Genomic DNA, 169,638 nt, shown 5'->3' with positions numbered 1-169,638 from the left:
CCACGGGCCAATTACGTGAGCGCCGACACTCCTGCTGCTTCGGGGTCGGCACGTAGCCGAGATCCGCGAAGACATCTGGCGGGGGCGTTTCCAGGAGTTCCGCCGCGCGAAGGAGAGCATCCACGTGCTCACCTCCGGTCAGGAGACGGCGCGAAGCCTTCGGGCGGCCACTTGCCGGGCTTCGCTCGCTGCCGGTCCTGTGACGCCGGCGTGCGCCAGGGCGGCGTCGATGGCTTTGATGACCGTCTCGGCTTGCTTCTCCGAGATCGCGGCGAGGCGTTCGTCGATGTTGAGGCGGGCGATGGTGCCGAGGATGTTGCCTGCCCGGTCCATGGCCCGCTCGTACAGCACGACTTCGGCGCGGACCTGCTCGCCTGCCCCGCCCTGGTAGCGGATCTCTTCCAGCGCGTTGACCCGCTGGGCCAGCGCGTTCTTGAAGGCGAGGACTTCGCCGGCGAGCTGGGACAGGGCAACCAGGGGGTTGTCGACGGGGTCGGCGCCCAGGGTGGCGAGGGCTTTGCGGGCTTGGGCTTCCACGGCTGCCTCCGCGCGGCGTTTCTCGGCTGCGGCCTGGGAGCGCTTGTTGCTGCCGCCGTGGTAGCGGCATACGGGCAGGTTCTTCAGGGCCCAGTTCGGGCAGCGATCGCCGTTCCTGCGGTGTGCTGTGCACTGCCGCTCAGGGGGCGGGCTGCCGATTTTCTGTAGGTCCCCGGCGTGCGCCACACAGGTGTCGCTGCCCGGGCGGGCCCACTGCGGGCAGCGTCGTTCCGGCTTGTTGCCGCGCGGGGGGCAGGTGGCGGTGCACTGCCGGTCGGGCGGCGGCTGGCGGCCGGGCATCACTCGCCCCCGGTGCCCCAGCCGGGCGGCAGTTGCAGGGCAGTCTGCTGCTCGGTCTGCCGGTCCGGCGACGGTAGGGGTTCGGGTGTGCAGTCGCATCCGGGGAGGTGTGCGGTGTTGGGGGCGGTGCACCGGGCCTGGTGGATCAGTGCGGCGGCGTCGAGGCTGATGGCGTGCGCGGCGCACGCGAAGGCCAGGGTGGTGAGGTCGGTTTCCTGCGGCAGGGGCCCGAAATCCGGGGCCGGCTGCTGCGGGTCCGCCAGTTGCAGTGCACGGTCGCGGCGGTCCTGCTCGGCCGTGAGGTGCGCGGCCAGTTCGGCGGGCGTCAGACGCCGCTGCCAGTGCACGACCGGCCGTTCGCGGCAGGCGCCGCAGACGGGTCCCGGGGATGGCGTCGGTGCGGGCTGGGGAGGCGGGATGGTCATGTCTGCCTCCCGTGGGTGGTTATCCGTTGTGGGCGATGGCGGGTATGCCGTAGACGGCGAGACCGGTGCATGCCATGCGGGCGCGATCAAGGCCCGGGCCGCCGGGGGCAGCCGGTGTGAGGGCGGCGATCGCCCAGATCACCGTGGCGGTCAGATAGCACAGGTGCGTGAACACGCTCAGTCCTGGGCCGGCGGGGCGGGCGGCGTCTGCGTGTGGCCCAGGAGCCTGGCAACTTCGGCAGCGATCTTGGCTTCGTCGGCCTTGACCTCGGTGACGATTTGGCTGATGTCGGCGACCAACTCCGTGCGCGCCTCCGCGAGAAGAGGCACGAGATGGTCGGTCACCGCCGCCACCACGTCCTCGACGTCCTTCTTGCCGACCGCGGTGAACCGGCCCAGGAACGCATGAAGCTTGTCAACGAGCACGGACATGGGTCCTCCTGCCGTGAGCATGGTCACCGCGCCTCGTGCACGTCTGGAGGCTGGCGGAGTGGAGAGCGTCCGCCCGGCCGTTTCGAGGCGGCCGGGCGGACGGGGACGCACGCGACGACGGGGGTCTGGAGCCGTGGCGTCCCGTGCCTGCCCTCACCATTGGCAGGCGTGGGTTCCTCGCGGGCGGGAGCTGCCGCCGGGGGCTCGACCGTCCCGCGAGGAGTTCATGCGGCCCGTTGGCCCCGCTGCGGGGTGGGCCGGTAGGAGGCGGCTCGTTCCTGGATCTCCGGGAGCGCGTACATGGTCTTGTACTCGTGTCCATGTCCGGTGAGGCGGTGCTCTCCAGAGAAGCGATGAATCTTTCCGCGTGACGCCCACTGGCGGATCACAGCCTGAGGTACACCGGTGGCCGCTTCGGCCTCGTGGGCGAAAACGAGGTCATCGACATGGAGTTCAGTGAGGCGCACGGTCCACCCCTGACAACACAAAACCCCCGGCGGAAGCCGAGGGCTGAAGAAGTCTGCAGACACAGTTGTGGTGCGATGGGGGCACTGTGACATATTCCGATCACCCGTGCAAGCAACTGCCCAAGCCCAGCCGTCACAGGCAATGCCGCTGAAGGGGCAGCGGCTCTACGCCGCCATCCCCCGGGGCGCAAGGGGAAGTTCCAGCGCTTCACCACGCGTGTACTGGGCACCGCACCCAACACACCGGGCGCCGGGCGTGGAGATGGTGATGCGCAGCGTTCCGCCACAGGGACAGGTGACGGCTATCCGCCGTTCCGGCCGCTCCCCCGAGACCTGGTGATGACACGTCCCCACCAGCCGGGCGACCTCCGTTGAGAAATCCCCGAACGCCGGATGCGCGGAGGCGGCCCATTCGAGGTTGTTCCTCAACGCCTTGACGACCTGGTCGAGTTGCTGCGGCAAGTCCCCTTCCCAGCGGGGGTGATGCCAGCCGAGGTGTTCGTGCCAGTCGGCGAGCCAGTCCTGCAGCACAGTGACGACTCCCCCGCGGGCGGCCAGGCTGAGGGGTTCGAGACGGAGCGGCAGGGGCGCAGCAGTACGGCAGCCGCCGGAAACCCGCGCCTCGCCTCTGCTGGCACCCGGCGCGAGAGCACGTGAGAGAGCCCGGTACAGGCCCCCTTCGCCGGCGAGAGCCTCAAGGTTGTGGTCGGTGCGCTGCTGGCAGCGGCGGCAGGCAACGCGGTCGAGTTCGGCATTCCACAGATCGCAGTGGCAGACGGTACAGGTGGGCCAGGTGTACGTATCGTCGGCAGGGTCCTGCACAGTGGGCTCCTCGGCAGCAGTAGGAGTTCTGACACCAGTGTGCACAGGAGAACTGCAATGCCTCACAATAGGCCGCCGTCCTCGGGGCAGGCGGGGAACGCGTAGAAGGCGGCCAGGCCCTTTCACAGCTGCTGGTAAGGGCAGGGGGTGACCTCAACTTCCTGAGGACCCGCCGTCACTCAGTCGGCCCAGTGTCGTTGGTGGGGGCATTGGCGTCGTATGGGAGGCAGGTGGGCCGTATGGCCACGCCCAGTTGGGGCCAGCAGTCGCAGCCAGCAGTACCGACGTCGGGCATGTCCGCCCGGAAGAAGGGGTGTCTTGGGTGCGGTGGCGCTCTCGTTCTCGGCATCGCCGCGCTGGCAGTCTTCGGCGCCATCATCGGACCTCCGAAGCAGGCGCCGGCCGACGCCAAGGCGTCTGCTAGCCCGAGCGCGCGCGTCACCTCGTCGCCGCGGCCCACGCCAGCTCCCCGCTCGGCTTCCCCCTCGCCTCCGCAACAAAGACGCAGCGGCGGCGTCAAGCCTGAGCCGTTGGCCCACGGTGCCCAGCATGGGCTCACCAACTGCATCATCCAGTACACGGACGCTCAGAAGAGTCCAAGTGCATCAACGTACAGTGCCCTGGTGCTGGACGACTCCGGCCGACCGTATCCCCCAACAGACAGTAACCCTTACAGCGTTACCTTCCAGCTGGCCGTGACTGGTGCCGACGGCAGAAGCCACTCCGTGACGGAATTGCTCGGCAACGGGGCAAGGACTGCAGCCGACAACGGGGGAAGCGACTGGTTCACGGCCAAGCAGAGTGACGTGGACGTCAGCGCGAACTCCGCCCAAGGGATGGTGGATTCAACGGTTCCTGTCCCACTTGCCCGAGTGAAGAGTGTCCAGGGCAACATCGTGATCACGAGCCAGAATGATGACAACTACCTGAAGCAGGAAGTCTGCGCGGTACGGCCCTCGTAATGCGAGCGGTCATGTGAACCGCACAAGGAAACGGGGCGGCCGACACACGCCGGCCGCCCCGCATCACCGTGAGCCTCTACTGCGAGTATCCACAGCTTGAGCACACCCACATGCTCTCACTCAGCACCGTGCCGTCGTCCTCCATCAGCACCGTGCGCGTCATCGTTCCCCCACAGCCCGAATTAGGGCACGACATACCCTCGACTTGTTCCCGAGCCATATCGCACTTCCTCTGTGCTTGCGCGACGGTGACCGCAATCGCACTCCCATTGGTCATAGCGCAACACGGTCCCGCCCGTATCCATGTGAACCTCGCGCACCATCATGCGTTCATGGCAGCCAGTGCACCGCACTGCCTCACACATAACCCGCGCACCCCTAGCCAAAGGCATAACCACACTCCTCACCTCGAGGCCTCACCAGCGCACGCGATGATGCACCCCGGCCGAACCACCTACGACGAAACAGCCCATAAACCCCCCTTCCCGGTGAACAGCCCTTGACAGAAACCCCGACCGCTGCCGTGCAGCAGACGGGAACTCGAGAGGCAAGACAGCCGCCACGGCCACCCCGCCTGTACAGCCGTGGGACCAACGACAACCCGGCCGCCGCTCGCCAACCCACCGGCACCACTCGCCACCAGCACAAACGGCCGAGCACTACCTCGCCGGAACTGCTCGACGGCAGCAATATCCGCACAATGGGGGCCATTTACGAACCGCACATCTGCCGGGAATGCCCGACCATCGGCGGCAGCGTCACCGACCGCGGCCAGCCCTACGGACCGCTCTGCGACCGCTGCTTCAGCGACGAGATGCACATCGCCGACGACGAACAAGCGCTCCAGGAGGGCGCACTCGCGCCGGCGCCAGACGCACCACCGATCTGCCGCACGTGTGGCCAGGAGCAGGACCGGCGACAGACCGGCTACGACCGCTACGTCCTCCTCGAACCCCGCATCGAGCTCCCCGTCGCCGAGGTACCACCGGGACTGCGATGGGTCGTCGGTGGGGACGGTCGCGTCATCAACTGGAAGACAGCACTGCCCTCGCGGTTCACGACCTGCCGCATCGCCCACAAATCCGTCTGCGCACACGAGCCCTGCCCCACCCAACTACCCGCGATCTTCACCGTCATCTGGCGCCACAACCGCCACCGCCGGACTCCCCACCCACTGACATCAGCCCGGGGTGCCAGCCGCGGCCATCGGGCTCTGATCCTCAAGCAGCCTGCAAGTCCTCGGCGTTGAACATCCACCGCACGATCGTCGTGACCCGACCGGCGTGGAGCACCGCGACCTCGTACATGTCGTCCACGTGATCCGTCACCACTGCCTCCCGGCCGACGAGCCTCGGCGCCCGACGGTAAGGCAGATGATCAACGCTCAGGATCCTGACGTGCGTACCAACAGCGAACATGAATCCTCCCTCAGGTTGAGACCGGACGACCGTCCGGCCGTTCATGGCGGGCCGCCGTCGAGTCGCGACAGCCCCTTCATCGCCGGGCGGACACCCGCCCGGCACCGTCACAGCTGCATCGACGGATGGCACCGGGGACACAGGCTCAGCACCGGCAGCCCACGGTGATCACGGTCCTCGCGCAGCCTCGTCACCTCGTCGCACTCCAGGTCACCGCAGTGCGGCACCCGCGTCGCCTCCTCCGGCGAGGCCGGCTCCCACCACACGCTGTTGCTGTACGGCCGATGCCCACCCGGCGCTGCACCCCGGGACTCTGGAAGGCCGTCAGCAGCGAGCGCGAGCCATCCAGCGACCGTGGAGTCCGTCCCGGCCAGTACCGGGCTCTGGCGTGCGCTCCAGGCAGTCGCGTCGGGCAACTCCCCCTCGGCCAGCCGGTGCAGGTACACCGCCACCGCCGACCGCACCGCCGCAGTACCGAGATCCAGGTAGGTCTTCAGGTCGCCCTCCGCCCACCCGGCGCCCAGGGCCGCGGCCACCCGTGCGATCAGCTTGTCCCGCTGGCTGCGCCCTGGCGGTCGGCCCCGGTAGTCCAGCGCGTCGACGAGCGGCTCGGCTCGAGCGACTGAAGAGAGATTTCCTCTGTCGCCCTCCTCAACCCCCCTGCCAGCTATGGCCAAAGCACCGACCTCGGCCACGGAGGAGGAGGGGGTAGTAGAGGGGGTATTAGAAGAGGGGTAAAGAGGGGTAGGGGTCACCTCCCAGGTGACCCTCTCGTCACCTGTCAGGTGACCCTCCCGCCCAAGAGGGTCACCTGTGGAGTGACCCTGAGGGTCATCCAGGAGGTGACCCTTGTCCTCAAGAGGGTCACCCGAGAAGTGACCCTCTTCCAGGCGGTGGGTCACCTGGGAGGTGACCCTCTCCGAACGCGTACAGCTCCCCTGGAATCCGTCGTGCGGCGCCTCCCGGCACAACGACACCAGCCGGTACACCGCGACTTGCCCGACACGGCCGGGCGTCTGCTGAGCCAGCAGACCCTTCCTCGCCAGCTTGCCGATCGCGTTCTTCCAGCCCGCCGCCCCCTTGTTCGCCCGCCGCAGGATGTACGGCGCGTGCACCGAACCCCACGTCGTCCGGGTCTGGTCGTTCGCGTTCTCGGCGAGGACGAGCAGGTCGTCCCGCTCGCCCACGGTCAGGCCGGCGTCCTGCCAGTGGTCCATGACCTCGACAATCAGACGGATCCCCATGAGTTCTTCCCTCGGGTGCTGGCGCTACTGGACGGAGTCGGCCTGCGCGGTCTCCTTCACCGTCGGCACTCCCAGGCCGCCCGCGCGGCCTCCAGCCGGCGGCCAAGCCGCTCCAGCCGGTCGCAGTGCGCACGCACCCGAGCCACCACCGCCGCCAGCTCCACCGGACTCAGCCCCGTCACCACCTCGCCGGCCGACGGCTCCAGGACCACATGCGGGACACGCGTCCGCGCCTCGGAGGAGTAAGGGTCGACCTGCACCTGCGCGCGCAGTACCGGCAGCTGCACCATGCCATCGACGCCGTCCTCGACCCCGATGGACATCGACACCTCCCCACCCAAGTGGTGGATCAGGTCCTCGAGGAAGGCGCCCCGCGCATCCTCGGCGTGGTCGGTCACGCAGCCAGCCGGACACGACTCCACGTGCAGACCGCCGTCGACCAACGGCACTGTGAACCGTCCACGGACCGGACGGTAGGCCGTCACGAGACCTGGGACGGACGCAGGCACGGTTGGTACAGTCATGACGATCCCCTTCTTTGACGAGATGCAGGGTCACCGATCAGCGGGATGCGAGCCCGCTGGTTCTCGCGGCCGGGGTGCTCGAACACCCCGGCCGTACTGCTACTCAGGCACTGTCCGCTTCGGGGTTCACGACACGGACGATGTAGACGGTGCGTCGTCGGCGGTGCTCTACGTAGCCGATCAGCCACGGGCCCTCGGTGAAGTACTGCACTCCCGAGACCCCCGAGTCCTCAACCAGCGGATCACCGAGGTAGAGGACGCTGGCGGCGTCGGCGAGCCGTTGTCCGAACCGCTCCACCTCCTGCCGCAGAGTCGGGGATAACCCGCGGACGACTTCCTCTGTGGTGGGTAAGTAGTCCCAGTCCCAGTCGGTCACTCGGTGACCTCAGCTCCGGCGGCCGCCAGCAGGCGCGCGATCTCTTCTCCGGCCTTGCGGATCTCTGCGTCGGTGTCGGCGTTCTGGAAGGCGCGCTCCAGTTCACGGAGGCGCGCCGACCGGGCTGGGTAGCGGTGCAGCGCAACGAACTCCGCCCACTTCCGCAGGAACGTCCGCATAGGCACGGTCGAGTCGGTCTGCACCGCTTCCTGCCACGCCTCGTGGAACTCGCGCTCGAAGCGGGCGGCCTCGATGAGATTGAGGCGCCTCACTGCCACTCTCAGTGCGGCTTCCGTGATCGGCGGCATCGGGAACAGCGGCTGGTCGCCATCGAAAGGTTCGACGGGCTGTGCCATCGCGACTACCTCCTGCATTTATAGGGTCAAAAGGGTCATGGCGTCTGGCGTGGCCAGTCTGCCGCAGAAGCGGCCTGTGCGGAGGAAGGTGTTCGGTGTTGAACGCGCCCCTGTCGCGCGCCGACGGCCATGCCCCGGGATATGTCGACGTGCAGCAGTTGGCCGTCGGCGTCGTAGAGGCGGTGGAGCGCGGTGTGCTCGGTCGATCCGGGCATGGCGCTCCCAACTGAGCGTGTGGCGTCGGTCACTCCCGCACGTCTGACCGTAGAGCTTATTCGCCTCTGTATCAAGCCCCATGCGGGCATACGCAAAAGCCCCCGGCCGGCCGGGGGCGAAGGGCTGAGCGTTAGTCAGGCGATCTCGATGTGGTAGCCCATCTTGAACCGATGTGCAGGCTTCGTCAGCAGCGTGACCTCGATCGGCTTGTCGTTGTCGCTGTAGACGATGCGGAAGATCTCAAGCACCTGCACGTCGCGAGGGATCTCCAGAGCTTCGTACTCCTCTGTCGTCGCTGGCCGGGACGAGACGACGTCATCCTGCGATCGAGTCGGGTACCCCATCTCAAGCAGCAAGGCTGGCGACCCTCCAGGGATCAGGCGCCTATCCGCCAGGCGCGTACCCCGTGCCAGTTCGATCGGGTAGTACGAGTGCACCAGTTCAGCTGGCTGGTCATCAAGGAAGCCGACGCGCGACCGCAGCATGGCGGTTCCCTCGTCTTCGAGCTGGAGGGCCCGGGCCACCTCCATGGGCGGTGCGACCTCGCTGACGTCGAGCATCTTGTACTTTCCCCGCTGTTGCCGCTTCGTGGCTTCGGTCAGCCAGCGGTAGCGCTGACCGCTCTCAGCCGGGGTGGTGTAGTGGGCGGGGATGATCGTCTGTGCCGGCTGGCTCCGCACGAAGACACCGACACCTGTCTGGCCCTCAAGGAGCTTCTCGTCCTTAAGGATCTGGAGGGCGCGCTGGATCGTGACGTTCGACGTCTCGTACTGGGTGCGCAGTTCTTCGTTCGTTGGAACCTTGCGGCCAGGCTGCCAGTCGCCCGACATGATCTGTTTTCTGATCTCGGCAGCGATCCGCTCGGCGAGCGGTCGCTTGTCCTTGTGTGGCTGGGGCATTCAGTCGACCTCGATCTCGTAGTGGAGGCGGCGAGGCGCCTTCATGACCATCAGCTGCGCTTCGAACGCGCTCCCGTCCTCGGCGCGCGTTGCCCGGAGCAGGGCAAGGACGTTCGCCCCCTGGGGTAGCGCAAGGGCTTCGCGTTCGAACTCGTCCGCCTCTCGGAGTTCAAGATCTTCGGACACGTGGCGCACTCGGTAGCCGAGCTCCGCCAGGAGGGTCGGGGCGCCCCCCTTGATCTTCCGCTTCTGGGCGAGAGCAGTGCCACGAGCGACTGATGTTGGGTAATACGAGTCGGCGAGTTCGATGGCATCGTCGTCGAGCAGGATCGTGCGGCGCCGCACGACCGCCTTCGCGCCAGGGGGGAGCTGCAAAGCGGCGGCTACCTCCCTGGGCGGGTCGACCTCGGCGACATCGGTGAGTCGCTGGCCCCCACGTTGCGCCGATTCCTCGGTCCAGGCGTCAGCCTGTCCGCCGCTGCGCGGCTGGACATAGGCGAGCGTGTCCGATGGGCGGTGCATATCGGCCATCGCTTGAGCCTCCCCTCCTGCTGGCGATACCCCTTCCGACCTCCCACCCTATGCCCTTGATACATACAGTTGCCTACTCCTCCTTGGCCAAATTCACCTCGCGAGGCTTGCTACCTTATGAGGAGAGGTTTTATAGTCCTGGTCAGACGCGAAGCACTCGATCGGAGGCGCCATGCTGCGAGTTCGAGAAGTCGCGACGCACTTCCGAGTGCATCCCGCGACTGTCTACCGCTGGATCCACCAGGGATTCCTCCCGGCCTACCGCAACGGCCAGCCCTACAGGCCTGGAGACGGCGCGACGGGCGCCCTCCGAATCCCCGAGTCTGTCCTGAAGTCGACGGCACCCGCCGAGGTGTCGAAGGAGGTGGCGTGATGTCCAGCACCACCGGATTCTCTGAGTCCCGTCCTACTGCGACGCAGCCTGGCCTGTCGGAGGCTGACCGTCTGGCTCATGACGCGGCGACCTATATCCGTCGTGCCTTGGAGTCGACGCCCGCTCTTCCGCCGCTGCCCACTGTGCCGGCTGCTCGTCGTCGTGCTCTTGCGGTGCGGGGGTGGTGACGGTGCAGTTGCCGAGGCCGCGTGTGGCGGCTGCTGAGCAGAAGCGTGCGGATGCTCTGCTGGCCCGGATCAACGTGATCGCGCGGGACCCGTTCGACAAGAACCGCCCGTCTCTGCCGCTGTTCCAGGACGCGCTGCGTGATGCGCAGGCGAACGCGGCTCGGTATGCGGTGCAGCCGCGGGTGCGGGGGTGGTGACGGTGGCGGCTTCGTGTGGCGCCGTGTTGCCGGTTCCGGTGGTGGCTTTGCTGGTTCGGGCGGTGGAGCGTGTCGGTGAACTGGATGACGGGCCGATGGTGACGTCGCGGTGGCCGCTGGAGTTGCTGGTTGACGCCGGGTACCGGGCTCGCAAGGCGGGTGTGCTGCGGTTTGCCGCGGACTTGGCGGAGGAGGCGCTGACGGATGCCGTGTCGGAGGAGTTGCCTCGGTTGCGGGTGGAGGCGGCTCTGGCTCGGGTGTTGGCGGATGAGGCGTATGAGGCTGTGCGCTGGGATGTTCGGACTGCCGTTCAGGTGGTTGGTGAGTTTGATTCTGGGCGTCCGGTAACGGAGTTCGCGGATCGTATTCGTCGTGTTCTGGCGGACTGGGGATACCCCGATGTTGTCTGAGCCTGAGCCGCAGCACGAGCGGGACAAGCTTCGTACCGATTCTCTGCCGCCGTTGCCGCGGCGTGTTCCTGGCGGGTCTCTTTAGCCGCTGTTCGTGTCGGCTGTTGGCCGGTGTTCTGCTCCATCAAGTCACGTGATGTGCAAGGGAGTTCGGATATGCGTGCGTTCGGAAAGTCTCGTCCTTCTGGCCTGGAGATTGTGCAGGCGGAGGCGGAGTGGCGTGAGGTCGTGGTCTTCGAGTTCGAGAACGCGCAGGCTGCCGGGGATCACGACCGGATGACGGATCTGATGCTCGCCGCGATCGACCTGGACCGGGCAGCGCCGGGTGGCCGGCGGTTGATGAACGACATCCGCGCGATGCGTCCTGGCCGTGGGGGTCGGCGATGAGGTTCGTGTGCCGCAGTGAGAAGGGGCACGACGTGACCAGTCGCCCTGTGGGCGGTGGCCGGTTCGGGTGGGTGTGTCAGTGCGGTGCGGCGGGGCAGCCGGTTGTGGATGCTCAGACGGCCGCGCTGGGTGCCCGGGTTCATGCCCGGTTGTGTGCGGGTGCTCCTCGTGATGGGCGCCGGGGCTGGGGGCGTGATGTTCACCGGTACGTCTGACGAGTGGCGACGCCGACAGCGGGCAGACCGCGTGGTCGTGGCGGGATCGGAGGCAAGTGTCGTGAACTACCTCGGCCGGACCCGCGACGGATACCGCGTGGAGTCCGTTCTGCGGCCCGGCGGCCGCCACGGCTGGAACTGTGACTGCGGCTCCAATGGTGAGGACTACCTGGATCCCCAGGAGGCTGCACTCGCCGCCTGGTCCCACGCCAACCGCTGTGGCCGGCTGCCCCGCCACAACTACTGGTCAGGAAAGGGGGAATGATGAAGCTGCCCTGGATGAGCCGTTCCGACCGGTGCCGCTGGGAGGCCGCCCGGACTCTGGGCGACGTGGGCGATCTGATGGCCCTGTGGCTGGAAGGCGGGATCAGCTCCCGCCCCGGATATGCACCACGGTACGGGCCGGATGAGGAGACCACGGAGCTCGTGCCGGTCCTCGCCGCCTGCAACCGGGGCGGATATATCACGAAGGGTTCGCAACCCGGCTGTGACGAGCTCGGGTTCGATCGACTTCGGTGGCGGCAGTGCGCGACGGTGTCGGGATTCGTTGCCGACGAGGCACTGCTCGACAGGCTTCGCGCGGGTGCGGCGCGGGCAGGTCTGCGGCTCATTGCACACCGCATCGGTGCCGTTGACCCCGCCGCGTCCAAGGGCGTTGTGGTCACCACACGGAATGGCCGGGACTACTCGACCTTCGGGTGCCCGATGCCTCGCAGCCTGGTGAAGCAGATTCTCGAGGGTTGCCATTCGCAGGCTGTGAAGGAGGCGATTGGTGCCAGCCAGGTGACGGTGATTGACCCGATGTGGGGCCGCAACTCGGTGTTGTGGCCGGTGCTGGCCCGGGCCGTTGCCGGTGCGTGACTGGGTGAAGGAATCACGAGGGGTAGGGATCATGGACTTTCGTAAGGGTGACCGGGTGGAGGTTGTCGACGGTGGCGTCGACAACCCGGGTACTGCGGGGAAGCGGGGTGTCGTTTTCTATGACGCTGAGCACGCTGGCGGCCGGTTTGCCGTGAAGGGTATTGATGGCCGGCTGGTCGAGTTGGTGAAGGGGTACCGAACTTACGCCGCGTGGCAGCTGCGGCGTATCTGATCGGTTGTCCGATCCGCCCGGCGTTGTGCGGGCGGTGAGGAGAGCGGATCAGTCGCTCGCTGAAATTCCCTGTCCTTTCTTTCCATGGCACAGCTATGCCTGAAGGAGCTCGCCGTGTCTCTGCTCGCTCTTTTCCGCCGTCACCCCAAGGAGGAAAACGTGTCCGAAACAACCACTACCGTCAACGCCGAACAGCCCTCGACCCCCAACAACGTCTTGATGCGGTTCCTGACGCAGGGCGGCGCGACGGTCGAGCTACATCGTGCCCGGTTCATGACCCGGTTCGACTACCGGGGGGCTCCTTATGGGGCTGAGCAGCCGTATGAGGTCGATGGCTTCAAGTGGCGTTGCGCTGGCTGTGGTGCCTGCGGGCGTGAATACGACGGTTACCACGATGAGGGATTTCGTGATCTGAGCGATGCCCGTGGGGACGCCAATGCCCATGCCGGGAAGTGTCGTTCCATGCCACGGCCTGATGGTCCGTGATCGCCATGGTCTTCTTCGCGATCGGCGCGATGGTGCTGCTGGTGATTGTCCTGCCGCTGGCGACCGTGCTGGCGCTATGGGCACCGGTCCCGCGTGATAGCGCAACGTCTGAATCAACTCGAAACGAATTCAAGGGTTCGTAGTCGCCACTCGCCGTCGGCGAGCGGCGCCCACGGCCAACGCCACCCCAAAGGAGACGCAATCATGGGCTTCCTCAGCCGAAAGACCGCCAAGGCCATCGACAAGACCGCCCGCAGCCTCCCGGACAACCGCTTTGGTGACGCCGTGAGGAACGGTGTGCTGGCTCCCGTCCGGGGCCTCTGCGATGAGGACTGCACGTGCGGCGAGCCTGACTGCCCCGCCCGTTCCGCCGAGCCTTCCGACAAGTGGCGCTACACCTGATGAGTTCCGGCGACCTGTCCAAAGAGAAGGGGAGTGCAATGGCTTTCGGAAAGCTAATCACCGACGCGAGGATCGTGTCGACCACCACCAACGGTGCTGGTGCAGACGTGAACGTGGTGGAGAAGCCTGGGGGAAATCTTTCCTGGGAGTGCACCGGGTGCCGCCAGCGGGGGCACACAGGTGGCCCCTTCCCGCACCTGGCCTACCCAGACGCGCAGGCGCACGCCGACTCCTGCCGCTTCAAGTTGGCTGGGTGACCCGCCGTGGACATCGTGGTGGAGCCGTCGGGCCTTGCCCCGCTCGGCCTGGTGCGTGAGGTCCGCCGCATGGTGGGACCGGCAGTCTCCGCCGTCGAGGGGCATTTCGGGGTTCCGATGCCGCCGGTGACGGTCGTGGTGGCTGGCCGCACTGGTTTGGCGACGTGGTCACTGCTGGCTGCCGGCTGGCGGCGGGGAAGCGTGAAGGCCCGGGTTGGCTATTGGTGGTCGAGTTTCGCGGAGGTCGGGACGGCCGACGGAATTACGGCCGTGACGCGTACTGACTGCGTGCTCGTTGGTCTGAACTGGCGGGCGCTCAAGGGCCTTTCGCTCGATCTCGTCTTTTCGGCGTTGGTGCATGAGCTGGTGCATGCGATGCAGGCGGATCGCCCGGGGCGTCGGGAGGAACGCCGGTCGCTGGTGGACTGCGAGCTGGGCCTGGTGAACCACCCGATGGGCCAGGTGCTGGCGCTGTCCGCGATCGATTCCCTTGACGAGGGCGAGGCGTATGCCGTCCAGCACGCCCTGTGCCCGGGATCCGACCGAGTCGATGAGCACCAGGCCGGTCCTTTCGATATCGCTGCGGTGTCCCAGCAGTTGGAGGACTCGGTAAACGCCTGGACTGCCGCGGCCCTTTCGTACCAGACGGTGTGACTCACGACGGAGGCGAGTGCAGTGGAGCACGAGATCGCGAGCAAGGTTCTCCGGACGAAGCGCGGCAGCGAGGTCTATGTGGCCCGGGATTTATCGGGTCAGCTGTTCCGCTACTGCTCCGGCTGCAAGAAGTACGAGTTCAGGCTCGGCATGGCGCCGGCCTTGGCGGCGGCCGTGGAACACGCGAAGTCCTGCCGCAAGTAGTGAGTCGGGGCGCCCCCTACGCCTGGCAGCAGCCGGGGCGCCCCTCCACCCAGCCCACACCAGCAATGCAGGAGACCCGACAAGCAGTGCAGGAGGTAGCAGCATCATGCCCGAAGTGAGCGTGGCCGACACCGGCTTGGAGTCCGTGGACGCGGGCCGGCTGGTCGCCGAGATTGAGAAGTACCTGGCGGCCCAGCCGCGGCCGACGGCGCACCCACTCGTCAGCAAGCCGACCGCCGAGCTCGTCGCCGAGGCCCTCGCCGGCCCCGACCGGCCCGCGCCGGTGGCTCCGGTCGAGGACGCGCCGGGGCTGGCGTCGCCGCCCGCGGTGCTGCGGTTCCTGCCCGACTGGGCCCTGCCCGCCCTCCGCCACTCGCACGGGGCCGGGCGCGTGGTGCCGGTGGCTGAGCTCCTGGAGCTGGCCGCCCTGGTCATCGAACGGTTCGGCTGGGCGCGGGGACGGGCGCGGACCCTCGGCGGTCGGCGGTGCATCGGCGGGGCGTTGGAGGCGCTGTACCAGCTCGGCTACGGCACCGAGGCGACCGTGCGGGCGGCGGGGGAGCAGCTGCAGCAGGTGCTGACCAGCCGGGGACTGTCGATGCCGTTCTGGCGCTGGAACGACATGCCGGACCGCACTGCCGGCGAGGTGCTGTACCTGCTCCGCCAGGCCGCCACTGCCGCCCGTAGCGCGGCGATCCCTGACATCCGCACCACCTACTGAAGGAGATCCGCGATGGGACTGCTCAACATGATCGAAGGCGCTATCTGCGACGCCCGCATCAGCGCCGAGGCCCGCAAGTTCGCCGCCCAGGTCCGGGTCGGGGATGTCTGGTACTCGATCGAGGAGTACCAGCAGCCCTGGGGTAATGCCAAGCGCCTGAAGGAGCACCACTTCACCAAGGTCGACAAGCTGATCACTGGTCAGCCGATGTGCGGGCATCGCACGGCCGCTGCGGTGTGGCTCGCGCACGGGCCGCTGTACCTGCACCGTCCGGCGGGCTACCAGACCGACGACGAGTACTCGAAGTCGGGCTCCTGGAAGGTCGAGGGCCTGGCGGAGGAGGCGGCGAACCAGTCCGGTTGGGGAGCGCGGAAGCGCGCCAAGGCCGGCGTTCGCTGAACGGCTGATGGGGGTGGGAGGTCGCTGTGCACGCCTATCTGATCACCGCGAAGCCGACTCGGTGGCAGCTGTTCGGGCGCGCGGTTCGCGTGGGCGTAGCGCGCCTCCTCCTCGCGATCTTGCTGATCACTTTGGGGAGTGTGACGCTGCTGCTGCGCATTCACCGGGTGATAGCCAATCTGCTGGCAACTTTCGCTGCCCGTACTGAGCTTGAGGTTTCGCTGCGGACCGGCCTGCCGCCCCTCGGGGCGGTGGCCGGTGCCCGTATAGCTGCCGCGTTCGCGGAGGAATTCCGTACCGCCTGGACGATGCCGACCGAAGATTCGAACCGTTCTGAGAGGACTGACACGTGAGCACTACTGCGCATATAGGTTCCATATCCGCTTCCTTACGGCTGATCAACACAGATCAGTTCCACCGCGACACCTGACCAGATTTTCCTGAACAGCCTTGAAAGGAGACCCCCGATGAGTGATGGATTCCGGACATGGGAAGAGCGTGATGCCGCTGCCCAACTGACACGAGCGCAGGCAGGGAAAACCAAGGCCGAGGCCGAGATTGCCGGTCACGAGGCGGAGAGCAGTAAGGCGCAGGCTGCAACGGCCAAGCTGGCCGAGCAAGTCAAGCAGGCCGGCTATCAGCGCAAGCTGGACGGCATTCGGCGGGAAGCCAAAGACGACAAGGAGCAGATCGAGCGCGAGAAGCGCGAGGCCCGTGCCGATGACGGCGTCGGGTTCAAGCGCGTCGCCACCGTCGCGGTGGCCCTCGGGCTGGCGGCTGCGCTGCCTGCTCAGATCGGCTACTTCCTGGGTCTGCACAAGGCGGGGGGGCCGGCGTCGGGCCTGGCGTGGCCGATGCTGCCGGTCCCGTTCTTTCTGGAGCTGCTGGCCTGGGTCGGGGTGCTGGGGACGAAGTGGGCGCACCGTAAGGGGCTGCCTCGGGGGCCGTTCTGGGCGCTGACGGGAACCCTGGCTTCGTTCGCCGGGTACGTCAACGCCACCCATGGGACATTGCAGTTCGGCCTGATCGCGGGCTTGAGTCTGGCTGCCACGTCGATCCTCGGCCCGGCGGTCTGGGAGGTGCGCCAGTACCTGGAGACGCAGGCCGCCATTGACCCTCGCGATCGCACGCAGCGGGCGCAGGATGCCGAGAGGGAGCGTCAGGAGAAGGAGTCTCAGGAGGCCGTCCGGCGGCAGGAGACCGAGCAGGACGAGCAGCGCAAGCAGTTCTTCCCGATGCGTTGGGAGTATTTCGAGCGCCTGATGGCTGAGGCGGCTCCCGGCACGTTGGATCGTGACCGGGCGTGGCTCGAGGCGGGTTGGGCGGTGAGCCAGGCCGAGGAGTGGAAGCGCTACCGGCAGCTGCTGGCGGCCGACCCGGAGTCGGGCCGGTCGCGGGATGAGGTGTGGGCGGCGGCGTGGTACAGCGTGCACCGTCTTCCGCTCGGTACGACCGCGGCGACGCTGGCGGTCGAGGTGGCCTCGGACAAGATCGTCGAGGAGGTTCTGGCGGAGGCCGGGCGGACTCCCGAACGTGCGGCTGTTGACCTGCTGCTCGCGGATCTGTTCCCGGCCGGCAGTGAGGGCGGCGAGAACGGCGGTCTCTCGGGAGGCGTGTCCGACCGTGCCCCGAAGGGCGGTCCTTCCGGCGGGGGCAACGTGCAGTTGGAGCTGGCGCCCGGAAGCGCACGGGACCAGGCGCCGGCGAGCGGCCCTGTACGTGACGAAAACGCAGCCCATCTATCTCGTCAGGAAAAGCGTGAGAACGCCCGGGAGAAGGCCGCCCAGACCCCTTCCGGGGGTGCTCGCAAGGACGGGGCAGAGGGTGCACGTAACCGTCCTCCCGCGGACAGTGCGACCCGGCGCCGGTGGGCCGGTTCGCGGCCCGCATCCAACGGCCGCACACGACGCGCGCCCCTCAGCGACAGCGAACTCGACGAGCAAGTACGTGCACTGAACCCGGAACAGCCCACCCTCTCTGCTCGCTTCGTCGCGCAGCACATCGGATGCGACCAGGCCCGCGCCAAGGCCGCACTGCAACGCACCAACCGGCTCGCCTGACACCCTCCCGACGGCCCCGCCCCGGAAACCGCACACCCCGCCCAGGAGCACGCCATGACCATCGCCGAGCAGCCACCACTGAGCCTGAACAAGACCCCGCAGGCAGAACTCACCGATACCGATGACGACATCGCGCCGGGCACGATCGAGGTCATTGCGGACCGCACGCCAGCCGTGTCGGCGGCGGGCAGCGCGGCGATGGTCGTCGCCTCGGTCACGGGCCGGATGATGGGCGGGACCGCCCGCGGCGCCTGGACGTGGCTGCGCTGGCTCGGACACGGAACACGATCGGCCAGCGTCCTCGGCTACCGGTACGTGCGCGCCCACGATCACCAGGAAGCCCTCGGCGGCATCAGCTCCGGCAGCGACTGGAACCGGGTGATCGAGACCCAGCACAACCGGTGGAGGTTCCTCGGCTGGGCCGGAGTCGGGGCTGTCGCCTCCGACGGGATCACGTCGATGACGCTGAACCTGCCGTGGATGTTCGTTCCCGGCGTCGAGTGCGTGGCCGCTGCCACCGTGCTGAGCCTGTACGGCCGTTACCGGCTCAAGCATCAAGTCCCGGTCGGCCAGCTGCTGGCCGCCGAGCACACGGCCGAGGACGACCCGGACGAGCCGTTCCCGCTCACTGCCTGTACAAGGCCCGACGAGGCGGCCGAGTGCCTCTCACGTGCCCTGTACGCGGAGTCGATCAGCACGTCCAGCCTGCAGTTCCGCACACGCTACGACTGGGGCTGGGAGTTCGACGTCACCCTCAAGGGATCGAAGCCGGGCAAGGTCACCGCGGCCCTGGACGACCTCGAGACCCACATGCACATGCCCGACGGCGGGTTCATGACCGAGACCGACACCCAGAACAAGGCGCACCTGGTCGTCAGGCTCCGCCTGGGCGACCCGTTCGCCGGCATGGCCAAGCCCGCGATCCACGCACCCAACAGCCTGAGCGTTACGGATGCGCACAACCTCGGCCGCTGCATGGACGGCTCGGACTTCAGCCTGGTCCTGGAAGGCAACCGCATCCTGGTCATCGGTGTGTCCGGTGCGGCGAAGTCGACCGGAGCGCTACGGGATCTGGCCGAGCTGGTCACGGCATGCGATGACGCCATCGCCCTCGACCTGGACCCGGTCAAGGACGGCCTGCGCGAGTTCGAGGGCGTCATGGCCGTGCCCCCGATCCGCGGTAGCCAGGAGTGCGAGGAGTGGCTCGGCTACCTGGTCCGCATGTGCGAGGCACGGAATGCCGTCCGCAACCGGCTCAAGATGGGCGACACCTGGGTGGCTTCCCGCGAACACCCGGCAATCTTCCCGTTCGTCGATGAGTTCATCTACCTCTCCCCGAAGGCGAAGGAGCTGTTCATCAAGCTTGTACGACTGGGAAAGCAGTCCGGCGTCTACCCGACCGCTGCCGGACAGGACTCCACGAGCGACAGCCTCGGCGACGCCATCGCCGACTCCTTCACCCTCAAAATCATGCTCGCCTCGCGGAAAGACGACGTGCCGATCGTCTTCGGCGGCGGAGCCATCGCCAAGGGCTTCCTGCCGCACCGGCTCCAGCCCGCCCAGAACAAGACCATCAAGAACGACGCCGGCCGCTGCTACATCCAGGGCCCCGGCTTCACCCGGCCGCTGCTGTACGCGTGGAACGAGTTCTCCCGGGACGATATCGAGCGGGCGGTCAAAGAGAGGGCGACTGCGGGCCGTCCGTGGTTCGACCACGACACGCTCACCGAGGCCGGCCTGCTCGACCTCACCAGCAAGTACGGGCCCGCCGGCCAGCTCACGGTAGCCGACCGGCTGACGGGCATCGGCAACCCGGACGCCGTACTCGTGGCCGCCCTGCTGCGGATCTTTGACGCGAAGGGCCGCGAGTTCCTCCCCACCAGCGAGGTACTCCTGCCCACCCTCGAAGCCGCGGGGGTTACCGGGATGGACGCCACCACGCTGAGCAAGAAGCTCCGAGCGCACGCACCCGGCGTGACGGCAGACCGCACCGACTGCCCGGAAGGCAAGCACCTGCGGGGATGGCGCCGGGAGGCCGTGGAGCGGGCGGCGGCGGGGTTGTTGGACCCGGCGAAGACCCGGCAGAACCCCGGCGGGCAGACGGCGTAGACCCGGCAGGCACTCGGCACAGCGGCGGCGTATCAGTGCTGGTCGCCGGGTGTCTGCCGGGTGGTTGCCGGGGTTGCGCCGGGCACCCGCCGCCCTATTGATCCATATATGCCCGTTCCCGTGAGAGGTCATCGATCATGCCCGCGAAGAAGACCGCCACCGCCCGCAAACGACCCGCGAGCAAGACCATCACGCCCCGCGCCCGAGCCGGCCCCCGCCCACAACACCACAGCCTCAGCGAACGCGCCGCCCGCTGGCTCGGCCGCACCGTTGCCCACCACGCTGCCCGGCGCCGGACCGCCATCCGCTCCCGCAAAGACGCGGCCATTCTCCGGGCCACCCACCAGGGCTGCGCCACCTGCGGCGGCAACGGCCAGATCTTCACCAAGAAGAAAGACGGCACCTTCAGCGGATCAAACCCCTGCCCGGCCAAACCCGCCACCACCAAGGTGTCGAAATGGCAAGCCCACAAGGCCGCCCGGTTCGGGCCCGACAAGCACTCCGGACTCATCGGCTGGCGCTGTCCGTGCGGAAAACGCGAGAAACCCCACTACCGCGACGCAAAAACCGCTACACGGGCCTTGCGTGCCCATGAGCAGAAGGCCCACGGAGGATCCAGCGTCGGAGGAGCCTGGTACGCGCAGATCTCCGCCCCCAAATCCGTTACAGCGAAGGGACATCAGGTGTCAAAGATTGTGACGAACAGCGGCATGACCGATGAGCAGTGGATCAAGCAGAACGGCCGCATGCATCCCGACCAGGCCCGCGCCAAGGGCCTGTGCTGGCAGTGCTCAGGAAAGGGCACCCTGTACTCCGCATTCGGCGGGCAGCAGCTCGCTACTGTCTGCCCGGAGTGCACCGGGACCGGCAAGGCGAAGCCGTAAGAATCTCAGACAGGAGGAAAGCTGTGGGTTACGCATTCTATGAGATCTACCGTGCTGGTAAGAAGATCCCAGCAGGTTATGGAGTAACCGCTGTCTGCGAGGAACCGGGATGCCGGAAACGGATCGACCGTGGCCTCTCGTATCTGTGCGGTGAGGTGCCCGGTGGCGACGGGCACGGTTGCGGCGGCTACTTCTGCGGCGATCACCTGTACACGGCGTCGGAAGGCCGTAGCGGCAGCCGGTGTGCACGTTGCTGCAAGGTCGACAACTCGTGAGCGTGGCGGGGTGGATGGCCTCGACCAGCGACGGCTGATGTCGCTGCCTCCTCGCTGCTTCCGAAATGGGAAACAGGAAACTTGCGCAAGCTCGTTGCGTGAAGCTCGCACCACTTGAAAAATTCAAGTCAGGTCAACTGACGGAGGGAAGGCATCATGGCTCGCAGGACCAACAACGCAGACGACCTCCCACACGACAAAGAGACGTGGGAACGCCGCATATCGCACCGCCGTGAAGTTCTGGAAGAAGCCCGAAAAAGCGGAGACAAGAAATACGCGCAGCTCGCGGAAGAGCGACTGAACCGTGCCCTGGACGGGTACAGCCGCGACTGCCGATAGCGGCATCGTCATGAGTGGAGTCCCCGGAGGCATCTCCGAGGGCTCCGCTCAGTTGATGCCCAGCTTGGCCAGTGCGGTGGTCCAGTCGGTGGCGATGTCCTTCTGAGCGTCGGCGAGTTGGGCCTTGCCGGAGCAGACGGCGGTGTGGAGCTTCGACTCCACCGCGTCTTTGGGGTTGTTCGGGCCGGCGCCGGGCTTGTGGCCGGGGGAGGGCGGTTCGACCCACAGGTTACGCGGATCGTTGGGGTCGCCACCGAGCTCGAGACTGACGAGGTGGTCGTACTCCGCATCGTGCAGACTGTCCTGGTAGCCGTAGGACTTGGCGTTCGCGGCCTTCTCCGGCCCCGTGATGGACGCCGGCGGTCGGATTCCCTTCGTGTAGCCAGACGGTCGGCAGATCGTGGCCTGCAGGGTCGATTGCTTCACGTCCGGATTGAGGGCCCCCGGCGTGCACTTCGGGTCGGGCAGCGGCTGCTTATCCGCGGTGTATCGGTAGTGGCACGAGCCGGCTGCCGGCTGGGCCTGGACGCTGTACTTCTTCTGCGGACCGGGACCGGCCGGGATGGCGCCGACTGAGCCCCTGGCGTCAGGCTGTGCTTGCAGCACCCTTGCCGATGCGGTGGCCTGGCCCTTGGCATCCGTTGATGACGAGCCGGAGCAGCCGGCCAGGGCCGCCGTCAGGAGCGCGGCGGCGACAACGAGTCGGGTATGGCGGACGATCACGTATAGCCCCCGTGGTGGTGTGATTCTGGCGTGCGAAGCTACCTCGGGGGACGGACACAGATTGCTGTGGCCCGCGTGTTCTACCCGGACTTGAATGACCCTTGGTACTGGCTTGGGAATGTGCAGGCAGCGGGAGGTGTCCCTCCACGCTGTCGTGCTGCCGTCGATCGCTGCTCTGATCGGCCTCGCGTCCATGCTGATCACGCTGTACGAGGTCTTCACCCGCTGATCTCCCATGGATCGCCGATGTCCCCGCCGTCTGCCGTGTGCAGACGACGGGGACATTTTTTGTCGGGGTCTCTCAGCGAGATTCGTCGGTGAGCGCGGTCAGCGCCTCCTGGGCAGCGGCCACTACCTTCTCCCAGAGGGGGGACCTCAAGGTCTCATCGTCAGGCGCCTGCTTGCCCACGGCGGCGATAACCTCGGTGATGCACCCGGAGAGGTGCTCCATGGCGCTTGCCTCAACGGCGGATGCCAATGTGTAACCGACAGTCTCGTGGGGCCTGTCGAGGACTGCCGCGTCATCGAGGATGTTCACGGTGAGGGTGAAGTCGTCGAAGTATCCCGGGGTCGGATACTGTCGCTGAATCCAGATGCGTTGCTGGTACTCCGGGTCTGAGAGCGCTTCGAGTGCAGAGATTACCTCTGCCCTTGTTTCCGGAAGTTGGACCTGCTTCGCGTCAGGGTTCACGGCTGGTTCCATTCTTTCCACTTGACCCACTCGTCGAGCGGGATGTGTGCTTCCCTCGGGTCGTCCTTGATTGAGCCGTTGATAGGCTGCCCGTTCCGACCGATGATTTTGCCGCCCGAGTTGATGACGACGTGGTCGACCTGCTGGTACGGCTGTGGGTTGCTCGCCTCGCCCTTATCGATGCGGATGCCGTTGCCCTTACCGTCGTTCCAACGGTATCCGATGCCCTTGCGGTTGAACGACTCGTATTCTTTCAGGGAATCCGGAACCTTGCGGTAGGCCTCACGACTCATCCAGCCATCGATCTTGCCGGTTGCCTTCTCGGCCTTCATGGCCTCGGTGAGCTCCTCGGCCTTAATGACCTCCTTGCCAGCCTTCATCCACCGCAGCAGGACGACCGAGCCAACGAGCCGCTCAGCAGGCGAAAGCTTATCGCCTGTCGAAGAGTCCTTCCCGGTGAGGGCTTCCAGAATCCCCTTAGCGTCTCCGATGACCGGGCTGAGGTCGAGCAGGGCGCCCATCTTGAGCTGGGTCGCCTTGTCTTCGAGGATGGACTGACGACTGCCGAACAGGTCACCGAGGTTAGAAAAATCGAAGGCGGTAGGCACGTTCGGTTTATTGAAAGCATCGAGCGCCTTGCCGAGCTCGCGCACCGAGTCGTTGATCTTCTTCACGGCGCCGTTGGACTTGTCGATTCCGGCATTCATGTCGGCCAGCGCTTTATTGGCGGCGTTGATGCCTTCGTTCGTCATGGCCAGACCGCTATTGAGGTCGGCCGTCCCCTCGTTCATAGTGCCCAGGGCGCCGTTAATACTGTCGACCCCCTTGCTCATAGCGTCCAGGGCGCCGCCTACGCCATTGAGCGCGTCGGTCATTTGATGCTGCCCGGCGATGATCTCCTCCATCGAGGAATTCATACCCTTGAGCGCATTGTCGACGCGACCGATGTCGACGTTCTCCGAGAAATCCGCCAGATGGTCGGTTGTCCTCTCCAGAGAGTCCCAGAACTCACGACTCTCCGCCTTCATGTCCTCCATTTCCTGCCAAGACTTCGGGTTTTTGACGCGGAAGATCGCATTAAATTCATTGTCGCGAATCTCGGAAAACCTATGCAGCTTTGCCTGGGCGTCTGCCAGAACGACCTTGTCTGCTGCGATCTGAGCGGGGGTCTTTGACTGATAGAATTTCAAGTCGGCTTCAAGCGCCTTGACTGCATCTGCCTGTCCGGCAGCCGCTTGAACGTAGCCTCGTGCAATATCGACAGTCAGCAAGAACTCGGCAGCCTTGCTGGCTCCGGAGCGAATCACCCCTCTATAGCAGTCGAGGCGCCCTAGGAGAAGCGGCTTTTCGTGGCATGCCTGTGCCGTATTTCCCGCGATTCCCATCGCAGTGTTCTTGACGCAGTCGATGAACTCTGGTCTCAGGAGATCCTTCAGTGGGAAGTCACGCAACTGGCTGAGATCGTTTGCTTTTAGAGCCTCATAGATTCGCGCGGCAGCGGTATCGGTAATCGCACCACGGTTGTCATAGTCACACGCCCCTAGCCCCTTGGCGAATTCATCGCTTGGGGTTTCGGCTGCGGCTGCCGGTGCGGCCGTGGCACCCACGAAGGCGATAGACCATGCCAATAGAACTGCTGTTAAGCGGGCAGTACAGCGTCGTTTCATCGAATCCGTTCCATAAGTGAGTGCGCCCCTTTCCCTCAGTCCAGGCGTGAATCCAGTGCCAGTTGAGTAGCCAGAGAGTAGCCGAGCACATGATTATCCTGGTCATGACACTACCAGGATGATCATGGAGCTGATCAACGTGATTGCACTCACCGTGTAAGCAGGGCTTGGAAGTTGCCCTCACCGATCAATTCAAGCCGCCCTGACTTTATCGGTGCAGTTGATCCCACCTGGCTCCAGCTCTTCCTGGCCCCACTCATGGGCCCGGATCCGGCTTCCGCCAGCCCCACTTGCTCGTCTTGATGCTGGTGCGGCTGATACCGACTTGCGGGGCATCAGGGTGTCGATTCCGGGGTGCCGGGGGGCGCCTTCCCCGCGAGGTACCGCGGGACGATGGGATCCTGGCCGTGGACGTCGAGTTCCGCCAGCGGGTCGACCACGGAGCGGATGGTCGCGTGGAGGGAGCGCACGGCGGCGGCGAGGCCAGTCGTGGTGACGGTATGCCCACGGTAGGAGATGGTCACCTGGTCGTCTGCGACCCCGAAGCCGAACCCGCCTTCGTCTCGTATGACGACCTCGTCCAAGTGCTCCAGCTTGTTGCGGATGAGTCTTACGTGGGCGGTGGCCTGGTCGAAGTCGTGGAATGCCTCGCGCAGCCGGTGGGCTCCGGTCAGGCAGCTGTCGTCAGCGAGTTGACGCGCGCGTGTGAATCGCGGGCGCAGTAGGCGAGCACCCTCTCGTGCTGCTGCTCGACGGCGAGGAACTGTTCGTCGGCCCTGTTGCGCACGGCCAGTGCGCGAGCCGGCTCGGGGATGACAAGCCACCGCTGCTGCTGGACGGCCCGGTCCGGGCGCCTGTGTTGCATCCGCTCAGTATGGCCCCGGGATCGCCCCCAGGAAGGCCATGGCCGTTTCCGCCGACATCAGTGACGTGCCGAACGAGGCTGAAGAACCACCAAAGTTGTTCAGGCGAGTTCCGGATGACCAACGACACTTCCCATGTCCAGTGACGCTGGCGTTCTCGCCTCCGGCGGCAGTGGCCAGCGGGGATGCAGTAGCGGCCGGTCTGACGATATGGTGCGGCCTGCTGCGAGACGCGTGCTCCCACGCCGCGCAAGGCGGCACGACTCGGTCAAGGTCGCCCGGGGCCCGCGAAGTTGGACTTCCCGTTCGGCAGGCATGGCCGTTTCAGCGGCGGGACGCATGGGGTCGTACCAGGTCTGGGAGTAGCGTGCGGAAGAATCAGCCCGCGGCGGGCGAGAAGTACACCACCGCACTGCGCCACAGTGATGCGGTGTTCCGGCCAGACCACTGCGCGGCCTGCGACCAGCGACTCGACCCGGGCGACCGCAGCTTGTTCTGTTCCGACGGATGCAAGGATGGCGCGAAGGCGGTCCGGTGGGTCAGGCGCCATCTCACCGGCGGGAAGTTCATCCCCGCGCAGGTGCGCTACGGGATCCTCCGTGACGAGGACTACGCCGAAGCCTTGTACACCAAGCTCCGGTCTGCCGTGTCAGGAGGCTACGGACGCCGCGTGTCTGTTGTGCAGCGCGAGACTGTGTGGGCACGTGATGACGGACGGTGTGTGCGGTGCGGCGCGCCGGGTGAAGAAGTCGATCACATCCGGGGAGACAGTGCCGACCCGTCCAACCTGCAGCTCCTGTGCCGCACCTGCCACGACAGCAAGACACGGAGCCAGTCCCGTGAAGGGAAGCGGCTGGCTGTCCAGGGCCAGCCGACGCGGTCCTGGAGCCTGCTGCTCCGTGAGCTGGTCAGGGCCTCCGGACCGGTCCGTGATCTGATCAGCCAGCGCATCCTGGTGCCGCAGCCCCTCCGTCTCTGCGACGACAGTCAGTGGCAGGATGTCGAGTCCAGGCTGAGGTCCGAGCGTTCCGCGCGCCTCCGAGAACTGCTGGAAGTCCTCTTTGGCGGCGAAGTGCCAGGTTTCGCGTCTCACACACCGTGGAGGGAAAAGATGGACGCAGCGCGCGACTACCACGCCGGCATGTGGGACGAGGGCCCCTGCGAGAACCCCGACTGCTCGGAGTGCAGTAGAAGGAATTTCAGCGGCAGTTGGATCGACGACGATCCCGACGTGCACGCCGGGTATGGGCCCGGCTCGTACTTCGCGCATGCCATGGACAGGGACGACTGACACCCCGAGTGCCGGAGCCAAAGGCAAGGCTGTGAACCCCGGTACGGAGGAACTGTTTTGGGTACCTTGCCGAAAGAGCGTGATCCTCGTGAGACTTCACGCTCCAGGGGCCCGGGCAGATCAGTGAAGCTTGGCCAGAAGCAGTGCGGCCGGGAACAGCCCGAGCAGGATATGGGCGGCTTGGTCAACGTGCGCGGCCCCGCCACGGGTCTCGAATTCAACCTGGCCGGTGTGCTGCATCCACCAACTCACGGGCCAGCGCCGGTCAATCAGGGCGTGGGAAACGTGGATCCATGCCAAGGCTGCGGTGAGGCCGGCGGCCGATAGCGGCAGGTCGAGGGCCCAGCCGGGGATCAGGAGCAGCAGGGCCAGGGCGATGATGGTGTGGGTAGCTGCGTGGAGTTGGTTGGCGCCCCATCCGTGGTGGTGGCGGCCGGGATGCGGGTCCCTGTCCCCCTCGGTCCATCCTGCTTTGCGCGAGGCCTGTTTGTCGGTCTGGCCAGGGTAGTCGGCTGTCCAGTGCCCTATGAATAAGACGATGAAGGTGACAGCGAATACGACTGCTGAGATCATTGGGAATCTCCTGGTCTCATTGCGGGTCGGGATCCCCGGGACGGCGGTCTGCTTGCCGGCGATGCGGCCGTCCCGGGGTGCTCAGTCCCAGGTGAGGGATTTCAGGTCGAGGTTGAGGGCGCGAGTCTCCTCCGGGTAGGTCCACGGAGGTTGGAGACCGAGCGCCCACCGGGTGGTCTCGTACTCGAAGTGCTGCCGCTCACTGTGGTAGCTGGTGCCGGCCATCGTCAGGAAGCGCCGCACGGCGAGACTGTACGGGCCGCTGCCGGGATCCATGCCCACGGGGAGGACGGTGTCCGCGGTTGCCTTGCGCTCCAGTCGGGGATCGGTCAGCAGTCGGCACAGTGCGTCGTGCCAATTGGCCAGGCGTTCAGCGTGCTCGCGGAGTGCGCCAGCTACGTCGTCCGCGGTCAGCAGGTCGTCCAGCGGGGTGTGGGTCAGGCAGTTCGGGACGTCTCGGTGGTACTCCCGGATGGCCTCCAGTTCGGTCTCGGTGAACCATGGGGCGTTGTATTGGCACAGGTCGATGGCTCGGTTCAGGCCTCGGGGAATGCGTGTCGTCACGGTGTCTCCGTAGCCTTTTTGTAGCTGCGCTGGTCGATGGGGTTGGGCCGGTTGCGGCATGCGCTGCAATACGGGAGGTTTGCTCCGTCGCCGACGGGGACTCCGCGTTTGCGGCAGAGGGTGGCTACGGCTGGCCCGTTGCCGATGAAGAGAGCGGCGTGCTGGACGCGTCCGCCCTGGAGCGCGACAGTCAGCGGGTACTTGGGGCCCATTGGCCATCTCCGAAGATTGCGTTCTTTCGCTGCTGGTCAGGCGCTCAAGAAGCCTGCTGGTCGATGCGTCGGCCGACGCGGCGTGCGTGGTCGTCGAGGGTGGCGGGCGGGAATGCGCGGAGGCTGTCCCGGGTGGTCATCACTTCTTCTCCACTACGGCCGGCATCTGGCCAGCACCCTTACAGCGCTGGCCACGCTGAGGGTCGACGATGCTCGTGCGTCCGTTCTTGTGCGGGCATACCTTGCCTGTCTTGGTCAGAGTCAGCTTCCGGTGGCAGACAGGGCAGGTACCGGTGGTCTTCATGCTGCGTCCTTCCTGATGCGTGCGGTGCAGGTGCCGGCGATGGCGTTGTCGAGCTGGTTCCGGAGTTCGACGGCCTCGTCGTGGGTGATGTCGGTTTCAGCGGGCCCGAGTTCGGTGAGGGCAGTGAGCGCGTCGCGGGCTTCGCGGATGGCCGCGGGGTGGGCGCCGGTGGGGTCGTCGGGGTGGGTGGTGTGCGGGAGTGCGGCGGCGAGTTCGTCGAGTGCATCGGTGACGGCGACGGGGTCGTCGCGCCATGCCCGGGCCAGGGCTTCGAGGGTGTCGGTGCGGATGGCGTCGATGCGGATGATGACGGTGAGGCCCATGGGGTCGAGACGGGCGGTGGCTGGGGTCATGCTGGCCTCTTGATGGGGCGCTTTATTTGTGTTTTGCGGTCTTCGCCGGGCTTGTGGTCGAGTGCGATGTCGAGCTTGGTGTGGAGGTGGTCGCCGGCGACGCTGATGCGGCTGGCGAGGATGTCGCCGAGGTCATCGCGGACAGCGCGGGCCTCGTCGCGGGTGAGCGTGATCGTGACGGTCTTGGCGGTGACGCCGGTTATGCGCATGCGTTTAACTCCCTGGCAGCCGCCTGCATCGAGCGGACGGCCGCATCGCGTCAGGCCTCGACGTCGACCTCGTCGTCGTGGGCGGGCGGCAGGGTCTTCGTCGAACCGTCGTTGAGGGTGACGGTGACGGGGCAGCGGCAGGAGCCGACGCAGGATGCGCCGCAGGCGCGGCAGCACTGGCAGTACGGGGAGCCGCCGCAGGCGCAGCAGTGCTCGAGGATGTACTCGCCCGTGCCGTTGCAGGTCCAGCACTGCTCGGGGTCGTCGCATTCGCAGGTGCCGGGCTCCGCGCAGGTGTCGCAGTAGTCCTCAGTGTCGATGACGCTCATGGGCATTCCTCCTGGGCAGGGATGTAACAGAGACACACACCTCGGCAGTGATCACACATCTTGATCGCATGGTGATCACGCGCGTCACACGGTTCGCCGCAGGGGTTGCCGCTGGTGCGCTCGCGTGCGAGGGCGACCATCTTCGGGCTGTAGAGGCCAGCGCCGTCGACGAGGTAGTAGCCGCTGTCCGTGGCGAACATTCGGACGGACCGGATCGGCAGGACACGACCCTTGTAAGGTCCCTCCAGCACTGTGACGAAGTCTCCTGCTTTATGCATGGTGTTCTCCTGGGTGGCGAGTTGATCAAGCGTTGGCCGCTGCGTGGTCGTCGGCGATCTGCTGGAGCTGCGCGACCGTTCGGCCCGTCGGATACCCGAGGCTGACGGGGGTGCTGGCGTGCCAGGCTCGGAGGCACCACGAGGTACCGTCGTGATCGATCGTGTAGGTGTAGGCGCCAGCGCGGGCGTGGTACGTCTTGTCGGGCCAGCGGGCCTTGTGCCAGGTCAGGTTGGGCCAGTTCATGCGCATGGAGCCGGGTTCCTATTCGCTGAGGTCGTCGGTGTTGCGGCACGTCCAAGAGCAGTGAGCGGACGGGGCGTTGGGTGGTATCGGCCGACCGCAGCACGGAGCGGCACAGATGCGGGGCGCAGGGAGCGCCGACGTTGAGGTCGTCACAGGTCCCACCAGCTATCGATGGCGGCCGGCATGTCGTAGGGCGGGTTCGGCGGCTCTCCTGAATCCGCGGTGTCGCACGTGCAGTCTGGCGAGTTCGGGAACCGACACGGCCGCACATGGGGCTTCATGACCTCCTCGATCGCGATCTGCGCGTTCAATTCGTCGTCGGTCAGCCCCTTGGCGAGGCGGTAGCCCTCGCGCCAGTAGTCAGCGCGCATGTACCAGTAGTTGCTGTCAGCGAGGAGCTGGCCGGCAATCTCGCGCAACTCCGCGGCTCCGACATCCAGAGCGGCGAGGCGTCCCCGGATTTCAGCGAGACGCTCGTGGGCGATCGGGGGCTGGCTGGTCACGGTGACTCCTTCAGCTGGGGTCGGGTGGTCCGGCGGTGCGGAAGCGAGTCGGTGCACCCTGGGTGCGGTCGCGTATCCACACCGCCGGACCCGTCGTGGTGGGCCGTTACGTTGAGGTAGGGAAGGGTTCGATCGTCTGGTGGACCCCGATGGCGGCCAACTGCTCATTACTGCCGAGGTAGACGTGCTTACCGCTGTCGTCCAGGAAGTCGAGGATGCCTTCGATGCCGTCGATGGTGAGGACCTCCCGGACGGTGCCGGCGATGACACCGGTACGGCCATGGTTGCCGGGGGTACGTCGGACGATGACGCGGTCGCCGGGGGCGGGCTGGTAACTCATGCGACTTGCCCTCTCGGGTGGGTGCCGTCAGACGGCGGTGCAGCGGTCTGAGTCGTCGTCGCCCTGCTTGGCGTTCTCTTCACGCAGGAGCCTGATCATCTCCAGCTCCGTCGAGGCGTCCAGGTCGAAGAGCCATGTGTTGCGCCACGCGTTGTACTTCCCGTTGACCAGGGCCTCGCGAGCGATGTCGGTGATGTCGAGCCCGAGGAGTGTGGTGCGGGCCGCATCGGTGAACGTGGTCGCCATGTCCGCTTCTCCTTGATTTCATTGGCATGGACGGTGCGCTGCGGGTCGGCGATGTCTCGCCATCAGGCAGCAAGCTGGAAGTCCAGGGGGAGGCCGCAGGTGGCCGTGTAGCTGTGGAGCGCGACGACCAGGGCGGGGTCGGTGGGGGCGTAGACGTGGACGTGGTTCCACTTTCCGGTGGTGCGGTGGCGCGCCCAGACCTTGAGGGCGTTGGCGCCAAGGTGAGCGGCACGGTAGGCCTTGGCGACATGGCGGCCGTACCAAGAGCGCTTTCCGTCGGGCAGGTCTCCGGCGCCGAGCCGGTCGAGGAGGTCGCCGGTGCGGATGAGCACGCCGGCGTCGACGTCGGCGGCGATCTGGCCGGACAGGGTGCGGTAGCGGAGCGCCGTCCCGGTGCCGAGTGCGGCGCGGATACTGCGGCGGACGAGACTGCGGAGCGAGGCGAGCATTTCAAGTCCCCCAGGTGGTCCAGTTGATGTGCGAGTTGCGGTAGGCGACGAGGGCGTCGATGACGTCGTCGATGCGACCGGCGTCGAGCGAGCCGAAGAGGGCGTCGAGGCGGTTGGGTTCGTTCTGCTCCAGGAGCCCGTAGCCCTGGTGAGCGTTGAAGTCGAGGTCACCACAGCGGCTTCCGTCGCGCTCGGCGGCCCGGTCGTACATGGCCTTGAGAAGTCGAGAACGGCGGGCGCTCTCCGCGTCGAGGCGGCGCTGGTCGCGGGCGGACGGGATCTTGCCGGTTCCGCTGCAGGGGGAGCAGGAGACAGGGCCGTTAAGGGTCTGAAAGATGCCGGTGCCCTTGCATCGGCGGTGTGTCCTCATCGGGTCGAGCGGTTCCATCGTGGTCACCCCCCGTCGGCTGGTGGCCCCACAGAGAACGATCGGCAACTTGGTCGTGCTGGGGACGGTTATCGGCTGCCGGCTCGCGAAGTCCGGGTTCTTTCACCCCACGGTCCGCTCACCTGAAGGTGGCCGTCTGCCGCTTGTTGTAGCCAGGGGATCGCTGGCGGGGATCGCTTTCCTACTGCGCACGCTTCCCGGACTTCGCCATCCCTGGATCACGATTCGTTCCGTGTCCGCCCGGGTCTGCTGATCGCTCTCTGTGGAGTTGTTCCGCTCGGTCTCCCTTGCGGTAACTCCACCATAGAGGCCAACAGTTGGCCTCGCAATAGGCCAACGCGTTTGCCTCCATGATTCTTTGCACCCTCCCACCTGCGTGGCCTTCCAGGTGGCCAACACGTTGTGCGAACATGAAGGGCATGACCAGCGCATTCACACCCGAAGACGACGCCCTCCGGCTCTACAGCCAGCACAAGCGGCACCACGACGCCGCAGCCAAACTCAAAGACCCGGTCCGCGAACAAGCAGCACGCGACCTGCGGGCGGGGGCAACCCCCGGACAGCTCGCCAAGCTCACCGGACTCTCCGACGAGTACTTCCGGCGCATCGCTCGCGCCGTCGGAGCCGAACGCAAGCGGGCCCCCACCGTCGGACGCGAGGCACAGAAGGACTCCAACGCCTGACCCGGCCACCTCGGGCGGAGCGGTGGATGGGTTGGCTGCGCCCCTGAGGCCGTTGGACGGGTTGCCCCGGTTCGCGCCGCGGTGTGGCTGGTCAATGGCAGTGGCAGATGCAAGGTCGTTTGCAGAACTTGCAAACGGCCGGGGTTTTCTGGCCGCAGAGTCCGGTGTGGTGTTGGCAGTAGTCGTGGTTGCCGTGGAGGCAGCTGGTGGACAGGTAGATGTGGTGGCCGGCTGTCCGGTTGGCGGCGCGGAGCAGTGTCGCGGCGAGGGTTTCGCGGAGTCGGTTCACGGCTGCTCCGGTGGGTTGAGTGCGGCGATGATGCGGTCGGCGAGTTGGGTGGCGCCGCATTGCCAGAGGCATCCGTTGCTGGTCTCGGCGAGTTCGGCGGCCAGGTTGCGGATGTGTTCGAGGGTTTCGGTGGCGGCGCAGTGGGCGTAGCAGCCGGAGCCGGCTGCGACCGGGGTGGTGTCGGGGGCGTAGAGGTGGCGCCATCTGCCGTTCTCGTCGACGGGGCAGGAGCGGCATTGCGCACCGCCAAGGGCCGTGGCCGAGTTGTGCTTGTCCCGTCCGTGTCCGCACAGGCACAGCGGCGCGTCGTCGCCGCTCATTGGTGCGGCTGCCGGCGATCCGGTGACAGGTCCGTGTAGCCGTGGCTGCCGGTGAAGAAGTTCCTCGGGGGTGTAGTCATGTGCTTGCCTCGCGTGGGTGTGCTGCTGTGATGGGTGCTGGTGTGCCCGGGGGCGTGCAGTGCCCCCGGGCACACCGTGTGTCAGGCCAGGGGGCCGGCTGACGGCGTCGCGGCCCGGTGTTCGAGGGTGCCGCCGCTGGCTGTCCTGCCGATGGCTTTCGCGATGAGCTGAGCGCGTTCGGCGGGAGTGTCGGGCAGGTGGTTGAGGACGTATTCGGCTGCCGTCTGGTCGTCGTCGGTGACGCGGTGGGCGCTGTGCCACTGGAGGTTGCCGGTGGCGAGGAGATCGGCTGTGTACATCGCGGCATGGTGGAAACCGGCAGCGAATCCGTCGTGGACGAGTGCGGCCTCCTCGCGCTTGGAGACTCCGGCGCAGCGAGCGTGGTGGGCGCCGTCGGTGATCAGCCGGGCCAGCAGAGCGCGGAGTTGCTGGTCGGTGTGGTCGGTCATGGCTGGGGCTCCTCGAGGGTGTAGGTGGTGGTGCGGCGGATGAGCCGGTGCTCGTCGTCGGGGAAGCGCTGTTGCCGTTGATGGAGGCGGGCGATGGCGGCGGGGCGGTCGGCTTCGCAGAAGGGGGCCGCAACGGCGCACCAGGCGTCGGCCTCCCAGACCTGGACGAGCCAGTCGGTACGGGGGTCGCGGACCTGGACGGGCGCGAGCGCAGGGCCGGGCTCTGTGCCGGTGTCGCCGGGCTCGGGTGAGGTGTCGGGCGTGGGGGGTGTCGGTTCGCTCACGGTGTTCCTCGGTCGGGCCCGGCCGGGACGCCAGCCGGGCTGATGGGTGGTCAGGCGGCTATCTGAGGGGCGGAGTGTGACCACGGGGTAGTCGCGCCGACGGTGTCCGGGCCGGGGTTCTGCCACATCTGGCCCCACGGCTTGGGGACTGCGACGAGGCCGACGATCGCCGGGTCGACACAGTGGCGGCTGGCGCCGAAGGGGCCTTTGCGGTGCCTGTCTGCAGCCGAGTCACAGCTAAAAGTCCGACAACACGATGCGCAGTGTGATCGTCCGGTACCGGTCCACCAGCGTCCGCACTTGGGGTGCTTGATCGCATTGGCCGGGAGCGCAGCCGGAGTGCCGTTGGCGACGCCGACGGGTTCGGTGTGGGTCATAGGTGCCTCGATTCACTGGTCGGGTTTTCGGTGGACGGACGAACAGGGGCGGGGTGGCCCGATGTTCGCGGGCGGTCGCGAACGGCCCTGGAATCACGGACCCGCCGGGGCAGCTCCTCCGTGTCGAGTCCGGCGGCTTCGGCGGTGGGGCAGGGCCAGGGGGTGAGGGTTCCGCGGCAGCGGGCGCCGTCCCAGCCGGAGCACTCGGCGCAGACGGTGGCGCCACCACGGGCAACGGGTCGGTGGAGCCGGCCGACGGCCCGCTGCAGGCGCCGCAGTTCACCGAGGGCCTGCCGCAGGGCCTTCGAGGCCACCGGGCGCCGTTCTGCCGGTGGTTGAGCCAAACTCTGGAGTCCGGAGCGCAGACGGGCAGCCTCGGCTGCCGTGAGGCCGTGTGGGGCCTCGGCGCGGTCGGCAAGGTTCAGCAGCTCCTCCAGCGTGGCCTCTTGACGGGACTTCACAGCCACTCCCCCACCGGCACGTCCTCGACGGCACGCGCCGGCACAGGTTCGGGGCACGGAACGTCGAAGCACGGGCAGTCGTCGGCGTCGTCGCCCCACAGGCAGGGCTCGGTCCAGGACCAGCCGGTCACGCCGGCCTCCGCTCGTGCTGCGGGAGGGCCACGGCGTCGGGGCTGATGAGGCCGAGCCGCAGGGCCAGGGCGACGGCATGCGCGCGGTCTCGGGCGCCGAGAACCCTGCGGATGCGCTTGAGGCGGCTGCGTACCGTGGTCTCGCCGCGGAACATGGCCCGGGCGAGTTCCCGGTCGGAGGCTCCGTTGGCGAGGAGGCGTAGCAGCATCAGGTCCTCGGTGCCGAGAGGGCGACGTACCTGCCGGGGCGTCACGCGATGCTCCTGGCGGTTGCATGGCTCGGGATGCTTCGCCCTGAGTTCGGAGCCGGGTATTCGCGGACGCGGAGTTCAGCAGGCCAACTGTCCGGTTCGCCGCCCTTGCCCAAGTAGCCGTTCGCGCGGGCCCACACGGTGCCGAGCTGCTTCACGAACGGGGCAGCGCCGGCCAGACGAGCATCCTCGATGAGGTCTGCCGCCCACTGCGGATCGAAGGGCCGGGCGCCGGGGCCGCTCTCCCCACCGACAATCAACCACGAGATCGACGCTCGCCGCGGGCTACCTTCGCCCGGTACGCCTCGTCCTCGCGATTGAGAGGTGCAACCACAGGTGTTCTCCTCCGAAAGCAAGTTGCTGAGATCAACGGGTCCGAGCAGCGGCTCCATGGACAGGAAGCGGACGGCGGCCGGGGTGTTCAGCAGCGCCGGAATACGGATGTCCGCCCATTTCTGGTTCTCGACACTCACGCCGAGATGCGCGTTCGGCAGGGGCCAGGGCGAGTCCCAGACGCGTTGTTCGGCGTCGTCCGACGCTCCGGCGATCCGGTTGGGGTTGGCGTTGGAGACTGCCCAGGCCATGGCGGAGCGGAAGTGGACGCCGGGCAGGTGCCCGTTGCCGCAGGTACAACGGTCGTTGAGGACGGACCGCATGCGGGCGTGCCGCTTGGTGAGTACCTGGTAGGTGTGCTGCGGGGTGAGCGCCATGACGGCGAAGACCTTGGCGATGAACTCGTCCGGCACCGCGGCGTGGAACAGGTCGCTCATGCTGTTCACGAAGACGCGGCGCGGCTTTCGCCAGCCGAACGGCTCTCGCAGGGCGTCGGGGTGGGTGGCCACGCCGAAGCCGGGTCCGCTGGTGCGGGGGTCGCCGTCGGTCTGGTACTTGGCCTGCCCCATGCCCTTGAGCCGGCGGGCCATGGTCATGGCGTAGCAGTTGTCGCATCCAGGGCTGATCCGGTCGCAGCCTGTCGTGGGGTTCCAGGTCTGTTCGGTCCACTCGATGCTGGTCACAGCGGGCTCCAGAGGGTGAGTTGAGTGGCGTGCAGGGGGAGTTCGGCTTGCCCTGGCATTCCCGTGGCGGACGCAGGAGCGGGGCGGGACCGTGAGGTGCGAGGCCCTGAGTGGCCGCCTGAGCGCCGAAAACATGCGGGACCCAACCGGCGGGCCCGGGAGGCCGGATCATGCAGCAGACGCCCGCACAGGGCGCATCGCGGGGCCATCAGGACTCCTGGGAGGCGGGCCCGTTGGCGAGAGCAAGCAGTACCGCGGCGTGGCAGTGGTCCGGCTCACCGGGTTCCGGCAGCGGGCACGTGCAGGCGAGGTCCTTGCCTCGCAGCAGATACAGGTCGGCGAGGACGCGGCGTCGGTCGAACACCTGGCGCCCGATGCGGTAGGTCTCTTCGTACCAGCCGCCCTGGGTGCCGACGCGCAGCCACTCGCGGTAGTACGCGGCGACAGCGCTGCGGGGGTCTTCCACCTCGGCCTCGACGGCGTGCTTGATCAAGAATGGGTTACCGAAGCGGCTGGGCCGGCTGACGATCACGCAGTTGTCGGGCTTGCGCCAGCCCTTCGTTCGGCGGCGCTGGATTCGGGTGGGCATCAGGCGGCGCTCCTTCGGGTCGGGGTGTCGGGTACGGGGTGGAGGTGACGGCGGGACTTGCGGTAGTCCCAGCCGTGGAGGGCGGCTTCGAGTTCGGCTCGGTGCTCAGCTGCGCGCGGGTCGGGGCCGGTTGGCTGCAGGCGGGCCCGAGAAGGCCTCCGGAGGGCCCGTGAGGCGCCGAACGTGCCGTCAGGGACCTCCTCGGCCAGGAGGCGTTCCAGCGGGCTCACAGCGGCGTCTCGCGGGCGAGGGCGGTGCGCTGCGGGTGGACCTGGCCGTCGTGCAGCGGCCACCCACCCGTGTGGCAGGGCACGTTGAGTGCGACCTGACACTCCGGGCACACGGCCACTGAGCGCACCCACTCCGAAATCCGCTGAGGATGGGGCTCGGTGAGGATCCGGCGCTTCGACGGCGTCGTGCACGGCCGGTGCTCATGGGCATGGCAGTGCGGGCAGGCAACAGCGCGGGCCGGATGCTGCCGGGCACGCAACGCGTGGCGGATCGAGTCAGGCATCGGGGCGTTCCAGCCGGCGGTCACGACGCGGCCTCCTCGTCGACGATCTCCGCGTCCGGGATCTCCTCGTCCAGGCGGGCGAGGTGCCGGGCGGACATCTCACGGACCCGCTGCTCCTGCGCGGCTCGCTCCTGCGCCGGCTGCTCCGCCCGGCCGCTGGCCGCCCGCAGGCGGGCGCTGTGCGGCTTCAGGCGCGGCTTGCCCAGCGGCTGATTTCCCGTACCGCCCGGCGTCTTGCACGGCCTGCCTATCGCCGCACGGCAGGTGTCGACGGGGCATTCGACACCGAGCGGGCCCGGCCGGCGAACGCCGTCGACGAGCCCGGCTTCGGCGTCCTCGTCGTCGACGGTGCGGTTGCCCTGCCAGCCGCGGGCCTCGAGCTCGGCCACGAACTCTTTCGACGGGCCGCCCTCGAGGGCCAGCGGGCCGGTGGGCGGGGTAACGAGGCCGGAGGCGATCGTCTGCGTCTGGCCTCGCAGCCGGGCCAGGTACTCCGGCACCGTCTCGTCGGGCAGCGGCTCGTACTGGAAGCTCTCCAGCCGCTTGCTGCGGATCTTCGTGCGCAGGGTGCGGATGTGATGCGGCAAGATCCACAACTTGGCGTCCGGATCCTTCGGCGGGGTCGTGTAGTAGATCGCGACGGCATCCCTGGCGTCCTGGTCGAAGGGCACGTCGTGGAGGGCGGACGCCCAGGCGACAGCAGCAGCCTGGGACGGCTTGCGGTTGTCGAAAGCGGCACAGTGACCGAGTAACTGGGCGGATTCACGCGGATTCATGCGGTGTCCTCAGTGTCGAAGGAGGCGGCCACGGCGCCCCAGCCGGCGACGGTCGCATCGGTACCGGCGAGGGGCTGGCCGGAGGGCAGAGCGATGACGTTGCTGGCGTTCCGGGGGCGGTTGGCGCGCTCACTGGCGTACTTCGCGGAGCGGCGGATCCACTTCTGCCACTCGGCCGGCCAGTTGGAGCGCCGGACGGCTTGGGCGCGGAAGTGATCGACGAACTGGTGGGTCTCGTAGTCGAGGTCGAGGTTCGGGCCGAAGGTGCGGAGAGCCCAGGCCCGCATGGCGTCGTTGAGTTCGAAGCCGTCGATGTCGATGGGGGCGTCGCCGTCAGGCGGCGTGAGGCTCAGCTCGCTATTACCTGAGGTCTTTTCACCCACCTCAACCACAAGGGGGTTAGGGGCAGGGGCAGGGGCAGGGGCAGGGGCAGGGGCAGGGGAATGCGCGCGTGATGCGCCCGCGCGGCCGCGCGTAGAGCCTTTCGGACCCCCTTCGGCAGCCCCCTCGCTATCCCCTTCGGAAAGGGCATCGGAGGGGGTTGCCGAAGGGGTTGTGGAGGGGGTCCGTGAACACCCTCCGGAAGGAGTTGGGTCGGACCCACGGAAGGCCCTGCGGAGGGTCTCAATGTGGGCGGCGATCTGCTTCCGGATCGAGGGGCCCACTTGCCCCTTCAACTTGGTCGGCTCATCGCTGAGTTCGCCGAGGGGGATGCGGTCCATCTCGGCCAGCAGCGCAGCCTGAAGCCTGTGCGAGGAGATCTCCAGTGCGCCGGAGACCATGGCACCCATCACCTTCGGCATCCGCCATACACCGTCGTTACGGACAAAGGAACGGATCAGAAGTTCCTCGGTGTCCTCGTCCAGGACGATGAACCGAGCGGCCTCCAGAGCCTGGAGCCTCTTCTCCAGCTCGGCCGACGTCAGTCCGTGCGCCTTGCGGGCCCACCGCCGGAGCGTGAGCGGCAGCAGGCCGGCATGGTTCAGGTTCGGCTGCGAGATCAGGAACAGGTAGAGGCGCTGTTCCTTCTCGTCAAGCACAAGGAAGTCGGAGTCCTCCCAGATGCTGGTGAGGATCCTGCCGTGGCCACGCGCCATGGGTGATCTTCTTTCGGGCGGGGTGCGGATGGTTCGGGTGGTGTGGTCAGTGCCGGGCGGCGGCGGGCGCGCGAGGCCCAGTCACGCCGCGGCCGGAGCCAGCTCGTATTGCTCGCCGAGGACGGCTTCGGCGATGCAGGCGAACAGGTCGCGGGCGGCCGACTTGGTGACGGCGTTGCCAGCCATTCGGACGCGTTCGCGTTTGCTACCAAACCAGATGTAGGTGTGGGGAAAGTCCATGGCGGCCGCGTACTCATTGGGCTCGAGCATCCGGAAGCCGAGGTCTTCCACCGCGGTCACGGTTCCGCCGTGCAGCAGGCCGTGGCGGTCGACCGTGGTGACCGTCGGGATGGGCTCTGCGGCAGGCCACGCTGTGCCGTTGCCGTAGTAGGGGATGACGAGGTCGGGGGCGACGACGCCGTGGTGGTTGCCGGAGGCGCACACGGTGGCCAGGGGCTTGGAAGCGAGGCGGTGGCTGGATCCGCCGCCGCGGAGTTCGACGATGTACGGCGGTACGGCCAGGCCGGTCTCGTTGCGGGCTGTGCAGGTTCGCATCGGCAATTCGACGGGCCGGGCCAGCTTCCCCTCGCGCCCTTCGACGGGAACCATGAGCGGCGTCGCGTAGGCGGTGAAGCCGTCACGGATGCGCTTCATGGTCTTGTCGGCCAGGGGCTTGGTCCGGTCGGCGATGCGGACGGCCGGGAGGGACCAGTCGATGGCATCAGAAGCCGGCCGGGCTGAGGGGTAGACCTCGGCGTGACAGTGGCTGGTGGGGCAGCGCCACACGTACTGCCGCTTGTACTTGCCGTACTGGCGCTGCGGGTTCTTCCACGCCTGTACGGCGCGCACCGTCCGGTCACAGCTGCTACACAGCGCGGCAGGACGCAGCCACTTGTCGAAGTCCGGCTGCCTCTCGCCTTCCCGCCACAGCACGACGTACATGCGGTCGCGTGACTGCGGGGCGCCCGGACCGAGGGCCTGAGCGTGCATGGAGTTCAGGCAGACGAGGCGCGACCGGTATCCGAGGGCGTGCAGGGCTGAGATCCACGCCGGCCAGAGGATCCACTCGCGGGCGTCAACGACGTTCTCGACGATGATGCCGCGGTACTGGTGGTGTTCAGCGAAGCGGACGACGTCCCACATGGTGGCGCGGGACCGTTCGGCGGCTTCATCGGGCAGGGTTTCCCCGAACAGGTCGGGGGTGGCATCAATGTGCCGCTGCCGTCCCTTGGCAATGGAGTGGTTGGTACAGGACGGGGAGAACCACGCGAAGGTGGTGGTCGGGTAGCGCCGGGGGTCGACCTGCGAGAGGTCGGCGCAATCATGGGCGGTATTGGGGTGGTTGGCATTGTGGACGTCGATGGCGAGCCGCCAGTGGTTGAGGGCCACGCGCACGAACAATCCGATGCTCTTTGCCCCTTCTGAGGAGCCGCCGCCTCCGCAGAAGCCGTCAGTCGTGTCCGCCTTCAACGTCTGCAGGTTGATCAGCATCACGCGGTCTCCTTCTGGCGTCGGCGCTTGTCGATGGCTTCGCGTTCGCGGGGTGTCTTGCCGCCGCGGATGGTGGCGCGCATGTGCGGGGGCAGACCGGCTTCCCGGGCGAGTGCGTCGGCCAGGCAGGCTCGGCGGACGGGGCAGCGCTCGCAGATGTCGCATGCGGCCTGGACCTGCTGGCGGCTGTAGTCCTTGGGCATGAACAGGGCGGGGTCGGTCTGCCTGCACAGGCCTTGCTCTTCCCAGGTGGGCGCGCTCATGCCGCTGCCTCCTGTTCCTTGCGCTGCTTCTTCTCTTTGGCGCGCAGTGCCTGGAGGTGTGCGGCGCAGAGTCCGCGCCCGCTGCGGGCGCGGCGGCATTGGCCGACTGTGCACAGGCGTTCGGGGGGCAGGAGTCCGGCGGCGGCTTGCCATTCCATGACGAGGCGTTCGTAGACGCTGAGGCGGGTGGAGATGATCTGTGCGCCGAAGCCGGCTCGGGTGAGGATCAGGGCGGCTTCGCGTTGTTCGTCGGGGGTGAGGTCGACGCGTGGGTATTCGCCGGCTGCGGCGCGTTCGACGGCGATCCAGTCGATGTCGTCGGTGGTGACGTCGGTGGTGGGGGCGATGAGGAGGCGGAGTGTCGCGTAGGCGGTGGTTGCGGTGAGGGGTCGGTTGCGCATGGCGGCGGTCACTGTCCTGCCTCCTTCTGCTTCTTGAGGTACTTGTTGATGTCACGGATGCCGAGGGCTGCCTCGTCGGCGATGGCCGCGTCGTCGAGTTCCTCGTCGGTCCACGGGTCTTCTGCGGGCCAGAAGACAGTGATGCTTTGCTTGAGCCGGGTGGTGGCTCGGCGGGATCGGTTGCGGGTCGGGGCGTAGTGGAGCTGGATGGCGACGCAGCTGGCGACGACGATGCCGGTGACCAGGCCCACGATCAGGTCCGTGTTCATGCCGCGGTCTCCTGTCCGGCGCCGATCCACTGGTGACAGATGGAGCGGTGCACCGTGACCCGCTTGGACGGGACGAACCCGGCGCTCACGATGACCCCGTCGGCGGCGGCCTTGGCGAAGCGCGGGCCCCACTGGGCGGAGTGCTCGGGCTCCTGGACGAGGCCTTCGGCGATCAGGTCGGCGGCCTGGAAGATGACGCCGCGGGCGGCCATGGTGCGAATGGCCCGGTCGCAGGCGGCGGCCCAGGACTCGTCGGTACGGGCTGCGGCGCGGGCCATGCCGTCGGTCTTCTCGCGTTCGCCGGCCTGGGCGTCGACGGTGCCGCAGATCACGGTGGGGAGCTGCAGTTGCTGCATCATCGCTGGCCTCCGTTAGCCTCGTCCTGCCGGATCAAGCGGGCTTCTTTCGCGACGCGCCAGTGCATGGCTTCCGCGTCGGCCAGTTCTTCTGGGCCCCTCAGCGTCTTGTCCTCGCGCTCCGCTTCCTTGCTCCAGCAACTGGGGCAGAGCAGTGGCTGCATGTCTCGACGGCACCACTCGCAGGCGGCGAGGTCATCAGTGACGGCGTGGTCGTGGTCGGGCGTGTACTGGATGAGGCGGCGGGTCTGCTTGCAGTGGTCGCAGCGGGCTTCGATGGGATGGTCGTTCATCACGGTCTCCCGTCTGTGGTGTGCTGGAGTGGTGGGCCGCCCGCACTGCCCGCGGGCGGCCCTGTGCGGCTAGTTGGCGGGCGGCTGTGCGGTCTGCGGCCAGAGCGCCTCTTCGTAGGTGTCCGTCCCGTCGTCGTCCTCGCCCTCCGAGCCATCAGCGGCGGATGCTGAGACCGTCGGGGTCTCGACCTCGAGAGCTGGCACGTCGACGGGCGCTGGCTTCTTCCGGGACACCTTCCGGGTCTTCGGTACGGTGTCGTTCTCCTCGAGTTCCTCGACCGAGTACGGGACGCCGAGGAGGACGTCGGCGGCGATGCGGCGGCAGACCTCGGAGGTCGCGCGGGCGACCAACATGGCCTGTGGCTGTTTCTTCCAGTTGTCCTTGCCGAGAAGCCCCATCTGCTGGGCCCGGTCGATGGTCCAGCGGGATTCCTCGACCTGCTCGGAGCCCTTTCGCCGTCCGCAGACAACGGCGCGGGTGGAGGTTTCCTCCTTGACCCACACGTCGTGGCCGGCGGCCTGGACGAGGCCACGCAGGGCGTTGGCCCGCATCGCGGGGGTGCCCTGGATGATGTCGAAGGAACGCAGCGCGGCCATGGGTGAGAGGCCCATTTCCTGGCCGGTGAGGATGGCGGCGGTGACTTCTTCGGGCTTGCCGCGGAACGCCTGTGGGACGAAGGAGGTCTTGGCGAGGCTGACGGCGATGTTGGCGGCGGAACGGGCGGACTGCGCCCACGCTTCGAGCCCGGAGAGCGCGAGATCGGGAGCCGCCAGGGTTCGCAGGGATGGGGTGTTGACGTCGTAGGTCGCGAGTTCGGTCATGCGAGGGTCTCCGTGGTCCAGGCGGGGCGGGGCAGGGTGGGGCCGACCACGTCGTCCTTGAGGGTCTTGGCCATGCGGGCCACCCATGCGACGTGCAGGAACTTCTTGAACGCCTCGTCGTCGATGCGGATCTCGTAGGCGTCGTAGTCGTCGGCACGGACGTGGACGGCCAGGCCCCCGGTGAGGCCGAGACCGGCGACGGTCTGCTCGGCGCCCCCGTTGTCGAGGTAGACCTCGGCGTGGGCGTAGGCGGCGAGTTGCAGGCCGGTTTCGCCCCAGATTCCGGACTTGCCGGTCTTGTAGTCGATGAGCGGCCGTCGGCCATCTGGGAGTTGGGCGACGAGGTCGAGGGTTCCGGCGTAGTTCCAGGTGCGGTTGGCGACCGGTGCTTCGATGAGGACCGGCTCGATGCACCAGTCGTCAAGGAAGCGGGCACAGGATTCGACGTGCCCGGCGATCTCTTCCGGGGCGTCGATCTCCTCGCCGCGCACGAGCCGTTCGGCCAGGGCATGAACTTCAGTGCCGCGGCGGGCTGCCGCGTCGCGTTCCCGGTACGGGGTCTCCTTGAGTTCGTCGACCATCCGCTGCCGGTCCCAGCCGCGCATGGCCTCGACGTCTTCGGGGTGATCGGCGACGAACTCCGCGACCGACCGGGCGGACCACCTGACGAGCTGGGGCTTCGGCATGCCGTTGCTGATCAGTGTGGTGACGCCGTCGGCCTTCCGGCCGTCGAGCTTGTACCAGTGCCCCCGGGCTCCATCGATACGCCGCAGTGTCATCACTCACCTGCCGCGATCTGCTGGAGACGGGCGATGCCGTCGGACTCGGTCTTGGCCATCACGACGGCTGCCACGTACTCAGGGAAACCGCGCTGCAGGCGGGCCCGGTTGGAAAGGTCGGCGGTCGCGATGGCGTGGATCAGCGCGTCGGTGAAGGTGGCGGGGCACCGACCACCGGAGGCGCCGAAGTGGTGCAAGACGTGCGCAGCAACCTCTCGGCCGATGGGCTCAAGTGGGCCGTCGTCGCCGCTGGGGGTCGTGTTCTGCATGGCGTGCGCCTCTTTCAGGGTGTGAGGTGCCGCCGGAACCGCGCGGGGGTGAGCGTGGGGCGGTTCCGGTGACGGTTGCGGGTGAGGTCAGACGGTCGGGAAGACGGCGGGGACGTGCCCGGGATCAGTGCCGGCCAGGGGCGAGCACGAGAGGCTGACCACCGGCCCCGCGGTGTAGCGCTCGCGGAGTTCGGCGACGTCGAGGGCCATGGTGCTGGTGTGCTGCGGCAGGTCGCGGACCTTGGTCGCGTTGGCCAGGGCGGCCTCGGTCGCGGTCAATGCGGCCTGCAGCCGGGCCACTTCCCGCTCGGCGTTCCGCTTGTCCTCGAGGGCCCCGGAGTAGTCGATCCCGGCCCGGTCCAGATGCTGAACGAGTTCGTTGTTCATGGAAGTCTCTGCGACCAGACTGCACGTCAGCTGGCCGCACTGCTTCTCCAGCCGGACGTTCTCCGCGCGGAGTTCGGCCACGGTCATGCCACGGTGTCGACCTCGCGAGGTCCACGGGACGTTCACGTGCGTCCTCCCCTCGTCTGCCGCGGGATGACCAGGAAGTTTCGGAGGCCGGCACAGGCCGGGTGCTGCAGCTGACGGAGCAGTGGAGCGCACAGAGTGCAGGTGCGTGGGTCGTGGCCCTCCGCTGGGCAGGGCTCGGGCATCACAGGTCTCCGTCCTGCTCGGCGAGGAACTCTGCTTCCCGGCAGGCGCCTTCGATCTCCGCGACCTGCAGAGCGAGGTCGAGCGCCTCGTCGAGGCGGTGCTTGAAGGCCAGGGCCGGGGTGATCTCGCCGAGGCGAAGCCACCGACCCGCGTGCCAGGCCCGCCTGCCCGGGCCGGATCCGTCCATCACGGCCCACCGGTCGGCATTCGTGACCAGGCGCTGCACCACCACCTCCTGGTAGCGGCCGTGGTCATTGGGCATCGGGATCCGGAACTCCCTTGCGGTGTCCCGCAGTCGAGACGTCTCACTCTCCAGGGCGACCGCGATGCGGCGGGCCCGGTCACGTTCTTCTAGGACCTCGGCGACCATCTGGCGGGCGTGGTCGCGCTGCTCGCGCAGTACGGGGTAGATCATGTGCTCGTACAGGGGCAGTACCACCTCGAGGACCCGACGCCACGGTGTCGGCCGCATCCCGCCGCGAGCGGCAGCGGCCTGGGCAGTGTCGACTAGCGACTCCCACTGGTCATCGGTCAGTTCACCCATCGCCGTCACCGTCCTGGGGGCCACACACGCAGTCCTCGGGACCGGCACCCTGGCCGATGGCGCAAGCACAAACGGGCGTGATGCCGACCCCGGCACCGGCCACGTACCCCGGGCAGTTGTCACACTGCCCCTCCACCCACTCTTCGGCCTCGCACCAGTCTTCGTCGGCCTCGTAGTCGTAGAAGTCGGTCATCGATCGTCTCCGTTGTCGAGGTGGTGACCGAGTACGCACAGCGCCATCCCGGCCAGGAACAGAGCACTGGCCTCCATCAGGACCGCAAGCTCGAAACGGCTCATCCCGTGGCTCCCGCCCGGCGCCGCGCCCACTTGTCGCGTGTCGCTGCCACGGCTTGGCGCTTGCGGCAGGGCTGGCAGTAGCGGCAGCGGCAGTTCACCGCGTGCACGGGCATTTCCTGCCGCCGCGTGGCTGCCAGCGCGGCCAGGAGGTCGGCTACGCCGGCGAAGTCGCCGCCCTTGAGAAGCATCCGCAGACGGTCCTCTTCGTCGTCCATGGCCGTCATGCCACACCTCCGGCGAGGGCGGCGCGGTAGTCGCGGCCCGTCAGCCTCCGCGGCTCACTCAGCAGCGGCCCGTGGGCGACGTACACGTCGTCCAGCGGCATCCGCTCGCCCAGCGGCGAGAGCATCAGCGCCCGGCGCCGGTCATCGCGCCGTCCGGTCCACCGCCACCGGCAGCCGCGCATATCGATCCAGGCCACGCCGAGGTCGAAGGCGATTCCGTCGATCTCGGCGTACTCGCGCGCGGCCCACATCAGTTGCACCCGGTCCACCACGGGTAACCCGGGCGTCCTCGATGCCGTGTTCAGGTCGTCGATGATGCTCATCACGCCACCGACCCAGCAGCCGACGGATACAGGGGGCCGTATGCCTGCAGCCGGATCCGGGTCCCGCACAGTGTCCCCTCAGCCTCGAGGCACTGCGTTGCGTCCCACGTGCACCGCTCGACCTCTGCGGGGGCGATGTTCAGTGCCTCCCGCCAGGCCTCGAAATCCGCGTAGCTGGAGATGTCCCTGTGAAGATGCAGTTCGATGCAGCACGGAGGCACGGGGCGCACCTGCACGGCTGGCGCGGTCAGCCCGGTGAACCGCGTGGAGGTGTAGAGCATTTCCAGCACGTTGGCCATCTCGCGGTGCTCTGCCATGGTGACGGCGGTCATGCGGTGCCTCCAGGGGTCCATGTGGGGTCGTAGGTGACGGTCTCGGGGTGGTCCGCGGGCATCGCCGCGAAGACCTTCTCGAGCGGGTCGATGAAGTGCCGCTGTTCGGCTTCCAGCCCCTCGGCCTGCCGCTGTCGCGCAGCCAAGGCAGCCACGTCAGCGGCCAACCGGAGCCCGGGACTTGAGATGGCGGGGGCCATCACTGGTCACCCGCCTCGGCGCTACGCGAGCACTGGGCCTCGGCGATCAGGCGCCACGTCGTGCAGACGGTCTCCACCCGCCGCAGCATCTCGGCGTCACTGGCTCCGCCTTGGTGAAAGGTCAGAACCGCGTCCTCAAGGTCGACGAGGAAGCGTCGCCGGTCTCCGGCGTGCAGAACGGCCGCCCACGGCAGCGCCGGCTCGTAGTCGTCGTCAGGGTCTGCCTGCTCTGCCTGAGCGCCGTCGACGGGCAGGTAGGGGGCGGGCTCGTCGGCAGGGTCTACGTGGTACTCGATCCGGCCGTCGCCATACACCGTCACGGCGGACACCGAGTCCTCCACCGCCTCCGGCATGCCCGCGTTCGTGTGGAGCACCAGGTGCAGCCGCGCGCCGAAGGCCGGGGTGATCTCGATGTGGTGCGTGTCCGGGTGGATCCGCTCAACCAGCGGCGATGACCCGGGAGTCGGGACGGGAGGGCCGGGTGGGATGATGGGAGACACGGTCTGCCTCTTCTCTTCTTGGGATGGTGTGAGGTGGATCGAGGTCCCGACTGCCGGTTTCTGCCAGGTCACCGGCGGTTGGGGCCGATTTGGCCGCCTCAGGTTCAGGCGGCTGCTTCGACCGGCGCGTTGGCGGGGTCGAGTGCCGGGTTGCTGTGGGGGTCGGCCGCTTCCTGGCCTGCGATCCAGGCGTCGATGACGGCGATGCGGTAGGCGACCCGCCCGCCGGACCTGAATGAAGCGGGGCCCTTCTTCAAGCGGCGCCACTTGCGGAGCGTGTTGACCTCGTAGCCGAGCCGGCGGGCTGCGTCGGGCATCCAGAGGCAACCGATCGGCGCCTTATTTGTGGTGGTCACTTGGTTCTCCTCACGAGAGAGCTTGGCTCTGGTTCGGATCCGTTTCGATCTCGACTGGAGACGCCGGGGGCGCAAAAAGGACGAGCAGGGCGACGCCGACAGCGCCAGCTATGGCGTGGGCCACCTCGGGGTCGCAGTCTTTCGCGCGGCCGGTCAAGAGGTGTCCGACCTGGGAGTGATGCGTGAGGCCCGCAGCTTCGGCGAGCGATCTGACGGTGTAGGGCTCGCCGCGGCCGGGATGATGCATGACCCACTGCAGGATCTCGCGGTCACGGAGGGCATAACGTACTCTCAACGGATCTCCATTGGGACGAACTGTCTCCGCCTGAGACCAGTGAAGCAAACTGGAGACATCTTGTCCATGGATCCGAACGGCCGGATGTGAAGTTTCCCGGGAGCGCCGAGGTAGTTACCATCGGCGTGTAGACGAATCGTCTCCGCCAAGGGATGGTTACCCCCGTCGATCACCGCACAGCAGGGTCACAGCGAACCCAGTGCAGAGACAGACACATCGAAAGGATGAGCGGCATGGAGGCGTCCGCCCCCGACCTCAACCGCGACGACGTTCGGCACGAAGCCGCCCTGCCCGACGACCTCGTGCGCGAGATGGACCGTGATGCGCTCAGCCGCCTGATCCGGGAGGCCAACGACGGCGGCCGCGGAGACTCGTACCAGAAGCTCGCAGAGCGGTCGATCGATCCCGAAACAGGCGACCAGGCGTCGAAGGCGTACCTGCAGAAACTAGCCACCAACTCCGTCGCCGGGGCTCCCACGCCGTCGCGACTCAGGGCCATCGCGGCAGGACTGCGCAAGCCGCTGTCCGTCGTGCAGCGCGCCGCCGCCATCCAGTACCTCGACTACGAAGCAACCGAACTGGCAGGCTACGACGACGACACGCGCGTGATCGTCGCTCACCTCGCCGGCATGGGGAAGACCGAGAAGCGCAAGTGGCGAGCCATGATCGAGGCCGCCGACCGAGTGCGCCCCGAAGAGGACTAGGCCACCCCACGACAACCGGCCGCTAACCTGCACATTTCAAGATCGGCATATTTGCTTTGTGACAAACCGTTGTCGTCCCCTTAACGGAACGGTATGTTTCCCGATCCGAACGCAACCACCAGGGGACCCCCACACCCCCTGCGCACACAACGGGGGCGCACGATGCTGTCTATCCACTACGAACATCACGACGACCGCACCGAGACCGCACCCGTCCTGATCAGGGAAAGACGCGGGCAGGTCATCTACGAGCTGCACCGCGGCCTGTTCCTGCCCGAAGGCGTAGCCGCCCTCAACGCCGCCGCCGCCGGCTTCCTGGCAGGCGGGCAGTGGTTCCAGCTGTGGAGAGGCGAGGTCATCAGCATGGCGTCCCCGGAGCTGAGAGACACAGACCTTGCCCGGGTACATTGAGGATCGCTGGTGGACCAAACGCCCCGACCCCGCCACGGGCAAGAAACGCAAGACCTCCCTGTACGGCAAGGGCAAGCGCTACAAGGTCACCGGCATCCCCGGAGTCCGGGCCCGCAGCTTCGAGAAGTTCGCCGATGCCGACCGGTGGAAGGCCAAGGCCCAAGCCCAAAGCCTGGCTGGCGAGTTCACCGACCCACGTGACGGCAACCTCCTGCTGAAGACCTACATCGAGGACACCTGGTGGCCCTCACTCAGCGGCGACCCGGCGACGTTGGAGACCACTCACAGGCTCGTGTGGAAACACGTGCTGCCCCACCTCGGCCACCTGCCCCTCCGGCACATCACCGTGGCAACCCTGCGCACGTGGCTCAAGACCCTGGAGCCCAGCCTCGGGGCAGGCACCACGATCGCGGCATGGAGCTACCTTTCCAACGTCCTCGAGTACGCCGTCGACGACGGGAAGATCCCCAAGAACCCCTGCAAGGCCAAGACGGTCAGCCCCCCGCCCCCGCCGGAGTACAAGGCCAGAGCCTGGAGCAGAGAGCGCGTCACCGCGGTCCGGGCCGCCCTGCTCGACCGATTCCGCGTCATGGTGGACCTGGGCGTCGGAGCCGGCCTCCGGCAAGGGGAAGTCCTCGGCCTGTCCGTCGACGACATCGACGAGGAAGCGGGACTGCTGCACATCAGACGGCAGGTGAAGAAGATCGGCAGCAAGCTCGTCTTCGCGCTGCCGAAGGGCGGCAAGACCCGCACCGTCCCCCTGCCGATCCACCTGGCCCGACGCCTCAAAGCGCATCTCCAGCAGTTCCCGGCCCAATCCGTCACCTTGCCTTGGGGTGACCCCCGCCCCCCGAAGACTGACCGGGAAGCCAAGGACCGGGCCCCGCAGACACACCGGCTCGTCGTGACGACCGTGCAGGGGTGCGCTATCCGCCGCGACCAGTGGAACATGCGCTATTGGAAGCCCGCCCTGGTTGCGGCGGGCGTTATCGCCCCCGGCAGGGTGGTGGTGCGCCCCAACCCTGCGCGTCCCGGGGGCGGGGGCCTCAAAGTCGTCCAGTTCGAGGAGAGCCGAGAGCACGGCTTCCACAGCCTGCGCCACACCTACGCCTCGGTACTGCTCCATGCCCGCGAGTCGGTGGTAGCCGTCTCGAAGTGGATGGGCCATGCCGACCCATCGATCACCCTCCGGATCTACGCACACTTCATCCCCGAGGCAAACAGCCGCGGTCGCCTGGTCATGGACGCCTGGTTTGAGTCCGCCCCAGAAAAGATCTCCCTAGATTCTCCCTGGGCCTCTGATTCTCCCCTGACAGTGCCTGCCGAGGGACCCGCCGCCGAGGCTGCTGCAGCGGGTTGACACACCTCCCCCGGGAGCCCGTGGACACACCTCCGCCAGGGGGCTCGGGGCCCCTGCTCACGCCTCCCCGAGGCCCTCGAACCAGGTCGGCCCGCCCGTCGCGGCCAGCTTGATCCGCCGGACCGCGAACTCCTCCATCTCCGGCAGTGCGTCCACCGCGAACCAGCCCACCTCCAGCGACTCGTCGTCGTTCACCCGCGCCTCCCCGCCGACCGCCCGCGCGAGGAAACAGGTGTCCATGAACTGGCATACGTCGCCGTTGGGATAGGTGACTCTCTGCAGCGCCTCGACGAGCAGGACCCGCTCCGGGACGCAGTGCACGGCCGTCTCCTCGTACACCTCGCGCACGAGGGCCGCGGCCGGCTGCTCGCCGGGGTCGGGGATGCCGCCGATGATCGACCACTCCCCGGTGTCCGAGCGCCGGCCGAGCAGCACCCGGCCCTCGTCGTCACGCACGACGGCGCTCACGCCGGGCATCCAGAGCAGGTGGTGGCCCGCCTTGGCGCGGAGGGCACGGATGAAGTCGGGGATCGGCATGCGTCGACTCTAGGCGTTGTGCCGGCTGCGGGTTCGCTGCGGCTGGTCGCGCCCACGCGGCGGAGCCGCAAATCGAAGACGGCCCCGCGCCCCCTACGGGGGCTCACGTGGTCCGCGGAAGCCTCAGCCTGTCGCGGATCACACGTACCGCCGCCTCCGCGTCGTCCACGGTGACCGTGAACATGCGGCCGTCGCCGAGCCGCAGCACGAAGCCCTCGCCGCGCCGGACGACGACGGCCGTGCCCTTCTCCGGGCGCCAGCGGTATCCCCAGCCGCCCCACTGGCGGGGCGTGACACGGGGGGCGAAGTCCGCACCGACCACCTGCGTGAGGGGGATGCGGGTGCGCGGCACACCGATGTGGCCGCAGCGCACCTCCAGGCTGTCCTGGTCGACGCGCACTGCCACGTGGACGAACGCGATGGTGCCGTAGAGCATCAGCAGCCCGGCCGCGACACAGCCGACGACCGCCATCGTCAGAGCGGCGAGCCCGGACGTCCAGGAACTGTCGACGGCGAGCTCGATGCCGAGCGCGAGGCAGGCGGCACCGGCGGCGGCCAGCAGCCACTGGATGCGGTTGGTCGCACGGCCCGTCCAGACGGCGGGCGGGGCGACGCCGTCCTCGGCGCCGCTTCCGGAGATCCGCGGGTCCTCGGAATGCTCCCTCATACCGGGCAGCCTACTCACGTTCCGCGACCGCGGCAGGGGTGCGCGGACGGATAACGAGGAAAACGGACGGGCCGCGTCAGGGGCGCGCAGGGCTCGCCGCGAGGAGCGAGCGGCCCTCGGGGTAGCTCAGCGAGGACGGCTCCAGCTCCGTCTCGCGGCCGCTGGACAGCACGGTCAGGGCGCCCGTGGACGCCGCGCCGGGGTCGGCGGCGGCGCCGATGCGGCGCAGCGCCTGCGCGGCGACGGCCTCGGCGGAGCCGTACAGGGCCAGGGGCGGGGCCGAGGGCTGCTGGACGGCGGCGCGGATACGTTCGGCGACGAGCTCGTAGTGGGTGCAGCCCAGGACGACGGCCTGCACGTCGCGCGGGGTGCGGGCGGCGGCGTCCGCGATGGCGGCGCCGGCGGCGTCCGCGTCGGCCCACTGCACGGCGTCGGCGAGGCCCGGGCAGGCGATCTCGGTGACCTCGACGCCGGCGGCGAAGTCGCGGATCAGCCCGCGCTGGTAGGGGCTGCCGGTGGTGGCCGGGGTGGCCCAGATGGCGACGGGGCCGCCGGCGGCGGCCGCGGGCTTGATCGCGGGGACGGTGCCGATGACCGGCAGCGCGGGCTCCAGCTCGGCGCGTATCGCGGCCAGGGCGTGGACGGAGGCCGTGTTGCAGGCGACGATCAGGGCGTCGGGCCGGTGCGCCGCGGCGGCGCGGGCGACGGTCAGGGCGCGCTCGACGACGTCCTCGGGGGTGCGGGGACCCCAGGGCATCGTCTCGGGGGCGGCGGAGAGCACCAGATCGGCGTCGGGCCGCATCCGGTGCACGGCGGCGGCCGCCGCCAGCAGGCCATTTCCGGAGTCCATGAGCGCGATCTTCACCCGGTCACTTTAATCGATGGGCCCGGTCCGCCCCGCGCGGGCGGTCCGGTGCGGCAGACTGCGGCGGGTGAGCGCGCTGACGTGGATCACCGTGGCTTCCCTGGCCGCCTGGCTCTGGCTACTGCTGGCGCAGGGCTTCTTCTGGCGCACCGATGTCCGGCTGCCGCGCCGGACGCCACCCGAGCAGTGGCCGTCCGTGGCCGTCGTCGTGCCGGCCCGGGACGAGGCGGAGGTGCTGCCGTCGAGCCTGCCGTCCCTGCTCGCGCAGGACTATCCGGGCCGGGCGGAGATCTTCCTGGTCGACGACGGCAGCACGGACGGCACCGGCGAGCTGGCCCGTGCCCTGGCGGACGCGCACGGCGGGCTGCCGCTGACCGTGGACGCGCCCGGGGAGCCCGGTCCGGGCTGGACGGGCAAGCTGTGGGCGGTGCGGCACGGCATGGCGCTGGCCCGGGCGCGGACGGACGCCGAGTACCTGCTGCTGACGGACGCGGACATCGCGCATGCGCCGGACAGCCTGCGGGAGTTGGTGGCGGCGGCCGCGTCGGGCGGGCTGGACATGGTGTCGCAGATGGCCCGGCTGCGGGTGGCGACGTTCTGGGAGCGCCTGGTCGTACCCGCCTTCGTCTACTTCTTCGCCCAGCTCTACCCCTTCCGCCGGGTCAACAGGCCGGGCGCCCGCACGGCCGCGGCGGCGGGCGGGTGCGTGCTGCTGCGGCGCGCGGCGGCCGAGCGGGCGGGGGTGCCGGACAGCATCCGGCAGGCGGTGATCGACGACGTGGCGCTGTCGCGGGCGGTGCAGCGCTCCGGCGGGCGGATCTGGCTGGGGCTGGCCGACCAGGTGGACAGCGTGCGCCCGTATCCGCGGCTGGCGCAGCTGTGGCGGATGGTCTCGCGCAGCGCCTACGCGCAGCTGCTGCACAGCCCGCTGCTGCTGGCCGGGACGGTCGCGGGGCTGGCGGTGGTCTACCTCGTGCCGCCCGTGGCGGTGGTCGTGGGCGCCGCGACCGGCGGCGGCGTCCCGCTGGCTGCCGGAGCGGCCGCGTGGGCGGTGATGACGGGGACGTACCTGCCGATGCTGCGCTACTACCGGCAGCCGCTGTGGCTCGCGCCGCTGCTGCCGTTCACGGCGCTGCTGTACCTGCTGATGACGGTGGACTCGGCGGTGCAGCACTACCGCGGCCGGGGCGCGGCGTGGAAGGGGCGGACGTACACGCGCCCCGAGGCCGCGCCCTGAGCACTACTTGCGGCCGGGAGTCCACTGCAGGCCCCAGCCGTAGGCGCGGTCCAGGGTGCGCTGCGGGCTGATGCCGCGGTCGGGCACCAGGTAACGGGCCTCGCGGCGGACGACGAGGCCGTCCCCGTCCCAGGTGATCAGGGCGAGTGCGCAGACGTTGGACGGCACGGTGCACTCGTCCAGGGCGAAGTCGACGGGCGCGCCCTGCTGCGGCCGGAGCGTGACGGTGGCGTGGAGGCCGGCGAAGGAAGCGGCTCCCTCGTAGATCGTCACGAAGACGAGGATGCGCCGGAAGGCGGCGGCGTGGTCGAGGTCGACCGACAGGTTCTCGCCGTCCGCCGCGGCGCCGGTCCGGTCGTCGCCGTCGAGGTGGACGTACGGAGGCCGGTGCAGGGAGCCGAAGGAGTTGCCGAGCGCCTGGATCACGCCCTTGGTGCCGTCGGCGAGTTCGTACAGGGCCCCCAGGTCGAGGTCCACCCCGGCGGACCGGCCGAGGCGGGCGCGCCGGCGCCCGGGGGCCTGCCGCATCTGCCAGTTGAGGTTGACGCGCAGGGTGCCGGAGGTGCCGCCCTGCTTGGCGAGCGAGACGGCCGGGGCCTGCTTGGCCAGCGTGACCCGGGCCGGGCGGGCGGGCTGCGGGGCGGGGGCGGCGGGCTCGGCGGCGTCGGCACCGTAGGCGGCGGCCAGGCCGGCGGGGCCGTCGGCGTAGCCCTGGCCCACCGCCCGGAACCGCCATCCGCCGTGCCGCCGGTAGAGCTCGCCGAGGACGAGGACGGTCTCCACCGTGGCGTCCCGGCTGTCGTAGCGGGCGAGTTCGCTGCCGTCGGCCGCGTCCAGGACGCGGATGCGCAGGCCGGGCACCCGGCCGAGGTCCCCGCCGTCGGCGGCGGCCGTGAACAGGACGCGCTCGACGGCGGGCTCGACCGCCCCGAGGTCGGCGGCGAAGGTGTCGGTGACGGTGCCGTCGGCGGGGCGGCTGCCCTCGTGCCCCACGGCGCCGGAGGGGTGCACCGGCCGGCTGCGGGAGACGGCGTCCGCACCGGAGCGGACCCGGCCCTCGGCCAGCAGCAGTGCGCAGGCCTCGGTCCCGGGCGCACCGGGCCCGGAGCCCCGGGCCACTTCGACACGCACCGCCCGCGCGGATATCGGCGCATTGGCGCCCTTGAGCATGCCCACTTCATCCACCCCGCCCCTGAAGAAATCCTGAAAAACGGTCGGCCTTTACACGATCCCTACGTACCTTGACGACCGTTTTTCCCGGGTTCGCTCGGGTTGGGGAGCCGCACCTGCTCCGAGCTTGTGAAGGAACCCCCATACCCGTCTCCCCAACCGGAGCACCATGGGCTTAACTTATGCGCTATGACCTCCCCCCGCAGTGCCTACGGTGGCGGCTACTACGCCACGTCGTCGTTCAAGGACACCCCCATCTACGACAGCCTCGTCGCCGAGCGGGGCACCCCGCAGATCGCGCCCATCCGCGTGTCGTCGCCGTACGACTTCAGCGGCAACAGCAATCTGCCGGCGCTGCCCGCCCTGCCCTCCGGGCCGTCCTCGGCCCCGGCCCCGCAGTACGCCGCCCCGGCCCCGCAGCCGGGCCCCGTGCAGCCGATGGGCCTCCAGCAGGCGGCCGCCCCGTACATCCCGCCGCAGGCCTCGGCGCCGCGCGGCTACCCGGGCCCGGCCGCCGGCCCCGCGGGCTACGAGGCGATGCGCCCCGTCGCGCCGCGCCCCGCCCCGGCGTCCTACGAGGACCCGTACAACCGCCAGTACCCGCAGCAGGGCGGCTACTGACGGACTCCGCCCGCCGATCCGGTCCGGCAGTCCAACTGCCGGACCCGGCTGGCAGACTGGCGGTATGTCCACGCCTGCGCTGAGTTCGGTCCACCTCTATCCGGTCAAGTCGATGGCGGGCTGCTCGCCGGGTGAGGCGACCGTGGAACCGTGGGGGCTCGCCGGGGACCGGAGGTGGCTGGTGACCGAGCCCGACGGCCGGTTCATCACCCAACGGCAGCTTCCGCGGCTCGCGTTGGCTTCGGCACAGCCGCTGCCGGGCGGCGGGGTCCGGCTCACCGGGCCGGGGGCGGAACCGCTCGACGTGGCCGTGCCCGCGTCGGCGGAGCAGGGCGGCACGATTCCCGTGACGGTGTTCCGGGACAAGGTGGAGGCGGTGCGCGCGGGGGACGCGGCCGCCGCCTGGGTGAGCGCCTTCCTGGGGACCGGGGCACAGCTGGTGCACATGGACGACCCGGCCGTACGGCGCCCGGTCGACCCCGACTACGGGCTCCCGGGCGACATGGTGAGCTTCGCCGACGGCTATCCGCTGCTCGTGACGACCACCGGCTCGCTGCACGCCCTCAACGCGCTCATCGCCCAGGACGGCATCGCCGCCGAGGGCCCGCTGCCGATGAACCGCTTCCGGCCGAACGTCGTCGTCGACCACACCGAACCCTGGGCCGAGGACGGCTGGCGCAGGATCAGGATCGGCGAGATCGTCTTCCGGGTCGTCAAGCCCAGCGGCCGCTGCGTCATCACCACCACCGACCAGGCCACGGCCGAGCGCGGCAAGGAGCCGCTGCGCACGCTCGCCCGGCATCACCGGATCGGCGAGCGGCTGGTGTTCGGGCAGAACCTGATACCCGAGCACACCGGGGTGCTGCGCGTCGGCGACCCCTTCGAGGTCCTCGACTGAGGTCGCCCAGGCACCGCGTGCACACCCTTGTACGTCAACGTGCCGCACGGGCAGGCATCCAGGGAGGGTGATTTTGCTCTCTCCGCCGTCTTCCTCCGCATGCGCCGTCCCCGGTGAGGTATTTACGGACGCGTAAGGGGGTGAGCACTGTGCGCGCAATGCGGTTCGTATGGCGATGGCGGCGCAATCCTCTGCGCCGCCGGAGCGATGCTCTCGAGGCGTGGACGGGCATGGCCGCGGTGGTTCTGATGCTCGTGCTCGGGACGGCGGCGGGCTGGACGGTGGGCTCGTTCGCCCACGGAGCCCTGCGGGAGGCGGTCCGTGAACAGCAGCAGCACCGGCACCTGGTGAGCGCCGAAGTGGTGCGCTCGGTGACGGGCACGGCGGAGGCGCCCGACCACGAATCCACCACCGGGCGCGAGGGGTACGGCCGGTTCCTGGCCCGCTGGCGGGACCCGGACGGTGGCGAGCACACCGGCCTGGTGGCGCTGCACCAGGCGCCGGGCCCGCAGGCCCGGTTCCCGCTGTGGACGGACGACGAGGGCCGGATCGCCGGGCGCCCCATGGACCGGGCGACGGCCGCCGTGCACGCGGTGCTCGCCGGCGCCGCCGCGGCGGCGGGTGCGGCCGGGCTGGTGGAGGGCATGCGGCGGGTGGTCGTATGGCGCCTCGTGCACCGGCGGTATACGCAGTGGGACCGGGAGTGGCGACAGGCCGGGCACACCTGGGGGCGGGCGGACGCAGGAAGCTGACCGGCCGACTCCCAGAGGGCGTCCGATGGTTCGGTGCGGGTCCTGCGGTGTCTGGTGCGGTACGTCGCAAGGCGGAGCGTCACCCGCGTACTGGGCGTACTCGGGTGATGCGACAACGCGGCGAGGTGCCGTACCAGGCGCCGCAGGAGCTGTGCCGAACCATCGGACACCCTCTGAGCCCCGCGCGCGCTACGGTGGTGCAGCCGGTACTCATCCGTCCCGGGTGGACGCATGCACGAGGTGGGGGCACAGCAGCACCATGGCACAGGGCTCGGTCCAGGTGACGCACACCGGCACGTCGCGCTGGCGACGGCGCACGGGAGAGTACGACTCCCTCTCATCGGCCCTGGACGCGGCCGCCGACGGGGACGTGCTGTCCCTGTCCCCGGGCACGTACCGGGAGAACCTGGTGGTCTCCCGGGCCGTCACCCTGCGCGGCTCCGAGGGCGCGCCCGGCGCGGTGCGGATCGCCCCGACCGAGGGCGTCGCCGTCACCGTGCGCGCCTCCGCCCGGCTGGTCGACCTGCACATCGAGGGCCACGACGCCGCACAGCCGGCGCTCCTGGTCGAGGGCGGCGCACCGGAGTTGGAGGGCCTGCGGGTGGCGACCCGCTCGGCCGCGGGCATCGAAGTGCGCGGGGGCGCCCGGCCGACCGTGCGCGCCTGCACCGTCGACAACCCCGGGGGCGTGGGCATCAGCGTGCTGGACGGCGCGGGCGGGGTCTTCGAGGACTGCGAGGTCGTCGCCGCGGGCCAGGCGGGCGTCTCCGTGCGCGGCGGGGCCGCCCCCCGCCTGGAGCGCTGCCGGGTGCACCACGCCCGGGGCGCGGGGCTGTCGCTGACCGGCGAGGGCAGCACGCTGGAGGCGGCCGGCTGCGAGGTCTACGAGATCAAGGGCACGGGCGTACAGGTCACTTCGCGGGCCGCCGGGCGGCTGACGGAGTGCCGGGTGCACCGCACCTGCGGCGACGGAGTGTCGCTCGACACCGACGCCGTCCTCGCCCTGGCCGACTGCGACATCCACGACGTCCCCGAGAACGCGGTGGACGTGCGGGCGCGTTCGGTGCTGACGATGCAGCGGTCCACGGTGCGCCGGTTCGGGCGCAACGGCCTGTCCGTATGGGACCCGGGCACCCGGGTCGAGGCGGACCAGTGCAAGATCCACGACAGCACCGGCGACTACCCGGCGGTGTGGGTGAGCGACGGTGCCGGCGCCGTCCTCGGCTCGTGCCGCGTGCACGACGTGCCGGACGCGCTGTTCGTCCTCGACCGCGGCTCGCGCGTGGAGGTCTCCGGCAGCGACCTGTCCCGGGTGCGCGGCACCGCGGTGTCGGTGAGCGGCGGGGCCACGGCCCTGCTGGACGACTGCCGCATCCGCGAGGCCACCACCGGGGTCTGGTTCCGCGGCCACGACAGCGGCGGCAAGGTGACCGGCTGCACCCTCGATGCCACGTCGACGGGCGTGATCGTCGCCCAGGGCGCGGACCCGGTCGTCGAGCGCTGCACGGTGAGTTCACCGGCAGAGGCGGGTTTCTACGTGTCCGCCGAGGGCCGCGGCACCTTCCACGGCTGCCGGGTGACGGGCAGCAGCGGCTACGGCTTCCACGTCATCGACGGCTGCCGGACGACGCTGACGGAGTGCCGTACGGAGCGGTGCGCGCGCGGCGGCTACGAGTTCGCCGAGGGCGGCCCGGTCAGCGAGGGGTGCACGAGCGACGAGCCGGCCGCCCCCGTGGTGCGCGCCGTGGAGACGGTGCACCGGCCGCTCGTCCCGCCGATCCCGGAGCAGCGCACCACCGACTCCGGCACGGTGCCGACGCGTGCGTCGTCGACGGTGCTCCGCGAACTCGACGCGCTCGTCGGCCTGGAGAGCGTCAAGCGCGAAGTGCGCGCCCTGATCGACATGATCGAGGTCGGCCGCCGCAGGCAGCAGGCGGGGCTCAAGGCGGCCTCCGTCCGGCGCCACCTGGTCTTCACGGGCTCGCCCGGCACCGGAAAGACGACGGTGGCCCGGCTGTACGGCGAGATCCTGGCGGCCCTGGGAGTGCTGGAGCGCGGACACCTGGTGGAGGTCTCCCGGGTGGACCTGGTGGGCGAGCACATCGGCTCGACCGCCCTGCGCACCCAGGAGGCGTTCGACCGGGCGCGCGGCGGGGTGCTCTTCATCGACGAGGCGTACGCGCTCTGCCCCGAGGACGGCGGGCGGGACTTCGGCCGCGAGGCCATCGACACCCTGGTGAAGCTCATGGAGGACCACCGCGACGAGGTCGTGGTGATCGTCGCCGGCTACACGGCCGAGATGCAGCGCTTCCTGACGGTCAACCCCGGTGTGGCATCACGCTTTTCACGCACGATCACGTTCGGGGACTACGCGCCGGACGAACTGCTGCGCATCGTGCAGCAGCAGGCGGACGAACACGAGTACCGCCTCGGCGAGCCGGCGACCGAGGCCCTGCTCACCTACTTCGCGGCCGTCCCCCGGGGCCCCGCGTTCGGCAACGGCCGCACGGCGCGCCAGACCTTCGAGGCGATGGTGGAGCACCACGCGGGGCGCGTGGCACGGATGCCGTCGCCGAGCACGGAGGACCTCACGCTGCTCGTGGCGGAGGACCTGCCGGTGTTGCCGTGACCTGAGGATTCCCTCCGCCGCAACGGCGGGCCGGCACCGCGGCGGTCTCCGGCGGTGGCGAACCCGCAGCAGCCCTTACGTGGGACAATGCAGCCTGCAGGGCCCAAGGGCGGGCAGTGGCGGAAGGGACGGCCGGGTGGGCGACAACCAGAATCTCCTGGCGGAGCAGCGGCGCGCCCTGATCCTCGACGAGGTCAGACGGCGCGGCGGCGTACGGGTCAACGAGCTGACCCGGAGGCTCAACGTCTCGGACATGACGGTCCGCCGCGACCTGGACGCCCTCGCCCGCCAGGGGGTGGTGGAGAAGGTGCACGGCGGTGCCGTGCCCGTCGCCGAGCCCACCTCGCACGAGCCCGGCTTCGAGGCGAAGGCGGTCCTGGAGCTGAGCGCCAAGGAGGACATCGCGCGGGAGGCCGCGAAGATGGCCCCGCGCGGCAGCGCGATCGCCCTCGCGGGCGGCACGACGGCCTACGCCCTGGCACAGCAGCTGGTGGACATCCCGGACCTGACGGTCGTCACCAACTCGGTGCGGGTGGCCGACGTCTTCCACAGCGCGCAGCGCACCATGACGGCCTCCGGCCCGGCGGCCCGCCCGGGCGCGGCGACGGTGGTGCTCACGGGCGGGGTGCGCACCCCGTCGGACACCCTGGTGGGCCCGGTCGCGGACGCGGCCATCCGCTCGCTCCACTTCGACGTGCTGTTCATCGGGGTGCACGGCATATCGGTGTCGGCGGGTCTCTCGACGCCCAACCTCGCGGAGGCGGAGACGAACCGTCACTTCGTCCGCTCCGCGCGCCGGGTCGTGGTGCTGGCCGACCACACCAAGTGGGGGACGGTGGGCCTGAGTTCGTTCGCCTCGCTCGACGAGGTCGATGCCCTGGTGACGGATGCGGGGCTGCCGGAGGCAGCCCGCGCGGAGATCGCGGAGCAGCTGCCGGAACTGGTGGTGGCGGGCCCGTCCGACACCCCCTAGGGTGTCCGCGACCATCTGATCCGCCGATGTCCGGGGGTGCTGGATGCCGCTCAGGAAGCTCCGTCCCGTGGGGCCGGCCTTCGCCGGGACCGCGCCGCTGCGGTTCTCGTTCACGGCACGGATGGCGGCGCCGCCGGAAGCGGTGTACCGCGCGCTGGCCGACGAAGTGGAGGCCTGGCCACGGTGGTTCGGCGCGGTGACGCTGGCGCGGCCGCTGGAGGCGGAGGGCCTCGGCGGGCGCGAGGTCCGGCTGCGGGGAGGGCTCCGCTTCCGCGAGACGATCACGGCTGCGGACGAGCCGAAACGGTACGCCTACCGCGTCGACCTGACGAACGCCCCGGGCGTCCGGGCCCTGCTGGAGGAGTGGGCGCTGGTTCCGGTGGGCGCAGGGACGGTCGTCACGTGGACGATCGCCCTGGATGCGGCAGCGCTCACGAACCTGCTGCTGCGGCTCGTCCGGCCGGGCGTGGCAAGGGAGTTCCGCCGGGCGGTCCGCGCACTGGACCGTCGGCTCGCGGCGGGGTGACACCTGCTAGGGCCTGTCCGATGGGTCGGTGCGGGCCCCGCGGCGTCCGGTGCTGGGGGCACCTCCTGGGGGAGGTAGCTGGGGGAGGTAGCTGGGGGAGGTAGCTGGGGGAGCATCGCAAGGCGGAGCATCGTCCGCGTACTGGGCGTACTCGGGTGATGCGACAACGCGGCGAGGTGCCGTGCCTGGGGGCACCCCCAGCGGTAGCTGGGGGAGCGTCGCAGGGCCTGTGCTGACCCATCGGACACGCCCTAGGGCCAGCGGCCGGTCGCCAGGAAGGTGTTGATGGCCAGGGCGTACGGCGCGATGTCCAGGCCCTGTCGGTCGAGCCAGGCGTCGGAGTAGTACTTGTCGAGGTAGCGCTCGCCGGGGTCGCAGATGAGGGTGACGATGCTGCCGCGCTGCCCCTCGCCGGCCATCTCGGCCACGATCTTGAGGGCGCTCCACAGCCCGGTGCCCGTCGAGCCGCCCGCCTTGCGCCCGATGACCTGTTCCAGGGCGCGCACGGCCGCGACGCTCGCGGCGTCCGGGACCTTCATCATGCGGTCGATCGCGCCCGGCAGGAAGCTGGGCTCCATGCGGGGCCGCCCGATGCCCTCGATGCGCGAGCCGCGTTCGCTGCTCGCGCCCGGGTCGTGGTCGCGCCAGCCGTCGAAGAAGCAGGAGTTCTCGGGGTCGGCCACGCAGATGCGGGTGTCGTACTGCATGTAGCGCACGTACCGCCCGAGCGTCGCGGACGTGCCCCCGGTGCCGGCGGTGGCGACGACCCAGACCGGCTCCGGGAAACGCTCGTTGCGCAGCTGGCTGTAGACGGATTCGGCGATGTTGTTGTTGCCCCGCCAGTCGGTGGCCCGTTCGGCGTAGGTGAACTGGTCGATGTAGTGGCCGCCGGTCCGCTCGGCGAGGGCTGCGGCCTCGGTGTACATCGCACGGGGGTCGTCCACGAAGTGGCAGCTCCCGCCGCGGAATTCGATGAGCCGGCACTTCTCGCGGCTGGTCGTCCGCGGCATGACGGCAACGAAGGGCACGCCGATCAGCTGGGCGAAGTACGCCTCGGAGACGGCGGTGGAGCCGCTGGAGGCCTCGATGACGGGCGACTCGGGGCGGATCCAGCCGTTGCACAGCCCGTAGAGGAACAGCGAACGGGCGAGGCGGTGCTTCAGGCTTCCGGTGGGATGGGTGGATTCGTCCTTGAGGTAGAGGTCGACGCCCCACTCCTCGGGGAGCGGGAAGCGCAACAGGTGCGTGTCGGCCGAGCGGTTGGCGTCGGCCTGCACCTTGCGGACGGCGTCCTTGAGCCAGGCGCGGTACGCCGGGTCGCTGCGGTCCACGTCGACGGTGGGCAGCGGGCCCCCGGACTGCTGTGTGCTGTTCACGGCCGGCTCCTCACGACGGCCCCCGGGACCCAACATAAAGGGGTACTGGTGCCCTGGCCTCCGCACGGGCAGACTGCGCACGGAGGACCTTCCGGCGGGAGAGGCGGTGTGCCGTGGCGGAACCGGAGTTCACTGCGACGGGGGTAGGGATCGAGCGCGCCCGCAGGTCGCTCACCCGGGCCGGCCAGGTGAAGATCCACGACGGCAGGCTGGAGCTGCTCACCAGCTACGGCCGGGAGATCGACAGTGCACCGGTGGTCTCGGTCCAGGCGAGCAAGCCGTGGTTCGCCGCCCGGGACCGGGCCCGGGCCCGGGCGACCGTCAACGGCACCCGGTACGTGCTGACGCTGGGCCGGCGCGAGGTCGATCCCGGCGATGCGGCGGACGCCGCGGTCGACCGTTTCCTGGCGGCGGTGAGGGCGGCGCACGAGGGCACCTGACGGGCGCACGAGTTGCGCACTCGGCCATGAGCACCGACGCTTGTTGCGTACCGGTATCACCGAGAGTCCTGCGCATATCGACAGCCCGTATCGACAGCGCACATCTGCATCAGGCTAGCCCTACTTCTTCAGGGAGTCGCAGCCGTGATCAGCCGAGTGAACAAGCACTGCACCGTTGAACTCCAGGCTCTCCCCCCGCGGATCCGCCAGGTGCGCAGAATCGTATCTGCGCAACTTCGCTACTGGCATCTCGATCCGCTCATCGATTCCGCGGCGCTCGGGGTCACCGAGCTGCTGACCAACGTCCACCTGCACGCGCAGCCGGACAAGCGCTGCACGGTCGACATGGACCTGGTGCCGGAGCGGCTCACGGTCTCCGTGCGCGACCACGATCCGCGGCTGCCGTGCATCAAGGTCGCGGACACGGACGGATTGACGACGCACGGCCGCGGACTGGCCCTGGTGGCGGCGATGAGCGAGAGCTGGGGCGTACGGGAGCGCCAGGACGGCGGGAAGGTCGTGTGGTTCACGCTGGCGGTGCCGACTGCCGCTCTCTGCCCGGTGGATGCTGCCCCGCCGCTGGAGACGGCTGCGGCCCTGGGCTGAGGCCGTGCGCCCTGTGAGGGGCGCGGGACTGTCTCCATTTACGGCTCCGCCGCGTGGGCGCGAGCAACCCCAACGCACCCGCACCCGGGGGGCTACCCCAGCACCCCCAACGGATCGTCCAGCACCGGCTGCCACGCCGCCTCGGCCGCCCCGATCAGACTGCCGTGATCGAGCGTGCACGCGAGAATCGGCACGCTCCCGCTCCGCCCCCACAGGCTGCGGTCGGCCACGACGGCCCGCAGCCGCTCGGGGTCGGCCTCCAGCAGCTCGCGATGCAGGCCGCCCAGCAGCACCCGGTCCGGGTTGAGGATGTTGACCAGGCCCGCGAGCCCGAGCCCGAGCCGGTCGATGAGCAGTGCGGCCGCGGCCCGCACGGCCGGGTCCGCGTACTCGGTGCGGATGAGGTCCCGGGACTGCTGCAGCAGCGACACCGCGGGACCCGGCTCCCGGCCCGCCGCGGTGACGAAGGCCAGCGGGTCGGCCTCGACGTCGAGGCAGCCGCGGCTGCCGCAGTGACACGGCAGGCCCGCGGGGCTGACGGTGAGGTGGCCGACCTCCAGGGCGAGGCCCGAACTGCCGCTGTGCAGACGGCCGTCGAGCACGAGCGCACCGCCCACGCCGCGGTGCCCCGTGGCCACGCACAGCAGGTGCCGGGCGCCCCGGCCCGCGCCGTGCCGGTACTCGGCGAGGGCGGCGAGGTTGACGTCGTTGCCCGCGACCCCGGCGAACGGGACGCCGCCGGGCCCGGTGACCCCGGACTTGGCGAGGGCCTCGGTGAACAGCTCGCGCACGGGCGCGCCCGCGGGCCAGGAGAGGTGCAGCGGGTTGAGGGCCGTGCCCTCCGGCTCGGCGACGGCCGAGGGCACGGCGAGCCCCGCGCCCAGGCAGCGGCGCCCGGTCTCGCGCAGCAGCCCGGCGCCGGCGGCCACGACGGCGTCGATGATGTGGGAGGGGTCGGCGGGGACCGTCATGCAGCCCGGTGCCGTGGCGACCGTCCGGCCGCCGAGCCCGACGAGCGAGGCACGGAAGCCGTCCGCGTGGATCTGCGCGGCGAGGACGACGGGGCCGTTCGGCGCGACGGACAGGCGGTGCGACGGGCGGCCCTGGGAGCCCGCGGCCGCCGCCGGGCGGGCGTCGACCTGGATCAGGCCGAGCGCCTCCAGCTCGGCCGCCACGGCCCCGGCCGTCGCCCGGGTCACACCGAGTTCGGCGGTGAGGACGGCGCGCGTGGGGGCGCGACCGGTGTGCACGAGCTCCAGGGCGGGGCCGAGGGCGCCGCGGCCCCGCTCCAAACGTGTTGTCCGAGTCTGGGTCACACCCCTATTCTGACTTTGTGCCGACGCTGAACAAAATACGGACGGCCATTTTTCCTGGGGCTCACCGGGCCCCGGACGAATCGGCACTCCGTATCCTCCGCGCCCGACTGACCCTCTTCTTCGCCCTCGACGGCTTCCTCTTCGCCGGCTGGGTGGTCCGCATCCCCGCGATCAAGGAACGCACCGGGGCCTCCGCCGGAGCCCTCGGGCTGGCCCTGCTCGGCGTGTCGGCGGGCGCGGTCGCCACCATGATGATCACGGGACGGCTGTGCCGGCGCTACGGCAGCCACCGGGTGACGGTCGCCTCGGCGGTCCTGATGTCGCTGGGCATCGCCCTGCCGCCGCTGGCCGGTTCGGCGCTCGCCCTCGGCCTGGTGCTGCTGGTCTTCGGCGCCGCCTACGGCGGGCTCAACGTCGCCATGAACAGCGCGGCCGTCGACCTCGTCGCCGCTCTGCGCAGGCCCGTGATGCCGAGCTTCCACGCCGCGTTCAGCGTCGGCGGCATGCTCGGGGCGGGACTCGGCGGCCTGGTCGCCGGGCAGTTGCCGGCAACGGCGCACCTGCTGCTCCTGACCGCGCTCGGGCTGGCCGTCAGCGCCGCGGCGGGCCGTGGGCTGCTCGCGCACACACTGCCGGAGCGGGAACGGCCCGCGGCGGCCGCCGCCCGGGCCTCCCGCCCCGCCGGGCGGGTGGTCGCCGTCTTCGGGCTGATCGCCCTGTGCACCGCGTACGGGGAGGGCGCCCTCGCGGACTGGAGCGCCCTGCACCTGCAGCAGGACCTCGCCGCCCCCGCGGGCGTCGCGGCCGTGGGCTACTCGGTCTTCGCACTGGCCATGACCATCGGCCGGCTCGCGGGCAGCACGCTGCTCGCACGGCTCGGCCAGACGCGCGTACTGGTCGTCGGCGGGGCGACGGCGGCGGCGGGGATGCTGCTGGGCGCGCTGGCCCCCACGGTGTGGGCCGCGCTGGCCGGCTTCGCGGTGACGGGCCTGGGCCTGGCCAACGTCTTCCCGGTCGCGGTGGGCCGCGCCGGGGAGCTGGCGGGCCCGAGCGGTGTGGCCGCGGCCTCGACGTTCGGCTACGGCGGCATGCTGCTGGGCCCGCCGGCGATCGGCTTCCTGGCGGAGGCGTACACCCTGCCGGTCGCGTTGACGACGGTCGCGGCGCTGGCCGCGACGGCGGCGGTGATGGCGTACGCGGCCCGGCGGGTGGTCCAGTAGACGGGACCGGGAGAATGCACCCCATGCACACCGACTGGCGCTGCACCGGCCTCCGTTGGTCCCCGGCCGAGGGCCCCGCCCTCACCTGGCACCACCCGGCCCACGGCGACCGCCGCTCCCCCCTCCCGCCGGACCGGCCCCTCGCCTTCACCACCGGCCCCGCCCGCCACTGCACGGGCGTGCGCCGCGCGGGCCGCCACACGCCGTGCCCCACGGAGGCGCTCGTCCCGCCGGGCGCCGTCTCCGCGCAGTGCCCCGAGTGCGCGCGCCTGGACCGTTCGCACTCCGTCGCCGCCGACACGGCCGCCGACGACCCCCGCCCGTACGACGTCTACCTCGCCTGGTTCGCCCCGGGCCTGATCAAGGTCGGCATCACGGCGGCCGAACGCGAGGGAGCCCGGCTCCTCGAACAGGCCGCGCTCTCCTACGCGTTGCTCGGCCGCGGCCCGCTGATGGCCGCCCGCCGCGCGGAGTCGGTCCTCGGCGGGGCCCTCGCCGTCCCGGACCGCTTCCCGTACGCGGCCAAGCGCGTCGCCCGCCACCCCGTGCCGCCGCAGACCGCACGTGCGGCCGAACTGGCGGACCTGCACACCCGCGCGTGCCGCCTGCCCGGTCTCCCGGAGTCCCTCGCGGTACGGGAGTTCACCCCGGTGCACCACGACACCACGTTCCACCTGGACCGGCTGCGCCGGGACCCGGGCGTCGTGGCGCTCGCGCCCGGCCGCACGGTGGCGGGGCGAGTGGCCGCGGTGGCCGGCCCGGACGTCTATCTGGACACCGCGGACGGACGGTTCCTGCTGCTGGACGCCCGCCAGTTGGCAGGCTGGACCCTCACCGCGGCGGCGCCGGGGGCGCCGACAACGGTGGACGTCAGGTCCCCGTCCTCCGGGACGACGGACGGTCCCGAAGCCCTGTTCTGAGCGGCTGCCGGGGGCGCCGTGACGACTGATGCCGTTCGTCAGATCCGCTTCCGGCAGAGGTGCAACGCCGCCCAGACGCCTCCGGCTCCGGGCCACGGTTGATCCCTTCCGGACCGGCGTCACCGTCCGGTGTCCCGTCCGGGACGTCGCACGCCATCGCTCAGACAGGCCGAATCCGCGGGGCCCAGCCGCAGGGAAGAGCCGTCCTCGAACGTGAGCACAACCGCCATGGTCCCCGAACGCCAGTCCTGGCGGACGCCCTTCACTTCCCGTTCCGCGCCCTCTGCGACGATCACGTCCCCGGGGCTTCACTCGTTGCGACCACACCCGTGTCATTGCCGCTCCTGTCCATCCGGGGACGCAGACGCCCGGTTCGCTGCGGCGCCAGGCCCACCGGCCTGACACTGATCGTCCTTGACGCCTGCTTGTGTCCGCTCCTCGACGGTCGCCAGCCGCAACATCTCTGGCCGTGCATCCCATTCACAGCCACCGCCGGGCGGGCGCAGCTGGATGTACGGCCCTTCATGTCCCATGAGCCGACCGACCTTGCCCCGTCCCTTGTCCACCACCCAAGAACCCACTCGGTACGTCATCGACGCCGGCCGACCGGCCATCCCGTTCCCCCTCATCACGACCGTGCCGCGCAAGCCACGTGGCAAGGCCAGCGCTGTTGCTCCAGTGGACGACCACGACCGGAGCACAGGTGACCCCCTGAGGTGACGCCAGGATGGAGTCGGACGTGCCGTGGCAGTACTGTCGCCCTGAGCCGGGGAGGAGGGATGGGATGAAGCAGTCGGCACCCCGTGAGCACGTCGCCGCTGGGCTACTTGACGACGAACAGTTCAGGCAAGCGTGTGCCACCCGGGATATGGGCACGGCATTCCGCTTGCTCAATCACCGCGGCTTCAGCACCCGTCTCATCGCCGAACTCGCAGGGATCACGCAAGGCCGGCTCTACGACTACATGAACGGAAGGAGGCGGGTGGAGAAGCTGGCGATCTTCGAGCAGATCGCCGACGGATTTCGCGTCCCCGGGCACATGCTCGGGCTGTCAACCCGGCCATGGGAGCCGCAAGTCCGCACGGTCAGAGGCACAACGCCACCGCGGCCGGCCGACGATGACGACTTCGCAGCCATGACCACCTTCCGTGACGCGGACAGGGCAACCGGCGGAGGGCGTCTGTACGCAGCCGTCGTACGCCACATGAGCAACACGATTGCCCGTCGCCTGGTCGACGCCGACAGCAAACCCCAAGTCTTCGCGGCGGCAGGGGCTTTCGCGGAAATGGCCGGCTGGATGGCTCACGGCTCGGGCTGTGACGAACTCGCCGACAGACACTTCGCCCGCGCGCTGACTCTGGCACAGGCGTCCGGAGACTCATTGCTATCCGCCAATATCGCAGCCAGCAGTAGTCACCTGGCCCTCCAGACAGGCGATCCGGCCGGCGCCGCGCACTGGGCGAACGCAGGCATCGACACTGTCGACCGAGGCCCCGCTGTTCCTTCGCTCACCGCAAGGCTTCACGTCATGAAGGCGAGAGCTGCTGCCGCAGCCGCCCAACCAGTCACTGCCTCACGTGCTTTGGATCGGGCACACCAGGAACTGGACAAGCAGCCGACCACTGCACACCCTTGGGCGAGCCCTTTTGTCACGGCGTCTCTGGCAAGTGAAGCCGCCCTTGCCATGCGGGACATAGGGAAGTACGACGACGCCTTGGAACATGCAGAACAGGCAATCCAGTTGTGTGAGAAAGGGCGCGCGCGTTCCCTCGCGTTGAACCGTATCACTTTGGTGACCATCCATGCCTACCGAGCTGACATGGACGCTGTCGTACAGTTCGGTCGAGACCTGCTGACCACCGATCCATCGCTGTGCTCGGTACGAGTCGCCAACCACGTGGCGGACCTGAGGCGTCGGCTGGTGGAACACCGATCCCACCTGCCCGTGAGGGACTTTCTGGCGCGTCTGGACGACTTCACACGCACACGGTCACTGCTACTCGCCGATCTCATGCCGCCTCACGGCGAAGGCACTCCGGCATGAAACCGACGCCGTCAGACCCTGCTGCATGGAAGGCGTACCTGGCAGAGGGAAATGCCAAACAGGCCCGCAAGCGCGTCGCCACCGATGTGCTGCTGCATGATGCAGCTGGATATCTCCATGGGGAGACGAGCGAGGCGACGGCGAGAACAGGGGCGTAAGCGACCCCGGGCCGACGCTCGAAGAGCGCCAACAGGCGGCGCCCGACGCCCATTTCCACGCCGAGCCCGGCCTTGATGGCGAACGCGTAGTTCAGTGATCAGGTGCGCCAGGCTCTCTCGCGTCTCGACGAGGAGTGACATCTAAAGGCAATACAGCTTATGCCTTGTCCGGCTCAGGCCAGTGCCAGAAGCAACGTGAACGGTGCCGCAATCAGTACGGTCGTGGAGAGCCACTGTCCCGGCCGGTCACCGCGCCGTAGGGGCCCCAGCACGTTCACCCCGAGGATCAGCATCACCATGAGGAGCCCTGACACGGTCAGCAGGAACATCATGGGACCTGCGTGATCGAGGGTGTGGAAGTTGCAGTTGGTGATCCCGCCCCGCGCCGCCTCTTCGGTGCTGTGACAATCCATCGGCAGATACTCGGTCACCAGCCACCATGCGCAGGAGAGCGGAACCAGCGCCGGTATACCGAGGGCGAGATTCACTGTGCCGGGTACCCAGAGGCCGACCTTCGTCCGCTCACCACCACCGGCGTTCACGCCAGTTCCGGACACTGCCGTAGCTCGCTGCTTTTTCCTCATATTCCGGGAACAACGCGCAAGAACCTTCTGGAGTTCCGATGAACGCAGGCGAACCCCTACCAGGCTTGACCGGACGCTGACGCCGGCAGCCTCGGCGTCAAGGCCATCCGGGACCGCTGTCGTAGATCATTCATTGCTGTGCCCCGGAGGTTCGCCGGGTCTCGCCTGCGAGATGATCGCTTCATGAGCGAGATCATCTTGATGTCGGATCCGAAGGTCGCTGCGATTCCCGTTGCGGAGTGTGGTGAACGTCTTGTAGATGTCCGCCGCGATCGCCGGTTGCTGGTCGATCTACGCAAGCAGGACCCGGCAGATGTCTTCGCGTACTTGCGGGAAGGTGTGCTGGAACGGCTGCTGAAGGCCCAGGCACTGCTCCCGCAGGGCTTGCGGCTGCTGTTCGTCGAGGGGTATCGGCCTCCCTCGCTTCAGCGTGCGTACTTCGAGGAGTACGCCGACCAGTTGACAGCCATCCACCCCAACTGGTCGGCTGAGCAGGTCAACTCGGCGGCGAGCCGCTACGTATCGCCGCCCGACATCGCTCCGCACAGTGCCGGTGCGGCGGTCGACCTCACCCTGGCCGACGGGGAGGGGCGCGAGCTGGACCTGGGGACCCGGATGAATGCGGACCCCGAGGAGAGCGAGGGCGCCTGCTACACCCACGCCGTCAACATCAGCACGGAAGCCCGCGCCAACCGGAAGCTGCTGGGCTCCGTGCTCACCGCTGCGGGCCTGGTGAACTACCCCACCGAGTGGTGGCACTGGTCGTTCGGCGACCGTTACTGGGCTCTGACCACCGGGGAGGCCGCAGTGCTCTACGGCTCGAAGGAGATCACCTCGTCGGTCTGACCGACCTGGACTTGCCGGACAACCGCGCCCCATCAGGGGTGCGGGGTAGCTGCATCAGGCGGATCAGCCGCATGGGCGCGACCAGCCCCAACGAGCCGACGGCCGAACGAAAACCGCACCCCCGACCGGGCCGGGGCCCAGCGGCCCCGATCCGCCTCCGACAACACCCGCCGCGCCAACGGATGCGTCCGCACGATGCGGATGCGGTGACCAGCGGCAAAGCGGTGGGCGGTGGAACTCGTCGGCACGGTGACCTGCGAGGGCTCCTGCCCGGCCGCCCTCAGCCGGCCCGCTCCGTCACAGACATCGAAGGAGCGGCCTTGCGCGTCGACGTCGCACGGGCGGGTGAAGATGTCGGCATGACCTCAGCAGCCGCCCTCGGCGAAGAGCCCCTCGGCCGTGGAGACGATGAACGCCTGGTCGAACCACCGATCCAGGACGTCCAGGTCGGAGCAGTCGGTGAGGCGTTCCCGCACCGCATCCGGCACGGAGATCCCCCTCTTCTCCAGCACGCGCAGCACCAACCGTGCACGCTCCTCGGCCTTGCCCTCCGCGAGCCCTTCGGCGATGCCCTCGGCGACTCCGTCGGCCTTGCCCTCCAAGTACTTCTCCTCGACGAGCGTGCCACGCCCGGGGAAGAAAGAGCCCACACCCATCAGGTCCCTCCAGATTGCTCTTGCCTGGTCGTCCGCCAGGCCGACTTCCAACAGTTCCGAGTAGTACGTGTAGGACACAGGGTCGGCTGTGCGCAGGGCACAGGCCAGCGCCTCCAGTATTGCCGCAGCATTCCGGCCACGGCTATGTGTCATGGCGGCGAACGCCGCCCAAGTGAGGTCCTCGGCAGCCTCCCCCGGGTCGGTGATCACCGGGACGTTCCCCGGCCCCACCACCAGCGGATGAACCGACAGAGCAGCCCAGTAGCCCGGGCCGAGCCGGAACGGCCCGGCCGCCCAGTCGGCGGTCGCCTTGTCGTGGCACACCACCAGCAGGAGAGCCGGGCGCTCGTACTTCGCCGTCAAATAGGCCAAGTAATACGCCCAGCTCGCCTCCTTGTCCGGATCCCGACGCCCCTGCGCCTCGATGGCGAGCACGAAGCCCTCGCCCTCCGACGGATCGATGCGCAGCACGCTGTCCACCCGCCGCTCCAACGGACGGATCTCCGTCGTATCCGCGGTCAGCACCTCGACCGTCGCTTTCTCGGGAGGTGGCAGGCCCAGGATCCTGAACACGGGCGCGAGCAGCTTCGGACGGTCCTGAAAGATCCGGTGTGAGGCTTCATGGTGCGAAGTAACCATGGGCCGACGTTATGAAGAGGCACACGGGCCCCGCCCGACAAACGATTGCCAACCACACGTTCGAGTGGCGATGTGCCGATCCGCCCACGGAACGCCCACGAGAGCCACGCCCGCCGATCCCGGGCGGGTCGACCACTCGCCCGTCGTCAGCGGAACGACGCACGCTCCGGCACCGACGGGCCTCGGCACCCCGCCTCAGGCGGCTCGGCCGCATGGGCGCGGCCAAGCCGCAACGAACCGGCGGCCGAACGAAACCGCGCCACCAACCGGGCCGGAGGCCTAACGGCCCCGGTCCATCCCCGACAACACCCGCCGCGCCAGCGGATGCGTCCGCACGATCTCGGCCAGCGACGTCGTCCCCCGCACGATGTGCGCGAACGCCCGCCACGCGGGCGGGAATCCGGTGAGCGCGGCATGGAAGACCCCGGGCCGGCGCTCGAAGAATGCCAGCAGGCGGCGTCCGACGCCCATTTCCACGCCGAGCCCGGCCTTGATGGCGAAGGCGTAGTTGAGCGCCTGCCGGCGCGCGTCGACGGCGTCCTGTGCCTCGGCGATCCGTACGGCCCACTCGCCCGCCAGGCGGCCGGAGCGCAGGGCGAAGGAGATGCCCTCGCGGGTCCACGGCTCCAGCAGGCCGGCCGCGTCGCCGCAGACGATGACGCGGCCGCGGGAGAGCGGGGAGTCCTCGGAGCGGCAGCGGGTCAGGTGGCCGGAGGAGATGCTCGGTTCGAAGCCCGCGAGGCCCAGGCGGCCGATGAAGTCGTCCAGGTAGCGCTTGGTGGCGGTGCCCTCGCCGCGGGCCGAGATCACGCCGACGGTGAGGGTGTCGCCCTTGGGGAACACCCAGCCGTAACTGCCGGGAATCGGGCCCCAGTCGATCAGCACCCGGCCGGCCCAGTCCTCGGCGACGGAGGCCGGCACCGGGATCTCCGCCTCCAGGCCGAGGTCGACCTGGGCGAGTTTCACGCCGACGTGCGCCCCTATCCGGCCCGCGCTGCCGTCCGCGCCGACCACGGCACGGGCGAGCAGGGTGCGGCCGTCGCCGAGGACGAGGGCCGCCGTGCGGCGGTCGGGCACGGACGGGCCGTGCTGCTCGACGCGGGTGACGGTCACCCCGGTGCGCACCTCGGCGCCCGCGGCCCGGGCCGCGTCCACCAGGCCGGCGTCGAACTCCGGCCGGTTGATGAGCCCGAAGAGCATCCGCCGGGAGCGGCGGGTGCGGACCATCCTGCCGTTGTGCGAGAAGGTCACGGCGTGGATGCGGTCCCGCAGCGGCAGCCGGAAGCCGGGCGGCAGGGCGTCCCGCGAGGGGCCGATGATGCCACCGCCGCAGGTCTTGTAGCGCGGCAGCTCGGACTTCTCCAGCAGCAGCACCCGGCGGCCCGCAGCGGCCGCGGCATGCGCGGCCGAGGCCCCGGCGGGGCCTCCGCCCACCACCACGACGTCCCACACCGGCTCCGTACCGGGCGTACCGGGCACGTCCCGGCCCTCTTCCCGGGCTGTGCTGTCGCTGCTCACCGCGTTCTGCTCCCCATCGACCACCGGCTACGACTACCGTCCGCATCCTACGGCCCACCGGCCCGGACACCCGCCGCGGGAACGTCCGGAGCGGTCGTGCGAGGATCGAGGACACAGACAGTCAGTCACGATCGCCCGTAACCACGGATACGACACCGCGCCCACAAGGAGCGTCCATGGACACGTCCTCGACCCACCAGCCGGCCCCGGCCGCACTCGCGACGACCGTCGCCTCGCTGCAGCCGCGCGCCAAGGCCGAGCTGGCCGAGCTGGTCGCCTTCAAGTCGGTCGCGGACGAGGCCCAGTTCCCCAAGAGCGAGTGCGAGGCGGCCGCGGCCTGGGTGGCCGGCGCCCTGCGCACCGAGGGCTTCGAGGACGTCGCCCTGCTGGACACCCCCGACGGCACCCAGTCCGTCTACGGCATCCTGCCCGGCCCGGCCGGCGCTCCCACAGTGCTGCTCTACGCGCACTACGACGTGCAGCCGCCGCTGGACGAGGCCGCCTGGATCTCCCCGCCCTTCGAGCTGACCGAGCGCGACGGCCGCTGGTACGGGCGCGGCGCCGCCGACTGCAAGGGCGGCTTCATCATGCACCTGACCGCGCTGCGGGCGCTCAAGGAGCACGGCGGCATCCCGGTCAACGTCAAGATGATCGTCGAGGGCTCCGAGGAGCAGGGCACCGGCGGCCTGGAGCGGTACGCCGAGGCGCACCCCGAGCTGCTGACCGCCGACACCATCGTCATCGGCGACGCCGGCAACTTCCGGCTCGGCCTGCCGACCGTGACGGCGACGTTGCGCGGCATGACGCTCCTGCGGGTCCAGGTGGACACGCTGGAGGGCAACCTGCACTCCGGCATGTTCGGCGGCGCCGCGCCGGACGCGCTGGCCGCCCTGATCCGCATCCTCGACTCGCTGCGCGCGCAGGACGGTTCGACGACCGTCAACGGCCTGGAGGCGGAGGGTGTCTGGGAGGGCCTGCAGTACCCGGAGGAGGACTTCCGCAAGGACGCGAAGGTCCTGGACGGCGTCTCCCTGATCGGCTCCGGCACGGTGGCCGACCGTCTGTGGGCCCGTCCCGCGGTCACGGTGCTCGGCATCGACTGCCCGCCGGTCGTCGGCGCCACCCCGTCCGTCCACGCGGGCGCCCGCGCCCTGATCAGCCTGCGCGTGCCCCCGGGCATGGACGCGGCCGAGGCGACGAAGCTGCTCGCCGCCCACCTGGAGTCGGCGGCCCCGTGGGACGCCCGCGTCACGGTGGACCAGGTCGGCCAGGGCCAGCCCTTCCAGGCCGACACGCAGAGCCCCGCGTACGCCTCGATGGCCGAGGCGATGCAGGTGGCGTACCCCGGCGAGGAGATGCAGACCGCCGGCATGGGCGGCTCCATCCCCCTGTGCAACACGCTGGCCTCGCTCTACCCGCAGACGGAGATCCTCCTGATCGGCCTGAGCGAGCCGGAGGCCCAGATCCACGCGGTGAACGAGAGCGTGTCGCCGGAGGAGCTGGAGCGGCTGTCGCTGACGGAGGCGCTGTTCCTGGTCAACTACGCGCGCAGCAAGGCCTGATCCACGTCCGGTGCCCGGTGCGGGCGGCGCTTCCGCCCCGCACCGGGCATCCGGGTTTCCGGCCTCCCGCTTGCGGTCACCCCGCAGTCGTCCAACGACGCCCGGTGAACGGCCTTGACCAGGCGTCGGCTGTGGGCCCAGACCGCCGCTCTCGCCCGCACCGGGGACCGCCCCCTGCGCTGCGCCAGGACGGCGCCCAGCACCAGCCGCCGGGCGCCGAACACATCGGCGTACGCGGCCCACAGCACGTTGCCGCCCGCCGGGGTACTGGTGCCGGTCTTCAACCCGACGACTCCGTACTGGCCGAGGAGTCGGTTGGTGGTGCGGCCCTCGCCCCGGCCCGCGGGGAGGGAGACGGACGGGGTGCCGACGACGGCCCGGAACACGTCGTCCTGCATGACCGTGCGGGCCAGGGCGAGCAGGTCGACGGCCGTGCTGGTGTTCCCGATGTCCATACCGCAGGAGCCGGTGAAGGTCGTCCGGGTCATGCCGAGGGCAGCGGCAGCATCGTTCATCCGGCGCACGAAGGCCGCCTCGGAACCGGCGGTCCAGCGGGCGAGGAGCCTGGCGATGTTGTTGCCCGACGGGATCAGCATGAACTCGAGCAGCTGCCGGAGGGGGAGCTGCTGCCCCTCCACGACGGGCACGACCGACTCGATCGGCGAGCCCGACTCCCGGGCGGCGATCCGGTCGACACGGACCATGGGCCCGGTGTCCCGAGGGCTCAGCGGATGCTCCTGCAGAACCACGTAGGCGGTCATCACCTTGGTGAGGCTCGCGATCGGCACCGGTGTCTGCTCGCCGACCGTGCCGAGGCTTCCGACCCCGGCTATCTCCACGCTCGCCTGGCCCTCATGGGGCCAGGGCAGCACGGCTGTCGCCCCGATGCGGTGCACGCCGGCGAGAGCGGCGTCGCCGAGCCGGCAGGCTGCGACCCAGGCCCGTCCGGGGAGTTCGGCGGTTCGGCGGAGGAGGGGGCGGACGGGCACGGCACGCCCGGAGCCGGGCCTGCGGTGAGGGCCCCACGGGCTCATCGGCGCCCCGGCTTCGCCGTTGCGGAACGGGCCGGCATGGCGACGGCCACCATCGTCGCGCCGAGGCACAGCCCGATCGCGCCGAGCACACCGGCGGGCTGCCACGATTCGCCCGCCTTCGGGTCCGCGGCGAAGGCGCCGACGATCAACAGCACGGACGCGATGACGGCGACTGCGCCGACGGCCCGGAGCGCGCGGAACACACCGGTCTGCGCGCGGGAGGCAATGGCACGCAAGCGCGCCCGAACAGGGGCTGTGGTGTCGGAGGTGTTCACGGTGTGCTCCTCGATCTGTGTGGACCGCTTCGGCGGCAGGACCGCCCTCCGCGCTCTTCGCGCTACCTCTTGGGGCGCCGAAGGGTGCACATCGAAGAGTGCCCGGGGAACGCATCGGAATCCGGGCCGCCGTGTATCGGTATCCGCTCCGCTGTGCAGCGGTCCTGTAGGGAGCGGGCGGGCGGTTCGGCCCTCCGCCCGGCCCCTTCCAAGAGAAGCGAATACAAGAGACAGGGCAAGAGAAGCGAATGGACGCGGACGATCCGGCATACCGGCCCGCCCCCTTCGCCCTCACCCCACCGGAACTCCCGCCTCCAGGTTCAGCGCCCTCCCCCGCTCCCGCGCCCGCAGGGCCCACCGCAAGCGGCTCAGCCGCACCGGCGGCAGCATGGACATCGCCTCGTCCTCCGTCACGAACCGCCACCCCCGCAGCTCCGACCCCGGCAGCAGCAGCCGCCGTGCATCGGCCCCGGTGAGCCGTCCGCCGTCGAAGAGGAAGCGCAGGCCCCCGTACCCCGGCGGCGCCGGCGGCTCCCAGTCGACGACCAACAGCCGGGGCACGGCGGCGAGTTCGATCCCGATCTCCTCCGCCACCTCCCGCATTCCGGCCCGCGCGGGCGGCTCCCCCGGCTCCACGACCCCGCCCGGGAACTCCCAGCCCGGCTTGTACGTGGGGTCCACCAGCAGCACCCGGTCGTCCTCGTCGAACAGCAGCACCCCCGCGGCCAGCGTCTCGGCCGTCGGCTCCGGCGTCTGCACGATCTCGCACGGCCCGGCGGCCCCGCTGCGCACCGCCTCCGCGACGCACTCGGCCGTCTCGCGCGGCGTGAGCCGGCTGTTGTCGACGGCGAAGGCGTCGTCCTTCAGCCAGGACCCCAACGCCTCGCGGTAGGGGACGAGATGCTCCCGCGCCCACTGCCGGACGGCCTCGCTCCGCACGGGGTCGTACGCGAACTCCGCCCGCCCCTCGATCCGCGAACGCAGGATCGTTTCCTCCGGTATCAGCAGCACATGCCGTACCCGGATCCGCCGGGAGGCCAGCCCCCCGAAGATCTCGTCCCGGTACTCCTGCCGCAGCAGCGTCATGGGGACGACGAGCACGCCGCCCAGCTCCGCGAGCAGCGCCGCCGCCGTGTCCACCACCATCCGGCGCCAGACCGGCAGGTCCTGGAAGTCGGCCACCTCGGCCATGCGCGGCGCCGGCAGCAGGTGGCGCAGCGCCCCGCCGGTCACTTCGGGGTCGTAGAGGGTGCTGCCGGGGATGAGTCCGGTCAGCTGCTGGGCCGTGCTGGTCTTCCCCGCACCGAACGCGCCGTTCAGCCAGACGATCACGGTTCCCCCTTTTCCGTAGCCCCCTGTGTACTGCCCGGTACACCTTGCCACGGAAAGGTGTACGAGCGGCATGGGTGCACGGTCAACACCATGCGCTCAGGGCGCGGCAGTTGCCCACAGCCCCAGCGCCTCCGCGGCTGCGGCCGCGGCCCCCACCAGACCGGCATCGCCGCCGAGCCGGGCGGGGACGACCTCGACGCCCGCCGTGAACGAGAGCGTGGCGTACTCGCGCAGCCGCTCCCGCAAGGGGACGAAGAGGACGTCCCCGGCACCGGCCACGCCGCCGCCTATCACGGCCACGTCGATCTCGACGAGCGTCGCCGTGGCCGCGATCCCCGCGGCGAGCGCCCGGGCCGCGCGGGCGAAGGAGGCGAGGGCGAGAGGGTCGCCGGCGCGGGCGGCCGCGGCGACACCGGCGGCGCTCGCGTCGCCGTCCGGCCCCGGCCGCCAGCCGGACTCCAGGGCGCGGCGGGCGATGTGGGGCCCGCTGGCGATCCGTTCGACACAGCCGCGGCCGCCGCAGGCGCAGGGCTCACCGTCCAAGTCGACACTGATATGCCCGATATGACCCGCATTGCCGGTGGGGCCGGGGTGCAGCCGGCCGCCGAGGACGAGTCCGCCGCCCACACCGGTGGAGACGACCATGCACAGCGCGTTGTCCCGCCCACGGGCCGCGCCCTGCCAGTGCTCGGCCGCGGTCATCGCGACCCCGTCGCCGACGAGCACCACGGGCAGTCCGCCGATGCACCGCGCCACCTCGTCGACCAACGGAAACCCGCGCCAGCCGGGCACGTTGACCGGGCTGACGGTTCCCATGGAGGCGTCCACGGGCCCCGCGCTGCCGATCCCCGCGGCCCGCACCCGGGGCCAGTCGGCCGAGCGGCGCAGCTCCCCCAGCACCTCGGCCACGGCGCCCATCACCGTGGCGCCGTCCGCGTGCGCGGGGGTCGGCCGCTGCGCCCGCAGGAGCAGCCGGCCCCGGCCGTCCACCAGCGCTCCGGCGATCTTGGTTCCGCCGATGTCGAGGGCGGCGACGAGGCCGGGCAGTGCGTCGTGCATGGGGGGCGCTCTCTCCTGGTCGAGGTACGGGGCAGTGTGAGGGGAGAGCCAGTCTCCCCCGCGCTTGACAACGTTGTCCAGGCTCTATGCTCTAGCACACGCCACCGCCCCGCCCCGGAGGACGAACCGTCCCGTGACCGACCGCGCCGCCACCCCCCGCACCCCGCAGCAGCCCCGCTACGGCACCCGTCCGACGATGAAGGACGTGGCCGCCCGCGCCGGCGTGGGCCTGAAGACCGTATCGCGCGTGGTCAACGGCGAGCCGGGCGTCACGGCGGACACCGAGCGGCGCGTCCGGGAGGCGATCGGCGCCCTCGGCTTCCGCCGCAACGACAGCGCCCGCATCCTGCGCAAGGGCCGCACCGCCTCCATCGGCCTGGTCCTGGAGGACCTGGCCGACCCCTTTTACGCCCCGCTCAACCGCGCCGTCGAGGAGGTCGCCCGCGACCACGGCGCCCTGCTCTTCAACGGCTCCAGCGCCGAGGACGCCGACCGCGAGCGCGAACTCGCCCTCGCCCTGTGCGCCCGCCGCGTCGACGGCCTCATCGTCATCCCGGCCGGCCACGACCACCGCTACCTGGAACCGGAGATGGCGGCGGGCGTCGCCACGGTCTTCGTCGACCGCCCGGCGGGCCGGATCGACGCCGACGCGGTGCTCTCCGACAACTTCGGCGGCGCCCGCGACGGCGTCGCCCACCTCGCCGCCCACGGCCACCGCCGCATCGGCTTCATCGGCGACCGCCCCACCGTCCACACCGCGACCGAGCGACTGCGCGGCTACCGCGCCGCGCTCGACGCCGCGGGCCTGCCGGCGGACGACTCCTGGATCTCCCTGGGCCCCACGACCCCCGAGCGCGTGACGGCCGAGGCGGAACGCATGCTCACGGGCCCGCACCCGGTGACGGCCCTCTTCACGGGCAACAACCGCGTGACGGCAACGGTCGTCCGCGTCCTCGCCCGCCACCCCCGCCCCGTCGCCCTGGTCGGCTTCGACGACCTCGAACTCGCCGACCTGCTCTCCCCCGCCGTGACGGTCGTCGCCCAGGACGCCGCACGCCTGGGCAGCACGGCGGCGGAACTCCTCTTCCGGCGCCTGGACGGGGCCGGCGAGGAGCCGCGCCAAGTGGTGCTGCCGACACGGCTGATCGCGCGGGGGTCGGGGGAACTCCGCGCCCCGTAGGGGCGCGGAGCTGTTTCATCATGCGGCTCCGCCGCGTGGGCGCGACCAGCCACGACGAGCCCGCAGTTGACGCACTACAGCCCCAGCGGAGCACCGAGCATCCAGACGAACCCCACCACGCCGCAGAGCAGCAGCCCCAGCGCCCCCAGGAACGCCCCGGTCGCGGCCCCGACTCCCCCGTGCTTCCCGCGGGCGTCCGCGACGGTCCCTCCCAGGAAGGCCCCCGTCAAGGGCATGCCGAAGACGATGGCGGAAACCGCTGCGAACCGGACGTGGTTGTCGTGGTTGCTCTTCCAGTCGAACGACGACGGGTGCCGGACCAAGTCGAGGGCCTGCGACCACACCCACAGGCTGGGCGCCAGGAAGAGCGCCGCCAGCACGAGGATGGAGAGAACGAGCGCGCCTCTGCCTTCTCCGGCGCGTACGAGATCGGTTCTTTCGGTCATGCCGCCCATCCTGGGCGGCGGAACCGGCGCTGCATATCCGCTCTCCTACTCAGATCACCGGGCCCGCCCGGCCAGCCGTTCGATGTCCTTCCAGGCCGGCACGGCGACCTCCGCCTCGTCGATCGCCCCGCAGTCGAGCCCGCGCAGCAGATGCCCGCTGAGCGCGCGGGCGGTGGCGGGCTCGTCGAGTACGCCGGCGTCCGTCGACTCGGCGACGTAGGCGGCGAGCCGGGCCGCGGTCCGCTCCAGGCCCTCGCGGTAGAAGGAGTAGACGGCCGCGTAGCGCGTGGGCAGGTGGGCGGGGTGCATGTCCCAGCCCTGGTAGTAGGCGCGGGCCAACGACCGCCGGACGAGCCGGTGATGGAGCCGCCAGGCCTCGTGGACGCGCTCGGTCGTCCCGACGGGCAGCACGTTCGTCGACCCGTCCGACAGCCGCACCCCGGTACCGGCGGCGGCCACCTGCATGACGGCCTTGGCATGGTCGGCCACCGGGTGGTCGAGGGACTGGTGGGCGGGGCTCACCCCGCACGCGGCGCTGTAGTCGAAGGTGCCGTAGTGGAGGGAGGTGACGCGCCCGCCGCCGGCCTCGATGAGCCGGGCGACGGTGGCGCGCCCGTCGGCGCCGAGCACGGCCTGGGTGGTCTCGATCTGTATCTCGAACCGTATCCGGCCTGCCGCGAGCCCGCGCGCCTTCTCGAACTCCTCCGCCAACTGCACCATGGCGGCCACCTGTTCGGGGTAGGTGACCTTGGGCAGGGTGAGGACGAGCCCGTCGGGCAGCCCGCCGGCGTCCATGAGTCCGGTGAGGAAGATGTCGAGGGTGCGGATGCCGCGGTCGCGGACGGGGGCCTCCAGGCACTTCATGCGGATCCCCATGTACGGGGCGGCCGTGCCGTTTTCGTACGCCTCGGCCACGAGGCGCGCGGCGCGGGCGGCGGCCGCGTCCTCTTCGGCGTCGGGGCGCGGCCCGTACCCGTCCTCGAAGTCGATCCGGAGGTCTTCCACGGGTTCGCGGCGCAACTTGGCGCGCACGCGCTCGTGGACCGGGACGGCGAGGCCGTCGGGCAGCCCCAGGACGGCACCGAACCCCCGTGCACCGGCGGCATGTTCATCGAGGGCGGCGAGCGCGCGGTCACCCCAGGAACGGACGGTGTCGGCCGCGAAGACATCGGCGGGGACGTAGACGGTGTGGACGGGCTGCCGGGTGCCGGGGTCGCCCGGATAGCGGCGGGCGAGCTCGGCGTCGACGTGGGCGAGGGAGGCGGCGATACGGGCGGGGAGGGCCGGGGTGAAGGTCGTCGCGATCGTGTGCTGCTGCTGTCCCATGCCGCTGCCCTCCAGGTTTCCGCTGCACGGAAATGACCATCCGTGCGGTGAAGTTAACGGTGGGGGCGGAGGGGGTCAACACCGCGGTGGCCGGTCCTCAGGACCCGGCGAGCCGAAAGTGCCAGATGATTTCCGCCGGTACGCCGGCAGCAGCCGCTTCCCCCGCCTCCGGCACCAGGTCCGCCAGGCCCCACGGCCAGAGCTCCCACGGCACCGGTCCGGGTCCGGCGGTGCGCACCCGTTGCGGTGCCGCCGGCATCGGCGGCTCCTCGCAACGCCGGACCTGCAGCCCCGCCGCGAGCGCGGCGCGCACGTAGTCCCCGGCCGAGTGGCAGTGGCTCGCCACACGCCCCCGCGTCCCGTCCGGCAGCCGCACCGGCGGGACCGCGCCGCGCGCCACGCGCTCGGGGTGCACGTCGGAGGTCACCAGGTGTCCGCCCGGGCGCAGCACCCTGGCGAACTCCGCGAACACCGGCCGCAGATCGGGGGCGTGCGTCAGCGCCAGGGAGCAGACGACCAGGTCCACGGCGTCGTCGGCCACCGGCAGCCGGCCCAGGTCGCCGAGGCGGAAGTCGCCGTCCGGCACCCGCGTGCGCGCCTGCGCGAGCATGTGCGATGAGCTGTCGACGCCGAGAACCCGGTGGCCGCGCGCGGCCAGCAGCTCCGCGATCCGGCCGGTGCCGCACGCCGCGTCCAGGGCGGTAGCGGTACCGCTACCGGTCGGCAGCGCGTCGACGATCTCCCCGATCACCGGCTCGTCGATGACGAAGGCCGTGTTGGGTCCGTCGTAGGTCTGCGACCAGACCCGGTAGCCGTCCACCGTGCTCACCCGGGCGACGTCCACGGCCGCGTCCGCCAACGACGCGTCGTCGAGCAGCGTGCGGATCTCGGCGATGCGCGCCTCGGCGAACTCACGGTCGCGCTCTCCGGTGAACGAGCGCAGCAGGGCGAGGCCTTCGAGACCGAGCAGGTAGGCGAGCGGGCTCTCGTATGTCACGGTGCGACGCTAACGAGGCCGTCCTCCTCGGTGCCACCGATTTTGTGACCGCATCTATGGCTGCCGAGCTCATCCTTCGTCGATGCACACGGCCAGACCGTCCAGGATCCGCTCCAGCCCGAACTCCCAGGCCTGGTCGCGCCCCCCGCCGGGTTCCGCCGCCGAGGCGAAGGCCGCGGCGAGGGCGGGGAACCCCTCGCCGCGTTCCTGCATCAACTGTGCGAGGACGGTCGCGAGTTCCTTCTCGGGCTCGGCACCCTCCGGTCCGGCTGCGCGGCTCTGGGCGGCGATGCCGCGTGCGTGGTTGACCAACAGGACCGCGGCGTCCATCCGTTGGGCTCCCCCGAGGCACGTACCGTCCAGTGCGGCCACGGCCCGTTCCATCCAGGACAGCTCCACGGGGCCCATGACGCGGGGCCCGACGGTGACGTCCAGCACCCAGGGGTGCAGCCGGAAGGCCGCGAACAGCCGCCGCGCCCAGTCGTCGAGCTGCGCCCGCCAGCCCCCCGCGACGGGGGCCGGGGCGGGCCCGAGCGAGGCGTCCACCATGAGGGCGACGAGCTCGGCCTTGCCGGGCACGTACCGGTAGAGCGCCATCTTGGTGACGCCCAGCAGGGCGGCGACCCGCTGCATGGACACGGCGTCCAGACCCTCGGCGTCGGCGACCTCGATCCCGGCCTGCGCGATGCGGCCGAGGTCGAGCGTGCGCCGGGGCCCGCGGGCGGGTCCGGGGTGGGGCCCCCACAACAGCCGCACCGTCTCGGCGTGCTCCTTGCCGCTCACGGACACGTCCCCTCTCTCCCTCTCCCGGGCTTGCCGGACCAACAGAACTGTGTCTAAGGTACACAGTAATAACTGAGTCCGGTGGACACAGTTTCCGAAAGGGAGGGAACCCCATGAGCAGCAGCACCCCCGAGAACCGGACCGTCCTCATCTCGGGCGCGAGCATCGCGGGCCCGGCGCTGGCCTACTGGCTCGGGTGCTACGGCTTCCGGCCTACGGTCGTGGAACTGGCCCCGGCCCTGCGCGGCGGCGGCCAGGCGGTCGACTTCCGCGGCGAGACCCACATGACGGTCCTGGAACGCATGGGCATCCTCCCGGAGCTGCGCCGGATACAGACCGGCGGCAGCCCGATGCGCTTCGTCGACGCCGACGGCCGCCAACTGCTCCACCTGCCCGGCGAGTTCGCGGGCGGCGAGCTGGAGGTGCTGCGGGGCGACCTGGCGCGGGTGCTGTACGAGCACAGCCTCCCGTACACCGAGTACGTCTTCGGCGACTCGGTCACCGCCCTCACGGAGACCGCGACGGGGGTCCGCGCCGACTTCCGGCACGCCGCCTCGCGCGAGTTCGACCTGGTGATCGGCGCGGACGGGCTGCACTCGAACGTCCGCCGCATCGCCTTCGGCCCCGAGCAGTCGTACGTGAGCCGCCTCGGCTACTACGCCGCCACCTGGCAGCTGCCCAACCACCTGGGCCTGACGGAGGGTTCGATCGGCCACAACACGCCGGGCCGGCTCGCCTCCGTGGGCGTCGACCACCACGCCCCGGACCGGGCGGGGGCCTTCTTCGTCTTCGCCGCCCCCGAGCTGGAGTACGACCGCCACGACCCGGAACAGCAGAAGTGCCTCGTGGCCGACGCGTTCACGGGCATGGGGTGGGAGGTGCCGCGCCTGCTGGACTCCCTGCGCGCGGCGCCGGAACTGTACTTCGACTCGATCAGCCGGGCGGACGTCCCCACGTGGTCCAAGGGCCGGATCGCCCTCGCCGGCGACGCGGCCTGCGGCGCGACCATCGGCGGCATGGGCACGGGCACGGCCATGGTCGCCGCCTACGTCCTGGCCACCGAACTCGCCCGCTCCGGCGGCGACCACCGCACGGCCTTCCGCCGCTACGAGTCGACCCTGCGCACCTACGCCCAGGGCTGCCAGAAGGGCGGCGACCGCACGGGCAAGTTCCTGGCCCCGGGCACCAGGACGGGACTGCGGTTGCGGAACGGGCTGCTGTCGCGACGGTTCCTGCTCGACTTGATGCTGAAGGTGGGGCAGGAGGTGAGCAGTGGGGTGGAGTTGCCGGATGCGCCTGTCGGGACTTGCCTGGTCGACTGACGGCGCCCTGCGGGCGGGCGCCTTGTGCCAGTGAAGGGTGCCGCGAGGCCACCGGGCTGCGGCGCACGCCAAAGGGGCGGCCTCGCGGCCGGACGCCAATGGGATCTGGTGCGCATCGACTTCACTCTGGCGACCGCCGTCATCACCCAGCTCAAGGCCCGGGACCGGCACATCGGCCCGTACGTGATGGGCGGCGCGGAGCGCTTGATGTGGTGGCTGCTGCCTCTGGGCACTGGACGCAGCCTCGCCGGAACGCCTGGGCTCGCCATCTACCCTGCCGGCGCCGAGCTGTTCGTCCCGCCGCCCGGTAGGTATCACGGGGAGCGTGTGTGGGTCTTGCCTCAAGGTGAGGACGAACCGACGCCCGCCCTCACTTCTCCCGACGATCTCCGTGAGGCAGTCATGGCCGCCGCACGGCACCTGAATCCGTGACCCACCAACCGGAAGACCTGCCTCCGACGGCACAAACCCCGATTCCCGGATCGCAGGAATGAGGGTTTCCGCCACCGGAGTACAGCGCTCCGCTTACCGAAGGTGCACGGCCTTACAGCCTCACAAACAGCGCCCCGCCTCCCCCGCAAGTTCCATCGCCGTCGGCCGGTCGGCCGGGGCTGCCAAAAGGACCGCGCTCAATAGATCCTGCAGGGCCGCGTGCGGCAGTGGTCCGGCAAGGTGAAAGCGCCGGTTCGCCAGTACAACGCGACGCTGCTCCGCGGTGTGGTGCCGCGGCAGCCCGGACGCCCGGTAGTCGATCGGCCATCGGCCTGCCAGGCAGGCCCACAGGGTTCCCGCCAACGCGAAGACGTCGGTGCTGCACGTACTCGCTGCCGGCCGACCCTGGACGATCGCTCGGGCCGTCTCCGGAGCCGTCAAGTGGCTGATGCCTCCCCGGTAGGCGGGCCGGTCCGGGGCGTGGGCCACGCGCCGTGACCAGCCGAAGTCGATCAGGCGGGTTCCGTCGCGGGTGTGGATGACGTGAGCGGGCTGGATGTCGCCGTGGATCCAGCCCAACTCGTGCAGCCGCGCCGTCTCCTGGCACAGTGCCACGGCCTCGGCCGGCAGGGTCTTCTGCTGTCGCGCTCGCAAGGGGGCCAACGGGCGCCAGCACGGCGCGCCGTCGTACCAGGGGATGACGCACCAGGCGTCCCCGGCAACAGCCCCGTACCCGGGGAGTTCGGTCAGGGCCGCCGCCTCCCTCATGACGGCGTCCGCTCCCGGGCCGTAGCCGTACTTGACCGCGCACGCCCCGGCCGGCCCCTCGGCCTTCCACACGGCGCAGCCTCGGCGGTGGCTGATCCGCCGCAGGCCTCCCGGCCCGGAGACACCGGCCGCGGCCAAAGCGGGTGCGGGGCACTCGGGGAAGCCGCCGCACTCGGTGCGGCACTCATCGCACGGCCCGGGGCCGGACGTTCCGCATCCGGTCGCCGCGGGCCCGTCCCCGAAACCGCATGCGCGCCCGTCCACGGTCCCCGCCGGCCTCGTACGCGTCTGCGCGCCTCGTCTCCGCATGCCGGGGCCTTGCCCGGGATTCGCCGGCACCACACGCGTGGTTCCGGGCACCGTCTACAGCGGCGCCAGCACCATCAGCACCTCGTCCCGCACATCCCCCTCCCCGAACCTCAACGCCCCCGGCCACCGGCCGACTTCCCGCCACCCCAGACGCTCGTAGAAACCCTCCAGCCCCTCGTCTCCCCTGGCCGCGAGGTGCAACTGCTCAAGGCCCAGCGCATCGCGGGCGATTCGCCGCGCCTCGGCCACCAGCGCCGAGCCGATGCCCCACCCCCGGAAGGCCGGATGGGTCTGCAGGTGGTTGATCGTCGCCCAGTGCCCGACCAGCCTGCCCGGGTCGCGGTTCAGCACCACCCACCCGGCAAGCGCACCCGCCACCCGCGCCACCACCAGCCGGGTCCGCTCCGGGTCCAAGCGGCCTATGAGTTCGTCCACCGCCGGCGCCACATCGGCCACACCGACCGGCGGGAACGGGAATCCGGCGGCACCGCCGGCATTCGTGACGGCCACCCAGCAGTCGATCAACTCGCCCCGGAGTTCCGGGGCGACGGTGCAGGCGGCAGTGATGTCGGCGAAGTCGACGTGGTTCCCGGACGGCATGGCGCGAGCCTCCCACAGGGGTACGACAACGCCGCCTTTACCATTTCCCGCCGTCCCCGTACCCCGAAAAGATCGGAAATCGACAACGCCTGGACCGACTCCGGCCAACAGCCGCGCCCCGCCTACCGCATGGTGATCACCGATGCCATGCTCACGCCATGAATCGACCCGAACACGGTACGGAGCCGCTCCACCCCACCGACGCCGCCGCCCTGCCGGGCGCCGTGGCCGATCCGGTGGCGCGGATGATGCAGCTCACCAGCGGGGCCTGGATCGCCCAGGCGCTCAGCGCGGCGGCGACGCTCGGGGTCGCCGACGAAATGGCCGCCGGGCCGCGGCCGGTGAGCGAGATCGCCAAGGCGGTCGGCGCGGACGAGACCAACCTCTACCGGCTGCTGCGCGCGCTCGCGGACGCGCAGGTCTTCGAGGAGATACCGGACCGCCGCTTCGGCCTCACACCCGTCGGCGAGCTGCTGCGCGAGGACATCCACGGCTCCATGCGCGGCTGGGCGCACAAGTTCGCCCGGCCCTACCACCGCGCCGCCTGGGGGCAGTTGCTGGAGGTGCTGCGCACCGGACGGTCCGGCTTCGACCTCGCCTTCGGCAAGAGCGGGTTCGAGTACCTCGGCGAGCACCCCGACGACGCCGAGTCGCTCGACGTCGAGATGACCTCCATCGCGACCCGGCTCACCGCCCCGATCGTGCAGCGCTACGACTTCGGCCGCTTCGGCACGGTCGTCGACTGCGGCGGCGGGCGCGGCGCCCTGCTCGCGGCCATCCTGTCGGCGAACCCCCGGGTGCATGGGGTGCTCTACGACCTGCCGCACGTCGTCGAACGTGCCGGGCAGCCCCTGGTGGAGGCCGGCGTCCTCGACCGCTGCGAGCTGGTCGGCGGCAGCTTCCTCGACTCCGTGCCGGCCGGTGGCGACGCCTACCTCTTCTCCCAGGTCATTCACAACTGGGACGACGAGGACGTGGTCCGCATGCTGTCCAACTGCCGTGCGCAGCTGCGGTCGGAGGACGGCCGGGTGCTGCTGGCCGAGTACCTGATCCCCGACGACCCGCGGCAGCCGTCGCTGTCCAAGCTCATCGACCTCGAGATGATGGTCATCTGCGAGCCCGGAGCGCAGCACCGCACGCGGGAGGACTTCCGCCGGCTCTTCGAGCGGGCCGGCCTGCGGCTGGTCGGGGTGACGGACGGGCCCGGTTCGCTGGGCCTGGTCGAGGGGGCGCTCGCCTGACACGAACAGCCGGAGGCCGCAATACGCGCGGCCCCCGCCCCGGCACAACTGCCGGAGCGGGGGCCGCGGAAGCCGGAGCGGCAGGCGATCAGCCCTTGCGGACCTTGATCTCCTCCGTCAGCTGCGGGACGACCTCGAAGAGGTCGCCGACGATGCCGTAGTCGACGAGCTCGAAGATCGGGGCCTCGGCGTCCTTGTTGATGGCGACGATGGTCTTCGAGGTCTGCATGCCGGCCCGGTGCTGGATCGCGCCGGAGATGCCCGCCGCGATGTACAGCTGCGGCGAGACCGACTTGCCGGTCTGGCCGACCTGGTTGGTGTGCGGGTACCAGCCGGCGTCCACCGCGGCGCGCGAGGCGCCCACGGCCGCGCCGAGCGAGTCGGCCAGGGCCTCGATGAGCGGGAAGTTCTCGGCGCCGTTGACGCCGCGGCCGCCGGAGACCACGATCGCGGCCTCGGTCAGCTCGGGGCGGCCGGTGGACTCGCGCGGGGTGCGGGAGACGACCTTGGTGCCGGTGGACTTCTCGCCGAAGGAGACGGCCAGCGGCTCGACCGTGCCGGCGGCCGGGGCGGCCTCCGGGGCGGCGGAGTTGGGCTTGACGGTGATGACCGGGGTGCCCTTGGTGACGCGGGACTTGGTGCTGTACGAGGCCGCGAAGACGGACTGCGTGGCCACCGGGCCCTCGGCGCCGGCCTCCAGGTCGACGGCGTCGGTGATGATGCCGGAGCCGGTGCGGACGGCGAGGCGGGCCGCGATCTCCTTGCCCTCGGCGGAGGACGGGACGAGCACGGCGGCCGGGGAGACGGCCTCGTACGCGGCCTGGAGCGCGTCCACCTTCGGGACGACCAGGTAGTCGGCGAACTCGGGCGCGTCGGCGGTGAGGACCTTGACCGCGCCGTACTCGGCCAGCTTCGCGGCGGTGGCGTCCGCGCCGGCACCGAGGGCCACGGCGACGGGCTCGCCGATGCGGCGGGCGAGGGTGAGCAGTTCGAGGGTGGGCTTGCGGACGGCGCCGTCCACGTGGTCGACGTAGACGAGGACTTCAGCCATGGTGTTGCTCTCCTGCGGGAAGAAGTGGGAGGGAGGGGGCTGTTCCGGGCGGCTCAGATGAACTTCTGGCCCGCGAGGAACTCGGCGAGCTGCTTGCCGCCCTCGCCCTCGTCCTTGACGATCGTGCCGGCCGTGCGGGCCGGGCGCTCCGTGGCCTCGTCGACCTTGGTCCAGGAGCCCTCCAGGCCGACCTGTTCCGCGTCGATGCCGAGGTCGGAGAGGTCCAGGGACTCCACCGGCTTCTTCTTGGCGGCCATGATGCCCTTGAAGGAGGGGTAACGGGCCTCGCCGGACTGGTCGGTGACGGACACGACGGCCGGGAGGGAGGCCTCCAGCTGCTCGCTCGCGGCGTCGCCGTCACGGCGGCCGGTCACCTTGCCGTCCTCGACGGCGACCTCGGAGAGCAGGGTGACCTGCGGGACGCCCAGGCGCTCGGCGAGCATCGCCGGGAGCACGCCCATGCCGCCGTCGGTAGAGGCCATGCCGCAGATGACCACGTCGTAGCCGACGTGCTCGACGGCCTTGGCCAGCACCAGCGAGGTGCCCAGCGCGTCGGTGCCGTGCAGGTCGTCGTCCTCGACGTGGACGGCCTTGTCGGCGCCCATGGACAGGGCCTTGCGCAGCGCGTCCTTGGCGTCCTCGGGGCCGATGGTCAGGACGGTGATCTCCGCGTCGTCCGCTTCCTCAGAGATCTGCAGCGCCTGCTCGACCGCGTACTCGTCGAGCTCCGAGAGCAGGCCGTCCACGTCGTCGCGGTCGACGGTCAGGTCCTCGGCGAAGTGCCGGTCGCCGGTGGCGTCGGGCACGTACTTCACACAGACAACGATCCTCAAGCTCACGCCGGCTCTCCTACTGCATCGTCTCTATCAAGCTGCCTTGGCAGGCAGCATAGGCGCCTTGTGGGGCGGATTCCGGACCGGTGCGGTGATCGTCACGGCCACCGCCCGGACCAGAATGTTACTCGCCAGTACATCGAGCGTTCCGACCGAGCGCAAGGGAGGGCGGCTGTGATCTGCCCAACGCGCGCAGCAGGGACGTCTCAGTCCCGCAGACCGTTGAAGCGTCCCTGGTGGTAGAGGAGCGGACGGCCGTCTCCGGTGGGGTCGCCGGCGACCGTCTCGGCGAGCACGACCCGGTGGTCCCCGGCGGGCACCCGGGCCACCACGCGGCACACCATCCAGGCCAGGACGCCCTCCAGCAGCGGCACTCCGTGCGGACCGGTGCGCCACCGGGTGGGCGGGGCGAAGCGGTCGGCGCCGCTGCGGGCGAAGGTGGCCGCCAACTCGCTCTGGTGCTCGCCGAGTATGTGCACCCCCACGTGCTCCGCACCGGCGATGACGGGCCAGCTGGAGGAGCCGGTGCCGACGCCGAAGGAGACCATCGGCGGCTCCGCGGCCACCGAGGTGAGCGAGGTGGCGGTGAATCCGGCGGGGCGCGGGCCGTGCGCGGTGATCACGGCGACGCCGGCCGCGTGCCGGCGGAAGACCGAGCGCAGCAGGTCGGGAGTGGACCGGTGTGCGCCCAGCTCGGGCATGGCCGTCATCAAGCCGTCCTTCGACTGTGGGAGGGGCTGTGGGAGGGGAGGACCGCGGCGCCCAGTGCGGCGATCACATCGGCCTTGCGCGGCAGGCCGGTTGCCCGCCGTACCACTCTGCCGTCGGCGTCCAGCACGAGCACGGTCGGCGTCGCGTCGATCCGCAGGGTACGGACCAGTTCCAGCCGCGCTTCCGCGTCGATCTCGTGGTGCTCGACGCCGTCCACCATGGCCGCCACGTCCGCGAGCACCCGCCTGGTCGCCCGGCAGGGCTGACAGAAGGCCGTGGAGAACTGCACGAGTGTGGCCCGTTCCCCCAGCTCCGCCCCGATCTCGGCAGCGCTCAGGCGCTCCTCGCTCCGATGCCCCTCCACCCTCGTCCCTCCCTGGGCCCCTCGGGCCCGTCACCGTGTCCGGTCCGTTGCCATCCTGCAGCACCGGAGGCGCCGGAGAAATTTCCCGAAAGCGCCCCGGGGTGTAGCTTCCGCACATCCGCACAAGCCGACGTGATGAGGATCTCCCGGCCCAGGAGGCGTCCCAGCTGGCCCGCAGGCCGGGCATTCGGGCACGATCTGGCGAAAGCCGGAACCCCTACGGCCGCGTAACTTCAGAACTTCAGCCGGGAGCACCCTCCCCTGGCCCGGAAGGATCTTCCCGATATGGCAGAGCTCGTCTATCCCCCGGTGATCGGCGCCGCCCGCACCATGTTCAAGGCACTGGACCTGCGCTTCGACATCAAGGGGACCGAGCACATCCCGCAGCACGGCGGGGCCGTACTGGTGAGCAACCACATCGGATACCTGGACTTCGTCTTCTGCGGCCTCGCCGCGCGCCCGGCCAAGCGGCTGGTGCGCTTCATGGCGAAGGAGTCGGTCTTCCGGCACAAGGTCTCCGGGCCGCTGATGCGGGCGATGAAGCACATCCCGGTCGACCGGGCGGCGGGCCTGGACGCGTACAAGCACGCGCTCGCCTCACTGCGCGCGGGCGAGATCATCGGCGTCTTCCCGGAGGCGACGATCTCCCAGTCGTTCACGCTGAAGAACTTCAAGTCCGGCGCGGCCCGGCTGGCCCAGGAGGCCGGGGTGCCGCTGCTGCCGATGGCCCTGTGGGGGACGCAGCGCCTGTGGACCAAGGGCCACAAGCGCGACTTCGGCCGCAACCACATCCCGGTGACGATACGGGTCGGCGAGCCGCTCGCCGCCGATCCGGCGGAGTCGGCGGAGACCGTCACCGAGCGGCTGCGGGGGCGGGTGCAGGACCTGCTGGAGGCGGCGCAGCGGGCCTATCCGGTGCGGCCGCGGAACTCCGACGACACGTGGTGGGTGCCGGCACATCTCGGTGGGACGGCGCCGACGCCGGCTCATGCGGAGGGGTGCCGCTGAGCGGTTCGCTGAACGTGCGGGGCGTTCGGGGCTGAGCGCGCCCGCGCGGCGGAGCCGCATAATGCCGCACCCCGCGCCCCTGACGGGGCGCGGGGTGCGGGGGAAACAGCTTCTACTGTCTCGCCATCTCTTCCTTCACCGCCGTCACGAACGCGTCCACGTCCGCCTCGGTGGTGTCGAAGGAGCACATCCAGCGGACGTCGCCCGCCGTCTCGTCCCAGAAGTAGAAGCGGTAGTGCTTCTGCAGCCGCTCGCTCACGTCGTGCGGGAGCCGGGCGAAGACGGCGTTGGACTGCACCGGGTGCAGGATCTCGACGCCGTCGACGGAGCGGACGCCCTCGGCGAGCCGCGCCGCCATCGCATTGGCGTGCGTGGCGCTGCGCAGCCACAGGTCGCCGGCCAGCAGGGCCTCGAACTGCACCGAGACGAAGCGCATCTTGGAGGCGAGCTGCATCGACAGCTTGCGCAGATGCTTCATCGCCCGCACCGCGTCCGGGTTCAGGACGACCACGCACTCGCCGAAGACCAGGCCGTTCTTGGTCCCGCCGAAGGACAGCAGGTCCACCCCGGCGTCGGTGGTGAACGCGCGCAGCGGCAGGCCCAGCGTGGCCGCGGCGTTGGCCAGCCGCGAGCCGTCGACGTGGACCTTCATGCCGCGCTCGTGGGCGTGGTCGCAGATCTCCCGGATCTCCTCGGGCGTGTAGCAGGTGCCGAGTTCGGTGGTCTGCGTGATCGAGACGATCTGCGGCTGGGCCCGGTGCTCGTCGTCCCAGCCGTAAGCCTCGCGGTCGATCAGCTCGGGGGTGAGCTTGCCGTGCTCGGTCGGGATCGTCAGCAGCTTGAGGCCGCCGACCCGTTCGGGCGCGCCGCACTCGTCGACGTTGATGTGCGCGGTGGAGGCGCAGATGACCGCGCCCCACCGCTCCGTCGCCGCCTGGAGGGCGACGACGTTGGCACCGGTGCCGTTGAAGACCGGGAACACCTCGGCCGTCGGGCCGAAGTGACGACGCATCACCTCCTGGAGGTGTGCGGTGTACACGTCCTCCCCGTACGCGACCTGGTGACCGCCGTTGGCCAGGGCGAGTGCGGCGAGCACCTCGGGGTGCGCGCCCGCGTAGTTGTCGCTCGCGAAACCCCGCAGTGCGGGGTCGTGGTGGCGTACGGCGTCGGTCGTCGAGGGAGTCGCGGTCTCTATTGCGGAGTCAGCCACAGACGGGTTCCGTTCACTTCCTGTGCGGGCTTGTCCCAGACGCCGACGATGGCCTGGGCCAGGTCCTTGACGTCCGTGAAGCCGGCGAATTTCGCGTTCGGGCGCTCGGCGCGCATGGCGTCGTGCACCAGTGCCTTGACGATGAGGATCGCGGCGGCGGCCGGCGGGGCGCTGTCGCCCCCCGCCTTGCGGAAGGAGTCGGCGAGCGCGAGCGTCCACGCCTCGGCGGCGGCCTTGGAGGCGGCGTAGGCGGCGTTGCCCGCGGTGGGCTTGCTGGCGCCCGCGGCGCTGATCAGCAGGTAGCGGCCGTGGCCGCTGCGGGCCAGCGGCGCCTCGAAGGCCAGCGAGGTGTGCTGGACTGTGCGGATGAGCAGCTTCTCCAGCAGTGCCCAGTCCTCGAGGTCGGTCTCGGCGAAGGTGGCCGAGCCGCGCCAGCCGCCCACCAGGTGGACGAGGCCGTCGATGCGGCCGAACTCCTTCTCGGTGCGGTCCGCCCAGGCGCGGGCCGCGTCGAGGTCGAGCAGGTCCACGGTGTCGCCGGTGACGGTGGCCCCGCCGTGCGCGTAGCGGGCGGCGTCCACGGCCTCGGCCAGGCGGGCCGCGTCCGCATCGGCGGCGACCACGGTCGCCCCGGCCTCGGCCAGGCGCAGCAGCGTCGCCCGGCCCGCCGGGCCGGCCGCTCCCGCCACCGCCACGACCGCACCGGCCAGCGGGCCATTGCCGTTCGTCGGAGTGCTCATGATCGTCGCCTCTTTCTCGCTGCTGCTCACGCGGCGACCCGCTCGCCGCTGTCCGCCGTGATCCCCTTCGTGGAGGCGATCACGCCGCGCAGCTTCTTGGCAAGGGCCTCGTAGAACATGCTGAGCGGGAATTCGTCCGGCAGCACGTCGTCGACGAGCTTGCGCGGCGGCTGGGTCAGGTCCAGGGCGTCCGGGCCCTTGGCCCACACGGAGCCGGGGTGCGGGGCCAGGTAGGACGAGACGAGCTCGTAGGCGGCGAACCAGTGCACGAGTTTGGGGCGGTCGATGCCGTCGCGGTAGAGCTTCTCGATCTCTCCGCACAGCTGGTTGGTCACCTGCGGGGCACGGTCCCAGTCGATGTGCAGGGTGTTGTCCGTCCAGCGTACGACGTCGTGCCGGTGCAGGTAGGCGAAGAGCAGCTGCCCGCCGAGACCGTCGTAGTTGCGCACGCGCTCGCCGGTGACCGGGAAGCGGAACATCCGGTCGAAGAGCACGGTGTACTGCACGTCACGGCCCTGGGCGTAGCCGTCGGCCTCCAGCTTCACGGCCTCCTTGAAGGCGGTGAGGTCGCAGCGCAGCTCCTCCAGGCCGTACATCCAGAACGGCTGCCGCTGCTTGATCATGAACGGGTCGAAGGGCAGGTCGCCGTGGCTGTGGGTGCGGTCGTGGACCATGTCCCACAGGACGAACGCCTGCTGGCAGCGCTGCTGGTCGCCGACCATGTGCGCGATGTCCTCGGGGAGTTCCAGGCCGAGGGTCTCGACCGCCGCCTCGGTGACCCGGCGGAAGCGGGCCGCCTCGCGGTCGCAGAAGATGCCGCCCCAGGTGAAGCGCTCGGGGGCCTCGCGGACGGCGATGGTCTCCGGGAAGAGCACCGCGGAGTTGGTGTCGTAGCCGGGGGTGAAGTCCTCGAAGGTGATGCCGAGGAAGAGCGGGTTGTCGTAGCGGGTGCGCTCCAGCTCGGCGAGCCACTCCGGCCAGACCACGCGGAGCACGACGGCTTCGAGGTTGCGGTCGGGGTTGCCGTTCTGGGTGTACATCGGGAAGAGCACCAGGTGCTGCAGGCCGTCGGCGCGCTGTGCGGCGGGCTGGAAGGCCAGCAGGGAGTCCAGGAAGTCCGGGACGCCGAAGCCGCCGTCGGCCCAGCGGCGCAGGTCGGCGACGAGGGCCGCGTGGTACGCGGCGTCGTGCGGCACCAGGGGCGAGAGCTGCTCGACGGCGGCCACGACCTTGTCGAGCTCGGCGCGGACGTCCTCACCCGGGGGTCCGTCCGCCGCTGCGGTGTCGATGGAGCCGTCCGCCGACTGCCAGGGCCGGATTCGCTCGACGGCGGCCTTGAGGGCACCCCAGGCGGGGTGATCGATCACGCGCTCGTCGGCCGATATACCGGTCCTCGACACCGTCGACGCAAGAATTTCCGTCATCACTACCCCTCCTCAGGAGAACCTCGCGTTAAGACACCGTATCCATGCGAGCTTCTCCGGCTCAAGGGATGTATCGACAAATTATCCTGCCAGGCCCCCGCCTGAGCGCCGTTTTTCCTGTGCCGTTCTCTCGTGTGAGGGATCAGGAGCGAAAATCGGCCTCTTCTGCCACTGTGGCACCCGCAGCCGTTCTAAGCTCGTTCCGGCCACTGATCGCGCGGGGCGGTCGCACTGAGTGATCGCGCCGGGCGGCCCGGGCAGCTCCCGGGAGACCGTTGCCTCAGGCCAGTTCCTTGACCAGCAGTTCGAACTCCAGGTCGGTGCGCTGCGGGATGCCGAACCGCTCGTCGCCGTAGGGGAACGGGCTCATCTGCCCGGTCCGCCGGTAGCCGCGCCGCTCGTACCAGGCGATCAGTTCCTCGCGCTGCCGGATGACGGTCATGTGCATCTCGCGCACGCCCAGTTCCTCGCGCGCGACGCGCTCGGCCTCCGCCATCACGGCCTTGCCCAGGCCACCGCCCTGGGCGGCCGGGCGGACCGCGAACATCCCGAAGTAGGCGTGGCAGCCGCGGTGTTCGACGTGGCAGCAGGCGACCGGCTCGCCGGCGCGCTCGGCCACCAGGAACCGGCTGTCGGCGTGCGTCACCACGGCCATGACGCTCTCGGGGTCGGTGCGCTGGCCCTCCAGCAGGTCCGCCTCGGTGGTCCACCCGGCGCGGCTGTCCTCACCGCGGTACGCCGACTCGACCAGCGCGACGAGGGCCGGAACATCGCCGGCGGTCGCGGGGCGGAAGGCAAGATCGGCGGTACGGGCGGCGGTTTCCATGGATGACGTGATCCTCTCCGTGCACTTTCGGGCGTCCGTACGACCCTAACGGAGCAGTTGTGCGTACAGTCGCGCCATGGTGCACGTACTGAGCAGCAGGGTGCTGCTGCGGCCGGTCGACCCGGAGCGGTCGCGGGAGTTCTACGGCAAGGCGCTGGGGCTCGCGGTCTACCGCGAGTTCGGCACGGGGCCCGAGCGGGGCACGGTCTACTTCCTGGGCGGCGGCTTCCTGGAGGTCTCGGGACGCGCGGAGCACCCGCCGGGGCCCGGGCTGGAGCTGTGGTTCCAGGTGGCGGACGCGGCGCAGGCGCACCAGGAGTTCCTGCAGCGCGGGGTGCAGGTCCTGGAGCCGCCGGAGACGAAGCCGTGGGGGCTGGTGGAGATGTGGATCGCGGATCCGGACGGGGTGCGCATCGCAGTGGTGGAGGTGCCGGAGGGGCATCCGCTGCGGTACCGGCCGGGGGTTTAGGGAGCTGGGGGAGCCTGGCGGCGGGGTTGAGGGGCCGGGGGATCTCTCGGCCCGCACTCCTGCTGAATGCGCCCCCGCGCGCGGGCGCGCGTACCGGCTCGTGCCGCACTCCCGCAGTGCGCCTGTGCGCTCCCGTGTGCAGCGGTCACGGTGGGCAGCCTCCCGGGGGTGGATATGCGTTCGGGGAGGTGCGCTGTGCACGGACCGCCGTTGGTCGGCTGGCTGCTCGTCGCGCTGTGCACCGCCACGGGCGTGTACTGCCTTGTCGGGATGCGGGCCGGCGCAACGGGGGAGCGCCGGGCCGCGGGGGGTGACGCCCTGATGGGCCTGGGCATGGCGGCCATGGCCCTGCCGGCCGGGATGCCGGCGGCCACGCCGTGGGGAGCGATGCTGTTCGTCGTGGTGTTCGGGTCCGCGGGGGTCCGGGCGCTGGTCATCGCCCGGCGGCGGGCGGAGGGGCATCAACTGCACCACGCTGTGGGGGCGTTGGCGATGGTGTACATGGCGCTCGCGATGGCGGGTGCACCGTCCGGCGGTCATGCGATGCACGGCGGAGCGATGCACGAGCCGGCGGGCACTCCCCTGCTGACCGGGCTGCTGCTGGTGTACTTCGCCGTCTATGCCGTACGGGCCACGGCGCGCATCGTCCCCGTGCCGGCGGCCGTCGCCGCAGGAGAGGGCCCGTGGACGTGCGGGGCGGCGCGGGGGCCGCAGCGGCCGGGGCGGCGCGAACTGACCACCGCGTGCCGGTTGTCCATGGCGATAGGCATGCTGGCGATGCTGCTCACGCTGTGAGCCGGTGGGCGGGTCGGCCGGTGAACGTCCGCGGTTCCCGTGGTCTGCGTCACTTCGCGGACGGAGCCGTACCCCTGGACAGGCGTGCGCTCATAGGCTGACGCCATGATGGTCACGCTCGCGTTGCTGGTCCTCGGCGGACTGGCGGCGGCCGTGGCGCCACGCGTGCTGACCCGCGCCGACTGGCCCGTCCGGGAACCGGTCGTCGCTCTGTGGGTGTGGCAGTGCGTGGTGGCGGCCGTGCTGCTGTGCTGTGTTCTCGCCATGTCGCTGAGCGCCGCCGAGGCGTGGGAGGCCGTCCGCGGCAACGTCTTCGCCCCCGCCCCGCGCGGTGTGGTGGAGGCCTACGCCCTCGGGGCCCACAGTGCGTGGGCGGCACCGCTGGCCATCACCCTTGCCTCGGGTGCCGTGTGGACGGCCGCGATGCTCACCCGCGAGATCCGCGGAGCACGGGCGCGCCGCCGGCGCCGCCGTGTCGAACTGCGCCTCCGCTCCCCCAGGCTGCCCGGAGAAGTGCCCGGCACGGAACGGCTCATGGTGCTGGAGGGCGACCGCCCCGACGCCTGGCTGCTGCGCGGCGGCCCCGCGCCCCAACTGGTCATCACCACGGGGGCGCTGCGCCGGCTGAAGGGGACGCAGCTCGATGCGGTGCTGGCCCACGAGCAGGGCCACGCCCGGGCCCGGCACGACTGGCTGCTGCACTGCGCCTCGGCGCTGGCCCACGGCTTCCCCCAGGTGCCGGTCTTCGCCGCCTTCCGTGACCAGGTGCACCACCTGGTCGAGCTCGCGGCGGACGACTGCGCCTCGCGCCGCTTCGGACGGCTGACCACCGCGCTCGCCCTGGTCGAACTCAACGAGGACCGCGGGGTGTTCGGCCCCTGCCCGGCCGGGGCCTCGCACCTGCCCGGCCGCGTGGACCGGCTGCTGGCCCCCGCGCCCCGGCTCACCGCGGCACACCGGCTGCGGCTGACGGCCGCGGCGGCACTGGTGCCGTTCGTGCCGCTGCTGGTGACGTTCGTACCGGGTCTCAGCGCCCTGCGCTGACGTCCGCCCGCCTCCGGCCGGGAGGTGACATGGTGTCCGTCATGAGCAACCTCGACATCCAGCCCGCCCCCACGCAGTGCGGGGGCCGCCAGGACATCACGGCGCAGCCGGTGCGCGAGCTGCTGCCCGCCAAGGACGTACCGCTCGGCGAGAGCACGATCGTGCGCCGCCTGCTGCCCGGCATCGGCCGCCGGATGATCGGCGCCTGGTGCTTCGTCGACCACTACGGCCCGGACGACATCGCCGACGAGCCCGGCATGCAGGTCGCTCCGCACCCGCACATGGGACTGCAGACCGTCAGCTGGCTGCACGCCGGCGAGGTCCTGCACCGCGACAGCCTCGGCAGCCTGCAGACCCTGCGCCCGGGGCAGTTGGGGCTGATGATCTCGGGGCGCGCCATCGCCCACTCCGAGGAGTCCCCGCGCGAGCACGCTCCCCTGCTGCACGGCGCCCAGCTGTGGGTGGCGCTGCCCGACGCCCACCGGCACACGGACCCCGCGTGGGAACACCACGCCGAACTGCCGCGCGTGAGGGGCGGCGGCATCGACGCCACCGTCATCATGGGCGAACTCGACGGCACGCACTCCCCCGCCACCGCCTTCACCCCGATCGTCGGCGCCGACATCACCCTGCCCGCGGGCGCCTCGGCCCGCCTCCCGGTGCAGCCGGACTTCGAGTACGCGGCCCTGACCATGTCCGGCGAGGCCGAGATCGACGGCGTGCGCCTGGCCCCCGGCTCACTCCTCTACCTGGGCTGCGGCCGCCGCGAACTGCCGCTGCGCGCCGACGTGGACAGCGCCTTCATGCTCCTGGGCGGCGAGCCGTTCGAGGAGCGGGTCGTGATGTGGTGGAACTTCGTGGGCCGCAGCCATGAGGAGGTCGCGCGAGCGCGGGAGGACTGGGTGACGGGGGACCGGTTCGGGCAGGTGCAGGGGTACGACGGCCCCGCGCTGAAGGCGCCGGCGCTTCCGCCGGTGGCGCTCAAGCCTCGTGGAAGGGTGCGTTGAACTGGGCATTCAGTTGTCTGAACAGGGCGCTGAGAGCGTGGCCGGCCCGCCCTTGGACTGCATTGCGAAGCAGTCGTCCCGAGGTGTTGACCGAGACCATTCCCGCGAACAGCGCTATGGCCGGGGGCTGGCATCGGCTCCATCCAGTCGGCTACGTTGTGCAACCATGACTACCGGGACGGCATTGCGCCACACACGGATCGGTGACCCGGTGCTCCTCTGAGCGCCGTACGGGCCGGTGATGGCCCGCTGCCGGACCGAGAATCCTGCGCTGCTGCGCGGGCTCCGCCTCCGTCGTGTTGATCACAGGCTCGACACATCAACCACGACAGGAGAATTGATGCCCATCAAGATGCTGCAGATTCCCACCGCGGACGGCCGGGCCGACGCGTTCGCCGCCTTGCCCGACGGGGGCGGTCGGCACCCGGGGGTACTGATGTACGCGGACGGCTTCGGGATCCGGCCCGTGCTGCGGGAAATGGCCCGCGAACTGGCCGGGCACGGGTACTACGTGCTCGTCCCCAACCTCTTCTACCGGCACGGCCCGGCACCGGTCATCGAGCTTCCCGAGCACATCGGAGAAGAGGTCCGGCCCGCGGTCTTCGCCCAGTTGATGCCCCTGATCGAGGCGCACACCCCCGAACGTGTCCTGAGCGACGCCGACGCCTACCTCAGGTTCCTCACCGCCCAGCCCGAGGTCGGTGCCGGACCGGTCGCGGTGACCGGCTACTGCATAGGCGGCCTCCTGGCGATGCGCACCGCCGCGGCCCACCCCGGCCAGGTGGCCGCCGTCGCCGGATTCCACGGCCCTGTGGGCGTCGACGGTCCAGAACTCTTCTCCAAGCTCACCGCCCGGATCCATCTCGGCCATGCCGAAGGCGACATGACGCCCGAAGCCCTCGGCGAGCTCGACCAAGTCCTGGATGCCGCAGGTGTCAGCTACACCTCCGAGATCTACCCCGGCACCGTTCACGGCTTCACCATGTCCGACACCGATGCCTTCGACCCCACCGCGCTGCAGCGCCACTGGGACCGCCTGCTGCCCCTTCTCGGCCGCACCCTGGCCAAAGGCTGAGGCTCCGGCCCAGGATTCAAGCCCGTCGGCTACGTCTTCGGCCCGCCCGGCGAGCGTCCCGCCGGGCGGTCCCAGACCCAAACCCCCGAGCCCGCCCCCCAGCTCAAACCGCCCTCGTGCGCGGCGCGTTGGCCTGCGACAGTGTTGCGTCCGCAGCCGAAGACATCGAGTGGGTCGGTCGTGGCCACGATGCCCGGCTGTACCATCACCGGCATGGTCAACATCAGCGAGCGGAACGCGGATACGGCGGACCGGAGTGGGTAACGGCGGCACGCTCGGAATCGACCGCCGAAGCCGGTCGACGGGTGATTGACCTCGGGCTCACGCCTTCGTAGGCGAGTTCGACAGCCGCCCCCGACAGGGCACTCGGCCGACCCGGGTTCCGGTCTGCCGGAGCGGCCTCGGGTGGGCCGGCGGCCCGGCTGTCGTGCCGGGTGCCGCTGCTTCGGGGGAATCGGAGGCGGCAGCGACGGCCGGTGTTGATCAGCTCGACGGTGGCGGAATACAGTCGCTGCCACACGGCCTCCCACCGCACCCCTCCCGCGAGCCGGCCCGTTGGGTGTCCGGGCATCCCCACCGAACACCCCCCGGCCCACGGCCGCTTCCGTCAGCGCGGCGCCAGCCCGCGCAGGGCCAGCTCGACCACCGTGTCGGCGTATGCATGGGTCAGCCGGGCATCGCCCAGCAACCAGCAATGGGCGATCGGGGCCGTTAACAGCTCCAGGGCGATCCGCAGGTCGATGTCCTGCGCCACCTGGCCGACCCGCTGGGCAGCAGCCAACCGGTCCACATATCCCCGCAATTGAGGTTCCAGCACGTCGGCGACCAGTTCGGCGCCCAGCCGGACGTCGGCAATGCCCGCGGCCGCGAGGGCTCGCAGGGGCAGCGCGTACCGGGGGTCGTTCATCGTGTCGATCGTGGCGTGCAGGACCGCTTTGAGGTCGGCCTCGAGGTCGCCGGTGTCCGGGATGGCGGTGTGCGCTCCGTCGCCCCCCAGGGAGACGACGGCCTCCCTGAGGATGGCGGTCTTCGAGGGCCACCAGCGGTAGATGGTCTGCTTCCCGACCCCGGCACGGGCGGCGATGGCCTCGATCGTCAGCCTGGGGTAGCCGACTTCGGAGACGAGTTCGAGGGTGGCGTCGAGGATCGCGCGCTGGGAGCGGCGGCGGCGTCGGGTGGCGTCTGGTGCGTGACTGTACGACATGACGTCCACCCTAGGAGGACGCGAGGCGATACGTATCGTCTTGACAGCGGACAATCGCAACCCGCAGACTCATGACCATGCCGAGACGGAACGTCCCGGCTTGCCGGCGAAAGGAGAATCCACATGCCCAAGGGCTCAGGAAACATGCTGGGTGTCGGCGGTGCCCGCTCCAACCTCTCCCGCAGCGCACTGCGCGGCAACGGGAAGGGCGGAGCTACCGGAGGCGGCAGCGACCCGCTTGCTCAGAAGCGAGAGTTGCTGCGGAAGCTCAGGGAAGCGCGGACCGCCGGCGAAACCCCCGCGTCGTGACGGACCCTTCCGTGAGAGAACCGGCCGCGTACGGATATCCGTACGCGGCCGGTTCGGTATGCGTGGAGGGATGCCGAGCCCGCTCAGCGGTCCGTCCACTCCTGGCGCAGCCTGAAGAGCTCCGCCCACTGCCGGGCGTCGAGGTCCTTCACCCGTTCCGCCGGCCGGATTCCGGCAGCGCGCACATACTGGGCGTGGCCCCGGCGCAGCACCTTGCGCGCCGCGTCGCCGATCGTCATTTGGCCGGTATTGAACATCAGATCGACGAACTCTTGGTAGTCGACGCGGTCTTGCCAGGGCACCACGGGCCTGTGATGCGGCGTCACCAGAAGCGTCGACGTGTCGGTCTGCGGGACCGGGCTGAACTCCCGGCGGTTGAAGGGCAACCCCTCCGCGAAGTCGTACCAGGGCTCCCACTGGGCGTTGAAGAGATTGCCGCCCCATGCTCCGGTGCGCTTGCCCACGTACTCCTGCTGCAGGAGGAAGACCCCCTGCGCCGCGCAGCCGGGGCCCAGGTCCAGACAGCGGCGCAGGATCCTGGTGCCGGACACGAACGGCAGGTTCCCGACGAACCGTACGGGCCCGCGCGGAAGTCTCAGGTCCAGGAAGTCCTCGTTGGCCACGGTGACCCCCGGCAGTTCCTCCGCGGTCAGCCGGTGCGCCCAGTGGGCGTCTATCTCGACGGCCAGCACCTCGTGGCCCGCCGAGGCAAGTTCTCTCGTTATCCGGCCGCCGCCCGCCCCTATCTCCACGACCAGGGCGCCCTCCCGCCGGCTCCCGGACGCGGAACGCGAGTCCTCCAACTGGCCGGAGAACCGCCGGGCGGAAGCGGCCGAACGGAAGAAGTTCTGGCCCCACTTCCTGCGGTCGGCGTCGCGCGACGCACGGGGGCGGCCATGGTTTCTCGATGCGACGAGCTGTTTCGAACTCACATCGCGAAACATACCGATCGGTCGGTCGCATATCCCTCTTGTTGTGCACACATCCGATGGATTTCAGCCACATTGCCCCGCTCCGGCCTCTTCGCGCACCCCGGCGCGACCCGAACCGCGGCCCGAACTGCGACCTGATGAAGTCCTCCGCGCTCCGTCGCCATCCCCTCGCGGTCCGCCTAGCCTCGGCCTCTCGTCAGCGGCGCCACCACGAAGGGATCCACCGACCATGGACCGGGCAAAGGAACAACTCGCGGAGCTGGTCCGCGAATACCACCGCCGGCACTCCCCCTCCGCGTTCCAGCCCGGCGTGACGCCGATCCAGGTCTCGGGGGCCGTGCTCAGCGAGGAGGACCGGCTGGCGCTGGTGTCGGCGGCGCTGGACATGCGGATCGCGGCGGGCGTGAGCTCCCGCCGCTTCGAGCGGGACTTCTCCCGGTTCATCGGCACCCGCAAGGCGCACCTGACCAACTCGGGTTCCTCGGCCAACCTGTTGGCCCTCAGCGCACTGACCTCCCCGCAGCTGGAGGACCAGCGGCTGCAGCCCGGCGACGAGGTCGTCACCGTCGCCGCCGGCTTCCCCACCACGGTCAGCCCGATCCTGCACAACGGCCTGGTGCCGGTGTTCGTGGACGTCGAGCTGGGCACGTACAACACCACGCCCGAGCGGATCGCGGCGGCCATCGGGCCGCGCACCCGGGCCATCATGATCGCGCATTCGCTGGGCAACCCCTTCGCCGTCGAGGAAGTGGCGCAACTGGCCGAGGAGCACGGCCTGTTCCTCGTCGAGGACAACTGCGACGCGGTGGGTTCGACCTACCGCGGACGGAAGACCGGCACGTTCGGCGACCTGGCGACGGTGAGCTTCTATCCCGCCCACCACATCGCCATGGGCGAGGGAGGCTGCGTCCTCACCGACAACCTGGTGCTGGCCCGGCTGGTCGAGTCGTTCCGCGACTGGGGACGGGACTGCTGGTGCGAGCCCGGCGAGGACAACCGGTGCATGAAGCGCTTCGACCAGCAGATGGGGAAACTGCCCCACGGCTACGACCACAAATACATTTTCAGCCACGTCGGATACAACCTGAAGTCCACCGACCTCCAAGCCGCCCTGGGGCTCAGCCAGTTGCAGCGGATCGAGGAGTTCACCGCCGCCCGGCGGCACAACTGGCAGCGGATGCGGGAGGGCCTGGACGGGCTGCCGGGGCTGCTGCTGCCCGAGCCGACCCCCGGCAGCGAGCCCAGCTGGTTCGGGTTCCTCCTCACCGTCGACCCCCGGGCCGCCTACGAACGGCAGGCGCTGGTGGACTTCCTGGAGGCGCGCCGCATCAACACCCGCCGCTTCTTCGCGGGCAATCTGACCCGTCACCCCGCCTACGCCGACCGTGCGCACCGGATCGCCGAACCCCTCGTCAACAGCGACCTGATCACCGACCAGACCTTCTGGACCGGTGTCTACCCGGGCCTGACCGACGAGATGATCGACTATGTGGTCGCATCCATCCGGGAGTTCACGCTGAAGCATTCCTGAGCAGCACACGCGCACAAGAAGCGGCGCCCCTCCTCCGGGAGGGGCGCCGCCTTGTGCTCAGGCCCGGTTGTAGGGCGCCAGTTCGGCGGACAGCCCGGCGTCCACCATGGCGTGTATCCGCGTGCCGTGTTCCTCGTGCTCCTCGGCCAGGACCTCGCCCGTCTCGTGGACGCGGGCGACGAGGTGCCCCTCGGTGTACGGAACGAGGACGTCCACTTCCACGCCCGGGCGCGGCAGCCCCGCCTCGATCCGGGCCAGCAGCGCGTCCACCCCCGCGCCGGTGCGGGCCGAGACGGCCACCGCGCGGGGCTCGTCGGCCAGCAGCCCCGCCAGGACGTCCGGGTCCGCGAGATCGGCCTTGTTGACGACCACCAGCTCGGGCACCGCGGAGCCGTCCAGACCGGCGATCACGGCGCGGACGGCCGCCAACTGCGCGCGCGGGTCCGGGTGGGAGCCGTCGACGACGTGCAGGATCAGGTCCGCCTCGACGACCTCCTCCAGGGTCGAGGTGAACGCGTCGACCAGGTGGTGCGGGAGGTGGCGGACGAATCCCACGGTGTCGGTGAGGGTGTAGACCCGGCCCGAGGGAGTCTCGGCCCGGCGCACGGTCGGGTCGAGGGTGGCGAACAGGGCGTTCTGCACCAGCACATCGGCGCCGGTGAGCCGGTTGAGGAGGGAGGACTTGCCCGCGTTGGTGTACCCGGCGATGGCCACCGACGGAGTCCTGTTCCTGCGGCGCTCCTGGCGCTTGAGGTCGCGGCCGGTCTTCATCTCCGCGATCTCCCGGCGGAGTCTGGCCATCTTCTCGTTGAGGCGCCGCCGGTCCGTCTCGATCTTGGTCTCGCCGGGGCCGCGGGTGGCCATGCCTCCGCCGCCCGACCCGCCGCCGCCCATCTGCCGGGACAGCGACTGTCCCCAGCCGCGCAACCGCGGCAGCATGTACCGCATCTGGGCCAGCGCCACCTGGGACTTGCCCTCCCGGGACGTGGCCCGCTGGGCGAAGATGTCCAGGATCAGGGCGGTCCGGTCGACCACCTTGGCCTTGACGACCTCCTCCAGCCGCACCAGCTGGGCGGGGCTCAGCTCGCCGTCGCACACCACGGTGTCGGCGCCGCACTCCTCCACGATCTCCCGCAGCTCCTGCGCCTTTCCGGAGCCGATGTAGGTGGCCGGGTCCGGCTTGTCGCGGCGCTGGACGACGCCGTCGAGGACCAGGGCGCCGGCCGTCTCGGCGAGGGCGGCGAGCTCGCCGAGGGAGCTCTCGGCGTCCTCGACGGTGCCGGAGGTCCACACCCCCGCCAGGACGACGCGTTCGAGGCGCACTTGACGCTGCTCGACCTCCGCCACGTCCTGGAGCTCGGTGGAGAGCCCCGCCACATGGCGCAGCCCCGTGTCCTCCGTCGCATCGATGGCGTCCGCGGTACCGATGGGTCGCCGCGCGGGGCGCTCTGCCTGGGTCATGGATGTCCTTTCAGTCGGTTGTCATGGATGCGGGCTCGTACCGGGCGTCATCGTGCGGCCCGCCCGGTCACCCGAGGGTGCCGGTCAGCCGGGCCTCCGCCGCCGAGGATCCGACGGCGAGCGATCGCCGGCCGGACGCGTCCCGCCAGCCGTGACTCTGTACATCCCAGTACTGCAGCCGGCGGGGGTCGACTGCGACCGTCACCCGCTGTTCCTGCCCCGGGTCGAGCGAGATCTTCGTGTACCCCGCGAGTTTCGTGACCGCCTGCGGCGCGGTCACCCCGGAGGCCGGGCCGAGGTACGCCTGGACGACCTCCTTTCCGGCGCGGGCACCGGTGTTGCGGACGGTCACCGACGCGGTGGCACCTCCGTCGGCGGTCCTGTTCACCGTCAAGTCGCGGTAGGAGAAGGAGGTGTAGGACAGGCCGTGCCCGAAGGGGAACAGCGGGGTGACGCCCTGCTGGGCGTACCAGCGGTAGCCGGCGTGCACGCCCTCGCCGTACTCCTCCCGGTCGTCGACGCCCGGGTAGCGCTTGGCGTCGCCGGCCACCGGGTGCTTGCCCTCGCTCGCCGGGAAGGTCTGGGTGAGCCTGCCGCTGGGATTGGCATCACCGTAGAGGAGCGCGGCGGTTGCTTCCGCACCCTCCTGGCCGGGATACCACATCTGCAGCACGGCGGCGGTGCCGGGCAGCCACGGCATCAGCACCGATGAACCGGTGTTGAGCACCACGACGGTGTTCGGGTTGGCCTTGGCGACCGCGGCGATCAGGGCGTCCTGTCCATCGGGGAGGGAGAGGGACGAGCGGTCGGTGCCCTCGGCGCCCTCGTCCTGTGCGAAGACCACCGCGGTGCGGGCCGTGGCCGCCGCGGCCACGGCGCGGTCGAAGCCGGCCCTGGCCTCCTGGGGGGTGACCCAGGTCAGGTCGGCGGACAGCGGCCGGTCCGGCCAGGCCCAGCCGCTCAGGGAGACCTTGTGGGTGCCCTTGGCGAGGTCCAGGACGACGCTGGTGGTCTCGCCGTAGGAGTCCGCGGCGTACAGGTCCTGGTCGCCGATGTGCGCGGTCACCATGCCGCCGTCGGCACGCAGCGCGAAGCGGTACCGGCCGTCCTCGGGGACGGTGAGGGTGCCCTCGTAGAACTGGCGGTCGCCGCCGGGGTCGAGCTGCTTGCCGTTGCGGAAGGGCGGGTTGAGCGCCCCGTCGGGCAGGGGCTTGCCGATGCGGTCGACGCCGGGCTCGTAGGCGACGGTGGCACCGGAGCCGGCGCGCTCGCGGATCGCATCGACCGGGGCCTTGGCCCGGTCCGGCACGATGTGGGCGCTGCCCAGGCCGGTGACCTTCGGGCGCAGCGCACTGTCGCCGATGACGGCGATGCCGGTGGCCCGGTCACCGGTCAGCGGCAACGCGGGCTTGCCGCCGCGCTGTTCGTTGCGCAGCAGGACGGCACCGTTCTCGGCGATCTCACGGGCTGCGGCACGGCCGGCCTGGGCGTCCCGGCCGGGTCGCGCGGGCTGCTCGGCCTCCAGCAGGCCGAAACGTTCCATCTGGCCGAGGATGCGGCCGACGGAGCGGTCGAGGGCCGCCTCGGGCACGGTGCCGGCCCGGATGGCGTTCTTCAGCGCGGTGCCGAAGTACCGGGCGTCGGGCACCGGGTCGGTGGGCTTGCCGATCTCCAGACCGAGTTCCTGGTCCAGGCCCCGGGTGAGATCGTCGGTGCGGTGGGTGGCGAGCCAGTCGGACATCACCCAGCCCTTGAAGTTCCACTGCTCGCGCAGGATCTTCTGCAGCAGCCGGTCGTTGCTGCACGAGTGGGTGCCGTTGACGGAGTTGTACGAGCACATGACGGCGGCGGCCCCGGCGTCGACGGCGCTGCGGAAGGCGGGCAGTTCGACCTCCTGCAGCGTCTGCTCGTCGATGGTCGCGTCGACCGTATCGCGGTGGTACTCCTGGTTGTTGCCCGCGAAGTGCTTGACCGTCGCCATCAGGCCCTGGTCCTGGATGCCCTCGACCTCGGCCGCTGCGGTGCGCGAGGTGACGAGCGGGTCCTCGCTGAAGGTCTCGAAGTTGCGGCCGCCGTAGGGCACCCGGATGGTGTTGACCATCGGCCCGAGCACGACGTCCTGGCCCAGCGCCCTGCCCTCGCGGCCCAGTACGGTCCCGTAGGAGGAGGCCAGCCGGTCGTCGAAGGACGAGGCGAGGGCGACCGGGGTGGGCAGGGCGGTGGCGCGGCCCCCGTTGAGGCGTACGCCCACCGGGCCGTCGGCGGCCTGCAGCGGGGGTATGCCCAGCCGGGGCACGCCGGGCAGGTAGCCGACGCCACGGGCCAGGGGGCCGCCCTCGGGGCCGGCGCCCCAGTGGACGAAGGACAGCTTCTCGTCGAGGGTCATCCCGGCCACCAGGCCACGGACGCGTTCGGAGCCCTCGGCGGCCGGGGCGGGGGCGGCGCCGGCCGGCCCGGTGCTCAGCAGGCCGCCCAGGCAGGCGAGCGCGAGGGCGCCGCCGAGGGCCCGGGCCGCCCGGCCGGTCCCGGATCTGTTACGGAAGATCAAATCGTCTCCTAGTTCCACGGTGGTGCGCGCGGAAGTGCGGAACTCCGCGCTCCGACATGCTTTCGCCGATCGCCACCGCGAACGAGGGCCGGACGCCACACAGTTGGGGCCGCCACCGGTGACCCGGACCCCATCCCCCGCCGGTCCCGGGCCCGCCGTCCCGGCGGCGGTGGTGGCCGGACCACCACCGCGCCCGCCGGCCGCCGGCCGGAAAGCGGAGGGCGGCGCCCGGATCGGTGGCCCGGCCACACAACCCCCGCCGTCCGGCCCGGTCCACGGCCCGCCACCTCGGGCGGGCCGGCCGCCCCGCCCGCGGCGGGACCGGAAAGTGTGTTCCCGGCGCACCTGGGAAGCGGAGGGGCTCACCGGCGACCGTGGAACCGAGGCCGGCACAACGGCCCCGAGCCCCACGGGTCTTCGATCACGAGGAGTGCTATGACGGCGACAACCCATGCCCGTACAGCGCCTGTTCCGCATCCCGCCGCGGACCGGGAGGAGACGCGCGGCCTGTGCGATGCGGTTCTGGGCTCCCTGCGCCGCAAGGACCAGCGGCACAAGGGCGCGCTGTACGTGCACGGGCTGCTGACCACCCGGGGCCGCAAGACCATGCGCAACCTCGCCGCCGGAACCGGGGAACGGGCCGCCGAGCAGAGCCTGCACCACTTCATCAGCTGTTCGACGTGGGACTGGACGCCCCTGCGGGCGGGCCTGGCGGCCCGGCTGGACGAGGCCCTCGGGGCGCGGGCCTGGGTGGTGCGCCCGATGGTGATCCCGAAGACCGGGCGGCACTCGGTCGGCGTCGAGCGGCGCTTCGTCCCGCAGCTGGGGCACGCGGTCAACAGCCAGTACGGGTACGGGCTGTGGCTGGCCTCCGACGCGGGGGCGGCGCCGGTGAACTGGCAGCTGTCGATCGGCGGCGACTGGCTGAAGGACACCGAGCTGCGGCGCCGCGCCGCGATCCCCGAGCCCGCCGATCCGCGGCAGCCCGGGGACCCCGCGGCGGGCGTGGCGGTGGAGGCGGCCTCGTGGGGGCTCGCCCCCCGGCCGGTGGTGATGGATGCCCGCGAGGAGGCCCTGACCCCGCTGGTGGAGAGCCTGTCCGCGGCCGGCCTGTCCTTCATGCTGCGCATCGGGGCGGACACGGCGCTGCTGGCCCCGGAGCTGTCCTGGGCGCGGACGCGCGCCGTGTCGGCCTCGGCCGGGCACCTCGCCGAGCTGAGCCGCCCGCAGCAGCGGCCGGTGGAGTGGCGGGACCCCGCCGATCCGGAGCTGCGCCGCACAAGTCTCGTGGCCCTGCTGCCCGTCCACCTGCCGGGCCTGCACCGGCCGGCCCCTGCCGCCCCGGCCCCCGCCCGCACGGCGGTCCGTCCCCGCCCGCACTCCGCGCCCGGGCCGCTCGTCCTGGTCGCGGTGTGGTCGCTCAACCGCCGGCGGATCTCCGAGGTGTGGCTCACCAACGTGCCCGGGGCCGGGCGCAGCACCCTGCTGGGGCTCGCCCGGCTGACGCTGCGGGCCGACGCCGACTACACGGACGTCAGCCTCGGCGTCGGCATCCAGGACTTCGAGGGACGCTCGTACCACGGCTGGCACCGGCACGTGACCCTGGTGTCGCTGGCCCACGCGCTGCGGCTGTTCGACGACGGCGCCCGCGCCACCGGCGGGGCGGTCACGTCCGCGCCCCGCTGCGCCGCCCGTCCGGATCGGACCGCAGGGAGGCACGGGTCCGTTCGAGCCGTAGCGCGAGCTGGAGTTCCAGCGCGCGTTCCGGCTCCTGCCACTCTCGGCCGAGCAGCTGGGTGATGCGTTCCATCCGCCGCGAGACCGTGTTGGGGTGGACGTAGAGGATCTCGGCGGCGCGGGTGGGGCTGCCGGCGCACTGGAAATACGCCTCCAGCGTCTCGACGAGGTTGCTGAAACGCTGGGCGTCGTATTCCAGTACGGGCCCCACCACGCGCTGGATGAAGCCGCCGATGTCGTGGTCCTCGGCCAGCAGCATGCCGAGGAAGCCCAGGTCCCGCGCGCAGGCGGAACGCCCGCTGCCGCCAAGGGTGGTGAGGGCCTCCAGGCAGCGCAGCGCCTCCTGGTGGGCGTGGTGGATCGCGCCGGTGCCGCGGGCCGGGCCCGCGGCACCGGCGGTGACGGAGACCTCGGCGGCGGTGCTCAAGTCCCGCCGGACCTGGGCGGCGAGGACCCCGGGGTCGTCGCCGGGCAGCAGCAGGACGACGCGGCCGGCACGGGCGGAGGCCAGGCCGCGGTGGCGGCGGGCGTAGGCGGCGGCCCACGCCGCGGCCCGGTCCTCGGCGGGCTCCTCGAGCCGGCCGACGACCACCACATGGGGCCGGCTCATGTCGACGGACAGCGGGACGGCACGGTCGCCCCCTTTCCCCGCATCACCCCGGGGGGCGAGCAGTTCGTCGAGGAGGTCCTCGTACGTCCCGCCCCGGCCGGGCAGTGCGCGGCGCGGTGCCAGGAGCACGGAGAGGGCGCGGGCGGCCAGTGGCAGGAAGGGCCGGGCGCTGCGCGTCCGGCCGTCGCCGTCGGCCGGGTCCGGATGGAAGAGCAGGCTGCCCAGCCGTTCGGAGCGGGACGTCAGGGGCACCACCCAGGTGCCGGTGGACAGCATCAGGGGGGAGCTGCGGGCATGCGCGTCCACGCACGCCGCCTCCAGGGACCCGTCGTCGTCCGGCAGCGGGGTACGGCCCCGGCAGGCGATCGTCCCGCCCGCCGGTCCCCGGAGGGCCAGGGTGCCGCCGAGTTCGGCGGAGGCGCGGTCCAGCAGTTCGTCCACGGAGGCGCCGTCCAGGGCGAATTGGACGAGGTCGCTGTGGACGTCGGTGGCCCGCAGGGCCTCGCCGAGGTCGGTGCGCATGCGGCTGCCGGTGTGCCGGAGCTCGTGGTTCGCGGCACGGACGTCCTCCAGCAGCCGGGCCGTGTTGATGGCGACGGCGGCGAGGTCGGCGAAGGAGACCAGGAGTACCACCTCGTCGGGGGTGAACTCGCGGACGTGCCGGTTGGCGACGAACAGCACGCCGATGAGCTTCCCGTCGACGCGCAGGGGGGCGCTGAGGATCGCGTGCAGGCCCTCGGCGCGCACGGCCTCGTCGAGGGCGTCGGTGTGCTTGATCCGCCGGTCCGTCAGGTAGTCGGGACTCCAGAACGGGGCGCGGAACTCCCCCGACGCGCCGCCCAGTCCGTTCTCCGCCGGTATCCGGAACCCGATGGTCGAGGCGCTGACGGAGCCCACGGCGACCCGGACGGGCATCTCGCCGGAGTCCTCGGCGCACGCGGCGTAGACCATGTCCGCCTTCAGCAGGAGCCGGGCCCGCCGGACCATCAGCCCCAGCGTCGCGTCCAGGCCGGTGGCCTGGGTGAGTTCGCGTGCGCTGTCGACCAGCGCGGTCAGCTCGGCCTCGCGCTGCCGCCGGCGGCCGACGAGCCCGTGCACGTCGAGGGCCAGCCGACGCGCCCGTTCGAAGCGGTCCAGCTCCTCCCGCCCGGCACCGGCGACCACGGCCTCTCTGACGAGTTCGTCGTACTCCTTGGGGGGCGCTTCACGCGCGAGGAGTTCGAGGCACGCTAAGACGACCTCTTCTTCCGCTTCGCACTGGCCGAACTGACTCAACGACGCCCCCCGTCGAAACGATCATTTCAACCAACGGAAGATAACTTCCTGTCCAGGAATGCGTCAAAGGTCTTGAACAACTGATCGATGTTCGTTACATCTTCCCCGGTATCGCGGCCATCAACCGTTCCCAGGACGCCGCCAGGGCCTCGGTCTGCTCCCCGCCCAGCCGGTGGGCCAGTTTCTCCAGGCGGACGCCGAACCCGTCCAGGAGCGCGGCCTGCGCCAGCGCCTCGATGTGCTCCCCGCTCAGGTTCTCCGGCCCCAGCCGCTCCTCCGCCAGAAAGGCTGCCAGCCCCTCGTGGTCCCACGCGAACGCCGTGCCCACGCCGACGATGTCCGCCAGCCCCGCGCGCCCCACGGCGGGCACGCCCGAGGGCAGGCTGTAGCAGGCCGACCAGACGAGCCGGGGCGGGCGGGCCCCGTCGGCGGCCAGCGATTTCCAGCGCGGATGGGCCAGCATCCGCTCGTACTTCCGGTAGCCGAACCGGGCGAGGGCCAGCGCCGCCGCGTGCCCCAGGGCGGCCGCCCCGGGCGGGGACGGCTCCCCGCCCCCGGCGCCCGGCAGGCCGGCCCGCACCCCTTCGCTGAGCAGGCCGAGCGGAAAGGTCACCGCGGCACCGATCGCCGACACGTCCCTGCCCTGCTCCCGCGCCCGTTCCAGGCCCGTCAGGAACGCCTCCAGCACCTCCTGGCAGACCCGCGAGGTGAGCACGAGCGAGGCGTCGACCCCGATGCCCTCGGCCAGGCAGTCGGCCACGGCACCGGCCCGGCCCGGCAACACGGGGAAGGACACCAGCAGGTTGGGCCGGTCCACGGCCCAGTGCAGCGCCCTGGCCTCGGCGAGCAGGGCCTCGGACCCCTCCGGGCGGCAGGGGACGAGGGGCAGTGAGCCGTACCCGTCGCGGCCCCGGGTGCGCTCGCCGGCCGTCATCAGCGCATCACAGATCAGCCGGCCGTCGTGGGCGAGCACCGCGCGCATCACGGTCTCCGGCCGGGCCCCGCGCAGGGACAGGTCCCGCAGTTGTGCGCCGTACGCGTCGGCGGGACCGGCACCGAGCGCGGCGGCCAGGGCGGCGGGGTGCCAGGAGGCTCCCGTGACGCCCTGGAACTCGGTCAGCCGGGCGAGCCGGCCGGATGCCACCGCCTCCCGGTCGCACCCCTCTAATCGCAGCGCGATGCCCTCACCGGCCAGCCGGTATCTGAAGTCCCCACCCACAGTGCGTCCTTGTCCCTCAAGCCCATTGCCTTCGCTGTCCGATGACCCCCGTCATCTCGTCGGCCCCCCGCCACCGGAAGGGAGATCCCGCTGCGGTCGCCACGGTCTCAGCCACCGGTCCGGTCCACACGGAACCGGTTGATGGCCTCCGAGTGCCGTGCACGCAGCTCGTGGTCGCGTACACCCATGCCCTCGTCGGGGGCGAGACACAGGACGCCGACCTTGCCGTGATGGAGGTTGTGGTGGACATCGTACGCAGCCTGGCCGGTATCCGCGAGACGATACGTCTTGGACAGGGTGGGGTGGATCTTCCCCTTGGCGATCAGGCGGTTGGCCTCCCATGCCTCGCGGTAGTTGGCGAAGTGGGAGCCGATGATGCGCTTCAGCGACATCCACAGGTAGCGGTTGTCGTACTCGTGGTTGTAGCCCGAGGTCGAGGCACAGGTGACGATCGTGCCGCCCTTGCGCGCGACATAGACAGAGGCGCCGAAGGTCTCGCGGCCGGGGTGCTCGAAGACGATGTCGACGTCCTCGCCGCCGGTGAGTTCGCGGATGCGCTTGCCGAACCGCTTCCACTCCCGCGGGTCCTGGGTGTGCTCGTCCTTCCAGAACCGGTAGTCCTCCGCGCTGCGGTCGATGATCGCCTCGGCGCCCATCCGGCGGCAGATCTCCGCCTTCTGTCCGCTGGAGACCACACAGATCGGATTGGCGCCGCCGGCAAGCGCCAACTGGGTTGCGTACGAGCCCAGTCCGCCGCTCGCGCCCCAGACCAGCACGTTGTCGCCCTGCTTCATCCCGGCGCCGTTGCGGGAGACCAGCTGCCGGTACGCGGTGGAGTTGACCAGGCCGGGAGCGGCGGCCTCCTCCCAGCTCAGATGCCGCGGCTTGGGCATCAGCTGGTTGGACTTCACCAGCGCGATCTCGGCCAGACCGCCGAAGTTGGTCTCGAAACCCCAGATGCGCTGCTCGGGGTCGAGCATCGTGTCGTTGTGCCCGTCGGCGGACTCCAGCTCGACGGACAGGCAGTGGGCCACCACCTCGTCGCCAGGCTTCCAGGCGTTGACGCCGGGGCCGGTACGCAGCACCACGCCCGCCAGGTCCGAGCCGAGGACGTGGTACGGCAGGTCGTGCCGCTTGCCGAGCGGCGAGCTCCTCCCGTAGCGCTCCAGGAAGCCGAAGGTCGGCAGCGGTTCGAAGATCGAGGACCATACGGTGTTGTAGTTGACCGAACTGGCCATGACGGCCACGAGCGCCTCGCCGGGCCCGAGTTCGGGCACCGGCACCTCCTCGACGTGGAGCGACTTGCGGGAGTCGCGCTCGCGCGACGGGATGCCGGCGAACATCTCCGTCTCGTCCTTGTGGATCGTGACCGCCCGGTACGACTCGGGCAGGGGCAGTGCGGCGAAGTCCTCGGTGGTGACCGTGGAGCCGTTCGCCGTGGTGATCGCGTCCAGTATTTCCTTCATCACAGTGTCTCCGGTCGGTGCGCGGGAGGGGTCAGGCGCCACAGCCGACGAACAGGCCGCGGCCGGAGGGGCCACCGGGCAGGAACTCGGCCCGGAGCCCCGCCCGGGCGAAGGCCTCTTCGTACGCGGCCCGGGTGAAGAGGGTGATCAGGTGGTCCTCGACGAGGTGCTCGACGGGCTGCCCGGGGGTGGCGAGGAGGTAGTGCACCTCGATGCGGGTGGCGTCGCCCTCCAGCACGGAATGCGAGACGCGCGAGACGGTGGTGCCCTCGGCCTCGACGATGCTGGCGCCGACATACCCGGGGGTGAAGGTCTCGGGGAACCACCAGGGTTCGACGACCACGACGCCGCCGGGCTCCAGGTGGGCGGCGAACCGGGCGAGGGCGGCATCGAGTTCCGCGGTGTCGCGCATGTGCCCGATGGAACTGAACATGCAGGTGACGGCGGAGAAGCGGCGGTCCAGGGCGAAGTCGCGCATGTCGCCCTGGTGGATGCGCAGGCCGGGGTTGCGGCGTTGGGCGATGGCCAGCATGCCGGAGGACAGCTCCACGCCCTCGGCGGTGTCGAAGGACTCGGCCAGGTGCCGCAGGTGCAGTCCGGTGCCGCAGGCCACGTCCAGCAACGTGCCTGCCCCGGGGGCGTGTTCGCGGACGAGGGCCGTGAGGTCGGCGGCCTCCTTCTCGTAGTCCTTGCCCTTGCCCTGGTGGACGAGGTCGTAGACCCGGGCGATGTCGCCCGAGTAGCCGGTGTCGGTGCTGATGCCGGTGCTGGTCATGTGAGGTCTCCTGAGGTCGTGCGGTGGCCCGTCCGGCGACGGTGTGCGGCGGTGAGGCGTTCGAGGACCGGCACGACGCCGGCCGGGGTCGGCGCGGCGAGCATCTCCTCGCGCAGCTTCCGCGCGCCCGCCGCCAGGGCGGGGTCGGTCAGGGCCCGTTCGACGGCGTCGCGCAGGGTCGCCGCGTCGAGCCGGTCGGGGGAAAGTTCGATGCCCGCGCCCGTCTCGGCCAGTTGCCGGGCCCTGAGGGGGGCGTCCCACAGGGCGCCGACGACGATCTGCGGGACACCGTGCAGCGTGGCGGTGAAGAGGGTGCCGCCGCCGCCGTGGTGGACGATGGCGGAGCAGGTGGGCAGCAGGGCGTCCATGGGGACGAAATCGGTGACCCGGATGTTGCCGGGAAGGGCATCGGGGTCCGGCAGTTGGCCGGCGTCGAGGGTGGCCACGATCTCCGCGTCCACGTCGCCCAGGGCGGTGAGCAGGTCCTGGAAGGGCACGACGTCCCCGCCGTAGGTCTCGCGGGCTGAGACGCCGAGGGTGAAGCAGACGCGGGGCCGGCGCGGCGGCTCGTGCAGCCAAGCAGGGATCACCGAGGGGCCGTTGTAGGGGACGTACCGCATGGGGACGACCTCGCCGGTGTCCGGAAGCCTGGTGGAGGCGGGGCCGGGGTCGACGGTCCACTGTCCCGTGACCAGCTCCTCCAGGGTCTCCTCGTCGGCCGTGCAGCCGTACCGTTCGAGTGTCCAGGCGAGCCACTCGGCCACCGGGTCCTCGCGCTGCTCGGGCGGCAGGGCGGCGTTGAGGGCGGTGAACTGCCGCCGGGCGTTGAGGATGACGTCGGGGCCCCACAGCATCCGGGCGTGCGCGGCACCGGTGACGTGCGCGGCGACCGGCCCCGCGTAGGTGAACGGCTCCCAGACGACCAGGTCGGGCTGCCAGGACCGGGCGAGGCCCACCAGCTCGTCGACGATGGAGTCGCCGTTGAGGGGGGCGAAGCACAGGGCGGCCATCGTCGTCTGCTGCCCCAGGGCGTGTTCGTGGCTCAGGGCCGCGTGGCGGGTGCCGAGGAAGTCCATCCCGCTCTGGTACGGGGCGAGGTCGCCGCCGATCTCGGCGATCAGTTCGGCGACGGCGTCGAGGTCGCCGACGGGCTCGGCGGTCAGGCCGGAGGCCTTGACGGCGTCGGCGAGCGCGGGCTGGCCCGCGACCCGCACCTCATGCCCCGCGGCCCGCAGCGCCCAGGCCAGCGGGACCAGGCTGTAGTAGTGCGTGTTGTGCGCGATGCAGGTCATCAGGACGCGCATGTCGGTCGGTTCCCCTCCGGGTGGACGCGCTGGGCGACGGGAAAGCGGGCGTGGCCGTGCAGCACGGGCGAGCGGCGGCGACGGACCGGGGCTCCGGCGGGCCGCAGGCCGGGGGCGTCCTCGGCCAGGACGCGCAGGGCCGCCCGGGCGACGGTGCGGATCAGCGGACCGGACAGCCCGAAGTACAGGTCGCCGGGGAGCGTGAACGGCGGCCGCCCGGTGCCGGCTCGGGCACGGTGCAGGTCGGGGGCGCAGGCCCCGGGGCCGGCGGCCGGATCCCGGTGGACGGCGGCGACCAGGACCGTCACGGCCGCGCCGGCCGGCAGCCGGGTGCCGGCGACCGTCACGTCCTCGACCGCCACGCGCCGTTCCAGACGCACGGGCGGGGCCCAGCGCAGCGTCTCGGCCACGGCGGCGCCCGCCAGGCCGGGTTCGTCGGTCAGGGCGGCCCACTGGGCGGGGTGGTCCCACAGGAGGCGCACGGCGTTGCAGACGAGGCCGGCGGTGATGTCGTAGGCGCTGACGGCCAGGGCGCGGGCGGCGAGCACCCGGTCCGGCGCGGGGTCGGGGAGGGCCTCGCCCAGCAGGGCGGTGAGACCGGCCTCGGCCGCCACCCCGGTGCGCGCGGTGTCCAGGAGCTGCGGGCACATCGGCTCGTCGAGGGCGTGCCGGGTGCCGTCCAGGGCGCTGCGGAATCCCTCCTGATGGTCCGTCAGTTCCAGGGCCCCGGCGAGCACCGTGGCGGTGAGGGGGCGGGCGTAGTCGTCCGCGAGGTCGAAGGTGTCGCCGGTACCGGCCAGCAGGGTGCGGGCGGTCTCCTCCGCGGCGCGGCCCAGGGCGTCCTCGTCCGTGCCGCCGGGCGGGGCGGTACGGCGCAGCCGTGTCCAGGCGGCACGGTCGAGGGTCAGGGCACCTCCGGTGAGGGGCAGGTCGCGGTGGCCGGGCCGGGTTCCGTCGGGGAGGAGGCCGCAGAACTCCGCACGGGTGGTCACCTCGTCGGCGACGGCGCGGTGGGCGGTGACCCAGGTGTCCGGGAGGGCGCTGCGGAAGAGCGGCCCGCGGGCGCGGATCTCCTCCTCCCAGGAGGCGGGGTCGGCGGCCAGGGCGCGCAGGACGAGCGCGTACGGGTCTCCCTGGCCGCCCGCGAACCACTGGGCGGCGCGGGTCAGTTGGAGGCGCCGGCCCGCCCGGCTGAGGTCGTCGGTCGGCGGTGCGGTGGTCACGCGTCTCCTCGTGCTGGTGCGGGGGCGGGGTACGGGCCCAGGGCGTCGAGCCAGGCGTCGACGGTGCGGGCGGTGGCCGCGGCGTGCTCCGTCATGATGGTGAAGTGGTCGCCCGCCAGGTCGGCGACGGTGTGCGCCCCGTCCCACCGGGAGCGCCAGTCCTCGTGCGGGTCGGGCCACGGGCCCATCGGCCGGGTGGCGCGGAGGTGGAGCACGGGGGTGGCAGTGGGCCGGGGCTTCCAGTCGAGGAGCATCCGGTGGTAGGCGCCCATGGCGGACAGCCGGTTCGTGTCGAGGAGGTGCCCGGTCCGGTCAGCCGCCCAGCGGAGCATGATGTCGCGCCATACGCCCATCGCGCCGGGCGCCGAGGGGGTGTAGATGTCGGCGAGGACGAGGCCGGCAGGTCCCTCGGCCCGGGCCTCCAGGTGGCGGGCCAGCGCATGGGCCACGTTGGCCCCGCCCGAGTGACCGATCAGGACGTAGGGCCTGCCCCGGGTGTGCCGGGCGACGGCATGGGCGTGGGCGTCGAGCAACGCCTCCAGGGAGGCGGGCAGTTCCTCGCCGGGCAGGAAGCCGGGCTGCGGCAGCACCGCGAGGTGGCGGCGCCCGGCCACGGCGGCGGCGAAGGCGGCGAACTCGTGGGGCCCTGCGGCGGCGGACGTGCCCGTGCAGCCGATGAGCAGGAGGCCGTCGTCGTCCTCGCCCGCAGTGGACAGCACGGCGGGGACGATGCGGCCGTCGTCGGCGGTGGGAGCGGCGAACGCCGGGCGGAGGGCGGCGACCGCACCGAAGGCGTCGACGGCCTCGGCGACCCGGCCGTCGTCGATCGCCCGCCGGTAGAGGGCGACCAGGGGGTCGTCCTCGGCGGCGGTCCGGCCGGGTCCGTCGGGTGCCGTCGCCGCGAGACCGGCGAGGTGGCCGGCCAACGCGGCCGGGGTGTTGTGGTCGAAGACGGCGTTCGCGGCGATCTCCAGACCGGTCACGGCGGTCAGCCGGCGGCGGAGCCGGACCGTGGCCAGCGAGTCGAAGCCGAGGGCGGTGAACAGCGCGTCGTCGGGCACCTCTTGGGCGTCGGCGTACCCGAGGACGTCGGCGGTGGCCTCCCGCACGAGACCGGCGAGCGCCGCGGCGCGTTCGGCGGGCGCCATCGCGTGCAGCCGGCCGGCAGCGGTGCTGTCGTCGGTGCCGGGCGTGGACGCCTCCGGCGCGCCGGGGTGCGGGGCCCGGGCCGCGGGGAGGTCCGCGAGCAGCGGACTGGGGCGCCGGGACGTGAACCCCTCGGTGAACAGGGGCCAGTCGGTGTCCGTGAGGGTCACGCACGTCCCGCCGGCGCCGACGGCGCGGAAAAGGGCGTCCAGCGCCTCGTCGGGGTCCATGGCACGGACGCCGCGGCGGCGCAGGTACTCCTCGCCCGCTCCCTCGCCCATGCCTCCGCCGCCCCACACGCCCCAGGCGGCGGAGGTGGCGGGCAGCCCGCGGGCCCGGCGCCGCTCGGCGATGGCGTCGAGGCCGGCGTTGGCGGCGGCGTAGGCGCACTGTCCCGCGCTGCCCCACACCCCGGCTCCGGAGGCGTACAGCACGAAGGCGTCCAGCTCATGACGGTCCGTCAGTTCGTCGAGGTGGCGGGCACCGGCGACCTTCCCCGCGCAGACGTCGGCCACGAGGCCGGGCGGGGTGTCGGTCAGCGGGACGACCTGGGGGACGCCCGCGGTGTGGAAGACGGCGGTGAGCGGCAGGTCCGCCGGGACGTCCGCGAGGACGCCGGCGAGCCGCTCCCGGTCGGCCACGTCGCACGCGGCGACGGTCACCCGGGCGCCGAGGCCGCGGAGTTCGGCCTCCAGGGCGGCGGCGCCGGGGGCCTTCGGGCCCGAGCGGCTGACGAGCAGCAGGTGTTCGGCGCCTTCGCGGGCCAGTCGCCGGGCCAGGTGGCCGCCGAGGGCGCCGGTGCCGCCGGTCACCAGGACCGTGCCCCGGGGCCGGTACATGCCCGGGCGGGCCGCGGCGGCGGGTGTGAGCCTGCGGCCGAGCAGGCCGTCGGCGCGTATCGCGATCTGGTCCTCGGTGCCGGTCAGCGCGGCGGTCAGCAGCCGCCAGGCGTGCTCGTCGGGCTCGGGCGGCAGGTCGGCCAGTCCGCCCCATCGCGCGGGGAGTTCGAGGGCGGCGACGCGCCCCAGGCCCCACAGCTGGGCGTCCGCGGTCGAAGGGCTCTCGGCGGCGGACACCGCGACCGCGCCGCGGGTCGCGCACCACACGCGAGCGGGCATGGACTCGTCCTCCATGGCCTGCACTAGGGAGAGGGTGGCCACGACGCCGACCGGCGCCGGACCGTGTTCCGGATGCTCCCGATCATCGGCGCTCAGCAAGAAGAGGACACCCTCGAAGGGTGCGGCTATGTCACCTTGCCCGTCCGTGCCGTTGGCCTCGCGCAGCAGGGCGGCGAACGCCGCGCGGTCGGTGCCGGCGGCGTCGACGCGCAGGCGGTGCACCGTGGCACCGGCGGCGGCCAGGGCCCGCTCGGCGGCGCCGGCCCACGCGTCCGCGCCGGGGTGCGCGGGCTCCACCACCAGCCAGCGCCCCGTCAGCCGTGCGGCCCGGGGCCCGTCCAGGGGGCACCAGGTGATCTCGTAGGGCCGCACCCCGCGGTCCGCACCGGGGCGCGGGGCCGGTGCCAGCCAGTAACGCCGGTGCTGCCAGGGGTAGACGGGCAGCGGGAGGCGGCGGGCGTCGGCGCCGTCTCCGGCGAACAGCCGGGCCCGGTCCAGGGCGGCGCCCCGGGTGTGGGCCGCGGCCACCGCCGCGAGCAGGGTGTCCGGTTCGGGCCGGCCGCGGCGCAGCGCGGGGAGGAGCGCCACCTCACCGGCCTCGTCCTCGGTGAGGCACTCCTCGGCCAGACCGCACAGCACCGCGTCGGGCCCGAGCTCCAGGAAGGTGGTGACGCCCAGGTCGCGTGCGGCCCGCAGCCCGTCGGCGAAGCGGACGGGACGGCGGACGTGCTCGACCCAGTAGGCGGGGTCGGCCAGTTCGGCGGCCGAGGCGCGACGGCCCGTGACGTTGGAGATGACCGGTATGGACGGGGCGTGGGGGGTGAGGCCGTCCGTGACACGCCGGAACGCGTCGAGCATGGGGTCCATCAGCGGCGAGTGGAAGGCGTGGCTGACGCGGAGCCGCTTGACGGTGTGACCGCGGCCGGCGAGCAGCGCGGTGACCTCCTCGACGGCCTGGACGGCGCCGGAGACGACGACGCTCCGCGGGCCGTTGACCGCGGCGACGGCGACCGCGTCCTCGTACCCGTCGAGCAGGGCCCGGACCTCCTCCTCGGCGGCACGGACCGACACCATGGCGCCATCGTCGGGCAGTGCCTGCATCAACCGGCCGCGGGCGGCGACCAGTTCGCTGGCGTCCCGCAGGTCGAGGACGCCCGCAGCATGGGCGGCGGCGAGCTCCCCGACGGAGTGGCCGAGGACGGCGTCGGGGCGCATTCCCCAGTGCTCCAGCAGTCGGAAGAGCGCGATTTCGACGGCGAACAGCGCGCACTGCGCGTACTGCGTGCGGTCGAGCAGCCCGGCGTCCGGCGTGCCGGGCCTCGCGGCGAGGACGGCCGCCAGCGGGCGGTCCAGGTGCGGGTCCAGGCGGGCGCACACCGCATCCAGAGCGGCGGCGAACACCGGGTGGGCCGACCGGAGTTCACCCGCCATGCCCACGCGCTGGCTGCCCTGGCCGGTGAAGAGGTACGCCGTCCGTCCCTCACGACGCGCGCCGCCGCTGACCACCGACGGCGCCCGCCGCCCCGCGGCGAGCGCCTCCAGGCCCCGGCACAGCTCCGCGGAGGAGGAGCCCAGCACCACGGCCCGGTGCTCGAAGGCGGTACGGGTCGTGGCGAGCGAGAAGCCCACGTCGTACGGGCCGGGGACGGTGCCGTCGGCGGTGAGGCGGGCGTGCAGCCGGGCCGCCTGTTCGCGGAGCGCGGCCTCGGTGCGGCCGGAGACGAACCAGGGGACGGGGAAAGGCAGTTCCGCACCGCCCGCGGCGGACTCCGCGGCGGGGGACGGCGGCGCCTCCTCAAGGATGACGTGCGCATTCGTGCCGCCCACCCCGAAGGCCGACACGCCCGCCCGCCGGGGGCGGTCGCCCGCCGGCCACGGCACCGGCCCGGTCAGCAGCCGGACGGTGCCGGCGGACCAGTCCACGTGCGGCGTGGGCTCACCGGCGTGCAGCGTCCTGGGCAGGAGGCCGTGCCGCATGGCCTGCACCGTCTTGATGACCCCGCCGATGCCGGCCGCCGCCTGGCTGTGGCCGATGTTGGACTTCAGCGAGCCCAGCCACAGCGGCCGGTCCGCAGAACGGCCCGTCCCGTAGGCCGCGATGAGGGCCTGGGCCTCGATGGGATCGCCGAGCCGGGTGCCGGTGCCGTGGGCCTCCACCGCGTCGACGTCGTGCGCCCCGAGGCGGGCGTCGGCCAGCGCCTGGCGGATGACGCGCTCCTGGGACGGACCGTTGGGCGCCGTCAGGCCGTTGCTCGCCCCGTCCTGGTTGACGGCGGTGCCCCGGATCAGCGCCAGGACCCGGCGGCCGTCCCGCCGCGCGTCCGACAGCCGCTGCAGGACCAGCATGCCGACGCCCTCCGACCACCCCGTCCCGTCGGCCTCCGCGGAGAACGCCTTGCAACGGCCGTCGGCGGCCAGGCCCTTCTGCCGGGAGAACTCCACGAACGCCGCCGGATCGGGCATCACCGCCACACCGCCGGCCAGCGCCAGCCCGCACTCGCCGCGCCGCAGCGCGGCCACCGCCAGGTGCAGCGCCACCAGCGACGACGAGCAGGCCGTCTCCACCGTCATCGACGGCCCCTCCAGGCCGAGGGCGTAGGAGATGCGGCCGGACAGCACCGCGTCGGCGCTGCCGGTGAGCAGATACCCCTCCGAACCCTCCGGGACGTGGGCCGGGTCCGGCGGGTACTGGGCGTGCGCCGCGCCGACGTACACGCCGGCGGCGGACCCGCGCAGCGCGGCCGGGTCCGCCTCGGCGCGTTCCAGCGCCTCCCATGAAGCCTCCAGCAGGAGCCGCTGCTGCGGATCCATGACGAGGGCCTCGCGGGGCGAGATGCCGAAGAACGCGGCGTCGAAGTCGCCCGCCCCGTCCAGGAACCCGCCCTCCCGGCAGTAGGTGGTGCCCTCGGCGGCGGGGTCCGGGTCGTAGATCCCCTCGACGTCCCAACCGCGGTCCGCCGGGAACGGCGTGATCGCGTCCGTACCGGAGGCGACGAGGTCCCACAGGGCCTCGGGCGAGTCGACACCGCCGGGGTACCGGCAGGCCATGCCGACCACGGCGACCGGCTCGTGCGCCGCGGACTCCAGTTCCTGGGTGCGACGGCGCAGCCGCTCCGTCTCCTTCACGGAGGTCCGGAGCGCCTCCAGCAGTTTCTCCGAGGACATGGCCATCGGTCGGGGTTCCTCTCTCCGTGCGCGTGCGAAGTGATGAGACGGCGAGTGCCGGTTCAGACGGCCGTGTCGCGAAGCGCCAGCTCGATCAGCGCCTCGTCGTCCAGTGCGTCGATGGCGTCGAGCGGCTCCACCGCGCCGCCCCCGCCGACGGGTTCGGGCGTTCCGCCGGCCAGCACCAGCAGTGCGTCCAGCAGCCCGGCCTCCGCGAGCCGCGCCAGCGGCAGGGTCGCCAGAGCGGCCCGCACCCGTGTCTCCTCGTCGTCCGCGGTGCCCCGGCCCGCGGGCAGCACGCGCTCCAGGAGATGGGCCGCCGCGGCGACGGCGGTGGGGTGGTCGAACACGAGCGTCGGGGGCACCTTCACCCCCAGGGCGCGGCTCAGCCGGCCCGCCAGCTCCACTGCGGTCAGCGAACTGAACCCGAGATCCTTGAACGCCTCCCGGGCGTCGACGTCCTCCGGCCCCGCGTACCCCAGCACGGCCGCCACGTGCCGCAGCACCAGGCCGAGCACGATCTCCTCGCGCTCGGCCGGGGACACGGCCGCCAGCCGCGCCGCCGGTCCCCCGTCCTCCGCCGCGTCCTGCGCATCCGGTGCGTCCAGCACCTCGCGCAGGCCGGGCAGGTCCCGCAGCAGCGGACTCGGCCGGAAGGCGGTGAACCCCTTGGCGAACAGCGCCCAGTCCATGTCCGCCACCGCGACGCACACGTCGTCCCGGTCCAGGGCCCGGGTCAGGGCCTCCACGGCGAGTTCCGGGCGCATGGGCCGCAGACCGCGGCTGCTGAGGAACTCCTCGCCGGCCCCCTCGCCCATGCCACCGCCGGCCCAGAGTCCCCACGCCACCGAGGTGGCGGGCAGACCATCGGCGCGCCGCCGCTCGGCCAGCGCGTCCAGCGCGGCGTTGGCCGCGCCGTAGGCGCTCTGCCCACCGCTCCCCCACACCCCGGCGCCCGAGGAGTAGAGGACGAACGCGTCCAGCGCCAGGCCCCGTTCGCGGGTCAGCTCGTCGAGGTGGGTCGCGCCCGCGACCTTACCGGCGTAGACGTCGGCGAAGGACCGCGGGTCGGTGTCGAGGAACGGAAGCGAGTGCGCGACACCCGCGGCATGGAACACGGCCGTGGGCGGGTGCTCGTCGAGCAGCCGCGCGAGGGCGGCACGGTCGGAGACGTCACAGGCGGCGATGGTCACCTCGGCGCCGAATTCCCGGAGTTCGGCCTCCAGGGCCGCGGCACCGGGCGCATCCGCACCCCGGCGGCCGGTGAGCACCAGACGGGCGGCGCCGTCGGCGGCGAGCCGCCGCGCAACGTGACTGCCGAGTGCACCGGTGCCACCGGTGACGAGCACCGTGCCGCGCGGCACATACGTCCCGCGCCCGGGCGTTCCTCCGGCCTGTACGAGCCTGCGGCCGTAGACGCCGGAGTCCCGCACCGCCACCTGGTCCTCGCCGTCCGCCCCGGCCAGCACGGACACCAGCCGGCGCAGCGCCCGCTCGTCGGGAGCCGCCGGCAGGTCGATCATCCCGCCCCACAGCGCGGGCAGTTCCAGGGCGATGCCCCGCCCGAGACCCCACACCTGGGCCCCGGCGGAACGGGGACGCTCGTCGCGTGCGACGGCGACGGCCTCCTGCGTGACGCTCCACAGCCGCCCCGAGAGACCGGCATCGGCCGCGGCCTGGGCCAGGCGCCCGGTGGCGACGGCGCCCAACGCGACCTCGGGGTGCGCGGGGTGGGCACGCCCGTCGGCCCCGAGCAGGGACAGGACGCCCGCCCAGTCGCCTCCGAGCCGGGAGGCCCATGCGTCGCGCCTAGCGGTGAACGGGTCGAGGACGATCCGCTCGACGGACGCGCCATGGCGAGCGAGCGCCGCCTCGATCCCGTCCGTGAGTGCGTCACCGTCCTCGGGTGTGATGAGCAGCCAACGGCCCTGCAGGGCAGGCGATTCTGCCGGGGTCAGGCCCTTCCACGTGACGCGGTAGCGCCAAGTGTCCACGCCGGACGGCGCGGTGGCGACGGCACGATCGGCCGAAGGTTCCAACCAGTAGTGCTTGCGTTGGAAGGCGTAGGTGGGGAGGTCGATCCGGCGGGCGCCGGAACCGTCGTAGAGGGCGGTCCAGTCGATGTCCACGCCGTGGACGAAGGCCTCGGCGGCGGAGGCCAGGAAGCGGTCGAGCCCGCCTTCGTCGCGGCGGAGCGAGCCGGTGGTGATGACCTCGGCGCCGGAGGCATCATCGGCGGTCTCCTGGATGCCCATCACCAGGACGGGGTGGGCGGAGGACTCGATGAACGTACCGAAACCCTTGCCGAGCAGCGTGCGGACCGTTTCCTCGAAACGGACCGGGAGGCGCAGGTTGCGGTACCAGTAGGACGCGTCCAACGTTGTGGTGTCGAGAACATCGCCGGTGACGGTGGAGTAGAAGGGCACGTGGCTAGGCTGCGGGCGTATTGCTGCCAGAACACCTAGGAGTTCAGCTTCGATGCGCTCGACGTGGGCGGAGTGTGAGGCGTAGTCCACGGGGACCTGACGGGCGCGGATGCCTTCGGCCTCGCATGCGGCCACGAAGCCCACTACTGCATCTGCGTCGCCGGACACGACCGTGGACTGCGGTCCGTTCACCGCAGCAATACCCAGACCGGGCCACGCCGGCAGACGCTCCTCAACGTCCCCCAGCGGGAGGGAGATCGAGGCCATGCCGCCCAGGCCGGCCAGCTCGCGGCCGATCACCTGGGCACGCAGCGCCACCACCCGCGCACCATCCTCCAACGACAGCGCACCACACACCACCGCAGCAGCAATCTCACCCTGCGAATGACCCACCACCGCATCCGGCACCACGCCCAGCGACTCCCACACCGCCGCCAGCGACACCATCACCGCCCACGTCACCGGCTGCACCACATCAACGCGGTCAAGAGCGCCGCCCCCGCGAACAACCTCCACCACATCGAAATCAACCAACGGCGCCAGCGCATCCGCACACTCACGCAACCGCCGCGCGAAGACGGGCGAGGACTCCAGCAACCCCGCACCCATCCCCACCCACTGCGTCCCCTGACCCGGAAACACCAGCACCCGACGACCCGCCGCAGGCGAAACACGACCACCGACCACACCAGCAGCCACGTCCTCACCCAACCGGGACAACAACTCACCCCGGTCACCGGCCAACACCACCGACCGGTACTCGAACACCGACCGCCCCACCGCCAGCGACAGTCCGACGTCGGCAAGCTCAAGACCGGGGTCACCCTGCACACGAGCCGCCAGACGAGCCGTCTGCTCCCGCAGAGCCGACTCCGAACGCCCCGACAGCACCACCGGAACCACCGGCAGCCCACGCCCCGACCCACCCTCAGCCTCAGCCTCAGCCTCAGCAGCAACCTCAGGCGCCTGCTCCACAATCACATGCGCATTCGTCCCGCTCACACCGAACGAGGAGACTCCCGCACGACGCAGGCGGCCCGTCTCCGGCCACTCCCGCTGCTCCGTCAGCAGCGACACCTCGCCCGACGACCAGTCGATCTCCTGCGACGGTTCGTCCGCGTGCAGCGTCCGCGGCAGCACACCGTGCCGCAGCGCCATCACCATCTTGATGACGCCGCCCACACCCGCAGCAGCCTGGGCATGCCCGATGTTCGACTTCAACGACGCCAGCCACAACGGCCGTTCAGCAGAACGCCCCTGACCGTATGCCGCCAGGAGTGCCTGCACCTCGATCGGGTCGCCGAGGCGGGTACCGGTGCCGTGGGCCTCGACCGCGTCGACCTCGGCCGGGGTCAGCCGGGCGTCGGCGAGGGCCTGGCGGATGACGCGCTGCTGTGCCGAACTGCTGGGGGCGGTGAGGCCGTTGCTGGCGCCGTCCTGGTTCACCGCCGAACCACGCACCACCGCCAGCACCCGATGCCCCTTGCGCACCGCGTCCGACAGCCGCTCCACCACCAGCATGCCCGCGCCCTCGGCCGGGCCGAAGCCGTCGGCCGTGTCCGCGAAGGCTTTGCAGCGGCCGTCGGCGGCCACGCCCCGCTGGCGGGAGAACTGGACGAACACCGCGGGGGTGGCCATGACGGTGGCCCCGCCCGCGACGGCCAGGTCGCACTCGCCGCGGCGCAGCGACTGCGCCGCCAGGTGCAGTGCCACCAGCGACGACGAGCACGCCGTGTCCACGGTGAGGGCCGGGCCCTCCAGGCCCAGGGTGTAGGCGATGCGGCCGGAGGTGAAGCTGACGACTCCCCCTGTGAGGAGGTCGCCCTCCATCTGGGCGGTCGGCTCGGTCACTTGGCCGGTGTAGCCGCCGTCCCAGGCTCCGACGAAGACGCCGGTGCGGGTGCCACGCAGGGTGGACGGCGGGATGCCGGCGCGTTCCATCGCCTCCCAGGTGGTCTCCAGCAGCAGCCGCTGCTGCGGGTCCATCGCCACCGCCTCGCGCGGCGAGATGCCGAAGAAGGCGGGGTCGAAGGCGCCCGCGTCGTGCAGGAATCCGCCTTCGCGGCAGTAGGTGCGCCCGGCGGCGTCCGGGTCGGGGTCGTAGAGGCCCTCGACGTCCCAGCCGCGGTCGGCGGGCAGGGGCGAGACGGCGTCGGTGCCGGAGGAGACGAGCTCCCACAGCGCTTCGGGGGTTCCGGCGCCGCCGGGGAAGCGGCAGGCCATGCCGACGATCGCGATGGGCTCGTGGGCCCGTTCCTCCATCTCCTTCAACCGCTCACTGGTGCGGTGCAGTTCGGTCGTGGTCCGCTTCAGGTACGCGCGGAGCTTGTCTTCGTTCGCCATGGTGGTCACCCGTTGCGTGCTGGGCGGTCGTCAGAACCGCTCGTCGATGAATGCGAAGATCTCGTCGTCGTCGGCCGATTCGATGGTGTCGGCCACCGACTCCTCTGCCGTGTCCGCCGGATCGGTGGTGGTGCGCAGGTCGCCGGAGAGGTCGTTCCACAGTCCGGCCAGCGCGGCGAGGCGGTTGGCGATCTCCTTGCGGACGGTGTCGTCGGGCGCGACGGCGTCGATGCCCCGGGTACCGAGGGTGGCGAACGCCGCTTCCAGCTGGTCGAGCCGGCCGGTGAGCGAGAGGTCGCCGGCGGGCGCCGCCGGGCCGGCCGGTGCCAGCTTGGCCAGCAGGTGTCCGACGAGCGCCTCCAGGGTGGGGTGGTCGAAGACCAGGGTCGCCGGGAGGCGCAGTCCGGTGTCCGCGGCCAGCCTGTTGCGCATCTCCACGGCGGTGAGCGAGTCGAAGCCGAGCTCCTTGAACGCCCGGTCGACGGGCACTCCGTCGGGGTCGCCGTGTCCGAGGACGGTCGCGACGTGGGTGCGGACGGCGTCGGTGACGGCCCGGGCGTGCTCGTCGGCGGGGAGCCCGGTCAGGCGCTCGGCGAGCGTCCCTCCCGTGGCGGCCGGGCGGGCGGGCGTGGCCGACGCGCCGGAGCCGCCGGTCAGTTCGGTGAGGAACGGCGGGACGTTGCCCGAGGCGCGCAGCGCCGCGTGGTTGATCCTGATGGGGACCTGTACCGGGGCACCGGACTCCTGGGCGGCGTCGAACAGGGCGAGTCCCTCGGCCGCGGTGAGGGGCAGGATGCCGCCCCGGGCGAGCCGCCGGTGCATGTCGCCCTGGTCGAGGTGGCCCGCCATCCTGCTGTTGTCCGCCCACAGGCCCCAGGCCAGGGAGAGGCCGGGCAGGCCGCGTTCCCTGCGGTGGCCGGCGAAGGCGTCGAGGAAGCCGTTGGCCGCCGCGTAGCCGCCCTGTCCGGGGCTGCCGAAGAGGGCCGACGAGGAGGAGTAGAGGACGAAGGCCGACAGGTCGTGGTTCTGCGTGAGTTCGTGCAGGTTGAGGACGGCGTCCACCTTGGGGTGCAGGACGGTGTCCAGCATCCGCGGAGTGAGCGTGGGCACGGTCCCGTCGTCGAGGACGCCGGCGGTGTGGACGACGGCGGTCAGCGGGTGCCGCTCGGGGATGTCCCCGATGAGGGCGGCGAGTTGCTCCCGGTCGCCCGCGTCGCAGGCCCTGATGGTCACCTCGGCGCCCTGTGCCTCCAGTTCCGCGGCCAGCTCGGGCGCACCCTCGGCCGTGAGGCCGTTGCGGCCGGCCAGCACGATGTGGCGTACGCCGTGTTCGGTGACCAGGTGGCGGGCGACGGCGCTGCCGAGGGTGCCGGTGCCGCCCGTCACCAGGACGGTGCCGAAGGGGTCGTAGGCGGGCGGCATCGTCAGGACGAGCTTGCCGGTGTGGCGGGCCTGGCTGAGCGTGCGGAACGCCTCGGCGGCGTGCCGGACGTCGTAGGTGGTCAGGGGCAGGGGCCGCAGGGTGCCGGAGGCGAAGAGCTCCATCAGCTCGCCGAGCATCTCCCCGACCGTCTCCGGGCCGGCCTGGACCAGGTCGAACGCCCGGTATTCCGTGCCGGGTCGGTCGTCCGCGATCCGCCGGGGGTCGCGGACGTCGGCCTTGCCGAGCTCCAGGAAGTGGCCGCCGCGCGGCAGCAGGCGCAGGGACGCGTCGACGAACTCCCCGGCCAGGGAGTTGAGGACGATGTCCACGCCGCGGCCGCCGGTGGCTTCGAGGAACCGCTGCGCGAACTCGGTGGTACGGGAGTTGGCGATGGCGGAGTCGGGCAGGCCCAGGCCGCGCAGGGTGTCCCACTTGCCGGGGCTCGCGGTGGCGTACACGGTCAGGCCCAGGTGGCGGGCGAGTTGGAGGGCGGCCATGCCGACGCCGCCGGTGCCCGCGTGGACGAGCAGGGTTTGGCCCGCCGTGGCCCGGGCCAGCCGGGTCAGCGCGTAGTGGGCGGTCAGGAAGACGGCCGGTACGGACGCGGCCTGGGCGAAGGACCAGTCGCGGGGCATGCGGACGACCATGCGGTGGTCGGCGACGGCGTACGGGCCGAAGCCTCCGGTCCACATGCCCAGGACGCGGTCGCCGGGCTCCAGACCGGTCACGCCGGGGCCGGTCTCGGTGACCACGCCGGCGCCCTCCGCGCCCATGACGCCGTCGCCCGGGTACATGCCGAGGGCGATGAGCGTGTCGCGGAAGTTGAGGCCCGCGGCGCGTACGGCGATGCGCACCTGGCCCGGTTCCAGGGCCTCCCGGGTGTCCGGGGCGGGCACGAGGCGGAGGTCCTCCAGGGTGCCGGTGCCGGTGGTGCCCAGCCGCCAGGCGCGGCTGCCGGGCGGCGGTGCCAGGGTGTCGGCGGCGGGGGCGGCGGCACGGCGCAGCCTGGGGGCGCAGACGGTGCCGGCCCGGACGGCGACCTGGGGTTCGCCGGTGGCGAGGGCGGCTTCGAGGAGGGGTGCCGGGGTGGCGTCGGTGTCGGTGTCGAGGAGCACGATCCGGTCGGGTTCCTCGGACTGGGCGGAGCGGACCAGACCCCACACCGCCGCGGCGGCCGGGTCCTGGACGTGTTCGCCGGGGGCGGCGTCGACGGCTCCGCGGGTGACCAGGGCCAGGGTGGCGGCGCCGAGCCGCTCGCCGGCCACCAGCCAGCCCTGGAGGACGTCCAGGGCGCGGTGGGTCGCCTCGTGCACGGCGGCCGCGCCGAGCACGGGGGCCTGCGGGAAGGAGACCAGCACGGTGTCGGGGGCGTCGCCCGCCCCGGCCGCCTCGGCCAGGGCCTCGAAGCCGGGGTACCAGGTGCAGTCGGCGCCCGCGGCCTCCAGGGAGGCGGCGGCCTTGACGTGGTCTTCGCCGACGACGGCCCAGCGCCGGGCGGGGAGGGCGAGCGGCAGGGCGAGTTCGGGCCAGTGGACCTCGTACAGCGAGCCGTTGCGGCGGGCCTGCTGCCCGTTCGCCCCTGCGGCCAGTTGCTCTCCGGAGACCGGGCGGACGACCAGTTCGTCGACGACGAGGACCGGCCGTCCCTGTTCGTCGGTGCACACCACCCGGACCGCTTCGTCCCCGGTCGGCGCGATACTCACGCGCAATTGCCGGGCGCCCGCGGCGTACAGGCGCACGCCGCGTGCGGCGAACGGCATCCGGGCCTGCCCGTCCTCGGGGAAGAACCGGCCCAGGGCCATGGCCTGCAGGGCGGCGTCGAGGAGCACCGGGTGGACGCCGAACAGCCGTGCCGTGCCCTCGGCCTGGGCGGGCAGGGCGACCTCGGCGTGGACGGCCTCGCCGTCGTTCCAGCCCGCGCGGAACCCGCGGAACAGCGGGCCGTAGTGGTAGCCGCGGTCGGTGAACCGCTCGTAGAAGGAGGCGGGTTCGGCGCCCTCGGCCGGCTGTGCGGCGCCCTGCGGGGGCCATGCCGTGTACGGGGCGGGGGGCGCGGCCGTGTCGTCGGCGGGGGCGACGGTGCCCTCGGCGTGCCGGGCCCACGGGGACCGCGGCGGGGCGTCGGCGTCCCGGGAGTGCACGGTCAGGGTGCGCCGCCCGTCGTCGCCGGCGGCCCCGACGAGGAGGCGCAGTTCCACGCGTCCGTTGTCGGGCAGCACCAGGGGTGCCTGCAGGGTGAGTTCCTCCAGGCCGGGGCAGCCGTTCTGGGCACCGGCCCACAGGGCGAGGTCGACCAGGGCCGCGCCGGGCAGCAGGATCGTCCCCATCAGGGCGTGGTCGGCCAGCCAGGGCTGGCTGTCGGTGCACAGGCGGGCCGTGTAGACGACGGAGCCCGACTCGGGGAGCTCGACGCCGCCGCCGAGCAACGGGTGGTCGGCCTCCTGCAGGCCGATGGAGGAGACGTCGCCGCGCCGGGCCGGCGAGTTGTACCAGTAGCGCTCCCGCTGGAAGGGGTAGGTGGGCAGGTCGACCCGGCGGGAGTCGGCGCCGAAGAGGGCCTCCGCGTCGATCTCGGCACCGTTGACGTGGGCCATGCCCAGGGCGGCGGCGAACCAGCGGGCGCCGCCCTTGTCCCGCCGCAGGGTGCCCAGGACGGCGGCCTCCCGCCCGGTGTCGGCGATGGTCTCCTGGAGGGAGACGGCCAGCATGGGGTGCGGGCTCGTCTCCAGGAAGATCTCGTGACCGTCGGCGACCAGTGCACGCGTCGCCTGCTCCAGTTCGACGGGCTCGCGCATGTTGCGGTACCAGTAGTCGGCGTCCAGTCCGGCGGTGTCCAGCAGGCCGCCGGTGACGGTGGAGTAGAAGGGCACGGTGCCCGACTGCGGGGCGACCGGGGCCAGCACGTCCATCAGGCGTTCCTTGAGCGCGTCGACCTGCGCGGAGTGGCCCGCGGTGTCCACGCCGGGGATGGCCCGCGCGTGCACGCCGTCGGCGGTGAGTTCGTCGAGCAGTTCGCGCAGCGCCTCCACGTCGCCGGCGACGGCGGCCGTGCCGGGGCTGTTGACGGCCGCGACGGAGAGCCGGTCGCCGAACCGGACCAGGCGGGCCCGCAGTTCGGCGGGCGGCAGCGTGACGGCGATCATGCCGCCCTTGCCCGCCAGCGTCAGCCATGCCTGACTGCGCAGCGCCACGATCCGCGCCGCGTCGTCGAGGGAGAGCCCGCCCGCCACGTAGGCGGCGGCGATCTCGCCCTGCGAGTGCCCGACGACCGCCGCGGGATGGACGCCCAGGGAGCGCCACGTGGCCGCGAGGGAGACCATCATGGTGAACAGCACGGGCTGGACGACGTCGACCCGGCCGAGCGACGGTGCGCCGGGCTCCTGGCGGAGCACGTCCAGGACGGACCAGTCCAGGTAGGAACGCAGCGCCGTGTCGCACGCCTCGGCGGTCTCCCGGAAGGCCGGGGAACGGTCGAGGAGCCCTTCGGCCATGGCCGTCCACTGCGACCCCTGGCCGGGGAAGACGAAGACGACCCGGTCGCCGGGGCCGGCGGTGCCGCGGAGGACGGCGAGGTGCGAGCGGCCCTGGGCGAGGGAGTTGAGGGCGTCGAGCAGCTCCTCCCGGCTCTCGCCGATCACCGCTGCCCGGTGCTCGAACCGGGACCGCGCCGTGATCAGCGTGTAGCCGGCGTCCGCGGGGTGCATGCCCGGATGCTCGACGAGTCCGTCGCGCAACCGCGCGGCCTGCGCGAACAGCGCCGCCTCCGTGCGCGCGGACAGCAGCAGCGGAACGGTGACCTCCTCCCACCAGTCGGGGGTCTCCTCGGGCTCCGTCCCCGGCGTGGCGCCAACGGCCTCCGGCCCGGCCGGAAGCGGCGCCTCCTCGACGATGACGTGGGCGTTCGTACCGCTGATGCCGAACGCGGAGACGGCGGCGCGGCGCGGGGTCTCCCCGCCGTCCCACGCCACGGGCTCGGTGAGCAGGGCCACGGTGCCGGCGGACCAGTCCGTGCGGGGGGTGGGCGCGTCGACGTGCAGCGTGCGCGGCAGGACACCGTGCCGCAGCGCCAGCACCATCTTGATGACGCCGGCGACACCGGCGGCGGCCTGGGTGTGGCCGAGGTTGGACTTCACCGACCCCAACCACAGCGGCCGGTCCGGCGTACGGGCGCCGCCGTACGTGGCGATGAGGGCCTGCGCCTCGATGGGGTCGCCGAGTTCGGTGCCGGTGCCGTGCGCCTCGACGGCGTCGACCTCGTCCGTGCCCAGCCCGGCGTCGGCGAGCGCCTGGCGGATGACGCGCTGCTGGGAAGGGCCGTTGGGGGCGGTCAGGCCGTTGCTGGCACCGTCCTGGTTGACGGCCGAGCCACGGAGGACGGCCAGTACGGGATGGCCGTTGGCCTGGGCGTCCGAGAGCCGCTCGACGAGCAGCATGCCCGCGCCCTCGCCCAGGGAGACCCCGTCGGCGGAGGCGGCGAACGCCCTGGACCGGCCGGACGGGGACATGACGCGCTGGCGCGAGAACTCCACGAGCATCTCGGGCGTGGACATCACGGTCGCGCCGCCGACCAGCGCCATGCCGCACTCGCCGCGGCGGAGCGCCTGGATCGCCAGGTGCAGGGCGACCAGCGACGCGGAGCAGGCCGTGTCCACGGTGACCGCGGGTCCTTCGAGCCCGAAGACGTAGGAGAGCCGGCCGGACATCACACTGGCGGAGTTGCCGGTGCCCAGGTAACCGTCGAAGTCCTCCTCGCCGTTCTGCAACAGCTGCATGTAGTGCTGGCCGTTGGTGCCCACGAACACGCCGGTCCGGCTGCCGCGCAGCACCGTCGGATCGAAGCCGGCTCGCTCGCAGGCCTCCCAGGCGGTCTCCAGCAGCAGCCGCTGCTGCGGGTCCATGGCCAGCGCCTCGCGGGGCGAGATGCCGAAGAAGGCCGGGTCGAAGTCGGGCGCCTCGTGCAGGAAGCCGCCCTCGCGGACATAGGTGCGTCCCCTGGCGTCGGGGTCCGGGTCGTAGAGGCCCTCGGTGTCCCAGCCGCGGTTGGTGGGGAAGGCGGTGATGGCGTCGCCGCCGCGCTCCAGCATCTGCCACAGCTCGTCGGGGGTGTTGACGCCCCCGGGGAAGCGGCAGGCCATGGAGACGATGGCGATGGGTTCCCCGTCGCCGGCCGACGCCGTGGTGGCGAAGGCCTCGGCGTCGCGGTCCTCGGCGTCACCGGTGAGGGCCTCCCGCAGGTGTCGGGCCAGGGCGAGCGGGTTGGGGTGGTCGAACACCAGCGAGGCGTCGAGGGTCAGGCCGGTGGCCTCGGCGAGCCGCGTGCGCAGCTCGACCGCCGTCACCGAGCTGAAGCCCAGCTCGCGGAAGGCGCGTTCGGGCGCGACGTCCTCCAGCGACTCCTGCCCGAGGACGGCCGCGGCGTGCGAGCGCACCAGGCGCAGCAGCGTGCGCTGTTGCTCCTGCTCGGACGTGCCGCGCAGCGAGGCGGCCAGCGCCGAGCCCTCGGGAGTGCCGGGGGCGGCGGCGTGTTCGGCCTCGCGCAGCCGCCGCACCGCCGGCAGTTCGTCCAGCAGCGCGGAGGGCCGCACGGACGTGTAGGCGGGGACGAAGCGCTCCCAGTCGACGTCCGCGACGGCCACGTCGCTCTCCGCGCGCGCCGTCGCCCCCGCGAGCGCGTCCAGGGCCCGCTGGGGGTCGAGGAGCGACAGGCCGGTGCGGCGCAGCTGTTCGGCGACGGCCGCGGGAACGTCCGCGCCCCGCCAGGGGGTCCAGGCCACCGACGTGGCCGGCAGGCCCCGGGCCCGGCGGCGGGCGACCAGCGCGTCCAGGCCGGCGGTGCCGGCGGCGTACCCGCCCTGCCGGGCCCCGCCCCACACCCCGGAGACGGACGAGAAGACCACGAACGCGTCGAGGGCGGTGCCCTCCAACAGCGCGTCGAGCCGGGTCCCGAGGTCGGTCTTGGCGGTGACGGCGGCGGCGAAGCACTCGATGGTGGTCTCGGTGAGCGCCGCAAGGGGCGCGGGGGGCGGAGCGATGTACACGGCGGCGGGCACGGTCGTGGCGAGCAGTTCGCGCAGCGCCTCGTCGTCGGCGAGGTCGCACGGGACCAGGGTGATCCGGTCGGCGACATCGGCCGGTTCGCCTCCGACGACTCCCGTCGTGAGACCGCCGGTCAGACCGGCGAGGGTGACGTGCTCGGCGCCGTCCGCCAGCAGCCGGCGCGCCAACGGGCCCGCCACACCGGCGATGTCACCGACGACGAGCACCGTGCCCCGGACCCGGACGGCCTCGGGCCGCCGGCTCCCGGCGGTCGCGAGGGCGAGGCGGCGTCCGTACGTACCGGAGGCGCGCACCGCCACCTGGTCCTCGGGCCCCTCGGCGGCCAGGGCGGCCGCGAGGTGCCGGAACGACCGCTCGTCCGCCGCCTGCGGCAGGTCGGCCAGGCCGCCCCAGCAGTGCGGGAACTCCAGGGCGGCGACGCGGCCGAACCCCCAGACCTGGGCCTGGTCGACCGACGGCGTCTCGCCGGGGGACACGGAGACCGCGCCCCGGGTGACGGTCCACAGCCGGGCCTCGATGCCCGCGTCACCCGCCGCCTGGACCAGGGCCAGGGACGCCGCGAGGCCGAGCGGCACCGCCGGGTGGTCGGGGTGGCCGCCCTCGGCGAACGCGAGCAGGGACAGGACACCGCGCAGCGGCCCGGCGTCCGCCCGGCCGGCCGCCTCGGCGAGGTACGCGCACAGCCGCGAACGCTCGGCGTCGACGGGCGTGACGGCCAGCACCTCGACCTCCGCACCCCGGTCGGCCAGGGCCTGACGGATGTGCTCCTCGGTCCCGGTGCCGGCGAGCGGCGTGGGGAGAACGACCAGCCAACGCCCGGACAGACGCTTGCTGGTGTCCGTCAGCCCCAGGCTCTTCCACGTCACCTGGTACACCGAATCGGTCTCGGTGGCCGTGCGGCCGGCGGCTGAGGTGTCGTTCGAGACCGGTGGGGCGGACTCGATCCAGTAGTGCTTGCGTTGGAAGGCGTAGGTGGGCAGATCGATTTGACGGGCGCCCGAACCGTCGTAGAGGGCGGTCCAGTCGATGTCCACGCCGTGGACGAAGGCCTCGGCGGCGGAGGCCAGGAAGCGCTCCAGGCCTCCCTCGTCGCGGCGGAGCGAGCCGGTGGTGACGGCTTCGGTGCCGGCGACGTCGGCGGTCTCCTGGATGCCCATCACCAGGACGGGGTGAGCGGAGGACTCGATGAACGTACCGAAACCCTTACCGAGGAGGGTGCGAATCGTTTCCTCGAAACGGACCGGGAGGCGGAGGTTGCGGTACCAGTAGGACGCGTCCAACGCTGTGGTGTCGAGAACATCGCCGGTGACGGTCGAGTAGAACGGCACCCGGCTGGGCTGCGGGCGCACCGCTGCCAGAGCACCCAGGAGTTCAGCTTCGATGCGCTCGACGTGGGCGGAGTGTGAGGCGTAGTCCACCGGGACCTGACGGGCCCGGACACCCTCGGCCTCACATGCAGCCACGAAACCCACGACCGCATCCGCATCACCGGAAACGACCGTGGAGCGCGGACCGTTCACTGCGGCAACACCCAACCCCGGCCACCCCGTCAAACGCTCCTCAACGTCCCCCAACGGGAGGGAGATCGAGGCCATGCCGCCCAGGCCGGCCAGCTCGCGGCCGATCACCTGGGCACGCAGCGCCACCACCCGCGCGCCGTCCTCCAACGACAGTGCGCCCGCCACGACAGCAGCGGCGATCTCACCCTGTGAGTGACCCACGACCGCATCGGGCACCACGCCCAGCGACTCCCACACCGCCGCCAGCGACACCATCACCGCCCACGTCACCGGCTGCACCACATCAACGCGGTCAAGAGCGCCGCCCCCGCGAACAACCTCCACCACATCGAAATCAACCAACGGCGCCAGCGCATCCGCACACTCACCCAACCGCCGCGCGAAGACGGGCGAGGACTCCAACAGCCCCGCACCCATCCCCACCCACTGCGTCCCCTGCCCCGGAAACACCAGCACCCGACGACCCGCCGCAGACGAGACACGACCACCGACCACACCAGCCGCCACGTCCTCACCCAACCGGGACAACAACTCACCCCGGTCACCGGCCAGAACCACCGCCCGGTGCTCGAACACCGAACGCCCCACCGCCAGCGAGTAACCCACATCCGCGAGGGTCAGCTCTTCCGCACGCTCGACCAGCGACCGCAGGCGATCCCGCTGCCCCTGCAACGCCGCAGCAGACACCCCGGACAACACCACCGGAACCACCGGCAGTTCACGCCCCGCCGACTCAGCCTCAGCAGCAACCTCAGGCGCCTGCTCCACAATCACATGCGCATTCGTCCCACTCACACCGAAAGCCGACACCGCCGCACGACGAGGCCGGCCCACCTCCGGCCACACCACCTGCTCCGTCAACAACGACACCGCACCCGACGACCAGTCCACATGCGACGAAGGCCGGTCCACATGCAACGTCCGCGGCAACACACCACGCTCAAGCGCCATCACCATCTTGATGACACCACCCACACCCGCAGCAGCCTGGCTGTGCCCGATATTCGACTTCAACGACCCCAACCACAACGGCCGCTCAGCAGAACGCCCCTGACCATAAGTCGCCAACAACGCCTGCGCCTCGATCGGATCACCCAGCGTCGTCCCCGTCCCATGCCCCTCCACCACGTCGACCTGGTCGGACGCCAGACCGCCGTTGGCCAGTGCGGCACGGATGACACGTTGCTGGGACGGACCGCTCGGCGCCGTCAGGCCGTTGCTGGCGCCGTCCTGGTTCACCGCCGAACCACGCACCACCGCCAGCACCTGATGCCCGTTGCGCACCGCATCCGACAACCGCTCGACAAGGAGCATGCCCGCGCCCTCGGCCCATGCGGTGCCGTCGGCTGCATCCGCAAATGCCTTGCAGCGGCCGTCGGGTGCAAGCCCCCGCTGCTGCGAGAACCCCACGAAGGAGGCGGGGGTGGCCATGACGGTGACGCCGCCGGCCAGCGCGAGGTCGCACTCCCCCTGACGCAACGACTGCGCCGCCAGGTGCAGCGCCACCAACGACGACGAACACGCCGTGTCCACCGACACCGACGGCCCCTCCAAGCCCAGCGCATAGGAGATCCGGCCCGACACCACGCTGCCCGAGGTACCGGTGCCGAGGAAGCCGCCGGCCTCGTCCGCGGAGGAGGGGTGGTCGGTTCCGTAGTCGTGATACATCACACCGGCGTAGACGCCGGTTCGTGAACCGCGGAGGGTGTGCGGGTCGATCCCGGCGCGTTCCAGCGCCTCCCACGACGTCTCCAGCAACAACCGCTGCTGCGGATCCATCGCCACCGCCTCACGCGGCGAAATACCGAAAAACTCCGCATCGAACTCACCCGCACCATGAAGGAAACCACCCTCACGCACATACGACCGACCCACACGACCCGGATCCGGATCGAACAGACCCGCCACATCCCACCCACGATCAGACGGAAACGGCGACACCGCATCCCCACCCGACACCACCAAATCCCACAAACCCTCAGGCGAAACCACCCCACCCGGAAAACGGCACGCCATCCCCACGATCGCGACCGGGTCGTTGCCGCGTTCCTCGGCGGCGCGCAGCCGTTCGCGGGTCTCGTGGAGGTCCGCCATGGCGCGCCGGAGGTAGTCGCGGAGTTTGTCTTCGTTGCTCGTGTTGCCGACGGCAGGTGTGATGTTGCTGCCCGTGGTGTCGTTGGCGGACACAGCTCCCCCTTGGAGATGTCGGTACTGAGTGGTTCGTCAGGCGGAGTGGAACCCGGTGTCGAAGAGTTCGAACAGCTCGTCGTCCGAGGCTGATCGGAGTCGTGCGGTCACGTCCTCGCCGGTCGGGGCGCCGGGGTCGGCGGCCGTCGGCGGTACGGCGTCGTCGTGGTTGACAGGCGGTACGGCGGAGGTCGTCAGGCCGGCGAGGATCTCGTGCAGTCGGCGGGCGACGGTGTCGCCGAGGTCCTGGTCGCCGGTCGTCTGTGCGGTGGCTTCGGCGAGTTGGTCCAGCAGGGCGTGGACGGCCGCTTCGGCGCCCGGGAGGGCGTCGTCGATGTGGTCGGCCAGTGCCTGCGGGGTCGGGTGGTCGAAGACCAGCGTCGCGGGCAGGCGCAGCCCGGTCTCGGCGGAGAGCCGGTTGCGCAGTTCGACGGCGGTGAGCGAGTCGAATCCCGCTTCTTTGAAGGTGCGTCCGGGCTGGACGTCCGCCGGGCCGCGGTAGCCGAGGACCGCGGCGACGTGTCCGCGGACCATGTCGAGGATCAGCGTGCCGCGCTCGGAGCGGTGTGCCCCGGTCAGCCGTTCGGCGAGAGTGGCCGGCTTCGGGCGGGCGTCGTCGGGGCCGGCCGGGGCGGCGGGTGCCGGCGTGCCGGTGGCCCGGCCGAGCGGACCGGGCGCGTCCCGGCGCATGGGGACGAGGTGGGCGTCGTCGTGGGCGCAGGCGGCGTCGAAGAGTTCCAGTGCCTCGTCCCGGCCGAGGGGTGCGATGCCCGAGCGGCGCAGCCGTGCGGCGTCGCGGTCCTCCAGGCCCCCGGCCATGCCGTCGCCGTCCCAGGGGCCCCAGCCCAGCGACAGTGCGGGCAGGCCTTGGGCGCGGCGCCAGGAGGCGAACGCGTCGAGGTGGGCGTTGGCCGCGGCGTAGGTGGACTGTCCGGCGCTGCCGAGGACTCCGGCCGCGGACGAGAACAGGACGAAGGCCTTCAGGTCCAGGTCGCGGGTCAGTTCGTGCAGCGCGCGCACGGCGTCGGTCTTGGGCCGCAGGACGGTGTCGAGGCGCTCGGGGGTCTGGGCGCCGATGACGCCGTCGTCGAGCACTCCCGCGGTGTGCACGATCGCGGTGAGGGGACGGTCGGCGGGGATGCGGGCCAGGAGGGCGGCCAGTGCTTCGCGGTCGGCGGCGTCGCAGGCCGCGAACTCGGCGGTGGCGCCCGCCTCGGCGAGTTCTGCGGCCAGGTGTGCTGCCGCCGGGGCGGCTGCGCCGTGCCTGCTGGTCAGCAGCAGGTGCCGGGCGCCGTGCCGGCGGGCCAGGTGGAGTGCGACGGCGCTGCCGAGGCTTCCGGTGCCGCCGGTGACGAGGACGGTGCCGGTGTCGCCGGCGGTCCAGGGGGCGGGCCGCTCCTGCGGGGCGGTCCGGGCGCGGGTCAGCGCGGGGGTGTGCAGTACGCCTGTGCGCACGGCGAGTTGGTCCGCGCCGGCGGCCACCGCGGCGGGCAGGGCCCGGTGGGAGTCCGGGGAGTCGTCGACGTCGACGAGTGCGAACCGGCCGGGGTGTTCGTTCTGCGCGGAGCGCAGGAGTCCCCAGACCGAGGCGGCGGCCGGGTCGGCCGCGCCGTCGCCGGTGTCCACGGCTCCTCGGGTGAGGAAGGTGAGGCGGGCGCCGGTGAAGTGCTCGTCGGCGAGCCACTGTTGGGCCAGGGCCAGGGCGCGCCCGGTGATCTCGCGCGGGTCGTCGGCGGCCCCGGCGCCGGCGGGCCGGCGGAGGTCGGCCAGCACGGGCCCGGCGTCCCCGTCGTCCGTCCACGAGGAGGCGAGGGCGGAGAGGTCGGTGTGGTGCCGTGCCGGTCCGGCGGACAGGGCCGGGTCCGGGGTGCCGATGACATGCCAGGGGTGCGCCGCGGCGGTTGTCGGGGCGGCGTCGAGGGGCGACCAGGTGAGCCGGTGCAGGGGCAGTCCGTCGCGGGCCGCCGCCGCGATGCGGTCGGTGGCGGGTGCGCGCAGGGCCAGGGAGCCTGCGCTGAGGACGGGGCGGCCCGCACCGTCGGCCGCCGTCACCGTGACGGCGTGCGCGCCGGCCGGGGACGGGGAGATCCGTACCCGCAGGGTCCGGGCTCCCGCGGTGTGCAGGGTCACGTCGTTCCAGGAGAACGGCAGGAGGCCGTGGGCACCGTCGCGGGTGAGGGCGACGGCGTGGAGCGCGGCGTCCAGGAGGGCGGGGTGCAGTCCGTAGTGCGCGGCGTCGGCGGCGTGGGCGTCGGGGAGTTCGACGTCGGCGAACACCTCGTCGCCCCGCCGCCAGGCGGCGTGCAGTCCTTGGAAGGCGGGCCCGTAGCCGATGCCGGCGGCGGCGAAGCGCGCGTACTCGCCCTCGGTGCCGAGGGGTTCGGCGCCCTCGGGCGGCCAGGTCCCGGTGAAGTCCGGGGCGTCGCCGGCAGGGCCGGGGGCGGCCCTTCCGTGGGCGTGCAGGGTCCAGGTGTCGTCTCCGGGGGCGTCCGTGGCCGGGGCGGAGTGGATGCGCAGCGGCCGGGTGCCGTCGTCGCCCGGCGTGCCGAGGTGGACGTGCAACCGTACGGGTCCGTCGGCGGGGAGGACGAGGGGGGATGCGAAGGTCAGCTCGGCCACGGGGCCGCCGGCGGCGTGCAGGGCGAGGTCCAGCAGGGCGGTGCCGGGGACGACGGCGTGCCCGGCCACCGTGTGCTCGGCGAGCCACGGGTGGGTGCGGGTGCCGAGGGTGCCCGTCCACAGTGCGCCGCCCCCGTCGGGGAGGTCGACTACGGCGCTCAGCAGCGGGTGCCGTGCGGGGCCGAGCCCGGCGGCGGCCAGGTCGCCCGTGGGTACGGGGGCGTCGAGCCAGTAACGGGTGCGCCGGAAGGGGTAGGTGGGCAGTTCCGCGGCGAGGCCGGGGGCGACGGTCCGCGGGGCCAGGTCGACGGGGGCGCCGTGGACGTACGCCGTGGCCATGGCCTCGGCGAAGACGGCCGTCTCGGGGCGGCCGCGGCGCAGCACGGGCACGGCCAGCACGCCGGTGTCGGCGGTGCCGTCCAGGGAGGTGCGGGTCATGGCGGTCAGGACGGCGTCGGGGCCGAGTTCGACGAAGGTGTCGATGCCGTCCGCGCGCAGTGCACGGACGCCGTCGTGGAAGCGCACCGTCTCCCGGGCATGCCGGACCCAGTGGTCGGCAGTGCTCAGGGCGCTGCCGTCGGTGAGTGCGCCGGCGAGGTTCGACATGACTGGGATCCTCGGTTCCCGGTAGCCGATCCCGCGAGCGATCTTTTCGAACTGTGTCAACATGCCGTCCATGTGCGGCGAATGGAAGGCGTGACTGACCGTCAGCCGCTTGGTGTCCCGGCCGCGTTCCCGCCAGGCGGCGGCCAGTTCCAGTACTGCCGGCTCGTCGCCCGCGATCACCACGGCGGCGGGCCCGTTGACGGCGGCCAGGCTCAGCTCGTGCTCGCGGCCGGCCAGGTGCGGCGCGATCTCCTCGGCGCTCGCCTGGAGGGCCGCCATCGCCCCGCCGGGCGGGAGGTCCGCCATGAGCCGGCCGCGCGCGGCGACGAGCCGGGCTGCGTCGGCGAGGTCGAGGACGCCGGCGACGTGGGCGGCGGTGATCTCGCCGACGGAGTGGCCCATGACGGCCTCGGCCTGCAGGCCCTGGGCGGTGGCGAGGCGGTGGAGCGCGACCCCGAGGGCGAACAGCGCGGGCTGGGTGTAGTCGGTGCGGTCCAGCAGCGCGGCGTGCTCCGTGCCGGGCCCGGCGAACATCACCTCGCGCAGCGAGGGCTCCTCCGGCAGGTGCGGGTCGAGCGCCTCCCATGCCTCCTCCAGGGCGCGGGCGAACACAGGGTGCCGGGCGTACAGTTCCCGTCCCGTTCCGGGGCGCTGGCTGCCCTGGCCGGTGAACAGGAACGCGGTGCGGCGGCCTTCGGCCGCCTCGCCCGTGACCAACTGCGGTGCGGGGGCGTCCTGCTGCTGCCCGTCCGGCGCCGTGTCCGGCCCGTCGGCCAGCACGGCCAGCCCGCGCAGCAGCGCGTCGCGTCCTTCGCCCAGCACGACGGCGCGGCGGGGGAAGGCGGTGCGGCCGTGTGCGAGGACGCCCGCCACGGCCTCCGGTTCCGCCCGGTGGTCGCGCAGGACGGTGTGCAGACTGCGGGCCCGCTCCCGCAGCGCGTCGTCGTCCTTCGCGGAGAGCACCCAGGCGGTGCCGTCCGACGTCCGTTCCCCGTCGTGCCGTTCCGCGGCCGGCCCGGGCCGGGGCGGGGTCTCCAGGATCAGGTGCGCGTTGGTGCCGCTCGCCCCGAAGGCGGATATCCCGGCCCGCCGCGGCTCCCCTTCTTCCCGAACGGGCCACGTACGGCGGTCGGTGAGCAGGGACACGGCGCCGGACGACCAGTCGACGTGGGACGTCGGTTCGTCCGCGTGCAGCGTCTTCGGCAGCACGCCGTGTTCGAGGGCGAGCACCATCTTGATGACCCCGCCCACACCGGCGGCGGCCTGGGTGTGCCCGATGTTCGACTTCAGCGACCCCAGCCACAGCGGCCGCCCGGCGGGCCGGCCCTGCCCGTACGTCGCGAGCAGCGCCTCGGCCTCGATGGGGTCGCCGAGCGAGGTGCCCGTGCCGTGCGCCTCGACGGCGTCGACCTGGTCGGGGGTGAGGCCGGCGTTCTTCAGCGCGGCGCGGATCACCCGCTGCTGGGCGGGGCTGTTGGGCGCGGTCAGGCCGTTGCCGGCACCGTCCTGGTTGACGGCCGAGCCCCGGATGACGGCGAGCACGCGACGGCCGTCGCGACGTGCGTCCGACAGCCGCTGCAGGAGCAGGAGCCCGACGCCCTCGCCGAAGCCCGTGCCGTCGGCCGCGGCGGAGAACGCCTTGCAGCGGCCGTCGGCGGACAGCCCGCGCTGCCGGGCGAAGTCGACGAGCATCGTCGGCGTGGACAGCACGGTGGCACCGCCGGCCAGCGCCAAGTCGCACTCGCCCTGGCGCAGCGCCTGGACGGCCAGGTGCAGGGCCACCAGCGACGAGGAGCACGCCGTGTCGACCGTCAGGGCGGGACCGCGCAGCCCGAAGGTGTAGGAGATCCGGCCGGAGGCGACGCTGCCGGCGCTGCCGTTGACGAGGTAGCCCTCCAGGTCCGCGGGGATGCTTCCCGCCGGGTGGTGCGGCAGCCGTGCCCCGTAGTCGTCGTACATGACGCCCGCGTAGACGCCGGTGCGGGTGCCGCGCACGGCGTCCAGCGGCAGGCCGGCCCGTTCGAACGCCTCCCAGGCGGTCTCCAGCAGCAGCCGCTGCTGCGGGTCCATGGCCAGCGCCTCGCGCGGCGAGATCCCGAAGAACTCCGGGTCGAAATCGGCGCATTCATTCAGGAACCCGCCCTGGCGCGCGTAGCTGGTCCCGGGGGTGCCGGGGTCCGGGTCGTACAGCGCGTCGAGGTCCCAGCCGCGGTCGTCCGGCAGGCCGGACACCGCGTCGGTCCCCGAGTCCAGCAACTGCCACAGCTTCTCGGGCGTGTCGGCGCCTCCGGGCATCCTGCAGCTCATCGACACGATCGCGATGGGCTCACGGGCCGCCTCCTGGACGGCCTGCAACTGCCCTCGGACGGTGACGAGCTCTGCCGTGACCCGCTTGAGGTAGTCGCGGATCCGGTCGGTGGTGTCGGCGCCGTCCGCACCGGCGGGCCGGGCGGGGCGCGGGGGCTGCTCCGTGCCGGGGGTGTTGCTCACAACTGCTCCTCGATGAAGGCGAAAAGGTCCTCGTCGTCGGCCGCGTCCAGTCGCCCGGCGAGTTCCGCGTCCGGTGCGGCGGCCACCGCCGGCGGGGCGGTGTCCGCAGTGCCGAGGACACCGAGCAGCTCGGCCAGCCGCCGGTGGACCACCTCGCGCCGGATGTCGTCGGCCGCCATCGCGGCCACCGCGGATTCGAGCGCGGCGAGCCCGTTCAGGGCCGCCTCGCCCACGTCACCGGCATCGGCGCCCGCCAGTTGGGCGTCCAGGTGCTCCGCCAGGGCCTCCGGCGTGGGGTGGTCGAACACAACGGCGGCGGGAAGCCGCAGTCCCGTGGCCGCGTTGAGGCGGTTGCGCAGGTCGACGGCGGTCAGGGAGTCGAAGCCGATCTCCCGGAAGGCACGGCCGGGTTCGACCGCATCGGGCCCGGAGAAGCCGAGCACGTCCGCGACCTGCGTCCGCACCGCGCCGAGGAGCTCCCGCACCCGGGCCGGGCCGTCCTGGCGCCGGACGCGCTCCGCCAGTTCGGCAGCGGACGTCTCCCCGCCGGAGACCGCCGGACCGCCGGTGGTGCCCGGCGTGCCGCCCGCGGCCCGGGGCGCAGCGGCCGGAACCAGGCCGCGCAGGACCTCCGGGAGCGCGGCGGTGCCGTGCGCCGCCTGCTCACGGCGAAGCGCCGCGGTGTCCAGGCGCACCGGGACGAGCAGCGCGTCGTCGGCCATCGCCCGCAACGCCCCGTCGAACAGGGCCAGTCCCTCGTCGTTCGTCAGCGGCGCGATGCCGGAGCGCCGCATCCGGCGCAGGTCCGCGCCGGACAGGTGACCCGTCATGCCGCTCGCCTCCCCCCAGAGACCCCAGGCCAGGGACACGGTGGGCAGCCCCCGTACACGGCGGTGCTGCGCCAGGGCATCGACGAACGTGTTCGCCGCCGCATAGTTGGCCTGGCCGGGGCGGCCGAGCAGGCCCGCCGCGCCGGAGAACAGCACGAACGCGCGCAGCGGCAGGTGTGCGGTCAGCTCGTGAAGGTGCAGGGCCGCATCGGCCTTGGGCCGCAGCACGCTCGCGACCCGGCCCGGGTCCAGTGCGTCGACCGCGCCGTCGTCCAGCACCCCCGCCGCGTGGATCACCGCGGTCAGCGGATGCGCCTTCGGGACGGAGTCGAGCGCCGACCGCAGCGACGGCCGGTCCGCCACGTCACACGCCCGGATCTCCACCTCGGCCCCCAGCAGCCGCAGCTCCGCCTCCAACTCCTCGGCCCCCGCGGCGTTCCGCCCGCTGCGGCTGAGCAGCAGCAGCCTGCGGACACCGTGCGCGGTGACCAGATGACGGGCCAGCAGCGCCCCCAGCGTTCCCGTGGCGCCGGTGAGCAGCACGGTTCCGCCGGGCTCGAACCCGTCGGTGCCGACCGTGACGGCCTCGCCGTCGCGGGCGTGCTCCTCGACCCGCACGAGCCGCGGTACCAGCACGGTCCCGGCGCGCACGGCCAGTTGGTCGGCACCCGCGGCGCCCGCGGCGATCGCTGCGGGCAGAGCGGTGCGGGAGAAGTCCTCCGCGTCCGTGTCGACGAGCGACAGCCGGCCCGGGTGCTCGGACTGGGCGGAGCGGACGAGCCCCCACAGCCCGGACCGCGCCAGGTCCGTCACATCTTCCCCGGAGGAGCCGGAGGAGGCCGCGACGGCGCCCTCGGTCAGCACGACCAGACGCGCGTGGGCGAACCGCCGGTCGGCGAGCCATGTTTGGACGAGGGCGAGGCCCTCGCAGGTCGCGGCGAGCACGTCCGCCGGCGACACCGCCTTGTCCTGCACCCCGGCTGCGCCCCGCCCACGCAGAGCGGCCACGACGATTTCGGGCACCGCGGCTCCGGCGTCCACCGCCGCACGCAGCGCGGCCAGATCCAGGTAGGTCTCCACGGCACCGCCGGGCAGGCCGTCCGGCCCGAAGGGGTCCGCGCCCACGACGGCCGTCCGGCGCAGCGGCCCGGGCTCCGCCGTGTCGCGCTGCCACGCGACGCGGTACAGGGGCGGCCGGGTCCCCGCTGCGCCCAGCAGCGCCTCCAGCCGGGCGCGTTCGACCGGGCGCATGACCAGGGCGCCGAGGGAGACCACCGGCTTCCCGTCGGGGTCCACGGCGTGCAGGGACACCGCCCCGTCGCCGCTGCGGGCCATCCGCACCCGGATGCGGTGTGCACCGGCCGCGTGCAGCGTCAGGCCCTGCCAGGCGAACGGCAGCAGCACCCCGTCGTCGGGCACGTCGAGCAACCCTCCGGCCAGCCACGGCTGCAGGGCCGCGTCCAGCAGCGCCGGATGCGCCCCGTACCGGGAGGCGTCGGCCTCCGCCCGCGCCGGCAGCGCGACCTCGGCAAAGACCTCGCCGTCACGCCGCCAGACGGATTCCAGGCCGGCGAACACCTCGCCGTACTCGTAACCGAGGCCGGCGAACCGCGCGTACACCTCCTCGACGTCGATGCGCTCCGCCCCGGCCGGGGGCCAGGCCTCCCCCGCCCACTCGGCTGCCGACGGCTCGGCGGCGGGACGACGGCCGGCCAGGACGGCGGTCGCGTGACGGGTCCACGGCGCGCCGGAACCCCACTCCTCGTCCCCGTCCTCGGGCTGCGAGTGGACGGCCAGCCTGCGCAGACCGTCCTCGCCGGCCTCCTCGACCCGCACCTGGATCCGCACTCCGCCCCGGTCGGGGACGATCAGGGGCGCCTCCAGGCCGAGTTCCTCCACACCCGAGGCGCCGGTGACGACGGCAGCGTGCAGGGCGAGTTCGGCAAAGGCCGTGCCCGGGAGGAGCACCCGGCCGGACACCGCGTGATCGGCCAGCCAGGGGTGTTCGGTGAGCGAGATACGTCCGGCGAACACCAGCTCACCGCCGGCGGCGAGCGGCAGCGCACCGCCGATCAGCGGATGGTCGTCCCAGCTCATCCCGAAGCGCGCGGCAGCGGCATCGCCGACACCGGCGGGCGAGGTGGGGGCCCAGTAGTGCTTGCGTTGGAAGGCGTAGGTGGGGAGGTCGATCTGGCGGGCGCCCGAACCGTCGTAGAGGGCGGTCCAGTCGATGTCCACGCCGTGGACGAACGCTTCGGCAGCGGAGGCCAGGAAGCGCTCCAGGCCTCCCTCGTCGCGGCGGAGCGAGCCGGTGGTGATGACCTCGGCGCCGGAGGCATCATCGGCGGTCTCCTGGATGCCCATCACCAGGGCGGAGTGGGCGGAGGACTCGATGAATGTGCCGAAACCTTCGCTCAGCAGCGAGCGGACCGTTTCCTCGAAACGGACCGGGAGGCGGAGGTTGCGGTACCAGTAGGACGCGTTCAGCTGTGTGGTGTCGAGAACACCCGCGGTGACGGTGGAGTAGAAGGGCAGCTTGCTGGGCTGCGGGCGTACGGCCGCCAGCGCGTCGAGCAGCTCTGCTTCGATGCGCTCGACGTGGGCGGAGTGTGAGGCGTAGTCCACGGGGACCTGACGGGCGCGGATGCCTCCGGCCTCGCACGCGGCGACAAACCCCACCACCGCGTCCGCGTCGCCGGACACGACCGTGGACTGCGGTCCGTTCACCGCGGCAATACCCAGACCAGGCCACGCCGCCAAACGCTCCTCAACGGCCTTCAAAGGGAGCGATATTGAGGCCATGCCGCCCAGACCGGCCAGCACCCGGCCGATCACCTGAGCACGCAACGCCACCACCCGCGCACCGTCCTCCAACGACAGCGCACCACACACCACCGCAGCAGCAATCTCACCCTGCGAATGACCCACCACCGCATCCGGCACCACACCCAACGACTCCCACACCGCCGCCAGCGACACCATCACCGCCCACGTCACCGGCTGCACCACATCCACCCGGTCGAGACCAGCGCCAGACCGGATGACCTCCACGGCATCGAAATCAACCAACGGCGCCAACGCATCCGCACATTCACCCAACCGCCGCGCGAACACAGGCGAGGACTCCAACAGCCCCGCACCCATCCCCACCCACTGCGTCCCCTGACCCGGAAACACCAGGGCACAACGACCCGCGTCCGACGCAACACCGTGCACCGCCGGACGGTCCAGACGCGTCAGCAACTCCCCGGTATCAGCGGCCAGAACCACCGCCCGGTGCTCGAACACCGACCGCCCCACCGCCAGCGAGTACCCCACGTCCGTCAGACCGAGTCCGGGGTCACCCTGCACACGCGCCGCCAGACGAGCCGTCTGCTCCCGCAGAGCCGACTCCGAACGCCCCGACAGCACCACCGGAACCACCGGCAGCCCACGCCCCGACCCATCCTCAGCCTCAGCAGCAACCTCTGGCGCCTGCTCCACAATCACATGCGCATTCGTCCCGCTCACACCGAAAGCCGACACCGCCGCACGACGCGGCCGGCCCACCTCCGGCCACACCACCTGCTCCGTCAACAACGACACCGCACCTGATGACCAGTCCACATGCGACGAAGGCCGGTCCACATGCAACGTCCGCGGCAACACACCATGCTCAAGCGCCATCACCATCTTGATGACACCACCCACACCCGCAGCAGCCTGGCTGTGCCCGATATTCGACTTCAACGACCCCAACCACAACGGCTGTTCAGCCGAACGACCCTGACCATAGGTCGCCAGCAACGCCTGCGCCTCGATCGGATCACCCAGCGTCGTCCCCGTCCCATGCCCCTCCACGACATCCACATCGGATGTCGTGAGCCGTGCGCTGACGAGAGCCTGCGTGATCACACGTTGCTGGGACGGACCGCTGGGGGCCGTCAGGCCGTTGCTGGCACCGTCCTGGTTCACCGCCGAACCACGCACCACCGCCAGCACCCGATGCCCGTTCCGCACCGCATCCGACAACCGCTCCACCAGCACCATGCCGGCACCCTCGGCCCACGACGTACCATCCGCCGCATCCGCAAACGCCTTCGAACGTCCGTCGGGCGCAAGCCCCCGCTGCCGTGAAAACTCCACGAACAGACCGGGAGCCGCCATGACGGTGACGCCGCCGGCCAGCGCGAGGTCGCACTCCCCCTGACGCAGCGACTGCGCCGCCAGGTGCAGCGCCACCAACGACGACGAACACGCCGTGTCCACCGACACCGACGGCCCCTCCAAGCCCAGCGCATAGGAGATCCGGCCCGACACCACGCTCGCGGACTTGCCCGTGAGCAGGTAACCCTCCTGCTCCTCGGGGGCCTCGTGCAGCCGGGACGCGTATTCCTGGTGGGTCAGTCCGGCGTAGACACCGGTCCGTGAGCCGCGGAGGGTCTGGGGATCGATGCCGGCGCGCTCCAGTGCCTCCCACGACGTCTCCAGCAACAACCGCTGCTGCGGGTCCATGACGAAGGCCTCGCGGGGCGAGATGCCGAAGAATTCGGCGTCGAACTCGCCGGCCTCGTGCAGGAATCCGCCCTCGCGCACGTACGTCGTACCGCGACGGCCGGAGTCGGGGTCGGCGTCGTAGAGGTCGTCGAGGTTCCAGCCGCGGTCGGTGGGCGGCTGCCCGACGACGTCCAGGCCTTCCACCACCAGCTTCCACAGGGCCTCGGGGGTGTCGGCCCCGCCGGGGTAGCGGCAGGCCATGCCGATGATCGCCAGGGGCTCGTCGGGTTCGGCGGCGCTGCCGCCGCCCGCCGGCACGGGTGGTGCCGCAGGCGCGGGGTCCAGGTCCAGCAGGCGGCCGATCAGGTGCTCGGCGAGCGCGTTCGGGCTGGGCCGGTCGAACACGATCGTCGAGGGGAGGCTCAGCCCGGTCGCCGCGTTGAGCCTGTTGCGGAGTTCGAGGGCCGTGAGCGAGTCGAAGCCCGCGGCCTTGAACGGGCGGTCCGGCCGGATCCGGTCCGTCGTGTCGTGCCGCAGGACGGTGGCGGCCTCTCCCCGGACGAGCTCGACCAGGGTGCGCAGCCGCTCGGCCTCGGTCAGGCCTGCGAGACGCCGGCCCAGTTCACCGACGGGCGTCGTGCGGGCGGCGGTCTGCTGGCGGCGCGCGGCGTCCAGGGCCCGCCGCGCCTCGGGCACGGTGTCGAACATCGGCGTGGGGCGCAGGGCCGCGGTGCGCGGCGCGAACTCCTCCCAGTCGACGTCGATGACGGTCACGCAGGTGTCGTCCCGGTCCAGGGCCTGCTGAAGGGAGGCGATGCCCTCGTCGGGGTCCATGGCGCGGATACCGCGGCGGTTCAGGCTGTCCTCGCCCGCACCCACGGCCATGCCGCCGCCACCCCACAGGCCCCAGGCGATCGACGTGGCGGGAAGGTTCTCCGCGCGGCGGCGCTCGGCGAGCGCGTCGAGCGAGGCGTTGGCCGACGCGTACGCGGCCTGCCCGCCGTTGCCCCACGTGCCGGTGACGGAGGAGAAGAGGACGAAGGCGTCCAGCTCCAGCGACCGGGTCAGCTCGTGAAGGTGCAGGGCCGCGGTGGCCTTCGGTCCTCGGATCGCGTCGAAGGCGGTCGGCGACAAGGTGTCGATCAGGCCGTCGTCGAGCATGCCCGCGGTGTGGAACACGGCCGTGGGCGGGTGCTCGCCGAGCAGCCGCGCGAGGGCGGCACGGTCGGAGACGTCGCAGGCGGCGATGGTCACCTCGGCGCCGAATTCCCGGAGTTCGGCCTCCAGGGCCGCGGCACCGGGCACATCCGCACCCCGCCGACTGGTCAGAACGACGTGGTCGGCACCACCCCGGACGAGCCATCGTGCGACGTGACCGCCGAGAGCACCGGTGCCACCGGTCACCAGGACCGTACCGCGCGGGCTCCAGGACGACTTCGCGGTCCCTCCGGCCCGGTTGATCCGCCGCGCGTACACGCCGGAGCCCCGCACTGCCACCTGATCCTCGGTGTCGGTGTCGGTGTTGGCGTCGGCGAGTACGGAGACCAGGTGGTCCAGCGCCCGTGCGTCCGCTTTCTCCGGCAGATCGACGAGCCCGCCCCACACATCGGGAAGCTCGAGCCCGGCGACCCGGCCGAACGCCCACAGCTGGGCGCCGAGATCGTCCGGCACCTCACCCGGCACAACGGCCACTGCTTGCTGGGTCACCGCCCAGACCCGCCCGGCAGCCACACCGCTCTCGTGCACGGCCTGGAGGAGGGAGAGCGAGCCGCCGACCGCCTCCTGGACGGGCGAGAGCCCGAGCAACGAGACGACTCCGGCGAACGGTACGGCGATTCCGTCCTTCTGTTTGCCGACGAGAAGCTCCACAAACCGCGATCGGGACGTGTCACAGGGTGCGGCCAAGGTCTCCGGCTGGGCTCCACGTTGCCGGAGGGCGTGGTCCAGTTCGTGCGTGAAGGGCGGTTCGCTCCCTTCGGGGACTACGAGGAGCCAACGGCCCTGCAGGGCTGGCGATTCGGCCGGGGACAGGCCCTTCCACGTGACCCCGTAGCGCCAGGTGTCCACGCCGGACGGCGCAGCTGCGACGGCAGGACCGGCCGAGGGTTCGATCCAGTAGTGCTTGCGTTGGAAGGCGTAGGTGGGGAGGTCGATCTGGCGGGCGCCGGAACCGTCGTAGAGGGCGGTCCAGTCGATGTCCACGCCGTGGACGAAGGCCTCGGCGGCGGAGGCCAGGAAGCGCTCCAGGCCTCCCTCGTCGCGGCGGAGCGAGCCGGTGGTGATGACCTCGGCGCCGGAGGCATCATCGGCGGTCTCCTGGATGCCCATCACCAGGACGGGGTGGGCGGAGGACTCGACGAACGTACCGAAACCCTTGCCGAGCAGCGTGCGGACCGTTTCCTCGAAACGGACCGGGAGGCGGAGGTTGCGGTACCAGTAGGACGCGTCCAACGCTGTGGTGTCGAGAACACCCGCGGTGACAGTGGAGTAGAACGGCACCCGGCCGGGCTGCGGACGCACCGCCGCCAACGCATCGAGCAATTCCGCTTCGATGCGCTCCACATGGGCCGAATGCGAAGCGTAGTCCACCGGGACCTGACGAGCCCGGATACCTTCGGCCTCACATGCGGCCACGAAACCCACCACCGCATCCGCGTCGCCGGACACGACCGTGGACTTCGGCCCGTTCACCGCAGCCACACCCAGACCCGGCCAGACCGGCAGGCGCTCCTCAACGTCCCCCAGCGGGAGGGAGATCGAGGCCATGCCGCCCAGACCGGCCAGCTCGCGGCCGATCACCTGGGCACGCAGCGCCACCACCCGCGCACCGTCCTCCAACGACAATGCGCCCGCCACGACAGCAGCAGCAATCTCACCCTGCGAGTGACCCACGACCGCATCGGGCACCACGCCCAGCGACTCCCACACCGCCGCCAGCGACACCATCACCGCCCACGTCACCGGCTGCACCACATCAACGCGGTCAAGAGCAGCGCCAGACCGGATGACCTCTACCGCGTCGAAATCAACGAACGGCGCCAGCGCATCCGCACACTCACGCAACCGCCGAGCAAACACAGGCGAGGACTCCAGCAACCCCGCACCCATCCCCACCCACTGCGTCCCCTGACCCGGAAACACCAGCACTCGCTTGCCGGGATGACGCGCAGGCCCCGCAAGTGATGCCGACTGTCGCAGCCCGGTCAGCAGTTCATCGCGGTCTCCGGCCAGCACCACGGACCGGTGCTCGAACACCGACCGCCCCACCGCCAGCGAGTACCCCACATCCGCGAGGTCCAGGTCTTCTTCACGCTCGACCAGCGACCGCAGACGATCCCGCTGCCCCTGCAAGGCCCCCGCAGACACCGCAGACATCACCACCGGCACCACCGGCAGCCCACGCCCCGCCGACTCAGCCTCAGCAGCAACCTCAGGCGCCTGCTCCACAATCACATGCGCATTCGTCCCGCTGATACCGAAGGACGAGACACCCGCACGTCGCGGCCGGCCCACCTCCGGCCACACCACCTGCTCCGTCAGCAGCGACACCGCACCCGACGACCAGTCCAGCGCCGTCGACGGCTCGTCGATGTGCAGGCTCTGGGGCAGCACCCCATGCCGCAGCGCCATCACCATCTTGATGACGCCACCCACACCCGCAGCAGCCTGGGCATGCCCGATGTTCGACTTCAACGACCCGAGCCACAACGGCCGCTCAACAGAACGGCCCTGCCCGTAGGTCGCCAGCAACGCCTGCGCCTCGATCGGGTCGCCGAGGCGCGTACCGGTGCCGTGGGCCTCGACCGCGTCGACCTCCGCCGCACCCAGCCCGGCATCGGCCAGTGCGGCACGGATGACACGTTGCTGGGACGGACCGCTCGGCGCCGTCAGGCCGTTGCTGGCGCCATCCTGGTTCACCGCCGAACCACGCACCACCGCCAGCACCCGATGCCCCTTGCGCACCGCATCCGACAACCGCTCCACCAGCACCATGCCGGCACCCTCGGCCCACGACGTACCATCCGCCGCATCCGCAAACGCCTTCGAACGTCCGTCGGGCGCGAGCCCCCGCTGCCGCGAGAACTCCACGAACATGCCAGGGTTCGCCATGACGGCGACGCCACCCGCCAGCGCGAGGTCGCACTCGCCCCGGCGCAGCGACTGCGCCGCCAGGTGCAGCGCCACCAACGACGACGAACACGCCGTGTCCACCGTCAGGGCCGGGCCCTGCAGCCCCAAGGAGTAGGAGATGCGGCCGGAGATGACGCTCGCGGTGTTGCCCGTGAGGAGGTAGCCGTCGTAGCCCTGGGCGGGTTCATGCAGCCGGGGGCCGTACTCCTGGGACATCGCGCCCGCGAAGACGCCGGTTCGTGAACCGCGAAGCGCATGCGGGTCGATCCCGGCGCGTTCCAGCGCCTCCCACGACGTCTCCAGCAACAACCGCTGCTGCGGATCCATCGCCACCGCCTCACGCGGCGAAATACCGAAAAACTCCGCATCGAACTCACCCGCACCATGAAGGAAACCGCCCTCACGCACATACGACCGACCCACCCGACCCGGATCCGGATCGAACAGACCCGCCACATCCCACCCACGATCAGACGGAAACGGCGACACCGCATCCCCACCCGACACCACCAAATCCCACAAACCCTCAGGCGAAACCACCCCACCCGGAAAACGGCACGCCATCCCCACGATCACGACCGGGTCGTCGTCGGACGGGGCGAGGGAGCGGGAACGCGAGGTCGGGGCGTGCTGCTCCGGCCCCGCGGTGTCGGCCAGGAGGGCAGTCTGCAGGAACTCGGCCACAGCGGCCGGCGTGGGGTGGTCGTAGACGAGCGTGGTGGGGAGCGCGAGGCCCGTTGCGGCGCACAGGCGGTTGCGCAGCTCGACGCCGGTGATGGATTCGAAGCCCTGGGTCTTGAAGGAGCTGTCGGGAGAGACGGATTCGGTTTCGTCGCGCCCGAGGGCGGCGCCGGCGTGCACCTCCACGAGACGCAGAAGGTGTTCCCTCTGCTCGGTCTCGGAGGTGAGCGACCGGAGTTCTCCGCGGAGGATCGAGCCCTGCGTCTCGTCACCGGCCTCCGCGAGCTCGTCGGGACCGGTGTCGTCCAGCCAGTAGTGCTTGCGCTGGAAGGCGTAGGTGGGGAGGTCGACCTGACGGGCGCCCGAACCTTCGAAGAGCACAGACCAGTTGACGCCCACACCGTGGACGAACGCCTCGGCCGCGGAGGCCAGGAACCGTTCCAGGCCTCCCTCGTCACGGCGCAGCGAGCCGGTGGTGACGACTTCCGTACCGGAGGCGTCAGCAGTCTCCTGGACACCCATCACCAACACGGGATGAGCGGACGATTCGACGAACGTGCCGAACCCCTCGGCCAGCAGACCGCGAACCGTTTCCTCAAAGCGCACCGGCAGGCGCAGGTTGCGGTACCAATAGGACGCATCCAACGCCACGGTGTCGAGAACACCCGCGGTGACGGTCGAGTAGAACGGCACCCGGCCGGGCTGCGGGCGCACGGCCGCCAGCGCATCGAGCAACTCCGCCTCGATGCGCTCCACATGAGCGGAATGCGACGCGTAGTCCACCGGGACCTGACGAGCCCGTATGCCCTCCGCCTCACACGCCGCGACAAACTCCACCACCGCATCCGCATCACCGGAAACGACCGTGGACTTCGGCCCGTTCACCGCCGCCACACCCAGACCGGGCCACGCCGCCAAGCGCTCCTCGACGTCCCCCACCGGCAGCGAAACCGACGCCATGCCGCCCAGGCCGGCCAGCACCCGGCCGATCACCTGGGCACGCAGCGCCACCACCCGCGCACCGTCCTCCAACGACAGCGCGCCCGCCACGACAGCAGCGGCGATCTCACCCTGTGAGTGACCCACGACCGCATCCGGCACCACGCCCAGCGACTCCCACACCGCCGCCAGCGACACCATCACCGCCCACGTCACCGGCTGCACCACATCAACGCGGTCAAGAGCGCCGCCCCCGCGAACAACCTCCACCACATCGAAATCAACCAACGGCGCCAGCGCATCCGCACACTCACCCAACCGCCGCGCGAAGACGGGCGAGGACTCCAGCAACCCCGCACCCATCCCCACCCACTGCGTCCCCTGACCCGGAAACACCAGCACCCGACGACCCGCGTCCGACGCGACACCGTGCACCGCCGAGCGCTCCAGACGCGTCAGCAACTCCCCGGTATCAGCGGCCAGAACCACCGCCCGGTGCTCGAACACCGACCGCCCCACCGCCAGCGAGTACCCCACGTCCGTCAGGGCGAGTCCGGCGTCGTGCTCGACCCGGGCGCTGAGCCGGGCGGCCTGTTCGCGCAGGCCGGAGGCGGAACGGGCGGAGAGCACCACCGGGATCACCGGCAGCCGGTGTGCGGGCGCGCCGTCTTCCTCGGCGGGGGCCACGGGCGGCGCCTGTTCCAGTACGACGTGTGCGTTGGTGCCGCCCATGCCGAAGGACGAGACGCCGGCGACGCGCAGCGCGCCGGCCTCCTCCCACCGCGCCGGCTCGGTCTGCACCCGCAGCCCGAGTTCGTCGAGGGGGATGTCGGGGTTGGTCCTGCGGTGGTTGAGGCTGGGCGGGAGCTCGCCCTCGCGGACGCACAGGGCGGCCTTCAGCAGGCCGACGATGCCCGCTGCTCCCTCCAGGTGGCCCACGTTCGTCTTGACGGAACCCACCGCGAGCGGGGGTGCGTCCGGTGCGCGGGTTGTGCCGAGCACCGTGCCCAGGGCTGCGGCCTCGACGGGGTCCCCGGCCTTGGTGCCGGTGCCGTGGAGTTCGACGTAGCCGACCCGGCCGGGTGCGATCCCGGCGCGTTCGTACGCCTCGCGCAGGACGGCTTCCTGGGCGTGCCGATGGGGGGTGGTGAGGCTGGGGCCTCCGCCGTCGTTGTTGACAGCGCTGCCCTTGATGACGCAGTGGACGCGGTCGCCGTCGGTCAGTGCCTGCCGGAGCGGCTTGAGGATCACGGCGCCGCCGCCCTCGCCCCGTACGTAGCCGTTGGCCCGCTCGTCGAAGGTGAAGCACCGGCCGTCGGGGGACAGGGCGCCCATCCGGTCCATGGTGGCCGTGCTGTGCGGGCTGAGGACCAGGTGGACGCCGCCCGCGACGGCGACGCGGGTCTCGCCGCGGCGGAGGCTCTCGCAGGCGAGGTGGACGGCGACGATCGAGGAGGACTGTGCGGTGTCCACGGCGATGCTCGGCCCGCGCAGGCCCAGGAGGTAGGAGAGCCGGTTGGCGGTCATGGCGCGGTGCAGGCCCGTGGCGGTGTGGGCGTCCGGCTCGGTGCCCCGGCGGCGGGCCAGGGTCGCGTAGTCGTCCGAGGCGACGCCGACGAAGACGCCCGTCGCCGTGCCGGAGAGGGTGGCGGGGACGATGCCGGCGTCTTCCAGTGCCTCCCAGCCGAGTTCGAGCATGAGGCGCTGCTGCGGGTCGGCCGCGGCGGCTTCCTGCGCGGACATGCCGAAGAAGGCGGCGTCGAAGTCCCCGTGGCGGTCCAGGGCCGCCCGGTGGGTGCCGTCGTCCTGGCGGGTCACCATGTCGCGCCCGTCGCGCAGGAGTTGCCAGAACTCGTCGGGGGTGGCTGCTCCGGGGAGCCTGCACGACATTCCGATGACGGCGATGTCCTGGTCGTCGGCGTGCTGGGCACCGGTCTTCGGGGTCATGAGGTCTCCATTGCCAGAGAGGAGCCAGAGAGGAGATGGGGATGCGAGGGGAGTCCGGCAGGGACGGCGGAGGACGAGTCCGTGCTGTGCCGGGAGCAGTCGGGGTGTGGCGGGTTCACCACTCCACGGGCAGGGTCACCAGGCTGCGGACGAGCATGTCGGGGTGCCAGGCCAGCCGGTCGCCGGGGATTGCGAGGCGCAGTCCGGGCAGCCGGGTGACGAGGGCCTCCAGCGCGCACTGGAGTTCCAGGCGGGCCAGGGGGGCGCCGAGGCAGAAGTGGGGGCCCTGGCCGAAGGCGATGTGCGGGTTGACGGTGCGGTCCAGGACGATGTCGTCCGGGCGCTCGAAGACGTCGTCGTCGCGGTTGGCGGACGCCAGGGAGTACACGACCGCTTCGCCGGCGCGGATGGTCACTCCGCCGATCTCCACGTCGTCGGTGGCCACGCGGGTGGGGCCCACGGAGGCCCACAGGGGGATCGCGCGCAGCAACTCCTCCACCGCCGTGGGTACAAGAGCGGGCCGCTCGCACACCGTCTCGTAGCGCGTGCGGTCGGCGAGGAGCAGCGCCACCTGGCCGGAGAGCTGGCCGGCGGTGGTCTCGTGGCCGCCGACGAGCATGCCGCCGGTGAGCATGAGCAGTTCGTTCTCGGTGAGTCCGTCGCCCTCGTCGTGGGCTTCGACGAGGGCGGAGAGCAGGTCGTCCTGGGGGTGCGCGCGGCGCTGGGCGACGTAGCCGCGCAGGTACTGCGCGAAGTCGTCGGCGGCCCGGGCGACTTCCTCGTCCGTGTAGCGGGTGGCGGACATCAGGGCGTCGGTGAAGGCGCGGAAGATGTGCCGGTCCGCGTGCGGGATGCCGAGCATCTCGCAGATGACGGCCGTCGGCAGGGGGAGTGCGAGCTTTTCGACGAGGTCGGCCGGTGATCCGCCGGCCATCATGTCGTCGACGAGCGCATGGGTGATCTCGGTGATGCGGGGCCGCATGGCGGCGATGCGGCGGGCGGTGAAGCCGCGGGAGACCAGGCGGCGGAGCCGGGCGTGGGCCTGGGGCGGCATGCCCATGAGGCCGACCGAGTCCAGCGGCCGGGGTGCGGCGCGCGGGACGTCGTGGTCGGCGGCCGCGTTCATGCTCAGCCTGGGGTCCGCCGACGCCTTCTTGATGTCGGCGTGGCGGGTGAGCAGCCATGCCTCGCCCCCGTAGGGCATGCGGACGCGCACCACGGGTTCGTGGGCGCGCAGGTGTGCGTATTCGGGGTCGATGCCGAGGTCGACGCGGTCGCTGAACGGGAACGTCCGCAAGGGTGTTCCGGCTGGTGAACCGCCTGTCACGGGGCAGGACATGCTGCTTCTCCTCTGAACGCGGGCACTGTCACCTAACACCAGCGTCAGGAGGCCGGGGGCACGGACCGGGCCGACTGTGTCAGGTCTCCGGGAGGCTCCAAGTGGCCTCTGCCGAAACGGGTTTCACGGTTGCGGAGGGTGCTCGCAGCACGGCGCGCAGTACTATGTCAGGTTCGCTCTTGCGCCTTGATCAACGCGCCCCGTACGTTCCGTTCGGTCGAACGGCCGATGATTCTCCGGCCCCTTCAGCCGCTCTCCGGCACCGACTCTCCCGCCCCGAAAGGCTCTTGCGATGGCGCATATCGCGTTCTTCATTCTTCCAGCGGCAGGTCATGTGAATCCGACGCTGTCCGTGGCGCGGGAGCTGGTCGCGCGTGGGCACCGGGTGACTTACGCGCTGTCGGACAACTACACCGAGCGGGTGCTGGGGACGGGCGCGGCGATGGTGCCGTTCCCGATGGACCAGGACCGTTTCCTGAGCACGATGGTGCCGCAGCAGGACTCGGACGCGTACACGGACCAGGACGAGTTCGTGAACATGATGAAGTGGATGCTGGACCTGACACTGGAGACGCTTCCGGCGTTCGAGGCGCACTTCGCGCAGGACCGGCCCGACGTCTTCGTCTGCGACCCGTCCTCGTTCTGGAGCGGCAGCATCCTCGCGGCGAAGTGGGGGGCGCCGGTGATCCGGAGCACGCCCACGTACGTGGCCAACGAGCACTGGTCGCTGCATCCGCCGGTGGATCCCGCGGACGAGCAGCGGGAGGACCCGGAGACCGGCGAGCTGTTCGGGCGGATCGAGGAGTTGCTGACCGGGCACGGGGTGACGAAGAGCATCGGCGAGTTCGCGGCCGATGTCCACGGCGGTCCGGCGCTGGTCTATCTTCCGCGGGCGTTCCAGTACGCGGGCGACACCTTCGGCGAGGAGGTCAGCTTCGTCGGCCCGTGCACGAGTGCCAACAGCTTCCACGGGTCGTGGGAGCCGCCGCGCACCGGGCGGCCGCTGGTGCTGATCAGTCTGGGGACGCTCTACAACAAGCAGCCGGGGTTCTTCCGGGCGTGTGTGGAGGCGTTCGCGGAGCTGGAGTGGGACGTCGTCATGGCGCACGCGGGCGGGGTGTCCGAGGAGGAGCTGGGCGAGGTGCCGGCGCACATCCAGGTGCACTCCTTCGTTCCGCAGGGCGATGTCCTGCCGCACGCCGACGTGATGATCAACCACGGTGGTACGAGCACCACGCTCCAGGCCGTTTCCGAGAACGTGCCGGTCGTCGCCGTACCGCAGATGGCGGAGCTGCACGCCACCGCCGGGCGGGTGGCCGAACTGGGGCTGGGGGCGAAGGTCCTGCGCAAGGACGTCTCGCCCGAGCTGATCCGCTCCACGGTGCTGGCCGTGGCCGCCGACCGGGGCATCGCCGCGAACGTGGCCCGGATGCGGGCGGAGATCGAGGCGGCGGGCGGTCCGGCCGCCGCGGCCGACGCGATCGAGCGCCTGCTGGCCCCCGCCGCCGGCTGACCGGTGCGGCTTCGGGGCCGGGCCGGTCGCCCCGCTCCCCCGTGCCGTTTGTCCTCCCCCACCCTCTCTCCCGATTCGAGGAATCCGATATGACGACGCAGAGCGCGGAGTCCGTGGACGTCACGGGCCCCGTCGACGAGGTGCCGGGCGACGCCGCGGCGCATCCGCTGGCCCAGCCCGAAGGGGCCGACGCGCGCGGCCTGCTGGAGTGGTTCGCCCGCGCCCGCGAGGAGGCGCCGGTGTTCTGGGACGCGACCCGGCACGCCTGGCAGGTCTTCTCCTACGAGGACTACCTGACGGTGTCCACCGAACCGCAGCTGTTCTCCTCCGACTTCTCGCCGGTGTTCCCCGTGCCCGAGGAACTGGCCCTGCTGATGGGCCCGGGCACCTTCGGCGGCATCGACCCGCCGCGGCACGCTCCGCTGCGCAAGCTCGTCAGCCAGGCGTTCACCCCGCGCCGGATGGCGGGGATGGAGCCGCGCATCGAGGAGCTGACGCGCGAACTGCTGGACCGGCTGGGCGACAAGCCCGTCATCGACGCGGTGACGGATCTGGCCTACCCGCTGCCGGTGACCATCATCGCGGAGATGCTGGGCATTCCGGCGGAGGACCAGGACCTGTTCCGGGAGTGGGTCGAGGTCATCCTCAACAACGAGGGGATGGAATACCCCAACCTGCCGGACGACTTCGCCGAGACCATGGGTCCCGCCATCAAGGAGTGGGCCGCCTATCTGCAGGCGCGGATCGCCGAGAAGCGGGCCCGGCCGGGCGACGACGTGATGAGCGGTCTGATCGAGGCCGAGGTCGACGGGCGCCGGCTGACCGACGAGGAGATCCTCAACATCGTCGCGCTGCTGCTCACGGCCGGCCACATCTCCAGTGCGACGCTGCTGAGCAACCTGTTCATCGTGCTCGAGGAGCACCCGGAGGCACAGGCCGAACTGCGGGCCGACCGGTCCCTGATCCCGGGCGCGATCGAGGAAGTCCTGCGCTACCGCAGCCCGTTCAACAACGTCTTCCGTCTCCTGACGCAGGACACCGACATCCTGGGCGTGCCGATGAAGGCGGGCCAGATGGTCATCGCGTGGAGCGCCTCGGCGAACCGGGACGCGAAGCAGTTCCCGGACCCGGACGTCTTCGACATCCGCCGTTCCGCCAACAAGCACATGGCCTTCGGCCACGGCATCCACCACTGCCTGGGCTCGTTCCTGGCCCGCATGGAGGCGAAGGTCTTCCTCGACCTGGTCTTCGACAGGTTCGCCTCGTTCGGCGTCGACCACGAGAACGCCGAGTTCTACGAGGCCGACCAGCTGACGGCACGTCACCTTCCGGTGCGTGTGGTGCACGCCTGACCGCAGCCGAGACCGTGACGACCGGGAAGGGTTCCATGGAAACGAACACCACCGGGCCGGTGGGCGTCGGCAGGGTCAAACCCTGCCGCCTCATCGGCCTGGAACAGCACAAGGACGAGCGCGGCAGTCTGTCGGTGGTCGAATCCGAATGGACCGCGGGCTTCACGATCCAGCGCATCTACTACCTGCACGACGTGGACGCGGGCGCCTCCCGCGGCGGGCACGCCCACCGCGCACTGGAGCAGCTGGTCATCGCCGCGCACGGCAGCTTCACCATCACCGTCGACGACGGGCTGCACCAGGAGAAGTACCACCTCGACCACCCGGGCGTGGGCCTGTACGTGGGGCCGATGGTCTGGCGGGACCTGAGCGACTTCTCGGCCGGGGCCGTCAGCCTCGTCCTGGCGTCGTGCCACTACGACGAGGCCGACTACTACCGCGACTACGACGAGTTCCTCCGGGCGGCCGCCGAGGTGACGCGATGAGCGCCGGCGCGCCCGCCCGGGCCGGCGCCCGGGTGCGCTTCCACGACCTGCGGGAGCTGCACACGGTCACCGGCGTCCAGGACGAGGTCATGGCAGCGGTGAACCGGGTGGTCCTCTCCGGGCGTTATCTGCTGGGCGAGGAACTCGCCTCGTTCGAGGAGGAGTTCGCCGCCTACTGCGGCACCGCCCACTGTGTGGGCGTGGCCAGCGGCATGGACGCGCTGGAACTGGGCCTGCGCGCCCTGGGGGTGGGCCCCGGCGACGAGGTCGTCGTCCCGGCCCACACCTTCATCGCGGGGTGGATGGCGGTGTCCGCCACCGGGGCCCGCCCGGTGCCGGTGGAGCCGGCGGCCGGCTCGTACCTGATGGACCCCGAGCGGATCGACGCCGCCTGCACCCCCCGCACCAAGGCGATCATGCCGGTGCACCTCTACGGGCACCCGGTCGACCTGGACGCGGTGGAGGCGGTGGCCGCGCGGCGCGGAGTGCCCGTGCTGGAGGACGCCGCGCAGGCGCACGGTGCCCGTTACCGGGGGCGGCGGATCGGCTCGGGGTACGTGGCGGCGTTCAGCTTCTACCCGGGCAAGAACCTCGGGGCGCTGGGCGACGGCGGGGCCGTGGTGACGCAGGACCCCGAACTGGCCGGCCGCCTGCGGCTGCTGCGCAACTACGGCTCCCGCGAGAAGTACCGGCACGAGTCGCACGGCACCAACTCCCGGCTGGACGAGCTCCAGGCCGCCGTGCTGCGGGTGAAGCTGTCCCGCCTGGACGCCTGGAACGCGCGGCGCGCAGAGGTCGCCCGCCGCTACCGGGAGGGCCTGGCCGGGCTGCCGGGCATCGCCCTGCCCGGCGTCGAGCCGTGGGCCGAGCATGTGTGGCACCAGTACGTGCTGCGCAGCACGGACCGCGACCGGCTGCAGAGCTCCCTGACGGCGGCCGGTGTGGAGACCCTCGTCCACTACCCGGTGCCGGTCCACCGGTCGCCCGCCTACGCGCAGGAGGCCTCCGCCCTCGGCCGGTTGCCGTTCACCGAGCGGCTGGCCGACGAGGTGCTGAGCCTGCCGATGGGCCCGCAGCTTTCCGACCAGGACGTCGAGACCGTCGTCGCGGCGGTCCGGGAGGCTACGGAGGAGAGCTCATGACGCAGACCGCGGCCCGCACGGCCGGCGGACGCCCGCTGAAGGGGATCATCCTGGCCGGGGGCAGCGGCACCCGGCTGCGGCCCCTGACGCGCACCCTGTCGAAGCAGATCCTGCCGGTCTACGACAAACCCATGATCTACTACCCGCTGTCGGTGCTGATGCTGGCGGGGATCCGGGACATCCAGATCATCTCGGCCAAGAACCACCTGGAGATGTTCCGCACCCTCTTCCACGACGGCTCGCGGCTGGGGCTGCGGATCGGCTACGCCGAGCAGGACGAGCCGCGCGGCATCGCGGAGGCCTTCCTCATCGGCGAGGAGCACATCGGGGACAGCCCGGTGGCGCTGATCCTCGGGGACAACGTGTTCCACGGGCCCGGGTTCTCCAGCGTGCTCGCGCAGGCCGCGGCCCGGCTCGACGGCTGCGAGCTGTTCGGCTACCCGGTGCACGACCCGCAGCGCTACGGCGTCGGCGAGATCGATGCCGAGGGCCGGCTGGTCTCGCTGGAGGAGAAGCCCCACCACCCCCGCTCCAAGCTGGCGGTCACCGGGCTGTACCTGTACGACAACGACGTCGTGGAGATCGCGCGGGGCCTGGAGCCCTCCGCGCGCGGCGAGTTGGAGATCACCGACGTCAACGCGGCGTACCTGGCGCAGGGCCGGGCGCGCCTCACCGAGCTCGGGCGCGGCTTCGCCTGGCTCGACATGGGCACGCACGACTCGCTGCTGCAGGCCGGCCAGTACGTCCAGCTGCTGGAGCAGCGGCAGGGCGAACGCATCGCATGTCTGGAGGAGATCGCGCTGCGGATGGGGTTCATCAGCCCCGAGCAGTGCCTGGAGCTGGGCTCCGAGCTCGCCAACTCCAGTTACGGCGCCTACGTGATGGACATCGCCCGGCGTGCCGCGGGCCCCTCCGCCGCCTGACCACCTCCGTCCGTCCCCTTCGGGAGAAAGGCTGTTGCCCCATGCGTGTCCTGGTGACCGGAGGGGCGGGTTTCATCGGCTCGCACTTCGTCAGAGAACTGCTGTCCGGGGCGTACCCGGACCTGGCCGGGGCGTCGGTGGCGGTCCTGGACAGCCTCACCTATGCCGGCAACCCGGCCAACCTCGCGCCGGTCGCCGGGAACGCGCGGCTGGACTTCGTCCGCGGTGACATCTGCGACGCCGCCCTGGTGGCGCGGCTGATGCGCGGGACGGACCTGGTGGTGCACTTCGCGGCGGAGTCGCACGTGGACCGCTCCATCGCCGACGCCTCCGCGTTCGTCCGCACCAACGTCCTGGGCACCCAGACGCTGCTGCAGGCGGCCGTGGACGCGGGAGCCGGCCGTTTCGTGCACGTGTCGACGGACGAAGTGTACGGGTCGATAGCCTCGGGCTCCTGGCCGGAGGACCACCCGCTGGCCCCCAACTCCCCCTACGCCGCCTCCAAGGCGGCCTCCGACCTGCTGGCGCTGGCCTTCCACCGCACACACGGCCTGGAGGTGTGCGTCACCCGCTGTTCCAACAACTACGGCCCCTACCAGCATCCGGAGAAGGTGATCCCACTGTTCGTCGGCAACCTGCTGGACGGGCGGCCGGTGCCGCTGTACGGGGACGGGGGCAACAGCCGTGACTGGCTGCACGTCGACGACCACTGCCGGGGCCTGGCCCTGGTGGCGGTCAAGGGCCGCCCCGGCGAGGTGTACAACATCGGCGGCGGCACCGAGCTGACCAACCGGGAGCTGACCGGCCGGCTGCTCGAACTGTGCGGTGCCGGACCGGAGTCCGTCCGGCAGGTCGCCGACCGCAAGGGGCACGACCGGCGGTACTCGGTGGACATCGCCAAGGCCTCGGCCGAACTCGGCTACGCCCCGCGCGTGCCCTTCGCCGAGGGGCTGGCGGCCACCGTCGCCTGGTACCGGGAGCACCGGTCCTGGTGGGAGCCGCTGAAGGAGGCCGGCCGTGCAGGTCACTGAGACGGGACTGCCGGGAACCTACCGGCTGTTGCCCGAGCGGATCGCCGACGAGCGCGGCTGCTTCTACGAGACGGCCCGCCACAGCGCGCTGACCGGGGCCACCGGACTGCCGTTCACCGTGCGGCAGGTCAACAACAGCGTCTCGCACCGCGGCGTGCTGCGCGGCGTGCACTGCCTCGACGTCGCGCCCGGCGGCAGCAAGCTGGTGACGTGCACCCGGGGCGCCGTACTCGACTTCATGGTCGATCTGCGGGTCGGTTCGCCGACCTTCGGGCAGCACGCGGCGACCCGCCTCGACGCCGCCTCCGGTATCAGCCTGTACATGCCCGGCAGCATCGGCCACGCCTTCCTGGCCCTCACCGACGACACCTGCGTCAACTACCTGCTGTCCGCCGAGTACACGCCCGGTGCGATGGTGGACATCGACGCCTTCGACCCGGAGCTGGCGCTGCCCTGGGACCTGGCCGCGCCCGCCGTCCGCTCGGCCAAGGACGCCGCGGCCCCGTCCCTGGCCGAGGTCCTGGCCTCCGGCCGACTCCCCCGCCACGACCCCGGACTGCTCCGGCCGTCCCAGGAGCCCGCGCACTCATGACCGTCCTCACCACCCCTTCCTCCCCCGCCCCGCTGCCCGACGACGACGCCGTGTGGCTGCGCCGGTACCGGCCCTCCGCCGCTCCCGCCGTCCGGCTGGTGTGCTTCCCCCACGCCGGCGGCGCGGCCAGTGCCTACCTGCCGCTGGCCCGCACGATCGACGCCTCCGTCGAGGTCCTGGCCGTGCAGTACCCGGGCCGCCAGGACCGCCGGCACGAGACGCCGCTCGACTCCGTCGGCGCGCTCGTCGAGGCGCTCCTGCCCGAACTGCTGCGCTGGACGGGCGAGCCGTTCGCCTTCTTCGGGCACAGCCTCGGCGCGACCGTGGCCCACGAGACGGCCCGCAGGCTGGCCGCGGACGGTGCGGCACGGCCCGTGCACCTGTTCCTGTCGTCCCGCAGGCCGCCGTCCCGGTCCGGGGCCGGCCCTGCCACGCCCGTCGGCGACGACCGGATCCTCGCCGAGATCACCGCGATGCAGGGCACCGACGCGGCGCTGCTCGCGGACCAGGAGATGCGGCGGCTGGTGATGCCCGCGCTGCGCGCCGACTACCGGGCGGCCGCGGACTACCGGCACCGCCCGGGCCCCGTTCTCGACCTGCCGCTGACCGTGCTCGGCGGGGACCGCGACGAGCACGCGCCCGCCGCCGACGCGCCTCTGTGGGCGGACATGAGCACCGGCCCGTGCGCCGTGCGCATCCTGCCCGGCGGTCACTTCTACCTCAAGGACCATGTGAACACGGTCTGCCGGATCATCGAGGAGGCGTTGGGCCATGCTCGTACGGAACACTGACGGCACGGAGAGCCCGGAGCGCCCGCGGGCCCGGACCGCCCCCGCCCCCGCGGACCGTGCCGGGACCGCGCGCAGGCTGCTGGCCTCCGCTCAGGTCTTCGAAAGCGCCGCCATGCCGACGGACCTCGTGCCCGGCTGGCTCGCCGAACGGACCCGGGCCGGCCGCACGCGGATCGCCCGGATCCCCTTCTCCGGCCTGCGGGGCTGGCTCTTCGACCCCGACGACGGCAACCTGCGGCACGAGTCGGGCCGGTTCTTCACCATCGAGGGTCTCCACGTGCACGCCGACCACCTGCCCCCGCAGGGGCGGCGGCAGCCGATCATCGTCCAGCCCGAGGTGGGGCTGCTGGGCATCGTCGCCCGGGAGATCGACGGGGTGCTGCACTTCCTGATGCAGGCGAAGATGGAGCCGGGAAACGTCAACACCCTCCAGCTCTCCCCCACCGTCCAGGCCACGCGCAGCAACTTCACCGGGGTGCACCGGGGCCGGTCCATCCCCTTCCTCGACCTGTTCCTCGACCGCTCGCGCTCCCGGGTCCTGGTGGACGTCCTCCAGTCCGAACAGGCCGAGTGGTTCCTGGCCAAGCGCAACCGCAACATGGTCGTGGAGATCGGCCCGGACGAGGAACCCGAGTGCGGCGACGACTTCCGCTGGCTGACCTTCGGCCAGCTGCGCCACCTGCTGCTGCTCGACAACGTCGTGAACATGGACACCCGGTCGATCCTCGCCTGCCTGCCCACCGCCGGGGCCGGCCCCGGCCCGCACGGCGGCCCGGTGCTCCGCTCCTTCTACGACCCGGCGGCCGCCCCGCTGCACACCGACTCCGAGGTCCTCGGCCGGCTCACCGGCATCCGCGCCACCCGCCGCCACGAACAGCGGCTCGTCCCGCTGCACACCGTCGGCGCCGACTCCTGGCGGCAGACCGGGGACGAGATCGGGCACGCCTCCGGGCACCGCTTCCGCGTCATCGCCGCCGACATCACCACCGGCAACCGCGAGGTCGGCTCCTGGAGCCAGCCCCTGATCCAGCCCCAGGCACCCGGGCTGATGGCCCTGCTCGTGAAGCGGATCAACGGTGTCGCCCACGCGCTCGTCCACGCCCGGACCGACGTGGGCACCCTCAACGTGGCCGAGTTCTCCCCCACCGTCCACTGCCGGCCCGCGGCCCACGACGGCCCGCGCCCCGAGCCGGCACCCCCGTACCTGGACACCGTGGTGACGGCACCGCCCGGGCGGATCCGCTACTCCGCCGTGCTCTCCGAGGAGGGCGGCCGCTTCTACCACGCCCAGAACCGCTACACCCTTGTCGACGTCCCCGACACCTTCCCCGAGGACGTCCCGGACGACTACCTCTGGCTGACCTTCGCCCAGCTCACCGAGCTGATGGAGCACAGCAACTACCTGGACGTCGAACTGCGCACCCTCGTGGTGTGCGCCCACACCCTCTACTGACCGCCCGCCGCCCCCCGTTGCCCCAGGACTCCCATGCCCGCCCCGCTGCGCCTCGCCCTCCTCGGCTGTGCCGACATCGCCGCCCGCCGCACCCTGCCCGCCCTGCTGCGCACCCCCGGCCTGCAGTTGACGGCCATGGCCAGCCGCACCGAGGCCCGCGCCCGGGAGTTCGCCGACCGCTTCGGGGGCACCGCCGTCCCCGACTGCGCGGCCCTGCTGGAACGGGAGGACACCGACGCCGTCTACGTGTGCCTGCCGAGCATGCAGCACGCCGAGTGGACCGAACGGGCGCTGCTGGCCGGCAAGCACGTCCTCGTCGAGAAGCCGCTGGCCACGACGGGCGAGGAGGCCGCCCGGCTGTTCCGGCTGGCCGAACAGCGCGGGCTGGTGCTGCTGGAGAACTTCATGTTCCTCCACCACGGGCAGCACCGCCGCGTCGCAGAACTGCTGGAGGACGGCGTCCTGGGCGAAATCCGTGCCGTCGGTGCGGCCTTCACCGTCCCGCCCCGGCCCGCGGACGACACCCGGTACGACCCGGCGGCCGGCGGCGGCGCGCTGCTGGACACCGGCGTCTACCCGCTGCGCGCGGCCCTGCGGCTCCTGGGCCCCGAACTCGCCCCGGCGGGAGCCGTGTTGCGGCACAGTGCCCGGTACGGCGTGGACGTCTCCGGGGCCGCGCTGCTGCACCGCCCCGACGGCATCCCCGCCCACATCCGGTTCGGCCTGGAGCACCACTACCGCTCCTGGTACGAGATCCAGGGCAGCGCCGGCACCCTCTCCGTCGACCACGTCTTCACCACGGCCGCCGGCCACCCGCCCACGCTGCGGCTCGCCGTCGGCACCGAACGCACCGACATCCGGCTGCCCGCCGAGGACCACTTCGCCGCGATCCTGGGCTTCTTCGAGGCCGTCGTCCGGAAGGCGGAGGGGACGGCCGGCCCGCTCGCCGTCCTCGGACGGGAGTCGCGGGCACAGGCCCTGCTGCTCGACGCCCTGCGGGAGACGGCGGTGGGGGGGGGGGGGGGGGGGGGGGGGGGGGGGGGGG

General features: G+C 71.3%; 161 protein-coding genes and 4 pseudogenes. 63 read left to right on the top strand and 102 right to left on the bottom strand.

All coding sequences use genetic code 11. From position 1 onward, the window contains the following. Positions 1 to 138 precede the first annotated feature (138 nt). The 5 genes from ACLHRZ_RS11625 to ACLHRZ_RS11605 form a co-directional block, all read right to left on the bottom strand. The gene (locus ACLHRZ_RS11625) at positions 139 to 837 is read right to left on the bottom strand and encodes a hypothetical protein (RefSeq protein ID WP_490418265.1); all 699 of its coding nucleotides are present in this window, start codon (positions 835 to 837) and stop codon (positions 139 to 141) included. Then, positions 837 to 1,262 carry a hypothetical protein gene (locus ACLHRZ_RS11620; RefSeq protein WP_490418264.1) on the bottom strand — a complete coding sequence of 142 codons (426 nt, stop codon included), beginning with the start codon at positions 1,260 to 1,262 and terminating at the stop codon, positions 837 to 839. Before ACLHRZ_RS11620 ends, ACLHRZ_RS11625 begins: the two co-directional genes overlap by 1 nt. A gap of 19 nt (positions 1,263 to 1,281) precedes the next feature. Beyond that, a complete protein-coding gene (locus ACLHRZ_RS11615; RefSeq protein WP_490418263.1) occupies positions 1,282 to 1,437 on the bottom strand; it encodes a hypothetical protein in 156 nt (51 codons plus the stop codon). A 2-nt stretch (positions 1,438 to 1,439) separates the two neighbouring features. Continuing rightward, positions 1,440 to 1,694: a hypothetical protein gene (locus ACLHRZ_RS11610; protein WP_490418262.1), complete on the bottom strand. Its 255-nt coding sequence runs from the start codon at positions 1,692 to 1,694 to the stop codon at positions 1,440 to 1,442. 632 nt (positions 1,695 to 2,326) lie between these two features. Next, positions 2,327 to 2,983: a hypothetical protein gene (locus ACLHRZ_RS11605; protein WP_490418261.1), complete on the bottom strand. Its 657-nt coding sequence runs from the start codon at positions 2,981 to 2,983 to the stop codon at positions 2,327 to 2,329. Between the two features lie 623 nt (positions 2,984 to 3,606). Between ACLHRZ_RS11605 and ACLHRZ_RS11600 the strand changes: the two genes are divergently transcribed. Then, the gene (locus tag ACLHRZ_RS11600; protein ID WP_490418260.1) at positions 3,607 to 3,945 is read left to right on the top strand and encodes a hypothetical protein; all 339 of its coding nucleotides are present in this window, start codon (positions 3,607 to 3,609) and stop codon (positions 3,943 to 3,945) included. A 700-nt stretch (positions 3,946 to 4,645) separates the two neighbouring features. After that, positions 4,646 to 5,194, top strand: a complete 549-nt coding sequence (locus tag ACLHRZ_RS11595) for a DUF6083 domain-containing protein (protein WP_490418259.1) — start codon at positions 4,646 to 4,648, stop codon at positions 5,192 to 5,194. A gap of 276 nt (positions 5,195 to 5,470) precedes the next feature. Here ACLHRZ_RS11595 and ACLHRZ_RS11590 read toward each other — a convergent pair whose 3' ends face one another. From ACLHRZ_RS11590 to ACLHRZ_RS11565, 6 genes are all read right to left on the bottom strand, one after another. Beyond that, a complete protein-coding gene (locus ACLHRZ_RS11590; protein ID WP_490418258.1) occupies positions 5,471 to 6,607 on the bottom strand; it encodes a hypothetical protein in 1,137 nt (378 codons plus the stop codon). Positions 6,608 to 6,663: 56 nt separating this feature from the next. Next, positions 6,664 to 7,131: a DUF6907 domain-containing protein gene (locus ACLHRZ_RS11585; protein ID WP_490418257.1), complete on the bottom strand. Its 468-nt coding sequence runs from the start codon at positions 7,129 to 7,131 to the stop codon at positions 6,664 to 6,666. Positions 7,132 to 7,234: 103 nt separating this feature from the next. Then, positions 7,235 to 7,507, bottom strand: a complete 273-nt coding sequence (locus ACLHRZ_RS11580; protein WP_490418256.1) for a hypothetical protein — start codon at positions 7,505 to 7,507, stop codon at positions 7,235 to 7,237. Further along, positions 7,504 to 7,863: a hypothetical protein gene (locus tag ACLHRZ_RS11575; protein ID WP_490418255.1), complete on the bottom strand. Its 360-nt coding sequence runs from the start codon at positions 7,861 to 7,863 to the stop codon at positions 7,504 to 7,506. Before ACLHRZ_RS11575 ends, ACLHRZ_RS11580 begins: the two co-directional genes overlap by 4 nt. Positions 7,864 to 8,213: 350 nt before the next feature. Continuing rightward, positions 8,214 to 8,978, bottom strand: coding sequence for a GntR family transcriptional regulator (locus ACLHRZ_RS11570; protein WP_490418254.1), 765 nt, complete (start codon positions 8,976 to 8,978; stop codon positions 8,214 to 8,216). Then, positions 8,979 to 9,509: a UTRA domain-containing protein gene (locus ACLHRZ_RS11565; RefSeq protein WP_490418253.1), complete on the bottom strand. Its 531-nt coding sequence runs from the start codon at positions 9,507 to 9,509 to the stop codon at positions 8,979 to 8,981. It lies immediately after the preceding gene. Between the two features lie 172 nt (positions 9,510 to 9,681). Here ACLHRZ_RS11565 and ACLHRZ_RS11560 point away from each other — a divergent pair, with 172 nt between their 5' ends. From ACLHRZ_RS11560 to ACLHRZ_RS11475, 18 genes are all read left to right on the top strand, one after another. Further along, on the top strand, positions 9,682 to 9,882 hold the full coding sequence (locus ACLHRZ_RS11560) for a helix-turn-helix domain-containing protein (RefSeq protein WP_490418252.1): 201 nt from the start codon (positions 9,682 to 9,684) through the stop codon (positions 9,880 to 9,882). 184 nt (positions 9,883 to 10,066) lie between these two features. Next, positions 10,067 to 10,267 (top strand): hypothetical protein, encoded by a 201-nt coding sequence (locus ACLHRZ_RS11555; RefSeq protein ID WP_490418251.1) that lies wholly within the window; start codon positions 10,067 to 10,069, stop codon positions 10,265 to 10,267. Continuing rightward, complete coding sequence (locus tag ACLHRZ_RS11550) at positions 10,261 to 10,677, top strand: hypothetical protein (RefSeq protein WP_490418250.1); 417 nt, start codon at positions 10,261 to 10,263, stop codon at positions 10,675 to 10,677. Before ACLHRZ_RS11555 ends, ACLHRZ_RS11550 begins: the two co-directional genes overlap by 7 nt. A gap of 156 nt (positions 10,678 to 10,833) precedes the next feature. Continuing rightward, positions 10,834 to 11,064 (top strand): hypothetical protein, encoded by a 231-nt coding sequence (locus tag ACLHRZ_RS11545; protein WP_490418249.1) that lies wholly within the window; start codon positions 10,834 to 10,836, stop codon positions 11,062 to 11,064. Between the two features lie 276 nt (positions 11,065 to 11,340). Then, a complete protein-coding gene (locus ACLHRZ_RS11540) occupies positions 11,341 to 11,544 on the top strand; it encodes a hypothetical protein (RefSeq protein ID WP_490418248.1) in 204 nt (67 codons plus the stop codon). After that, positions 11,541 to 12,140 (top strand): DUF6919 domain-containing protein, encoded by a 600-nt coding sequence (locus tag ACLHRZ_RS11535; RefSeq protein WP_490418247.1) that lies wholly within the window; start codon positions 11,541 to 11,543, stop codon positions 12,138 to 12,140. The genes ACLHRZ_RS11540 and ACLHRZ_RS11535 overlap by 4 nt, the downstream gene beginning before the upstream one ends. A gap of 31 nt (positions 12,141 to 12,171) precedes the next feature. Continuing rightward, a complete protein-coding gene (locus ACLHRZ_RS11530) occupies positions 12,172 to 12,372 on the top strand; it encodes a hypothetical protein (protein WP_490418246.1) in 201 nt (66 codons plus the stop codon). A gap of 114 nt (positions 12,373 to 12,486) precedes the next feature. Beyond that, a complete protein-coding gene (locus tag ACLHRZ_RS11525) occupies positions 12,487 to 12,858 on the top strand; it encodes a hypothetical protein (RefSeq protein ID WP_490418245.1) in 372 nt (123 codons plus the stop codon). Further along, positions 12,855 to 13,001 carry a hypothetical protein gene (locus ACLHRZ_RS11520; RefSeq protein ID WP_490418244.1) on the top strand — a complete coding sequence of 49 codons (147 nt, stop codon included), beginning with the start codon at positions 12,855 to 12,857 and terminating at the stop codon, positions 12,999 to 13,001. The genes ACLHRZ_RS11525 and ACLHRZ_RS11520 overlap by 4 nt, the downstream gene beginning before the upstream one ends. A gap of 61 nt (positions 13,002 to 13,062) precedes the next feature. Continuing rightward, positions 13,063 to 13,260, top strand: coding sequence for a hypothetical protein (locus tag ACLHRZ_RS11515; protein ID WP_490418243.1), 198 nt, complete (start codon positions 13,063 to 13,065; stop codon positions 13,258 to 13,260). A 263-nt stretch (positions 13,261 to 13,523) separates the two neighbouring features. Further along, positions 13,524 to 14,171 carry a hypothetical protein gene (locus ACLHRZ_RS11510; RefSeq protein WP_490418242.1) on the top strand — a complete coding sequence of 216 codons (648 nt, stop codon included), beginning with the start codon at positions 13,524 to 13,526 and terminating at the stop codon, positions 14,169 to 14,171. A 21-nt stretch (positions 14,172 to 14,192) separates the two neighbouring features. Next, the gene (locus ACLHRZ_RS11505; protein ID WP_490418241.1) at positions 14,193 to 14,375 is read left to right on the top strand and encodes a hypothetical protein; all 183 of its coding nucleotides are present in this window, start codon (positions 14,193 to 14,195) and stop codon (positions 14,373 to 14,375) included. Positions 14,376 to 14,481: 106 nt separating this feature from the next. Then, complete coding sequence (locus ACLHRZ_RS11500; RefSeq protein ID WP_490418240.1) at positions 14,482 to 15,096, top strand: DUF6197 family protein; 615 nt, start codon at positions 14,482 to 14,484, stop codon at positions 15,094 to 15,096. Positions 15,097 to 15,108: 12 nt separating this feature from the next. Continuing rightward, positions 15,109 to 15,495: a hypothetical protein gene (locus ACLHRZ_RS11495; RefSeq protein ID WP_490418239.1), complete on the top strand. Its 387-nt coding sequence runs from the start codon at positions 15,109 to 15,111 to the stop codon at positions 15,493 to 15,495. Positions 15,496 to 15,521: 26 nt separating this feature from the next. Next, positions 15,522 to 15,848, top strand: a complete 327-nt coding sequence (locus tag ACLHRZ_RS11490; RefSeq protein WP_490418238.1) for a hypothetical protein — start codon at positions 15,522 to 15,524, stop codon at positions 15,846 to 15,848. Between the two features lie 114 nt (positions 15,849 to 15,962). Beyond that, a complete protein-coding gene (locus ACLHRZ_RS11485; protein WP_490418237.1) occupies positions 15,963 to 17,555 on the top strand; it encodes a hypothetical protein in 1,593 nt (530 codons plus the stop codon). A 54-nt stretch (positions 17,556 to 17,609) separates the two neighbouring features. Then, entirely contained in the window at positions 17,610 to 19,664 is a 2,055-nt protein-coding gene (locus tag ACLHRZ_RS11480; RefSeq protein WP_490418236.1) for a hypothetical protein, read from the top strand. A gap of 137 nt (positions 19,665 to 19,801) precedes the next feature. Then, the gene (locus tag ACLHRZ_RS11475; protein WP_490418235.1) at positions 19,802 to 20,548 is read left to right on the top strand and encodes a hypothetical protein; all 747 of its coding nucleotides are present in this window, start codon (positions 19,802 to 19,804) and stop codon (positions 20,546 to 20,548) included. Between the two features lie 662 nt (positions 20,549 to 21,210). Here ACLHRZ_RS11475 and ACLHRZ_RS11470 read toward each other — a convergent pair. The 5 genes from ACLHRZ_RS11470 to ACLHRZ_RS11450 form a co-directional block, all read right to left on the bottom strand. Continuing rightward, positions 21,211 to 21,885 (bottom strand): hypothetical protein, encoded by a 675-nt coding sequence (locus tag ACLHRZ_RS11470; RefSeq protein WP_490418234.1) that lies wholly within the window; start codon positions 21,883 to 21,885, stop codon positions 21,211 to 21,213. A 301-nt stretch (positions 21,886 to 22,186) separates the two neighbouring features. After that, positions 22,187 to 22,576 (bottom strand): SCO4402 family protein, encoded by a 390-nt coding sequence (locus ACLHRZ_RS11465; protein ID WP_490418233.1) that lies wholly within the window; start codon positions 22,574 to 22,576, stop codon positions 22,187 to 22,189. Then, the gene (locus ACLHRZ_RS11460) at positions 22,573 to 24,183 is read right to left on the bottom strand and encodes a pre-toxin TG domain-containing protein (protein ID WP_490418232.1); all 1,611 of its coding nucleotides are present in this window, start codon (positions 24,181 to 24,183) and stop codon (positions 22,573 to 22,575) included. Before ACLHRZ_RS11460 ends, ACLHRZ_RS11465 begins: the two co-directional genes overlap by 4 nt. Before the next feature lie 395 nt (positions 24,184 to 24,578). After that, positions 24,579 to 24,827: a hypothetical protein gene (locus ACLHRZ_RS11455; RefSeq protein ID WP_490418231.1), complete on the bottom strand. Its 249-nt coding sequence runs from the start codon at positions 24,825 to 24,827 to the stop codon at positions 24,579 to 24,581. A gap of 86 nt (positions 24,828 to 24,913) precedes the next feature. Then, positions 24,914 to 25,108, bottom strand: a complete 195-nt coding sequence (locus ACLHRZ_RS11450; RefSeq protein WP_490418230.1) for a hypothetical protein — start codon at positions 25,106 to 25,108, stop codon at positions 24,914 to 24,916. Between the two features lie 365 nt (positions 25,109 to 25,473). On the opposite strand from ACLHRZ_RS11450, the gene ACLHRZ_RS11445 reads away from it, so the two are divergent. Then, positions 25,474 to 26,397 carry an HNH endonuclease gene (locus ACLHRZ_RS11445; protein ID WP_490418229.1) on the top strand — a complete coding sequence of 308 codons (924 nt, stop codon included), beginning with the start codon at positions 25,474 to 25,476 and terminating at the stop codon, positions 26,395 to 26,397. Between the two features lie 120 nt (positions 26,398 to 26,517). Here ACLHRZ_RS11445 and ACLHRZ_RS11440 read toward each other — a convergent pair whose 3' ends face one another. The 11 genes from ACLHRZ_RS11440 to ACLHRZ_RS11390 form a co-directional block, all read right to left on the bottom strand. Beyond that, entirely contained in the window at positions 26,518 to 26,970 is a 453-nt protein-coding gene (locus ACLHRZ_RS11440) for a DUF3307 domain-containing protein (protein WP_490418228.1), read from the bottom strand. 81 nt (positions 26,971 to 27,051) lie between these two features. Further along, a complete protein-coding gene (locus ACLHRZ_RS11435) occupies positions 27,052 to 27,534 on the bottom strand; it encodes a hypothetical protein (RefSeq protein WP_490418227.1) in 483 nt (160 codons plus the stop codon). A gap of 512 nt (positions 27,535 to 28,046) precedes the next feature. Beyond that, entirely contained in the window at positions 28,047 to 28,403 is a 357-nt protein-coding gene (locus ACLHRZ_RS11430) for a hypothetical protein (protein ID WP_490418226.1), read from the bottom strand. Next, entirely contained in the window at positions 28,400 to 28,612 is a 213-nt protein-coding gene (locus tag ACLHRZ_RS11425; RefSeq protein ID WP_490418225.1) for a hypothetical protein, read from the bottom strand. Before ACLHRZ_RS11425 ends, ACLHRZ_RS11430 begins: the two co-directional genes overlap by 4 nt. 50 nt (positions 28,613 to 28,662) lie before the next feature. Beyond that, a complete protein-coding gene (locus ACLHRZ_RS11420; RefSeq protein WP_490418224.1) occupies positions 28,663 to 28,941 on the bottom strand; it encodes a hypothetical protein in 279 nt (92 codons plus the stop codon). A 303-nt stretch (positions 28,942 to 29,244) separates the two neighbouring features. Beyond that, complete coding sequence (locus ACLHRZ_RS11415) at positions 29,245 to 29,469, bottom strand: hypothetical protein (protein WP_490418223.1); 225 nt, start codon at positions 29,467 to 29,469, stop codon at positions 29,245 to 29,247. Between the two features lie 143 nt (positions 29,470 to 29,612). Beyond that, the gene (locus tag ACLHRZ_RS11410; protein ID WP_490418222.1) at positions 29,613 to 29,966 is read right to left on the bottom strand and encodes a hypothetical protein; all 354 of its coding nucleotides are present in this window, start codon (positions 29,964 to 29,966) and stop codon (positions 29,613 to 29,615) included. Positions 29,967 to 30,072: 106 nt separating this feature from the next. Beyond that, complete coding sequence (locus ACLHRZ_RS11405) at positions 30,073 to 30,306, bottom strand: hypothetical protein (RefSeq protein WP_490418221.1); 234 nt, start codon at positions 30,304 to 30,306, stop codon at positions 30,073 to 30,075. 27 nt (positions 30,307 to 30,333) lie between these two features. Continuing rightward, positions 30,334 to 30,552, bottom strand: a complete 219-nt coding sequence (locus ACLHRZ_RS11400; RefSeq protein ID WP_490418220.1) for a hypothetical protein — start codon at positions 30,550 to 30,552, stop codon at positions 30,334 to 30,336. 62 nt (positions 30,553 to 30,614) lie between these two features. After that, positions 30,615 to 31,001 (bottom strand): hypothetical protein, encoded by a 387-nt coding sequence (locus ACLHRZ_RS11395; protein WP_490418219.1) that lies wholly within the window; start codon positions 30,999 to 31,001, stop codon positions 30,615 to 30,617. A gap of 1 nt (position 31,002) precedes the next feature. After that, positions 31,003 to 31,389 (bottom strand): hypothetical protein, encoded by a 387-nt coding sequence (locus ACLHRZ_RS11390; protein WP_490418218.1) that lies wholly within the window; start codon positions 31,387 to 31,389, stop codon positions 31,003 to 31,005. A gap of 419 nt (positions 31,390 to 31,808) precedes the next feature. Between ACLHRZ_RS11390 and ACLHRZ_RS11385 the strand changes: the two genes are divergently transcribed. Next, complete coding sequence (locus ACLHRZ_RS11385) at positions 31,809 to 32,072, top strand: hypothetical protein (protein ID WP_490418217.1); 264 nt, start codon at positions 31,809 to 31,811, stop codon at positions 32,070 to 32,072. A gap of 285 nt (positions 32,073 to 32,357) precedes the next feature. Here ACLHRZ_RS11385 and ACLHRZ_RS11380 read toward each other — a convergent pair whose 3' ends face one another. The 32 genes from ACLHRZ_RS11380 to ACLHRZ_RS11225 form a co-directional block, all read right to left on the bottom strand. Next, positions 32,358 to 32,681, bottom strand: coding sequence for a hypothetical protein (locus ACLHRZ_RS11380; RefSeq protein WP_490418216.1), 324 nt, complete (start codon positions 32,679 to 32,681; stop codon positions 32,358 to 32,360). A 161-nt stretch (positions 32,682 to 32,842) separates the two neighbouring features. Then, the gene (locus ACLHRZ_RS11375; protein WP_490418215.1) at positions 32,843 to 33,211 is read right to left on the bottom strand and encodes a hypothetical protein; all 369 of its coding nucleotides are present in this window, start codon (positions 33,209 to 33,211) and stop codon (positions 32,843 to 32,845) included. Then, a complete protein-coding gene (locus ACLHRZ_RS11370) occupies positions 33,208 to 33,495 on the bottom strand; it encodes a hypothetical protein (protein WP_490418214.1) in 288 nt (95 codons plus the stop codon). The genes ACLHRZ_RS11375 and ACLHRZ_RS11370 overlap by 4 nt, the downstream gene beginning before the upstream one ends. Before the next feature lie 50 nt (positions 33,496 to 33,545). Further along, positions 33,546 to 33,872: an FDXHR family putative zinc-binding protein gene (locus ACLHRZ_RS11365; RefSeq protein ID WP_490418213.1), complete on the bottom strand. Its 327-nt coding sequence runs from the start codon at positions 33,870 to 33,872 to the stop codon at positions 33,546 to 33,548. Continuing rightward, positions 33,869 to 34,333: a hypothetical protein gene (locus ACLHRZ_RS11360; RefSeq protein WP_490418212.1), complete on the bottom strand. Its 465-nt coding sequence runs from the start codon at positions 34,331 to 34,333 to the stop codon at positions 33,869 to 33,871. The genes ACLHRZ_RS11365 and ACLHRZ_RS11360 overlap by 4 nt, the downstream gene beginning before the upstream one ends. Continuing rightward, positions 34,330 to 34,464 carry a hypothetical protein gene (locus ACLHRZ_RS11355; RefSeq protein ID WP_490418211.1) on the bottom strand — a complete coding sequence of 45 codons (135 nt, stop codon included), beginning with the start codon at positions 34,462 to 34,464 and terminating at the stop codon, positions 34,330 to 34,332. Before ACLHRZ_RS11355 ends, ACLHRZ_RS11360 begins: the two co-directional genes overlap by 4 nt. Continuing rightward, positions 34,461 to 34,718 carry a LuxR C-terminal-related transcriptional regulator gene (locus ACLHRZ_RS11350; RefSeq protein ID WP_490418210.1) on the bottom strand — a complete coding sequence of 86 codons (258 nt, stop codon included), beginning with the start codon at positions 34,716 to 34,718 and terminating at the stop codon, positions 34,461 to 34,463. Before ACLHRZ_RS11350 ends, ACLHRZ_RS11355 begins: the two co-directional genes overlap by 4 nt. Continuing rightward, on the bottom strand, positions 34,715 to 35,731 hold the full coding sequence (locus ACLHRZ_RS11345; protein WP_490418209.1) for a DUF5131 family protein: 1,017 nt from the start codon (positions 35,729 to 35,731) through the stop codon (positions 34,715 to 34,717). Before ACLHRZ_RS11345 ends, ACLHRZ_RS11350 begins: the two co-directional genes overlap by 4 nt. Further along, positions 35,728 to 35,940 carry a DUF6011 domain-containing protein gene (locus ACLHRZ_RS11340; protein ID WP_490418208.1) on the bottom strand — a complete coding sequence of 71 codons (213 nt, stop codon included), beginning with the start codon at positions 35,938 to 35,940 and terminating at the stop codon, positions 35,728 to 35,730. The genes ACLHRZ_RS11345 and ACLHRZ_RS11340 overlap by 4 nt, the downstream gene beginning before the upstream one ends. After that, a complete protein-coding gene (locus tag ACLHRZ_RS11335) occupies positions 35,940 to 36,320 on the bottom strand; it encodes a DUF4326 domain-containing protein (RefSeq protein ID WP_490418207.1) in 381 nt (126 codons plus the stop codon). Before ACLHRZ_RS11335 ends, ACLHRZ_RS11340 begins: the two co-directional genes overlap by 1 nt. Before the next feature lie 226 nt (positions 36,321 to 36,546). Beyond that, complete coding sequence (locus tag ACLHRZ_RS11330) at positions 36,547 to 36,834, bottom strand: zinc finger domain-containing protein (RefSeq protein ID WP_490418206.1); 288 nt, start codon at positions 36,832 to 36,834, stop codon at positions 36,547 to 36,549. 20 nt (positions 36,835 to 36,854) lie between these two features. Then, positions 36,855 to 37,610 (bottom strand): zinc finger domain-containing protein, encoded by a 756-nt coding sequence (locus ACLHRZ_RS11325; RefSeq protein ID WP_490418205.1) that lies wholly within the window; start codon positions 37,608 to 37,610, stop codon positions 36,855 to 36,857. Further along, the gene (locus ACLHRZ_RS11320) at positions 37,607 to 38,707 is read right to left on the bottom strand and encodes a hypothetical protein (RefSeq protein ID WP_490418204.1); all 1,101 of its coding nucleotides are present in this window, start codon (positions 38,705 to 38,707) and stop codon (positions 37,607 to 37,609) included. The genes ACLHRZ_RS11325 and ACLHRZ_RS11320 overlap by 4 nt, the downstream gene beginning before the upstream one ends. 81 nt (positions 38,708 to 38,788) lie before the next feature. Further along, complete coding sequence (locus tag ACLHRZ_RS11315) at positions 38,789 to 40,198, bottom strand: DNA cytosine methyltransferase (protein WP_490418203.1); 1,410 nt, start codon at positions 40,196 to 40,198, stop codon at positions 38,789 to 38,791. Then, entirely contained in the window at positions 40,198 to 40,461 is a 264-nt protein-coding gene (locus ACLHRZ_RS11310) for a WhiB family transcriptional regulator (RefSeq protein ID WP_490418202.1), read from the bottom strand. The genes ACLHRZ_RS11315 and ACLHRZ_RS11310 overlap by 1 nt, the downstream gene beginning before the upstream one ends. Next, on the bottom strand, positions 40,458 to 40,862 hold the full coding sequence (locus tag ACLHRZ_RS11305) for a hypothetical protein (RefSeq protein WP_490418201.1): 405 nt from the start codon (positions 40,860 to 40,862) through the stop codon (positions 40,458 to 40,460). The genes ACLHRZ_RS11310 and ACLHRZ_RS11305 overlap by 4 nt, the downstream gene beginning before the upstream one ends. Before the next feature lie 8 nt (positions 40,863 to 40,870). Then, a complete protein-coding gene (locus ACLHRZ_RS11300) occupies positions 40,871 to 41,131 on the bottom strand; it encodes a hypothetical protein (protein ID WP_490418200.1) in 261 nt (86 codons plus the stop codon). After that, positions 41,128 to 41,490 (bottom strand): hypothetical protein, encoded by a 363-nt coding sequence (locus ACLHRZ_RS11295; protein WP_490418199.1) that lies wholly within the window; start codon positions 41,488 to 41,490, stop codon positions 41,128 to 41,130. The genes ACLHRZ_RS11300 and ACLHRZ_RS11295 overlap by 4 nt, the downstream gene beginning before the upstream one ends. Next, the gene (locus tag ACLHRZ_RS11290; protein ID WP_490418198.1) at positions 41,487 to 41,780 is read right to left on the bottom strand and encodes a hypothetical protein; all 294 of its coding nucleotides are present in this window, start codon (positions 41,778 to 41,780) and stop codon (positions 41,487 to 41,489) included. Before ACLHRZ_RS11290 ends, ACLHRZ_RS11295 begins: the two co-directional genes overlap by 4 nt. A gap of 69 nt (positions 41,781 to 41,849) precedes the next feature. After that, a complete protein-coding gene (locus tag ACLHRZ_RS11285) occupies positions 41,850 to 42,602 on the bottom strand; it encodes a hypothetical protein (protein WP_490418197.1) in 753 nt (250 codons plus the stop codon). Further along, on the bottom strand, positions 42,599 to 43,381 hold the full coding sequence (locus ACLHRZ_RS11280; protein WP_490418196.1) for a hypothetical protein: 783 nt from the start codon (positions 43,379 to 43,381) through the stop codon (positions 42,599 to 42,601). The genes ACLHRZ_RS11285 and ACLHRZ_RS11280 overlap by 4 nt, the downstream gene beginning before the upstream one ends. Next, complete coding sequence (locus tag ACLHRZ_RS11275; protein ID WP_490418195.1) at positions 43,381 to 43,650, bottom strand: hypothetical protein; 270 nt, start codon at positions 43,648 to 43,650, stop codon at positions 43,381 to 43,383. The genes ACLHRZ_RS11280 and ACLHRZ_RS11275 overlap by 1 nt, the downstream gene beginning before the upstream one ends. Positions 43,651 to 43,737: 87 nt before the next feature. Continuing rightward, positions 43,738 to 44,124: a hypothetical protein gene (locus ACLHRZ_RS11270; protein ID WP_490418194.1), complete on the bottom strand. Its 387-nt coding sequence runs from the start codon at positions 44,122 to 44,124 to the stop codon at positions 43,738 to 43,740. A gap of 181 nt (positions 44,125 to 44,305) precedes the next feature. Then, on the bottom strand, positions 44,306 to 44,851 hold the full coding sequence (locus tag ACLHRZ_RS11265) for a hypothetical protein (RefSeq protein ID WP_490418193.1): 546 nt from the start codon (positions 44,849 to 44,851) through the stop codon (positions 44,306 to 44,308). Continuing rightward, positions 44,844 to 45,044: a hypothetical protein gene (locus tag ACLHRZ_RS11260; RefSeq protein ID WP_490418192.1), complete on the bottom strand. Its 201-nt coding sequence runs from the start codon at positions 45,042 to 45,044 to the stop codon at positions 44,844 to 44,846. Before ACLHRZ_RS11260 ends, ACLHRZ_RS11265 begins: the two co-directional genes overlap by 8 nt. 100 nt (positions 45,045 to 45,144) lie before the next feature. Then, entirely contained in the window at positions 45,145 to 45,363 is a 219-nt protein-coding gene (locus ACLHRZ_RS11255) for a hypothetical protein (protein ID WP_490418191.1), read from the bottom strand. A 5-nt stretch (positions 45,364 to 45,368) separates the two neighbouring features. After that, the gene (locus ACLHRZ_RS11250) at positions 45,369 to 45,695 is read right to left on the bottom strand and encodes a phiSA1p31-related protein (RefSeq protein WP_490418190.1); all 327 of its coding nucleotides are present in this window, start codon (positions 45,693 to 45,695) and stop codon (positions 45,369 to 45,371) included. Further along, positions 45,695 to 46,027 (bottom strand): hypothetical protein, encoded by a 333-nt coding sequence (locus ACLHRZ_RS11245; protein ID WP_490418189.1) that lies wholly within the window; start codon positions 46,025 to 46,027, stop codon positions 45,695 to 45,697. Before ACLHRZ_RS11245 ends, ACLHRZ_RS11250 begins: the two co-directional genes overlap by 1 nt. Then, positions 46,024 to 46,173 carry a hypothetical protein gene (locus ACLHRZ_RS11240; RefSeq protein WP_490418188.1) on the bottom strand — a complete coding sequence of 50 codons (150 nt, stop codon included), beginning with the start codon at positions 46,171 to 46,173 and terminating at the stop codon, positions 46,024 to 46,026. Before ACLHRZ_RS11240 ends, ACLHRZ_RS11245 begins: the two co-directional genes overlap by 4 nt. 53 nt (positions 46,174 to 46,226) lie before the next feature. Beyond that, positions 46,227 to 46,727, bottom strand: coding sequence for a hypothetical protein (locus tag ACLHRZ_RS11235; protein ID WP_490418187.1), 501 nt, complete (start codon positions 46,725 to 46,727; stop codon positions 46,227 to 46,229). 104 nt (positions 46,728 to 46,831) lie between these two features. Further along, positions 46,832 to 47,083, bottom strand: coding sequence for a helix-turn-helix transcriptional regulator (locus tag ACLHRZ_RS11230; RefSeq protein WP_490418186.1), 252 nt, complete (start codon positions 47,081 to 47,083; stop codon positions 46,832 to 46,834). Positions 47,084 to 47,093: 10 nt separating this feature from the next. Further along, the gene (locus ACLHRZ_RS11225) at positions 47,094 to 47,378 is read right to left on the bottom strand and encodes a helix-turn-helix domain-containing protein (RefSeq protein WP_490418185.1); all 285 of its coding nucleotides are present in this window, start codon (positions 47,376 to 47,378) and stop codon (positions 47,094 to 47,096) included. A 233-nt stretch (positions 47,379 to 47,611) separates the two neighbouring features. On the opposite strand from ACLHRZ_RS11225, the gene ACLHRZ_RS11220 reads away from it, so the two are divergent. The 3 genes from ACLHRZ_RS11220 (at position 47,612) to ACLHRZ_RS11210 (ending at position 49,853) form a co-directional block, all read left to right on the top strand. Next, positions 47,612 to 48,082, top strand: coding sequence for a hypothetical protein (locus ACLHRZ_RS11220; RefSeq protein ID WP_490418184.1), 471 nt, complete (start codon positions 47,612 to 47,614; stop codon positions 48,080 to 48,082). Positions 48,083 to 48,244: 162 nt separating this feature from the next. Then, positions 48,245 to 48,493 carry a hypothetical protein gene (locus ACLHRZ_RS11215; RefSeq protein WP_490418183.1) on the top strand — a complete coding sequence of 83 codons (249 nt, stop codon included), beginning with the start codon at positions 48,245 to 48,247 and terminating at the stop codon, positions 48,491 to 48,493. After that, the gene (locus ACLHRZ_RS11210; RefSeq protein ID WP_490418182.1) at positions 48,477 to 49,853 is read left to right on the top strand and encodes a tyrosine-type recombinase/integrase; all 1,377 of its coding nucleotides are present in this window, start codon (positions 48,477 to 48,479) and stop codon (positions 49,851 to 49,853) included. The genes ACLHRZ_RS11215 and ACLHRZ_RS11210 overlap by 17 nt, the downstream gene beginning before the upstream one ends. Positions 49,854 to 49,910: 57 nt before the next feature. Here ACLHRZ_RS11210 and ACLHRZ_RS11205 read toward each other — a convergent pair whose 3' ends face one another. The 3 genes from ACLHRZ_RS11205 to ACLHRZ_RS11195 all read right to left on the bottom strand — a co-directional run bounded on the left by ACLHRZ_RS11205 (position 49,911) and on the right by ACLHRZ_RS11195 (position 51,922). Continuing rightward, the gene (locus tag ACLHRZ_RS11205; RefSeq protein WP_490418181.1) at positions 49,911 to 50,390 is read right to left on the bottom strand and encodes an NUDIX hydrolase; all 480 of its coding nucleotides are present in this window, start codon (positions 50,388 to 50,390) and stop codon (positions 49,911 to 49,913) included. A 103-nt stretch (positions 50,391 to 50,493) separates the two neighbouring features. Beyond that, positions 50,494 to 51,057 carry a hypothetical protein gene (locus ACLHRZ_RS11200; protein WP_490418180.1) on the bottom strand — a complete coding sequence of 188 codons (564 nt, stop codon included), beginning with the start codon at positions 51,055 to 51,057 and terminating at the stop codon, positions 50,494 to 50,496. A 76-nt stretch (positions 51,058 to 51,133) separates the two neighbouring features. Then, complete coding sequence (locus ACLHRZ_RS11195; RefSeq protein ID WP_490418179.1) at positions 51,134 to 51,922, bottom strand: glutamate racemase; 789 nt, start codon at positions 51,920 to 51,922, stop codon at positions 51,134 to 51,136. 67 nt (positions 51,923 to 51,989) lie between these two features. On the opposite strand from ACLHRZ_RS11195, the gene ACLHRZ_RS11190 reads away from it, so the two are divergent. Next, entirely contained in the window at positions 51,990 to 53,159 is a 1,170-nt protein-coding gene (locus ACLHRZ_RS11190) for a glycosyltransferase (RefSeq protein WP_490418178.1), read from the top strand. Positions 53,160 to 53,162: 3 nt separating this feature from the next. On the opposite strand, the gene ACLHRZ_RS11185 is transcribed toward ACLHRZ_RS11190, so the two are convergent. After that, positions 53,163 to 54,329 carry a TerD family protein gene (locus tag ACLHRZ_RS11185; protein WP_490418275.1) on the bottom strand — a complete coding sequence of 389 codons (1,167 nt, stop codon included), beginning with the start codon at positions 54,327 to 54,329 and terminating at the stop codon, positions 53,163 to 53,165. Positions 54,330 to 54,518: 189 nt separating this feature from the next. Between ACLHRZ_RS11185 and ACLHRZ_RS11180 the strand changes: the two genes are divergently transcribed. From ACLHRZ_RS11180 to ACLHRZ_RS11155, 6 genes are all read left to right on the top strand, one after another. After that, positions 54,519 to 54,950 (top strand): DUF6643 family protein, encoded by a 432-nt coding sequence (locus ACLHRZ_RS11180; RefSeq protein WP_490418177.1) that lies wholly within the window; start codon positions 54,519 to 54,521, stop codon positions 54,948 to 54,950. A 64-nt stretch (positions 54,951 to 55,014) separates the two neighbouring features. Then, positions 55,015 to 55,848: an MOSC domain-containing protein gene (locus ACLHRZ_RS11175; RefSeq protein WP_490418176.1), complete on the top strand. Its 834-nt coding sequence runs from the start codon at positions 55,015 to 55,017 to the stop codon at positions 55,846 to 55,848. A 158-nt stretch (positions 55,849 to 56,006) separates the two neighbouring features. Then, complete coding sequence (locus ACLHRZ_RS11170; protein WP_490418175.1) at positions 56,007 to 56,600, top strand: Rv1733c family protein; 594 nt, start codon at positions 56,007 to 56,009, stop codon at positions 56,598 to 56,600. A gap of 259 nt (positions 56,601 to 56,859) precedes the next feature. Continuing rightward, positions 56,860 to 59,229 carry a right-handed parallel beta-helix repeat-containing protein gene (locus ACLHRZ_RS11165; RefSeq protein WP_490418174.1) on the top strand — a complete coding sequence of 790 codons (2,370 nt, stop codon included), beginning with the start codon at positions 56,860 to 56,862 and terminating at the stop codon, positions 59,227 to 59,229. Between the two features lie 136 nt (positions 59,230 to 59,365). Beyond that, on the top strand, positions 59,366 to 60,202 hold the full coding sequence (locus ACLHRZ_RS11160; RefSeq protein ID WP_490418173.1) for a DeoR/GlpR family DNA-binding transcription regulator: 837 nt from the start codon (positions 59,366 to 59,368) through the stop codon (positions 60,200 to 60,202). A gap of 43 nt (positions 60,203 to 60,245) precedes the next feature. Then, positions 60,246 to 60,728, top strand: a complete 483-nt coding sequence (locus ACLHRZ_RS11155) for an SRPBCC family protein (protein ID WP_490418172.1) — start codon at positions 60,246 to 60,248, stop codon at positions 60,726 to 60,728. Between the two features lie 251 nt (positions 60,729 to 60,979). Here ACLHRZ_RS11155 and ACLHRZ_RS11150 read toward each other — a convergent pair whose 3' ends face one another. Further along, a complete protein-coding gene (locus ACLHRZ_RS11150) occupies positions 60,980 to 62,140 on the bottom strand; it encodes a PLP-dependent cysteine synthase family protein (protein ID WP_490418171.1) in 1,161 nt (386 codons plus the stop codon). A gap of 77 nt (positions 62,141 to 62,217) precedes the next feature. On the opposite strand from ACLHRZ_RS11150, the gene ACLHRZ_RS11145 reads away from it, so the two are divergent. Beyond that, positions 62,218 to 62,544 (top strand): hypothetical protein, encoded by a 327-nt coding sequence (locus ACLHRZ_RS11145; RefSeq protein ID WP_490418170.1) that lies wholly within the window; start codon positions 62,218 to 62,220, stop codon positions 62,542 to 62,544. A 144-nt stretch (positions 62,545 to 62,688) separates the two neighbouring features. Next, positions 62,689 to 63,150, top strand: coding sequence for an ATP-binding protein (locus ACLHRZ_RS11140; protein ID WP_490418169.1), 462 nt, complete (start codon positions 62,689 to 62,691; stop codon positions 63,148 to 63,150). 92 nt (positions 63,151 to 63,242) lie between these two features. Here ACLHRZ_RS11140 and ACLHRZ_RS11135 read toward each other — a convergent pair whose 3' ends face one another. Then, the gene (locus ACLHRZ_RS11135; RefSeq protein WP_490418168.1) at positions 63,243 to 64,466 is read right to left on the bottom strand and encodes an ROK family protein; all 1,224 of its coding nucleotides are present in this window, start codon (positions 64,464 to 64,466) and stop codon (positions 63,243 to 63,245) included. A 17-nt stretch (positions 64,467 to 64,483) separates the two neighbouring features. Here ACLHRZ_RS11135 and ACLHRZ_RS11130 point away from each other — a divergent pair, with 17 nt between their 5' ends. From ACLHRZ_RS11130 to ACLHRZ_RS11115, 4 genes and pseudogenes are all read left to right on the top strand, one after another. Continuing rightward, positions 64,484 to 65,686, top strand: coding sequence for an MFS transporter (locus ACLHRZ_RS11130; protein ID WP_490418167.1), 1,203 nt, complete (start codon positions 64,484 to 64,486; stop codon positions 65,684 to 65,686). 23 nt (positions 65,687 to 65,709) lie between these two features. Beyond that, positions 65,710 to 66,606: a DUF2797 domain-containing protein gene (locus tag ACLHRZ_RS11125; protein ID WP_490418166.1), complete on the top strand. Its 897-nt coding sequence runs from the start codon at positions 65,710 to 65,712 to the stop codon at positions 66,604 to 66,606. A 784-nt stretch (positions 66,607 to 67,390) separates the two neighbouring features. Next, entirely contained in the window at positions 67,391 to 68,650 is a 1,260-nt protein-coding gene (locus ACLHRZ_RS11120) for a helix-turn-helix domain-containing protein (protein WP_490418165.1), read from the top strand. Continuing rightward, positions 68,647 to 68,760: pseudogene (locus ACLHRZ_RS11115) on the top strand (NUDIX domain-containing protein); the annotation flags it as partial. The gene ACLHRZ_RS11120 and the pseudogene ACLHRZ_RS11115, both read left to right, overlap by 4 nt. A gap of 221 nt (positions 68,761 to 68,981) precedes the next feature. On the opposite strand, the gene ACLHRZ_RS11110 reads toward ACLHRZ_RS11115, so the two are convergent. Next, positions 68,982 to 69,350: a hypothetical protein gene (locus ACLHRZ_RS11110; RefSeq protein ID WP_490418164.1), complete on the bottom strand. Its 369-nt coding sequence runs from the start codon at positions 69,348 to 69,350 to the stop codon at positions 68,982 to 68,984. 225 nt (positions 69,351 to 69,575) lie between these two features. Between ACLHRZ_RS11110 and ACLHRZ_RS11105 the strand changes: the two genes are divergently transcribed. Next, positions 69,576 to 70,238 (top strand): M15 family metallopeptidase, encoded by a 663-nt coding sequence (locus ACLHRZ_RS11105; protein WP_490418163.1) that lies wholly within the window; start codon positions 69,576 to 69,578, stop codon positions 70,236 to 70,238. 365 nt (positions 70,239 to 70,603) lie between these two features. On the opposite strand, the gene ACLHRZ_RS11100 is transcribed toward ACLHRZ_RS11105, so the two are convergent. Next, on the bottom strand, positions 70,604 to 71,533 hold the full coding sequence (locus tag ACLHRZ_RS11100; protein ID WP_490418162.1) for an RpnC/YadD family protein: 930 nt from the start codon (positions 71,531 to 71,533) through the stop codon (positions 70,604 to 70,606). Between the two features lie 279 nt (positions 71,534 to 71,812). Beyond that, positions 71,813 to 73,012 carry a geranylgeranyl reductase family protein gene (locus tag ACLHRZ_RS11095; protein ID WP_490418274.1) on the bottom strand — a complete coding sequence of 400 codons (1,200 nt, stop codon included), beginning with the start codon at positions 73,010 to 73,012 and terminating at the stop codon, positions 71,813 to 71,815. 215 nt (positions 73,013 to 73,227) lie between these two features. On the opposite strand from ACLHRZ_RS11095, the gene ACLHRZ_RS11090 reads away from it, so the two are divergent. Further along, a complete protein-coding gene (locus tag ACLHRZ_RS11090; RefSeq protein ID WP_490418161.1) occupies positions 73,228 to 74,613 on the top strand; it encodes a dipeptidase in 1,386 nt (461 codons plus the stop codon). Here ACLHRZ_RS11090 and ACLHRZ_RS11085 read toward each other — a convergent pair. From ACLHRZ_RS11085 to ACLHRZ_RS11070, 4 genes are all read right to left on the bottom strand, one after another. Continuing rightward, positions 74,592 to 75,602: a D-alanyl-D-alanine carboxypeptidase family protein gene (locus ACLHRZ_RS11085; RefSeq protein ID WP_490418160.1), complete on the bottom strand. Its 1,011-nt coding sequence runs from the start codon at positions 75,600 to 75,602 to the stop codon at positions 74,592 to 74,594. The two genes, ACLHRZ_RS11090 and ACLHRZ_RS11085, sit on opposite strands and share 22 nt — an antisense overlap. Positions 75,603 to 75,643: 41 nt before the next feature. Further along, positions 75,644 to 75,922: a hypothetical protein gene (locus ACLHRZ_RS11080; RefSeq protein WP_490418159.1), complete on the bottom strand. Its 279-nt coding sequence runs from the start codon at positions 75,920 to 75,922 to the stop codon at positions 75,644 to 75,646. A gap of 291 nt (positions 75,923 to 76,213) precedes the next feature. Continuing rightward, on the bottom strand, positions 76,214 to 77,254 hold the full coding sequence (locus ACLHRZ_RS11075) for an NUDIX hydrolase (RefSeq protein WP_490418158.1): 1,041 nt from the start codon (positions 77,252 to 77,254) through the stop codon (positions 76,214 to 76,216). A 96-nt stretch (positions 77,255 to 77,350) separates the two neighbouring features. After that, positions 77,351 to 78,313, bottom strand: coding sequence for an ROK family protein (locus ACLHRZ_RS11070; protein ID WP_490418157.1), 963 nt, complete (start codon positions 78,311 to 78,313; stop codon positions 77,351 to 77,353). A gap of 196 nt (positions 78,314 to 78,509) precedes the next feature. Here ACLHRZ_RS11070 and ACLHRZ_RS11065 point away from each other — a divergent pair, with 196 nt between their 5' ends. Beyond that, positions 78,510 to 79,493: a LacI family DNA-binding transcriptional regulator gene (locus ACLHRZ_RS11065; RefSeq protein WP_490418273.1), complete on the top strand. Its 984-nt coding sequence runs from the start codon at positions 78,510 to 78,512 to the stop codon at positions 79,491 to 79,493. 74 nt (positions 79,494 to 79,567) lie between these two features. Here the strand turns inward: ACLHRZ_RS11065 and ACLHRZ_RS11060 are convergent, their stop codons facing one another. From ACLHRZ_RS11060 to ACLHRZ_RS11045, 4 genes are all read right to left on the bottom strand, one after another. Beyond that, positions 79,568 to 79,939, bottom strand: coding sequence for a hypothetical protein (locus ACLHRZ_RS11060; protein ID WP_490418156.1), 372 nt, complete (start codon positions 79,937 to 79,939; stop codon positions 79,568 to 79,570). 54 nt (positions 79,940 to 79,993) lie between these two features. Further along, the gene (locus ACLHRZ_RS11055) at positions 79,994 to 81,265 is read right to left on the bottom strand and encodes a DUF6986 family protein (RefSeq protein WP_490418155.1); all 1,272 of its coding nucleotides are present in this window, start codon (positions 81,263 to 81,265) and stop codon (positions 79,994 to 79,996) included. A 97-nt stretch (positions 81,266 to 81,362) separates the two neighbouring features. Next, entirely contained in the window at positions 81,363 to 82,262 is a 900-nt protein-coding gene (locus ACLHRZ_RS11050) for a class I SAM-dependent methyltransferase (protein ID WP_490418154.1), read from the bottom strand. Between the two features lie 69 nt (positions 82,263 to 82,331). Continuing rightward, positions 82,332 to 83,045, bottom strand: a complete 714-nt coding sequence (locus ACLHRZ_RS11045) for a TetR/AcrR family transcriptional regulator (protein ID WP_490418153.1) — start codon at positions 83,043 to 83,045, stop codon at positions 82,332 to 82,334. Positions 83,046 to 83,158: 113 nt separating this feature from the next. Between ACLHRZ_RS11045 and ACLHRZ_RS11040 the strand changes: the two genes are divergently transcribed. Both ACLHRZ_RS11040 and ACLHRZ_RS11035 read left to right on the top strand, forming a co-directional pair. Continuing rightward, on the top strand, positions 83,159 to 84,367 hold the full coding sequence (locus ACLHRZ_RS11040) for an FAD-dependent monooxygenase (protein WP_490418152.1): 1,209 nt from the start codon (positions 83,159 to 83,161) through the stop codon (positions 84,365 to 84,367). 108 nt (positions 84,368 to 84,475) lie between these two features. Continuing rightward, the gene (locus ACLHRZ_RS11035; protein WP_490418151.1) at positions 84,476 to 84,799 is read left to right on the top strand and encodes a hypothetical protein; all 324 of its coding nucleotides are present in this window, start codon (positions 84,476 to 84,478) and stop codon (positions 84,797 to 84,799) included. Positions 84,800 to 84,919: 120 nt separating this feature from the next. Here ACLHRZ_RS11035 and ACLHRZ_RS11030 read toward each other — a convergent pair whose 3' ends face one another. Continuing rightward, a complete protein-coding gene (locus ACLHRZ_RS11030; protein ID WP_490418150.1) occupies positions 84,920 to 85,639 on the bottom strand; it encodes a protein kinase domain-containing protein in 720 nt (239 codons plus the stop codon). Positions 85,640 to 85,930: 291 nt separating this feature from the next. Then, positions 85,931 to 86,476 (bottom strand): GNAT family N-acetyltransferase, encoded by a 546-nt coding sequence (locus ACLHRZ_RS11025; RefSeq protein ID WP_490418149.1) that lies wholly within the window; start codon positions 86,474 to 86,476, stop codon positions 85,931 to 85,933. Between the two features lie 158 nt (positions 86,477 to 86,634). On the opposite strand from ACLHRZ_RS11025, the gene ACLHRZ_RS11020 reads away from it, so the two are divergent. After that, positions 86,635 to 87,717: a methyltransferase gene (locus tag ACLHRZ_RS11020; protein WP_490418148.1), complete on the top strand. Its 1,083-nt coding sequence runs from the start codon at positions 86,635 to 86,637 to the stop codon at positions 87,715 to 87,717. A gap of 88 nt (positions 87,718 to 87,805) precedes the next feature. On the opposite strand, the gene ACLHRZ_RS11015 is transcribed toward ACLHRZ_RS11020, so the two are convergent. From ACLHRZ_RS11015 to ACLHRZ_RS11000, 4 genes are all read right to left on the bottom strand, one after another. Next, positions 87,806 to 88,768, bottom strand: coding sequence for an electron transfer flavoprotein subunit alpha/FixB family protein (locus ACLHRZ_RS11015; RefSeq protein ID WP_490418147.1), 963 nt, complete (start codon positions 88,766 to 88,768; stop codon positions 87,806 to 87,808). Between the two features lie 53 nt (positions 88,769 to 88,821). Further along, positions 88,822 to 89,607 carry an electron transfer flavoprotein subunit beta/FixA family protein gene (locus ACLHRZ_RS11010; protein WP_490418146.1) on the bottom strand — a complete coding sequence of 262 codons (786 nt, stop codon included), beginning with the start codon at positions 89,605 to 89,607 and terminating at the stop codon, positions 88,822 to 88,824. 200 nt (positions 89,608 to 89,807) lie between these two features. Beyond that, positions 89,808 to 90,311, bottom strand: a complete 504-nt coding sequence (locus tag ACLHRZ_RS11005) for a flavin reductase family protein (RefSeq protein WP_490418145.1) — start codon at positions 90,309 to 90,311, stop codon at positions 89,808 to 89,810. Continuing rightward, a complete protein-coding gene (locus ACLHRZ_RS11000) occupies positions 90,311 to 90,676 on the bottom strand; it encodes a TlpA family protein disulfide reductase (RefSeq protein ID WP_490418144.1) in 366 nt (121 codons plus the stop codon). Before ACLHRZ_RS11000 ends, ACLHRZ_RS11005 begins: the two co-directional genes overlap by 1 nt. A gap of 285 nt (positions 90,677 to 90,961) precedes the next feature. On the opposite strand from ACLHRZ_RS11000, the gene ACLHRZ_RS10995 reads away from it, so the two are divergent. Continuing rightward, a complete protein-coding gene (locus ACLHRZ_RS10995; RefSeq protein WP_490418143.1) occupies positions 90,962 to 91,684 on the top strand; it encodes a lysophospholipid acyltransferase family protein in 723 nt (240 codons plus the stop codon). Between the two features lie 112 nt (positions 91,685 to 91,796). Here the strand turns inward: ACLHRZ_RS10995 and ACLHRZ_RS10990 are convergent, their stop codons facing one another. The 4 genes from ACLHRZ_RS10990 to ACLHRZ_RS10975 form a co-directional block, all read right to left on the bottom strand. Further along, on the bottom strand, positions 91,797 to 92,894 hold the full coding sequence (locus tag ACLHRZ_RS10990; RefSeq protein ID WP_490418142.1) for a threonine aldolase family protein: 1,098 nt from the start codon (positions 92,892 to 92,894) through the stop codon (positions 91,797 to 91,799). Continuing rightward, complete coding sequence (locus ACLHRZ_RS10985) at positions 92,876 to 93,634, bottom strand: SDR family NAD(P)-dependent oxidoreductase (RefSeq protein WP_490418141.1); 759 nt, start codon at positions 93,632 to 93,634, stop codon at positions 92,876 to 92,878. Before ACLHRZ_RS10985 ends, ACLHRZ_RS10990 begins: the two co-directional genes overlap by 19 nt. Positions 93,635 to 93,660: 26 nt before the next feature. Continuing rightward, positions 93,661 to 95,058: a DUF6421 family protein gene (locus ACLHRZ_RS10980; protein ID WP_490418140.1), complete on the bottom strand. Its 1,398-nt coding sequence runs from the start codon at positions 95,056 to 95,058 to the stop codon at positions 93,661 to 93,663. Positions 95,059 to 95,338: 280 nt separating this feature from the next. After that, a complete protein-coding gene (locus ACLHRZ_RS10975) occupies positions 95,339 to 95,884 on the bottom strand; it encodes a GNAT family N-acetyltransferase (RefSeq protein WP_490418139.1) in 546 nt (181 codons plus the stop codon). A gap of 76 nt (positions 95,885 to 95,960) precedes the next feature. Here ACLHRZ_RS10975 and ACLHRZ_RS10970 point away from each other — a divergent pair, with 76 nt between their 5' ends. The 5 genes from ACLHRZ_RS10970 to ACLHRZ_RS10950 all read left to right on the top strand — a co-directional run bounded on the left by ACLHRZ_RS10970 (position 95,961) and on the right by ACLHRZ_RS10950 (position 100,274). Then, entirely contained in the window at positions 95,961 to 96,353 is a 393-nt protein-coding gene (locus ACLHRZ_RS10970) for a VOC family protein (protein WP_490418138.1), read from the top strand. Between the two features lie 195 nt (positions 96,354 to 96,548). Beyond that, positions 96,549 to 97,148 (top strand): DUF5134 domain-containing protein, encoded by a 600-nt coding sequence (locus ACLHRZ_RS10965; RefSeq protein ID WP_490418137.1) that lies wholly within the window; start codon positions 96,549 to 96,551, stop codon positions 97,146 to 97,148. 105 nt (positions 97,149 to 97,253) lie between these two features. Then, on the top strand, positions 97,254 to 98,192 hold the full coding sequence (locus ACLHRZ_RS10960; RefSeq protein WP_490418136.1) for a M56 family metallopeptidase: 939 nt from the start codon (positions 97,254 to 97,256) through the stop codon (positions 98,190 to 98,192). Between the two features lie 41 nt (positions 98,193 to 98,233). After that, positions 98,234 to 99,199, top strand: a complete 966-nt coding sequence (locus tag ACLHRZ_RS10955; protein ID WP_490418135.1) for a pirin family protein — start codon at positions 98,234 to 98,236, stop codon at positions 99,197 to 99,199. A gap of 340 nt (positions 99,200 to 99,539) precedes the next feature. Continuing rightward, entirely contained in the window at positions 99,540 to 100,274 is a 735-nt protein-coding gene (locus ACLHRZ_RS10950; RefSeq protein ID WP_490418134.1) for a dienelactone hydrolase family protein, read from the top strand. Between the two features lie 607 nt (positions 100,275 to 100,881). Here the strand turns inward: ACLHRZ_RS10950 and ACLHRZ_RS10945 are convergent. Beyond that, entirely contained in the window at positions 100,882 to 101,478 is a 597-nt protein-coding gene (locus ACLHRZ_RS10945; RefSeq protein ID WP_490418133.1) for a TetR/AcrR family transcriptional regulator, read from the bottom strand. Positions 101,479 to 101,601: 123 nt separating this feature from the next. On the opposite strand from ACLHRZ_RS10945, the gene ACLHRZ_RS10940 reads away from it, so the two are divergent. Continuing rightward, complete coding sequence (locus ACLHRZ_RS10940; protein ID WP_490418132.1) at positions 101,602 to 101,787, top strand: DUF6243 family protein; 186 nt, start codon at positions 101,602 to 101,604, stop codon at positions 101,785 to 101,787. Positions 101,788 to 101,870: 83 nt separating this feature from the next. Here ACLHRZ_RS10940 and erm read toward each other — a convergent pair whose 3' ends face one another. Continuing rightward, positions 101,871 to 102,719: a 23S ribosomal RNA methyltransferase Erm gene (erm, locus tag ACLHRZ_RS10935; protein ID WP_490418131.1), complete on the bottom strand. Its 849-nt coding sequence runs from the start codon at positions 102,717 to 102,719 to the stop codon at positions 101,871 to 101,873. Between the two features lie 229 nt (positions 102,720 to 102,948). On the opposite strand from erm, the gene rfbH reads away from it, so the two are divergent. Beyond that, positions 102,949 to 104,250 carry a lipopolysaccharide biosynthesis protein RfbH gene (rfbH, locus tag ACLHRZ_RS10930; protein WP_490418130.1) on the top strand — a complete coding sequence of 434 codons (1,302 nt, stop codon included), beginning with the start codon at positions 102,949 to 102,951 and terminating at the stop codon, positions 104,248 to 104,250. Between the two features lie 57 nt (positions 104,251 to 104,307). Here rfbH and hflX read toward each other — a convergent pair whose 3' ends face one another. Together hflX and ACLHRZ_RS10920 are read right to left on the bottom strand one after the other, a co-directional pair. Further along, positions 104,308 to 105,711, bottom strand: a complete 1,404-nt coding sequence (hflX, locus tag ACLHRZ_RS10925; protein ID WP_490418129.1) for a GTPase HflX — start codon at positions 105,709 to 105,711, stop codon at positions 104,308 to 104,310. A 67-nt stretch (positions 105,712 to 105,778) separates the two neighbouring features. Further along, positions 105,779 to 108,259, bottom strand: a complete 2,481-nt coding sequence (locus ACLHRZ_RS10920; RefSeq protein WP_490418128.1) for a beta-glucosidase H — start codon at positions 108,257 to 108,259, stop codon at positions 105,779 to 105,781. 435 nt (positions 108,260 to 108,694) lie between these two features. Between ACLHRZ_RS10920 and ACLHRZ_RS10915 the strand changes: the two genes are divergently transcribed. Then, positions 108,695 to 110,059 carry an IS701 family transposase gene (locus tag ACLHRZ_RS10915; RefSeq protein WP_490418127.1) on the top strand — a complete coding sequence of 455 codons (1,365 nt, stop codon included), beginning with the start codon at positions 108,695 to 108,697 and terminating at the stop codon, positions 110,057 to 110,059. Here the strand turns inward: ACLHRZ_RS10915 and ACLHRZ_RS10910 are convergent. The 12 genes and pseudogenes from ACLHRZ_RS10910 to ACLHRZ_RS10855 form a co-directional block, all read right to left on the bottom strand. Next, a pseudogene (locus ACLHRZ_RS10910) lies at positions 110,049 to 111,704 on the bottom strand (helix-turn-helix domain-containing protein); the annotation flags it as partial. The gene ACLHRZ_RS10915 and the pseudogene ACLHRZ_RS10910 sit on opposite strands and share 11 nt — an antisense overlap. Before the next feature lie 271 nt (positions 111,705 to 111,975). Beyond that, positions 111,976 to 113,100, bottom strand: a complete 1,125-nt coding sequence (locus ACLHRZ_RS10905) for a transaldolase family protein (protein ID WP_490418126.1) — start codon at positions 113,098 to 113,100, stop codon at positions 111,976 to 111,978. Positions 113,101 to 113,207: 107 nt separating this feature from the next. Continuing rightward, entirely contained in the window at positions 113,208 to 114,566 is a 1,359-nt protein-coding gene (ccrA, locus tag ACLHRZ_RS10900) for a crotonyl-CoA carboxylase/reductase (protein WP_490418125.1), read from the bottom strand. 31 nt (positions 114,567 to 114,597) lie between these two features. Continuing rightward, positions 114,598 to 115,341 (bottom strand): class I SAM-dependent methyltransferase, encoded by a 744-nt coding sequence (locus tag ACLHRZ_RS10895; RefSeq protein WP_490418124.1) that lies wholly within the window; start codon positions 115,339 to 115,341, stop codon positions 114,598 to 114,600. Further along, positions 115,338 to 116,645, bottom strand: coding sequence for an activator-dependent family glycosyltransferase (locus ACLHRZ_RS10890; protein WP_490418123.1), 1,308 nt, complete (start codon positions 116,643 to 116,645; stop codon positions 115,338 to 115,340). The genes ACLHRZ_RS10895 and ACLHRZ_RS10890 overlap by 4 nt, the downstream gene beginning before the upstream one ends. Then, positions 116,633 to 117,868, bottom strand: a complete 1,236-nt coding sequence (locus ACLHRZ_RS10885) for a cytochrome P450 family protein (RefSeq protein ID WP_490418122.1) — start codon at positions 117,866 to 117,868, stop codon at positions 116,633 to 116,635. The genes ACLHRZ_RS10890 and ACLHRZ_RS10885 overlap by 13 nt, the downstream gene beginning before the upstream one ends. Further along, positions 117,865 to 123,279: pseudogene (locus ACLHRZ_RS10880) on the bottom strand (SDR family NAD(P)-dependent oxidoreductase); the annotation flags it as partial. The pseudogene ACLHRZ_RS10880 and the gene ACLHRZ_RS10885, both read right to left, overlap by 4 nt. Positions 123,280 to 123,359: 80 nt before the next feature. Further along, positions 123,360 to 128,066 (bottom strand): type I polyketide synthase, encoded by a 4,707-nt coding sequence (locus ACLHRZ_RS10875; protein ID WP_490418121.1) that lies wholly within the window; start codon positions 128,064 to 128,066, stop codon positions 123,360 to 123,362. A gap of 30 nt (positions 128,067 to 128,096) precedes the next feature. Next, on the bottom strand, positions 128,097 to 139,253 hold the full coding sequence (locus ACLHRZ_RS10870) for an SDR family NAD(P)-dependent oxidoreductase (RefSeq protein WP_490418120.1): 11,157 nt from the start codon (positions 139,251 to 139,253) through the stop codon (positions 128,097 to 128,099). A gap of 36 nt (positions 139,254 to 139,289) precedes the next feature. Then, positions 139,290 to 144,863 (bottom strand): annotated as a pseudogene (locus tag ACLHRZ_RS10865) (type I polyketide synthase); the annotation flags it as partial. A gap of 101 nt (positions 144,864 to 144,964) precedes the next feature. Continuing rightward, entirely contained in the window at positions 144,965 to 157,915 is a 12,951-nt protein-coding gene (locus ACLHRZ_RS10860; protein ID WP_490418272.1) for an SDR family NAD(P)-dependent oxidoreductase, read from the bottom strand. Positions 157,916 to 158,087: 172 nt separating this feature from the next. Then, positions 158,088 to 159,269 carry a cytochrome P450 gene (locus tag ACLHRZ_RS10855; RefSeq protein WP_490418119.1) on the bottom strand — a complete coding sequence of 394 codons (1,182 nt, stop codon included), beginning with the start codon at positions 159,267 to 159,269 and terminating at the stop codon, positions 158,088 to 158,090. A gap of 334 nt (positions 159,270 to 159,603) precedes the next feature. Here ACLHRZ_RS10855 and ACLHRZ_RS10850 point away from each other — a divergent pair, with 334 nt between their 5' ends. From ACLHRZ_RS10850 to ACLHRZ_RS10805, 10 genes are all read left to right on the top strand, one after another. Next, positions 159,604 to 160,824, top strand: a complete 1,221-nt coding sequence (locus tag ACLHRZ_RS10850) for a macrolide family glycosyltransferase (RefSeq protein WP_490418118.1) — start codon at positions 159,604 to 159,606, stop codon at positions 160,822 to 160,824. 89 nt (positions 160,825 to 160,913) lie between these two features. Further along, a complete protein-coding gene (locus ACLHRZ_RS10845; RefSeq protein ID WP_490418117.1) occupies positions 160,914 to 162,176 on the top strand; it encodes a cytochrome P450 in 1,263 nt (420 codons plus the stop codon). A gap of 35 nt (positions 162,177 to 162,211) precedes the next feature. Further along, positions 162,212 to 162,661 carry a sugar 3,4-ketoisomerase gene (locus tag ACLHRZ_RS10840; protein ID WP_490418116.1) on the top strand — a complete coding sequence of 150 codons (450 nt, stop codon included), beginning with the start codon at positions 162,212 to 162,214 and terminating at the stop codon, positions 162,659 to 162,661. Beyond that, positions 162,658 to 163,803, top strand: a complete 1,146-nt coding sequence (locus ACLHRZ_RS10835) for a DegT/DnrJ/EryC1/StrS family aminotransferase (protein ID WP_490418115.1) — start codon at positions 162,658 to 162,660, stop codon at positions 163,801 to 163,803. Before ACLHRZ_RS10840 ends, ACLHRZ_RS10835 begins: the two co-directional genes overlap by 4 nt. Positions 163,804 to 163,838: 35 nt before the next feature. Beyond that, entirely contained in the window at positions 163,839 to 164,726 is an 888-nt protein-coding gene (gene rfbA, locus ACLHRZ_RS10830; protein WP_490418271.1) for a glucose-1-phosphate thymidylyltransferase RfbA, read from the top strand. A 41-nt stretch (positions 164,727 to 164,767) separates the two neighbouring features. Continuing rightward, positions 164,768 to 165,757, top strand: a complete 990-nt coding sequence (gene rfbB / locus ACLHRZ_RS10825) for a dTDP-glucose 4,6-dehydratase (protein WP_490418114.1) — start codon at positions 164,768 to 164,770, stop codon at positions 165,755 to 165,757. Continuing rightward, positions 165,744 to 166,349: a dTDP-4-dehydrorhamnose 3,5-epimerase family protein gene (locus ACLHRZ_RS10820; protein WP_490418113.1), complete on the top strand. Its 606-nt coding sequence runs from the start codon at positions 165,744 to 165,746 to the stop codon at positions 166,347 to 166,349. The genes rfbB and ACLHRZ_RS10820 overlap by 14 nt, the downstream gene beginning before the upstream one ends. Continuing rightward, on the top strand, positions 166,346 to 167,140 hold the full coding sequence (locus tag ACLHRZ_RS10815) for a thioesterase II family protein (protein WP_490418112.1): 795 nt from the start codon (positions 166,346 to 166,348) through the stop codon (positions 167,138 to 167,140). Before ACLHRZ_RS10820 ends, ACLHRZ_RS10815 begins: the two co-directional genes overlap by 4 nt. Beyond that, positions 167,121 to 168,593 carry an NDP-hexose 2,3-dehydratase family protein gene (locus ACLHRZ_RS10810; RefSeq protein WP_490418111.1) on the top strand — a complete coding sequence of 491 codons (1,473 nt, stop codon included), beginning with the start codon at positions 167,121 to 167,123 and terminating at the stop codon, positions 168,591 to 168,593. The genes ACLHRZ_RS10815 and ACLHRZ_RS10810 overlap by 20 nt, the downstream gene beginning before the upstream one ends. Positions 168,594 to 168,626: 33 nt before the next feature. Further along, positions 168,627 to 169,638 (top strand): Gfo/Idh/MocA family protein (locus tag ACLHRZ_RS10805; RefSeq protein ID WP_490418110.1); only part of this gene is annotated, 1,012 nt, incomplete at its 3' end.

Source organism: Streptomyces sp. AM25 (assembly GCF_058146165.1).
Note: the sequence above shows the minus strand (reverse complement) of the source record. Positions and strands in the feature narration are given on the sequence as shown.

Bases quoted from the DNA above. Each gene is read 5' to 3' on its own strand.
- ACLHRZ_RS11205 (WP_490418181.1), bottom strand. From the start codon at position 50,390: ATGCCGATCCCCGACTTCATCCGTGCCCTCCGCGCCAAGGCGGGCCAC.
- ACLHRZ_RS10985 (WP_490418141.1), bottom strand. From the start codon at position 93,634: ATGAGCACTCCGACGAACGGCAATGGCCCGCTGGCCGGTGCGGTCGTG.
- ACLHRZ_RS11300 (WP_490418200.1), bottom strand. From the start codon at position 41,131: ATGAACACGGACCTGATCGTGGGCCTGGTCACCGGCATCGTCGTCGCC.
- ACLHRZ_RS11280 (WP_490418196.1), bottom strand. From the start codon at position 43,381: ATGACACTGCGGCGTATCGATGGAGCCCGGGGGCACTGGTACAAGCTC.
- ACLHRZ_RS11260 (WP_490418192.1), bottom strand. From the start codon at position 45,044: ATGACCGACTTCTACGACTACGAGGCCGACGAAGACTGGTGCGAGGCC.
- ACLHRZ_RS11295 (WP_490418199.1), bottom strand. From the start codon at position 41,490: ATGATGCAGCAACTGCAGCTCCCCACCGTGATCTGCGGCACCGTCGAC.
- ACLHRZ_RS11290 (WP_490418198.1), bottom strand. From the start codon at position 41,780: ATGAACGACCATCCCATCGAAGCCCGCTGCGACCACTGCAAGCAGACC.
- ACLHRZ_RS11390 (WP_490418218.1), bottom strand. From the start codon at position 31,389: ATGGAACCGCTCGACCCGATGAGGACACACCGCCGATGCAAGGGCACC.
- ACLHRZ_RS11430 (WP_490418226.1), bottom strand. From the start codon at position 28,403: ATGACCCCAGCCACCGCCCGTCTCGACCCCATGGGCCTCACCGTCATC.
- ACLHRZ_RS10845 (WP_490418117.1), top strand. From the start codon at position 160,914: ATGACGACGCAGAGCGCGGAGTCCGTGGACGTCACGGGCCCCGTCGAC.
- ACLHRZ_RS11005 (WP_490418145.1), bottom strand. From the start codon at position 90,311: ATGACGGCCATGCCCGAGCTGGGCGCACACCGGTCCACTCCCGACCTG.
- ACLHRZ_RS11025 (WP_490418149.1), bottom strand. From the start codon at position 86,476: ATGCCGTCCGGGAACCACGTCGACTTCGCCGACATCACTGCCGCCTGC.
- ACLHRZ_RS11315 (WP_490418203.1), bottom strand. From the start codon at position 40,198: ATGCTGATCAACCTGCAGACGTTGAAGGCGGACACGACTGACGGCTTC.
- ACLHRZ_RS11275 (WP_490418195.1), bottom strand. From the start codon at position 43,650: ATGCAGAACACGACCCCCAGCGGCGACGACGGCCCACTTGAGCCCATC.
- ccrA (WP_490418125.1), bottom strand. From the start codon at position 114,566: ATGAAGGAAATACTGGACGCGATCACCACGGCGAACGGCTCCACGGTC.
- ACLHRZ_RS11090 (WP_490418161.1), top strand. From the start codon at position 73,228: ATGGACACGTCCTCGACCCACCAGCCGGCCCCGGCCGCACTCGCGACG.
- ACLHRZ_RS11385 (WP_490418217.1), top strand. From the start codon at position 31,809: ATGACCAGCGCATTCACACCCGAAGACGACGCCCTCCGGCTCTACAGC.
- ACLHRZ_RS10810 (WP_490418111.1), top strand. From the start codon at position 167,121: ATGCTCGTACGGAACACTGACGGCACGGAGAGCCCGGAGCGCCCGCGG.
- ACLHRZ_RS11305 (WP_490418201.1), bottom strand. From the start codon at position 40,862: ATGCGCAACCGACCCCTCACCGCAACCACCGCCTACGCGACACTCCGC.
- ACLHRZ_RS11020 (WP_490418148.1), top strand. From the start codon at position 86,635: ATGAATCGACCCGAACACGGTACGGAGCCGCTCCACCCCACCGACGCC.
- ACLHRZ_RS11515 (WP_490418243.1), top strand. From the start codon at position 13,063: ATGGGCTTCCTCAGCCGAAAGACCGCCAAGGCCATCGACAAGACCGCC.
- ACLHRZ_RS10840 (WP_490418116.1), top strand. From the start codon at position 162,212: ATGGAAACGAACACCACCGGGCCGGTGGGCGTCGGCAGGGTCAAACCC.
- ACLHRZ_RS11285 (WP_490418197.1), bottom strand. From the start codon at position 42,602: ATGACCGAACTCGCGACCTACGACGTCAACACCCCATCCCTGCGAACC.
- ACLHRZ_RS11425 (WP_490418225.1), bottom strand. From the start codon at position 28,612: ATGCGCATAACCGGCGTCACCGCCAAGACCGTCACGATCACGCTCACC.
- ACLHRZ_RS11180 (WP_490418177.1), top strand. From the start codon at position 54,519: ATGACCTCCCCCCGCAGTGCCTACGGTGGCGGCTACTACGCCACGTCG.
- ACLHRZ_RS11495 (WP_490418239.1), top strand. From the start codon at position 15,109: ATGGGACTGCTCAACATGATCGAAGGCGCTATCTGCGACGCCCGCATC.
- ACLHRZ_RS11060 (WP_490418156.1), bottom strand. From the start codon at position 79,939: ATGACCGAAAGAACCGATCTCGTACGCGCCGGAGAAGGCAGAGGCGCG.
- ACLHRZ_RS11040 (WP_490418152.1), top strand. From the start codon at position 83,159: ATGAGCAGCAGCACCCCCGAGAACCGGACCGTCCTCATCTCGGGCGCG.
- ACLHRZ_RS11170 (WP_490418175.1), top strand. From the start codon at position 56,007: ATGCGGTTCGTATGGCGATGGCGGCGCAATCCTCTGCGCCGCCGGAGC.
- ACLHRZ_RS10875 (WP_490418121.1), bottom strand. From the start codon at position 128,066: ATGGCGAACGAAGACAAGCTCCGCGCGTACCTGAAGCGGACCACGACC.
- ACLHRZ_RS11475 (WP_490418235.1), top strand. From the start codon at position 19,802: ATGCCCGCGAAGAAGACCGCCACCGCCCGCAAACGACCCGCGAGCAAG.
- ACLHRZ_RS11365 (WP_490418213.1), bottom strand. From the start codon at position 33,872: ATGACCCACACCGAACCCGTCGGCGTCGCCAACGGCACTCCGGCTGCG.
- ACLHRZ_RS11220 (WP_490418184.1), top strand. From the start codon at position 47,612: ATGGAGGCGTCCGCCCCCGACCTCAACCGCGACGACGTTCGGCACGAA.
- ACLHRZ_RS10955 (WP_490418135.1), top strand. From the start codon at position 98,234: ATGAGCAACCTCGACATCCAGCCCGCCCCCACGCAGTGCGGGGGCCGC.
- ACLHRZ_RS11150 (WP_490418171.1), bottom strand. From the start codon at position 62,140: ATGTTGGGTCCCGGGGGCCGTCGTGAGGAGCCGGCCGTGAACAGCACA.
- ACLHRZ_RS11270 (WP_490418194.1), bottom strand. From the start codon at position 44,124: ATGACCGTGGCCGAACTCCGCGCGGAGAACGTCCGGCTGGAGAAGCAG.
- ACLHRZ_RS11625 (WP_490418265.1), bottom strand. From the start codon at position 837: ATGCCCGGCCGCCAGCCGCCGCCCGACCGGCAGTGCACCGCCACCTGC.
- ACLHRZ_RS11100 (WP_490418162.1), bottom strand. From the start codon at position 71,533: ATGGTTACTTCGCACCATGAAGCCTCACACCGGATCTTTCAGGACCGT.
- ACLHRZ_RS11400 (WP_490418220.1), bottom strand. From the start codon at position 30,552: ATGGCGACCACGTTCACCGATGCGGCCCGCACCACACTCCTCGGGCTC.
- ACLHRZ_RS10860 (WP_490418272.1), bottom strand. From the start codon at position 157,915: ATGTCGTGCAGGCTCCCCGGAGCAGCCACCCCCGACGAGTTCTGGCAA.
- ACLHRZ_RS11415 (WP_490418223.1), bottom strand. From the start codon at position 29,469: ATGCGCATGAACTGGCCCAACCTGACCTGGCACAAGGCCCGCTGGCCC.
- ACLHRZ_RS11325 (WP_490418205.1), bottom strand. From the start codon at position 37,610: ATGAATCCGCGTGAATCCGCCCAGTTACTCGGTCACTGTGCCGCTTTC.
- ACLHRZ_RS11480 (WP_490418236.1), top strand. From the start codon at position 17,610: ATGACCATCGCCGAGCAGCCACCACTGAGCCTGAACAAGACCCCGCAG.
- ACLHRZ_RS11165 (WP_490418174.1), top strand. From the start codon at position 56,860: ATGGCACAGGGCTCGGTCCAGGTGACGCACACCGGCACGTCGCGCTGG.
- ACLHRZ_RS11215 (WP_490418183.1), top strand. From the start codon at position 48,245: ATGCTGTCTATCCACTACGAACATCACGACGACCGCACCGAGACCGCA.
- ACLHRZ_RS10815 (WP_490418112.1), top strand. From the start codon at position 166,346: ATGACCGTCCTCACCACCCCTTCCTCCCCCGCCCCGCTGCCCGACGAC.
- ACLHRZ_RS11250 (WP_490418190.1), bottom strand. From the start codon at position 45,695: ATGAGCATCATCGACGACCTGAACACGGCATCGAGGACGCCCGGGTTA.
- ACLHRZ_RS11380 (WP_490418216.1), bottom strand. From the start codon at position 32,681: ATGAGCGGCGACGACGCGCCGCTGTGCCTGTGCGGACACGGACGGGAC.
- ACLHRZ_RS11245 (WP_490418189.1), bottom strand. From the start codon at position 46,027: ATGACCGCCGTCACCATGGCAGAGCACCGCGAGATGGCCAACGTGCTG.
- ACLHRZ_RS11070 (WP_490418157.1), bottom strand. From the start codon at position 78,313: ATGCACGACGCACTGCCCGGCCTCGTCGCCGCCCTCGACATCGGCGGA.
- ACLHRZ_RS10980 (WP_490418140.1), bottom strand. From the start codon at position 95,058: ATGACGGAAATTCTTGCGTCGACGGTGTCGAGGACCGGTATATCGGCC.
- ACLHRZ_RS11175 (WP_490418176.1), top strand. From the start codon at position 55,015: ATGTCCACGCCTGCGCTGAGTTCGGTCCACCTCTATCCGGTCAAGTCG.
- ACLHRZ_RS11405 (WP_490418221.1), bottom strand. From the start codon at position 30,306: ATGAGTTACCAGCCCGCCCCCGGCGACCGCGTCATCGTCCGACGTACC.
- ACLHRZ_RS11125 (WP_490418166.1), top strand. From the start codon at position 65,710: ATGCACACCGACTGGCGCTGCACCGGCCTCCGTTGGTCCCCGGCCGAG.
- ACLHRZ_RS11265 (WP_490418193.1), bottom strand. From the start codon at position 44,851: ATGGGTGAACTGACCGATGACCAGTGGGAGTCGCTAGTCGACACTGCC.
- ACLHRZ_RS10835 (WP_490418115.1), top strand. From the start codon at position 162,658: ATGAGCGCCGGCGCGCCCGCCCGGGCCGGCGCCCGGGTGCGCTTCCAC.
- ACLHRZ_RS11120 (WP_490418165.1), top strand. From the start codon at position 67,391: ATGAAGCAGTCGGCACCCCGTGAGCACGTCGCCGCTGGGCTACTTGAC.
- ACLHRZ_RS11320 (WP_490418204.1), bottom strand. From the start codon at position 38,707: ATGGCGCGTGGCCACGGCAGGATCCTCACCAGCATCTGGGAGGACTCC.
- ACLHRZ_RS11440 (WP_490418228.1), bottom strand. From the start codon at position 26,970: ATGATCTCAGCAGTCGTATTCGCTGTCACCTTCATCGTCTTATTCATA.
- ACLHRZ_RS11310 (WP_490418202.1), bottom strand. From the start codon at position 40,461: ATGAGCGCGCCCACCTGGGAAGAGCAAGGCCTGTGCAGGCAGACCGAC.
- ACLHRZ_RS11590 (WP_490418258.1), bottom strand. From the start codon at position 6,607: ATGGGGATCCGTCTGATTGTCGAGGTCATGGACCACTGGCAGGACGCC.
- ACLHRZ_RS11015 (WP_490418147.1), bottom strand. From the start codon at position 88,768: ATGGCTGAAGTCCTCGTCTACGTCGACCACGTGGACGGCGCCGTCCGC.
- ACLHRZ_RS11185 (WP_490418275.1), bottom strand. From the start codon at position 54,329: ATGCTCAAGGGCGCCAATGCGCCGATATCCGCGCGGGCGGTGCGTGTC.
- ACLHRZ_RS11565 (WP_490418253.1), bottom strand. From the start codon at position 9,509: ATGGCCGATATGCACCGCCCATCGGACACGCTCGCCTATGTCCAGCCG.
- ACLHRZ_RS10970 (WP_490418138.1), top strand. From the start codon at position 95,961: ATGGTGCACGTACTGAGCAGCAGGGTGCTGCTGCGGCCGGTCGACCCG.
- ACLHRZ_RS11375 (WP_490418215.1), bottom strand. From the start codon at position 33,211: ATGACCGACCACACCGACCAGCAACTCCGCGCTCTGCTGGCCCGGCTG.
- ACLHRZ_RS11200 (WP_490418180.1), bottom strand. From the start codon at position 51,057: ATGAGGGAGCATTCCGAGGACCCGCGGATCTCCGGAAGCGGCGCCGAG.
- ACLHRZ_RS11420 (WP_490418224.1), bottom strand. From the start codon at position 28,941: ATGAGCGTCATCGACACTGAGGACTACTGCGACACCTGCGCGGAGCCC.
- ACLHRZ_RS11575 (WP_490418255.1), bottom strand. From the start codon at position 7,863: ATGGCACAGCCCGTCGAACCTTTCGATGGCGACCAGCCGCTGTTCCCG.
- ACLHRZ_RS11055 (WP_490418155.1), bottom strand. From the start codon at position 81,265: ATGGGACAGCAGCAGCACACGATCGCGACGACCTTCACCCCGGCCCTC.
- ACLHRZ_RS10850 (WP_490418118.1), top strand. From the start codon at position 159,604: ATGGCGCATATCGCGTTCTTCATTCTTCCAGCGGCAGGTCATGTGAAT.
- ACLHRZ_RS10975 (WP_490418139.1), bottom strand. From the start codon at position 95,884: ATGGAAACCGCCGCCCGTACCGCCGATCTTGCCTTCCGCCCCGCGACC.
- ACLHRZ_RS11065 (WP_490418273.1), top strand. From the start codon at position 78,510: ATGAAGGACGTGGCCGCCCGCGCCGGCGTGGGCCTGAAGACCGTATCG.
- ACLHRZ_RS11500 (WP_490418240.1), top strand. From the start codon at position 14,482: ATGCCCGAAGTGAGCGTGGCCGACACCGGCTTGGAGTCCGTGGACGCG.
- ACLHRZ_RS11255 (WP_490418191.1), bottom strand. From the start codon at position 45,363: ATGGACGACGAAGAGGACCGTCTGCGGATGCTTCTCAAGGGCGGCGAC.
- ACLHRZ_RS11595 (WP_490418259.1), top strand. From the start codon at position 4,646: ATGGGGGCCATTTACGAACCGCACATCTGCCGGGAATGCCCGACCATC.
- ACLHRZ_RS10945 (WP_490418133.1), bottom strand. From the start codon at position 101,478: ATGTCGTACAGTCACGCACCAGACGCCACCCGACGCCGCCGCCGCTCC.
- ACLHRZ_RS11105 (WP_490418163.1), top strand. From the start codon at position 69,576: ATGAGCGAGATCATCTTGATGTCGGATCCGAAGGTCGCTGCGATTCCC.
- rfbH (WP_490418130.1), top strand. From the start codon at position 102,949: ATGGACCGGGCAAAGGAACAACTCGCGGAGCTGGTCCGCGAATACCAC.
- ACLHRZ_RS11560 (WP_490418252.1), top strand. From the start codon at position 9,682: ATGCTGCGAGTTCGAGAAGTCGCGACGCACTTCCGAGTGCATCCCGCG.
- ACLHRZ_RS11395 (WP_490418219.1), bottom strand. From the start codon at position 31,001: ATGCTCGCCTCGCTCCGCAGTCTCGTCCGCCGCAGTATCCGCGCCGCA.
- ACLHRZ_RS11335 (WP_490418207.1), bottom strand. From the start codon at position 36,320: ATGCCCACCCGAATCCAGCGCCGCCGAACGAAGGGCTGGCGCAAGCCC.
- ACLHRZ_RS11585 (WP_490418257.1), bottom strand. From the start codon at position 7,131: ATGACTGTACCAACCGTGCCTGCGTCCGTCCCAGGTCTCGTGACGGCC.
- ACLHRZ_RS11530 (WP_490418246.1), top strand. From the start codon at position 12,172: ATGGACTTTCGTAAGGGTGACCGGGTGGAGGTTGTCGACGGTGGCGTC.
- ACLHRZ_RS11450 (WP_490418230.1), bottom strand. From the start codon at position 25,108: ATGCAACACAGGCGCCCGGACCGGGCCGTCCAGCAGCAGCGGTGGCTT.
- ACLHRZ_RS11485 (WP_490418237.1), top strand. From the start codon at position 15,963: ATGAGTGATGGATTCCGGACATGGGAAGAGCGTGATGCCGCTGCCCAA.
- ACLHRZ_RS10895 (WP_490418124.1), bottom strand. From the start codon at position 115,341: ATGACCAGCACCGGCATCAGCACCGACACCGGCTACTCGGGCGACATC.
- ACLHRZ_RS10950 (WP_490418134.1), top strand. From the start codon at position 99,540: ATGCCCATCAAGATGCTGCAGATTCCCACCGCGGACGGCCGGGCCGAC.
- ACLHRZ_RS11535 (WP_490418247.1), top strand. From the start codon at position 11,541: ATGATGAAGCTGCCCTGGATGAGCCGTTCCGACCGGTGCCGCTGGGAG.
- ACLHRZ_RS10995 (WP_490418143.1), top strand. From the start codon at position 90,962: ATGGCAGAGCTCGTCTATCCCCCGGTGATCGGCGCCGCCCGCACCATG.
- ACLHRZ_RS11545 (WP_490418249.1), top strand. From the start codon at position 10,834: ATGCGTGCGTTCGGAAAGTCTCGTCCTTCTGGCCTGGAGATTGTGCAG.
- ACLHRZ_RS11570 (WP_490418254.1), bottom strand. From the start codon at position 8,978: ATGCCCCAGCCACACAAGGACAAGCGACCGCTCGCCGAGCGGATCGCT.
- ACLHRZ_RS11330 (WP_490418206.1), bottom strand. From the start codon at position 36,834: ATGCCTGACTCGATCCGCCACGCGTTGCGTGCCCGGCAGCATCCGGCC.
- hflX (WP_490418129.1), bottom strand. From the start codon at position 105,711: ATGACCCAGGCAGAGCGCCCCGCGCGGCGACCCATCGGTACCGCGGAC.
- ACLHRZ_RS11340 (WP_490418208.1), bottom strand. From the start codon at position 35,940: ATGGCCCCGCGATGCGCCCTGTGCGGGCGTCTGCTGCATGATCCGGCC.
- rfbB (WP_490418114.1), top strand. From the start codon at position 164,768: ATGCGTGTCCTGGTGACCGGAGGGGCGGGTTTCATCGGCTCGCACTTC.
- ACLHRZ_RS11610 (WP_490418262.1), bottom strand. From the start codon at position 1,694: ATGTCCGTGCTCGTTGACAAGCTTCATGCGTTCCTGGGCCGGTTCACC.
- ACLHRZ_RS11620 (WP_490418264.1), bottom strand. From the start codon at position 1,262: ATGACCATCCCGCCTCCCCAGCCCGCACCGACGCCATCCCCGGGACCC.
- ACLHRZ_RS10890 (WP_490418123.1), bottom strand. From the start codon at position 116,645: ATGCGCGTCCTGATGACCTGCATCGCGCACAACACGCACTACTACAGC.
- ACLHRZ_RS10940 (WP_490418132.1), top strand. From the start codon at position 101,602: ATGCCCAAGGGCTCAGGAAACATGCTGGGTGTCGGCGGTGCCCGCTCC.
- ACLHRZ_RS10915 (WP_490418127.1), top strand. From the start codon at position 108,695: ATGACGGCGACAACCCATGCCCGTACAGCGCCTGTTCCGCATCCCGCC.
- ACLHRZ_RS11155 (WP_490418172.1), top strand. From the start codon at position 60,246: ATGCCGCTCAGGAAGCTCCGTCCCGTGGGGCCGGCCTTCGCCGGGACC.
- ACLHRZ_RS10960 (WP_490418136.1), top strand. From the start codon at position 97,254: ATGATGGTCACGCTCGCGTTGCTGGTCCTCGGCGGACTGGCGGCGGCC.